General features: G+C 42.4%; 201 protein-coding genes, 4 tRNA genes, 1 other RNA gene and 3 pseudogenes. 112 read left to right on the top strand and 97 right to left on the bottom strand.

From position 1 onward, the window contains the following. Window positions 1-173: 173 nt before the first annotated feature. Entirely contained in the window at window positions 174-1,271 is a 1,098-nt protein-coding gene (locus EQO05_RS05505; RefSeq protein WP_128504513.1) for a NosD domain-containing protein, read from the bottom strand. A gap of 515 nt (window positions 1,272-1,786) precedes the next feature. On the opposite strand from EQO05_RS05505, the gene EQO05_RS05500 reads away from it, so the two are divergent. Both EQO05_RS05500 and EQO05_RS05495 read left to right on the top strand, forming a co-directional pair. Further along, entirely contained in the window at window positions 1,787-2,194 is a 408-nt protein-coding gene (locus EQO05_RS05500) for a DUF1699 family protein (RefSeq protein WP_128504511.1), read from the top strand. Window positions 2,195-2,628: 434 nt separating this feature from the next. Then, window positions 2,629-3,102, top strand: coding sequence for a hypothetical protein (locus tag EQO05_RS05495; protein ID WP_128504509.1), 474 nt, complete (start codon window positions 2,629-2,631; stop codon window positions 3,100-3,102). 306 nt (window positions 3,103-3,408) lie between these two features. Here the strand turns inward: EQO05_RS05495 and EQO05_RS05490 are convergent, their stop codons facing one another. Further along, window positions 3,409-4,587, bottom strand: coding sequence for an AAA family ATPase (locus tag EQO05_RS05490; RefSeq protein WP_128504507.1), 1,179 nt, complete (start codon window positions 4,585-4,587; stop codon window positions 3,409-3,411). A 676-nt stretch (window positions 4,588-5,263) separates the two neighbouring features. Between EQO05_RS05490 and EQO05_RS05485 the strand changes: the two genes are divergently transcribed. The 7 genes from EQO05_RS05485 (at window position 5,264) to EQO05_RS05460 (ending at window position 15,888) form a co-directional block, all read left to right on the top strand. Beyond that, on the top strand, window positions 5,264-6,487 hold the full coding sequence (locus EQO05_RS05485) for an agmatinase family protein (protein ID WP_128504505.1): 1,224 nt from the start codon (window positions 5,264-5,266) through the stop codon (window positions 6,485-6,487). A 130-nt stretch (window positions 6,488-6,617) separates the two neighbouring features. Then, a complete protein-coding gene (locus EQO05_RS05480) occupies window positions 6,618-7,718 on the top strand; it encodes a hypothetical protein (protein WP_128504503.1) in 1,101 nt (366 codons plus the stop codon). A gap of 19 nt (window positions 7,719-7,737) precedes the next feature. Next, window positions 7,738-7,902, top strand: a complete 165-nt coding sequence (locus EQO05_RS15450; RefSeq protein ID WP_164888471.1) for a hypothetical protein — start codon at window positions 7,738-7,740, stop codon at window positions 7,900-7,902. Between the two features lie 88 nt (window positions 7,903-7,990). Further along, window positions 7,991-9,532: an FAD-dependent oxidoreductase gene (locus EQO05_RS05475; RefSeq protein ID WP_128504501.1), complete on the top strand. Its 1,542-nt coding sequence runs from the start codon at window positions 7,991-7,993 to the stop codon at window positions 9,530-9,532. Window positions 9,533-9,660: 128 nt separating this feature from the next. After that, window positions 9,661-11,157, top strand: a complete 1,497-nt coding sequence (locus tag EQO05_RS05470; protein WP_128504598.1) for an FAD-dependent oxidoreductase — start codon at window positions 9,661-9,663, stop codon at window positions 11,155-11,157. Window positions 11,158-11,632: 475 nt separating this feature from the next. Next, window positions 11,633-13,726, top strand: a complete 2,094-nt coding sequence (locus tag EQO05_RS05465) for a CHASE4 domain-containing protein (protein WP_240664348.1) — start codon at window positions 11,633-11,635, stop codon at window positions 13,724-13,726. A gap of 152 nt (window positions 13,727-13,878) precedes the next feature. Further along, the gene (locus EQO05_RS05460) at window positions 13,879-15,888 is read left to right on the top strand and encodes an MASE3 domain-containing protein (RefSeq protein WP_128504497.1); all 2,010 of its coding nucleotides are present in this window, start codon (window positions 13,879-13,881) and stop codon (window positions 15,886-15,888) included. 210 nt (window positions 15,889-16,098) lie between these two features. Here EQO05_RS05460 and EQO05_RS05455 read toward each other — a convergent pair whose 3' ends face one another. The 3 genes from EQO05_RS05455 to EQO05_RS05445 are packed head-to-tail and all read right to left on the bottom strand — an operon-like array spanning window position 16,099 to window position 18,979. Next, on the bottom strand, window positions 16,099-16,779 hold the full coding sequence (locus EQO05_RS05455) for a dienelactone hydrolase family protein (protein WP_128504495.1): 681 nt from the start codon (window positions 16,777-16,779) through the stop codon (window positions 16,099-16,101). Between the two features lie 45 nt (window positions 16,780-16,824). Next, window positions 16,825-18,273, bottom strand: coding sequence for a bifunctional UDP-sugar hydrolase/5'-nucleotidase (locus EQO05_RS05450; protein ID WP_205793702.1), 1,449 nt, complete (start codon window positions 18,271-18,273; stop codon window positions 16,825-16,827). Between the two features lie 46 nt (window positions 18,274-18,319). Then, window positions 18,320-18,979, bottom strand: coding sequence for a phosphoribosyltransferase (locus tag EQO05_RS05445; RefSeq protein ID WP_128504493.1), 660 nt, complete (start codon window positions 18,977-18,979; stop codon window positions 18,320-18,322). A 656-nt stretch (window positions 18,980-19,635) separates the two neighbouring features. Between EQO05_RS05445 and EQO05_RS05440 the strand changes: the two genes are divergently transcribed. The 4 genes from EQO05_RS05440 (at window position 19,636) to EQO05_RS05425 (ending at window position 26,691) form a co-directional block, all read left to right on the top strand. Next, window positions 19,636-21,615 (top strand): MASE3 domain-containing protein, encoded by a 1,980-nt coding sequence (locus EQO05_RS05440; RefSeq protein ID WP_240664343.1) that lies wholly within the window; start codon window positions 19,636-19,638, stop codon window positions 21,613-21,615. Between the two features lie 161 nt (window positions 21,616-21,776). Continuing rightward, window positions 21,777-23,201 (top strand): sodium/glutamate symporter, encoded by a 1,425-nt coding sequence (locus EQO05_RS05435; RefSeq protein WP_128504489.1) that lies wholly within the window; start codon window positions 21,777-21,779, stop codon window positions 23,199-23,201. A 335-nt stretch (window positions 23,202-23,536) separates the two neighbouring features. Then, on the top strand, window positions 23,537-25,423 hold the full coding sequence (locus EQO05_RS05430; RefSeq protein ID WP_240664342.1) for a DUF4396 domain-containing protein: 1,887 nt from the start codon (window positions 23,537-23,539) through the stop codon (window positions 25,421-25,423). After that, entirely contained in the window at window positions 25,402-26,691 is a 1,290-nt protein-coding gene (locus tag EQO05_RS05425; RefSeq protein ID WP_205793700.1) for a cell wall-binding repeat 2 family protein, read from the top strand. The genes EQO05_RS05430 and EQO05_RS05425 overlap by 22 nt, the downstream gene beginning before the upstream one ends. Window positions 26,692-26,911: 220 nt before the next feature. On the opposite strand, the gene EQO05_RS05420 is transcribed toward EQO05_RS05425, so the two are convergent. Continuing rightward, window positions 26,912-27,706 carry a hypothetical protein gene (locus EQO05_RS05420; protein WP_128504487.1) on the bottom strand — a complete coding sequence of 265 codons (795 nt, stop codon included), beginning with the start codon at window positions 27,704-27,706 and terminating at the stop codon, window positions 26,912-26,914. A gap of 373 nt (window positions 27,707-28,079) precedes the next feature. Here EQO05_RS05420 and EQO05_RS05415 point away from each other — a divergent pair, with 373 nt between their 5' ends. Beyond that, on the top strand, window positions 28,080-28,682 hold the full coding sequence (locus EQO05_RS05415) for a hypothetical protein (protein ID WP_128504485.1): 603 nt from the start codon (window positions 28,080-28,082) through the stop codon (window positions 28,680-28,682). Window positions 28,683-28,748: 66 nt separating this feature from the next. On the opposite strand, the gene EQO05_RS05410 is transcribed toward EQO05_RS05415, so the two are convergent. Next, the gene (locus EQO05_RS05410; protein ID WP_128504483.1) at window positions 28,749-28,967 is read right to left on the bottom strand and encodes a transcriptional regulator; all 219 of its coding nucleotides are present in this window, start codon (window positions 28,965-28,967) and stop codon (window positions 28,749-28,751) included. A gap of 567 nt (window positions 28,968-29,534) precedes the next feature. Here EQO05_RS05410 and EQO05_RS05405 point away from each other — a divergent pair. From EQO05_RS05405 to EQO05_RS05395, 3 genes are all read left to right on the top strand, one after another. Next, window positions 29,535-30,353, top strand: coding sequence for a PRC-barrel domain-containing protein (locus tag EQO05_RS05405; protein ID WP_128504481.1), 819 nt, complete (start codon window positions 29,535-29,537; stop codon window positions 30,351-30,353). 108 nt (window positions 30,354-30,461) lie between these two features. Next, entirely contained in the window at window positions 30,462-31,289 is an 828-nt protein-coding gene (locus tag EQO05_RS05400) for a PRC-barrel domain-containing protein (protein ID WP_240664341.1), read from the top strand. Window positions 31,290-31,453: 164 nt separating this feature from the next. Beyond that, the gene (locus tag EQO05_RS05395; protein ID WP_128504479.1) at window positions 31,454-33,466 is read left to right on the top strand and encodes a PRC-barrel domain-containing protein; all 2,013 of its coding nucleotides are present in this window, start codon (window positions 31,454-31,456) and stop codon (window positions 33,464-33,466) included. Window positions 33,467-33,513: 47 nt separating this feature from the next. Here the strand turns inward: EQO05_RS05395 and EQO05_RS05390 are convergent, their stop codons facing one another. Together EQO05_RS05390 and EQO05_RS05385 are read right to left on the bottom strand one after the other, a co-directional pair. Further along, window positions 33,514-34,653: a DUF362 domain-containing protein gene (locus EQO05_RS05390; RefSeq protein WP_128504590.1), complete on the bottom strand. Its 1,140-nt coding sequence runs from the start codon at window positions 34,651-34,653 to the stop codon at window positions 33,514-33,516. Between the two features lie 101 nt (window positions 34,654-34,754). After that, window positions 34,755-35,162, bottom strand: a complete 408-nt coding sequence (locus EQO05_RS05385) for an ArsR family transcriptional regulator (RefSeq protein WP_128504477.1) — start codon at window positions 35,160-35,162, stop codon at window positions 34,755-34,757. 237 nt (window positions 35,163-35,399) lie between these two features. Between EQO05_RS05385 and groES the strand changes: the two genes are divergently transcribed. From groES to EQO05_RS05355, 6 genes are all read left to right on the top strand, one after another. Next, the gene (gene groES, locus EQO05_RS05380; RefSeq protein ID WP_128504475.1) at window positions 35,400-35,678 is read left to right on the top strand and encodes a co-chaperone GroES; all 279 of its coding nucleotides are present in this window, start codon (window positions 35,400-35,402) and stop codon (window positions 35,676-35,678) included. A 120-nt stretch (window positions 35,679-35,798) separates the two neighbouring features. Beyond that, on the top strand, window positions 35,799-37,409 hold the full coding sequence (gene groL, locus EQO05_RS05375) for a chaperonin GroEL (protein WP_128504473.1): 1,611 nt from the start codon (window positions 35,799-35,801) through the stop codon (window positions 37,407-37,409). A gap of 319 nt (window positions 37,410-37,728) precedes the next feature. Beyond that, window positions 37,729-38,556, top strand: a complete 828-nt coding sequence (locus tag EQO05_RS05370) for a hypothetical protein (protein ID WP_128504471.1) — start codon at window positions 37,729-37,731, stop codon at window positions 38,554-38,556. Between the two features lie 217 nt (window positions 38,557-38,773). Then, window positions 38,774-39,484 carry a queuosine precursor transporter gene (locus EQO05_RS05365; RefSeq protein WP_128504470.1) on the top strand — a complete coding sequence of 237 codons (711 nt, stop codon included), beginning with the start codon at window positions 38,774-38,776 and terminating at the stop codon, window positions 39,482-39,484. 192 nt (window positions 39,485-39,676) lie between these two features. Next, window positions 39,677-40,336, top strand: coding sequence for a hypothetical protein (locus EQO05_RS05360; RefSeq protein WP_128504468.1), 660 nt, complete (start codon window positions 39,677-39,679; stop codon window positions 40,334-40,336). 246 nt (window positions 40,337-40,582) lie between these two features. After that, window positions 40,583-41,767, top strand: a complete 1,185-nt coding sequence (locus EQO05_RS05355) for a pyridoxal phosphate-dependent aminotransferase (protein ID WP_128504466.1) — start codon at window positions 40,583-40,585, stop codon at window positions 41,765-41,767. Between the two features lie 130 nt (window positions 41,768-41,897). On the opposite strand, the gene EQO05_RS05350 is transcribed toward EQO05_RS05355, so the two are convergent. The 11 genes from EQO05_RS05350 to priS all read right to left on the bottom strand — a co-directional run bounded on the left by EQO05_RS05350 (window position 41,898) and on the right by priS (window position 49,565). Continuing rightward, window positions 41,898-42,662: a hypothetical protein gene (locus EQO05_RS05350; RefSeq protein WP_128504588.1), complete on the bottom strand. Its 765-nt coding sequence runs from the start codon at window positions 42,660-42,662 to the stop codon at window positions 41,898-41,900. A gap of 313 nt (window positions 42,663-42,975) precedes the next feature. Next, window positions 42,976-43,167 (bottom strand) — tRNA-Trp (locus EQO05_RS15445). Between the two features lie 84 nt (window positions 43,168-43,251). Beyond that, a tRNA-Ser gene (locus EQO05_RS05345) sits at window positions 43,252-43,335 on the bottom strand. Window positions 43,336-43,481: 146 nt separating this feature from the next. Beyond that, on the bottom strand, window positions 43,482-44,852 hold the full coding sequence (locus EQO05_RS05340; RefSeq protein WP_128504465.1) for a TIGR00375 family protein: 1,371 nt from the start codon (window positions 44,850-44,852) through the stop codon (window positions 43,482-43,484). Window positions 44,853-44,912: 60 nt separating this feature from the next. Next, window positions 44,913-45,683, bottom strand: coding sequence for a proteasome assembly chaperone family protein (locus EQO05_RS05335; RefSeq protein ID WP_128504463.1), 771 nt, complete (start codon window positions 45,681-45,683; stop codon window positions 44,913-44,915). A 9-nt stretch (window positions 45,684-45,692) separates the two neighbouring features. Continuing rightward, window positions 45,693-45,848, bottom strand: coding sequence for an RNA-protein complex protein Nop10 (locus tag EQO05_RS05330; protein WP_128504461.1), 156 nt, complete (start codon window positions 45,846-45,848; stop codon window positions 45,693-45,695). A 6-nt stretch (window positions 45,849-45,854) separates the two neighbouring features. Further along, window positions 45,855-46,661, bottom strand: coding sequence for a translation initiation factor IF-2 subunit alpha (locus tag EQO05_RS05325; protein WP_128504459.1), 807 nt, complete (start codon window positions 46,659-46,661; stop codon window positions 45,855-45,857). Window positions 46,662-46,733: 72 nt separating this feature from the next. Continuing rightward, entirely contained in the window at window positions 46,734-46,922 is a 189-nt protein-coding gene (locus tag EQO05_RS05320; RefSeq protein ID WP_011306561.1) for a 30S ribosomal protein S27e, read from the bottom strand. Window positions 46,923-46,928: 6 nt separating this feature from the next. After that, window positions 46,929-47,207: a 50S ribosomal protein L44e gene (locus tag EQO05_RS05315; protein ID WP_128504457.1), complete on the bottom strand. Its 279-nt coding sequence runs from the start codon at window positions 47,205-47,207 to the stop codon at window positions 46,929-46,931. 419 nt (window positions 47,208-47,626) lie between these two features. Next, window positions 47,627-48,355 (bottom strand): DNA replication complex GINS family protein, encoded by a 729-nt coding sequence (locus EQO05_RS05310; protein ID WP_128504456.1) that lies wholly within the window; start codon window positions 48,353-48,355, stop codon window positions 47,627-47,629. Beyond that, a complete protein-coding gene (priS, locus tag EQO05_RS05305) occupies window positions 48,321-49,565 on the bottom strand; it encodes a DNA primase catalytic subunit PriS (RefSeq protein ID WP_128504454.1) in 1,245 nt (414 codons plus the stop codon). The genes EQO05_RS05310 and priS overlap by 35 nt, the downstream gene beginning before the upstream one ends. A gap of 612 nt (window positions 49,566-50,177) precedes the next feature. Between priS and EQO05_RS05300 the strand changes: the two genes are divergently transcribed. The 4 genes from EQO05_RS05300 (at window position 50,178) to EQO05_RS05285 (ending at window position 57,244) form a co-directional block, all read left to right on the top strand. Beyond that, on the top strand, window positions 50,178-51,002 hold the full coding sequence (locus EQO05_RS05300; RefSeq protein ID WP_240664340.1) for a formylglycine-generating enzyme family protein: 825 nt from the start codon (window positions 50,178-50,180) through the stop codon (window positions 51,000-51,002). 543 nt (window positions 51,003-51,545) lie between these two features. Then, the gene (gene rqcH, locus EQO05_RS05295) at window positions 51,546-53,828 is read left to right on the top strand and encodes a ribosome rescue protein RqcH (protein WP_128504452.1); all 2,283 of its coding nucleotides are present in this window, start codon (window positions 51,546-51,548) and stop codon (window positions 53,826-53,828) included. Beyond that, window positions 53,825-54,877, top strand: a complete 1,053-nt coding sequence (locus EQO05_RS05290; RefSeq protein WP_128504450.1) for an mRNA surveillance protein pelota — start codon at window positions 53,825-53,827, stop codon at window positions 54,875-54,877. Before rqcH ends, EQO05_RS05290 begins: the two co-directional genes overlap by 4 nt. Window positions 54,878-55,168: 291 nt before the next feature. Further along, the gene (locus tag EQO05_RS05285) at window positions 55,169-57,244 is read left to right on the top strand and encodes an S-layer protein domain-containing protein (protein ID WP_128504448.1); all 2,076 of its coding nucleotides are present in this window, start codon (window positions 55,169-55,171) and stop codon (window positions 57,242-57,244) included. Between the two features lie 94 nt (window positions 57,245-57,338). Here EQO05_RS05285 and EQO05_RS05280 read toward each other — a convergent pair whose 3' ends face one another. Both EQO05_RS05280 and EQO05_RS05275 read right to left on the bottom strand, forming a co-directional pair. After that, entirely contained in the window at window positions 57,339-58,058 is a 720-nt protein-coding gene (locus EQO05_RS05280) for a DUF1614 domain-containing protein (protein ID WP_128504446.1), read from the bottom strand. Between the two features lie 190 nt (window positions 58,059-58,248). Continuing rightward, window positions 58,249-59,124, bottom strand: coding sequence for a diadenylate cyclase (locus EQO05_RS05275; RefSeq protein ID WP_128504444.1), 876 nt, complete (start codon window positions 59,122-59,124; stop codon window positions 58,249-58,251). 433 nt (window positions 59,125-59,557) lie between these two features. Between EQO05_RS05275 and thpR the strand changes: the two genes are divergently transcribed. After that, a complete protein-coding gene (gene thpR / locus EQO05_RS05270; RefSeq protein ID WP_128504442.1) occupies window positions 59,558-60,103 on the top strand; it encodes an RNA 2',3'-cyclic phosphodiesterase in 546 nt (181 codons plus the stop codon). A 142-nt stretch (window positions 60,104-60,245) separates the two neighbouring features. Here the strand turns inward: thpR and EQO05_RS05265 are convergent, their stop codons facing one another. After that, window positions 60,246-61,325: an epoxyqueuosine reductase gene (locus EQO05_RS05265; protein WP_128504440.1), complete on the bottom strand. Its 1,080-nt coding sequence runs from the start codon at window positions 61,323-61,325 to the stop codon at window positions 60,246-60,248. Window positions 61,326-61,757: 432 nt separating this feature from the next. On the opposite strand from EQO05_RS05265, the gene EQO05_RS05260 reads away from it, so the two are divergent. The 3 genes from EQO05_RS05260 to EQO05_RS05250 all read left to right on the top strand — a co-directional run bounded on the left by EQO05_RS05260 (window position 61,758) and on the right by EQO05_RS05250 (window position 64,058). After that, entirely contained in the window at window positions 61,758-62,762 is a 1,005-nt protein-coding gene (locus EQO05_RS05260) for a replication factor C small subunit (RefSeq protein WP_128504585.1), read from the top strand. 119 nt (window positions 62,763-62,881) lie between these two features. Further along, the gene (locus EQO05_RS05255) at window positions 62,882-63,394 is read left to right on the top strand and encodes a small multi-drug export protein (protein ID WP_128504438.1); all 513 of its coding nucleotides are present in this window, start codon (window positions 62,882-62,884) and stop codon (window positions 63,392-63,394) included. 400 nt (window positions 63,395-63,794) lie between these two features. Continuing rightward, entirely contained in the window at window positions 63,795-64,058 is a 264-nt protein-coding gene (locus EQO05_RS05250; protein ID WP_128504436.1) for a 4Fe-4S binding protein, read from the top strand. Window positions 64,059-64,170: 112 nt separating this feature from the next. On the opposite strand, the gene EQO05_RS05245 is transcribed toward EQO05_RS05250, so the two are convergent. Beyond that, window positions 64,171-64,392, bottom strand: a complete 222-nt coding sequence (locus tag EQO05_RS05245) for a histone family protein (protein ID WP_255420828.1) — start codon at window positions 64,390-64,392, stop codon at window positions 64,171-64,173. A 469-nt stretch (window positions 64,393-64,861) separates the two neighbouring features. On the opposite strand from EQO05_RS05245, the gene EQO05_RS05240 reads away from it, so the two are divergent. The 5 genes from EQO05_RS05240 to EQO05_RS05220 all read left to right on the top strand — a co-directional run bounded on the left by EQO05_RS05240 (window position 64,862) and on the right by EQO05_RS05220 (window position 71,399). Next, on the top strand, window positions 64,862-65,818 hold the full coding sequence (locus EQO05_RS05240; RefSeq protein WP_128504434.1) for a class I SAM-dependent methyltransferase: 957 nt from the start codon (window positions 64,862-64,864) through the stop codon (window positions 65,816-65,818). A gap of 660 nt (window positions 65,819-66,478) precedes the next feature. Beyond that, entirely contained in the window at window positions 66,479-68,203 is a 1,725-nt protein-coding gene (gene oadA / locus EQO05_RS05235) for a sodium-extruding oxaloacetate decarboxylase subunit alpha (protein ID WP_128504432.1), read from the top strand. Window positions 68,204-68,225: 22 nt separating this feature from the next. Then, window positions 68,226-69,707, top strand: a complete 1,482-nt coding sequence (locus tag EQO05_RS05230) for an acetyl-CoA carboxylase biotin carboxylase subunit (protein WP_128504430.1) — start codon at window positions 68,226-68,228, stop codon at window positions 69,705-69,707. Between the two features lie 110 nt (window positions 69,708-69,817). Next, entirely contained in the window at window positions 69,818-70,795 is a 978-nt protein-coding gene (locus EQO05_RS05225) for a biotin--[acetyl-CoA-carboxylase] ligase (protein WP_128504428.1), read from the top strand. Next, on the top strand, window positions 70,779-71,399 hold the full coding sequence (locus EQO05_RS05220; protein ID WP_128504426.1) for an S-layer protein domain-containing protein: 621 nt from the start codon (window positions 70,779-70,781) through the stop codon (window positions 71,397-71,399). The genes EQO05_RS05225 and EQO05_RS05220 overlap by 17 nt, the downstream gene beginning before the upstream one ends. A 149-nt stretch (window positions 71,400-71,548) precedes the next feature. Here the strand turns inward: EQO05_RS05220 and EQO05_RS05215 are convergent, their stop codons facing one another. The 6 genes from EQO05_RS05215 to EQO05_RS05190 form a co-directional block, all read right to left on the bottom strand. Further along, the gene (locus EQO05_RS05215) at window positions 71,549-72,508 is read right to left on the bottom strand and encodes a coiled-coil protein (protein ID WP_128504424.1); all 960 of its coding nucleotides are present in this window, start codon (window positions 72,506-72,508) and stop codon (window positions 71,549-71,551) included. A gap of 30 nt (window positions 72,509-72,538) precedes the next feature. Next, a complete protein-coding gene (locus EQO05_RS05210) occupies window positions 72,539-73,162 on the bottom strand; it encodes a hypothetical protein (protein ID WP_128504422.1) in 624 nt (207 codons plus the stop codon). Window positions 73,163-73,288: 126 nt separating this feature from the next. Continuing rightward, on the bottom strand, window positions 73,289-73,579 hold the full coding sequence (locus EQO05_RS05205) for a DUF424 domain-containing protein (protein WP_128504421.1): 291 nt from the start codon (window positions 73,577-73,579) through the stop codon (window positions 73,289-73,291). 138 nt (window positions 73,580-73,717) lie between these two features. After that, window positions 73,718-75,820: a minichromosome maintenance protein MCM gene (locus tag EQO05_RS05200; RefSeq protein ID WP_128504419.1), complete on the bottom strand. Its 2,103-nt coding sequence runs from the start codon at window positions 75,818-75,820 to the stop codon at window positions 73,718-73,720. A 125-nt stretch (window positions 75,821-75,945) separates the two neighbouring features. Next, on the bottom strand, window positions 75,946-76,704 hold the full coding sequence (locus tag EQO05_RS05195; protein WP_164888470.1) for an RNA methyltransferase: 759 nt from the start codon (window positions 76,702-76,704) through the stop codon (window positions 75,946-75,948). Between the two features lie 22 nt (window positions 76,705-76,726). Further along, window positions 76,727-76,924: an ATP-binding protein gene (locus EQO05_RS05190; protein ID WP_128504415.1), complete on the bottom strand. Its 198-nt coding sequence runs from the start codon at window positions 76,922-76,924 to the stop codon at window positions 76,727-76,729. A gap of 1,057 nt (window positions 76,925-77,981) precedes the next feature. Between EQO05_RS05190 and EQO05_RS05180 the strand changes: the two genes are divergently transcribed. The 7 genes from EQO05_RS05180 (at window position 77,982) to EQO05_RS05150 (ending at window position 85,172) form a co-directional block, all read left to right on the top strand. After that, window positions 77,982-78,659 carry an NAD(P)/FAD-dependent oxidoreductase gene (locus tag EQO05_RS05180; RefSeq protein WP_128504413.1) on the top strand — a complete coding sequence of 226 codons (678 nt, stop codon included), beginning with the start codon at window positions 77,982-77,984 and terminating at the stop codon, window positions 78,657-78,659. Between the two features lie 495 nt (window positions 78,660-79,154). Then, the gene (gene hdrE / locus EQO05_RS05175; RefSeq protein ID WP_128504411.1) at window positions 79,155-79,937 is read left to right on the top strand and encodes a dihydromethanophenazine:CoB--CoM heterodisulfide reductase subunit HdrE; all 783 of its coding nucleotides are present in this window, start codon (window positions 79,155-79,157) and stop codon (window positions 79,935-79,937) included. A 4-nt stretch (window positions 79,938-79,941) separates the two neighbouring features. Further along, window positions 79,942-81,171 (top strand): dihydromethanophenazine:CoB--CoM heterodisulfide reductase subunit HdrD, encoded by a 1,230-nt coding sequence (gene hdrD / locus EQO05_RS05170; protein ID WP_128504410.1) that lies wholly within the window; start codon window positions 79,942-79,944, stop codon window positions 81,169-81,171. A gap of 100 nt (window positions 81,172-81,271) precedes the next feature. Next, entirely contained in the window at window positions 81,272-81,907 is a 636-nt protein-coding gene (locus EQO05_RS05165; RefSeq protein ID WP_128504408.1) for a DUF116 domain-containing protein, read from the top strand. Next, entirely contained in the window at window positions 81,900-82,520 is a 621-nt protein-coding gene (locus EQO05_RS05160; protein ID WP_128504407.1) for a DUF116 domain-containing protein, read from the top strand. Before EQO05_RS05165 ends, EQO05_RS05160 begins: the two co-directional genes overlap by 8 nt. Window positions 82,521-82,722: 202 nt before the next feature. Then, window positions 82,723-83,847 carry a geranylgeranyl reductase family protein gene (locus EQO05_RS05155; RefSeq protein ID WP_128504406.1) on the top strand — a complete coding sequence of 375 codons (1,125 nt, stop codon included), beginning with the start codon at window positions 82,723-82,725 and terminating at the stop codon, window positions 83,845-83,847. Between the two features lie 134 nt (window positions 83,848-83,981). After that, window positions 83,982-85,172, top strand: coding sequence for a geranylgeranyl reductase family protein (locus EQO05_RS05150; RefSeq protein WP_128504405.1), 1,191 nt, complete (start codon window positions 83,982-83,984; stop codon window positions 85,170-85,172). Window positions 85,173-85,272: 100 nt separating this feature from the next. Here the strand turns inward: EQO05_RS05150 and rnpB are convergent. After that, window positions 85,273-85,632, bottom strand: an RNA gene (gene rnpB / locus EQO05_RS05145) — RNase P RNA component. A 372-nt stretch (window positions 85,633-86,004) separates the two neighbouring features. Here rnpB and EQO05_RS05140 point away from each other — a divergent pair. The 4 genes from EQO05_RS05140 (at window position 86,005) to EQO05_RS05125 (ending at window position 89,625) form a co-directional block, all read left to right on the top strand. Continuing rightward, window positions 86,005-87,144 carry a methanogenesis marker 9 domain-containing protein gene (locus tag EQO05_RS05140; protein WP_128504404.1) on the top strand — a complete coding sequence of 380 codons (1,140 nt, stop codon included), beginning with the start codon at window positions 86,005-86,007 and terminating at the stop codon, window positions 87,142-87,144. Beyond that, window positions 87,131-88,159, top strand: a complete 1,029-nt coding sequence (locus tag EQO05_RS05135) for a triphosphoribosyl-dephospho-CoA synthase (protein WP_128504403.1) — start codon at window positions 87,131-87,133, stop codon at window positions 88,157-88,159. The genes EQO05_RS05140 and EQO05_RS05135 overlap by 14 nt, the downstream gene beginning before the upstream one ends. Beyond that, entirely contained in the window at window positions 88,156-88,794 is a 639-nt protein-coding gene (locus tag EQO05_RS05130; protein WP_128504402.1) for a DUF447 domain-containing protein, read from the top strand. Before EQO05_RS05135 ends, EQO05_RS05130 begins: the two co-directional genes overlap by 4 nt. Window positions 88,795-88,905: 111 nt before the next feature. Further along, window positions 88,906-89,625 (top strand): dihydromethanopterin reductase (acceptor), encoded by a 720-nt coding sequence (locus EQO05_RS05125; RefSeq protein WP_128504401.1) that lies wholly within the window; start codon window positions 88,906-88,908, stop codon window positions 89,623-89,625. A 32-nt stretch (window positions 89,626-89,657) separates the two neighbouring features. On the opposite strand, the gene EQO05_RS15440 is transcribed toward EQO05_RS05125, so the two are convergent. Both EQO05_RS15440 and EQO05_RS05120 read right to left on the bottom strand, forming a co-directional pair. After that, on the bottom strand, window positions 89,658-89,819 hold the full coding sequence (locus EQO05_RS15440; RefSeq protein WP_164888469.1) for a hypothetical protein: 162 nt from the start codon (window positions 89,817-89,819) through the stop codon (window positions 89,658-89,660). A 63-nt stretch (window positions 89,820-89,882) separates the two neighbouring features. Then, window positions 89,883-90,893, bottom strand: a complete 1,011-nt coding sequence (locus tag EQO05_RS05120; protein ID WP_240664339.1) for a PHP domain-containing protein — start codon at window positions 90,891-90,893, stop codon at window positions 89,883-89,885. A gap of 262 nt (window positions 90,894-91,155) precedes the next feature. On the opposite strand from EQO05_RS05120, the gene EQO05_RS05115 reads away from it, so the two are divergent. The 3 genes from EQO05_RS05115 to EQO05_RS05105 all read left to right on the top strand — a co-directional run bounded on the left by EQO05_RS05115 (window position 91,156) and on the right by EQO05_RS05105 (window position 93,637). Next, window positions 91,156-91,653: a hypothetical protein gene (locus EQO05_RS05115; protein WP_128504400.1), complete on the top strand. Its 498-nt coding sequence runs from the start codon at window positions 91,156-91,158 to the stop codon at window positions 91,651-91,653. 173 nt (window positions 91,654-91,826) lie between these two features. After that, on the top strand, window positions 91,827-93,191 hold the full coding sequence (locus EQO05_RS05110) for an NAD-dependent succinate-semialdehyde dehydrogenase (protein ID WP_128504399.1): 1,365 nt from the start codon (window positions 91,827-91,829) through the stop codon (window positions 93,189-93,191). A gap of 68 nt (window positions 93,192-93,259) precedes the next feature. Beyond that, window positions 93,260-93,637, top strand: a complete 378-nt coding sequence (locus tag EQO05_RS05105; RefSeq protein WP_128504398.1) for a hypothetical protein — start codon at window positions 93,260-93,262, stop codon at window positions 93,635-93,637. 359 nt (window positions 93,638-93,996) lie between these two features. On the opposite strand, the gene EQO05_RS15935 is transcribed toward EQO05_RS05105, so the two are convergent. Next, entirely contained in the window at window positions 93,997-94,587 is a 591-nt protein-coding gene (locus tag EQO05_RS15935) for a restriction endonuclease (protein WP_240664338.1), read from the bottom strand. Window positions 94,588-95,233: 646 nt separating this feature from the next. On the opposite strand from EQO05_RS15935, the gene EQO05_RS05095 reads away from it, so the two are divergent. Then, a complete protein-coding gene (locus EQO05_RS05095) occupies window positions 95,234-95,695 on the top strand; it encodes a hypothetical protein (protein ID WP_128504397.1) in 462 nt (153 codons plus the stop codon). 312 nt (window positions 95,696-96,007) lie between these two features. On the opposite strand, the gene EQO05_RS05090 is transcribed toward EQO05_RS05095, so the two are convergent. Further along, window positions 96,008-96,712 carry a GH25 family lysozyme gene (locus EQO05_RS05090; RefSeq protein WP_128504396.1) on the bottom strand — a complete coding sequence of 235 codons (705 nt, stop codon included), beginning with the start codon at window positions 96,710-96,712 and terminating at the stop codon, window positions 96,008-96,010. Between the two features lie 727 nt (window positions 96,713-97,439). On the opposite strand from EQO05_RS05090, the gene EQO05_RS05085 reads away from it, so the two are divergent. Further along, the gene (locus EQO05_RS05085; RefSeq protein ID WP_128504394.1) at window positions 97,440-98,774 is read left to right on the top strand and encodes a DNA double-strand break repair nuclease NurA; all 1,335 of its coding nucleotides are present in this window, start codon (window positions 97,440-97,442) and stop codon (window positions 98,772-98,774) included. Further along, the gene (locus EQO05_RS05080; protein WP_128504392.1) at window positions 98,764-100,938 is read left to right on the top strand and encodes an ATP-binding protein; all 2,175 of its coding nucleotides are present in this window, start codon (window positions 98,764-98,766) and stop codon (window positions 100,936-100,938) included. The genes EQO05_RS05085 and EQO05_RS05080 overlap by 11 nt, the downstream gene beginning before the upstream one ends. Window positions 100,939-101,334: 396 nt before the next feature. On the opposite strand, the gene EQO05_RS05075 is transcribed toward EQO05_RS05080, so the two are convergent. From EQO05_RS05075 to EQO05_RS05060, 4 genes are all read right to left on the bottom strand, one after another. Beyond that, a tRNA-Pro gene (locus EQO05_RS05075) sits at window positions 101,335-101,409 on the bottom strand. Between the two features lie 151 nt (window positions 101,410-101,560). After that, window positions 101,561-102,112, bottom strand: coding sequence for a UbiX family flavin prenyltransferase (locus EQO05_RS05070; RefSeq protein WP_128504390.1), 552 nt, complete (start codon window positions 102,110-102,112; stop codon window positions 101,561-101,563). Between the two features lie 100 nt (window positions 102,113-102,212). Continuing rightward, complete coding sequence (locus EQO05_RS05065) at window positions 102,213-102,596, bottom strand: hypothetical protein (protein ID WP_128504388.1); 384 nt, start codon at window positions 102,594-102,596, stop codon at window positions 102,213-102,215. Between the two features lie 144 nt (window positions 102,597-102,740). Beyond that, on the bottom strand, window positions 102,741-103,937 hold the full coding sequence (locus EQO05_RS05060; RefSeq protein ID WP_128504579.1) for an HD domain-containing protein: 1,197 nt from the start codon (window positions 103,935-103,937) through the stop codon (window positions 102,741-102,743). Window positions 103,938-104,050: 113 nt separating this feature from the next. On the opposite strand from EQO05_RS05060, the gene cofD reads away from it, so the two are divergent. From cofD to pscS, 8 genes are all read left to right on the top strand, one after another. Further along, window positions 104,051-104,980 (top strand): 2-phospho-L-lactate transferase, encoded by a 930-nt coding sequence (cofD, locus tag EQO05_RS05055; RefSeq protein ID WP_128504386.1) that lies wholly within the window; start codon window positions 104,051-104,053, stop codon window positions 104,978-104,980. 503 nt (window positions 104,981-105,483) lie between these two features. Next, the gene (locus EQO05_RS05050) at window positions 105,484-106,650 is read left to right on the top strand and encodes an FmdE family protein (protein ID WP_128504385.1); all 1,167 of its coding nucleotides are present in this window, start codon (window positions 105,484-105,486) and stop codon (window positions 106,648-106,650) included. Between the two features lie 290 nt (window positions 106,651-106,940). Then, the gene (gene hpt / locus EQO05_RS05045; protein ID WP_128504383.1) at window positions 106,941-107,513 is read left to right on the top strand and encodes a hypoxanthine/guanine phosphoribosyltransferase; all 573 of its coding nucleotides are present in this window, start codon (window positions 106,941-106,943) and stop codon (window positions 107,511-107,513) included. Then, complete coding sequence (dph2, locus tag EQO05_RS05040) at window positions 107,494-108,501, top strand: diphthamide biosynthesis enzyme Dph2 (RefSeq protein ID WP_128504381.1); 1,008 nt, start codon at window positions 107,494-107,496, stop codon at window positions 108,499-108,501. The genes hpt and dph2 overlap by 20 nt, the downstream gene beginning before the upstream one ends. Before the next feature lie 94 nt (window positions 108,502-108,595). After that, complete coding sequence (locus tag EQO05_RS05035; RefSeq protein ID WP_128504379.1) at window positions 108,596-109,189, top strand: METTL5 family protein; 594 nt, start codon at window positions 108,596-108,598, stop codon at window positions 109,187-109,189. A gap of 307 nt (window positions 109,190-109,496) precedes the next feature. Continuing rightward, window positions 109,497-110,441, top strand: coding sequence for an exosome complex RNA-binding protein Csl4 (locus tag EQO05_RS05030; RefSeq protein WP_128504377.1), 945 nt, complete (start codon window positions 109,497-109,499; stop codon window positions 110,439-110,441). A gap of 71 nt (window positions 110,442-110,512) precedes the next feature. Continuing rightward, window positions 110,513-110,791 carry a DNA-directed RNA polymerase subunit L gene (locus EQO05_RS05025; RefSeq protein ID WP_128504375.1) on the top strand — a complete coding sequence of 93 codons (279 nt, stop codon included), beginning with the start codon at window positions 110,513-110,515 and terminating at the stop codon, window positions 110,789-110,791. Between the two features lie 330 nt (window positions 110,792-111,121). Beyond that, on the top strand, window positions 111,122-112,282 hold the full coding sequence (pscS, locus tag EQO05_RS05020; RefSeq protein ID WP_128504373.1) for an O-phospho-L-seryl-tRNA:Cys-tRNA synthase: 1,161 nt from the start codon (window positions 111,122-111,124) through the stop codon (window positions 112,280-112,282). A 21-nt stretch (window positions 112,283-112,303) separates the two neighbouring features. On the opposite strand, the gene EQO05_RS16085 is transcribed toward pscS, so the two are convergent. Continuing rightward, window positions 112,304-112,438 carry a hypothetical protein gene (locus tag EQO05_RS16085; protein ID WP_255420827.1) on the bottom strand — a complete coding sequence of 45 codons (135 nt, stop codon included), beginning with the start codon at window positions 112,436-112,438 and terminating at the stop codon, window positions 112,304-112,306. Between the two features lie 133 nt (window positions 112,439-112,571). Here EQO05_RS16085 and EQO05_RS05015 point away from each other — a divergent pair, with 133 nt between their 5' ends. Beyond that, entirely contained in the window at window positions 112,572-113,132 is a 561-nt protein-coding gene (locus EQO05_RS05015) for a ferredoxin domain-containing protein (protein ID WP_128504371.1), read from the top strand. Between the two features lie 162 nt (window positions 113,133-113,294). Here the strand turns inward: EQO05_RS05015 and lysA are convergent, their stop codons facing one another. The 7 genes from lysA to EQO05_RS04985 form a co-directional block, all read right to left on the bottom strand. After that, a complete protein-coding gene (gene lysA, locus EQO05_RS05010) occupies window positions 113,295-114,557 on the bottom strand; it encodes a diaminopimelate decarboxylase (protein ID WP_128504369.1) in 1,263 nt (420 codons plus the stop codon). A 379-nt stretch (window positions 114,558-114,936) separates the two neighbouring features. Beyond that, complete coding sequence (locus tag EQO05_RS05005; RefSeq protein WP_128504368.1) at window positions 114,937-115,530, bottom strand: Maf family nucleotide pyrophosphatase; 594 nt, start codon at window positions 115,528-115,530, stop codon at window positions 114,937-114,939. A 150-nt stretch (window positions 115,531-115,680) separates the two neighbouring features. Beyond that, window positions 115,681-117,702: a monovalent cation:proton antiporter family protein gene (locus tag EQO05_RS05000; protein ID WP_128504366.1), complete on the bottom strand. Its 2,022-nt coding sequence runs from the start codon at window positions 117,700-117,702 to the stop codon at window positions 115,681-115,683. Between the two features lie 347 nt (window positions 117,703-118,049). After that, window positions 118,050-118,340, bottom strand: a complete 291-nt coding sequence (locus EQO05_RS04995) for an isoprenylcysteine carboxylmethyltransferase family protein (protein ID WP_164888468.1) — start codon at window positions 118,338-118,340, stop codon at window positions 118,050-118,052. After that, entirely contained in the window at window positions 118,283-118,675 is a 393-nt protein-coding gene (locus tag EQO05_RS15435) for a hypothetical protein (protein ID WP_164888464.1), read from the bottom strand. Before EQO05_RS15435 ends, EQO05_RS04995 begins: the two co-directional genes overlap by 58 nt. Before the next feature lie 531 nt (window positions 118,676-119,206). Next, entirely contained in the window at window positions 119,207-119,596 is a 390-nt protein-coding gene (locus tag EQO05_RS04990; RefSeq protein WP_128504362.1) for a DUF2769 domain-containing protein, read from the bottom strand. A 255-nt stretch (window positions 119,597-119,851) separates the two neighbouring features. Continuing rightward, on the bottom strand, window positions 119,852-120,184 hold the full coding sequence (locus EQO05_RS04985; protein WP_128504360.1) for a DUF2769 domain-containing protein: 333 nt from the start codon (window positions 120,182-120,184) through the stop codon (window positions 119,852-119,854). A 512-nt stretch (window positions 120,185-120,696) separates the two neighbouring features. Between EQO05_RS04985 and EQO05_RS15930 the strand changes: the two genes are divergently transcribed. Then, window positions 120,697-121,242: a hypothetical protein gene (locus tag EQO05_RS15930; protein WP_240664337.1), complete on the top strand. Its 546-nt coding sequence runs from the start codon at window positions 120,697-120,699 to the stop codon at window positions 121,240-121,242. Between the two features lie 175 nt (window positions 121,243-121,417). Here the strand turns inward: EQO05_RS15930 and EQO05_RS04975 are convergent, their stop codons facing one another. From EQO05_RS04975 to EQO05_RS04965, 3 genes are all read right to left on the bottom strand, one after another. Further along, window positions 121,418-121,888: a rhodanese-like domain-containing protein gene (locus tag EQO05_RS04975; RefSeq protein ID WP_128504358.1), complete on the bottom strand. Its 471-nt coding sequence runs from the start codon at window positions 121,886-121,888 to the stop codon at window positions 121,418-121,420. A gap of 685 nt (window positions 121,889-122,573) precedes the next feature. Further along, a complete protein-coding gene (locus EQO05_RS04970) occupies window positions 122,574-122,918 on the bottom strand; it encodes a hypothetical protein (RefSeq protein ID WP_205793698.1) in 345 nt (114 codons plus the stop codon). A gap of 1,010 nt (window positions 122,919-123,928) precedes the next feature. Next, complete coding sequence (locus EQO05_RS04965; RefSeq protein WP_128504356.1) at window positions 123,929-124,240, bottom strand: hypothetical protein; 312 nt, start codon at window positions 124,238-124,240, stop codon at window positions 123,929-123,931. Between the two features lie 405 nt (window positions 124,241-124,645). Here EQO05_RS04965 and EQO05_RS04960 point away from each other — a divergent pair. The 4 genes and pseudogenes from EQO05_RS04960 to EQO05_RS04945 all read left to right on the top strand — a co-directional run bounded on the left by EQO05_RS04960 (window position 124,646) and on the right by EQO05_RS04945 (window position 128,452). Next, window positions 124,646-125,800 (top strand): annotated as a pseudogene (locus tag EQO05_RS04960) (IS630 family transposase). Between the two features lie 542 nt (window positions 125,801-126,342). Next, the gene (locus EQO05_RS04955) at window positions 126,343-126,639 is read left to right on the top strand and encodes a hypothetical protein (protein ID WP_128504354.1); all 297 of its coding nucleotides are present in this window, start codon (window positions 126,343-126,345) and stop codon (window positions 126,637-126,639) included. Between the two features lie 832 nt (window positions 126,640-127,471). Continuing rightward, window positions 127,472-128,116, top strand: coding sequence for a ferric reductase-like transmembrane domain-containing protein (locus EQO05_RS04950; protein ID WP_240664336.1), 645 nt, complete (start codon window positions 127,472-127,474; stop codon window positions 128,114-128,116). Window positions 128,117-128,251: 135 nt separating this feature from the next. Then, complete coding sequence (locus EQO05_RS04945; RefSeq protein ID WP_164888467.1) at window positions 128,252-128,452, top strand: hypothetical protein; 201 nt, start codon at window positions 128,252-128,254, stop codon at window positions 128,450-128,452. Between the two features lie 49 nt (window positions 128,453-128,501). On the opposite strand, the gene EQO05_RS04940 is transcribed toward EQO05_RS04945, so the two are convergent. The 5 genes and pseudogenes from EQO05_RS04940 to EQO05_RS04920 form a co-directional block, all read right to left on the bottom strand. Further along, window positions 128,502-129,266: a potassium channel family protein gene (locus EQO05_RS04940; RefSeq protein ID WP_128504352.1), complete on the bottom strand. Its 765-nt coding sequence runs from the start codon at window positions 129,264-129,266 to the stop codon at window positions 128,502-128,504. 264 nt (window positions 129,267-129,530) lie between these two features. Next, window positions 129,531-129,629 (bottom strand): annotated as a pseudogene (locus EQO05_RS15925) (plastocyanin/azurin family copper-binding protein); the annotation flags it as partial. Between the two features lie 168 nt (window positions 129,630-129,797). Further along, window positions 129,798-131,888 carry a hypothetical protein gene (locus EQO05_RS04930; protein WP_128504350.1) on the bottom strand — a complete coding sequence of 697 codons (2,091 nt, stop codon included), beginning with the start codon at window positions 131,886-131,888 and terminating at the stop codon, window positions 129,798-129,800. Window positions 131,889-132,450: 562 nt separating this feature from the next. After that, window positions 132,451-133,626 (bottom strand): hypothetical protein, encoded by a 1,176-nt coding sequence (locus EQO05_RS04925; RefSeq protein WP_128504348.1) that lies wholly within the window; start codon window positions 133,624-133,626, stop codon window positions 132,451-132,453. Between the two features lie 262 nt (window positions 133,627-133,888). Then, the gene (locus EQO05_RS04920; protein WP_128504346.1) at window positions 133,889-134,569 is read right to left on the bottom strand and encodes a dienelactone hydrolase family protein; all 681 of its coding nucleotides are present in this window, start codon (window positions 134,567-134,569) and stop codon (window positions 133,889-133,891) included. Window positions 134,570-134,830: 261 nt separating this feature from the next. Between EQO05_RS04920 and EQO05_RS04915 the strand changes: the two genes are divergently transcribed. Then, window positions 134,831-135,241 carry a PaaI family thioesterase gene (locus EQO05_RS04915; protein WP_128504344.1) on the top strand — a complete coding sequence of 137 codons (411 nt, stop codon included), beginning with the start codon at window positions 134,831-134,833 and terminating at the stop codon, window positions 135,239-135,241. A gap of 341 nt (window positions 135,242-135,582) precedes the next feature. Here the strand turns inward: EQO05_RS04915 and EQO05_RS04910 are convergent. After that, window positions 135,583-135,654: transfer RNA gene (locus tag EQO05_RS04910), tRNA-Gly, on the bottom strand. A 350-nt stretch (window positions 135,655-136,004) separates the two neighbouring features. Here EQO05_RS04910 and EQO05_RS04905 point away from each other — a divergent pair. The 11 genes and pseudogenes from EQO05_RS04905 to EQO05_RS04855 all read left to right on the top strand — a co-directional run. Continuing rightward, window positions 136,005-137,618 (top strand): annotated as a pseudogene (locus EQO05_RS04905) (ATP-dependent DNA ligase); the annotation flags it as partial. Window positions 137,619-137,692: 74 nt separating this feature from the next. After that, a complete protein-coding gene (polX, locus tag EQO05_RS04900) occupies window positions 137,693-139,447 on the top strand; it encodes a DNA polymerase/3'-5' exonuclease PolX (protein WP_128504342.1) in 1,755 nt (584 codons plus the stop codon). Window positions 139,448-139,732: 285 nt separating this feature from the next. Continuing rightward, window positions 139,733-141,154 (top strand): cysteine--tRNA ligase, encoded by a 1,422-nt coding sequence (cysS, locus tag EQO05_RS04895; RefSeq protein ID WP_128504340.1) that lies wholly within the window; start codon window positions 139,733-139,735, stop codon window positions 141,152-141,154. 128 nt (window positions 141,155-141,282) lie between these two features. Further along, window positions 141,283-141,702, top strand: a complete 420-nt coding sequence (locus EQO05_RS04890) for a CU044_2847 family protein (protein WP_128504338.1) — start codon at window positions 141,283-141,285, stop codon at window positions 141,700-141,702. A 203-nt stretch (window positions 141,703-141,905) separates the two neighbouring features. Further along, window positions 141,906-142,832: a S16 family serine protease gene (locus EQO05_RS04885; RefSeq protein WP_128504336.1), complete on the top strand. Its 927-nt coding sequence runs from the start codon at window positions 141,906-141,908 to the stop codon at window positions 142,830-142,832. A gap of 395 nt (window positions 142,833-143,227) precedes the next feature. Next, entirely contained in the window at window positions 143,228-144,094 is an 867-nt protein-coding gene (locus EQO05_RS04880) for a metallophosphoesterase (RefSeq protein WP_128504334.1), read from the top strand. Between the two features lie 759 nt (window positions 144,095-144,853). Beyond that, on the top strand, window positions 144,854-146,407 hold the full coding sequence (gene lysS, locus EQO05_RS04875; RefSeq protein WP_128504332.1) for a lysine--tRNA ligase: 1,554 nt from the start codon (window positions 144,854-144,856) through the stop codon (window positions 146,405-146,407). A 390-nt stretch (window positions 146,408-146,797) separates the two neighbouring features. After that, window positions 146,798-148,321, top strand: a complete 1,524-nt coding sequence (locus EQO05_RS04870) for a PAS domain-containing sensor histidine kinase (RefSeq protein ID WP_128504330.1) — start codon at window positions 146,798-146,800, stop codon at window positions 148,319-148,321. A gap of 673 nt (window positions 148,322-148,994) precedes the next feature. Next, window positions 148,995-151,862 carry a DEAD/DEAH box helicase gene (locus tag EQO05_RS04865; RefSeq protein ID WP_128504328.1) on the top strand — a complete coding sequence of 956 codons (2,868 nt, stop codon included), beginning with the start codon at window positions 148,995-148,997 and terminating at the stop codon, window positions 151,860-151,862. A 453-nt stretch (window positions 151,863-152,315) separates the two neighbouring features. Further along, window positions 152,316-153,575: a YncE family protein gene (locus tag EQO05_RS04860; protein ID WP_128504326.1), complete on the top strand. Its 1,260-nt coding sequence runs from the start codon at window positions 152,316-152,318 to the stop codon at window positions 153,573-153,575. Window positions 153,576-153,915: 340 nt separating this feature from the next. Next, window positions 153,916-154,428, top strand: a complete 513-nt coding sequence (locus EQO05_RS04855; protein ID WP_128504324.1) for a hypothetical protein — start codon at window positions 153,916-153,918, stop codon at window positions 154,426-154,428. Window positions 154,429-154,683: 255 nt separating this feature from the next. Here the strand turns inward: EQO05_RS04855 and EQO05_RS04850 are convergent, their stop codons facing one another. Further along, entirely contained in the window at window positions 154,684-155,076 is a 393-nt protein-coding gene (locus EQO05_RS04850; protein ID WP_128504322.1) for a YkvA family protein, read from the bottom strand. A 414-nt stretch (window positions 155,077-155,490) separates the two neighbouring features. On the opposite strand from EQO05_RS04850, the gene EQO05_RS04845 reads away from it, so the two are divergent. Then, on the top strand, window positions 155,491-155,967 hold the full coding sequence (locus tag EQO05_RS04845) for a GNAT family N-acetyltransferase (RefSeq protein ID WP_128504320.1): 477 nt from the start codon (window positions 155,491-155,493) through the stop codon (window positions 155,965-155,967). Between the two features lie 121 nt (window positions 155,968-156,088). Here the strand turns inward: EQO05_RS04845 and EQO05_RS04840 are convergent, their stop codons facing one another. From EQO05_RS04840 to EQO05_RS04830, 3 genes are all read right to left on the bottom strand, one after another. Beyond that, window positions 156,089-156,493 carry a hypothetical protein gene (locus tag EQO05_RS04840; protein ID WP_128504318.1) on the bottom strand — a complete coding sequence of 135 codons (405 nt, stop codon included), beginning with the start codon at window positions 156,491-156,493 and terminating at the stop codon, window positions 156,089-156,091. Window positions 156,494-156,700: 207 nt separating this feature from the next. Continuing rightward, the gene (locus EQO05_RS04835; RefSeq protein WP_240664361.1) at window positions 156,701-157,573 is read right to left on the bottom strand and encodes an NADP-dependent oxidoreductase; all 873 of its coding nucleotides are present in this window, start codon (window positions 157,571-157,573) and stop codon (window positions 156,701-156,703) included. Between the two features lie 504 nt (window positions 157,574-158,077). Further along, window positions 158,078-158,359, bottom strand: a complete 282-nt coding sequence (locus EQO05_RS04830) for a hypothetical protein (protein ID WP_128504314.1) — start codon at window positions 158,357-158,359, stop codon at window positions 158,078-158,080. Between the two features lie 543 nt (window positions 158,360-158,902). Here EQO05_RS04830 and EQO05_RS04825 point away from each other — a divergent pair. Next, window positions 158,903-161,521 (top strand): nitrous oxide reductase family maturation protein NosD, encoded by a 2,619-nt coding sequence (locus EQO05_RS04825; protein ID WP_128504312.1) that lies wholly within the window; start codon window positions 158,903-158,905, stop codon window positions 161,519-161,521. A 524-nt stretch (window positions 161,522-162,045) separates the two neighbouring features. On the opposite strand, the gene EQO05_RS04820 is transcribed toward EQO05_RS04825, so the two are convergent. Beyond that, window positions 162,046-162,594, bottom strand: a complete 549-nt coding sequence (locus tag EQO05_RS04820; RefSeq protein ID WP_128504310.1) for a GNAT family N-acetyltransferase — start codon at window positions 162,592-162,594, stop codon at window positions 162,046-162,048. A 343-nt stretch (window positions 162,595-162,937) separates the two neighbouring features. Here EQO05_RS04820 and EQO05_RS04815 point away from each other — a divergent pair, with 343 nt between their 5' ends. The 3 genes from EQO05_RS04815 (at window position 162,938) to mtaA (ending at window position 167,666) form a co-directional block, all read left to right on the top strand. Beyond that, complete coding sequence (locus EQO05_RS04815) at window positions 162,938-164,029, top strand: hypothetical protein (RefSeq protein WP_128504308.1); 1,092 nt, start codon at window positions 162,938-162,940, stop codon at window positions 164,027-164,029. Window positions 164,030-164,695: 666 nt separating this feature from the next. After that, window positions 164,696-166,390, top strand: a complete 1,695-nt coding sequence (locus EQO05_RS04810) for a histidine kinase N-terminal 7TM domain-containing protein (RefSeq protein WP_128504307.1) — start codon at window positions 164,696-164,698, stop codon at window positions 166,388-166,390. Window positions 166,391-166,640: 250 nt separating this feature from the next. After that, window positions 166,641-167,666 (top strand): methylcobamide:CoM methyltransferase MtaA, encoded by a 1,026-nt coding sequence (gene mtaA / locus EQO05_RS04805; protein WP_128504305.1) that lies wholly within the window; start codon window positions 166,641-166,643, stop codon window positions 167,664-167,666. 30 nt (window positions 167,667-167,696) lie between these two features. Here the strand turns inward: mtaA and EQO05_RS04800 are convergent, their stop codons facing one another. Beyond that, complete coding sequence (locus EQO05_RS04800; RefSeq protein WP_128504304.1) at window positions 167,697-168,608, bottom strand: DMT family transporter; 912 nt, start codon at window positions 168,606-168,608, stop codon at window positions 167,697-167,699. A 142-nt stretch (window positions 168,609-168,750) separates the two neighbouring features. Here EQO05_RS04800 and EQO05_RS04795 point away from each other — a divergent pair, with 142 nt between their 5' ends. Next, window positions 168,751-169,464 carry a cupin domain-containing protein gene (locus tag EQO05_RS04795; RefSeq protein WP_128504302.1) on the top strand — a complete coding sequence of 238 codons (714 nt, stop codon included), beginning with the start codon at window positions 168,751-168,753 and terminating at the stop codon, window positions 169,462-169,464. A gap of 136 nt (window positions 169,465-169,600) precedes the next feature. On the opposite strand, the gene EQO05_RS04790 is transcribed toward EQO05_RS04795, so the two are convergent. Next, on the bottom strand, window positions 169,601-170,668 hold the full coding sequence (locus tag EQO05_RS04790; protein WP_240664334.1) for a hypothetical protein: 1,068 nt from the start codon (window positions 170,666-170,668) through the stop codon (window positions 169,601-169,603). 299 nt (window positions 170,669-170,967) lie between these two features. Beyond that, the gene (locus EQO05_RS04785; RefSeq protein WP_255420834.1) at window positions 170,968-171,510 is read right to left on the bottom strand and encodes a YigZ family protein; all 543 of its coding nucleotides are present in this window, start codon (window positions 171,508-171,510) and stop codon (window positions 170,968-170,970) included. Between the two features lie 482 nt (window positions 171,511-171,992). On the opposite strand from EQO05_RS04785, the gene EQO05_RS15920 reads away from it, so the two are divergent. From EQO05_RS15920 to EQO05_RS04770, 3 genes are all read left to right on the top strand, one after another. Next, complete coding sequence (locus EQO05_RS15920; RefSeq protein WP_128504296.1) at window positions 171,993-172,451, top strand: hypothetical protein; 459 nt, start codon at window positions 171,993-171,995, stop codon at window positions 172,449-172,451. A 472-nt stretch (window positions 172,452-172,923) separates the two neighbouring features. Continuing rightward, window positions 172,924-173,817 (top strand): prenyltransferase, encoded by an 894-nt coding sequence (locus tag EQO05_RS04775; protein WP_128504294.1) that lies wholly within the window; start codon window positions 172,924-172,926, stop codon window positions 173,815-173,817. 238 nt (window positions 173,818-174,055) lie between these two features. Then, window positions 174,056-174,928 carry a UbiA family prenyltransferase gene (locus EQO05_RS04770; RefSeq protein ID WP_240664333.1) on the top strand — a complete coding sequence of 291 codons (873 nt, stop codon included), beginning with the start codon at window positions 174,056-174,058 and terminating at the stop codon, window positions 174,926-174,928. A gap of 83 nt (window positions 174,929-175,011) precedes the next feature. Here the strand turns inward: EQO05_RS04770 and EQO05_RS04765 are convergent, their stop codons facing one another. The 3 genes from EQO05_RS04765 to EQO05_RS04755 form a co-directional block, all read right to left on the bottom strand. Beyond that, window positions 175,012-175,983 carry a dimethylarginine dimethylaminohydrolase family protein gene (locus EQO05_RS04765; RefSeq protein ID WP_128504290.1) on the bottom strand — a complete coding sequence of 324 codons (972 nt, stop codon included), beginning with the start codon at window positions 175,981-175,983 and terminating at the stop codon, window positions 175,012-175,014. A 31-nt stretch (window positions 175,984-176,014) separates the two neighbouring features. After that, window positions 176,015-177,040: an L-histidine N(alpha)-methyltransferase gene (locus EQO05_RS04760; protein ID WP_128504289.1), complete on the bottom strand. Its 1,026-nt coding sequence runs from the start codon at window positions 177,038-177,040 to the stop codon at window positions 176,015-176,017. Between the two features lie 91 nt (window positions 177,041-177,131). Further along, complete coding sequence (locus tag EQO05_RS04755; protein WP_240664332.1) at window positions 177,132-178,274, bottom strand: radical SAM protein; 1,143 nt, start codon at window positions 178,272-178,274, stop codon at window positions 177,132-177,134. 247 nt (window positions 178,275-178,521) lie between these two features. On the opposite strand from EQO05_RS04755, the gene EQO05_RS04750 reads away from it, so the two are divergent. Next, the gene (locus EQO05_RS04750; RefSeq protein ID WP_128504287.1) at window positions 178,522-179,352 is read left to right on the top strand and encodes a hypothetical protein; all 831 of its coding nucleotides are present in this window, start codon (window positions 178,522-178,524) and stop codon (window positions 179,350-179,352) included. Between the two features lie 81 nt (window positions 179,353-179,433). Then, the gene (locus EQO05_RS04745; protein WP_240664331.1) at window positions 179,434-180,405 is read left to right on the top strand and encodes a radical SAM protein; all 972 of its coding nucleotides are present in this window, start codon (window positions 179,434-179,436) and stop codon (window positions 180,403-180,405) included. 191 nt (window positions 180,406-180,596) lie between these two features. Here EQO05_RS04745 and EQO05_RS04740 read toward each other — a convergent pair whose 3' ends face one another. From EQO05_RS04740 to EQO05_RS04725, 4 genes are all read right to left on the bottom strand, one after another. Continuing rightward, window positions 180,597-180,929 carry a carboxymuconolactone decarboxylase family protein gene (locus tag EQO05_RS04740; protein ID WP_128504283.1) on the bottom strand — a complete coding sequence of 111 codons (333 nt, stop codon included), beginning with the start codon at window positions 180,927-180,929 and terminating at the stop codon, window positions 180,597-180,599. A gap of 225 nt (window positions 180,930-181,154) precedes the next feature. Then, window positions 181,155-181,601: a GNAT family N-acetyltransferase gene (locus tag EQO05_RS04735; protein WP_240664330.1), complete on the bottom strand. Its 447-nt coding sequence runs from the start codon at window positions 181,599-181,601 to the stop codon at window positions 181,155-181,157. Between the two features lie 320 nt (window positions 181,602-181,921). Beyond that, complete coding sequence (locus EQO05_RS04730) at window positions 181,922-183,712, bottom strand: hypothetical protein (protein ID WP_240664329.1); 1,791 nt, start codon at window positions 183,710-183,712, stop codon at window positions 181,922-181,924. Between the two features lie 72 nt (window positions 183,713-183,784). Next, the gene (locus EQO05_RS04725) at window positions 183,785-184,489 is read right to left on the bottom strand and encodes a class I SAM-dependent methyltransferase (RefSeq protein ID WP_128504281.1); all 705 of its coding nucleotides are present in this window, start codon (window positions 184,487-184,489) and stop codon (window positions 183,785-183,787) included. A gap of 388 nt (window positions 184,490-184,877) precedes the next feature. On the opposite strand from EQO05_RS04725, the gene EQO05_RS04720 reads away from it, so the two are divergent. From EQO05_RS04720 to EQO05_RS04695, 6 genes are all read left to right on the top strand, one after another. Further along, window positions 184,878-185,189 carry a helix-turn-helix transcriptional regulator gene (locus tag EQO05_RS04720; RefSeq protein WP_128504279.1) on the top strand — a complete coding sequence of 104 codons (312 nt, stop codon included), beginning with the start codon at window positions 184,878-184,880 and terminating at the stop codon, window positions 185,187-185,189. A gap of 333 nt (window positions 185,190-185,522) precedes the next feature. Continuing rightward, on the top strand, window positions 185,523-186,494 hold the full coding sequence (locus EQO05_RS04715) for a permease (protein ID WP_128504277.1): 972 nt from the start codon (window positions 185,523-185,525) through the stop codon (window positions 186,492-186,494). Window positions 186,495-186,586: 92 nt separating this feature from the next. After that, entirely contained in the window at window positions 186,587-186,820 is a 234-nt protein-coding gene (locus EQO05_RS04710; RefSeq protein WP_128504276.1) for a thioredoxin family protein, read from the top strand. A 67-nt stretch (window positions 186,821-186,887) separates the two neighbouring features. Next, window positions 186,888-187,271 carry a putative zinc-binding protein gene (locus EQO05_RS04705; protein WP_128504274.1) on the top strand — a complete coding sequence of 128 codons (384 nt, stop codon included), beginning with the start codon at window positions 186,888-186,890 and terminating at the stop codon, window positions 187,269-187,271. A gap of 90 nt (window positions 187,272-187,361) precedes the next feature. After that, window positions 187,362-187,682 carry a DUF6951 family protein gene (locus tag EQO05_RS04700; RefSeq protein ID WP_128504568.1) on the top strand — a complete coding sequence of 107 codons (321 nt, stop codon included), beginning with the start codon at window positions 187,362-187,364 and terminating at the stop codon, window positions 187,680-187,682. 223 nt (window positions 187,683-187,905) lie between these two features. Then, the gene (locus EQO05_RS04695) at window positions 187,906-188,373 is read left to right on the top strand and encodes a universal stress protein (RefSeq protein ID WP_128504272.1); all 468 of its coding nucleotides are present in this window, start codon (window positions 187,906-187,908) and stop codon (window positions 188,371-188,373) included. A 91-nt stretch (window positions 188,374-188,464) separates the two neighbouring features. Here EQO05_RS04695 and EQO05_RS04690 read toward each other — a convergent pair whose 3' ends face one another. From EQO05_RS04690 to EQO05_RS04680, 3 genes are all read right to left on the bottom strand, one after another. After that, the gene (locus EQO05_RS04690) at window positions 188,465-189,013 is read right to left on the bottom strand and encodes a hypothetical protein (protein WP_128504270.1); all 549 of its coding nucleotides are present in this window, start codon (window positions 189,011-189,013) and stop codon (window positions 188,465-188,467) included. Window positions 189,014-189,359: 346 nt separating this feature from the next. Beyond that, complete coding sequence (locus EQO05_RS04685) at window positions 189,360-190,004, bottom strand: cytochrome c biogenesis CcdA family protein (RefSeq protein ID WP_128504268.1); 645 nt, start codon at window positions 190,002-190,004, stop codon at window positions 189,360-189,362. A 3-nt stretch (window positions 190,005-190,007) separates the two neighbouring features. Then, window positions 190,008-190,586: a co-chaperone YbbN gene (locus tag EQO05_RS04680; RefSeq protein WP_128504266.1), complete on the bottom strand. Its 579-nt coding sequence runs from the start codon at window positions 190,584-190,586 to the stop codon at window positions 190,008-190,010. Between the two features lie 333 nt (window positions 190,587-190,919). Between EQO05_RS04680 and EQO05_RS04675 the strand changes: the two genes are divergently transcribed. After that, on the top strand, window positions 190,920-191,294 hold the full coding sequence (locus EQO05_RS04675; protein WP_128504264.1) for a helix-turn-helix transcriptional regulator: 375 nt from the start codon (window positions 190,920-190,922) through the stop codon (window positions 191,292-191,294). Between the two features lie 36 nt (window positions 191,295-191,330). On the opposite strand, the gene EQO05_RS04670 is transcribed toward EQO05_RS04675, so the two are convergent. Together EQO05_RS04670 and EQO05_RS15430 are read right to left on the bottom strand one after the other, a co-directional pair. Then, window positions 191,331-191,672 (bottom strand): carboxymuconolactone decarboxylase family protein, encoded by a 342-nt coding sequence (locus EQO05_RS04670; protein WP_128504262.1) that lies wholly within the window; start codon window positions 191,670-191,672, stop codon window positions 191,331-191,333. A 171-nt stretch (window positions 191,673-191,843) separates the two neighbouring features. After that, window positions 191,844-191,993 (bottom strand): hypothetical protein, encoded by a 150-nt coding sequence (locus tag EQO05_RS15430; protein ID WP_164888466.1) that lies wholly within the window; start codon window positions 191,991-191,993, stop codon window positions 191,844-191,846. A 365-nt stretch (window positions 191,994-192,358) separates the two neighbouring features. Between EQO05_RS15430 and EQO05_RS04665 the strand changes: the two genes are divergently transcribed. The 6 genes from EQO05_RS04665 to EQO05_RS04640 all read left to right on the top strand — a co-directional run bounded on the left by EQO05_RS04665 (window position 192,359) and on the right by EQO05_RS04640 (window position 195,636). Then, on the top strand, window positions 192,359-193,156 hold the full coding sequence (locus tag EQO05_RS04665) for a (Fe-S)-binding protein (RefSeq protein ID WP_128504260.1): 798 nt from the start codon (window positions 192,359-192,361) through the stop codon (window positions 193,154-193,156). A gap of 99 nt (window positions 193,157-193,255) precedes the next feature. Further along, entirely contained in the window at window positions 193,256-194,041 is a 786-nt protein-coding gene (locus EQO05_RS04660) for a (Fe-S)-binding protein (protein WP_240664328.1), read from the top strand. Window positions 194,042-194,080: 39 nt separating this feature from the next. After that, window positions 194,081-194,461, top strand: coding sequence for a DsrE/DsrF/TusD sulfur relay family protein (locus EQO05_RS04655; RefSeq protein WP_205793694.1), 381 nt, complete (start codon window positions 194,081-194,083; stop codon window positions 194,459-194,461). A 40-nt stretch (window positions 194,462-194,501) separates the two neighbouring features. Continuing rightward, the gene (locus EQO05_RS04650) at window positions 194,502-194,846 is read left to right on the top strand and encodes a DsrE family protein (RefSeq protein WP_128504256.1); all 345 of its coding nucleotides are present in this window, start codon (window positions 194,502-194,504) and stop codon (window positions 194,844-194,846) included. A 71-nt stretch (window positions 194,847-194,917) separates the two neighbouring features. Next, entirely contained in the window at window positions 194,918-195,226 is a 309-nt protein-coding gene (gene tusB / locus EQO05_RS04645) for a sulfurtransferase complex subunit TusB (protein WP_128504254.1), read from the top strand. Between the two features lie 122 nt (window positions 195,227-195,348). Beyond that, the gene (locus tag EQO05_RS04640) at window positions 195,349-195,636 is read left to right on the top strand and encodes a hypothetical protein (protein ID WP_128504252.1); all 288 of its coding nucleotides are present in this window, start codon (window positions 195,349-195,351) and stop codon (window positions 195,634-195,636) included. Between the two features lie 188 nt (window positions 195,637-195,824). Here EQO05_RS04640 and EQO05_RS04635 read toward each other — a convergent pair whose 3' ends face one another. Together EQO05_RS04635 and EQO05_RS04630 are read right to left on the bottom strand one after the other, a co-directional pair. Continuing rightward, the gene (locus EQO05_RS04635; RefSeq protein ID WP_128504250.1) at window positions 195,825-196,955 is read right to left on the bottom strand and encodes a glycosyltransferase family 4 protein; all 1,131 of its coding nucleotides are present in this window, start codon (window positions 196,953-196,955) and stop codon (window positions 195,825-195,827) included. Further along, window positions 196,931-197,836: a flippase-like domain-containing protein gene (locus tag EQO05_RS04630; RefSeq protein WP_240664327.1), complete on the bottom strand. Its 906-nt coding sequence runs from the start codon at window positions 197,834-197,836 to the stop codon at window positions 196,931-196,933. Before EQO05_RS04630 ends, EQO05_RS04635 begins: the two co-directional genes overlap by 25 nt. Window positions 197,837-198,387: 551 nt before the next feature. Here EQO05_RS04630 and EQO05_RS04625 point away from each other — a divergent pair. Continuing rightward, a complete protein-coding gene (locus EQO05_RS04625; RefSeq protein WP_128504247.1) occupies window positions 198,388-199,515 on the top strand; it encodes an aldo/keto reductase in 1,128 nt (375 codons plus the stop codon). Between the two features lie 62 nt (window positions 199,516-199,577). Here EQO05_RS04625 and EQO05_RS04620 read toward each other — a convergent pair whose 3' ends face one another. Beyond that, on the bottom strand, window positions 199,578-200,378 hold the full coding sequence (locus EQO05_RS04620) for a class I SAM-dependent methyltransferase (RefSeq protein WP_128504245.1): 801 nt from the start codon (window positions 200,376-200,378) through the stop codon (window positions 199,578-199,580). Between the two features lie 527 nt (window positions 200,379-200,905). Here EQO05_RS04620 and EQO05_RS04615 point away from each other — a divergent pair. Beyond that, a complete protein-coding gene (locus EQO05_RS04615) occupies window positions 200,906-203,050 on the top strand; it encodes a catalase (RefSeq protein ID WP_240664326.1) in 2,145 nt (714 codons plus the stop codon). Window positions 203,051-203,162: 112 nt separating this feature from the next. On the opposite strand, the gene EQO05_RS04610 is transcribed toward EQO05_RS04615, so the two are convergent. The 6 genes from EQO05_RS04610 to EQO05_RS04585 form a co-directional block, all read right to left on the bottom strand. Continuing rightward, a complete protein-coding gene (locus EQO05_RS04610) occupies window positions 203,163-203,957 on the bottom strand; it encodes a DUF5602 domain-containing protein (RefSeq protein WP_128504243.1) in 795 nt (264 codons plus the stop codon). A 58-nt stretch (window positions 203,958-204,015) separates the two neighbouring features. Beyond that, entirely contained in the window at window positions 204,016-204,651 is a 636-nt protein-coding gene (locus tag EQO05_RS04605; RefSeq protein WP_128504241.1) for an iron-sulfur cluster assembly scaffold protein, read from the bottom strand. 77 nt (window positions 204,652-204,728) lie between these two features. After that, complete coding sequence (locus EQO05_RS04600) at window positions 204,729-205,883, bottom strand: cysteine desulfurase family protein (RefSeq protein WP_128504239.1); 1,155 nt, start codon at window positions 205,881-205,883, stop codon at window positions 204,729-204,731. A gap of 229 nt (window positions 205,884-206,112) precedes the next feature. Continuing rightward, on the bottom strand, window positions 206,113-206,532 hold the full coding sequence (locus EQO05_RS04595) for a DsrE/DsrF/DrsH-like family protein (protein WP_128504237.1): 420 nt from the start codon (window positions 206,530-206,532) through the stop codon (window positions 206,113-206,115). Window positions 206,533-206,550: 18 nt separating this feature from the next. Beyond that, complete coding sequence (locus EQO05_RS04590) at window positions 206,551-206,778, bottom strand: sulfurtransferase TusA family protein (protein ID WP_128504235.1); 228 nt, start codon at window positions 206,776-206,778, stop codon at window positions 206,551-206,553. A 154-nt stretch (window positions 206,779-206,932) separates the two neighbouring features. Further along, window positions 206,933-207,352 (bottom strand): HIT family protein, encoded by a 420-nt coding sequence (locus tag EQO05_RS04585; protein ID WP_128504562.1) that lies wholly within the window; start codon window positions 207,350-207,352, stop codon window positions 206,933-206,935. Window positions 207,353-207,580: 228 nt separating this feature from the next. On the opposite strand from EQO05_RS04585, the gene EQO05_RS04580 reads away from it, so the two are divergent. Continuing rightward, complete coding sequence (locus EQO05_RS04580) at window positions 207,581-207,946, top strand: DUF5518 domain-containing protein (RefSeq protein WP_240664325.1); 366 nt, start codon at window positions 207,581-207,583, stop codon at window positions 207,944-207,946. A gap of 351 nt (window positions 207,947-208,297) precedes the next feature. On the opposite strand, the gene EQO05_RS04575 is transcribed toward EQO05_RS04580, so the two are convergent. Next, the gene (locus EQO05_RS04575) at window positions 208,298-210,853 is read right to left on the bottom strand and encodes a CARDB domain-containing protein (protein WP_128504233.1); all 2,556 of its coding nucleotides are present in this window, start codon (window positions 210,851-210,853) and stop codon (window positions 208,298-208,300) included. Window positions 210,854-211,330: 477 nt separating this feature from the next. Between EQO05_RS04575 and EQO05_RS04570 the strand changes: the two genes are divergently transcribed. Further along, a complete protein-coding gene (locus EQO05_RS04570; protein ID WP_128504231.1) occupies window positions 211,331-211,681 on the top strand; it encodes a helix-turn-helix transcriptional regulator in 351 nt (116 codons plus the stop codon). Window positions 211,682-212,004: 323 nt separating this feature from the next. After that, window positions 212,005-212,925: an AEC family transporter gene (locus EQO05_RS04565; protein WP_128504229.1), complete on the top strand. Its 921-nt coding sequence runs from the start codon at window positions 212,005-212,007 to the stop codon at window positions 212,923-212,925. Between the two features lie 370 nt (window positions 212,926-213,295). On the opposite strand, the gene EQO05_RS04560 is transcribed toward EQO05_RS04565, so the two are convergent. The 6 genes from EQO05_RS04560 to mdh all read right to left on the bottom strand — a co-directional run bounded on the left by EQO05_RS04560 (window position 213,296) and on the right by mdh (window position 218,894). After that, on the bottom strand, window positions 213,296-213,853 hold the full coding sequence (locus tag EQO05_RS04560; protein ID WP_128504227.1) for a RimK/LysX family protein: 558 nt from the start codon (window positions 213,851-213,853) through the stop codon (window positions 213,296-213,298). 285 nt (window positions 213,854-214,138) lie between these two features. After that, a complete protein-coding gene (locus tag EQO05_RS04555; protein ID WP_128504225.1) occupies window positions 214,139-215,311 on the bottom strand; it encodes a chromosome segregation ATPase in 1,173 nt (390 codons plus the stop codon). Window positions 215,312-215,514: 203 nt separating this feature from the next. Further along, on the bottom strand, window positions 215,515-216,468 hold the full coding sequence (locus EQO05_RS04550) for a tyrosine--tRNA ligase (protein WP_128504223.1): 954 nt from the start codon (window positions 216,466-216,468) through the stop codon (window positions 215,515-215,517). Window positions 216,469-216,506: 38 nt separating this feature from the next. Then, on the bottom strand, window positions 216,507-217,238 hold the full coding sequence (locus tag EQO05_RS04545) for a tRNA(His) guanylyltransferase Thg1 family protein (RefSeq protein ID WP_128504221.1): 732 nt from the start codon (window positions 217,236-217,238) through the stop codon (window positions 216,507-216,509). An 18-nt stretch (window positions 217,239-217,256) separates the two neighbouring features. Further along, window positions 217,257-217,514 (bottom strand): PRC-barrel domain-containing protein, encoded by a 258-nt coding sequence (locus EQO05_RS04540; protein ID WP_128504220.1) that lies wholly within the window; start codon window positions 217,512-217,514, stop codon window positions 217,257-217,259. A 456-nt stretch (window positions 217,515-217,970) separates the two neighbouring features. Then, the gene (gene mdh, locus EQO05_RS04535) at window positions 217,971-218,894 is read right to left on the bottom strand and encodes a malate dehydrogenase (RefSeq protein WP_128504218.1); all 924 of its coding nucleotides are present in this window, start codon (window positions 218,892-218,894) and stop codon (window positions 217,971-217,973) included. A gap of 245 nt (window positions 218,895-219,139) precedes the next feature. Between mdh and EQO05_RS04530 the strand changes: the two genes are divergently transcribed. From EQO05_RS04530 to nrpRII, 3 genes are all read left to right on the top strand, one after another. Next, window positions 219,140-219,889 carry a ribonuclease H-like domain-containing protein gene (locus EQO05_RS04530; RefSeq protein ID WP_128504216.1) on the top strand — a complete coding sequence of 250 codons (750 nt, stop codon included), beginning with the start codon at window positions 219,140-219,142 and terminating at the stop codon, window positions 219,887-219,889. 192 nt (window positions 219,890-220,081) lie between these two features. Next, complete coding sequence (locus tag EQO05_RS04525) at window positions 220,082-220,822, top strand: glucose-6-phosphate isomerase family protein (RefSeq protein ID WP_128504214.1); 741 nt, start codon at window positions 220,082-220,084, stop codon at window positions 220,820-220,822. Between the two features lie 223 nt (window positions 220,823-221,045). After that, window positions 221,046-221,804 (top strand): global nitrogen regulator NrpRII, encoded by a 759-nt coding sequence (gene nrpRII / locus EQO05_RS04520; RefSeq protein WP_128504213.1) that lies wholly within the window; start codon window positions 221,046-221,048, stop codon window positions 221,802-221,804. 188 nt (window positions 221,805-221,992) lie between these two features. Here nrpRII and EQO05_RS04515 read toward each other — a convergent pair whose 3' ends face one another. The 5 genes from EQO05_RS04515 to EQO05_RS04495 form a co-directional block, all read right to left on the bottom strand. Further along, window positions 221,993-223,393: a DHH family phosphoesterase gene (locus tag EQO05_RS04515; RefSeq protein ID WP_128504211.1), complete on the bottom strand. Its 1,401-nt coding sequence runs from the start codon at window positions 223,391-223,393 to the stop codon at window positions 221,993-221,995. A 51-nt stretch (window positions 223,394-223,444) separates the two neighbouring features. Next, complete coding sequence (locus EQO05_RS04510; protein WP_128504209.1) at window positions 223,445-223,927, bottom strand: hypothetical protein; 483 nt, start codon at window positions 223,925-223,927, stop codon at window positions 223,445-223,447. A gap of 330 nt (window positions 223,928-224,257) precedes the next feature. After that, window positions 224,258-224,653, bottom strand: coding sequence for a DUF1699 family protein (locus tag EQO05_RS04505; protein WP_128504207.1), 396 nt, complete (start codon window positions 224,651-224,653; stop codon window positions 224,258-224,260). A gap of 1,003 nt (window positions 224,654-225,656) precedes the next feature. Beyond that, entirely contained in the window at window positions 225,657-227,300 is a 1,644-nt protein-coding gene (locus EQO05_RS04500; protein ID WP_128504205.1) for a tRNA uridine(34) 5-carboxymethylaminomethyl modification radical SAM/GNAT enzyme Elp3, read from the bottom strand. Between the two features lie 404 nt (window positions 227,301-227,704). Next, the gene (locus EQO05_RS04495) at window positions 227,705-228,280 is read right to left on the bottom strand and encodes a hypothetical protein (protein ID WP_128504203.1); all 576 of its coding nucleotides are present in this window, start codon (window positions 228,278-228,280) and stop codon (window positions 227,705-227,707) included. Window positions 228,281-229,145: 865 nt separating this feature from the next. Between EQO05_RS04495 and EQO05_RS04490 the strand changes: the two genes are divergently transcribed. Further along, window positions 229,146-230,686, top strand: a 1,541-nt coding sequence (locus tag EQO05_RS04490) for an S-layer protein domain-containing protein (protein ID WP_128504201.1), incomplete at its 3' end; no start/stop codon positions are given.

Below are 230,686 nucleotides of genomic sequence, written 5' to 3'. Positions count from 1 at the left end.
CAGGATTCAGTTCTAGAAGTTGTACCGATTTACATCTGAAAATATTATGCCAGTTTTTAAAACACGACCTTTTACCCTTAGACCGTGCTTTAAAACATGACCTTTTACATTTAGACCGTGCCTTTTTATTTTTTCGTTTAAGCCATTACTTAAAACATTACTTATTACATTACTTACTTTACACTGATATAATTTGAAATGGTTTCACTGTTACTGCCTTTTTTATTCCTTGCTGTTAAGCTAACAGTATATTTTCCGGCTTTACCATATTTATGTACAGGGTTTTTGGCGGTTGAATAGGTTCCATCTCCAAAACTCCACTTCCACAGAACAGGTGAATCTGTACTTCTGTCAGAAAACTGAACTTTCAGGGGGGCTTTTCCTGAGGTAGGAGACGCCGAAAAAGCTGCTGTCGGGGTTTTCAAAGGTATAAGAGGCAGATAGTCAACAGAATTAGGAGAATCTTCGAGCTTATATGGCTCATCTGCAAAACCGTCTTCATTGCTATCGTGATGAGTCTGTGAGAAACCCCTGCCTGAAGGGGTTGCCCAATAGTTCCCGCCCAGATAAGGCCCGCCTACTATGTTTTTTCCGACTGCTTTCGTTGTGTTGAAAGTACATCCGGCTCCATCAGGAGCATTTACGTTTACAGTGTTATTAAAATTGTTATTGGTAACTATGCACGAGGCATCAATGAGATATAGTCCGTTATCACAGTTCGTAATCCTGTTCCCACTAATTGTCAGAGTCTCAAACATAAGATCAAAGGCATATATTCCTGTCTGGCAGTTGGAGATATCGTTGTTAAGAATATCTTCACTTCCGCTGTACATATAAAATCCAACGTCTGCACCAATGCTAAAGTTGGATATTTTATTATTTTGAACCGTGCAGGAAAAAGCCCCATCTGTAGATTCGGTACGGGTAAACGAAAAACAAACTCCTGAGGATTTCCCCGGGCCTTTTATATCAAAGTTTTTTATCACAACATTACTTTCATAAATATTGAACGCATTCTCCTTAGCTTCAATTATTGCTTTATAAGGACTGCTTGATATTACAGTTAGATTTGGAGTTGAAATCTCTATATCTCCTTCGTAGATTCCCGGTTTTACAATTACCGTATCACCGGGAAGTGCATTATCTACTGCTGTTTGAATCGAATCTCCAGACTCTACATAAATAGTTGCAGCAGAAGCACTGCCAGCGATAGCCTGAAGCGCAACCAATACTCCGAATACCACCAGTATAACCTTTTTTGTTTTCGACAAGATAAAAACCCCGATAAATTTTCCTTAATAAAAATAATGTTCCTTAATGTCTACATGCAGTTACTAATAAAAGGCTCCCACTTTTGAATTTAAGGATTTAATAATAACGTCGCAATAATTTATTTAGAGAAGATGAGCGTTTGAATAATTCCAGCCCTGATAATAGCCTGTAATCTTATAATTTACCTATTCTATAATTTTACCCTTAATTATATATATTGACTAATGAGTTTTATTATAATCAAGGACTTTCAATTAAATAACAGCTATAAACAATAAATACCTGATCAGGCTACATTAATTGTTAAAGCTATTTTTATTTAGCGGGATTTTCCTTACTCCCAGTACTTTTTCCGGTCAACTCTCTTTTCTGGTTAGTTGGAAGACATTAACGGAAGCCATAAACCAGGAAGACTATATAAAAAATAACGGAACTATAAGATAAATATTTATAGTCAGTGTAAATAGCTTATATCAATGTAAAACGTAAAAAAACTTCACAGTGGGGGAAAAACATGAAAATTAGAGTTGTTAGCTCAAGAGAAGAAATCTTTACACTTAACCCTAATGAACGTATTGTTCATCTGGCTTTCAGACCTTCGAACAAGGATATATTTGCACTGGTTGAAACCTGCCCAAAAATCGATGTTATTCAGTTACCTAAATCTTACATGGGCACGGTTTCAAAATCCATAGAAATGTTCCTTGAAATGCAGAAAATCCAGCTTATCGAAGGCGATGTATGGGGTCACAGAAAGGACATTAACGAATACTACACCATTCCATCCTCAGTTATTGAGAAAATAAAGGAGATGAAAACCGAAGGTAAATCCAATGAGGATATTGAAGCAAAAGTTTCAAGGGAGAGCAGAATCAACCCTGAAATGGTTGCCTATATCATGAACAAGGAAGCTCCTGCCTGATCCGATCAGGATTGAATTGCCTTCAAACTCTTTACTGGAGTTCAGCTAGTATCCAGAAAACGCCAAAAAGGTCTCAGGCTTTTGAAAAGCCTGCATTTTCAGGTTTATTACCTGATCTCCAGCTTAGGTTTCCCGTTTACATAAGCTTCGAAAACTTCCCCGGCTGAAATTTAGCTTAGATTTCCCACCTCAGGGGTTTTCCAGGCACATTCTCCCTTTTTATTAATCAGGGCTTGACCTGTTTTTATTGGGATTTCAACTTGAACCTTAAATTTAAATTTTTTACCCGTCCAGTCTGTGCGGATACACTTAAGATCTGTTTTCCAAGATCTGTTTTCCAGCAAATAATTCCCAATTGATAAACCGTGTACCCGGGTACAACAGAAATTACATATTGCCTCTCAGCGTAACCGATGTATGGGGGAGTAGATATTATGCCTACTATTAGTGAAATGTATCCGATTCCTGCCGAGATAAAAAAACTCCATGTATTTCTTGGCGACTGGCTTGCTGAAGGAGTCATAAAAACCGGAGGAAGCGTTATGAAGCTGGAGGGAACATGGAATTTCAGCATGGCTGCGGGCGGATGGGGCTTGAAATCGGCAAACAGGTTCGAAGTGGAAGAATTGGGTACCTATGAGCTGGATAACCTTTTTGGCTTCGATAAAGAAACCGGAGAACTGCATATTTACAGTATCACCAACATGGCTGAAACACATGATCACACCGCTTCCTGGTCCGACGGGAATACTCTGAAAGGAGGATATGACGGACTCAAGGATGGCAAAAAATTCAGGGAGGATTTTATAATTAAGCTCGTAAGTCCTCAGGAATTTACAATAGATTATATAGAGAAAGTTGATGATCAGATAGATTCGACTATGAATCTCAGATTAAAAAATAAGTAGACTAAACTAATAAGGCTAAACTAATAAAGCTAAAAAAGAAGGAAAGCTAAAAAAGAAGGTTAAAAAAGAAGGCTAAACTAATAATCCTAGAAAAGAAGTTTAAAAAAGAAGCCTAAAAAAGAAGTCTAAAATAAGAAGGCTAAAAAGTAAGCTTTTAGATAGTTTGGTCTGGCTGGCTCTTGTAAAGAACTCTGGCTAAAACTTTAAAGATATTCTGGATTTATATTTTTGCAGATCTTTCAGATCAGCCGGGAGCAGGAGGCATCCCCTAAAAATGGAGCTTCCGGTTCGAGAACAGAGATCGGTTTATACCCCTTTCTTAATTTCCCGGCTATAAAACCCATCTCTGTCAAGAGTGACGACTCTAAGGAAATCATCTTTTCCGGGGCACAAATTGAATGTTCTGCCGTTTTTAATAGGAAGATTCTCCGGATTTCTATGCCCGTGAACCTGGTAAGTGTTCTCATTTGTGTTATTGTTAAAGCTCGTAGCAATAAGATATGCATCACCTGGATCGCCCACGCCGTTAATCATCTGATCGGCTCCGACAAAAATCAGATTTTCAGGAAGGCTGCTCAGGCCCCCATGAGTTACGAGTACGCACCTGTTCTGGAATTTATAGTAAGCACATAGCCTCAATTTTTTGCATAAATCCAGAATATCATCTTCTGTAATATCTGCCTGCTTCATCTCTGGAAGATTATACAGGGTATCCGGGAACCCGAATCTTCGGGGTTCTTCGCCTTCTGCCGGTCTGCAGGAACATGACTCGTGTTCCCCTTCGAGCAGGACCACATTGTCCCTGCACATTATGGAAGTTAAAAATTTGATAACCCCGGCATTTTCAGTTCCGCTGCCTGCGTAATCTCCCAGGAAAATATACAGGTCACTCTCGTTCAGCCCGCATGTGAGATATTCCATGAGAGCGCTGTAATTCCCATTTATATCTCCTATGTGATGGATTCTCCTGTAACGGGAAAAGTCAGTAGCCTTATATCGGAGCCTTTCATGAAATTCCTGTGGCTTTATTACCTTAACGAATGATGGCACGGTTTGCCTGCTTATTATAGAATACATCTCATCAATTACCTTTTCAGGCACAATTTCGTATTCAGGCCTTTTCCTGTTCCTCTGCTTCGCAATCTCAAGGGGAACATCCGTAAAATCGATACAGACAGCCTCATACCTGTAGAATCTGACAAGCTTCCTGTATTTGGCAATATCGGCATTTCCCGCATTTGTTGCGTCAAGGATTATGAAATCCCCGTCCTCCATATGGCTTTTAATTAGTGAATAAATGAGCCCCCAGACCCGATGATTGATTTTTTGAGAGGTCACAGGTTTTCCGGTGACAGATAGTACAGGCGGCTTAAGGATCAGCCTGATGCTATCTGAAGAAATGGTATAAGGCTCGAGGTTATTCTCCCTGATAAAGGTTGATTTGCCTGAGCCGGGTACTCCCCTCAAAAATACCAGATACCTCATACGTACCTCGATACTTCATATTATAGCTTAAAATACGTGTGCCAGTTAGAAGATCAGTGTATCTTGCCAGTTTCCCCAGAGCCCCTTTTCTGAAAGAACTCATGCGGGACCCGGGAGTTTCCGGATTTCCATTTCAATTCCTGACTTCCGGTTCCAATCTTCATTTTAATTATTCTGTCTCCACCAGTGATACCTGAGTTAATATTACTATTGATTTTTATAATATTTAATTAGATAATTTCGTAGTACCTATTTGAGTATAGATACAGAGGACGAAATGTGAATAAAGGGTTTGCAAAACCTGAGCAAATTCCTGAAATTTAGCTGTTTAATGGACCCGGCTGTGACAAAGATTCAGGTATTCAGGTCACTCCAATCTTACGTTTAATATAACTATTAGTCTGCAACATACACAAAAAATGATAGGCTTAATTCCGGGTTCAAATCGAGAATTTCTATAGAGCCCAATAATATATACTCTTAGTTACAAGTTAACCTTGGAGACGGGGGCACAAATAGGGGTCTAAGCACTGCGATTTACCAGAACGTTTTGCTGGGTTAAACTTGGAGCTGATTGATTTTTATCCTTTACGCTTCAGCGTCTCCAAAACAGTTAGAAATATATCAGTAAAAAAATTTTACTTATGCGGGGGCATGAGCAAAAGGAGCAGATCAAATGGCAAAAGAAAAAAAACTCTCTGAAAGAGAAGAGAAGCGCCGTGAGGAGCTTCAGGGTGAAATCGCCAAACGGTACGAAGATGAACTTACAGACAAGAGGCTGAAGAAGGAACTGCAAAGAGCACACATGTTCGGCCTGGACCCTGCGGAGTCGATTCAGGATAAAGAGCTGGCAAGCACCTTCGCCCGGGGTGAACTTCCACACTTTGCCGGAATTAACACTTTCCTCAAGTCGCCTTTCCTCGCTGACATCCGGGAGGTTGGCGAACACGAAGTGGCAATTGTTGGCTGCCCCCTGGATACGGGTACTACCTATCGTCCCGGACCCAGGTTCGGCCCTGAAGGCATGCGCCGGATCTCAGGCCTGTATACACCTTACTACTACGAGCTTGGGGTAGACCTGAGAGAGCAGCTCGATATAGTGGATGTTGGAGATCTATTCATCATTCCTGCAAATATAGAGAAATCCTTCGACCAGATAACCAAAGGGATCGAATATATCAGAGGCAAAGGGGTGTTTCCGGTAATCCTTGGCGGAGACCACTCTATAGGTTTTCCCACAGCCCGCGGGCTGATGAATGGTTTTGGAAAGGACATCGGCGTAATACATTTCGATAGGCATATCGATACCCAGAGGACTGATCTTGACGAGAAGATGCATACCACGCCGTTTTACTGGGCCGCTCATGAGATGCATTTTGACATGGGCAATCTGGTACAGATAGGCATAGGAGGCTGGCAGGTTCCAAGGCCCGGAGTCGAAGAAGGCCGAAAGGGAGGTTCCACGGTCATTACCATTGGAGATATCGAGGAACTGGGTATAGAGGAGGTGACCAAAATGGCACTTGAGGTTGCCTGGGATGGTGTTGAAGGAGTCCATCTTTCATTTGACATAGACTCGATAGATCCAGGATTCTGCCCAGCCACAGGCTGGCCTGAGCCAGGAGGGTTGTATCCGAGGGAAGCTCTCAAGCTGGTTCGAAACTTTGCCAGGGAGGGGTTAATCGGCATGGAGATAGTCGAAATCTCGCCGCCATACGATATCTCAGACGTAACTTCGCTCATGGGAGTACGCCTGATATGTGAAGCCCTGGCAGCCCAGGTCGAGGCAGGCAAGCTAGGCCGCACCCGCAAGGGTGAGCCTCAGACCGAGAAAGCAAGGGAGGTTGATGAGAAGGGTTCCGCAGCCGCTCCCGGCAGTGTGGTGACCAAGGAGCGGTGAGCTCCTTTGTCCGGACAGAGCACTGGGTTAGCTGCTGTGTACCAGCCCGAGAAAGGGCTCTCGATAAGACCCTGGAGTAGCATGAGTAGCATAATGGCCTGCGGCTAGGTGCAGGTCTGGAGGGACTGAAATGATCGAAGCCATTATAGCAGCGGTCGGCATGTGCGCCGACGGTGTCGCTGAGGGCATGTACGCGGTCAGGCACAGGTTCAGCGCCAGGGCTGCAGGCTTTGGCTACGCCATAGGCGCTCTTCTTACCTGGTTTTACGGAGCTGTAACGCCAATCACTTTCACAGTGGAGAGCATCACCGTTGCCACGCGCACTGCCCAGTCCAGGCCCCAGATAATGCACATAGTCATCCTTTCGGCAATTCCAAGCATTATCCTGGGTCTTCTCGGCCTTTATTCAAGTTTCATTGAGATACTGGACGAAGCGGTTATAGGTGGCATCATTGCTGGTGTCGGGATAATACTGACGGAGGTAGGAGCTGGCTACATCAAGGAGAAACCCCATACAGCGGGGTTCTCTACTGCCGGAGGAGTTGTGGCATATCTGCTTACCGGAAATCTGGTCTGGGTAATAGTGGCGAGCGTAGTCTTGGGAACCCTTGCCGAGAGACACGCGCCCGAGAGCTTCAGGAAAGAGAACGATGGCGGAGAGGACGGCGAGGAGAAAGAGGATGGCGACGATGGGGGTAACAGGTTTGGGCGGATAAAGCTTAACACGAAGGACTGGATCTCCCGCCCGGTACTCATCGGCGCTTTCTCTCTCTTTGCCCTGAGAACCGGGGCAGTAGTCTCGTACGACACGGTCAACTCTAATCTGGCAGGAGTTGAACCTCATCTCGATGGAGTGACCCTGATGGCAGGTTTGGGCAGCCTCGCCAGCGCCTTGATGGGTGGAGGACCGATTGAGACTACTCCGGCACCTATGGCTGCGACGCCGGATCCGGTTTTCTCAACTGCGCTTTTCATGGCGCTGATGGCGGGCATAACCCTCCTGGGTCTGGTTAAACGAGTAGGTGAATATGTCCCGCTTCAGGCGATAGCGGGTTTTCTTGTGGTTCTGGGCATCTTCGTGATCCTGCCCCAGCAACTGCCTCAGGTGGTAGAAAATCCGCTGCCAGGAGCTGCGGCTCTGGCGGTCACGGCTCTATCCAACCCGTTCTATGGCATACTTGCTGGGGAAGCAGTAGCCCTTGTAATGGGATTCGGCATCGCCAGCTTGTAAAATAAAAACCTGGGATACAATGGGGAAGCCGGTAGCAGGAAGCATCCATGCCCGGCTACTGGCATCCCCTCTTATCAATCTAGTAATAAAACACAGTCCGCATCCCGGAAAATATCCTGCTTTTCTTGCAGTAGAAATTGAAGTAGATGGATATTGCACTCTGGAGAACAGGATGTTAAAATAAGGAAAATAGACCTGTGGCTGTATAATCGAACATGGGGACGTGAGAGCAGGAACCGGTCTATTAAAGCAGAGTCGAAATGGTGAAAGATATGGCAGACGACAAAGAAACTGATTATATCCTGCCTGGAAAGGCAGAATCTTACTGGATGGCAACCACGCCTGAGTCCAGCTATTCTCGTCTTTCGGGAGATATGCACATGGATGTGGCAATCCTGGGGGGCGGGATAGTGGGTATTACAACAGCCTTCCTTTTAAAGGAAGCAGGCGTGCAATCCGTGGCAGTAATCGAAGCGGATAGGATTCTCACAGGGGTAACAGGTCACACGACTGCAAAAGTTACTTCCCAGCACAACCTGATCTATGATCGCCTGATTTCAAAATTCGGAAGAGAGCAGGCGCAGCAGTATGCAGAATCCAATCAGGTGGCCCTGGAGAGGATAGCTTCCATAGTGAGCTCAAAAGGCATAGCCTGTGATTTTGTCCGTAAGCCGGCTTACGTTTATGCCGGTTCTGAGGAGTCGGCTGGAGATATAAGAAATGAGGTAGACGCAGCTCAAAGCCTCGGGCTTCCTGCCTCGTTTGAATCTGATCTTTTACTGCCTTTTAAAACATACGGTGCGGTCCGTTTCGGCAATCAGGCGCAGTTCCATCCCAGAAAGTACCTCTGTGCTCTGGCAAGAGAGATTGAGGGAGATGGCTGCCATATCTTTGAAAAGACAAGAGCATTGAAGCTCGAAGGGGATGGCCCTGTAACCATAACAACGGATAAAGGGACTATTAAGGCAAACAGGGTTATACAGGCGACCCATTTCCCAATTCAAGACAAACCAGGGCTCTTTTTCCAGCGCCTGCATCAATCGCGCTCATACGTACTGGGGGTTCGTATTGAAGAGCCCTTCCCGCATGGAATGTTCATCAGTGCCGAGGTACCTGTCAGATCCCTGCGTTCCCAGCCTGCCGGGGAAAGCGAGCTCATACTTGTATCGGGAGAAGGGCACAGGACTGGAGAGGGGAATGAAATTGACCACTACCGGAAACTTGAGAAATGGATCAGGTCAGTTTACTCAGTCAATTCCATTGATTACCACTGGTCGACTCAGGATGTCATAACCGTTGACCATGTTCCCTATATTGGCCGGATGACCTCAGGTAACGAAAACCTGTATATCGCAACGGGTTTCCGGAAATGGGGCATGACCACAGGAACGGTTGCAGCGATGATTCTTACAGATATGATCCTGGGAAAGTCCAATCCCTGGGAGGAAGTATATAATCCTTCACGATTCAAACCCATCGAATCGGCTAAAACCTTCATTTCACAGGCTGCCGAAGCAACCAAAGGACTTGTGGGAGAACGAATAACCCCTGTTCATGAGAAAGCTTCGCAGATTTTACCTGGAGAAGGCGCAGTTGTCAAGCTCGAAGGCGAAAGGGTTGCAGCATATAGGGATGAGGCAGGGGTACTCCACGCGCTTGATCCTTCCTGCAAGCACATGGGATGTATTGTTTCCTGGAACAATGCAGAAAAAACCTGGGACTGCCCGTGTCACGGTTCCCGTTATAAGGCAACGGGAGAGGTAATTAAAAGTCCTGCGGTTTATAGCCTTTCGGAGAAGAAAGTCAGGGAGTGAGATCTCAGTATGTTTGCAGGACCGCATAACCGACCCGGACATAATTGATTTATAAGCATTCGTCCGTTGCCGGTGAGAGAAGTATTCTTATCTTCTGGATAAACGAGAACAAAGGTTCAGTGACAAATATGACAAATGGGAAAGATACCGGCTATACTCTGCCTGGCAGGGCAGAATCATACTGGCTGGCGACAACCCCTGAATCAAATTATCCTTTTCTTTCAGGGGATATTAGCGTAGATGTAGCGATAATAGGGGGAGGAATAGTCGGAATTACTTCGGCTTTTCTTTTGAAGCAAGCCGGAGTTTCTGTCGCAGTTATCGAGGCAGATAGGATAATAAAAGGGACTACAGGTTATACGACTGCAAAAATCACATCCCAGCACAACCTCATCTACGACAGATTGATCTCACAAGTAGGGAGAGGACCGGCGAAACAGTACGCCGAATCTAACCAGGAGGCAATTGACAGAATTGAATACATAGTCCGCTCATGGAACATATCCTGCGACTTTGAGCACAAACCTGCGTATGTATATGCAGGCTCTGAAGATTCCGCACAGAAGATCCTGGATGAGGTCAGGGCAGCCAGGAGCCTTGGGCTTCCGGCTACATTTGAAAGTAGTCTGCCTTTGCCTTTTGATACCTACGGTGCAGTCCGTTTCAACAGGCAGGCGCAGTTTCATCCTCGAAAATACCTGTGTGCACTTGCCAGGGAGCTTGAAGGAGATAGTTGCTATATTTTTGAGAAAACACGGGCACTCGGGATAGAGGGAGGAGAACCCGTGGTGATAAAAACTGATAGGGGAACAGTAAGAGCCGGGGATGCCATTCAAGCAACGAATTACCCGATCTTCGATAAGCCTGGGGAGTTATTCAAAAGACTAACCCAGTCAATGTCATATGTTCTTGGAGTACGTATTGAAGAGACGTTTCCGGATGGAATGTTTATCAATGCCGAGGAGCCGATCCGATCTCTGCGCTCCCAGCCTGCCGAGGGAGGTGAACTGGTGCTCGCGGTTGGCGAGGGTCATCCGACAGGGCATGGAAATCCAACACATGAGCATTACAGGCAGCTTGAGGATTGGGCAAAATCGATCTACAATGTAAGGTCTATTGATTACCGCTGGTTGACTGAAGATGTAATATCTGAGGACGGGGTACCGCTTATCGGCAGGCTTACCCCGGACAGCGGGCATTCCTATCTGGCTACCGGGTTCCGGAAGTGGGGCATGACAACAGGCACTGCTGCAGCAATTATCCTTACGGATACCATTCTTGGCAGGGATAACCCCTGGACTGAAGTATACGAGCCTTCAAGATCGAGGCAGGGTTCCGAATTTGTTGTCCGGGAAGATCTCCCCGAAGTCGAGCCTGATCAGGGCAGCTTAATTGAAAAAGGGGAGGACAAGGTGGCAGTATACAGGGACCCGCAGGGTGCACTTTATACCCTCAATCCTGCATGCAGGCACATGGGATGCCCTGTATCGTGGAATGATGCTGACAAAACCTGGGACTGCCACTGCCACGGTTCTCGTTACAATGCCAGAGGAGAAGTAATTCAAAGCCCAGCAGTTTATGGGCTTCTGGAAAAGAAGGTAAAGGAACAGGACCGGCAAAGATAACTATTTAATGGCTCATCTGTTTCTGAGTATAGCTTCATAAGGGCAATAGCTTTTATAGCTTTTTTAATTTACTGAGCTAAAATCTTAATTTTTTTCATTTATAGGATAGTCTTACCGTTTTCTGGACATTAATTAATGTATTTCAATGTCAAGCCTGCGAAATGAAACTGAGTTTTGGAAGAGAATGACTGAGTTTTGGAAGAGAATGACTGAGTTTTGGAAGAGAATGAAACTGACTTCCGAAGGAAAACGAAACTGGCTTTCGAAGGAAAACGAAACTGATTTTTGGAGGAGTATTTTTAATATTATTTTTACTTTGTTGCCATAAGCCCTGTAACCGGAAAATAACAATCTACCTTTTTTAATTATTTCAAATTTATCCTAAATTTTATATAGTGTTCTTACTTTATAGATTAATAATCCTTAGTTTTCCTCTTAAATAATCCTTAGTTTTCTTTTATCTACAGGCTGTGGGGTGTCCAGAATAGATATCAGTAAAAAGGTTTTTATAATCACTGCTCTAATTTTTGCAGTTCTTATTGCAGCATTTACGTTATCCCATAATATGCAGCTTTCAAACTTTTTGGAGCTGGAACAGGCTGACACACTGGATAATGTAGAAAGGGTAAGGAATGCCGTTTCAACTCAACAGAGGTATCTTGATTATAACGTACAGGATTGGGCCTGCTGGGATGATACTTATGAATTCATTGAGGATCGAAACCGGCAGTATATAAATGTAAACCTCCAGAATCAGACTCTTGCCGGAATTAACGTTAATGTTATGATTTTTGTAAATGAATCCGGATCCGTAGTCTATGCAAAATCAGTAAATCTGGATACTAAAGAAGAAGCACATATTCCTGAAGACCTGCTCAAACTAATTAAAGACGGAACTCTTCTCACAAAAACGGAAGATGACACCATAAGCGGTTTTATTTTGCTCCATGAGAACCCTATTTTTATTTCATGCCATCCGATTCTTACAACAACACACGGAGGGCCTGTGAAAGGCACTCTGATCTTTGGGAGATACTTTGACAATGCCCTTCTTGATGATTTCAAAGGAGTTACCCGTTCTTCCCTTTTGATGTATAGGACCGATGGGGACTTGCCTCCTGATTTCCGGAGCAAATTCAAAAGTATTTCAGAGAATCCTGACAAAACTATTGTAGAACCCCTTAGTGAAGAGAGAATAGCTGGCTATTTTGAGTTGCCGGATATTTCAGGCAAACCTGCCCTGATTATGAGAGCGGATTTTCCAAGAGAACTGTATTCGCACGGCGAAAGAACCCTCAATAATATGTATTTTTTCCTTTTGTTAACAGGGCTTATGACCGGGGCAGGAGTTAAATTTGCGCTTGACAGGCTATTTATCTCAAGATTAACAGGAATTGATAATTTCGTTACCCGGGTCAGGTCGGAAAAGGATCTTTCAAGAAGATTGTCGCTTAAAGATAATGACGAGCTCTACCGCCTCTCAAGAGAGATCAACGGGATGTTAAACGAGATTTATCTTGCGGAACAGGAATTAAAGGCGCAGGAGCGGGAAAAGAAGGTCCTGCTCGATTCTCTGAACGAACTGGTAATTTTCGTAAACCCTCAACGTAAGATTATCTGGGCAAACAAAGCTGCCCTCGAATGTATGAAAATGGATCTCCAAAAGGCATTGGGGATGTCCCTTGACGACGTTGCCGGTATAGGCAGGCTGTTATCCGATTACCTGCAGCTTGAGCAGATTTTCGTAACAGGTAATAAAAAATCAGGGGAATTTACTGCAAAGGACGGCAGGGTCTGGTCTATCCAGGCAATCCCTGTAACCGAAGAGGATGGAAAGATTATAGGTGTTCTTGAGATGTGCAGGGACATTACGGAAAAGAAAAAAGCTGAACAGCTGCGCAAGAAGGAGATCAACCATAGAATTAAAAATAACCTGCAGATAGTTTCTTCCCTGCTCGATCTTCAGGCCGAAAAGTTCAGCGACAGAAAAGTCATTGAAGCCTTTAAGGAAAGTGAAAGCCGAATTCTGTCGATGTCCCTTATCCACCAGGAACTGTATGAATCCGGAAAACTGGACTCCCTCGATTTTTCATCCTATCTACGTAAATTAATAGCTGATCTTCTCAAATCATACAATACCGAAACTGGTGAAATTCGCGTAAAGCTTGATATCACCAGCGTCTTCCTCGGCGTTGATACTGCAGTTTCCCTGGGTATTATAATAAATGAACTGTTTACAAATTCTTTCAAATATGCTTTTCCAGCAGGAGCAGGTGGGGAAATCTCGATTTCCCTTGCCAGAGAGAAATCGACCGAAGAAATAGCCGGAAACAGATCCCCTGATATAACCCTTCCCGGAAGCCCGGGAAGGCTTTCTGGAGCGAATGAAAGTTATAAGCTTACTTATGCAGATAATGGGAAAGGATTTCCTGAAGCGCTCGACTTCAGAAACTCGGAAACACTGGGCTTGCAGCTTGTGAACGCCCTTATAGATCAGATAGAGGGCAGTCTGGATCTGGAAAAAGAAAATGGAACAAAATTTATCATAAAATTTAAGAATGAGCTTTAGATACACAGCAAATAACAGGACTGAAGGCACGGGTGGAAGATAAGGCAGTAGAAATCGAAACCTTAAATATACTGTATTTATAAATTAGACAATATAATTGATATAAAACAGATATTTTCTTTGGATATAAAGTAAATTGCAGGAAAGGGGTTATGCATATCTCGAATATCTGGGGAAGAGTCATTAGCTTCGAGCACAGCGGTATAATATTCTGGGTAGTGATGATAGGCTTGCTTCACATACTTGGACTTAGTAACAGCCTTCTTTCTCATACCCTTATAGAACTCTTCAGCATAATAGTTGCATATGTTATTTTCCTTCTTGCCTGGGAGTCAAAGACTTTTCTGGAAAACAGGTATATTCTGTTTTTAGGAATCGCTTACTTTTTCGTCGGTACACTTGACCTTTTACATACTTTATCATATGAAAACATGGGAATGTTCCCGGGCTTTGATACAGATCTCCCTGCCCAGTTCTGGATAGTAGCAAGGTATATGGAAAGTGTCTCCTTTCTGATAGCTCCTTTGCTCTTAATAAACCATGGTACGGATAATGTAAGAGCATACCTGAAGCCTGTAGAAAAATCCATGTTTGCCTGGAGAGCATTTTCCGCATATGCAATAATTACTCTGATCTGCATACTCTCGATTTTTGTTTTCGGGAACTTTCCTGATAGTTATATCGAAGGTTCAGGACCAACCTCTTTTGATATCGTAAGCAAGTATATAATATCCTTAATCCTTTTTTGTTCTTTAGTTCTCTTATACTTAAAACGAGACTTTTTTGAAAACAGGATTTTCAAACTGCTCGCTGCCTCCATAGTATTAACAATATTCTCAGAAATGACCCTTACCACATACACCAGCGTTAATGATTTTTCCTTTGCCCTCGGGCACTATTTCAAATTCCTGTCTTTTTACCTGGTTTACAAAGCTATTGTAGAAATGGGGTTTGGTGAACCTTACAGTTTTTTGTTCAGGGAATTGAAGTATAGTGAGGAGGATTTCAGGCAGAAAGCAGCACTACTCTGGGAAGAATACAATCGTATGTGTGGAATGATCGGGATAAATAAATGTCTCACCGGGGGTCCGGAAAAACTGGAAAAAAATGAGGAGGACTACTATTCATTCATTCAAAATCTCCATGCAATCGGATTCCAGTTTGATGGGAATTTATCAGTGATATTCCTGCACGGTCCTGTTGAGGAAATGACAGGTTACACGAGACAGGACTTCCTATCCGGGAAAATCGACTGGGAAGAAATAATAATACCTGACGACCGTTCTATAATTTTTGAGAATATAAAAAAGTTGAGATCAAATCCGGCTTCAGTCATTGAGAGCGAGTACAGAATACGTACCCGGAATGGAGAACTAAAATGGGTCAGACAGTTCATCCGAAGAATTCCGGATGAATCCCGGACATCTGCGAAATTCCAGTGTTCAGTTCATGATATTACTCAATACAAAATCACAGAGGAAGCTTTGAAAAAAATAGAAATTACGCGCATAAAAGAAATTCATCACCGCATAAAAAATAATCTTCAGGTGATCTCATCCCTGCTGAGCCTGCAGGCAGAAAAGTTCGAAGACAGAGAGGTACTCGAAGCCTTCAGGGAAAGCCAGAACCGGGTAGCATCCATAGCAATAATTCATGAAGAGCTTCATGAGGGCAACAGCCTGGATATCCTCAATTTTTCAGACTACCTGAGAAAGCTAACCGCAGACCTTTTTAGCTCATATCAGGTTGGGGGTAATGGTATAAACCTTAAGCTTGAGCTTGAGCAGGTTAACCTGGGCATGGATACCGCAATCCCGCTTGGAATTATTGTAAACGAACTTGTCTCGAACGCTTTGAAGCATGCTTTTCCTGCCGGAAATAAAGGTGAGATCAATATTCGCCTGCAAGAAACAGAAAAATACATCTCGGAATTCGGAAGACCAGTGGAGGGCACAGGCTGTCAGTTTGAACAGAAGAGTGATTACGTCCTGGCGGTAGCTGATAACGGAAGAGGAATTCCCGAGGAAATCGACTTTAAAATTACTGATTCCCTGGGTCTCCAGCTCGTAAATATTCTAGTGGAGCAGATCGATGGCTGCATTGAACTGAAAAGGGCTGAGGGAACCGAGTTCATTATCTGGTTCAACAGCTCCGGGAAATGAAATCAAAGTAATCTAATATTAAATTATTTAATCAGTAGATACTAATTCTTCTATAATATTAATTAATTTATTAATTAATACTTTCTAATTTATTTAAGTAAAATCTTATTAAATTTTGAGTTTTTTAAACTTTAAATCTATTTCATTACTTTTTTAACCTGTCCGGCAATGTATATTTTTCTACCTGCTCTGCTGAATATTACTTGCCTGTTATTTCTTTTCCAGAAGATAGCTTTTAAACCATTCTCCAGCCAGATTTGCAACTTCTTCCAGCGTGCCCGGCTCTTCGAAAAGATGGGTTGCTCCGGGGACAATCTTAAGTTCTTTTTGCTCTACCTTCAACCGGTCCAATGCCCATTGATTCATCTCGATTACCTGAAAATCCTGCCCACCTACAATAAGCAGCGTCGGAGCCTTTACATCCGACAGGGCTTTTTCAGCCAGGTCGGGTCTCCCTCCTCTGGAGACGACTGCTTTTACAGCGTTTGCATGCTCTTTTGCAGCAATGAGCGCTGCTGCTGCTCCCGTACTGGCCCCAAAATAACCTATAATGAGTTCTCTGGTGTCAGGATTATTTAAAAGCCAGTTTGTAACTTCAACAAGCCGGTTTGCAAGCAGGTCAATATCAAACCTGATGTGAGCCGTTACCATGTCAACCCTCTCTTCCTCGGTTGTCAAGAGATCGAATAAAAGTGTTCCAAGACCTTCTTTCTGAAGCTCCTGCGCAACATACCTGTTCCGAGAGCTGAAACGACTGCTCCCGCTGCCGTGTGCAAAAACGACAAGTCCTTTTGCACCTTCAGGAATGTCCAGGTTTCCGTTAAGATAAATCGGCCCAATTGGAATACGGACTTCCATACTTTTCTGCTCTGTTTTCGATAGTTCTTTCATTACTTTCCCCCACATTAATTCCCATATTCTGTTAGAATAACATTATCAAATAGGGACTATTGTATTCATCAGTTCTATTGTAACAGGGCTATGTTTTGCCAGATACAACTTGAGTGCTTCAATAGCAGTAACTCCAATACTTTTACGCTTTTTCCCATAACGTTCCGGTATCCCCTGTGAAGTTACAAAGCAGGCGTTGTAAACCTTTTCGGGATAAACCTTTTCGTTGTCTATATAAAATTCCTGTATCCTTTTGCCTGCTGGATTCTCTATTTTAAAATAAAGATTTAAACCGAGACAGCGTTTGACATATCCGCCCATTTGTTGATAAGGGTCACATGAAAACACTTTTTCCAGATTGTCTTCCATCATTTCCCATAGTTCTGACCCTGTTATCTCGCATGTCGAAATGGGAGGATTGGTGGGAATAATATTCCAGAGGTCATTCATTGTTATTGTGCCAGGAGATATAGGAGCACCATACCGCCATCCATTGGAAAAAGCTAAATTTATTCCACTTGCGTAGGCCATGGACTGGAGAAGTAGGTTATCAATTGTCGTTTCTAAAACCCGATAGCGATTAAGTGCAGTTTTGGTAGATCCCACCACAGTAGTTAACATTTCTCTGTGAGGTCTCATCAAATCATCGATTATTAATTCAACCTCTTCATCTGCTTTAATTGTCTCGTCTATGTCTATCAGTTCATGTTTAAAATCTATAATTTTTCCATCTTCTACTTGCAAGTCTATTCTTCCGATAAATGAAGCGTGGCAACCAGACTGCATTATTATAGTTCCGTTACTCATTACCGCATGATACAGGCGGTTGTGAGTATGTCCACTCAACAATATGTCAATACCTTTTACTTCTTGAGCGAGCTTCAGATCGTGAGGATAACCCAGATGCGATAGTACAATAATCAAATCAACTTTTTCATGCTCACGTAGTTCATTTATATATCCGGGCAGTTCCTGGTTACCCAGAGAAAAGTAAATCCCTTTGCTGAAATGCTCAGGCATGGTTTTATCAATGATGTTAGATGCGATACCAACTATACCCAGGCGCAGCCCACTCCTTTCAATTACGCGATAAGGTGGGAAAACTAATTTGTTACTGGCTTTTTCGTAGCAGTTGATTGCAAGCATAGGATAGATAAGTTTACTGGAAAATTCTTTAAAGTGGTCTGGACCGTATGCAAACTCCCAGTGGGCAGTCATTGCATCGAAAGCCATTTTGTTTAAAATGGGTATAAGAGAATTTCCTTTGCTGTTTACTGCCGGAAAGGTCCCGTGTATAGTGTCTCCGTTGTCAAGTGCTACTACCCCGTCAGGATTTTCTTCACGAATTTGTTTGAATAAACCTGTAATACGTGCATACCCACCAGCGGTTTTGAAAAGCTCCTGATCACCTTGCCAGTAAAGTTCGGGATGGGGCTCTATATATCCATGGCTATCGTTCATTTGAAGAATAGTGAATCTCTTAACCTGTGACACCTGTTGCCTCCCTGGCATGTTTATTAATTCGGGGTTTTAGCTCTATTTATTGTTGCTCTGGCTGATAGCTCGCAGCTTTATCCAGAAGTTCAATGACCTCTTCGTCAGTTGTCTGTCTGAAATCAACGTACCAGGCTCCAACCCCATAGAAAGGTTCGGGGGTAGTCACGCATATCACTTCGTCTACTTCTTTTCCGAAAAACTCGCATGTATCAGGTGCAGCCGTGGGCACTGCAACCACAATTTTAGCCGGGTTTCTGGTTTTAAGGGCAGCTGCAGCTGCACGCATTGTTGCACCCGTAGCAAGCCCGTCATCTATCAAAATTACAGTCGAGCCGCTGATCTCGGGTTTGGGCCTGTCTGCGCGATAGAGGCGTTCCCTGCGTTCAAGTTCCCTTAGCTCATTCGCAGCTACGGTAGCAATTACTCTATCAGGTATCTGAAATGACCTGATAACATCCTCATTCAGCACCCGGATATCGTTAGAGGCAATAGCTCCCATTGCCAGTTCTTCATTTCCGGGCACCCCCAGTTTCCGTACAATAAACACATCCATTTTTACATTCAGTTCCTTTGCAACTTCAAATGCTACCGGAACGCCGCCACGCGGAAGCGCAAGTATCAATACATCCGAACGGTTTGCATATTCCGAAAGTTCTTTTGCCAGCCTTCTTCCGGCATCTACCCTGTCTTTAAAATATGACATTACTTCCCTCAACCCCCTGTCGAACTGGATTAATTGATAAGATAAACCATGCTAATTTATAGTATCTATGTTCAAACCCTTAAACGTATAGAGTATAAAAATTAAGCTTGAATCATTATATAAATACTCTCTTATTAAAAATAAAGGGCAGAAAAAAGAATAGGTGTTTGAGAAAACTTATTACATTTTCCAAGTAACTTCGGCCCGGTGTAGTCGAAATTTCTCTGAAGAGCTTAAAACATTTTACGCCTGATTATTTTTTGCCCGCAGGCAATTTTTTGAATAATTAATTTAAAATAATTTATGTCCATAATATATTCTGGAGTTGGGAAGTGAGCTGGGTACGAAATAAATTAAAGAACTGCCTGGAGGTTTATCCTGCTCAGAATCGATATATCTGGGGGAAAATATCGTTTGGGCGGCTGTATTGGGGGATACGGTAAACGGGATATAGAACTCCGGGCTTCTTCTTAATCTCTTTTCTGCGATCCGCTCTGCTCCTCCTTTTCCATTATCTGGTAAATAATTGCAGGTACAAAACCATTAACTTTTCAGCGATTTAAGTGCAACGGGGGTAGCTGAATATCTCAGTCGTCAGGGAAAGTGCGCTAAAAGTAGATCTCTATGAAATAGTGGTCTGGGTAATCATAATTATTTTGCTGTACTTAATTAGTCTCAACAATTACCTCCTGTTCTATACGGTAGTAGAATTATTCAGCGTCTACGTTGCATATGTAATATTCCTTATAGTCTGGAAATCGAGAAACCGCCTGGAAAACCGGTATCTTATTATTCTGGGAGTCGGCTACTTTTTTATCGGAAGTGTAGGCTTTTTGAGCACGCTTACATTCCACGGAATGGGGATATTTACCGGGTTTGCTACAAACCTTGCCGTTCAGCTGGGAATAATAGCAAGATTACTGGAAAGTGCTTCTTTTCTGGTTGCTCCGTTGTTTTTAATACGAACTGGAGAAAACCAGGAGGGAAATTCCAGAACATCTGAAAACGCAGTTTTTGCCTGGAAAGCTTTCCTTGCATACGCAGTGACCACCGCTATCTGCCTGGCTTCAATCTTCATCTTCCAGAATTTTCCGGATTCCTATATCCAGGGTGGATTCACTCCGTTCGGAGTAATAAGCGGATACATGATTTCCTTCATGCTTCTCTGCTCTTTATTTCTCCTGTATACAGCCAGGGACAGGTTTGAAGAAGATGTACTCAGGCTGCTTTCAATATCCATAGTCCTGACAATCTTTGCAGAACTGTCATTTATATTTTACAGCCAAATAGACGAGGCTTCAAACGTCGTAAGTCTCCTTTTTAAAATACTATCTTTTTACCTGATTTATAAAGCGATTGTGGATGTCGGTTTTGAAGAGCCCTGCAGTCTCCTCTTCAGGGAGCTTAAACACCGGGAAGAGGATTTCAGGCAGAAAGCCTTTTTCCTGGGGGATGAGTACAGTCATATATGCCGAATGATAGCCAGGCGGTACCTGACCGAACCTCGCAGTATGGAGGAAGAGGACGATCGCGGAGAAGATCCGGGCAGTTACCGTTCTTTCATGCAGAACCTCCAGGGGATCGGTTTCCAGTTCAGTAACGATTTTAAAATGGTCTTCATACACGGCCCTGCTGAAAAAATGACAGGTTATTCAAAGCAGAATTTTCTCTCGGGAAAGGTCGACTGGCAGGAAATAGTCCTGGCTGAAGACCGCCCTGTTATTTTAAGAAAAAGAAAAAAATTGAGGTTAAACCCGGATTTTATTGTTGAGAGCGAATATCGGATACGGAAAAAAGACGGGGAGATAAAATGGGTCAGGGAAATTATCCAGAAAATTCCAGAGAAACCTGAGAGCTCAGGAAAGTTCCAGGGTCTGGTTTATGATATCACTGAACGGAAAATGGCTGAAGAGGCCCTGGAAAAAATAGACCGGATCCGGATAAAAGAAGTTCATCACCGCATAAAAAATAATCTTCAGGTAATCTCATCCCTGCTCAGCCTTCAGGCAGAAAAGTTCGAAGACAGAGAGGTACTCGAAGCTTTCAGGGAAAGCCAGAACCGGGTTGCATCCATAGCAATGATCCATGAAGAACTTCATGAAAGTGAAAGCACGGATACCCTCGATTTTTCAGATTACCTGAAAAAACTAACCGCAGACCTTTTCAGTTCTTACAGGGTGGGAAATAGCAATATAAATCTCAAACTTAACCTTGAACAGGTACATCTGGGCATGGATACCGCGATTCCGCTGGGGATTATTGTAAATGAACTGGTCTCGAACGCTTTGAAGCACGCTTTTCCTGCGGAAAGGGGAGGAGAGATCGATATAAATTTTTGCAGAACCGAAACTCTTGCCGCAAAGTATGGGCTCTCAGGTACGGATAAAAACTGTCCGGACGGAGAAGAATCCACAGATGGAAAGAACTGTAGAGATTATGGTAGTTTCCGCTATATACTCACGGTAACTGATAACGGAAGAGGAATCCCCGAGGAAATCGACTTTCAAAATACCAACTCTCTGGGGCTCCAGCTCGTAAATATTCTAGTGGAACAGATCGACGGTTATATCGAGCTTAAAAGGAGCCCGGGAACAGCGTACATTATCTGTTTCAGCAATGAGAAAGGTGAAGCTTGAACTCCGGGCACAGGCTGAAAAGTAGCAGGTTCGTAGTTTTTCTCGTTTTCCAGGTATCCGGGTATGCCTATTATCGGATGAAGATCTATTATCTGGAAATAGCCCGGTATTTAATACATTGTGTGTGAATATTACAACAGGGAGTCTGAAGGTACATTGACATGTCACCCTCTATGATAGGAATGAGTTTTATTGTTCTGGGGATACTTTTACTGCTGGGAAAATGGGTAAGGGTTGTTACTCCTCATCTTCAGAAACTTTTTATTCCAAGTTCTTTGATCGGTGGATTTCTGGCTCTCATCCTCGGGCCGCAAATCCTGGGTAATCTTATTGAATGGTCAGAATATGAAAATACCCTGCTCGCCCTGCTAGCAGGCGGGATATTTCCTCAGGATATGCTGACTGTGTGGGCTGCTCTCCCCGGGCTTTTTATAAACATTATCTTCGCCACACTCTTTCTCGGGAAAAAACTTCCCGGAATCCGAGAGATCTGGAATATAGCCGGACCCCAGGTAGCATTTGGTCAGACCATAGCCTGGGGACAGTATGTTTTCGGGATAATGATAGCTATTTTTATACTGACTCCCTTCTTTGATATTGATCCTGTTGCAGGGGCACTCATTGAGATCGGATTCGAAGGAGGGCATGGGACTGCGGCAGGCATGGCTTCCACCTTTGAAGAGGTGGGGTTCCCTGAAGGGGCAGACCTTTCACTCGGCCTTGCTACGGTAGGCTTACTCTTCAGCGTAATTCTCGGAATTATACTTTTAAACTATGGCGTAAAAACCGGGAAATCAGTTATTTTGCAGGACCCCGGCGAGGTAATTCTTGAAAAAAGTGAGCAGGCAGGAATTGTTGGTTTCGATGCGAGGGAGTCCGCAGGCAAAATCACAACAAGACCTGAATCTATTGAACCTCTCTCCCTTCATTTCGCCTATGTCGGAGTTGCTATAGGAATAGGCTATATTATTCTTCAGGTTCTCCGCCTGATAGAGGAATTCACATGGGGCAGGGCGACAGGCATATACCTTCTTGAACATATCCCTCTTTTTCCGCTTGCAATGATTGGCGGGATTATTCTAGAGCTGTTTCTTGATAAATTTGATAAATATAAAACACTTGACAGAAACCTGATGATGAGGATACAGGGCCTCTCCCTGGATATTCTGATCGCCAGTGCTATTGCAACACTTTCCCTTGATGTAATAGGCGGCAATCTGATGCCTTTTATCATCCTGAGTGTTGCTGGCATTGTCTGGAACGTAGCAGCTTTTCTTTTGCTGGGACCCAGGATGATACCCACATACTGGTTTGAAAGAGGCATTGGCGATTTCGGACAGTCCATGGGCATGACTGCCAGCGGGCTTTTGCTGATGAAAATTGCAGATCCAGATAATAAGTCCCCCGCCCTTGAGAGTTTTGGGTACAAGCAGCTTATGTTTGAGCCAGTTGTAGGAGGGGGGCTGTTTACGGCTATGTCAGTCCCTTTAATCTTTAATTTCGGCCCGGTTCCGGTGCTTATCCTGACAACCATTATTATGCTCTTCTGGGCAGCGGCAGGACTTTTATATTTTGGCCGAAAATGATAGATTTATCCTGCCAGCCTTATTACTTTATCCGGCTTAGTTTTTATTGATCCGTTTTCACCGCTGTAGTAGCGCGTCTTATCTTTTCTTTTTAAAACGTCGGGATTTTATAATATCTAAATCTAATTATTAATAAATCGTTATTTTTAGACAGGTCTGGACTGAGAATCTCAGGCATAAGAAGCTAATATCCGGGGGGGGTTAGTATAGCTGAAGAAAGTAATGATAATGAGAAAGATAAATCAAAGCAGCTTGGAAAAAGCAGGATCTTTACTTCAAAATCTCTTTTTATCACTCTGATCGGAACGATTCTGGGAGGACTTATTTTCGGGCTTTTGGGCTACTTTGCAGAAAACGGCAGCCTTGCAATACCCAGGCTTGAACCTCTTTTTGCAGCGCCTTACGGCTCGGTTACTATCTTTTTTATTATATTTGGCGCAAGCCTTGGAGGAACAATTGCATCTCTGATTTCTGCAGGTCAGCTCCATCGGGTTGAGGAACCCAGAGAGTCTGCAACCGGATTAAACACGAACAAATGGTTTGTGTGGGGAATCGCGGTACTGACTGCTGCAATAATTCTCAGTGCTGCGGGGTATATCTGGATTCTTTCGGCTGCTTATGGAAACGGATCTGATCAGGAGTCCCGCATAGGATATACCATGAAAAACGTACAGAGAATTCCGGGAGATACGCCTGATAAGGTTGGAAATTCAATGGTTGAAATATATGCGACCGAACCTCTTGAAGTTCCTGCTGACCCTATCGCAGCCGCAGTAATGGCACCCGTGGCTGCAGCAAGAAACCAGACCCTTATTTATGGAGCTGGGGGGGATGACCAGAGAAACCTGGATGCCCTTGTCGAGGAATCGATAACTCTTCTCGGAGATAGTCCTGCCATCGTGGTAGTTTCGGCAGAAGAACCTGCTTATGCCCTGCCCGCAGCATATACTGCTGCATACTTCAGGGCGCCTGTAGTCCCTGTTGAGAACGGATCCATTCCTCAGAGTTTGCAGAATTTACTCGAAAACGGAGAGGAAAAGGTTATTTTCGTGGCTTCCCCGGAGAGGCTGCTTTCAGACGAGTTTCTTGAAGAACTGGAAACCTTTGGAGACGTAAACAGGGTGGCAGACGAGAACATTTACAGACACTCTCTGCTCTGGGCAAGAAGCCGATGGGGTAATTTCGGGTGGGGAATGGATGAAAACCTCCATTTCGATGCATACTATAATTTCATACTGGCAAATCCCGAGACCCCGGAGTTTGCTGCAGCCGCTCTGCCTATGGCTTACCAGGGCAACTACGGGCCATTGCTTTATACTGAAAAAGAAGATCTGAATGATTACGTTGACCAGTATCTCTGGAGACTTTCTCCTGATTATTTTTCCTTCCCTTCAGACGGTCCTTTCATGAATGCAAGGGTTGTGGGAAATCCTGATAGTGTAAGTTATAACGCCCAGGCAAGAGCTGACCTTGCACTTGAGGTCCGTGAATTCAAAAACCAGGTGGCCGGAGCAAGCGGACTTGCCCTCCTTGGCTGGTCCTGGTTTTTCATAGGGTTCTTCGGAGCTATCTGGGCTCTCTTTATTATGCCGAAGCGCCTGCCTTACAGTTCTTTTTATCCCAGGATTTACTGGCCAATGGCAATCCTGGTATTCGGGCCCCTGGGAATCCTGGCTTTTCTTATGACTTACCATGAAAGACCTGTGATGTCAATGGGCAAAATGGCAAAATTCATGCGCCCTCCCTGGGCAAAAGCCCTGTCGGCTACGATTATGAGTACAGGAATAGGGATGGGACTGATGATAGCTTTCATGTACCTTTTCCAGTTTTCCGGGCTGCCGCTTTTACGGACTTTTGAATTTACATCGGTATACTGGTTAGGCGCTCCGATGACGACTATTATGTGGCTGGTAATGGTCGTTCCTGCCATTATTGTGTCCTCCCTGTTTTATATGGGACCTATGATGGCTGACATGCGTGAAATGAAGTACTGGGAAGGCGTAAAAAAGGCTTTTCCCGTGGTCATCCTTTCCATGGTCAGTGCTTCTCTGGGGATGTTCATAACTGCATGGTATGTTATGAACTGGAGGGGATGGATGAGCGGAGAAGACCTCTGGCTCTGGATAACCCCACTCTGGATTTCCGCATCAGCGGGTCTTTTAGTTGCCCTTATTCCTAATTATTTTATGGTTAAAGCCGGATGGAAGGAGGGAGAGATGTGATCAAGCCTCTATATACTCTTTTCGCAGTTGCAGCCCTTGCTGTTATTTTTATCTCGGGATATGTATTGCTCTGGGAACCCCAGGGAGAACCTCTTGATATAAGTACGGCGCAAAACGAGAATTTGCTTGAGTTGACGGGCAGCACTGCTAGGCTTTCCGCCGAAGATCACATTCAAACAGCCACTGTTTATTCCCAGACAATCTATGCCGCTGCCCAGGATAAGGATAGACCCGGTGCAGTCGTCCTTGTAAGAGATGATGACCCGGCAACCGCAATCGCCACAACGCGCCTGCAGCACATGCCGGTTAATGCGCCTATGCTATTTGTTACCGGAAACGGCACCGTACTGCCGGAAGAGACCAGAAAAGAGCTTGAAAGGCTGGGACCTGAAGGGGTTATGATGGATAATAATGTTCAGGTGTACATCGTAGGGGATATTGATAGGAGTGTAGTAGATGAGGTTGAAAAACTTAAACTGAAAACCCGTACGATACGTGCGTCAAATCCTATAGAGTTTACAGAAGTCCTGGATGAATACATTGCAGTACTGGAATCTGATCACAGGCAGATTGTTTTTGTAGCTTCTATCGATGCTCTTGAGTATGCATATCCAGCCGCCTCCTGGAACGCGCATATGGGAGATGGGTTTGCCTATGTAACCCCGGATGGGGTGCCCGAAGAAACGAGGAGAATTCTTGAAAAACGGTGGCCATATTACCCTTACATATATGTATTTGCTCCCTCTTCCGTTGTCGATAACGAGACAATGGCAGAGCTTTCTCAGTACGGGCACGTCCAGCGTATTCCGGGAAGTACGCCCCAGGAGATGGCAGTAAGGTGGGCCGGATATAAGGACAGCGGGCATATGACCTCTTGGCTTGTCGGCTATAAATCCCGCAGTGTCGGATGGGGTTACGCCGAGCCAGGGCATAATCTTCTTCTGGCGAACCCTGAGGACTGGAGAACTGTAGTTCCAAGTGGAGTGCTGTCCCATATGGGAAAACATGGGTTCCTTATCTTAACGGAGCCAGGTGGTGAACTGCCGGATGCTGCACGTTCTTACCTGCAGGTTATTAAACCCGAACCCACATATCCCAGCCAGCAGGTATTTAATTTTGCCTGGGTTCTTGGCAGAGATATAAATAATGAGACGGTCAGGGAACTCGATGAATTACTACGTGTTTCTTCCCCGAGCACTCGGAATAACAACAGTTTGACTGGCATGGAAAACGAGACCGACAATTCTGCCGGTATGGTTGTGATCTGACAATATCTCAGATCAAAGAAAAAAGTTAGAAATCCGGTGACGTATCACCGGGAACCCTTTAATTTCTCCCTGAAAGTCTTTAGCTCAAAGATAAAATTAATAAGAAATCAGTACTCTCCGGGGGCTCAATAACCCCCAGAGGATTCGATTATCTTCAAAAATTCAGTATTCTCTCGTGCCTGCCCATCCCGGATCCTTCATTTTTGCAAAGTCGGTTATGTCAGTGTTTTTCAGTTTCTCTCTCGGCAGGTTTCTGGGCAAGCTCATCCCATTTCCCATCGATTATGGCAGACGTTACATTCCCGTCTGAGACTGTGACTTCTATCCTGTGAGGAGTAATAACTTGAGTCACCATCTTGCCTGTACGGTTCCCATAACCTCCGTGCCTGCTTGTAGAAGTATAGGTCAGAATATGCTGTTCTGGAATCGACTCCAGAATCTCGTGGTTTTCCAGCTTCAGGTCGAAGCCGTCGAAACCGTACGTAGGAGCGCTTTTTATCCAGTTTTCCGCTATTTCTTCGGCTTCCTCAGGCGAAGTGGATACAGCATAGGCTCGAAGCTCGATCAGTGCCGAATCGATCTCCTGAAGGCCTTCAGGCATATATTCCGAATAATAAGGATCTACAATTACTGTTTTTGCTTTATTTTCCCCTGATAAGCTTATTTCCACTGTCCCGACATCCGCAACTACAGGTTGTCCTTCCTGTGGGGTGTAGCGGTCCTGCATCTCAAAAAATCCGTTTCTCTCAAACAGGTCTACAAGTTCTTCAAAATCAGTCTCATTAAAAGGTCTTTCATATACTTGCTTGAATTCCCCTTCTATACCCGATGTCGTAAATACGACATGCGTACCGTTTACAGTCAAGATCTGTAGCTGCATTTCTGGAAGCGTAAAAGCCCCATAGGTCTTGTGGGTTATTGTTATATTCTCTGAGGTTCCAGATTGTCCCTCAATACACCCGGCTGAAAAAATTAACAGAATTATAAGCATTACGGATACCAATTTACTAATCAAGATCCTCTCCTTCTCTACCCCTTTCAGGCATGCTGTCTTCAAATCTATAACTTAAATTGAGCCTTTAGTGTAATTGTGTCTTTATTTAATTTATTTTTTTGTTTAGGCTGGTATATTATCCGACTTATTATCCTTTTAATTTGTTTGATAACTCTTCCTTATTTGCTTTGCAAGCTTCTCTGGGTATTTTTTAAACATTCTTTACTTATTCCGAGTCTTTTTACTCCTTCCAAAGATTTTCTTAATTTATTCTCAGAGGCATAATTATTTAATTTCATGCCGTCAGTTATGCATCTAGATCATTTTTCAATTTCCTTTTAATGCCTCGATTCTTAAAATCCCCGTTTTAATAAAGTCTGCTTGAGGTAACTCTATGAAACGCAATACAAAAGAATGGAAAGAAAAAAGAGCCGAGTTTGTCAAAGGCAAAACCTGCGCATGGTGCGGGTCTTCCGATTCCCTCTGTGTTCATATTCCCAGAGGTTTTTCTCCGGCTCAGGTCAGTTCTGAAATCTACGGAGCTGCGTATTCCAGATTCAGGGAAGTTTACAGGCAGAAGTACCAGAAGTTCGATAACATCCCGACCGGCAAACATCGACATAAAAGTCACCCGAACTGGCATAAAGCCTCGACTATACATAAAGCCGAGCCTGATCATACTGACCTTGAGGAACAGTTTACCGAGGTGCTTCTTGAGGACCTGGGAGATGGCAACTTTAAAAAGCTTTATCATGAATGGCTTGAAGAAACCGGGATTAAAGCGTTGATTGAGGAAGAAACTAAAAAAGCAGAGGGAGAATGCGAGTCTCTGACAAATGCAGTTGTGCTTTGCAAACGCTGCCATTTTGCAAGCCTCAGGGGCATGAATCTCTGCCCCGTATGCAGGAAAAAATACAAGGCCGTAAACTATGAGACCTGTTTTGACTGCCTGCCTGACGAAATAAAAGCCGAATTTAGGGAAAGGCAAAACCGATAGGCTTTCGGAGAATCCGGAGTTCCCCTGTAAATTGTTCTTTTGAATCCTGTTTCGGGAAAACCCTTTTCAGAGAAGGGCCCAACCGCTTCCTCCACATGCCCTGCAGATTCCAATTTCAATACTTCCGGACCCGTTACAGAGAGGACATATTATTGCAGGTTGAGCGACGAGTACATCACCCTGTCCCATGCAAGCTTCACAAATTCTGCCATTAGCATGCCCGGTTCCACCACAAAGAGAGCACTTTTCCGGAGCATATTCGGTGTCTATATAGGTATGGAGCATCTTATCACCTTCGAAGGTAAGATTAGAGAAATATTGCCTGAAAAATCTTTTTGTATATATTTCCGGCTTTCTGGGTTAAAAGAGCTTTCAAAAAGATAAAAAGGAAAAGATTATAACTTAATTGCTGGCTTTTCCTCTCTTTCAGAACTAGCAGACTTTCCGATTTACATCGATAATATATTTTAAATTACGTTTAGTACGTTGCAAAGAGCTGATTCTCAAATCTAACTAAAGATTTTTCTCCGTAAATCCGTACTTTTTATCCCTCAGTTTCAGCAATCTCTTTTGCTGTATGAGAACCTTTCCTCCGAATTTCAGGCGGTTTTTCAGCTTGATACCTTCAGTCACAAAAGAAAAATTCTTGAAAAAAAATTTTCTTTTCTATTTCCTCTTTATAATATTTATCAATAACTTCCTACTTAATAACATAAAATATTACTTTTAATGATTCCGGTAGTTTTAAGTAACATCAAAAAAATAATATTAATTAGAGGGGAGGTTTCGGAGCTGTGTCTGGGGGTGCAGTCTTTGAGACGAATGTCTCCTGAAATGTAGGGAGTTTGAACTATGGCAAATAGGGATAATCCGGATTTTTTGTCAGCTGGTACGATCAAAGGGGATAAGGTCATCAGCAGTACAGGAGAGGACCTTGGGAAAATTGAAGAATTAATGATTGACATTCATAATGGAAGAATAGCATATGCTGCCCTTTCTTTTGGGGGATTCCTGGGCCTGGGCGATAAGCTCTTTGCTATTCCCTGGCAGGCTCTCAAAGCGAGGGTTCACGAGCATGCCTTTTTACTTGACATTCCTAAAGAAACCCTGGAAAAAGCTGAAGGTTTTGACAAAGACAACTGGCCTTTAAGCACGCATAAGGAGCTTTCCAGAACCTACACCTACTACGGGTACAGGCCTTACTGGCAACCTTCGGTGGCGGAACAAACCGGAGTACCCGGAGAGGCCAGATCTGAAAGGATGGCGCAGGCCGAAACTGTGAAAGGCAGGAGTAACATTGATTTTTTGTCAGCAAGCACAATAAAAGGGGATAAGGTCGTCAATAATGAAGGAGAAGATCTTGGGAAGATTCAAGAGCTGATGATTGACCTTGAGGATGGAAGAATAGCATATGCCGTTCTTTCTTTTGGCGGATTCCTGGGCCTGGGCAATAAACTTTTTGCTATTCCCTGGCAAGCTCTTTCCCCAAGAGCAGATGAACATATTCTTGTTCTTGGTGTTCCTAAGGAAACTCTCGAGAAAGCTGAGGGCTTTGATAAGGACAACTGGCCTGTAACCAACCGTGAATGGCTGTCCAATGTATACAGTTACTATGGATACCAGCCTTACTGGCAGACACAGAGAATAGAAAATCGACCGGGCAATATCTGAGCCTAACCGAGCGGACAGATATGGACATAAATTACTGGCAAATAGGGAGGTTGAAATTAATTTTACCGGGAGAGAAATTTGAAGCTGTTCTGGAGTTCAGGCTTTAAAATGCGTACCTCCGAATTTGGGGAGCTGGAAACTATGGCGGATAGGAATGATCCGGATTTTTTGTCCGAAGGTACCCTGAAAGGGAATAAGGTAGTCAATAAAACTGGGGAGAATATTGGAAAGATCGAAAAATTAATGATTGATCTTGCAAACGGAAGAATAGCATATGCAGTGTTTTCTTTTGGTGGAATTCTGGACAGGGGAGATAAGCTCTTTGCTATTCCCTGGCAGCCTCTTACAAAAGAAGTACGTGAGCATTCTTTCGTTCTTGATATCTCCAGGGAGGTTCTGGAAAAAGCCAAAGGTTTCGATAAGGACAGCTGGCCTTTAACTCGTGAGGAGCTCTCCGGCATATACACTTATTATGGACACTGGCCTTACTGGCAAACTGTAGTGGCAGAACAAACCTGGTTGCGTGGAGAGGCAGAATCTGAAAGAATGGCCCGAATGGGAAGAACAACAGGTCGGAAATATCCCGATTTTTTGCCGGCAGACACTATAAAAGGGCAAAAGATTGTCAGTATTGCTGGAGAGGATATTGGGAAGATTGAAGAGTTAGTAATCGATCTCCAGGCTGGAAGAGTAGCATATGCCGTACTTTCTCTTGAAGGATTTCCGGATGTGAGCGGCAAATTTTTTGCTATTCCCTGGCAGGCGCTTCAAGTAAAATTTCACGAACATGCCTTCATACTTAATATTCCTGAATTTACTCTGGAAAAAGCAGAAGGCTTTGACAAAGACAACTGGCCTGTGACTACCTTTGATTGGCTTTCTAAAGTGTACAGTTACTACGAATATGAGCCTTACTGGCAGACACCGAGATTATAATGTCAGCCAGTCAATACCCGGGCTTTAATCGGGCGGAGCTGATCAGGTATCAATCGCTGGCAGATCAAGACGCTGATATAAACTTAATCGGGGAAAAAATTCGAATCTGTACTTAGAATGCAGGCATTTTAGTAAACATTTGTAAAGTATAGGGGGTTAAAATTATGGCAAATAGAAGTAATCCAGACTTTTTGTCAGCAAGCACGTTAAAGGGGGATAAGGTCGTTAACGCAGCCGGAGACGACCTTGGAAAGATTGAAGAATTAATGATTGACCTTCGTGATGGAAGGTTAGCTTTTGCAGTACTTTCTTTCGGCGGATTCCTGGGTATGGGCAATAAACTTTTTGCTATTCCCTGGCAGGCTTTTAGAATGAAACTTCACGACCATGCCCTTGTCCTTGATGTTCCTAAAGAAACTCTTGAGAAAGCTGAGGGCTTTGATAAGGACAACTGGCCTGTAACTTCCCGTGAGTGGCTGACCACTGTATACAGTTACTATGGATACCAGCCTTACTGGCAGGCAGGAGTGGCTGCAGGAATGACTGAAGAGACCGAGTCACAGAGGATGGCCCGGACCACAGGGGAAAGAACATCGGGAGACCGGGAAAATCCGGATTTTCTGTCAGCAGGTACGCTAAAAGGGGATAAGATTGTCAGTACGGCTGGAGACGATATCGGGAAGGTTGAGGAATTTATGATCGATCTCCAGAATGGAAAAGTAGGATATGCCGTAATCTCACACGGTGGGTTCCTGGGCATTGGCAGCAAATACTTTGCTATTCCCTGGGATGCTCTCACATTGAGAGTGCATGAGCACGCTTTCGCTCTCAATGTATCTAAAGAGATTCTCGACAAAGCCGAGGGTTTTGATAAGGACAACTGGCCCTTAACCCGTGAGGAACTTTCCAGAACCTACTCCTACTATGGATACGAGCCTTACTGGCAGAAAGAAATGACGGTACCGGCAGCAGGAGCTGCAGCAGCAGGGGTTTCAGCAGCGGGAGTTTCAGCAGCAATGCCAACTGAGACCGAATCCGAAAGGGCTGCACGGATTGAAAGAGAAAGATCAATGCCGGTAGGACCGGAAGAAGAGAAAATAACGCAGCAGGAAAGAGAAAGGCTTGAAGAGTTAAGGAGGACACAGGAAGAAAAAGTTTCGGAGCTGGAAAGGCAGCGGATGGAGGCTGAGAAGCAGGCAGAGACTGAAAGAGATAGGCTGAGACGGCTGGAAACAGAGAGAATTGAGGCAGAAAGACAGGCACAGACAGAGAGACAGAAACTGGAACAGCTGGAAAGAGAGTTACAGGAAGCAAGAAGACAGGAGGAAAGAGAAAAGGTATCCCGGCTCGAAGAGGAATTGAGGTCAGTACAGACACAGGAAGGAGCCCGTCGAGACAGACTTACTCAACTGGAGAGAGAGTGTGCAGAAGCCCAGAAACAGGCTGAGACCGAGAGACAGAGATTGGCAGAGCTGGAAAGAGAACGTACTGAAGTAGAGAGGCAGGCTGAAGCCGAAAGAGAAAGATTTGCACAGTTTGAAAGAGAAAGGGCGGAAGCCGAAACAATGGTCCGGGCGAGAGGCGAAGAAGGTAGGGAGATGCCGGACTTCTTGTCCGCAAGTACGATAAAAACGGATAGAGTCATCAACACGGCTGGGGAAGATCTTGGAAGAATTGAAGAATTAATGATTGATCTCGAAAGCGGTAGAGTGGCATATGCCGTCATGTCTTTTGGCGGGTTCCTGGGCATGGCCGATAAACTCTTTGCTATCCCCTGGCAGGCTCTCTCCCCAAGACCGCATGAGCACGCCTTTGTTCTCAATATTAGCAAGGATGTCCTGGAAAGGGCAGAGGGCTTTGATAAGGACAACTGGCCTTTAACCCGTGAGCAGCTTTCCAGATCCTATACCTACTACGGATACGAGCCTTACTGGCAGAGGGGGGAAACGGCAGGAGTATTCAGAGAAACCGAACCACAGAGGACTACTACCCGTACTGAAAGAACAGGTACCCGTACTGAAAGAACAGGTTCCCTGGAAACGGCAGAGGAAGCAATGGCGCGGCAGGAGAAAGAAAGGTTAGAAAGTCTGGAAAAAACCGAGAGTGATGAGGAGAGACTGCAGAGGCTGGAAAGAGAAAAAGAAATTGCAACAAGACGGGAACGCAAATATCACTGAAGTGATAAATAGCAGGGGGTATGTTAAATGCCCCTCTGGATTATTTTTTATGTTTTACGAATTAGATTATTTTTTTCTGTCATGAGCTTTGCAAGCAAGGATTTTTTGATTTCTACCGCGTTACTGGGGCACAGTTCGCGGCAGCAGTAACATAAAATGCATTTCTCCTGATTGATTCTGTAACTACCGTCTTCGAGTTTTTCTATGGCATGAGGAGAACAGTTTAAATAGCAAGCTCCGCAGTGAGTGCACTTTCTCCTGTTGATCCTTGGATATATTTTATAGTATTTGCCCAGGGTACGGGTAAGAAAGGAGGGAGCTGTACTGACTCCTCCGCTGGATGGTTTGAATTTCATTTTGACTTCTTTTAATGGGGCTCCGACCACAACAGGGCACTGGTTTCCAAAGCCTTTTTTCATGGCTCCTGCAGTCGTGGGAATCCTTAGAGGTTCAAAACCTATCATTTCCGCAGCCACAATGTCAAGGGAAACACAATCCTGACTTGCCAGAATTACCCCGGAGTTTACGGGTTTCCCATGAGAGGGCCCGTTCCCTTCCATACCGACAACTCCGTCCATAACTGCAAAAGCGGGCCTGACAACTGAGTATATGTCGGCGACAGCTTCGCCAAAAAGGTCCCTTTTTCCAAGAAGGTGTGCCTCTTTCCGGCACCTCAGAGGGAGAACTCCGAAAAAATTTTTTACTGCGCCTGTGTAGTGGGTAAGCTCATGGGTTTTTAATTTCGGAAGAGATATCACAACATCGGCTTCAAGGACAGGATTTGCGACATATAGTTTGCGGAACTGCAGGGAATCAGGGACATCTACCAGGGTAAAGCCTGAGGTTTCGAAATTCACTACCTTTGCTCCGGCTTTTCTGGCAGCTTCTTCTATACCGGAAGTTTTCAGGGCTTTTGAGGTGGCTCCCGGTCTTGAGATCCCGGCTCCGTCCCCTACTATGGGTTTCCCTCCTGCCTGAATTACAAATTCGCACATTGACGCTACAACCGATGGGTGGGTGGTCACTGCACTTTCCGGATAACTGGCTGCGAGGATATTCGGTTTCAGAAGTACGCGGTCGCCTGGCTGGATTATCTTCTCAAGGCCTCCGAGCAGTTCAAGAGCCTCTGCTACAGCTTTTTTTGTGTCGGAGTAATCAGGGCAGCGTACTATGGATACTCGATTCACGGCTGGAAAATAAACGGGTTTATTATTGAATTTCTTTCCGGTCCCAATTAATTGATTCTCTTCCCGGGCTCTCGCCCGACTTTCATCGGCTTTATTAATTTTCAACGGTTTTTGATACCTATCCTGGAATCTATTTCTTCAGCTATGCTTTCAAGCTCATCGAAGATCCTTTCTGAGTCCTTCCGCATCTCTTTTACTGCAGCTTTCAGGCTGCCTCCACGGAGGTATATCAGGCGTTTTTTTCTGTAAAGAAGACCCGAATCGTTAAGATTCCTGAGATGATGGTTTACCCTTGATATTTTTATTTCAAGGTCGTCAGCAAGGGCTTCTGAGGAAGTTATCTCAGCATTTGAGAGTTTGTCAAGCAGGCTAAAAATTATCCTTGTCGAGGTATTTTCCGTGTCCCTGCCCGAAGAAAAACCGAAGCTATTGCATAACCATAGAAGATCCTCTTCCAGACTTTTGATATGAGGTTTTTCAAGGTGTCTGAGGGTTATCTGTTGAACCATCAGTGTATATTTTACAATTCCTAATATATATAGTTTATTTACATTTTATCGTGATCATTTCAATTTTTTGAGGATCGTATTTATTTTTCCGGCAATTTTTAAATATGAGTTCTGCATTATATGCAGATAGTTGAGCGGACGAGCGCTCAATATCTTGACCAATCCCATACTGACTCATAGCTACCATTTAATGTTCAGCTAATATGGGGTCACTTACGTATAAGGAGGAAAAATAAAGTGATTATAAGACCTATTGGCGAACGAGTGCTGCTCAAGCACCAGAAGAAAGAAGAAGTTACAAAAGGCGGGATCTATATCCCGGAATCTGCACGGCAGGAGAAAAAGGAGGGAATTGTTATTGCAGTGGGAACGTTTGAAGATGGAAAGGAACTTCCCCTGAAGAAAGGTGACCGTGTGATCTATGGGGGATACCAGTCAGATGAAATTGAAATCGACGATGAAAAATACATTTTTGTCGACTTCAAGGATATTCTGGCGACAGTTATGGAAGAATAATGCTTGATGGGGCAGATTCTGAGAACGAAGTGCAAGAGTATATTCGAATCTGTGCAGGAAAGCTAAGGGTAAATTAAATTTGATTCAGGAAAAATTTGATTTTAATCCAGGTGAATACGGATGGCTTCAAAGCAGATAATGTTTGACGAAAGTGCAAGAAAGGCACTTTTAAACGGTGTGGACAAAGTTGCAAATACCGTCAAGATAACTCTCGGGCCTAAAGGGCGGTATGTTGTGCTGGATAAAAGTACAAAACCTGTAGTTACAAACGACGGGGTAACCATTGCAAAAGAGATTGAACTTCACGACAAGTTTGAAAATATGGGGGCTAAACTTGTTAAAGAAGTCGCTTCCAAAACCCAGGATAACACCGGAGATGGAACAACTACTGCCACTCTGCTTGCCCAGAGCATGATCCGGGAAGGACTGAAAAATATCAGTGCAGGAGCAAGCCCGATAGATGTAAAGAAAGGCATAGAAATCGCAACAGAAAAAGTCGTCGGCTATCTCAAGAGCAAAAGCGTTGAAGTGAAAGGCAAGGAGAAAGTCGTACAGGTAGCGACGATTTCTGCAAATAATGATGATGAGATAGGCAATTTAATTGCCGATGCAATGGAGAGAGTTGGCTATAACGGGGTAATCACGGTTGAGGATTCCAAAACAATGGAAACAAGTCTCGATGTTGTGGAAGGCATGCAGTTCGACCGGGGCTTTGTTTCGCCTTATATGGCAACAGATACCGAAAAAATGATCTGCGAGTTTGATGATCCTTATGTCCTGATCACGGACAAGAAAATCAACAGCATGAAGCAGATTGTTCCTGTTCTTGAAAAAGTAGCTTCCGAAGGACGTTCCCTCCTTATTATTGCTGATGATGTCGATGGGGATGCCCAGGCAGCCCTGATCCTGAATATAATTCGCGGAGCCCTCAGGGTCTGTGCTGTCAAAGCTCCAGGGTTCGGTAATGAGAGAAAGGAGATGCTTGAGGACATCGCTGTGCTGACCGGCGGGCAGGTAATCAGTGAAGATAAAGGCATGAAGCTTGAGGAATTCGACGATTATATGCTTGGAAGTGCCAGGAAAATCACAGTCGACAACCATAAAACTATTATTGTGGAAGGCAGGGGTGACAAGGCAAAGATTGATGAGAGGGTCAAACTCATCGAAACTCAAGTTAACATCGCAGATACGGATTACAGGAAGACTGAACTCAAAAAGCGCCAGGCAAAGTTAGGAGGAGGGGTCGCGGTAATCAAGGTGGGGGCTGCAACCGAAACCGAGCTGAAAGAGAAAAAGATGAGAATTGACGATGCCCTCAATGCAACAAAAGCTGCAGTTGAAGAAGGAGTGGTAACCGGAGGTGGGGTAAGCCTGTTCCGCGCAGCTTCTATTCTCGATTCCCTTAAGCTCGAAGGCGACAGGGAAGTGGGTGTAAAAATAGTCCAGAGAGCTATTGAGGAACCTGTACGCCAGATCGCTACAAATGCAGGCAGAGAAGGCGCTGAAGTTGTTGCAACTATCAAGGCTGAAGCCAGCGAGCTCTTCGGGTACAACGCAAAGAAAGATACCTTTGAAGACCTGTTCGAAGCAGGCGTCATCGATCCTACTAAAGTGGTCAGAAGCGGCCTCCAGAACGCTGCCTCAATTGCAGGAATGGTACTTACGACCGAAGCCCTTGTAACTGACTTTGATGAAGAAAAAGATGAAAGAGGAGCCACAATCATAATCTGATCTAATTATTTTTTCCCTTTCTTTTTTCTTTTCTTTTTTCTTCTCTTTTTTCTTCTCTTTTTTCTTCTCTTTTTTCTTCTCTTTTTTCTTCTCTTTTTTCTTTTTTCTTCTCTTTCCTTTTTCTCTGTTTTACCCTGACTTTTTCAGCTTATACTCCCCGGACTCCTTTTATTTCATTTATACGTAATATATTTCTAATATCATACTTTATCAATAGTGACTACAATTTGTGGCCCTATCGTATTACTTCTGTATGTTTGGCCTGTATATCTTAGCCCGGTTCGTAAGAAATTTTTCTACTGAAAAGGTGAAAATAAGCATGTTAGAAGTTTACTGTGACGCTTCCTTTAACGAAGGTGAGAACTCTTATATCGGCTGTACGGTACTCCGGGACGGTGAGCAGATTCACCAATCTACAACAAAGGTTCCCGATGTCCCAAAAAGTAATCTTGATTGTGAACTTTCAGCTCTTGATTTCGCTGTAACTCTGACCGGAATTTTTTCCAAAGGCGACCTGGATATTACCATTTACAATGATTCTACTGAAGCTGTGAAAATTTTCCAGAAGGAAAAGCAGGAAATCGAAAAGAAGCTTTCCGGGCTAAGCATTAACTTTGAGTATATACCACGCGAAAAAGTGAATCAGGCAATTGCGGACAGCCTGTCTAAAAAATTCCCGGTGTTTTTCCTTAATATTCCCACCTGCGAAGTGGAGTCTTTTTCTCGGAGAGAGGATATTCTATCCGATATTGCCCGAAAAGGGAACAATATTCTTTATCTGGGGAAAGTCGAAGAAAAATCCACGAATAAAAAAACCTGTTACAGGCTGATTATACGTACAATTGACAAAATCCTCTCGGATGACCGGCTTTATCTTATAAAAAAAGGAGGACCTGGCACCCAGGTAAAAGCCGCAGAGGAAATAAGAAAAGACCTCTCTGACCCGCTGGTACTCTCTTCGCTGGAGGCAAAAGGTGTCAGGCTTGAAGATTCTTACTTTCTGCTGACGGACGAGACCTGGGGGCTTCGGAGTACGGATAATCAGACCTGCTCCATTCTTCCGGGCTCATTCCGTCACAGGATTATCTGCGATGAAGTGGACCGTTCTCCTCAAAACCTCTTAAAAAGAGCTGAACGTTTCAGGTAATCTTTATCTTACGGGATCTTTTGCGCCATAAGTTACCTCAGAAAATTCTAAGCCACCACAGCGAGGTACGATTAAAAAATTTAACTGAACAGATTCAGTTAAAAACACCCGATTAAAAAGATTCAGTAAGATCACTGGTAAAGTTAATTAAATATTCTTAATCTTATTTAAAAACGGTGCATTCAACCCAATAACCCAAATTCAGGCTCTGAAACCCATGAAATCCACGAATTACAAGTTACAGATCTTGCTTACGATTTTCATCAGTTGCTTGCTGCTAGGGAATCTCCTGGGAAATAAGCTAATTGAGATCTTCGGCATCGTAACCTCAGTAGGATTTTTAGGGTATCCTCCGACTTTCCTGATTACGGACATAGTAGAAGAAGTTAAGGGAAAAGAGACTACAAGGATTTTTGTGCATGCCGGTTTTCTGTCGCTCTGTATTGCGTTTATCTTTGTATCTTTATGTACAGGTCTTACCCCTGCTTTAATATATCAGGATAATGAGGCTTATACCAGGATTTTTTCAAGTTCCCTGCGCATCATCGTAGCGAGTATGGCAGCTTTTCTTATAAGCCAGCACCATGATATCTGGGCTTTCAATTTCTGGAAGCGGAAAACGAACGGCAGGCACCTCTGGCTCAGAAATAACCTTTCAACAATCATTTCTCAATTGATTGATTCAACTGTGTTTATGTTTGTCGCTTTTTATCGGGTGACCCCGGAGCTTAATGCCGCTACCGTTATACAGATGATTTTACCTCTCTGGATCCTTAAAATCGGTTTCGCTCTCCTTGATACCCCCTTTGTATATCTTGGAGTCAGGTGGCTTGCCTCCAAAAACGAGAACAGCATTTCCGACTCCGAAAGAAGTCCAGGATCCAGCCCAGAATCCGTTGAGCTACAAGCCTTTTCAAAAAAGGCTTGACCGCAAGCCTTTTGAGAAAAGGCTTGAGCGAAAACCTTTTGAGAAAAGGCTTTATCGCAAACTTTTTCTAAAAAAGTTTGACAAAAACTAATGCTTTATCTAAACCGGTGTAACCGGAGCGTTATCGACCGGCGCAACGCAAGCCTTTTTTTTGAAAAAGTTTGTGGTAACTGATGCTTATGGGTATTATTTATGAGTATTCCGACCTATATACATAGGGGGTGCGAAATTACGGTAAAATATCCTGAGAATGAGATGCGGCAGGGTGCTGGAAAGGATTATGAAGGAGAGGCTGAAGCAAACGTCGGGGAATCAAGAAAATCCGATGAAGAAGAGGCTCATTCCGGGGCTTCATCCGATGATAGCTGTATGTCCTGTCTCGATATGCCTGAAGAGCAGCGCAAAACTTTTATTCTGGAAATCCAGCAGGCGGCAGAAAAAATACTTACAGCCCACGGAGTCCTGAATGAGGTTGCTGATCTTTTAAAGAGTGAGTGGTTTCTCAAACTTCAGAAATCCGGGTTTGAGAAGAAACTGGTTCTTGCAAAGTACGGGGAAGAAATTTTCATAGGGCTTTACACTTATTCGGACGAGGTACCTGTTCCTGACCCTAACCTGGTCTTGCTCTCGCAGAATGGGTTCTGGTACCCTCAGAGAATCGAGGAAAAATTTGAGGAAACGGTTTCATCTTTCTTTACGGGGGCATATGGAGACTATGATTTCCTTAATATCATTCCCGAAAATGTTGAAAAATTCCAGGCTTTTCAGCGGGATTTTGCAAAAACGCTTGAGAGTCAGGGCTGGGATAGCCAGGATGTAGAGATTTTAGAAAAAGTTATGCCGAGAAATTAAGCTGCCTATGGAACTTGTTTCATATCAAGAATTAATTTTCTCGTTGTGTTTTCGCAGGACTTATCTTTTTTCACTGCGCCATCTCAGAAATTAACTTTTTTCTTTTTGTTCTCTCAATTATGATTGGGATTTTTCCCACAGAATATTTAAATCTTGAAAGCATACGCAGTTTCAGGTATAGCTTCAGCGGCTTACTTGCTTTTACTTCAGCCCCTTTCACGATAATTGATTTTCAGAAGGTCTTTTATGTTTTCGATAAACTCCGAATGCATCTTATCACAAAAATCTGAAGATATTCCTCCTTTCTATGTGATGGAAGTGCTGGAAAGTGCCCAGGCTCTGGAAGCTGAGGGAAGACACATAATCCATCTCGAGGTTGGAGAACCTGATTTCCCTACGGCTCCTCATATCTGTGAAGCCGCTTGTGCTGCTATTTATCGCGGGTCTACAAAATACACTCACAGCCAGGGTCTCCTTTCGCTCAGGGAATCAATAGTTGAGTCTTACCACCAGAAGTTCGGAGTCGACCTGAATCCGGATCAGATTATTGTAACCTCGGGCACAAGCCCGGCTCTCCTAATGGTTTTTATGGCGCTGCTTGAGAAAATGGATGAAGTAATAATGTCAAATCCTCATTATGCCTGTTATCCTAATTTTGTTAAATACCTTGGCGGGACTCCTGTTTTTGTCTACACGAATGAAACAAACGGGTTCGCCCTCGAACCGGAAACCGTAAGGCAGTGCCTGAGCCCGAACACCAAAGCCATCCTGATCAACAGTCCTTCAAACCCTGGCGGACACGTTATGCCCCCGGAAAGTTTGCAGGGGCTTGCTGAGATCGCCGACGAAAAAGGAATTCCTATTGTTTCGGATGAGATCTACCAGGGTCTGATCTATGGCGGGGACGACCATACCATTCTAGAGTACACGAAAAACGCCTTTGTCCTGAACGGCTTTTCAAAACTCTATGCAATGACCGGCTGGAGGCTCGGTTATATTATCTGCCCTCCTGAGTGCGTCCGTGCAATCCAGAAAATCCACCAGAACTTTTTCATTTGTGCCAACTCTTTTGTCCAGGAGGCAGCAATTACAGCCCTTAAAGGCCCACAGGAACACGTTGCTAAGATGGTCCAGACCTACAATACGCGCCGCCAGTATATGTTGAAAAGGCTCATCGGAATGGGACTTGACGTCCGTAAAGAGCCTATGGGAGCTTTTTACGTCCTTGCCGACGCCCGCAAATATGGCAGCGACTCTCTGGAACTGAGCCGCCGTATCCTCAACGAGGCTGGCGTTGCAGTTACCCCGGGAATCGATTTCGGGAACGGGGCAGAGGGCTATCTGCGTTTCTCCTACGCCAACAACATTGAGAATATAAAAGAAGGTATGGACAGGCTGGAAGCCTTTTTAGAAAAAGAACTCGAAGGATGAAAATTTTTATAACCAGGTTCATAATCGCATTATGATACAGTTCCTTTTCTTCTTTTTCCAGTTTTCAGACTTTGTTTATAAAGCTTTCATACTTTGTTTAGATTCCTTTAAGCCGTCTTCCGATATGCTCTTAAAACCCTGAAAGGCTGCTCTGAATCTTGCCGTTTTTTTCCGGGCAGAAAAGCCCTGTTATCATCCAGGTTCCATACGTGAAATGCGTACCCATGATAAAGTAAAGTTCTTTTTCTTTTATGAGGTCGGAAAAATGCTCTTTTACCTTCTTTTCCACTGCTGCGGGTTTGTGCACGTCCCTTATAATGTTCCGGACGGTCTCATTGAATTCCCAATCGAACAGGATTACTTTATGTCCCCTGCAAGCCTTTTCCCCCTCGCACCTGAAATAAAATCTGATCTCAACTGGCATTCTGGCGGTTTTTTCCCCTTTTTCCAGAAAGTCTCCCATGAGGTTGAAATACTGCTGCCGGTCATAAGCCTCAGTACTGTTCACCCTTATCTCGATATTCTGGATTTCCGGCTTTATCACTCCAAGGCTTGCTCCCTCGATATTCAGCCTTTCTATAGATGTTACGAGCGGCAGGATAAGCTCTTTTATTTCCCTTTCCCTCAGGGATTTTCCCAGGTTTGTATGGCTGAGGACTTTCCTGCTTTCCCATCTGATGTCGTGCTCGGGTTTTGTAACCGTAACCTCAAGCATGTCATTCTTCCTGAAATCAACCAGCCCTTCCCCGTACCTGAATCCCAGAGGATAGAGCCTTAATAATTCTCTATGTTTATTGATACCGATTACTCCGACGGCATGTCCTTCCCAATCTTTTTTACTTTTCTCAGGGGTGGCTCTGACAAGGACAGCTATTTCTTCTTTTTCGCGTCTCAAAATAGAAACCTCGGTTATATTGAGCAGGCTTGAGCAGGTAGAAGAAGATTGGGTTTGAAGGTTATTAACCATTGGGGAAGTTGCCTGAAAGTATTACTTCTTAAAACTCTTCATGCTTGTAAGTATTAAAAAGTTCGACTTCGTAATCTACTTCAATAGATCTTAAAATATTAAAATATTAATAAAATATTAATAAAATATTAAAATATTAAAAGAGTATGCGCAGAGCAGGAACGTTAGAGAGAATATAGAATATATAGAGAAAAAGTATTAAAACGGTAAATACAGGAAAGTAAAATTAAATTAAAAAACGTGGGGCTGGTGAGATTCGAACTCACGATCGACGGGTATCTCCGAACAACTGCTTTTACAGTCTTCTGGTGAGCATCTATCAGTGCTCCAACGGTTCCTCATTATCCTGCCCCGTCGGGAAAGATTCGGTAGACCCGTTGTTCATCATTTATCCGCTGGAGCCCATCGCCATGCCGGGCTAGGCCACAGCCCCTTAACAAGGATACTCAAATGTGTTTTCTATTTTAAATAGTTAACGGCAGGAAAAAGGTTTCACATGCCGAAATATTAAGAGAAGCGCCCAGGGCAAGATTCGAACCTGCGCTCTCCCAAAGAAGAAACGGTTTTCGAGACCGTCGCCTTACCGCTAGACTACCTGGGCACTCCGGTTTAAAGTGAGAAGATTTTCGGGCACTGTCCACGCTTTTAGTTCACCGTATTTCAGATGCAGGGTTAGTGAATATACTTTCTTTCATATATATTTTGTCATCAGCGGGAACGATACCTTAAAAATCGGGAGGTGATACCTCAAAAATCGAAAAGTGAACTCTGGCCTGCATCTTCCGGTTCTTTATCATCAGGTTCTTTATTCTCCGACTCTTCTTTCCCGGCTTCGGCAGTTTCTTTCCGGGGCTTTTTATCGATTTTTTTGCCGGACTTGCTTCCTTTCCCGGGTTTCAGTTTCTCAAGGTCTGCAAGTGAAAGCTGTCCATTGCGGATTTCTACCTCTTTCAGGTTTTCAGGCAGCTCAACCCAGCCGTACTGGCCTCCGCCACCCGGGTGGATTATTACATTGCCTTTCCTGAAGGCGAGGATCGCGTTTACAATCCGGTCGTTGCCCACAATTTTCAGATCCTCCGGTTCGGAATAAATAAGCGCATTGATTTCGTTTCCGAAGCGTTCTATCAATTTATTCCAGGCGGTTTGCACACCTTTTGTCTGGACGCTTGCATGCCCGAGCGCCATCTGGATAATCTCGGCAAGAGGAATCAGGTGAAGGTAAGGGGGGCGGTGGTCAGGGTGCTTCGGCTCTTTAAAATCTGCAAGTTCATTGATGCGGTCGAAAACCCCTTTCTTTACAACGCCTCCGCAGATCGGGCAGCGCCATTTATTCTCAACGGCTTCGGGCAGCGCATACTGGGTAAAACACTTGATGCAGGCTGACCGGTTGTACTTGCCCTCTTCGGGAAAAAACCCTACATTCAGAGTAGCCCCGTACCCCTGCTCCCTGAGGATAGCTTTCTTCAAACCCTCAAAGGTAAGCTCAGGCACATCAAATTGCGTAAACTCCCTTGCCAGTTTATTGGTCGAAGGGGAGTGGGCGTCGGAATTCGAAAGAAAAGTCAGGCGGTGTAGTTCCTCTATCCTGTCGGCATAATCATTGTCCGCACTCAGGCCAAGCTCTAAAAAAGAGATATAATCCGTCATATCCCCGTAGCAGCTTTTCAGGCTGTCATGATACCCGTAAAGCGCTGTCCACGGAGTAAAGGCGTGGCAGGGGCCTATAAGTGCTCCAAGGTCTTTTGCGATTTCCGCAATTTCACTGCCGTCCAGCCTGATATTCGGGCGACCGTCAGCCTCAAGATTGCCAAAAGGAGCAATGCGTTCAGCCAGTTCCTCAGCTTTCGAAATCGAAGGTAAAATCAGAAGGTGATGTACGCGCTTATTGTCTTCGATTTCCGTAGTAGGGATAAAATAAATCTCATCTATGCGGATCTCTTCATCCGAAACAGCAACCTGTTTGATCTCTTCAAGCCACTTAGGATGAGTGCAATCTGCAGTACCGATCAATTCCATTCCTTTTTTTGAAGCCTCTCTGGCAATTGTCGGCAATTCCATTCTCCTGGAAGACGCCATAGAGTACTTTGAATGGAGATGGAGGTCTGTATTGACTTTCATTTCCTTCCCTTTACCGGGAGCTCTAATTCTTGCGCTCGTTTTTAATAATTCAGTGCGCTATTATCCTATATAGCGCAGGTCCTCTTCGGATGGTTTTACTTCCTGGATAGCTTGTTGCTCTTCTTTTTCCTTGAGTTTTTCCAGGATATTCTCCATTTCCTCGGCTTTCTTCTCAAGCGACTCGGTATTTACATCAATCCCGAACATTTTGCAGATTACCTTCAGAAGGGACTGGGCACTTTTAGGGTCCATAAGGTATCCCGGAGTCATGCCCATGAGACAGGCAGCATCAATACCCCTCATCTTGCTGAAAGCCACAAGCAGGCCCGACGCTCCAACAATTCCTCCGCTGGGTTCGGATTCCCTGAATTCTACTCCATATGTTTTGATTTCTTCAATCAATCTCGTGTCATTGGCGACCCCAAGGACGGTTTCCTCATAGGTAAGTTTGCCTGTCGGATATCCTCCTAGCGTGTAAATCCTCGGTACTCCAAATTCTTCTGCAATGTCAAGGTAGAGAGAACAGAGCTCGTAATGCCCCTGTGAGGTTGTGCTCTGATGGTCTCCTACAAGGAAGAGTACATCATTCTCTTTCGCTTTTCCGAGGAATATAGCATTACTTACCGGACGGACTGTACAGTCTTTGTTTACCAGAACCTGAGGTGGAAAATGCGGAGAATAAACCTCCATAATCTTTTCGGCCCCAAGTTCGTCTACCAGATGCTCTGCCACTAGCTTGCCTACGAGTCCTACTCCTGGAAGTCCGACTACAAGTGTGGGTTTTTTAAGCTCAAGATTTTCTTTCAGGCGGACAAGTGTACTCTGCTGCATAACAATTCCTTATCCTTTCTTTGCCATTCTGCGGTACCTGCCGTAAGGGTCCTGAGGAGAAAAGCGGGCAGGATGTAAGGGAAAAGCCTTTCCCCCGCAAACCTGACAAATTTCCCTTAAAGTGTACCTGCCGCAATTTTTGCATTTGCGGATCTTTTGTCCCAAAGGGTATCACGCCTTTGCTGATTCGATGTGCCGCTTGAAAGTCCCGTGCCCGCCAAGCTTGGCAATGGTATCGACTGCGGTCTGGGCGGATTTTTTAAGGACTGATTCGGCCTTCTTATAATCCGGGGCAATTACTTTAATCCGGTATCTCGGAGCCCCTGTGTAACTTACTTCGAGCCTGACATCTTTTCCATCAACATCACTGATAGAATTTGCAGCGCTGAGTGCCTGTTTTATGACCTCTATACCATTTGGGAGGTTACAGGTCAGATCTACATAGCCTGCAATGTCGACAAAAGGCAGTTTGATATTTTCCCCTGCTATTTTGACTATGCTCTTTAAGTATTTCTTATTGACTTTGATTCCTTTGAAAGCTTTCTCTCCTTCGATAGCAGCTTCTTCAAAGGCAGAATATGCACTTCCAAACTCTTCTACGAGTTTTTCATGCAAGGTTTTCAGGTTATCCTCGTCGGTTTTCGTCTCTTCAGCCACGAACTGGAGCCATTTGGCGGCTTTTTGCTCATTTTTCCATTCCTGGATTTTAGCGCGCCGCTGATGCTCGTTTACGTCCTTCAGTGAAAGGTCTATGTGGCCGCGGGAAGGGTCCACGTTAAGAACCTTGCAGACTATCTTCTGCCCTTCCCTTACGTAGTCCCTGACGTACTTGACCCAGCCTGCTTTAATTTCGGAGATATGGATAAAACCTTCCCTACCTCCGAACTCCTCAAGCTCGACATAGGCTCCGAAATCCGTCACATTCTTTACAGTACAGACAACGAACTCTCCGACTTCGGGCCAGTTATCGTTTCCCATTCGCACCACTTCTCAAATTTTGTTTATTTATTGCTTTTACTCTAATCCGGTAAAGTGCTTTAACCGATACGGTTATTCGAGCACTTCGAGGATGTGAGTGGTAATTGTTGATTTGCCACCGGTTGGTTCGGCAAGGGTCCTTCCACAGACAACGCAGGTAATTTTACGGCTGGCGCTTCCGAATATGATCTGTTCGTTTTCGCAGTCGTTGCACTTTACGCGCAGGAACCTGCTTTTTGGCCTCTGGATATAGTCTACCATTTTATCTTACTCCTTGAACTCGAACTTCTTTGCCCTGAAACAGGGTCTCTGGTGAGCTTTCTTGCATACTGTGCAGCGGTATCTGAGCCAGATGCGTTTTGTGGGCTTGTCGCCACCGGGCACCTTGGAGAACTTTCCGCTGTTTCCTATACCCTGCTGTCTCTTCTTCTGTCTTGCAATGTGAGTCATGGATGAAGCCTGACCCTTCTTGACCCTTTCAGCAACAACTTCTTGATGGGTTTTACAGTAAGGGCAGTAAGTCCTGAACCTCTTTGGAATCTTCATTCTTTACACCTTTTTAATGATTATTGGTACTGCAACTTGCCTTCTCCGGCTTTTGCGGAAAGGCAATATCTCGAATATAGAATATGCGTGGAATATTCGCATGAAATTATACGTATGGCGTTACGTATGGCGTTTTGATCCTGGGAAGATCTTATTTGGGAAGCCTTTTATTGGATGAACTTGAAATTTCTAAAATATTTTTTAAACTTTTATTTAGTTTAATTCATCCCGAAGGGGAAAATACACTACTGTTGTGCATGCCATAAGATTAAGCTACACAGATGCTACACAAATATAGCTACACATATAAATACTCATAGTATCATGGCAGGCTCTCCTGCCTCAACTTAAAGTCTTCAGCACTTAAAACTAGCTGCCTTCTTTTTTCCAGGCTAAAATACGCTGTGAAGCTTAGGCAATTAATTTTTTCCGGGGAATAAATTTTTTCCGGAATTTTCCTGTCCGGCAATCAGTTTTGCTGCGTTTCGCTTTACCAGCCCTGTAGCATTGAGCTGAGGCAAAACAACGACTTCTTCGGCACTGACTGTATAGTTCCTGCCGTCTGCACCTGTGAAGGTGGGAAGATCCTTCAATATTCGGACAACAACGTATTCATCGTTTATATTGTTTTTGTCCGGCTTTGATCCTGTCTCTCCTCTGGCTACAACAGAAGGAATCCCAATTCTAGCTTCCGTCTCCCCCCGCATGCCTTCAGGAATAGCCTGCTTTTCCACTCCGATTCCGGGCCAGACTGGAATATTCTCAGAATCCGGGTACAGAATAGGACCTAAGAGTTCGGTTTTTGCGGCTTCAATTCCCTTGAGTACAAGGTCGTAAAGTCTTTTTTCCGCAGGAAGCAGTTTCTCAATATCCTTTGAAATAGGTTTATCCGCATGAGACTGGATTGTTGCCCTGGTAATAACCTTTCCTATCCTTTTCATGAAGATGGTCTCAAGGTCCGAAAGCGCTCTTTCGTGCTCGTCATGAAGCATCTTGGACTCAGGAGAACGGGAATTGTTGACTTTCCCTATCTCTTTCTCAAGATCCCGGATATATTTCTCAGCCTCCAGGTAAAAATCAGCCGGGATTGTCTTTAATGTCTGGTTCTTTTCTTTATATAGAACCTGGCTGATTTCTTCTATGTCCATACTCCGCTACACCTCTGCAAATTAAATAAATTGCCGCATATTCAGGAACTTCCTGTTTACCTTCTTCTACCGTTAAATCCCTGCCCTTTAACTGCACCGAAAAAGGCTTTGAGACCGTTACCTTTACCGGTCTTTCACCAAAGATAACGGCATCGTTAAGCGGTTCAAACTTCTCTAACTCGGATAAAGCAAGTTTCTTAACCAGCATCCCTGACCCGCCATGCAGTGAGCCTGGCACCCGTATCAAGCGTTTAATGTCCGCAGTCACGGGCTCGTCAACACTGGCCCCGAATCTCTGAAGAAAATCCTCAACAGATTCCTTCATAAAATAGGCAGCAATATCCTTAAAGTTTCTGACATCAAAGTCAAGCCTTCCTTTCTTGAGAATATCACTTAAGCCATTTTCGCTATTTGTAAGATTTATCAACTTTTTTATGGTGGTGTCCCCGACCTTTTCGTACCTGCGAAGCTCGGGAAACATATCTTTCTTATACTTTTTTCTACACTCGGCTTTCATGTAGTCCGTCAGATAGAGGGCAATCCTCTTCCCCCAGCCTGAGTCATATCCTACAAGCGTGCATTTCACGGGCACGCTTTTCATACCCTTGAATGTCTTTGAGCCTGCCCCGAATTCCCCATCCATAGCAACTTCCCTGAAAAAGTATTTGAAATCGAGATCTTTACCACTGATATAATTTACAATTTCCCTTCTTTCAGCACTCCCAAGTGCCAGGACTTTCGGGCTCATGATGTGGAAATGGTATCCTCTCCCTCCGGAAAACACCAGCTCGATTTCCTGCTCCGAAAATCCGAAGTCATCTAAAAGAAAATCCATGAGCTTGAAAGTTTCCTTTTTTACAAGCTCAAGCATATCGGCATAGTTCCGCGGGGCATTCGGCAGGTGGTCGGCATCAAGGTCAAAAATCAATTCTGCCCCGAGCCAGTTTTTCTCATTCATCTTCCTGGCATCAGGATACTCGTAATACGCAGTAGAATTATAAACATGCGCAGGAGCCATGCCGTAAAGATAGTCAAAAGCCTCTCCTGGCGAGCCGAAGGCCTTGTGCCTGTGCATCATCTTATCAGGCATATCGTCATAGAAGATAAAAGCCCATTCTCTGTTAGGCAGATGGTCGGGAAGACCTATCTCGGCATTTTTATAATAATTCTGAAAGCGGGTTTTCAAAAAACGGGCGGTTCGACTGTCCATGGTTTTAGGGCTTCTGAGGTTTTGGATCTTGGTAGGGATCTGATCAAAGATCTATCAGGGCTCTGATCAGGGTTTGGTTTAGGGACCTGATAACGATTTAATTTGGGGGTTCTCATTAGTCCTGATCTAAGGGTTTTGATCAGGATTCAATTTATGGATTCTGACCAGGGTTTTATAGTGACTTTGACCAGGGGTTTTGATTAAGTTTTTGGTTTAGGATTTTGGTTGGGTTCTCCTAAGATAAACCAATCTCATATTTTACTTTTGGTTATGCGTGTTTTTTTAAAAAGGTTTAACAGTAATTTGGGGCGCAGACAACCCTTTTTATTACAATGGAATGCATAGCGATTTTTCGATTAAGCTATCTTATGGCAGTAAGGTTTAATTCTAACATTAACAACAATAAATGCAGCAGGATTAACAGAATCTGGCAATATAAGCCCGGACAAAACGGCTAAACAAAAGTTGAAAATGATAGCTGTCAAATGATAATTGACAAGCATAAACTGACCTTTTACAGATGTAACTGACGAATAAAAACCATATAACTGACGAATAAAAACCATATAACTGGCGAATAAAAACCGGTAAATTAACAGGAGATTTTACGGAGTGGGGATTGTGGGAAGCAAATCCAGCATTAAGAGTTACATTAATACAGTTCGATGCTACCTGAAGAAAGAGGAAACCCAGGAAACATCGGTTTTTGCACCGGCTGATAATCCAGGTAACACTGAAATCTTTACCAGCCCTTCTACAGGTATACAATTTGTATTGATCCCTGCAGGGGAGTTCGAGATGGGGGCACCTTCCGAGGAGAAAGACAGGTCCGATTCCGAGTCTCCGATCCATAAAGTAACAATTCAGAACTCTTTTTACCTGGGCAGGTCAGCTGTCACACAAAAGCAGTGGAAAAAGATAATGGAAAACAATCCTTCACACTTTAAGGGTGAAGACCGCCCGGTTGAGATGATTTCCTGGGGAGACACCCAGCAGTTTATCGCGAGGCTAAACGAATTGGAAGGAACCGATAAGTACCGCTTACCCTCGGAAGCCGAATGGGAGTACGCCTGCCGGGCAGGCACACAAACCAGGTGTTTCCTTGGTGAGGATGGGTCAAAACTCGATGAATATGCCTGGCATATTGAGAATTCAGGCGGTAAAACTCACGCAGCTGGTCTCAAGAAACCAAATCCCTGGGGGCTTTACGATATGCATGGGAATGTCTGGGAATGGGTACAGGATAAGTGGCATGAAAATTACACTGGGGCTCCTCCCGATGGTACTGCATGGGAAGAGGGAAATAGCTCCAATCGGGTCTCCCGTGGGTGTAGCTGGCTCTGCAATACCGGTTTCTGCCGTTCCGCTGGCCGCTTCAAGCGCGAACCTGAGAGTTGTTTCGCCAATCTCGGGTTTAGGCTTTTGAGGGAACTTTGATTCTTTTCCGTCTACCCCTGTACCGTGATTTTCTCTCTGGAAAGCTGCATAGAAGTTGCGGGATAAGACAGGTTAAAGACAATATTTCCGGCTACCTCGGTCCAATCAATTTTTCTTTTCCCGTATCCTTTCAAAATTTATCTAATACTGTCGCCATAAATTAGCTCTCCTGATCAGAACCGTTGTGCTGCGACCGTTGCGCCGGTCGATCACGCCGATAGCGACGTTTTCGATAAAGCATAAGTTTTCGCTCAAGCCTTTTTGTAAAAGGCTTGCGATCAAGGATTTTTGTAAAAGGCTTGCGTTTCGCCGGTTTATCACGCCCCGGCTAAGCCGGTTTAGAAAGCATGGGTTTTCGCTCAAGCCTTTTTGTAAAAGGCTTGCGATCAAGGATTTTTGTAGAAGGCTTGCGGTCAAGGATTTTTTGAAAAAGGCTTGTGAAAAGGGCAGCGTCCTCCCGAGATGGTATTCGGGCGGGACGGGATTCGGGCGAGATGCAACTCGGGAAATACTTATACGAAAAGCCTCTCTTATATCCACTTCATGAAACAGGATATGTCAAGTGCGGATGTCGCTGCAGTTGTTGCCGAACTGTCAGCGGGTCCAAAATCCATTATTGATGCGAAGATCGGGAAGATCTATCAGCCCACGCATGAGGAGATTCGCATCAATCTTTACGTTTTTCACCAGGGAAGGGACAACCTGATAATTGAGGCAGGGAAGCGCATTCATCTCAGTAAATACCTCAGGGCAAGCCCGACACTTCCCCAGTCTTTTCCGATGCTGCTTAGAAAATACCTGATAGGGGGAAGGATCGTATCTGTCGAGCAGCACGATTTCGACAGGATAGTAAAGATCGGGATCGAAAGAGGAGGAGTCAGGAGTACGCTTATTGTGGAGCTTTTCGCCCGGGGGAACGTGCTTATTGTTGATTCGGAAAACAGGATTATCCTGCCCATGAATCCTGTGACTCTTAAAGACAGGCGGCTTCGGAGCGGAGAAATTTACGAGCTGCCTGAGGCGCAGATGAGCCCGCTGGAAGCCAGGGTTTCGGATCTTATGGAGGCTTTTTCCAGGTCTACGGCGGATATTGTCCGTACGATTGCTACGAGGTTCAATCTGGGAGGAGTTCTGGCAGAAGAGGTTTGTTCCAGGGCAGGAGTTGACAAATCAAAGCCTTCAAAGGAAGCAACTGAAGATGACGCATCACGGCTCTGCAATGCAATGCATGAGCTCTTTTCCCCGCTTTTCAGGGCAGGAGCCGGAGATAAAGGTATAAGAGAAACCGAAAGCGGGGTTGAAGCCGAAGCTCCTGAGCTCAAACCTCAGCATATTAAAAAAGAGATTAACGGAAAACTGGAAACCTTTGATGTGCTTCCTTTTGACCTTACTCGCTATTCCGGGTTTGAAAAAGAATATTTTGATTCCTTTAACACGGCACTTGATGAATACTTTGGGAAAAAGGCGCTTGAGCAGGTCGAAGAGGTAAAAGAGGCTCAGAAAAAGGAAAAAAACCTTGGCGTTTATGAAAGGCGGCTTCTCCAGCAGGAAGAAAGCCTTAAAAAGTTCGAAAAAGAGATCGAGAAGAATAACGCCCTTGCCGAGACAGTCTACGCAAATTACCAGATTATAGAGGAGATTTTTTCCGTGCTTAACGGCGCAAGGACAAAGGGCTATTCCTGGGATGAAATCCGCTCCATCCTGAAACAGGCCAAAAAGACCGTGCCTGCTGCCCAAAAAATCACAAATATCGACCCCAGGACCGGAACCATAACAGTGGACCTTGACGGAAAGAGCGCCAACCTTGATATCAGGAAAACTGTACCGCAGAACGCTCAGGAATACTATGAAAAGGTTAAGAAATTTAGCAAGAAAAAAGAAGGAGCTCTCAAAGCTATCGAGGATACCAGGAAGGCTATGGAGAAAAAGGCTGTGGCAAAGGCTGCAAAGGCATGTCGTAAACTCCAGGCTTCCAGGAAAAAACACTGGTTTGACAGGTTCAGGTGGTTCTTATCCTCGGACGGCTTCCTTGTCGTAGGAGGCAGGGATGCCGACACCAATGAGGAAGTTTTCAAAAAATACCTGGAAAAGAGAGATCTTGTTTTTCATACCCAGGCGCCTGGAGCTCCTCTTACCGTTATCAAGACCGGTGGAAAAGAAATTCCCGAGCTTACCCTGCGGGAAGCAGCACAGTTTGCGGTTTCCTATTCTAGCCTCTGGAAAGCCGGACATTTCAGCGGGGACTGCTACTGGGTTAAAGCCGAGCAGGTTACAAAGACTCCGGAATCAGGAGAATATGTAAGGAAAGGGGCTTTCATTATCCGTGGAGAACGCAACTACTTTAAGGATATTCCTCTCGGTGTTGCAGTGGGGCTTGAACTCAAAGGAGGCGAGACCAGGGTGATAGGCGGACCTGCATCTGCCGTCCGGAAGCATGGGGATTATATCCTCGAAATAATTCCTGGGGCGTTTAACCAGAATGATATTTCAAAAAAGATCTACAGGATCTATGCGGATGAACTCAACGATCCCCGTTTCGTAAAGCAAATCGCTTCTCCTGACCAGGTAGCCATGATGATCCCTCCCGGAGAATCGGATTTAAAGAACCAGAAGCCGGAAAGGAAGGTAGGGAAGGTCGAGCACGAAGAAGAATATGGGACGCCGGAAATAGAGAATGAACCTGAGGGCAATGAGGAAGAAATTGAAGAGGAATTCGGAAAAGACCTCAGAGAGGAGATTGAAGGAGAATTCAGGGAAAAACTCACAGAAGAAGCCGGTAAAGGAACCAGAGAGGAGATTGAGATGCGTGGAGTGAAAAAAGTATGAGGATTACAAATCGCTCCCTCAAAGGAAGGGAGGGGGAGATTGCAGTAACAGCCGAAACCCTCGACGATCTCTGGCACCTGAAATATATAATCGAAAAAGGAGACCTGGTTTTTGCAGTTACCAAACGGAAAGCTGATACGGCAAGTGATAAGATCCGCCCTGAAAAGGTTGAGAAAGTAAAGGTAAGGCTCGGAATCCGGGTAGAGGAGATTGAGTTTCACAAGTTTGCAAACCGGCTGCGAGTTCATGGGGCGATAGAGCATGGGATGGATGCTGGCTCCTATCATACTCTCAATGTAGAGATAGGAACCAATCTTTCTATCGTCAAGGAGCACTGGAAGAATGACCAGCTCCAGCGTATCCAGGACGCTGAGGAGGCTTCGAAGCGCCCGAAAGTTGTTATGGTCGCAATAGAAGAGGGCGATGCCGATATCGGTTTTGTGCACCACTACGGAATAGAGATTTATTCCCATATCAGGCAGTCCTCAGGCAAGCGAGAAACCAGCTTGAGGAATGAATTTTTCCGGGAAGTTGTAGACCAGCTCAGGCATGCCGTCCCTGAGGAAGCGTCCATAGTCATTGCCGGTCCCGGATTTACCAAAGATGATTTCGTTAAATATTTTCAGGATATCGAGCCGGCTATGGCTTCAAAAGCCCTGATAGAAGATACCTCCATGATAGGAATGTCCGGCTTTCAGGAAGTTCTCCGTAGAGGTGCAGTGGACCGCATCATGCAGGAATCCCGTATAGCCCGCGAATCCGCCCTCATGGAAGACCTTATCCGTGAAATTTCAATGGATGGTAAAGCTGCATATGGTCTCGCCGATGTAAAGAATGCCCTTGATTACGGGGCTGTCGAAACTTTGCTTGTTGCTGACGAAACCCTTCGAGAAGGGCGGGAAAAAGGAGAAGATATCGACAAACTCCTTATGGCAGTCGAACAGGCTCAGGGGAAAGTCGTTGTTTTCAGCACAGCTTTTGAACCCGGAGAAAAGCTTCATAAACTGGGAGGGATCGCAGCCCTGCTCCGTTTCAAGGTGAGAGGCTGATCCTGCCTGGGCTTGAACTGGAAGATTAAGGCTCTCTTACCGATTTTATTTTTTTTGATCCCTGGCGTTTGCTGTCTCTGATTTCTTTAATAAACCGGAAATTTTTATTTATTTCTTTTTATTTTCTACTTAGTAGTATTTTTATTTTTTTCTGTTCAAATTAGTAAAATTTATTAACTAATTATCTTTATTTGTTGTTACTTTTAATCTGATTTATAATAATATTTGCTTATTTGATTCAGCTTCTTATGATTAATACTTAATAACGAATGGAAAAAGGTGATAATTCCTATGAAACTCTATGTTCAAAGGACCTTATTCTCATTGCTTGCTTTGTTTACAATTTGCTTGATACTTGTTCCTTTGGGTTTTGCAGCTCCGGCTCCAGCTGTTTCTGGATTCCCCTTTGATACGAGCGAAACCTCATCCGATGAGTTCTGCTGGAACGCTACCACATTTGGCGGTTTTAATTATCCCGTAAATAAACACAAAGACTTCGTAGCTTCCGAGAACTGGTGGGGAGAACGGTTGCAGTATGTCGAAAAAGACGGCCAGTACGAACTCGGAAAAAGTAATCCTGGAAACCACATTATAGGCGAAGAGGAACTTATCTATTCCACAAGGCAGTTTTCCAATAAATACGAGCTTGTTTCCGAACTGGAGTTAAACGCCAGTGCAACTCCTGAGGAGCTTGGCGGAATGTTTTATTATAAACTTCCATGGTTCGGAAAGCCGTATATTGCTGTTGGAAAAGATGCCAGGCAGCTTGCAAACATTATATTCGCCCAGAATGGCAATGAGAGGAAAGAATTGAAAACCGGTGAAACCTGGGATCTGGGGAAAAATTACTCTCTGGTGGTTAATCACGTTGACGCCGAAGGCGATAAAGTCTGGTTCTCCCTCTATAGAAACGGGCAGGAAATCGAGTCTGCAATAGTGGAAGCAGACGGGACGGTTGAAAGCCAGACTTTTGCCGCGAGTGCAGACTTTGGGGATGGAAACGACCAGCTCTACTTTATTACCTATGTAGATTCTGTGTTCAAGGGAACTGCTGATTCTTTTGCTGTTTTCAAATACACCTGGCTTATTGACAGGGATAATGTTTTGATCATCAATGAAGGAGACGAGTATCAGGGTTTTGAGGTAAAGGAAGCTTCAGAGGACAGGATAGTGCTCGCAAATTCAAAGTCAATCAACATTAATCTGGATAAAGACAAAAAGACCTATTTCACTGATTCCTGGTATTTCCAGACCTCGGATGAGGGGAAAGGCAGCTCTCCTGAGGGTTATATCCTCTATCCAGCAAAAGAGCTTAGCAGTCCTGGAAATTACACCTTGAGAGGTCTTCCCTTAGATACTGGCGAAACCTTCTCTGATGGTTTTGTCTGGACTGCAACTACCTTTGGGGGTTTTAACTATCCTGTAAACCAGCACAAGAATTTCATAGCTTCTAAGAACTGGTCTGGTGAACGCATTCAGTATGTAGAAAAAGACGGGGAGTATGAGCTTGGCAAAAGTAGTCCCGGAAACAATGTAATAGGCGAAGAAGAACTAATTTACTCTACCCGCCCGTTCTCTTCCAAATACGAACTCGTTTATGACCTTGAACTGAACCCCAGAACAACTCCTGAGAAACTTGGCGGAATGTTTTACTATAAGCTTGCCTGGTTCGGAAAGCCATATGTTACAGTTGGAAACGATTCCACCCGGCTTGCAAACCTTGTGGTCTCTCAGGTTTCCGGAGAAAAAGAGCAGTTAAAAACCGGAGAGTCCTGGGATCTGGGGAAAAATTATTCTCTGACTGTTAACCAGGTAGATGTAGAAGGTGAAAAGGTCTGGTTCTCCCTTTATAAAAACGGGGAAGAAATCGAGTCCGGAATTGTAAGTACAAACGGGTCAGTTGACGATAGAACTTTTGCTGCAACTTCAGACTTCGCAGACAAGAAAGACCAGCTCTACTTTACCACTTATGTTGACACTGTATTCACAAGTGCTACCGATTCCTTCGCTGTCTTCAAGTATACCTGGCTCATTGACAAAGATGGGGTTATTCTTATCAAAAAAGGAGATGACTATCAGGGTTTTGAGGTAAAGGAAGCTTTAAAAGACGGGATAGTGCTCGCAAACTCAAAGTCAATCAATATTAATCTGGATAAGGACAAAAAAACTTATTTCACTAACTCCTGGTATTTCCAGACCTCAGATGAGGGAAAAGGCAGCGTTTCTCCACAGGGCTACATTATCTACCCTGCAACGGATGTTACTATTGAGGACAAAGCTGTTGCCGAGTCTATCGGAGACATCAGTGATAAAAATAATAAGGATAATTCCTCTGGTTCGATAAAGGCTCTTCCCAAACAGAAATAAGCCTTTCAGGTAACTGATCCGGGAAAGAATTCTTCTTTTCTGGACCTTCTTCCTTTTTACAGTTCTTTTCCTTTTTTACAGTTCTTTTCCTTTTTTATATCAGGAGAAGAGCAATGAACCCACTTAAAAAGATTCCATCAAAGGTTCCTGCCCCTCCTATGCTTGCAACAGGAGCTCCAAGGCTCTTTATTTTCCCCAGGTTAAGTAGATCGGCACCTATAAGCGTTCCGAGTACTCCTCCTGCATAGGCAGTGACAACGCGGCATTGGTCAACCGGGCAATCAGGAATTTGAACTACAGAGGTCAGCAAAATCGCAGCAAGGGCAGCTGTAAGGGGCGGGACCAGCGCAGGTGTGGCGATACCTATCCCGCGAATCGGTCTTGCTACGGAATAAGTTATGATTGAAACTACTAAGACGCCTGCACCTGCAAGCAGGAGAGAAGACGGAAATTTCATAAGAAGGTATGCTGAAATCAGAACCGGAATAACCGCTCCTCCTACATTGACAGCAATTGTCGTTTCATTTCCTGTCACTCGCCGGACTGGAACTCTATAAACTACGCCAAAGACACGAATATAGCTGTCTTTAACTGCCGGAGTATCGGACCTGAGAGTTGCCACAGGGATATTGATGCCGCTTCCGAGGAGGGACAGGACCAGGATAAGAAGTGCATCCCCTATAGAGAAGCCGATTTTCGTAAAAGCTGAAACGACGACTCCAAAAAAGAGAAAACTAAATCCCAAAATTAGAAAAAGGACTAAAAGCAGGAGGAATGTAAGACTAAAAGGAATGTAAAAAAACTGTCTTCTCATGGAGTTACTCCACTCTTTTTATTTTCCCACATATTCAGGAATATATTTTCTTCACTTATGAGTGTATATGCTCCCTTATTCTTTATATGTCCCCCTGGAAAGCAACTGCCCTTAACGAGCTTGCAATTCTGCGGTGCTGGAACATATTAAAAACTACCAATCTGAGGAAAAAAGTTTCTAATTCTTAATGTTAAATGTACCTTACCGCAGATTTCAGGCATTCCATACAGATTATCTCTTTTGCGTCTTTATACACCCTTAGAACGCCGCCAGACTCGGATATCGTAACTGCTATCGCAACCGTATCCCTGCTGATTGCGGCTGCCGAAACATGCCTGCCTCCCAGGCCTTTGTCGATATCCACATTTTTGCCGTCTACGTCAAGGTAACGACCTGCGGCATGGATAATGCCGTTTTCATCCACTACAAAGACTCCGTCAAGTTGAGCAAATTCCTTTATGGATTCCCAGTTTCTTTTGTCAAGAACGCTCCGGTAAGCTTCCTCGTGCCCGGTATACGGATTCAGTATTATCTGGTGAGAGCGTTTCATAACCTCTTCGGAATCCCCTATAATAAAGGCAGCTCCCATTTTTTTGCCTTCCCTGCCTGTCAGGACGATATCAAAAGAGATTTTCATGATCGCACTCATTACTTCCGACTTTATCCTTTCCTGGCATTCCTTCATGGCTTTTATGAGGGGGTTTTCGTCGAGGCTATGTACAATAATTGAACTGGAGCCGCGGGTTTCGACTACGCCCACAATGATCCCGCTTTCCTGTTTTCCAAGCACGTACTCTATGGCTGCAGCCTGTTGAAGGTTCTCTGAGTTCCCTGAGGCTTCCCGGTTTATCTGGTCGCCGAGCTCCTTTAGAGGGTTTTTACTATCTTTTCCGGTGGAGACCAGATGGTCTATTATGCTTTTCGGGCGCATAGAGATATGATAGACCGGAATTCCCCCGGTTTCGATCCCTTCAAAACTCAGCTCCCCGGAAACCATAATTGCGGCAGCACCAAGTTCTCTGGAAATCCGGGCTGCCGTTTCTGCAATTATACGTGCTCTATCCATATGATCCATCGCTTTTTCTTTTTGCAGCAACCGATTTGCGGTTCTATTCTTTTATTTTAAAGTTAAATTAATTCTTCAAACTAATATTATTTTCTTAAATTTAGAATTTATATCTTTTAACTTACCGTTTTTTCCGGGTCCTGACTATATCCCTCAGGTTAACATTGAAGCCAACTTTATAAATACTTAAGCTTATTTACACATCCTACCTATCTCTTATATATTATAATTTTCCTGTAACCCCTTCGATTTTTTCTTTTTTACCGCTTTTTGCCTTCCCACTTTTTTGCATTCTTTTCTTTAACTCCTTTTTTCTAGAAGATTCCCTGGAGGGTTTACAATTCCTTCAAACGGATCTAAACTTGATTTTCCCGGAAGATAGTTAACAGGAAGTTTTTTCTGGTTCGCTTTTCAATTAAGATTGGTGAATGTTTTGATCAGGACATTTATAGCAGTAGAATTAGACCCCGGTTTTAAAGAGAAAATTCGGGAGCTTCAGGACAGATTCTCTGGTTTTGATCTGAAGTTAGTTGATCCTGAACTCGTTCACATAACTTTAAAGTTCCTGGGAAATGTAGACGAGTCAAAGGTTTTGCCGCTTTCCGCGGCTCTCGATTCTATCACATGTGAACCTTTCGAAGCAACCATCGGGGGGCTTGGAGTTTTTCCCAAACCTTCAAATCCCAGAGTGCTCTGGCTGGGTGCAACCGGAAATTTCAAGGAGTTACATGACAATGTGGAAAATTTACTGGAACCTTTCGAGTTCGAAAAAGATGACAGGGAATTTACCGCCCATGCTACTCTTGCCAGGATAAAATTCCTCAAGAAAGATAAGAAAAACGCATTTATAAATACAGTAAAGGAGTTAAAAGATATAGAAATTGGTACCATGTGGGTAAATAAAGTGGCTCTAAAGAAAAGCACACTTACCCCTAAAGGGCCGATTTATGAAACCCTGCATACCGTGTACATGGATTAAATTTTTAGTATTATATTTTCTTTCTCTTCAACACCTTTCTTCTCTTCCGACTCTGTTTTCTCTGTTAGATCTTCTTCCTATGCGGCACCAGAGCAAATTATGTTTGTGACTTTTTGAATTAGCTTCCTCTGCTCTGGATCAGTTACTCCTCTGGAACCGATTCGTAAAGCTTTCTTCTTTCTGAAGGCATGGCTTTGAGAAACTCCTTTGCCTCTTCCGGAGACACGGCCCTGCAGGTCCCATCGGGTTCCTGTATTATCACGCCGCTTTCTGAGAGCATCCTGTATCGTGCTTTCCGGACTTCTTTGTCAGGATGGCAGACAAAATGACAGTTTGAACAGGTATATTCCATTCTGTTTCCTGGAATCAGGCATATGAAAAATCCGCCTTTGATTTTCGGCCGTTTGAGGTACGCCTCTATTGTGCTGGGCAACGCAACGATGAAATCTTCGTCCTTTTTTGGAATCTCAAAACGAGCCGGAGACCAGGTAGACCATTTTCCCGAGGCATTCAGACCTGTGAGCCCTCCGCAGACAAGAAAACATCGGCTGTTGCTTCTTCTCTTCCCGTAGGTAAACTCCTTTCCTCCGAGGTTTACGGTGACCTTCTCAAGCGGGTCAACGTATCCAGAAGAGCAGACTGCAAGGCAGATCTTGCATTCATCACAATAGTTATCTTCTTCTGGCAGTGGCTCTGTCGGGATAAGCTCCGCGTCTGTAACTACAGATGCCAGGACAATTGCTGACCCGTATTCCTTTGTAATTATATTCCCTGAATACCCGAAATATCCTATCCCAGAGCGAACGGCGAGGTATCTGTGAGAAATAGGAGGGTGCATATCCAGCAGCCAGTTTTCCGAATCCTGACGGTATACGAAATTTGCAAGCTGGGGGGCAGCTTTGTACCCGTACTGCTGCAAGAATCCTGCCATCTCAAGGGCTATTCCGTTGGCAAGGGTGGTAGTTCGCACCTTATTAGTGTCGAGGGATTTATGATCCTCTTTTCTAAAGTAAGGCTCTATAAGGTTCTGGTCAAAAGCAAGGGCAAAAACGACTGCCGATCTTGCTCCTGGCAATACATATGTCAGGTCCACGGAAGGAGGACCGCCTGCAAGGGTTTCGGTTGTTGCGATGCCCACTTTAAAAGCTCCAAGGGTCAGAGCCATTTCTTTGAGTTCTTCGGTCAGTTCCTCTATTTTCGATTTTTCAGTTTGCTCTTCCATTTCCGACTCCTCCAAATTAAATACAAATATTTATTCTCAATGTAATTTATGCAGACAACCGCTATATCTTTAATCGGCATTCAAATATACTAATTCCCTATAAGTATAGTCCAATAACCTTTTTAAATACATTTTTGTACACATTTTTTAAATTTAGCCTAATATAATTATTAATGATAATAAAATTAGAAAAATAGATATGCATAACTGAAAGAGTAAAACAGATGAAAATCTTCTCGCTTCCTATTTTTCAACTTTAAAGTTACTATTTTTCTTCTCCTGTTACTCTTTTATTCCTTGTTTCTATACATTTATATATTAGTTATATCCTGGCTGTAACGCATCAAATGTCTTGGAACGCAGTTTAAACATAATAACTGAGGACGTTCAAAAGTTTAAATATTATCTTTTCTAAATATGGTGCAAGCATTAATGGAGGACTCTACGATTAAAGAAGAGATCTGGATCGAAAAATACAGGCCTATTCGGCTGGACCAGGTGGCGGGGCAGGAAGAAACAATTGAACGCCTGAAATCCTACGTTGCAACGAAAAACCTTCCTCATCTTCTGTTTTCCGGGCCGCCGGGAGTTGGAAAAACAGCTTCTGCCGTCTCGATTGCAAGGGAGATCTTCGGGGAAGAACTCTGGCGTGAAAATTTTACCGAACTCAATGCGTCGGATGAAAGAGGCATTGATGTTGTCCGGACAAAAATCAAAAACTTTGCAAAAACTGCTCCCATGGGAGGAGCCGGTTTCAAGATTATCTTCCTGGATGAGGCCGATGCACTGACCTCGGATGCACAATCCGCACTCCGGCGGACAATGGAACGCTTTAGCAATAACTGCCGGTTTATTCTGTCCTGCAACTATTCTTCCAGGATCATAGAGCCTATCCAATCCCGCTGTGCAGTTTTCAGGTTCAGACGCCTTTCCGAAGAGGCTATCAGGAAACGCCTTGAATACATAGCCAGAGATCAGAATTTATCCATAACTGAAGATGGATATGATGCGCTTGTTTACGTAGCTCAGGGAGATATGAGAAAAGCTGTGAATTCTCTCCAGGCTGCGGCTTTCATAGACCCGGAAAAACCTATATCCAGGGAAACCATTTACAGAACTACCGCAACCGCAAATCCTGAGGATATCAGAAGCCTGATCGAGACTGCTCTGCGTGGAAATTTCAGGGCTGCGCGAAAGGAACTGAACAGGTTGCTCTACGAAGAGGGACTTTCCGGGGAAGATATAATTGGACAGATTTACAGAGCAATCTCAGAAATGGATAACCGGATGATTCTGGATCTCGGGCTTTCCGAAAAACGTATTGTCGAACTCGTAGATATAATAGGCGAGATTGATTTCAGGCTTACTGAAGGGGCCACTGAAAAGATTCAGCTCGAAGCCTTACTCGCGCACTTTGCACTCTCCAGTGCAGATTAAGGTTCGATGAACCGGAAGCAGCTTCTCTATATTCCAGATCTCTTAAAAGAGGTTGGAAAGGCCTGAATCTGCCCTCTCATTAAAATATAACTATACGGTATTAATAAATCCTGATTACCATGTCTGTTGAAATAGCATTAGTACAGATGCTGGGGTCTGTTCCCCACTGGTTTGCAGTTTTGATTCTGGGGGCTGTACCCGTTTCTGAGCTGAGGGGGGCAATCCCTGTAGCAATGGGCATTTATGAAATGGGACCTGTAGATGCCTTTTTCTTTTCAGTGCTCGGGAACCTTCTCCCTGTAGTCCCGCTTCTGCTCTTCCTTGAGCCGGTCTCAAACTATCTCAGACGCTTCTCGATCTTTGATGCTTTTTTCATCTGGCTCTTCGCAAGAACCCGCAGGAACAATACCGAGAGTTTCGAAAAATATGGTCTTCTTGCACTGACCGCCTTCGTAGCCATACCTCTGCCGGCTACAGGAGCCTGGTCAGGCTGTGCAGCGGCATTTGTATTCGGGGTTAAGTTCAGGCAGGCATTACCGGCAATTGTCCTCGGGGTGATAATAGCCGGAGTCGTAGTAACAGCCCTTACTATGACAGGTATAGGTCTCGTTGATCTGGTGATGGGAGTATAATTCCCTGGAAATGTAATCCCATATCCGATTAAACCTGAAGCGCTGTAGCACGACTGTTGACCCGAAACCGTTGCGCCGGTTTATCACGCCGTTACGTGGGGATTTTCGCTCAAGCCTTTTCAAAAAAGGCTTGCGTTTCGCCGGTCGATCACGCTCCGGTTACACCGGTTTAGATAAAGCATGGGTTTTCGCTCAAGCCTTTTTGTAAAAGGCTTGCGATCAAGGATTTTTTGAAAAGGCTTGCTTCGAAATCTTCATATAATTTAAAAATATCTATATATTCTCGACAGAACAAATATAAATTTACAATTATTATTTTACAGCCAGCTCCTGCTTTTACAACTTCGTGTAGCTTATTCCCGTTGTCTGGCAGTTCTCTGGAGTTTTGAGGTGACTATTAATGGCAAAGGCAGATAAGAAAAACAAAAAAATAGTTCAGTCCAAAAAATGCGTTGGGTGCGGAATCTGTGCTTCCGTTTGCCCTGTAAATGTAAAACTGATGAAAAGCGAAGACTTTGATCCCGAAACCGCTGAACTGGGAATTCGGATCATGGACGGAGTGGCAGTTATCAATGATGAGGTTTGCGTCCGTTGTGGAGCCTGCTCAAAGATTTGCCCCGTGGAATCCCTGACTGTAATTGATCTGGAATCCGCGACCGCATAACTAAAATTTAAGTAAAAAATAGAAAATGCTGGTTCTCAGCATTTTATTTTTTATTTTATCCCTGAAGCCGATAAAACTGATAAATAGCTTTTAACAGGTATTCTGTCTGAACTTACAGCATTTCTTTTGCTAATTTTATATCTTCAGCTTTTACGGTTTTCCTTCCTGCATGTTCTGCAAGTTTTATTGCTTCTCTTGAAATCTCAAGTCCATATTCTTCCAGAATTTCCGTAAGGGCCATTCCCGCACTCTCACTTACTCTATGAGCACCTGCGGTTCTTATTAAACGCTCAATTGGTGCGAATGGTATCACTTTTGCCATATTATCCTCCAATCTACTTTTTTCGTTAATATAATATCCTTCTAATCCCTGATTTTGTAATTAGATTCTATAAATAACTTTGCTTATATTTGGGTTTTTGCTTCCTATTCAGCTTTTAATACCTTTTTTCGCCCGAATTGTTTCCCGAATTGCTTAAACCTTTCCAGAAGAGGCTTGGTTGAAAACGCAAATTTTTTTAAACCAGGTAAATCATTTCTAACTTATTTAATAATATGTTTATAATCTTTCATAAACTGCCAACAGCTGGAGAATGGAATAAAGGACTCAGGGCATTGTTTTATGCCGATTCCAATTTTCTTTGTGATTATACCTTTTAGATCGGTATTTTCTGTAGTGGTAATATCTTAATCAGGTTAGTTTTTTTCAGCAGGTTGGGATCTAACTTACTGACACTGGAGTGACTAAGGCGTAGGTTTTGTTTTCGAAATCTTGATATGAGATCATCCGAATCTAGTCAGATATGCTTTTACAGGAACTCCTTGGCATTGATGAAGAGGTCTACTTTGTAGAGGAAAGCTATATCGCCCAGAGGACTATTGAGCGCACGATTGACTATCTTAACGGAGTCCGGAGGTTTGCAGAGGAAGGGCTAGTGCGGCTTCTGAGGGTTCGGGAAGGGGAGCATACGCTTGGGCTGTTGCTTTTTAATCCGGCAAATGATGAAGTTCCTGTAGATTTCTGGTCGGTTTTTACGGGAGCCTTTGCCGGAACACGCTCAAAGAAGGCTTTTGAAGCTCTTGCAGATTCTATTCTTACTTCTAATCTGCCTGAAAAGGATATTGAGATTTCTTCGGAAAGCTGGCGAGATGCCGTTAATGAATATTACTCTCTTATGCTTGTAAACCGGAATCTCTGCGCAGCTTGCGCTGCCAGGCCCCAATCGTATGGAAGTGTTTTTTCCGAAAGCCGGATTCAGAGAGTGGCAGAAATCTTCGGCATTCTCCAAAAAAAGGGTCTTTCTCCTGAAGGCAGGCTTCTTGAGGTTTGCTGTGGAAACGGAATGTCCACGCTTGCCCTCTACAGACTCGGGCTTGACCCGCTGGCTATAGAAATCAATAAATGTGCAGTCTGCCAGGGGCTTGAACAGGGAGTTTTGAACCCCCAAAAAACGGTTATAATGGATGCAACTGCCCTTTCCAGATATTTCGAGCAAGGAAGCTTTGATGCAGTGATGGGATTTATGCTTGGGCTTGTCTATGAATTTAATAAAGAACTCTGGACAGGCATTATGAGAGAGGCGGTCTCGGTTGCAAATGAGGGCGCCCTAATGCTTTTCACAGTTAGCAGCAGGCCTGAGATTGAAATTCTTGCCGAAGCGCTGTTCAGGGCAGGAGTTAAAGGTGAGATTGTAGACAACACAGACTCTGACGGGACTTACGATCAGTGGTTCTTTGTAGGAAGAAAACAGAAAGCCTGATTTGAGGCTTGAATTAAGGTAAACTTATACTCTTCCCTTGAAACAATATATTTTTATCTCAACCTTTTAATCCTTTAATTCCCCTGTCTTTATTTCCCGGGAAAATCCTCCAGACTATCGGTTATCTTCCACTCTTATCTATTCTAATTCGCTGAGTATTTACTGCGTGTTTATTCACTCTTACGGCTCATCAATTAAATTTCAGGAATGGTTAATCCTCGATAAGTTTTCCTGTATTCCGGGAATCCGAGTACTTTTTTATATAAATTTAATTCATTTTATAAATCTGGATATTTTTCGGAAACCCACTTTTTTAATGTCAACAGCCGAAAAGTATATACTTGTTAACAATGGTATATTAAAGAATTCTTATCAACGCAGATCAATTGAGTACTGCGTTTAGGTCTGTAAAATTGATTCCCTCTGACTGCGATTCCGGAAAGCCGGTTAAATAGCACCGAAGAAGCTTTTTTTCCGGTAAAATCGCAGAAAATTGTATTAAAATTACAATCAGAGGATTAACACACTTTACTCAAACCGAATCAGATTATTAACCTGTATGTTTCCGGAGTATCAGACGAATCTCCCGTAAACTGTTCAAAGTGTACTATCAGTAATAGTAAACCAGGTTAGTTTGATTCGATTTTAAGAGGTTCATCCATGAGTGTAAAAATTACCGAAACCATCCTCCGGGATGCACATCAGTCTCTCCTGGCAACCAGAATGCGGACAAGAGATATGCTCGAAGTGGTTGAACAACTGGACCAGATCGGGTATTTCTCCCTCGAAATGTGGGGAGGCGCTACCTTTGACAGCTGTATCCGCTATCTTAATGAAGATCCCTGGCAGCGACTGAGAGATATCAAGAAAGGAATGAACAACACCGATGCACAGATGCTCCTCAGGGGCCAGAACCTCGTAGGGTACAGGCACTATTCGGATGACGTGGTCGAGAAATTCGTTACTAAGTCCTACCAGAATGGAATTGATATTTTCAGGATTTTTGATGCGGTCAACGATATCCGAAATATGGAGTTCTCCATCAAAGTGGCAAAAGGGCTTGGTGCTCACGTACAGGGTACGGTCTGTTACACCATAAGTCCGGTGCATACTGTTGAAAAATATGTTGAGCTTGCAAAACAACTTGAAGAACTTGAGTGCGATTCCATCTGTATCAAAGATATGGCAGGTCTTCTCTCCCCCAACGACGCTACCCGCATAATCAGTGCCATAAAAAAAGAAATATCTATTCCTATTTCCCTGCACTGTCACTGTACCTCCGGAATGGCGCCTATGAGCTATATGGCAGCCTGTGGGGCAGGAGTTGACGTTCTGGATACCGCACTTTCTCCTCTTGCCTGGGGGACTTCCCAGCCTCCAACTGAAACAGTCATAGCCGCCCTTAAAGGCACCCCATACGATACCGGTCTGGATCTGGAGGCTTTTGAGGAGGTAGTCGCATACTTCAAAGATTTGAAAGATAAATATCGCGGCATACTCGACCCTATTACCGAGCAGATCGATACCAATGTTCTTATTTACCAGATCCCGGGCGGCATGCTCTCAAACCTGGTTTCTCAACTAAAAGAACAAAATGCTCTTGATAAGTATGGAGCTGTTCTTGATGAAATGCCAAAGGTTAGAGAAGAACTAGGATATCCGCCTCTTGTCACTCCTACAAGCCAGATAGTAGGAACTCAGGCAGTGCTTAATGTGCTCATGGGCGAGCGTTACAAGGTTATTCCTAAAGAGGTAAAGGATTACGTGCGCGGCCTGTATGGGCGGTCTCCTGCTCCCATAAGCCCTGAGATAATAGGCAAGGTAATCGGAGATGAAGAACCTATTCACTGCCGTCCTGCGGATCTCCTTAAGCCTGAGTATGAGAAAAGGAAAAAGGAAGCCGAGGAGATGGGCATTGCAAAATCTGAGGAAGATATCCTTACCTATATCCTCTATCCGGCTATCGCCCCCAAATTCCTGAAAGGAGAAATGGAAGAAGAGGCTCTGGCAGTTCTTGTCCCTGCTGCCCCTGCAGCTCAGCAGGAGTATATAATTCCAAACCATTTCAAGGTCGAAGTGGATGACGAAATCTATGAGGTCAGGGTTGAACCTCTGGGCGGGGGAATTTCCATATCCGAAGCTTCTCCCAAAAAGCCCAGTGCTGAGTCCGTTAAGGGAGCTGTCAGTAGTTCGATGCAGGGCATGGTTCTGTCTCTTAAGGTCAAGGTCGAAGATACTGTTGCAGAAGGCGATACGGTTGCTGTCATCGAAGCTATGAAAATGGAAAACTCTGTCCACGCTGCCCATTCAGGCATTGTTAGAGAAATTTTCGTTTCCGAAGGGGACACTGTATCTCCCGGCGATATAATAATGTCAATCGAGTAAATGTAACGAGGTGGAAAGTGTTATGTTCAAAAAAGTACTCGTTGCAAATCGCGGTGAGATTGCAATCAGGGTTATGCGCGCCTGCCGGGAACTCGGGATCTCTACGGTCGCGGTATGTTCGGAGGCTGACAAAAACGCCCTTTTTGCCAAATATGCAGACGAGGCCTACCTTATAGGCCCGGCTCCTTCCAGCCAGAGTTATCTGAACATGGAAGCTATCCTTGCAGTTGCAAAAAATACAGGAGCCGAGGCAATTCATCCGGGCTATGGTTTCCTTTCCGAAAATCCTGTATTCGCAAAACGCTGTGAAGAAGAAGGAATTGTTTTTATAGGGCCTCCCAGTCATGTAATTGCCGAGATGGGAAGCAAAATCAGGGCAAGGAACCTTATGATGAAGGCTGGTGTACCTGTAGTGCCCGGAACTAAAGATGCGGTTGAGGATACGGGCGAAGCTCTAAAAATAGCGGAGGAAATCGGCTATCCTGTCCTGATCAAAGCCTCGGCCGGAGGCGGTGGAATCGGGATGAAAGTTGTTCATTCCAGAGATGAACTTGCCACTGCACTCAGTTCTACCAGGCAGATGGCTGGCTCGGCTTTTGGAGACTCCTCGGTCTTTATTGAGAAATATGTGGAGGAACCAAGGCACATAGAGATTCAAATTCTGGCAGATGGATATGGAAACACAATTTATCTTTCAGATAGGGAATGCTCCATCCAGAGAAGGCACCAGAAGCTTATCGAGGAAGCTCCATCCCCTATCATGACCCCTGAACTCAGGGCACAGATGGGAGAAGCTGCAGTCAGGGTAGCAAAGGCAATTGGTTACGTAAATGCCGGAACAGTGGAGTTTCTTTACTCAAAAGGCAGCTTTTATTTTCTTGAGGTCAATACCCGCCTGCAGGTCGAGCATGGGATAACGGAGATGGTAACCGGTGTTGACATTGTAAGGGAGCAACTCAGGATAGCCTGGGGAGAAAAGCTTGAATTCAACCAGGAAGACATCGTTATTGACGGGCATGCTATCGAGTGCAGGATCAATGCGGAAGATCCGTTAAACGATTTTGCGCCTTCTCCCGGAAAAATCCGGGGATATCGGTCTGCAGGCGGTCCTGGAGTCAGAGTGGATAGCGGAGTGCATACAGGTTACACCATCTCTCCTTACTATGACTCAATGATCTCAAAACTCTGCGTGTGGGGAAAGACAAGAGATGTAGCCATTGCCAGGATGGAGAGAGCGCTTTATGAGTATGTGGTTGTTGGAGTGAAAACCAATATACCCTTCCACAAAGCGGTTATGCGCAATCAGGCTTTCCGCAGGGGCGACCTTACGACGGCTTTTATCGAGGACCATAATATTGTAGAGTCCGTTGAAGAAGTTGTCAAAGCAGACGCTGAAAAAGGAGCTACTCTGGCCTCGGCGCTTGAAGCAAAAGACAAAAAAGTTGCGGCTATCACGGCTGCCGTGCACGCCTATGTGAGCATGGCGCAGAAAACGCAGCGTTGAGAGAAGACCTCCCGAGAAACAGGAACAGGACTCCGGTAAGTTTGATATGGAACACTTCGAACTAAAAAATTATATACGGTGGAACGTATACATTGATATGGGGTGCGCGGATGGGAGATAAAAGATCTCGAATTATCAAGGCACTAAAAGATGCACAGAAAAGCCCTGTTTCCGGAGAGGAATTGGGGCTCAAGTTAGGGATATCGAGGACAATGGTCTGGAAGTACATCAAATCCCTCCAGGCTGATGGTTACGAAATAGAATCATCTCCGAAAAGGGGATATGTCCTGAAATCCGTACCCCAACTCCTGTACCCGGAAGAGATCCAGATGGGGCTCAAAACAACCCTTCTGGGGAACAAAATCCATTATTTTGAAGAAGTAACTTCCACAAATAGCATTGCAAAAGAGATCGCAGCTTCGGAGGAAGAGGGTACGCTTGTAATCGCCGAAGTGCAGAAAGGAGGTAGGGGCCGGATGGGCAGGGAATGGGTTTCTCCTCACGGCGGGATCTGGATGTCAGTAATCCTGAAACCCGGAATTCCTCTCAGGCATGCCTCAAGGCTTACCCTTGTTACAGGGCTTGCTGTTGCAAACGTTATTCGCAACATGGGACTTGACGCCCGCATTAAATGGCCAAATGATGTTCGCATTAACGGAAAGAAGGTGTGCGGAATCCTTACCGAGGCGAAGGCTGAAGTGGATAGGGTGGACTATGTTGTACTGGGAATAGGGATTAATGTAAACATGGATTTAAAAGATATCCCGGAATCTTTCCGTGCAGGCTCCACAACGTTGAAAGTTGAGCTTGGAAGACATATAAAGAGGGTTTCGTTCCTTCAAGATTTTCTTTTCGAGCTTGAGCAGCAGTACATAAATTTCAAGACCCATCCGTTCTCACATATCCTGAACGACTGGCTTGCTCTTTCCGACACTATAGGAAAAGAGGTAAAAGTGACAACTCCTTCACGAATTATTGAGGGAAAAGCCGTAGGAGTAACCCCTGACGGAGCTCTAGTAATAAGAAAAGCTGACAATACCAGAGAAGAAATAATTGCAGGCAGATGCATTTATGCGCGTCCCAAATAAACACGGAAGGAAGGAAGATAAGAAGATAAATCCTGTCTCTGTATTTTCCTTTTTCCTCCTTGTCTCATTATGCTTTTCAATTGTCTTTCACTCTATGTCACCTGCTTTAGCGGCTGATACTAAAGAAAGACTTATCATCGTCCTTATCGATGGAGAAGAGATTTATATAAGGTCAGGCAGCTCCCATACTTTTTTGCAGGACTATCAGCTTTATGTAAAAGGTACGGATACCGAGGGTAAAAAAATCTGGATTGAACTCAGCAGAAAAGGAATCCCCCTCCAGGATGCTATTGTTACTGAAGGCTCACAATTCGTATATTCGCAGAATTCTACCGAAATCCTTAATCTTACCGTGAACACGATATACGAAGGAGCGGATGGAGTACTTGTAAGGTTCTCACCTGTATACCAGTACCTTGATACAAGACTTCCCATGCCTCAAACTCCAGTCGAATCGCATGCCAACACTTCGGACAATACCTCTTCCGTTCGCCCTGGACTGGAAACACAGGCTGAGGGTTTTGATATGCCCCTCTTTCTCTTTGGCCTGGGTGCCGTGCTTCTTGTAACAGGTTTCTTTGCAGGAAAAAGGAAGAGAAGATAAATTTTCAATGCTTCGCTGAAACGGGATGTCGATTCCAGGGGAATAGGAAGCGGAATCGGCTTAAAAGGAAAACTGATTTAAAAGGATTAGCCGGAGACAGTTTATCTGAAACTAATTTATCACCGGCTTCCTGTAAGTCTAGCAAGTTCTTATTCGTTGGAGAATTTAACGTCCCCTTTCTCGATAAGGAGTTTGAGATCTTCCAGGCTCATACGAGCGTTTTTCTGAAGCTTCTCGCGGGCATCGCTGTGTTTCTGGCTTACTTTGTGCTCGTCTTTGGTAAGCTGCAGGTCTTTTAACCTGTCAAGGTATAAAGAAAGATCCTTGCGGTTGTTAGCAATGCTGGTTTTAAGCGGGTCAATTCTCTCTTTAATTGAATTTATATTTGTGATTTTATCCGTAAGCTGGGCATGGTATGTATTTGCTTCTTTTCGGATCTCATCAGCGGATTTGAAATTTTCAAGCATTTCCAGGTGGCAGGCCTGAGATTCATCTGAGAGGGTCTGGATCTTTTCATGGAATTCATCCCCTCTTTTATGGATTCCTTTTGACTCTTTATAACTTTCCTGGATTTGCGCATGTAATTCATTTGCCTTCTGTGCAGCTTGCAGGCGTTTACTGAGGTCATTTAATTTCTGGAAAATTTTAATTTCCACTGCAAGAGGCAGCTCTTTATGAAGAAAAGTGTCAAGTTCGGCTTCATAAGCCTTTGTAAGAGATTCCACACTTCCGTGGGAAAGTTTGTTGCATTCGTCCCGCTGTTCCTTGAGTCCCGCAATTCCTGAAAACAATTCTTGCGTCTTTGAATTCACATTACTTCTTTTTCCCTTATACTCACTGATTGATCTGTTAATCTCGTCCCGTTTATCTCTCAATTCCTGTGCTTTTGCAACCCTTTCCTTAACCTGCTGGTTCAGAGAGTCTCTCTTTTCTTTCAGTTCGTCGATATCGGTCCTGTTAATTTTCAGTTCCTTAAAAATCGAAGCCAACTGCCTTTCGCTTTTCTCTATCCTGCTCCTGAGCTCGTTTACCTTGCCCTTCAGCTCCCGTTCGTTAAGGTTTGAAAGGTCGGCCGTTGCAATTTCAGTGGTTGAAACGTCGTTGGTCATGTATATCACCCGCGTGTTTTCGAAAAAGGGTTATACTTTCAATTTTTCCCAGTAATTCAGGGCTTCTTCATGGTTTTTTATTTTAGTACTCAGCCATTTATGCTGGGATTTGCTTTTCAAAATCTCTTCATTCTTGCTGCCATCATTCTCTACAAGCTGCTTTTCAGACTGTACTATCTCTCTCAGTTCCAGATTCGAATTCCTGGCTTCCTCCATTCTGACCTCGGTTTGAAGGAGAACATTCTCCCCTGAGCCCGCGGTCTGAATATTTTCGCGCAGATTTTCCATAAACGAATCTTTAAGTTTCTGTTCCTCTTCAGGTTCGATCTGCCCTTTGAGTTTTTTAAGCTCTTCCCTGAGTTTGCTGGCAGTAATCGGGTCCAGCTTCAGGAAGACCTCCTTTTCAAGGTATGCTTCGGCCTGATGGTAAAACTGCTGGCGTTTCTCCTGGAGAACTTCCTTTCTCTCTTCCATTCGGAGCCTGGAACTCTTCGCATTTTTTACTTCTTCTTCGATCTGGCTCAGTCTGCTGTCCAGTTCTCCGAATTCTTTTCTACTTTCTTCCAGAAACCGACTATGTTTTTCCACAACTGCGGAGATCAGTTCCCCTTCTGTCAGCACTCTGATTCCGGCTTCTTCAATGTTTTCAGTCACTGTATCACGGTCTGCATTTTTGTTTTATACATAGGTTGTTCTGTTTCCGGTATATAATCAGCCCTGAAAGCCAGACTATTGACTTTCACTGGCTCAGTGCCTCCAGGATAACCTGGCGATATTAAGTTAAACCCTGAAGATCTGAGCATGGGGCACATCATCGATTATTATCACGGAATCCGGATCAATTAATCCGCATTTTATGGCACATTTGATTGTTTTTTCCCCAAAGAGGTTTGCAGTTGTAGCTTCTTCAAGGGCTTTCTGGAGTTCTTCCTCGGAAACACATTCCCCTTCATAAAAAGCCCTGCTGATCTCCACTGTGGTATTACCGTGTTTAAGGGTCTTTCCGAGCACTTCCCTGTCACAGGCTGCAACAAGGACATGCCCTCCATTTTTATAGATTTTTAGAAACATATTCTCCCTTTTAAATAGTAATGCCCTTTTAGTATTTACAGCTTAACCGTCCTCACATAATTATTCTGTAACTGTTTTTCCATTTCACGGGTCCGGGAAGTATAATTATAGAATTTCAGCGCTTTGATCCGTTCCAGATTAAACAAGTCTAATATGGTTCTGATCCGGAGAAAGCAGATCTCCTCTCTGCTTCATCTTCTTGATATTCTCCTCGGCATGAGTTCGATCTATCCCGTGCTCGTTTTCAGCTACAGTATATACTTCCTCCAGAGGGGCTTTGGCTCCCGAATGCTTCTCACTTACCTTTTTAATTACGTCTCTAAGGATTTTTATCTTATTTCTCTGGCTCATGCTTGTACCAGATGCAAGTATATCCGCATCGAGGGCTCCGGTTTCAGGGTCTACACCGACGTTTTTCAGGCAATTCATAACGATTCTGATAGTTCTTTTTGCATCTTCAAGCGTGACTATATTGCTCAGGCGGACTCTTGCACTTGCTTCCGAAAGGCGGACAAGGGCTTCAAGCTGCCTGGCAGTTACCGGCACAGGTGTGTTTTTGCTCTCTCCCGTTTTTCGAAGATCAGTATAGAAGTTAATCAGATAAGCTCTGGCATCGCCCTCCATTACAGGAAATACGTTTTTCCGGGCGTATGCGACATATTTTCGCATAATCTCGGCCTGTATGACAGGCTCGATTACTTCCATCTCGGCTTCGACAAAATCTTCCGTAATATGGGATCCGGAAAGTTTTTCCCGCTGCTCGAAAAGTTCTCCTGCATAATGAGACTGCAGAATATGGTTTGCAATCCTGCTGTCCAGGTCATGATTAGGGGTATCAAGCAAAACAAAGATAAGGTCAAAACGGGAAAGCAGTGCAGGCGGCATACTTATCTGCTCTGCAAGGCCTTCGTATCGATCAAAACGTCCGTACTTCGGATTTGCAGCTCCAAGAAGGGCACAACGGGATTTTAAAGTTGCAATAATTCCTGCCTTGGCGATACTTATGGTTTGCTGCTCCATTGCCTCGTGCAGGGCACTCTTATCCTCGGTCTTCATTTTGTCCATTTCGTCAACCGCGGCAACTCCCATATCAGCCATGACAAGGGCACCGCCTTCGATTGTCCATCTCCCGTCATTCAGGTCATCTTTTACGGCGGCTGCAGTCAGGCCGCTTGCCGATGCACTCCGCCCTGAAGTAAATACGCCTCTTGGGGAGAGTTTGACAACATAGCGCAGGAGCTGGGATTTTGCAATTCCGGGATCTCCCACAAGCATAACGTGAATATCGCCCCTTATCCTGGAACCGTCAGGAAGATTCTTTACAACTCCCGAAAATAGCTGGAGGGCAAGGGCTTCCTTTATGTCTTCGTACCCGTAGATCGAAGGTGCAATCGAGCCGACTATCTTGTTATAAATTGCAGGGTCGCGAGAAAGCTCAAGGATCTTCTCCTCATCCTCAGCGGTTATTTCAAGTTCGTCATAATCTTTATCCAGGCGTTCGATGGAATTTGCTTCCAGCACAAGGTCGTAGAAAGTAGATTTTCCGTCTTTCAGAGTGCGTTGCCTGGATCTCAGGATTCCGTTAATTATTACCCTGTCCCCGGGGGTGACATTTCCTGTCAGGTCGTCTTCGGAATCAACCTCAAGGCTCTGGGGCTGTGAGCCTCCTTTTAGATTTTCGGGCGATTCCTGAATCTGAAGTTTCTGAGCATCGATAAAAATGGAATCCTCTATTATTACTTTAAAAGGCCCTTTCTTCCCACAGGTCTCGTTTTCACAGCCTGCAAAAGGCTCCTCAAATTTGAAGCTATTTTGCTCCACAACGGTCAGATGGCCGCACCTGAGGCACTGGAAAGCGGCTTTAGTGATTCTTGGCCTTACTTCAGTAGCTTTCCTTATCATACCCTCGATTGCAACAAATCGGGTGAGATTCTTGCTTCTGAGCTCCCTTATAGATACTCTGTTAGGGATTTTAACTATCCTTACATGGGCCTGCTCAAGGCTCTTTTCTACAGGAAGGTCAATTTTTTTCAGGGCAGCCTCAGCTGACGGTATGAGTTCTCCGGGATGATCAAGAAACTCTTTTGAAAGCTCCCTGTCAAATTTCTCTATATCCGTAAAATCCACAACAAGGCTTCTCTGGTCCGGATACTCGTTTGCAAGCTGGAGGATTTCATTCCAGTAGTAGTCTTTAAAAAACCTTTTTAGTTTTTCATCCCACTTGCTTTCTGTTTCAGTCATATCATTCTCTATCTGGCTTTAAGTAAAATTTTCACTCTTCGTTACAGAATTTTTCGTTTAAAAAATAATTTTAAAAAAAGTCAAAAATACGTATCATAAATTCTGATGTAAGAAGAGGCTTATTCTCATATGAACTTTTCCATGCTTTCCGAAGCTTCTATTTCCCGTGTCTCAGGTTCCTTTAATGCATACCCCATTTTTCTCTCGATTCTTCTTATTACGCCCCTTAAAGTCTGGACCTCCCTTGGAGTAAGTCCTGCTCTTCCGAATATTCTCCGCAGCATCAGGAAAGTTTTATCTTTCTTATGAGGACGATAGTCGATTTCCTCCAGCAACTCCTCCAGATGCCCATATAGAAGCTGGAGGTCAAACCCGTCGGCAAGCGGATTGTTCCCTCCTTCCAGTTCGGAAAGTTCGTAAAGCACCACTGCAACGGCATGTGAGAGATTCATAATCGGATATATCTCGGAAGTTGGAACCGTTATGAGCATATCGAAACTTTTGAGTTCGTCATTGGTAAAACCGCTATCTTCGCGCCCGAAAAGAATCGCAACTGTTCCGCTGCAAGCTTTAAGTTTTTCTTTTAGTTCCCTTGGGGTATACAGTGGAAGGCGGATGTGTTCTCCGGTTTTCAGGCTTCCCACGCCAGTTGTCCCTATCCTCAGGTCTGCGCCTTCTACAGCTTCTTCAAGCGTTGAGGTAATTCTTGCCCCTTCAAGCACGTCTCTTGCATGGGACGACATGGCTCTTGCCTCCCCTTCGAGCTTGCAGGGATTTACGAGCACGAGGTCAGCGTGTCCGAAGTTTTTCATTGCTCTTGCAACAGATCCGACATTCCCCTGATACATGGGCTCTACAAGTATTATGCGAATTTCAAGTGACAAATTTCTCAGTCCTTTTTTAAAATCAGTTTTCAAGTGTGATTGCATCTTCCATACAGACAGTCACACACATTCTGCAACCCAGGCAGTAAGACGGATCCTTTAATACGCAGACCTTTTTTCCGTGCTTTTCTTCGATTGAATAAACCCGCGGGCCTTTCGGGCAGGCAGCTTTGCACTTACCACAGCCTGTACATTTCTTCTCATCAATATATATTTTCATACAGATTATTTTCCGTGTGTTCCGGTCTCATTGTGAGGTATTCGAGTGTGTTATTACGACGTTTTCAAGCCTTATTTCGTGTAAGATGCCATTGTGATGCAAGAGTTTGTCGTGCCTCTTCTTTGCTGCTTCAGTCTCTTCCTTTTTCAGTTCCTTCCTGCTTCAGTCTCTTCCTTTTTCAGTTCCTTCCTGTTCCAGCTCTTGCCTTTCACGTTCCGGTTTTTCAGTAATTTCTTTACATTTGGCGAATTCAGCACTCTTATTTATCCTCCCAAATATATTAATCTTAAGTTTGCAGATGTTGCGGTTTATCTGCAGCAGATTGTAGTGGACGAAGCCTGGCATGCTACCAAAGTAGCTGAAAAACTAGGACCTGTTAAAGAAACGACCCTTGAAAACCTGGAAATGATGCTTGAAGGGGAAAACAAAGCTGAAGTCTAGAAAGCCGAAGCCGCAGAAATAGCCAGAAAGGAAGGCAAACAAAAGCTGCTCTTTTCTTTGAGAGGGCGTCTCTTGATGAGGCACCAGGCAGGACTTAACGGATTTCTGAAAAGGTTAAAAAACAGTAATAAAGGATGTGGGGCTTTTGATCCTATTTTTTCCAAATTTAAAGCTCTTTCTGGGGCTTTAATTATTCTATCAATTCTAGTGCTGTACTAAACTTTATAGTGCTGAACCGAATCCTGTAGTCTTACAGAAAGGGCCACATAAGGGATGCAATTTTATATTGTTTCGAGCAGATATACTCTCTGGATCTGAAATCCTTTTCCGGGTTTGAGATATATATTCAGTCCGGAAAAATACCGGAATATCGGATTCTTCACCTTCTCATGGGGGTTTAATTTCAGGGGGCTGAAGTAGAATTAGCTGTAGTCTGCTAATTAATTCAGGAATCGATCGGTTCTATGGACTCAGCCTTTGCTTCCGATTTTCCGCTGTCGGTTTTAGGTTAGACAATAATATCGAAAAGTGAGGCACAGCAATCAATTTGGAAAAAACATTAAATCGAATAATTTTGAAATAGCATATAATCAATTGAGTTAGAGGAGTGTATAGTATGGTAAGTCGTGAGTATGTGAAAGGTGATCTACCCGAGAAAGCAGCTATTCTGCAAAGAGATGGCGAAACGTATGCAATTGCTCCCCATATTCCAGGAGGAATCGTATACCCGGAGACCCTGAGGAAGATAGCGGATATTGCAGAGAAATACGGGGCTGCGGCTCTGAAACTCACCTCCGCCCAGAGAATAGCGATTGTAGGGCTGAAAGAAGAAGATCTGGATGCGGCATGGGGTGAACTGAATCTGAAACCCGGAGCTGCCATAGGGCTCTGTGTCCGCAGCGTCAAGATCTGTCCCGGGACTACCTTCTGCAAGAGGGGCAAGCAGGATGCAGTCGGGCTTGGATTGAAACTTGATGAGAAGTATCATGGGATGCAGCTTCCTTCCAAGCTCAAAATGGCGGTTTCCGGCTGCCAGAATTCGTGCTCCGAGCCTATGATAAAGGATATAGGGCTCATGGGTACGGCAAAAGGCTTTACCTTATCTGTAGGAGGCAGTGCAGGACCTCGCCCGCGGCTGGGAAATGTAGTAGCAAAAGACCTCACCGAAGAGCAGGCTATAGATTTTATTGACAAAATAATTAACTTTTACAAAGGGTATCCGAAGCAAAGAAGAATCGGAGAAGTTATTGACGAGATGGGGCTTGAGAAATTCAAAGCCGAGGTAGGGTTATAAAGAGGTTTTCTGGTTATCAGATTTTCTGGTTGTCAGATTTCCTGGCTGTCAGAGGCACTTTTAAGTTGCCCCACTATCTTCGTTTTACTTTTTGAAGGCAGACTTTTTCGTCTCCTGCACTTTTACTTTTTACTTTTTTGTCGATTTATTTCCCACTTTTCCGTCAGGAAGAATTCTATAAGCTCAATTTATAATTCCTATATTATAATTTAGATTTTATTTTTCATTTTTTACTTTTTTCTTCCTCCCTTTGAATACTTCTATTCCCCCATTTTTGCTACTCAGTGGGCTTTTCTATGTATTGTTTAATAAAGATAATGTTTAAATATAATAGATGCAAAGACTAACAGAATATTCAAACCTTATGCAAACAGTCGCTACGGTTATCATTCTGTCTTTACTATCATTGAGATTCTGTAACATGACAATTGTAAAAGCAATATTAGTTCCCAGTTTTTGATTCATACATAGGAGGAATATATTATCAGTAGTGAAATGGCATACTTCTCTGGGCTCACGGATGCATTAAGAATGACGTTTGTCCAGATAATGATACTCAGCGCAATAGCCGTTGTGATTTTTCTATATGGTATGATGATTACCTTCCAGAAATGGGGGGCAGGAGTCACAGGTTACGCCCTTGAGCCTCAGGAAGGAAAAAGAGGAAGTGCAATCACATTCTTAAAAACATGGTGGAATCAGGTAACGGAAGAATCTCATCACGGGCATGGAAAGCCTCTCCTGGAAGTTCTTATTCTTGATATTCTCTTCCAGAGAAGAATTCTCAAGAGAAGCCCTCTCCGCTGGTTCATGCACATCCTGATTTTCGGAGGATGGATGACCCTCTTTGCCCTGTCAGGACTCATGTTTGCAGTCGAAATGACCCATATGGTCGGAATTGAACTCCCGTTCACCCCCTACATGTTTAGAGAATGGCTCTCCCTTCCGAACTATATCTTCGGGTATATCCTGCTTATAGGGGTTCTTATAGCATTAGTAAGAAGACTGTTTGTCTCTGAAGTCAGGGAAGCTTCCATTATGTATGATTGGGTTTTGATCGGAGTAGTTTTCTTAGTTACTATTTCCGGTTTTCTTGCTGATGGAATCCGCACGGGAATCATCTGGGACTTCGGGCTTGACCCTTCAATAGCTCCACCGGCGGCACTTTTCCATTCCGTAATCTCCCTGATCTTCTGTATCGCATTTATTCCATTCAGTAAATATATTCACATAATCGCCATACCGCTTGCATTACTTGCAAATAAAGGAGGCGAATAATAAAATGGCAAAACGTGAACCTTCAATCAGTACAAAAAATCTTACCGCAGTCCAGCTTATGGAGCTCGACTCCTGCGTCCGCTGTGGTGAATGTGTAAAATGGTGTCCAACCTATGCTGCTTCCGGCGAGAAACCAGGATTGGCTCCCAGAGACAAGATCCTGCGCTGGAGACAGTACATGAACAAGTCCTACGGACTTAAGGCAAAACTCTTTGGCCCGCAGGAAATTCCAGATGAAGAGCTTCAGGAATTCAAAGACGATGTCCACGGCTGTACTACCTGTGGTATCTGTTCAACAGTTTGTGAAGCAGGCATTAACACTGTGGAACTCTGGGAATCCATGAGGGCAAACCTTGTAAAGAAAGGTATCGGTCCTTATGGGAAGCAGAATATGTTCCCGAAACTTATTGGGCAGTACCATAATCCTTACATGAAGGACCAGAAGGACAGGCTTGCCTGGGTTCCAGAAGATGTGAAAATAGAAAACAAAGCAGATATTGTCTATTTCACCGGTTGTACTGCAGGATACAATCAGCTCGCTTTAGCCTTTGCGACCTCACGTGTACTCAACAAGCTAGGCGTTAAGTTTGCCATGCTTGGCGAAGATGAATGGTGCTGTGGCTCAGCCCTTATCAGGACAGGTCAGGCACATATCAATAATGTGCCCTATGAACTTGCAAAACATAATGTTGAGGCAATCCAGAAGAGAGGTGCCAAAAAGGTCCTCTTTGCATGCGCAGGCTGTTTCCGTGCTGCAAAGGTCGACTGGCCAAGGCTTCTCGGCAAAGAACTGCCTTTTGAGGTTGTCCACGTTTCAGAGTTCCTTGCAGGAATGATAAAAGAAGACAAAATCAAATGGGTGAAGCCTGTTAACAAGACAGTTACTTACCATGACCCCTGCCACCTTGGTCGCCACGTGGGCGTCTTTGATGCACCCAGATATGTGCTGTCACATATTCCTGGTGTCAAGTTCGTAGAAATGGACAGGGTAAAAGAATTCCAGCGCTGCTGTGGAGCTGGCGGTGGTGTAAAGGCAGGTATTCCTGACCTCGCTCTGGGAGTTGCAGAATCCAGAGTTAAGGATGCCGTTGAAACCAATGCAGATATCCTTTCCAGCTGCTGCCCATTCTGTAAAAGAAACCTGATGGATGGGCGAGACGCACTCAACGTTGATATGGTTGTCGAGGACGTCATTGAGCTGGTTGCAGAGGCTCTGGGCCTTGAGACTAAATAATCGGGAAAAGTAAAAGCTGGCTTCTCCAGCTTTCTTTCTCTTTTTATTCTCCGCTATTTTATAGCAAAACTTAAATACCGATACTTCCTTCCCCTTAAATATGTATATGCCTTACGAATTTCTAGGAAAAATATTTATATTCCTGGTCTTTTTCGCGCTTGCAGGAACCGGGATCGCCCTGACTATTGGGGCATACTCTTTCAAAAACCGAAGAATTATTTTTCCGGGATTCGTACTGTTCACACTTTATCTTTTCTATTCCCCTGCAAAGTGGCTTTGTAAAGTTTTCAGGATAAGGGACACCCTCGTTGATGATATCCTTATTGATGTCCGAAATGCCGTTATGTATGACGATTTCCTGCACGTTAAGGGTAAGAAAATCCTGCTTCTCCCTCAGTGCCTGCGCCATCCGGACTGTAAAGCAAGGTGCCATCCGGTCCACGGATACGAATGCAAACGATGCGGGTTATGTGATATTTCAAAAATTTCGGAAGCTGCTGACAGGCTCAATTTCAAGGTTTTTGTAGTACCCGGAGGAAGTTTTGTCAAAAAAATCTTTAAGGAGCACAGACCCGCAGCCTGCCTGGGAGTTGCTTGCTATAATGAGCTTGCTGAAAACATGCAGGCGGTGTCGTTTGTTCCTGTGCAGGGGGTTCTTCTTCTTAAGGATGGATGCTTCAATACTGAAGCCAATGTTGAGGAAATAATTCAAAAAATGGAGATATGCAATGTATAATATCATTGGGAAGGCTCTTTTCTTTCTTATTGTAGCTTCCCTTCTTCTTTCTGGCATAGCCCTGCTTGCCAGCAGAAGGAGTCTCACTGGGAATGTTTATCTCGCAGGTTTTTTCGTAAGTATACTTGATTTCTTTTATTTGCCTCTAAGGCATATTTTTCTTAAATTCTCCGATACCCGTGTTCTCGATAAGTGGATGGCTTCTTTGAAAAACCGAGCCTATAAATCTGATTTTGCAAAAACAAAAAAAAGAATTATCCTGGCTCCGCATTGTATGAGGAGCCTCGACTGTCCGGCTTACACCACTCAGACAGGGATACAATGTAAATCCTGTGGGAAATGCGTTTTTACTCAGCTGAAAAAGGACGCTGAGAGATACGGATACAAAGTATTTATTTTAACAGGCTCTTCCTATGTAAAAAATATCCTTAAAATGGAAGCTGCCGATGGTGTTCTCCTGATCGCCTGTGATTACGAACTCAATAAGGTCATGCGCGCGCTTAAAGGAAAAAAAGTCATAACCTATGGCATTCCTATGGAAAGGGATGGCTGCTTCGGGACAGATGTGAATTACCAGAATGTCCTGAATATGTTTGAAATTTTTAAGAATTGAGGGGAATGAACAAAAAGTAAGAAATTTTTTCTATCTTTTTCTCTCCTGACAATCTATTTTTTCCTCCTCATAATTTCTTTTTTCCAGGCTGCTTTCCCTCAATCGATCGCAATTTTAAATTAATATTAATACTTTACATTAGTTTCCGATTATATGGACACAAATCAGAATGTCTCAGGATACTTTTGAAGGTGCTGCTTGTATGTATGATGTAATCATAATAGGTGGTGGTCCTTCCGGAGCCTCGGCCGGAAGAAGAGCAGGAAGACTTGGCATGAAGACACTGCTGCTCGAGAAAGAAAAATTTCCCAGATATAAACCCTGCGGGGGAGGTCTCTCGGAGCATGCGCTGTCTTATCTCGATTTCGAACTCCCTCAGGATCTTATCGAGTGGGAAGTTACAGGGGCAAATGTCATTTTTAAGGGGCAATCAGTCAAAACGTATAAAGATCACCGCCTTTCTGTACTCGTCTCCAGGGATAAATTTGACAATTTCCTTCTTGAAAAGGCAAAAGAAACAGGAATTGATGTCCACACCGGGGAGAAAGTTCTTTGCTGCAGGGAAATGCCTGACTGTGTTGAAGTGGATACAAGGGAAGGAACATACAGGGCAAGATTTGCAATAGTCGCAGAAGGCGTTCAGGGTCTTGTCAAAACCTGTGTGAGACCCACTGATAATAAAGAGGAATATGGAATCTGCGTTGTCACTGAAGTTCCTGCCGAAGAAAAAAAAATTGAGGAAAGATTGGGGAAAACCATTGAACTTCACTTCGGAGTTGCTGGGGGAGGATACGGCTGGATTTTTCCTCACAAAACCTATTATTCCGTCGGTATAGGTGGGGTTATTAAGGATTTTCCGCATCCTAAAGAGTCCATACTCGAGTTCCTGAGAGATAATGGCTTTTCCGGAGAGTACAAACTTCACGGGCATAAAATTCCCTGGGGAGGAATTAAGCGAAAAGTCGCGGGTTCAAGAGTACTTTTAAGCGGAGATGCTGCCGGATTTGTAGATTCTTTCTCAGGTGAAGGGCTTGCCTATGCAATAAGTTCAGGGCAGTTTGCAGCAGAGGTCATTGCAGGTATTTGCATGCAAGGTAAAAACCTTAAAGATCTGACCAGGTATGAGGCTCTCTGCCGGACTGAGTTCGGGACTCATCTCAAGTACTCACTTATGTTTTCCAGGATAATGCACCGTTTTCCTGACCGAACATTTAAAATCTTCACGTCAGATAATAAAATGGTTGATAAATATCTTGATGTTGTGGATTTTACAATTAATTATAAGGATTTCCTGCGCTGGGCTCTCCTGAATTTCAGACTCAGGTAATAAATTTATATCAATTTCTTCAGGCATTTCTTTTCTTTCCTCTATCTTTTTATCGCCCCAGTATTAATCTATTTTAGGGGTAGGTTATTCCTTTCTGTATATAACTGCCCTTATTCATATCCAGGTGTCTTACAATGTATGATCTGATTATAGTAGGGGGAGGACCCTCAGGAGCATCGGCAGGAAGAGCAGCCGGAAAAAGGGGGCTTTTAACCCTTTTAATCGAGAAAGAAAACTTCCCAAGGTACAAGCCCTGCGGAGGAGCTCTTTCTTCTTATGGTTTATCCTGCCTGGATTTCGAACTACCTGAATACATAATAGAGAGAAATATTTCTAAGATAAGGGTTCATTTCCGGGACCGTTTTGTAGAGGTAATGAGAGAGCCTGACATTGCCATACTGATTTCCAGAAAAGTTTTTGATAGCTTACTGCTTGAGAAAGCCAGAGAAACCGGAATTGAGGTACATACCGGAGAAAAAGTTCTGGACTGTATTGAAAAAGAAGATCATGTTGAGGTCAGAACGACGGATAATACCCACCTGGGAAGGTTTGTTCTTATTGCAGAAGGTTCGTGTGGGACCCTTAAATACCGGGTAAGACCGAGAGACAAAAAAACACAATACGTGCTGAGTCTAGTATCGGAAATCCCGGCTGAAGGTGAGGTAATAAGAAATCGGTCTCAGGAAGCTCTAAATATTCACTTCGGAGTTGCGCATGGCGGATATGGGTGGATCTTTCCCCATTCGGGATACTATTCTGCAGGGATTGTATGGACAGCTCAGTACCTTGAGCACCCGAAAAAAGTACTGCTGGATTTTCTGCAGGAAAATGGCTTATCAGGCAATTTCCCTGTCCATTCCCATATTATCCCTACAGGTGGGGTAAAAAGAAAAACCTTTAATTCCAGGTTGCTTCTGAGCGGGGATGCTGCCGGGTTTGTAGATGCTTATTCGGGAGAAGGTATTTCGTATGCCATCCGGTCGGGGCAGCTTGCTGCGGAGGCGGTTGCCGATCTTGTTATGTACAGCCTGAAGTTAAATAGCCTTAAAGCCTACGAATCCTCCTGCAGGCAAGAATTCGGGAATTACCTTGCCGGTTCTCTTAAAATGGAAAAAATAATGCATCGCTTTCCTGAGATTTCTTTCAAACTGGCTGTCAACAATAAGGAGATTCTGGAAAAATATCTGGATGAAGTAGTAACTAACAGGAATTATAAAGACTATATCCGCTGGTTGTTGTTGAATTTCTGCCTTGCTGAACCTGTCTCCAGAATAAAGTCTCTTACACTGGAAGGATCCTCTAAGAGTGATAAAAAGAGCAAATAAGCAGAAAGAGAGTTAAAAACGTAAATATAATACAGAAAGAAAATTAAATGTGTAAGTAGAACAACAGAGAGTAAAACAACAGAATAAAGTAAATTTATGCGAGTGAGGCACGTAAGCTCCCTTCTGTTCCTGCAAAAATTTCCTGTCACCCATCAGTGGAGGAAATGGTCCCTGAAGACTCTTGCAGTGACGGCATTCGGCTATGCGTTTCCAAAAACAACCGGGAGATTCCGGAATGCTCTTTATTCCCGATTTCCAACTTGCACCCACGAGGATTCGCCGTTTCATCCATTGTCCCTGAGACCTCAACTTTCGCATCATCGCATTTTCAGGGGATGGTTCTCGTTTCTGTGCCAGGGCCCGGGCTCTCGCCCGACATCCTTTACAGATGTTCGTGTATCCGGAGCGGTGGGGAGACTTTCCTCAGACCTGAAGGCCCGTCAGCCGTCCAGCCTCTCTCGCATGCTACCTGCTGATTGCCTCTATATATCTTTCTAATTATATATATTTTTTGGAAAGCCACACTATACAAAATAAAATTTTTTACAGATATGGCAGGATGCCTGGGTCTTATTTTATAACAGCTTAATCTTCTTTTCAGGTGCGGTTAAAGATAGACGTGGTTAGAGGTATTCTGTTTCCTTATAGTTTATATAAATTTTATGTGTTTGGGGTACGTCCAAATATTAATATATATGCATTATAATTCGTAAGTTATAGATGAATATCTTCCATTTCCAGAACTTGTCCGAAAAAAGATTATCGGTACTTTAATATCGGGCAGTAACTATAATTTATGTCAGTTTGCAGGCTTATTTTCAAGAGGTAAAACATGAGTGATTGTCTATTCGATTTGCATATTGGATATGTCCGTTTTAAAAACCCTATTGCACTGGCGCCTATGGCAGGAATTGCCGATAGTGCTTTTGCCAACCAGTATGCAGGCAATGCCGGGCTGGTAGTTCTTGGAGCCTTCAATCTGGATAAGGCTTCAATGGCTGTTGCTTCAGCTCTCGTAGCCCGGGGTAGAAAAGAGTTCATTTCCGATGAACCTATGGAGCTTATAAGAAAGGAAATCCGGGCAGTTACATCCGGAAGTGCCGTTGCGGTAAATGTCAGGAGTACTACGCTTGAACCCCTTATTGAAGCTGCAAAGATTGTCAAAGAAGAGGGCGCGGTCCTTGAGTTAAACGCTCACTGCAGGCAACCTGAAATGCTTGAAGCAGGAATCGGAGAAGCCCTTCTCCATGATTTACCACGGCTTTCGGCCTGGATAAAGGCTATAAAGGAAACCGGAGTCGTACTTTCCGTAAAAGTAAGGGCAAATGTTGTCGATGATATCGAACTTGCAAGGCTTATCGACAAGTCGGGTGCGGATATCATACACGTTGATGCAGTAATGGAAGGCTTCGGGACCGACCTTGATGCGATTCTTAATTACAGGGATGCTACAAGGCTGTTCCTTATAGGAAACAACTCGATAACGGACTTTGAGGCTGCGAAGGATATGTTTTCCCGAGGGGCAGATATGGTTTCGGTAGCAAGGGGAGTCCTTGACAATCCAGGGCTTATAGATGAACTGGTAGAAAACGTCACCTCTTACCAGAAGTCAATAGGCTGGTATAATGCTCCCAAGCACGTTTGTAGTGAAGGGGATTTCAGGGCGCTGGCTTTCTGCTGCCTGCCTGTAAAACCCTGTCCTGTGCATGAAAAATTCCGAAAGCTGGGATATACGGCAGAAGAGTTTGCCAGGACAAAGCTTGAGTTTGCGAAAGGCACAATGCTGGAATACGGAGGGGACACGTGCTTCGGAAGCCTCGTCTGGTGCTGTAAAATCACCAAGCCTTGCTGGATAAGGGACGGGGTGTTAAACACAATCGGCCTTTCTGGTACAGAGTACATGAAACTTAAAGAGCAACTGGCAAAACATGTACTGGATCATGCCAGAATTCCAGTAAATGAATCCGAATAATACTGGTTTTGCCTGTCCTGTCTCCGGATGGGCAGAAAACCCACAGATGTCAAGTCTTATTGCCCGCTGTGCCCAGCTTGCCATGCTGCTTGAGGTTTCGGCTTCTCCCAAGCCAGGAAATGTGGACAGAGAGCATGACTATCCTGATACCTGCTTTGAGCATTTCATAGCCTCTTCGGTAAGCGTCTACCCTGTCATCGAGCTGGCTGCAAAAAGCAGGAACGGCATAGGCGCGCTTATTCGAAGTGCGGTTTGTGAGAGCTCAGCCTGGCAAAGGGGAGGAAATACCCATTTCGGGGCTTTTCTATTACTGATCCCTCTTTCAATGGCAGCAGGAGAACTCTTCGGTTCTTGCGGAAAAATCCCCGGTAAGCTTTCACCGGATGAATTCGAGGCTCTTGCTGCGCATGCGCATGCTTTTGTCCGGGCAACAGACTGTGAAGATGCTATCGAGTTCTACCGGGCTTTCGAAGTAGCGGGTGTCAGGGTTAACAGCGTGGAGGAGTTCAGCCTTGGAGACCCCGAGTCAGCAGTCGAACTCAGGGCACAGGGAGTCACCCTTTACGAACTTATGGATATCGCCAGGGACTATGACCTGATTGCGAATGAATGGACCTCAGGTTTCGGACGCTGCCTTGAGGGGGCAAGAAGTATAACTGAGTTCATGCAGGCTCAGGATTCGGAAGCAGAAGCTTCGGTTCTCAATTGCTCGGGTACAGGTATAAACGAAGCTATAGTCTATACCTTCCTGAAATTGCTTTCCCGGCACAGAGATACTTTCATCCAGACGAAATTCGATGAAGCTACTGCGGACTATGTTTCATTCAGGGCAGGAGAGATTCTTTCAGCCTTGGAGAAATCCTCAGGGAATAACACCAGAGACTTTGCAGCTTTACTTCCTGCTATACAGGAGTTTGATTCCGAACTTCTCAGGAAGAAAATCAATCCGGGCTCAACAGCCGATATTATCATAGCCGGACTTTTCATTGCCCTTCTGGGGGGGTTGCGCTTTTGACCGAATTTCCCCCTGAGTGCGGAAAAAAAGGAAGTAAATCTTCCGCTGTAGAGCTTTCTTCCTTCGGGATCCGGGAAGGAATTTCCGAAACTATAGTCAGTACAGGAACTGAATCCCCTAATGCAGCCCCTGTCGGAATCATCGTAAAAGGCGGAAGAACGTTTGTCCGGCTTTTCAAAGGCACCCATACCTGGGAAAACGTTTTTAATGAAAAATATCTGGCTGCAAACATAGTTTACGACTCCCTGCTCTTTGTGCGTTCAACTTTTTTCGATCTTGAGCCCTCCGAATTTGACTATGTGCCTGTTCGCGGGCTAAATTTTCCGGTCTTAAAAAAAGCCGCAGCCTGGGTCGTTTTCGAATGTGCGAATATCAAGGATACGGATCAGGCGCTTATAGCCGATCTCATTCCTGTAGAAGCAGGTTTCAATGAAGCTAATCTGAAAAGCCTGCCTGTTCCCAACAGGGGATTTAACGCAGTGCTTGAAGCAGCTGTCCATGCAACCCGCTACCAGCTTACGGAAGATGAAAAGTATCTTGAGCTGATCCGCAGATATGAATCTCTGGCTTCCAGATGCGGGGGAGAAAACGAGAAGAAAGCTATGGAATTGATTTATGAAGTTCTGGGAATGTGATACTTTTCTGGCTTTGACAGTTTTTCAATCAAAATTTATAATCTTCCGCGTTCATTATCCTGAACCTTTTTTAGAAAATTATATTATCCCCCTGGGGCATGACTACTTTCCATGAGTTTTCAGAGAATCGCGTGGGGCATTACAGGTGCCGGGCATTTCCTGGACCGCAGTTACCAGGTTTTTAAAGAAATTAAGCTCAGAAACCCGGAAGTTTCCATAAACACATTTATTTCCAGAGCTGCCGAGGAGGTTTTACGCATGTACGGACTTGAGCAGAAGCTTGTTAAAATCTCTGGAGGGGACTACCTTGAAGAAATCTTCAGGGAAAGCGAGCAGGGTTCGAGTTCACCGAAGGTCGGACGCTTTTGTCTTGACCGATATGATGCCCTCTTTGTTACGCCTGCAACCTCAAACACGGTTTCGAAAATTGCTTACGGGATTGCGGATTCGCTTGTGACCAATGCTGTTGCCCAGGCTGTAAAAGGGAGAGTGCCTGTTTATATTGTGCCCGTAGATATTGAAGGTTCAATAGTTTCGGAAATGCCCTATAATATCGACCGGAAACAGTGCAGGCACTGCGAGGATTGTCCTCCGCGAGAGAACTGCCCTCACGGGGCAATAACTGAGAAAAACGGTTTAACAGATCAGATCGAACTTCTTAAGTGTAAGGGCTGCGGAATTTGTAAGGAACTCTGCCCTTATGGTGCAATCAAAGGCGGACCTGTAGAAGTTCTGGTCAGGGATGTTGATATGCGCAATGTTGAAATTGTAAAAGGCTTGCAGGGAATTACCGTACTTGAAAGCCCGGAAAAAATCCTGGATTTCTTTTAATTTTTCCTGGCTCTCAAAACAACTCTTGTTATTTAATTTTCTCTTTCTTCTCTCTTCTTTTTCCTTTTTCCTTTTCTCTTCTTTTTCCTTTTTCCCTTTTCTCTTTTTTCTTCTTTTTCCTTTTCCCTTTTTTCTTCTTTTTCCTTTTCCCTTTTCTCTTTTTTCTTCTTTTTCCTTTTCCCTTTTCTCTTCACATTTTTCCTGATTTGGTCTCAGTTTCTTCCTTTAAGCCCGTATTAAATTACTTTACATTCGTTTCATTTTTGCTTTTTAATTTCGATTTGCTTTTCAATTTCTTTTACGAAACTTTTTTCCGAATACAGGTAAAATGAGGCTGGAAGCCCTGTATTTGAAATCATATAGAGCAGGCTCATGGTTGTTCGGTTGAGCCCGGGAAAGCAATTCAATAGCGTACTTCTGGAAATCCTGACCATTGTATCCAGGGATTTTATCCCGGTCAGGTAGCCTTTTATATCACTGCTTTTCTGGCTCTTTTCAAAAATAAGGTCTATCCAGGTATTCATCTCATCAATCAGAAGCTCTCTGGTAAGATTCTCAGGGACAATGTAGCTTTTCCCTTTTTTTATATTCCCGAAAAACTCTTTGAAATCATCGCCCTTTGCCAGGGTACATACCTTCCCGATTCTTCCGGAATGCGTGTCGGTCGTCGCGACAATACCTTTGCCAAACTTCTCAGCCAGGGTAATAGTAAGTTCATTTTTCTGCTTAAGCTCATGCATATTGTATTCAAGTACAGGGAAAAGTCTTGCCAGTCTGGGTACTGCAGACGGATTCGGTTCATGGTGAAACTCAAACCAGAAAGGATGGTTATATATAAAAGGAAGTTTGTGCCGATTGAGATACTTGATAAAGCTTTTCAGGTCATGTTCGATTTCCGCAATTTCTCTTAGTTCTAAGAATTCCTCCCTGTCAAATTCAAAAACGTTGATGTGCAGGCTGTGTCCTGCAAACTCCGGGTCGTGTACACTCATTTCAACCCCAGGAACGAGCTTTTCCCGGTCCCATCCGAGAATTTCATATGCTTCTAAGGTGTCGTGATCCGTAAACGTAATATAATCCATTCCGAGCTTGAGGGCTTTCTCATAAAGACTTTCCGGATGCAGGTCTTTGACAGGAAGTACGTCAAAGGAACAGGTAGTGTGAACATGAAGGTCTGCCCGCTTCCAGCCCTCTTCTATAAGCTCAGCTGCTCGTTCCGGAGCAATCAGCTTCTCCTCGTAATTTTTCGGCCTTCTCCCCATAGGCATAAAATCCGGTAACTTTAATTTTATGTTGATTATTTTTATTAAGTATTAAATCTCTCCCCAATATAGTATATCCTTTTTTTAGATTAAGGTTTTCCGGACAAATTCAAGTCAGGACTCAGGTTTGCCCGATTTCCGAATAAAAACCTGTTAGAAATTTCTTCCTGTTCTGGCATACTCTATAGCTTTCTTCCGGCTCATACCATTAGATTTATAAATATACTGAAATATTCCGATATTTTCACAAAAATCTTAGTGGTTAACTATGGATTTATTAAGAAAGCTGAGAAAGGTTATCGAGGTAATTTTTGAAAACGAATCCGAACAAAAAGGTGACGATTTCGAAAAATATGTTGTGGATCTTTTCGATGAAAAATATTTCTCCATTGTGCAGTGGACTACCGATATGGCACGGAAGCACACCCGGTTTGTCGAGTCCGATTGCGGCCCGGATCTTGTTCTCCGCCACAGGCCCACAAATGAAATCTTCTGTGTTGAATGCAAATTCAGGTCAAATCTGTATAGAGATCAACTTCACTGGTCCGCACCCAGCCAGCTCGGACGCTACAAAATCTTTGCAAAGGACAACGAGATCCCTTTTTACGTTGTTATAGGACTCGGTGGTAAGGCGAGGAATCCGAAAAGAATGTTCTGTATCCCTCTTGAAAAAACAGGATCTTCTGCACTTCCTTCAGACCTGTTTGAGAAATTTGAACGCAACTCAAAAAAGAAATTCTTCTGGAAAAACGGTGTGTTGAAGTAACTCATAGCTGATTTGCGAAATCAGGGTAACATAAGCAAACATATTCGTCTTCTCGCGAAAAAGGCTATCCACATTTAAACTCAGAATCTTTTTTCCTTTTCAGATTTTATTTTTCCTTAATTTATAATACTGGGAATTTCAATACTAATAATGACTCTTTTTCGGGGGAGAGTATGAAAATTAAATCAATTAACCCTTATACTGAAGAGATAAACCGGGTATATGATTCATTTTCTTTCGGGGAATGCAGAGCCCGGATTGAAAATTCCAGGGCTGCTTTTTCAGTGTGGAGTTTGCTGCCTGCGGAGGAAAGGGCAAAGCATTTCATAGGGGTTGCCAGGATCCTTCGGCAAAATATCGAGGTTTATGCCGAAATTATTACTAAGGAAATGGGTAAACCTATCAGGCAGTCAAGGCATGAGATTGAAAAATGCGCCCGGCTCTGTGATTATTATGCGGAAAACTCGGCAGGGTTACTGATGGATGAAATTGTGGATACAGGCACTGAAAAAAGCTACGTAACCTTTGAGCCCCTTGGAGTGATTTTCGGGATCATGCCCTGGAACTTCCCTTTCTGGCAGGTCTTCAGGTTTGCAGTACCTGCAATATGTGCAGGAAATGTGTGCGTGATCAAGCACGCCTCAAATGTCCCTGGGTCAGCACTGGAGATTGAGAAAATTTTTATTGAAGCCGGATTTCCTGAAAGCGTTTTCACCACCCTGTTAATTGACTCTAAAACTGCTATGCAGGTTATTGAAGAAGAAATGGTGGATGGAATTTCACTTACCGGCAGCGTAGAGGCAGGTTTGGAAATCGGGAATCTTGCGGGGAGATTGATCAAGCCTGTAGTCCTGGAACTCGGAGGTTCGGACCCTTTCATAGTGCTTGAAGATGCTGACATCAAGAAAGCTGCACAGGCAGCCGCGAAGTCTCGATTTCTGAACGCCGGGCAGAGCTGTATCGCTGCCAAGCGCATCATTGTCATAGAAGATGTTGTTGTGGATTTTATCGAGGCATTTGAACTTCTAGTGCAGAAACTGAAAATCGGGGATCCCATGGATGAGGAAACCGATATCGGACCTCTTGCAAGGAAAGAGTTTGTCGATAATCTTGGAAAAGTTCTTAAAGATGCGGAGAAAAAAGGTGCAAAACTTCATGTACACGGAGAAGAGCGTAATAAGGGTTTCTTCTTCAATCCTGTCATTATCCCTGCAGCCAGTACCGATATGGAAGTATGCAGGCTTGAGGTTTTCGGACCTATTGCCCCTGTGATCACAGCAAAGGATGAAGACGAAGCTGTCGAAATTGCAAACTCCACAGAGTATGGGCTCGGAGCTAAAATCTGGTCTCGAAACCTGGGTAGAGCCGAAAGACTGGCAAAAAGAATAAAATCCGGATCCGTATCAATCAACGGAATGATCAGGTCCGGTCCGAGGTTGCCTTTCGGCGGGGTAAAGAAATCCGGAGTAGGTCGAGAACTTTCCCATTATGGGCTTAAAGAATTTGTGAATATAAAGACTGTTGTTGTTAATAGATGAGAGGAGCTTTAAAGTCTATAGGGTTAGTATTGTAATTCTGACATTCAATCTTTTATGGGGGTAATATATTGTCTGAATCAACCGGGCAGGATATAATGTCCAGGCTAACAAGGTTAGAACAGAAAATGAACGATCTTGACAGGAATGCAGATGCTCTGATCGATGAGTTAGAAAGTCTGGAAACGGTGGCAAGAGAACTAAATATGGCAGACTTCGTCGATAAATTCGACGAATACATCGAAGAGGTAGGACAGATTAAAGAAGAATTGACCTGCAAGTTATCGGATGAGATTGAAGATGAACAGATGAGAGAACTGGTAGAGTCAAGGATGAAAACCGTTCCGGAGGATGTTGAAACTCTGAGAAATGAATATAATTCTGCTCGCGGTAAACTGGCAGCGATAAGAGATGAAATAAGAAAAAATAGATCGAGTAAGCCGGATTAAGTGTTATGGGATTTGAATTGTTGAGGCATTTTTAGTCAAAAACAGATTTCCAAACAATGACTACCTGTATCATAGGGTTAAGGGAGAGAATAGACAACCCTGGATAAGATAAATCTGAGAGAGGAATATTTGAGAGAAGGATATCTGAGAAAATAATAGATCCAGGAAAATAATAGATTCAGGAAAATAATAGATTCAGGAAAATAATAGATCCAGGAAAATAATAGATCCAGGAAAATAATAGATCCAGGAAAATAATAGATCTGAGAATAACAAATAGACCTGATAAGTGCCAGCTAAGCCGGAAGAATGACCGGGTGAGCCAGCTAGCAAGTCACACAAAAACAGGCTGTTTATATTCAGAGCTTAACTAGAATATTATTGATCAGCTTTTCAAGTCCATTTCTATCAACCAGGTCAATAAAGTTCGCCTCAGCTAATTGTCTGGCGGAATTGGTAAAGTAACTATTTGTAACTACTATACCTTCGGTACATTTGTAGAAACCTTTTGCAGCTACGACTTCCTGTACCGCACTGTTTGAAACCTTCCCCGAGTATCGTTTGACCTGAACAGCGATTCTTGTTTTTTCTTTCGATGTTAGAATAAGATCTGCACCCTGATCACCTGATTTTGGGGTGTGATAAACTGAATATCCTAACTGCTCATAAACATGTTTCATAAACTCTTCAAATTTGTATCCATTCATTTCGTCGATCTCAGCTAATGCGGATAAGGCTGGATTTGATGGACTTTTCTTAAACAGTTGTTTTGTAAGCCTGTAAAGTAAACCCATTGAAAAACTAAATAGTAGCCAGATTGATTTCAGTGAATAGATTGAAAAAATAATGAGCAGCTTAACTGGTTTTACTAAAATATATGACATAATTTTAAATATTCCATTGCCAGAGCGGCGTTGTTTTCTTCTCTTCCCTCTTTTACTTGTTTTCATCAGCCTACTTCCTTCTGTTTTTAAAACCTATCGACAAGTCCGTAATGCAAAGTCCTTAATGCATGTTAAAAAATTACAATAATTCTATAATTTTAGAATATTATTTCCGGTTTATGCCCCTATAGAGGCAAGTGAATCAAATATGGCCGCAGCTTACCAATGAAAACAATGATTTAATATAAATATACTGTTGCTTTAAGTGCCTATTTTCTAAATTGAATTTAATTGTTTTGTATCAATTAATAATTGGACACATGAAAAAGGAAATCTCCCTGATGAGACGTAAACAGGCTGAAAGGCTACTGGATAAGCCATCTAAGCTAAATAGCACAAAAGCAAATCTTTCATATTCCTGGCTTAATTCTCCAATTAATTATAGAAGGTGCAATAACAATATCCTTTATCCGTAATGATACTGCCTCACTGGTGGTTGCGGCTGAAAAAGTTCCGATTCTACTAAAAAATGAATAATTTAATAACCTGGAAAATAATCTCATAATAACCTAAAAATAGTCTAATAATAACGTAAAAATAATCTTGTAATAACATGAATATCTTGTAATAACTTAAAAATAACTTAAATTTTCACACATTTCTTACTGAATGATATCTAGACCGGTCTACGAGATACATGGGACTGAAACTTATGACAACTCAGATCGAGATCAATGGAATCATTGTACAGGTATATGAGTCAGTATACGAGTATGCATCTCGAAACGCGAGCTTTTCTGACTATGAAAGTGAAGAAGTGGATGTGTCACATTTTTCAGGCGAAGACAGGGAGTCGAAGCTTCCGAAAGTCTTTGTTCGACCGATATTATTGTATAAGGACCTGAATTTTTCAGTCGGGAAACAAATATTCGATGGTATGGAATTTCCTGAGACAATCGAAATAGATGGTCTGGAATATGCACTGGTAAATTTCGGTGAGAATGAAATCAGCTACCTGAAAGAAGATGATATGGACAAACCTGTGTACACCCTTATATACAGAACTGCAAAGGTCACAGATGGAGTATGTCTATATTGTTTTCCCTCGGATACCGAGATATTCGAAACAGAGGAAGCAGCACAGGCAAAAGTCGAGGAACTGAACAATACCTGAGACAGTAATAAAAGATAAGTCATTCCTATCCTGTATCAGGTTAAAAATCAAAACATTAAAATTGTTATTTTTTATGTTAGAATTTAAACATCCAGTTGTCTAAAAATGAGCTTTTGAACAAGAGAAGAGGCAGTGTCTCGAATTCACCGTAAACATGGAATCAAACTTTTATGTACTGAGGGAAAATTAATGTCTCGACACGGAATTTTCCACCCAATAACTTTTAAGAGTTGAGTTTTTCAGAAAAATCGTCACACTGCCATATTACGTCCCATAATGTTTCAGTAGTATTATTTACTGTATATTACTGTTTTACTTTTTATATCCGTTAAAACCGCCTTTTACAATAATACTGGGGAAATCAACATAACAATAATCTTGATCGCAGCTCATACCTGCTACTTTTTTGGTTCCTCCCGAGAATTGGTGCATTGGATAATTAGTAGTTGTAATTCCCCAGCTTGCATACCAGCAAGTATATTTTTTCATTAATTGCGCACCATGCATTTCATTTTTATACCAGTCACCATTACAATAGAATCCTGCAAAGTAACCGGCTTTTTCCATTTCATCACACCATGCTGTAATAATTGCATCAACTTGTTCTTTACTTAAATTTTTTAATAGCTTATCTTCTACATCTATATAGATAGGATACTCAAATTGTCTACCTTTTAAACATTTACTAATAAATAATTGTGCTTCTTCTCTAGCTTGAGCTTCATTTACTGCTCTAGTGTACTGATAAGCACCTACCTTTAAACCGGCTGCCTTCGCATTTTTATAATGTGTGTTAAAATTTGTATCCTTTTCATTTCCATACATACCTCTAATAATCACAAATTTAACGCCCTCTTTTTTAGCTTTTGCTAAATCCATTCCTTTTTGCCATTTACTGATGTCAATTCCATATGTTTTAGTCTTGGTAGGGGCTGCACTTACTGCCGAAGCTGCTACTGACAATAAGAAACAAACTAATAGCAAAATAGCGATTGTCTTTTTGATTTGTGCTTTCATAGATCTTTTCACTTCTTATTTTTTATAATTTTTTTTTGTATGCCATTAACATTAAGAAAAAACTATCCTTACTTTTATTTTCCATTGAGCAGTTAATCGCAAAACTATTCTCTTTGAATAAAAAAGTATCCTAATAAAGGCATACAACGGTCCATTAATCTGTATAGAATATATATATTTCGAAAACAATCGATGAGAGAGAGTTATTTTTATATGGATTATTAGCTTACTTTGAACCAATTCCAGCGGCAAATTGCCGGAAATATTCAGTGGAATACAGAGGATTATCATAAAAAATATGCATTAGTAAACATGCATTCTATTTTTGCAGCAAAAAAAGGTACAGAGACAACCGGAATTCACATAACTCTGATACACAGATAAAATCATAATTTTGCACAGATAAATCATAATTTTGCACAGATAAATCATAATTTTGCACAGATAAATCATAATTTTGATACGAAATTACAAAGCTTTTAGAAACAATAATAATACTGCTAATCTCCGAAAAATATATCTTTCTGGGAAAACCGAATAATAAGATCACCCTATAATTGCAGTTAATCTGTGACTTCGGTTTTCCAGCACTTTCTCTATCATTTGAGAGAATTCCTAAAAACAGTTATATATTTTCTAATTCCCATCACCTTTTTTCCAGTAAAGCAGAAACTTTTCCTCCTTTCCACTCAACAAATATATAAACTCCTCAAAGTATCTCCTGTTTATGACCCTTGAGCCCGTGCATATGAATAAGATCTCGGAGCTTGCTAAAAAGATTGACTGCTCGTTTGAGTCTCAGGAGGCAAAAACGGCTGCGGATATCTATTCCCTGCTTGAGGAGTTGAAGCTCGATGGAAGGGTCATACTTAAGGCGATAGACAGGCTCTTTCGGGGGATTGTAAGGACTGAGCTCATGGCGCTGGGTGAAGACCCGTATCCGGTTACTTACGCCTGTGACAGCGGGAGCACCAATCCCAGGACGTATGACAGCGGGCTTTTTGTTGATTTCTGCCACTGCGGGCTGGCTGCAACGCCTACTAACCTTGATATTCAGAGATTCAGGACAATTGTATGCGCGGCTTATTCTTCTTCCCAGAGGATAGCCATGCAGGCTACATCGGGCTGGGAAAGCTTTGATGAGGAGTTCGGAAGGGCAAAACTGGTTACAATTGCCCCTGACGAGTTGAAACGAAAGGCTCCTGACATTGTGCACAGTTTTGCCATGTATCTCGCAGAATCCGAACATATCCTTCTCATGAAAGACAGCATGGGGCCTGAGAGCTTTTTCATAATGGATGGGCCAATTTATCCCAAACAGCTAATGTACTGGATGGTGCTGGACGATGAGGACGTAAGAATCCGGCAGAACAGCGATGCCCGAAGAATTCTCCAGAATTACATTGATATTATGGACCATTTCCTGGAAAAACGCATCCCTGTGGTAGGTTTCGTGAAAAATCCAACTGACGTGCAAATTATGGACAGCGTCCGGAAGAAAAGGGAAGCTTTCGACCTGCCCTGGATGCTTGACTCCCAGTTTTTCAAAAATCTCCTTTCCCCCGAAAAAGTTGACAGTGCATTAGGGCACAACGGGAGAAACTCGAAAAATAACGGGAAGAATGGCAGGCACACCGGTTCAAGAAATGCTTACATTACTTACACTAACTGGTTCTTGCAGCCCAATAGGTTTTATGAGAAGATGCTAAACGGGACTTCGCCCCTTGCAGCCGCAGACTCGCTCCAGCAGAAGCTCAGGCATAATTTTTCGTCTGAAGATTATGCCCTTTGTTTTTTCATGCTTTATGTGCCTTCCAAAGATATAGTCTTCAAGGTTGAAGCCCCTTACGGGCTTGTTAAGGACGATTTTCTCCGCATGCAAATTACCAGAAAAGTACTCTTCGACCTTTCTCTGCATGGTTTCCCACTAACCCTTACAAAGGCAGACCATATAGCAAAAATCCGGAAAGTGGAGAGGCAAGAGATTGATAAATTCTTTGAAAACATGAATCCCGATACCACTTATAATGATACTCGGTGGGGTAACGTGAATGAAATATGAAAACACCGACCTTATGGCTTTTGACTCTTGCAGACCGAAAAAGGGGCTAGCTCCTGTGGATTCAGGAATGGAAGATAAGAAAGGTTCAAAGGAAAATTCTGCAGGGATAAGCTTCAAGGGCAGCAATGCGGGCGAGCCTGTGAACTTCCCTGAACCTGAAGATATTTCCGATCGGGTTATCCCTGCGTTAACGCCTGAAATTGATGAAGAATTTCAGGCTCCCTTATCCGATACTCTCGGAGAAAATAATCCGGAAGATATCTCGGATCTTATCCCTGAAGCCGAATCCGATATTTTCTCAGGCTCTCCTGAAATTATCTTTAAATCCGCTTCTCTTTCTGAAGCTGCAACGCTTTCTGAACCCGTTTCCCTGCCTGCTCAGGATCTCTTTCTCGAATCCGAAATTCTCGGGAATCCCGTAGAGGAGGCTCTGCCCTTTGAGCCTTTTGCCGGGTACGGTGATATTGCTCTGAGAGCTTCTCCGGTCTCAGAAGCCTTCGGGATTGTCACTACAGGCATAGAGCCTCTAGAATTAACCCCTTCAGGGGCTGTAATCACAGGCTATATAACCTCAGCGCGGCGGGACGAGATAAGGCTTGGAACATATGTTGTTGTGCCTTACGAGAATGGAGAAAAACTCTTTGCCAGGGTAGGGAAACTCCAGTACAGACAGGAATTTGTGGTAGACGACGCAACTGAGATTCACTCGAGGCGCATGCTCAGTGCCCATGGAAACCTTGTAAAAGAGGAAGATTACAAATTCCTTGCCTGCCTTGATCCGCTCTGTATCCTTTACCTGAAACCCGGAAGCACACTCACCCGGCGCATGGCGGATAGGATTCCTCACCCCAATACTCCTATCCTGCCTGTTACTGACAGGCTTGAGGTCCAGATAGGGCTCAATATTCCTGAAGAAGGAATCTTTCTCGGTCACCTGAGCGTGGGAGGTGAGCTCTTAAAAACCCATTCCGAGCCCGAAACGGTTGCCTATTACCTCAGAAACGACTATTCTATGGGCGATCCTCTTATTTTCAGGCACATGCTTATCTGCGGGAGCACAGGAACAGGGAAAACTTTCCTTTCAAAAAATATCCTCCGCCAGTTCATGACCGACGATAATAGGTACAGGCTGCGGGGTTCTCCTGATAAGGCGCGGAAAAACCCCTGTCTGGTAATTATGGACCCTCAGGATGAATATTCCCAGCTTTTCGAGGATAATGAAACCCTGAGTGAGGATGATAAATTCCGGTTCGAATCCGAAAACGTGACTTATGGTCGGGTCGCCTCTACAAAGGCTTTCGTGGCGAAAGTTGACGGGCAAAAATATCCCGGGGACAAATCAAGAGCCGAGCAAATCGAATTTACAATTCCCTTCTCGCTTGTAGAACACAACACCTGGCTTATTGCAGCAGCTGGAATGTCCGAACTTCAGTACATAGGGCTTGAAGTGCTTCTTCTGGATTTCTTCAAGTCAAGCGTGCCCCATACTTACCTGAATTTCATCAACCATATTGATAATGAGGGTACCCGTTCCTACTATGTTGACAGCGGGAAGCTGCACGAGTCTTCTTATGACGGAATTGTAAGGAGAGTCAGGAATCCTTTCTTCTCGAAGGTTTTTGACCGGGAAGCCACCCCAATTACCGAGCTTCTGGATAAGATCTTCAAGCCAGGGCAGATTTCGGTTTTTCCGACCGAATACATAAGCGCTCCGAGAATCCGCGACCTCATAGTGCTAACAATTATGAGCCTGATCGTGGACAATAAGTTGAGTACCACAGGCAAAGACGCTATTAAGGAAACTCCGATTATCCTGGCTCTGGACGAGGCTCACCGTTATCTCTCAAAGGCGAGCGGGGAACACTCTCGCCTTATTATCTCCCGTTTTGCAGATGCAGCCCGCCAGGGTAGAAAAGAAGCACTTGGTCTCTTTTTAATCACCCAGGACCCTCAGGATATCGATGATACGGTTTTCAAGCAGGTAAATACGAAATTGATCCTTAACCTCAATAATGATGCAGCTATCACGTCTCTTAAAGTCCCGAAAGAATATGAGCGCAGGATTCCTTACCTTAAGAAAGGACAGATGATAATTCATTCCCCGGACAACAGTGATATCGTTGAAATAGTCGGGCTTTCGAATTGCGTAGTAAGGCACCGCTGAATTCTTTCAGGCATGCCTTATTTTCTATTTTTTATGCCTTATTTTCAGACCACACGTTTTACATATAGCTCTCTTCTTCCAGCTTAAGCTGCCCACCTGCTTTTAGAATGTAATATCTCTGGATCTACCTTTGATGTTACCTTCCTGTAGCGTTTATTCTCAGGGTAGTGGGAAGATGAGCATAGGATATGAGGGGATAGAAGGAAGTAGACCGAAAAAGTAAGGAAAATAGACCGAAAAAGTAAGAGAGTAGGCAAAGAAGTAAGGAAAATAGGCAAAGAAGTAAGGAAAATAGGCAAAGAAGTAAGGAAAATAGGCAAAGAAGTAAGAAAGTAAACAGAGAAAATAATATGACAAGATAAAATTTGTAGAAAACTTGGAAAAAAAATATGTAAATGGGATAGCGCGGATTTGAACCGCGGTCCAAGCGTCCCAAACGCTCGAGGATGGACCAAGCTACCCTACTATCCCAAGGGGTACCTCCTCTCAAAGGATATTATCCTTTATATAGCTTTCGTTAGAACATGGGCCAGTCACGCTTTCTTTAAAAAATTTTTTCCCGAAAATCGAAATTTTTTCTGCCTGAGTTGTCCGAATTCCCGGTTTTCTTGAGGTTATTCCTTTACTTCCAGCGGTGATAAATCTCATTCTCTATCCCGAGAAGGTCGAGAGCCCTTCCTACCATTGTATCTATGAGGTCTTCGAGAGTTCTGGGACGTGAATAAAAACCCGGGCAGGCTGGAAGGATACTTGCCCCTGCTTTTTTAGCCTTTAGCATATTTTCGATGTGTATAAGGTTAAGCGGGGTTTCCCGGGTCATCAGAATAAGTTTTCTTTCCTCTTTGAGGCAGACATCTGCAGCCCTCGTAAGAAGGGTATCGGATACCCCGTTTGCCACGGCTGCAAGAGTTTTCATGCTGCAGGGGACGATAACCATTCCCCCTGTCCTGTAAGAACCGCTGGCTATCGGTGCTAAAAAATCTTTCTGGGCATAGCTCCAGGTTGCAAGTTTCTTCACTGCCTCGGGGGTATAATCCGTTTCGATCCCTATTATCTGGCTTGCCGCATCCGTTAAAACCAGATGGGTTTTAATTCCTTTTTCCGCCAGTACTTCAAGAAGGCGAATTCCATACTGGACTCCTGAGGCTCCGCTGATCCCTACCGTTATCTCCATTTAATTCCTGCCTTTAATATTCGTGCCTTTAATATTCGTGCCTTTATTTTCCGTACTCGTATCTCTGCCGTATTTTCCATTTTCATTTCTGCCCGGTGCTTCAGTCTTTATCTCGCTCCGCCGGTTTGTCTCTTTTTTTATAAAAAGCAATGAAACTTTCTAGCATTTCATCTGCAGCTGAGACTATATCCCTTATTTCCTCGGGGCTAACGTTATCCTGGTGTATACCTGCAACAAATACCGAAGTCTTTTTTGTCGCCCTGCTCACCTGTCTTGCTCCCTGCAGGGCGAGATACTCTTCCCTGTGTCCGGGCATTGTTAAAACCGATGAACTTGCTCTCTGGCTTTTCTCATCATAAAGCCCTAAGGCAACAGCTCCCACATGTTCTTCCCCCCCTGTAAGGGTAAACAGGTAATCTTCTCCGATCTTTTTCGCGTCAAGCGCTATCTCGATTTTCCCCACTTTCCGTTTAATATGAAACAAATTCCTGCCCCGGTCCTTCAAACTTTTCAAACTCTGGCTTCAAGCCTTATTAAACGTGTAAATGGTATCAGACTTGTTAAGTTTACTTCTTAATCTCAAGGAAGCTCCTCTTTATCCTCTAAATCTACCTCTTCCTTTACCTATTTAGAGATCACTCAGTTTAAACTGTCTTAGGGATTTCTTTACCTCAAAATAGTCTCTCGCAGCTCTTCCCACAGCTTCGCAATGTTCTTTCGGGCTGTATACTCCCATTCTCCAGTTGTCCATATGCGCTTCCTGCAGGATGGATACGAAATGGGAAGCCTCATTAAGAGGTATCATTTTGTGGTCAGTTTTTATCATTGCCCGCATTTCCAGCATTTCAGGCGTTTTTGGAATATCCACAAGTACATACTCAGGGTCGACCCCTGCCAGTTCTGCAATTTCTTTTTCTGCCCTACGGATCCGATCGCGATGCCTCAGTACGGCTTTCCCGGTATCTGCCAGGCCTACGTATAATGCCCGCTTGTAGAGTTTACGGGCATCCAGCAGCCGTGAGAGTTCTCCTGCATACCCGGATGCGTTTCGCAGGGAGGCAACAAGGTCTATATCATCCATCTGTCTGAGCCTGAGCGGGTCAAGCTCGTTATTTTCAATCATGTACTCGACTGCTCTGGAACACATAGCTTCCGAGATCCTTGTTACGTGATGGTAGTAGACCGATGTATTCATCCAGAAACGTGAGACTAGAAGGGATTCGGCAGCTTTCAGCCCGCCATAGTCCACAACGAGCCTGTCTTCGTAGAAATTCATCTGGTTTATCAGGCGGTTATAATCCACGACCCCGAAAGCCACACCTGTGTAATGGGCGTCCCTAACAAGATAGTCCATCCGGTCCACATCGATCTCGCTGCTAAGGATCTGCCCCAGGGAGGTTTCTCCTTTAATGTGTTTTACGAGATTTCCGGGAGAAATTCCGTATTTGCCCAGGACTTCCCTTATTTCACTTTTCCCCAGGATTTCTTTTACATCATCATGCCTGCACCGTGTGTATTTGTCAATAACATTCTCGGTAACGTGAGAAAAAGGTCCGTGCCCTACGTCGTGCAGAAGAGTGGCAGCCTTTATTTCGGTTTTCCTGTCCTCCTCAATCGAGTCGAGACTTTTGGTTAGTGTGGAAGCGAGGTGCATTGCTCCAAGTGAGTGTTCGAAACGTGTATGATTCGCTCCCGGATAGACCAGATTGGAAAAACCAAGCTGTCTTACCCTCCTGAGGCGCTGCATCTGGGGCGTGGAAAGAAGATCCTGAGCCAGATCATCCAGCTCGATGTAACCGTGTACGGGATCGAGGACAACCTTCATCATTCTTTAGACAGATTTCATTATATATTGCTGTTACTATTACTCTGGTACTGTAGATTTGCAGAAATACTCGCTACCCGAAAGTTTAAAAGAAAGCCGGAATAGGTATTATCATGATTATATTTTCAGGCGGCACCGGAACTCCAAAGCTCCTTGACGGACTCAAGGAAATCCTCCCGGAAGAGGAACTGACCGTTGTTGTAAACACTGCCGAAGACCTCTGGGTTTCGGGAAATATGATTTGTCCTGACCTGGACACAGTGCTCTATCTTTTCTCAGACCAGATCGACCGTAAAAGATGGTGGGGCATAAAAGAGGACACCTTCCTGACTAATGAGCGCATGCAGGAACTTGGCGTCACCGAAAGTATGAAACTGGGAGACCGGGACAGGGCAACTCATATTATTCGCTCGAACTTTCTCAGACAGGGGATTTCCCTTACAGATGCGACGTTAGAGCTTGCGTCCATCTTCGGAATTAATGCAGAAATTTTGCCTATGTCTGACGACCCCATTTTTACCTATATAGAAACTCCAGAAGGCATTATGCATTTTCAAGATTTCTGGATCGGGAAGCATGGAGACCCCGAGGTGCTGGGGGTTGACATAAGAGGAGTCTCCGAAGCTTCAATTTCTCCAAAAGTACTCGAAGCCCTGGAGACTGATGATAAAGTCCTTATAGGACCAAGTAACCCGATTACGAGCATTGGTCCTATTATCTCTCTGCCAGGAATGAAGGATCTGCTGCAAAAGAAAATGGTTGTGGCGGTCAGCCCGATAATTGGCAATGCCCCTGTCAGCGGGCCTGCCGGAAAGCTGATGGAAGCATCCGGGCTTGAGGTCTCTTCAATGGGAGTTGCAGAATATTATCAGGATTTCCTGGATGTCTTCGTTTTCGATGAGCGGGATCAGGCAGACGAATTTGCTTTTGAAAGAGTCGGATGCCGTGCCACCCGCGCCGACACAATAATGACCTCAACCGAAAAGAGCAGGGAACTCGCAGAGATCATATTGGGGCTCTTTGATACACTTGTTTGTCCTTAATTTTTTTATTTTATATTTTATTTACTTTTTATCAACTTTCCAGTTTTATTCTTATTAATTCCATTAACTCTTAATTAACTTTTAATTAACTATTTATTAGTTCTTTATTAGTCCTTTATTAGTTCTTTATTAGTCCTTTATTAGTCCTTTATTAGTCCTTTATTAGTCCTTTATTAGTCCTTTATTAGTCCTTTATTAGTCCTTTATTAGTTCTTTATTAACCTGCTAATAATTCCTTCACTTCTTTTTTAGATTAATCCTCATCACGCTTCTCTGCCTGCTTGTCGCTGCATATTTTTCATTTCTCTTTATATTTTCCTCTCTCTATTCTCAATGTTAACAAAAACAGAAAGTTTTATGTATTATTTTTATCATTTTTTGTAACACTAAAAAACACTATATTTAGGTTTTATCTTAACTATTAAACTTTGTTCCCTGATATGTGTTATTTTTCAACTTTCAGACTGTAAAAATCGGATTTAATGAGTAGTAGAGGAAAAAGCATGATTGGAAAAGGCGTTATAGATCTCGAAAGAATTAACGTGAAATTTATCTGCCTTCTTCTCCTGACAGCGCTGAGTTTTTCCCTTGGCGCTATGCCGGGAATGGCAGCCGAAGGTAGTAACTTGAATTTGATGGCTGAGGTTTTTACTGCAGCCGAAGCAAATCCTGGAAGTATAGGGCCTGAAGAGACACTTATCATTACGGACATAGGCTCTCCTGCGGAATCTTATGCTTTCCTGGACGATTTCTACTCGGAATTTTATGACAGGGATCTCCTTTATACACAGAATCTGCTTGTAGTCCAGAATGCAAGGAACAGCCCTCTCTGGTTTGCATTCTTCGATAAAAGCAGCGGGAACTGTACTTATATCGAGGTCTCTTACGAAAACGAAAGTGAAATAAGCTACCAGGTGACGGAAAATATAGACTTTGATAAGCTTTCGAAAACACCGAAGTCGAGAGCTGCATGGAATGAAAAGGTGAACTCAACGGTCTTTAACGGGCGCGAGTTTGCCATCCTTACGATTTCCAATGGCTGGGCTACCGGAAAGCTCGATTATGAGCTTATGCAGTGTCTGGAGCTGCACAACCATTTCTGTCCAGGCGTTTCCAGCGGTTTTATACTTGCAAACTGGATGGAAGAAAACTATCCGCTTGAAGCAAATGTAAGTTATACGGTTTTTTCCTGCCCCAACTGGTGCAAAGAAGACGTTTTTGTGAAGCGTTGGGATGCAACTCCCGGGAAAGGAGGAGTCTGGATGTCCGCACTGACAGATGATGAAAAAGAAGCAATTGGCAACTCTCCTGCAGGCATTTTCGTGGTTGCGGATAAAAATGCCGGGACTAGAAAAGCTGTTGTTCTCGGATTTGACTTTAATATTGTCAATGCTGAATGCGGAGCAAAAGCCAATGATCCTGCCTGGATCTCCAAGTATTTAGCGGACCTCTGGCTTATGGACAGGGAAAACTGGGATACCGAAGGACTCGTTTCGGTAATTTCAGTAACCGATATTGATGAAGCTACCCTGAACGAAATGAAGCAGGCAGGAAATAATCCTTATGAGGTTCTCGGGCTGCTTGATTCGGAAGAGAATACCAACCTGTCGGGGAATGGGGCTCACGGAATAGGCAACGGTAATGGGCCTAAAGCCGGTCAAAAAGCCTGATATACTAAAGCTGGAGGCTTAAGGTAATCCTTCGATTCTCTTTCTCTTCCTTTTTTTTAGTCTCTTTCATTTTTACTTTCCAGTATTTTCTACGGCTGAATTATTCAAGTATCTCTGACCAGAAATTAAATGCATCTGGATTACAGGATACTGTCATAGAATTCTTTATTGGCTCAACAGGATTCCTTATCAATAGCACAGGATTTTTATTACCAGAACAAATTCTTTATTAATACGATATAATTCTTTAATTACAGGAATATCGCAACAGCCAAAAAAGAGTTAATACTATGCTTGAAAGACTGAAAAGCTCACTCATTAATTCTCCTGTAATCAAGAGAGGAGAATACAATTACTTTATCCATCCGATTTCCGATGGCGTACCTTCTATAGACCCCCATCTGGTTGAGGAAATCGCGGATTATATCCTTACGATTACCGATATGGAGAAAGTTGATACTATTGTCACTGTGGAGGCTATGGGTATTCCTGTGGCAAATGCCCTTTCCCTGAAAACCGGAGTTCCTCTTACCATTATCCGGAAGCGGCCCTATTACCTTGAAGGCGAGGTGGAACTCTCTCAGAGCACAGGATATTCAAAAGGGGTCCTGTACATAAACGGGCTCAAGAAAGGGGATAGAATAATTATCGTGGACGACGTGATAAGCACTGGCGGAACCCTGATAGCCCTTGTAAAAGCGCTGAAAAACATGGGTGTAGAGGTTCTGGATGTAATTTCCGTAATCGGGCGCGGAGCTGGCTATTTACAGATAAAGGAACTGGGAGTTGAGCCCAAAATCCTCGTTACAATCGACGTGGGTGAGAAAGGCGTGGAGATCAAAAATGTCTTCGGGAACGAGTGAAGCGTTTGACTTAAGGCCTGACTACATTATCAGTGTAATTAAAAAACTTGGAGCGAAGACCGTAGGTTTCCAGTTTCCCGAAGGGCTCAAGAGAAAAGGCCCTGAGCTCGCAAAAAAAGTGGAAGGCGCTACGGGAGCCGAAATAATTATTTCGGGAGACCCCTGCTTTGGGGCGTGTGACCTTGATAGGACTTTGCTCGGGCAGGTTGACCTCCTCTTCCATTTCGGGCATGCCGAGCTGGAGGATACGAAACTTTCCGAAAAGGTCTATTTCATAGAAACGCGCTCTGCAGTTGATATTAAGCCTGTTGTCGAGAAAACTGTTCCTGAACTTAAGGGGCAGGTTATAGGGCTGATTACTACTGTCCAGCATGTCCATAAGCTCCCAGAAGCCTGCTATGTCCTTAAGGCGAATGGGAAAACCTGCGTAATCGGGCGCGGGGATTCCAGGCTCGCATATCCGGGACAGGTACTCGGCTGTAATTTTTCGGCCGCAAGAGACGAAGTTTGTGATGAATATCTATATATAGGAAGTGGAGATTTCCATCCCCTGGGTGTGGCCCTTTCCACGAAAAAACGAGTTCTTGCAGCCGATCCTTTTTCCGGGGAAGTTCGTGAGGTGGATCCCTCAAGAATTCTTCGCCAGCGGAGTGCAGTAATTGCAAAATCCCTGGATGCGGAGGTTTTCGGGATAATCGTTTCAAGCAAAAACGGGCAGGAACGAATGGAACTGGCATCCTCTTTGAAAGCACTTGCAAAAAAGTATGGAAAAGAGGCACATCTTATCCTGATCGATCTTGTAACTCCGGATCAGCTTCTCCAGTTCAAAGTGGACGCTTTCGTGAACACTGCCTGCCCGAGACTCGCAATCGATGAGGTAGGGCGTTTTCCCTCTCCCATGCTAACACCTCAGGAATTTGAGATCGTACTTGGAGAACGGAAATGGGAAAACCTTGTGCTTGATGAGATTACCGAGGAACCTGTATAATTTCAATCTCGGCCCTGAGCCCTGTAAATTAAGTACTAATATATATAAATAAAGAACTAAAATATACAGTAAAGAGAAAATTAAAGTCGATGGAATGAAACAACGAAAACTTGAGATGCTGCTTGAAGAACTGGAAAACTTTTCCGACCCTGAACTTGAACTGGAGCAGTACCAGACTCCTCCCCTTCTGGCTGCGGAGATTCTACACTTTGCTTATATGCAGGGAGATCTGGACGATTCAGTGCAGGATCTGGGCTGCGGTACCGGAATGCTTGCAATCGGAGCAAAACTTCTTGGAGCCAGAAAGGTTATCGGGTACGATGCGGACCAAAAAGCCCTTGAGATCGCAAAAGGAAATGCCCAAAAACTCGGAGTTGAAGTAGAGTTTGTATTCTCAGATATTACCGGGATTAAGGAGCATGTAAAAACTACGGTTATGAACCCTCCTTTCGGGGCAAGAGTGAAAGGCAGAGACAGGCCTTTTCTTTCGTCAGCATTAAGAACAAGTGAAGTGATATATTCAATTCACAACCGCGGAAGCCTCGCTTTTATCCAAAAGTTCATTAAGCCTGCGGTCATTACACATTCCTACGTTGCGAAATTCCCTATAAAACGAACTTTCGATTTCCATAAAAAAGAAAGAGAGGTTATTGAGGTCGAGATCTACAGGATTACGGTCTCCAGATAATCCAGACGCAGTACCGCTTAAGGTATCGGATTTTACAGCGCCAGTGTCAGGGCTTTATCTCAAAAGGCGAACGTTAACACTGCTTATAATAAATCTGCCTGTGTATTATCGAACTATAAGGTGCGTCACCAAGGACAAAAAATGGCAGATATATGAGGTTGATAATCTGTTCCCTCTTCTGAGGTTGATTATCTATATATTGAATGGCTGCGGGTATTGATTGAACGGCTGCAGATATTCCATATCAGTGACAGTTACTGCGATTACGATTTATATTGACTATTAACGATAATTCAAATGAGGGATTATGATTAGAATCCGAAAAAGTAAAACTACGAGAAAGAAACTGACTGGCCCGAGCGAAGTAAAGCCAGCTGCCGAAAAAGCAGCTCAAATCGCTCCAGAAAGCAGGGACCAATTCAAAGGCCAGTCAAGAGATCAGTTTAAAAGTCAGCCCAGGGAACAACCCAGGGAGCAGGCTAAAGGCCAGTCCAAGGACCAGTTTAAAGGTCATCCCAGAGGCCAGTCCAGAGACCAGTTTAAAGGTCAGCCCAGGGAACAATCAAAAGACCAGTACAGGGGAGACCAGGGTAAAAAGAGAAGGTTCCCTTACCCGAAAAAGGCTCCAAGGGAAAGAATGGAAACACCTGAATCCAGAGCCCCAGAGCCTGCAACCCCGGAAGAAGAGCTTGAGAAAGGAGATTTTGTCCTTCCTGGAGAACTCGTCGGAACTATAGAAGAGTTCAAGCCCGGAGAAGGAACAGCCGTATCAGCAGGGGATATTTACTCTACAGCTACCGGAAACGTCGTTATTGACAGAAAAGCGAGAATAGTCTCGGTCAGACCAAATACGCTTACCCCGAATATCCTTAAAGTAGGGGACATCGTGTATGGAAAAATAATCGACGTGCGCGAGTCCGGGGCAATGGTAGAAGTTGCAGGAATTGAAGGTAAGGAAGACCGGGAAATCGTCAACGTGCGGACTGGAGATGTCCACGTGTCAAATGTACGTGACTCTTACGTTAAGAGACTTTCAGACGAGTTCAGACCCATGGATATAATCCGAGCAAGAGTTGTTGATGCTGAGAGAATGCGCCTGACAACGGCTGAAGATTCCCTCGGGGTTGTAAAAGCTTACTGCTCGAATTGCAGAGGGGAACTTGTGCTTGAAGGGAAAAAGCTTAAATGTCCGGCTTGCAATATGACTGAAACCCGCAAAATCTCAACCGAGTATGGGAAAGGGATCCAGTAATTTCTTTCTCCTTGCAGGTATGGGTTTCTGCACAATAAATCACACTACTCACCATTCACAGGTGATTACCAATGGAACTGAACATTCTTTCCAAAACAGACAACGAGCTTGAAGTCGAGCTCAGAGGCGAGACACATACCCTTCTCAATATGCTTAGGGACCTTCTGATAAGGGACGAAAGAGTTGAGGTTGCCTTCTACGATATGAAATACGTGAGCATAAGTGAGCCTATCCTTTACATCAAGACCAATGGTGCGAACCCTATTGAGGTCTTAAAGGATGCCGCTTCGGAGATAATTGCTCAATGCGATGAGTTTACCGATGTCTTTAGCAAGGCAGTAAATGCCTGAAACCTCTGAAAAAACGACTGCATAATGTCTTTCTAAAGACATTATGCTCTCTTTTTCCGGCCAATCCGGAACTTTCCGACAGGGGGCTTCCTGCAGTATCCGGTAAGCCTATGCTATCTTCAGGTTAAACGAGTTTCTGGAATACTTTTTTATGAATTCTGTGCGTATCCAGAGTAAATAGGATGTCAAATAAAAAATCTCGAATAAGAATCTATCGGAAGTATTATACTGGATAGAGTATACCGGTTCTTTTTAGTTTAAGGATCGCATCTTGCATCTGCAACTTAAGAATATAAACTAACCTGTAACAATATTGAGGTATGAAAGAAAATGAAGCTTGACGATTCATCCCTTCAGAAATTCGGTTTTATAAAAAGAGAAACCCTGGGCAGTATAAATATCGATCCCCTTCAGACAGGCGGGCTTTTGACCGGGGCTGCAAAGCAGGCTCTTGTAGAATGGGGAGACGGGTACTCAGTATGTGATTTCTGCGGAGGGGTTCTGGACCAGATAAAAAAACCTCCGATTCATGATTTCGTACATAAGGCGCTTCCAGAGTTCCTTGGCTGTGATGATGCAAGGGTTACAAACGGGGCACGGGAGTCAAAGTTTGCTGTCATGCATTCTGTCGGAAAACCAGGTGATTGGATCGTACTTGACGGGCTTGCCCATTACTCTTCATATGTTGCAGCCGAAAGAGCGGGGCTGAATATCAAAACCGTACCACACTCAGGCAGCCCTGAATATTACCTTGATCCCGAGGGATATGCCACGGCAATCGAAGAAGTTATAAAGGAAAATGGAAAACCGCCTGTTCTTGCACTTGTGACATATCCGGACGGAAGCTATGGAAATCTGCCCGATGCAGGAAAGGTAGCATCAGTCTGCCATGAGTACGATGTCCCTCTCCTTCTGAACGGTGCATATGCAGTCGGAAGGATGCCTGTATCGGCAAAAGAAATAGGTGCTGATTTTATTGTAGGCAGCGGGCACAAATCAATGGCTGCGTCAGGGCCTGTCGGAGTGCTGGGAGTAAGTGAGGAATATGCTCCTGTCGTGTTCAGGAAATCGAAACACAGCAAGGTAAAAGAGGTCGAGTTTCTGGGATGCACGGCAAGGGGAGCTACGGTTATGACCCTTATTGCTTCTTTCCCGGATGTGGTCAAGCGTGTCCGGAATTGGGACCAGGAGGTTGAAAATGCCCGCTGGTTCTCGGCAAGGCTTGAGGAGATGGATTTTATCCAGCGCGGACAAAAACCCCATTCTCACGACCTTATGTTTTTCGAAGCCCCGCGCTTCTATGAAATCTCGGAAAAAGTCAAAAACGGCAGGTATTTCCTTTACAGGGAACTTAAGGAACGCAATATTCACGGCATAAAATCAGGGCTCACCAAATACTTCAAACTCAGCACTTTCGGGCTCGGAAAAGAAAAACTGGAAGCTGTGGCGAACGCCTTTGAAGATATTCTGAAAAAATATGAGGATATTTAAAGTGAGGATATTAAGTCCGTTTTAGCCGGAAATATTTGAACTCTGGAGAATTCGACCTGGATTTACAATCCTGGTTCGAACTTCGACCTCTCTTTCTTCCTTTTTCATCTTTGCAACCCATTCTGCTTTCCTTTTTGCAGCTTCTCCGGGAGCCATATCTGATAATTAATATGTCAGCCTGAATATATAAATATGTTCGTGAAAAGCAAGAATTATAAGCAAAGGCTACATGCAAAAACTGTACCCCGGATCGTTCGGATATAAATAATATTATCTTCAACTTCCTGCCATGAAACAGAACCCCGAACTAGAATCTGTTGAAATGCTTGCAAAAATAATTCTTACTGCTGCCCGGACAGCTCCAAAAGGAAAGGGTATTGACGATATAGTAACCTGTCTCCTTTCTCAGGAAGAAAAAGACGGGCTTGCTGACCGAATGGAGGAATTAAGCGAAATCAAAGGTTTGAAATTCCTTCTCCGGGATGCCGGAAATGTCAGGGATGCTGATGCAATTACCCTTATAGGGCTGAAAGCCTCCGGAGTAAGCAGCCTGGACTGCGGAGCCTGCGGGTTTGCGACCTGCAAGGAAATGCTTGAGCACGGAAAGGTTCAGAAAGAGTTTCTTGGCCCCCAGTGCATGATCAAGTACCTTGACCTTGGAATTGCAGTGGGCTCGGCGGCAGCAAAAGCAAAGGATCTCTGTGTCGACAACCGCATCCTTTATTCCGCAGGCGCTGCGGCTTGTTACTTTAAAATTATAGATGCGGATGTGGCTATGGGGCTTCCGCTGAGCATTAAAGGAAAGAATGTATTTTTCGACCGGGAATCCACAAGAAAAGTTAAGGAATAAAAACCTGATTTTTCGTTTTTATACGAGAATCCTATGTAAAGAAAGGATTAGTTCAGGTGAAGCAGTTAGGGACAGTAATATGACCACTATACTGCTCACCCGGCTTTAGTTCCCTGGTAATTCTTCTCCTGGGAGATTTTTTCAATTTCAATGAAGATCTTCTTAACTGAACTCCTTCAATTGCTCAAAATCCAGGGTTGCAAAATAATCCTCAATAGTCTCGGCTCTCCTTATCTGCACAACGCTTCCATCCTCCCTGAGCAGGAGTTCGGCAGAACGGAGTTTTCCGTTATAGTTGAAGCCCATAGCGTGCCCGTGAGCTCCTGCATCGTGGATTGCGAGGATATCCCCTATCTCAATTTCGGGAAGTGGGCGGTCAATTGCGAACTTGTCATTGTTTTCGCAGAGAGAGCCGGTTACGTCATATTTGCGGGCAGGCGCCTCTTTTTCTTTTCCAAGCACGGTTATATGGTGGTAGGCTCCATAAATGCCCGGGCGCATCAGGTTAGCCATACAGGAATCCATACCGACATAGTCCTTGTAAGTATGCTTGAGATGCCTTACCTGGGAAATCAGGTATCCGTAGGGGCCTGTAATCACGCGGCCGCATTCCAGGAAGACTTTGAGCGGATAGAGCCCGCTAGCTGTGATTGTATCCTCGTAGGCTTCTTTTACACCTTTTGCCACAGCTTCGAATGAAACCGGCTCCTCTTCAGGCCTGTAAGGAATACCTATGCCTCCGCCGAGGTTTACAAACTCGAAACTTATGTTAAGTTCCTTTGAGATTTCAACTATGAGTTCAAAGAGAATTCTCGCAGTTTCCACAAAGTAATTCGGATTCAGTTCATTCGAAGCTACCATTGTGTGCATCCCGAAACGCTCTACGCCCCTGTTCCTGAGCATTCGGTAGCCCTCAAAAAGCTGGTCCCGCGTAAAGCCGTACTTCGCCTCTTCCGGCTTTCCTATAATGGCATTTCCTCCTTTAAGAGGGCCGGGATTGTACCTGAAGCAGACAATTTCCGGAAGTCCGGCTTGCTTTTCAAGGTAGTCAATATGGCTTATATCATCAAGGTTTATGTATGCTCCAAGTTCCTTTGCCTTTATGAACTCTTCAGAAGGAGTATCATTCGAGCTGAACATAATATCTTCCCCGGTCATTCCTGCCTTTTCCGCAAGAATTAGCTCGGGCAAAGAACTGCAGTCCGCGCCGAAGCCTTCTTCTTTGAGGATTTTAAGAATGAAGGGGTTTGGGAGGGCTTTTACAGCAAAAAACTCCTTGAAGCCGGGGACTTCCCTGAAGGCTGCTTTCATTTTCCGTGCATTTTCCAGAATGGCTTTTTCATCGTAAATATGAAAAGGGGTGGGATACTTTTTCATTATTTTCAGAATATCCTCTTTGGTGAAGGGAAGATCCTTTGAGACCATATTATTACCTTTACTTATTTCTATTACTGATTTCTTTTTAATGGGTTTGTATCAATTTGAACTTCTACTCCTTTATTAGTTTTTCTGCACCCCAGTTCCGTTTCGGGAGGATGGCACCTTTTCACAAGCCTTTTTTGAAAAGGCTTGATCGCAAACTTTTTCAAAAAAAGTTTGATCAAAAATCCATGCTTTATATAAACCGGTGTAACCGGAGCGTGATCGACCGGCGCAACGCAAGCCTTTTACGAAAAGGCTTGAGCGAAAACCTTTTGAGAAAATGTTTTATCGAAAACTCTGATTTATCGAAACCGGTGTAACCGGAGCGTGATAAACCGGCGCAACGGTTTCGGCACAACGGTCGCGGGTCAACGGTTTGAATTCAGGATAAGTCTTCCTCAAATATGGAAATTCCAGCTTTCTGCAGGATCTTCCCCAGCCTGAAGAGGGGGAGTCCTACGACATTAAAGAAGTCACCCTCGATTTTTTTGATGAAGATTGCCCCTTTTCCCTGAGCGGCAAAAGCCCCTGCTTTATCAATGGGTTCTCCGGTTCTGATATAGGCAGAGATCTGTTCTTTATTTAGTTCATCCATCCAGACAGTCGTGGATTCAAGTTCGCTGACTTCCTTCCCGTTGTCAAGGTCAAGCACTGTCAGCCCGGTTATAACCCTGAATTTCTGTCCGCTTAACATTTCCAGCATTTTTTCTGCTTTCCTGGGAGATTCGGCTTTTCCCAGAAGTTCTCCGTTAAAGAGCACCGAGGTGTCGGCGGAAATTACAAGCCCGGAATCGAAATGTTTAGCCACGTCCCTGGCTTTTTCGATGGAGTGTTTTAAGAGAAGTTCTTCAGGTTGCAGTTCAGGGCAAGAAAATTCCCCATAGGAGCTGGCACGAATCAGGAAGTTATCTCCTATTAACTGTTTGAGCAATTCTTTTCGCCTCGGAGATGCAGATGCGAGGATGATCTGGCGCATGGGAAAAAATCAGGATGCATGTGATATATTTGTATGTATATACAGGAGAAAAGGAAATTGACAGGGAATAATTACAGGAATCAACTAAAGGAGTAGATTAAGAAAACTAATTTGGGGAATTAATTAAGGAAATTAACAGGCAAAGTAACCTTATCCGTGAACATTTTCAAAGAATCTTCTGATACTGCAAAGATCCTCGGGTTTCCCCAGCAGGATACAGGCATCCGTTGCCTGAAGGAGGAAATTGCCTTCCGGAGTATATATAAGGTCCGAGCCCCTGCGAACCGAGAGTACGGTCACGCCGTGATTTTTCCTGAAATCCAGATCTGCCAGGGTTTTTCCAGCGAAGCTTGAGCCACTCCCGACTTCAAGAACCTGAATCTCAACTCCCGGAAGCCCGTTTTTTATATTGAATTCATTCTCCGTACCTGTATTGACGGACAACTTCCTCATCATCCTGTAGCCATTAGCCCTTACTTCATTTACCAGTCTTTCGATATCCTCCCTAGGAACCAGATACTTTTCCAGCAGGCGGACAAAAATTTCGACTGAGGTTTCATATTCCTCAGGGATGATCTCATCCGCACCCAGAGCATTGAGGCGTTTCATTTCCTGTAAATCCCGTACTTTTGCAATGATGCAGATGTTCGGATTCAATTGTTTTGAGATCTCCACTATTTTTGCTGTGGCGGTTGCATCCGATATTCCGGTAATAAGGACTCTTGCATTCTTGACGCCTGCATGTTCCAGTACAGCCTCAAGTGTTGCATCTCCATAGTAGATTTTTTCCCCTTTCTGTTTTTCCTGCTTAACAGTTTCAGGGTTTACCTCTATAATGATGTGAGGGATACCTGAAGCTTTTGCAGCCTTTGAGACTGTTTTTCCGGAGAAACCGAAACCTGCAATTATTAAATGATCTTTCATCTCAGGCTCAACATGTTCCTCTTCTTTAATAGGCTCCGAATATAATCCATGTACCAGCTTCATGCCATAAGCCATACCTGAAACCTTCTTAACGAAAAAATCTGCGGGTTTATAGGAAGCATTAATCAAAAAGGGCGTAACTCCCATAGTAATGATGGAGACTGCAAGAAATGCCTGATAAGTCTCCTCTGTCAGGAGAGAATACTCTCCTACTCCCAGCCTGGAAAGGACAAACGAGAATTCGCCTACCTGAGACAGTGCGAGTCCTGTCAATATACTTGTACGGAGCGGGTAGCCCAGGATGAAAGTTACAGCTATTCCTGCAACCGCTTTTACAAGAATTAAAGCAATCGATGCAAGAATCAGGAGAGGAAGATGATCAAACAGATATCCGATATCGAGGAGCATACCTATGGACACGAAAAAGAAGCTCATGAACATGTCTCTCAAAGGCACGATATTACCCATTGCCTGCTGGCTATACTGGGAGCCTGAGATTACTATCCCGGCTAAAAAGGCACCCAGGGCAAGAGACAATCCGATACTTGAGGTAAAAAGCGCAGTAGAAAGGCAGATAAAAACGACACTGACAAGGAATAACTCTTTATTGCCTGTCCTGCCCACATGGTAGAATATCCAGGGAACCAGAAATTTGGCGCTCAGGATAAACACCAGAATAATCAGTGAGCCTTTGAGGAAAATGTTTGAGAGGGAGCCTTCCAAATTCACGGAACTTCCTGCAAGCATGGGAGTTATAAGGATAAGAGGTACGATAGCAAGATCCTGAAATATCAGAACTGCAAGTGAAGTCTTCCCATGCGGAGTATAGACTTCGTTTTTCTCCTGAAGGACTTTAAGTACTATAGCAGTACTGCTAAGCGAAATCAGGAAGCCGAGAAAGGCAGATGTGGGGGAGCTGAAGCCCAGGGACCTGCACAGGATGATAACCAGAAAGGTAGTGACGAGAATCTGGAGAATTCCCCCTCCAATTACGGCCTTTTTCATCTTCCAGAGCTCTTTTAACGAAAGGTCAACTCCTATCGTAAAAAGCAGAAAGACTATACCGAGCTCGGCATTCAACTCAACGTTATGCCCTGAGCTAAGGATTTCGAGACCATACGGACCAATCAGGATTCCGGTTACAAGAAATCCCAGTACGGGTGGGATTTCAAATCTATAGAATATGGTAAGGATGAAAATAGCAAAGCCGAGAAGCACATCAACATTCGCCAGTAATGATAGAGCCATCTATTTTTGCTCCTCCAGAAGTAGAAATGAGCTTATTTGAGCTTCCTGAAATCCTGAAAGACTAAAATAAAACCTGCAACCGCATGTCGCCATTTATATTCACCAACCCCAAATATTTTGACTGTAGGATAACAATATTTATTAAGAGATATAGTATTTTCGGTAAGATATCACTTTTATTGATTTCAGATAATTCTCCCGCTTGCAAGGGATAATTAAAAGAACCAGATAAGAGATTGAATCGAAAAAGAATAAAATTTCGGTAAATAAATTTATTGTGTTGAAAGGATAGTTTTAAGCAAAAGTATCAACAAAATTCACATTATTTGTATTTACTGTACCTGCGCTCACCATACTTCAGGTATTAGCCTATCCGTTCTTTTTGCATAATCCTTATAGCCCCTGACCTCTCTGACCAGAACCTCTTCTTCGAATTTCAGCCTGTATAAGAACAGAAGAACCAGCACTGCCGATATGCCCAGGGTGAGGCAGGCATTTAAAATTAGTGGAATCCCGACAGCCTGTAATATGTTTCCTGCATAAGCCGGATGCCTCATGAATTTATAGGGACCGTCTTGAATTAGCTGATGGTTATCTTTAATTTCAATATATGCAGAGAAGTATTTGCCCAGTGCCACATACCCCCGGCTCTGAGCCCTGTACCGGTTAATGTAAGTGATGTTCCTGCGACTGTAATCGCGAAAACGTACTGCGGATAATAGCCGAATTCAAGATGCGAGTATAAGATATATTCAAGAACAGGAACAATCAGAAGAAGCCACCAGAAAAACAAAAGCAAACTTCGTGTCCATTTTTTTGATTGTGCTTCTTTAATAACTGAACCCCGGTATGCGGTTTTCTCTGCCAGCAGATAAAGAAACAGGGTTGCTGCATAAATGTAAACCGGCAGATGATTTAGGGAATCCCAGCTTTCAGCAAGAAGTTCTCCTGTTTCGACAGCAAGTAAAAGCATAAATATGCTTATAACCCGGTTTATTCATTCTTCCCTTTTTCCTGCTTCCTTCCGGTTCCCAGACTTTATCATTTCCTTTATTAATTGAATTAATATTTTTCTACTTTTCCGGGCTGTAAAATTAGACCTGCAGCAGGAAAGAATAACAAATTGACAAAGAGCAGTTTTTTGATCTGAGAAGTACTGTATCCGTAGTTGAGAATAATGTACCTTAAGTTGAGAATAATGTATCCTTAGTTGAAAATAATGTATCCTTAGTTGAAAATAATGTATCCTTAGTTGAAAATAATGTATCCTTAGTTGAAAATAATGTATCCGTACGTTGAGAATAATGTATCCTTAGTTGAAAATAATGTATCCGTAAGTTGAGAATAATGTATCCGTAAGTTGAGAATAATGTATCCGTAAGTTGAGAATAATGTATCCGTAAGTTAAAAGTGATAGTACTTGCATGAAAATATGGAGAGGATTTTAAAAAACTGTAGCAAAAAAAGGTATATGGATAAAAAAATAATGTCTCCAGATGAGAACTCAGGTTGCTCTGCCGTTATGACAGAAGTGATTGTTTGGATTTGCATCTTTGAGATCAAATTCCTTCCAGACCTCACATGAACCACAAATGCATTGTTTGTCAGGATCAAGGTCCTGACATCTGGCTTCGCCTATCGAGCAATATACCCCCGGAAAATCGTCAGGATTTGGAACCTGACCCTCAGACAGATTTTCCAACGCCTCTTTTGAACTTCTTATCTTATCCTGTGCGCACTGGCTGTCAGCCTGAACAGGACACTGCGGGCACTTACACCTGTTAATGTTTGCCCTTTCATAAGGGACCAGGAAATCCGTACCCCTCTCAAAAGTTACATTCCTGTCTCTGGGCGCTATAGGACTCCCCTCTTCAGTTGATGTATTTCTTCCCATACTCTGTTACCCCAAACCTATGATATATTGACTTTCCTATTTCAGGTTCGGCTTCAGGGCATAAAAGCGTTTTCAGTCACAGAAAGAATATACGCTAGTGAGAGAGCTAATATAAAATTACAACCTTAAGGCAGATCCACAGCTTAGATAAGTTATTCAACCGAAAGAAGTAAAAAACAAAGGAAAAGTTGAAAAATAAACATTTATATTTGTAGGAAAATTAAGTATTGGTTGTCATAGCCTTTAATAAGCAAATCAGGTTGCTCTGCCGTGAAGACAGAAGTGGTTATTTGGGTCTACTCCTTCAAGACCATACTCTTTCCAGACCTCACACGTACCGCAGATACATTCTCTGTCAAAATTAAGATCCTGGCAGGTTGCTTTGCCTGTGGAGCAGTATATTCCCGGGACTTCCTCCGGGTTTGGAACTTCTCCTGCAGGCAGACCTTCCATTAATTTTTTTGAACTCTGAAGCTTTTCCTTTGCACATTTACTGTCAGCCTGTACAGGGCACTGTGAACACATGCATCTCTCAATATTTGACCGTTTATAAGGAACCTTAGAATCTGTATCATTCTCGCTGGACATTATAGAATCCCCTCCCCTGGTTGATGTGTTTGATCTTTGTTCACACCATTCCCCAAAATTAATACTTGGCTTTAAGCTTTGCTTTTGGAGTTTAAAAGCCTTTTCAGTTATATAACGGATAAACTGTAAGATATTTAGAGCCTACTGCACTTGAAACCAGACAGACATTATTAGAAATCAAGCCAATATTATTAGAAGTCAAGCCAATATTATTTGAGTCAAGCCAATATTATTTGAGTCAAACTGATTTTAATTGAAGTCCAACTGCTTTAATTGAGATTAAACCAACTTAATTTCAGGTTAAACTAACTTTAATTGAGAATAAGCCGGAAAAGCAGAAGGGAAATGAGAAATAGAAGGCTTATATTTATAGAAATTAATATATAACTGTGAGAAGGAAAGATAAGATCCGAATAGTAATATACCTTTTATATCTCCTGCTAATAACTATTATAGGAGCAGTTTCTTTTTTCGTCAGTAATTTTCTGGACTTTACACTCTCCTTGCTGGCTATGCTTTTGATATTTTCTCCTGTGCTCATCCGGAAAGAGTTCAAAACTAATTTTCCAACGCTTATTGACACCCTTATACTGGTTTATCTTTACCTCGGAACCTATCTCGGAAGTTTTAAGTCGTTTTTTGAAACAATCTGGTGGTGGGATATTTTGATTCACCTGCTCATGGGTATTAATATAGCTTTAATAAGTTTTTCAATCATATTCCACCTGAAAGAAGTTAAAAACCATATCCAGCTAAGCCCTTTAATGATTGCTTTTTTCTCATTTGCCATTTCAATGGCTGCCGGTGGGATCTGGGAAATTATCGAATTCATGCTTGATTCGTTCTTCGGATTTGAATTACAGAAGGCGCACCCGGATACGATGATAGATCTGATCTTCGTATTTATTGGAGGGTTGATTATTTCCGCAGGAGGTTACCTTTACGCAAAACACCCGAGAGAAAATCTCATCGAGCTGCTGCTTTCAAGAGATAAGGTCGAAACACTGAAAGACACGCCTACAGAATCTAGAAATGAAAAAGGACGAATGGAACTCTGATATATAACTTCAGCCCCGTAGAATTGAAGAATAGGGACGTAATCAAAGATTTAAAAGGTATAGTGAAAAGAGATAATTTTTATCATGGAACGCCAGGATAAATTTAGGGCTGGTCTCTCCATTCAATAATGGCAGGATACAGCCCTCTCACGTATCTGCGACCTGCCGTGCTTTTTCAATTCTGAGAGCCGTCAGTTTCTTTATCTTCCGAGCTTACAACTGGATACCCCGCATCTATCCAGGCATTGATACCTCCTGCCATATTATATACTTCGGAATATCCTGCATTTACAAGCATTGTGCTTGCCGACACACTTCTGCGTCCTGATCTGCAGTAAACCAGTATTTTCTTCTTGGGGACTTCATCTATGCGAGCCTCGAGCAAACGGTTTGAGCTTAAATTCGATCCTGAGGCGTTGCTTACGGGAATAAGGGTTGCCCCTTTGATATGCGATGAGTTAAACTCGTCAGGTGTGCGCACATCAAGTACAAATACATCGCCTTTTTCAACCATCCCTTTTGCTTCCTGCACACTTATGTTCACAACCCCTGAAGGGCTCTCTTTCTTCTGTTCTGTAAAGATTAGAAATGCTACCATAAACAGGAAAATAAGAGTACCGGAATATATTAAACTCCGTTTGTTCAATTCGATTCCTCCACCATTATAAATTTAATATCAAAGAAGTGGATAGGCACATTTATCTTTTTGCCCGTATGCATAGATATTCTTTAGGAATTAATTTTATCTGTTAGAATCCCTTTATGATATAAGTATATTCCTTAAAAAGTATAAAACATTTCTAAAAATTAAATTTTTCCGGTCTGAGGATTATCTCAAATCCGCAATTTATCAGGCAGACCACTAAATAAAAATGGGCATCAAACCGGTTAAGAAAGTAGACTGGAACTCATGAGAGGAAAAACTACCTGGAAAATTAGCATACAACCTGAAAATTAGACAGGAAAACATGGAAAGCTAAGCGCCAGGTAAAAGTAGAAACAATTATCCGGATCTCGGATTTGCTTTGCAAATAAGACCGAAAGAAACAGAATTGAAAATCAAAGCCGTTACAATTCCCGGAATTTGCAGCAAATTATACCTGCAAAAATATCAAATAAGACTCGTTCGCCCACATGCTTTGAGGTTGCCGGTCAGTAACAGGAGGAAAGACCGCTGGTATACTTCTGGATTTGTCTGATGTATTTTATTCCATAAAGGGCAGGTCTTTCCCCTGCAATCTGACATGGCATATGCGAACGAGCTGTTACAAGTTTACACGTTTGTAGTCAGGCTAGTTTAATCTATACTTTATAGCCTGACCGGTTTGGTCTTAACACCACCCGCAACGGTCCTTTCCGAAGAAATCAAAACCAAAGAAATTACACTTGCCTCCAAAATCGAACTTGCACTTGTCGAATCTGTCGAACCTGTCATACCTGTCGAACCTGTCATACCTATCGAACTTATCGAACCTGTCATATTTCTTGTCGAATCTGTCGAACTTCTTGTCGAATCTGTCGAACTTTTTATCGAATCTGTCGAACTTCTTGTCGAACCTATCATATCCGCCATATCCATCCTTTGCTGCGCTAACTGATGTAACTGATATTGCGGCTACGAAAGAAACCAGCATAAGCATGCACAGTGTCTTCTTTATCAATCTGATTGTTCCCATTTATTACACTCCACAAATTTTGTAACATCGGCACAATCCGGGATTAATACTCAGTTTAGATTTCATCGGCCCCAAACTGAATTAATTTTTTTTAACTATTAGCCACCCGGCATCTGTTCACGACAGACAGCTACTGGTAAAAACTCCACCCCATATCCTCTTGGTATATATCGAGGAAGTATAAGCCGATGAAAAGTATCCCCAAATTGTATCAGTAGGTGATTATAATCCAGAGAATATAATATCTAAAGAAATAATAATCAGAAACCCTTATTAATTGAAAATCGACATTATTCAGTCTGGTTTCTGGAGAGGTCTCCTAAAAATTGTATTTATGATAGCATTGTTCTATTAAAGCTATTACCCGGCCCTTAATTTTAGTTAGAATAAGACTTTAAGATTAATACTTAGAACCTATTTTCAACTTTGCTCAACTAATTTTTAATTTACTTAAAAACCCCAATATGTATACCGTAGAAGTCACTACCGAAAAAACAACTCAGAAAAACCAATCTCTTTCGACGGATCTCAGGCAGGATTAACAGCTGGCTCTTTTTTTATAAGAGCAGGGATTCATTCAAGAACCTGATGGAAATGAAAAAAGGAGGCTAGCGATTTCTACATAAATTAAAGGCTGTCCGAAAGGTTGAAACCTGAAAAACACTGTAATACCTAAAATTAATTTGCCAGATATATAGCTATAAAAAAGATGTAATGAGACTCATTCGTAAGCCTGCATCGATGATTGCTGGTAAGCACCAGAAAGATTTACGCGGGGGTTAATCAAGAAGACCAGTCTCACGAAACTTCAAATCATCTAATATATAACATCTGTTGCAAGCGTATTAACACTTTTTTTACCCTTCAGGCGCGTAAATCCTGTTAACAAATCTCCCCATCAGTATTTTAGAGATTGAGAGGCTGAGGGCCTCGCTGTCCAACAATTTGATGGAGGGCTTTACGAATGGGTCGTAGTATGTTTTATATTTACATTAATGCCAGTTTAGCTGTTAGCACCAGCTGTCAAACCAGTTACAGCTGCTTCCAAAGAAGCTAAAGAAGCCAAAGAACCCAAAGAAGCCGCTGGACTTACCTTTCCAGTCACACTTGTCTTTCCAGTCACACTTGTCTTTCCAGTCACACTTGTCTTTCCAGTCGCACTTGTCTTTCCAGTCGCACCTGTCTTTCCAGTCACACTTGTCTTTCCAGTCGCACTTGTCCTTGCATTTCCAGTTCCCGCCTGCACTGGCTGACGCTGCTGTTAGTGATAGTACGAAAAGGACCATCACTAAAATACTCATTGTCTTTTTAAACATTCCCATTTGTGTACACTCCCTAAATTGATACGTTTCTAAAATGTCGGTTTTTAGCCCTTTTCCATCGGCAAGTACAGCTTGAATGTTATTTTACCAGTTAATCCCCCAAGTTATTTAGGAAGATATAATACTGGCAAATTTACCCCCTTTTACTGCTGAAAAACGATCTACCGGTGAAAATGACCTGAATTGCGCCAACGAATTGATGTACCAACAGGAGATTATGATTTGAAGAATATAATATATACAGAAATATACATAAGAAACCATCATTAATTAAAAAGATATATTTTATAACATATTCTTTACGAGCGCATATCTGACCATTTCGGACAATAGTGTTTATATTAGTACTTCGATTCTGATATAAACCCATAAAATAATTATATTAACTGTTAGATAAATAACCTTATGTCTCGTATAAGCCGTCGCCCAAAATTATCATTTACTCAAAAATATTTAGACTATCTTATCAAGCTCAGCCGATCTAGAAATTAAGCAGTAAGCATTGTTGAAAGACCTAAAATCATACTTTTAAGCTATCAGGGAATAAACGATACTGAGATATCCAAAGAGTTGAAAGTAGATTATAAAACTGTAAGAAAAGTGATAAAAAAAGTTTTAGATTTAGGGGTTAAAGGGGGTTTAGTAGACACATACAGACGCGGGAGACCTCAAGACATTAGTGCCGAATCACGGGCTTTTATAATTTCACTTGCATGTATGAAGCCAAAAAAAATCCTGGTTATCCTCATGAAATCTGGACTCAGAGACTTCTTGCGAAACATATCCGAGAGAACTGTATCAAAGAAGGACACCCTGATTTATCGAAGATAAATCAGGGAACAATTCAAAAATTCTTATTGCAAGCAATATAAAACCACATAAGATCAAATATTATGTTGCTAAAGTTGATCCAGAATTTGATCAAAAAGCAGCCAATGTCTTGGTGATATATAGAGAAGCTAATGAATTAAGTGAAAAATATAAAAAAAGAAGAGATTGAATCAGTAATTATTTCTTATGATAAAAAACCTGGTATTCAAGCAATTGGAAATGTTTACTCCGATCTAATGCCGGTAGAAGGGCATTATTCTACAATAGCAAGAGATTATGAATACAAAAGACATGGAACTCTTTCGCTGTTAGCTGGAATTGATTTGATCTCTGGAAGAATCAATTACAAAGTATTTGAACAACATAAAAGTTGGGAATTCATTCAATCTTAAAGGACTTGAATTAATTTATCCAAAAGAAAAGATCAAAATTCTGGTGGATAATAACAAAATACATACCTCAATGGAAACTTTAGAATACTTGGAAACTATTCCTGATAAATTTGAATTTGTATTCACGCCTAAAAATGGTTCGTGGATAAATATAGCTGAAAGTTTTTTTCAGTAAAATGGCAAGAAGAGTGTAAGGGGGCCAAGAATCGACTCAATAAATTAATTAAAAGAAAGAATTAGTCAATATATAAACCAAGTTAACGAAAAGCCAGTAATTTTTACCTGGAAATATAATATTGAAGAAAGGGACAAAATGCCTGGAGGAATTATAATCTAAAAGAAAAAGAAATTATTAGGAATCGAAGCACTAGAAATTAATACAAATAACAGATTACTCAGGGTTAGCATCATCAGGTAAAAATCTCCTGGTATTCCGGAAGAGAAAAACTGCTGTGAGCCGGATAGAAACAGTAACTGGAGGCTCTTGACTTCCCCCATAAATTAAAGTATACGCAGGAAAACTTAAAAATGTAGCAAAAATAAAGTTAACTTTCCAGATACATAATTATAAAAAATATATAATGGGACTCCTTCGTAAGCCTGCTTCGAGAATTGCTGGTAAGCACAGGAAAAAATTTACGCGGTTCAATTGAAAGACCAATTGCATGAAACTTTAAAATTTAATTCATAATCTGTCGCAAGCGTATTAACGCCTTTTTTACCCTCCAGGCACGTAAATCCTGTAAAGAGAGCGCCTCCATAGGTATTTTAGATATTGAGAGGCTGAAGGTCTTGCTGTCCCAGCAATTCAACGCAGAGCCATACGAACGGGTCTTAGTCTGTTTAGTCTGTTTTATACTCACATTCATGCCAGTTTAGTTGTTAACACCAGCAGCTAAACCAGTTACAGCCGCTCCCACAGAAGCTAAAGAAATTAAAGAACCCAAAACAATTGAAGTCAAAACAATTGAAGCCGCTGCCACACCTGTCTTTCCAGTCGCACTTGTCATTCCAGTCGTACCTGTCATTCAAGTCGTACCCGTCATTCAAGTCGTACCCATCTTTATCGTCACACTTGTCTTTATCGTCACACTTGTCTTTATCGTCACACTTGTCTTTATCGTCACACTTGTCTTTATCGTCACATTTGTCTTTATCGTCACATGCGCTAGCTGACGCAGCTATCAGTGACAGTACGAAGAGAACCATCACCAAGATACTCATTGTCTTTTTAAATATACCCATTTGTGTACACTCCCTAAATTGATACGTTTCTAAAGCTGTCGGCTTTTTAACACATTTCCATCGTCAGATAGGGCGCTTGAAGATAATTATACCAATTAATCATCCGCGTTATGTTGAGAAGACATAATACTAGCTAATTTACCTTCTTTTACTGCTGAAAACACTCTGTTGATGAAAAGGATTCAAATCGCGCCAACAATTGAGACGTACAACAAAAGATTATGATTTAGAGGATATAATATATATAGAAATATAAATAAGGAACCATAATCAATTAAGTAGATATATTTAATAATATATATTTCACAGGTGCGCTTCAGGTCGTCCCAGATAACGTCACTATATAAGTATAATTATTGAAGTTATTATTTTTTTAGAAAATTTTCACATGAGATCCCATTTCATGCTTGACTTTAGCAGCCTCAAGGGTGATTTCTGTATAAAATTCTATCACTAATTCAGGAAATTAATTTAAAAAGGTAAATTTAAGTCCTGGCATAACCTGCAACTATGCCGGCGTGACGCCGGAAAATGGCAGATGAATACAATTTAACAATAAGATTCAATTTTGTTAATAAGATACACTTTTAATGTGATTAAATTTAATCTAATAATAGTGATAAAGGTTAATTTTCGACAGGTAAAAATATAAAAAGGCTTTAATCGATTTTTTGAGAAAAACCGGTAGACTACTGTATTCCTAAAAGCACTGATGTCATTGGGAAAATAATAATGGAATTACCTTCGGGGGGGGGGAATTATTTTGGATAAGGCGGAAAAACATACAGGTTACAGCAAAGGTAAGGACAGCTCAGGCAAAGGAACCTCGAATAAATATTTTTACCCGATCTACGGCATACTTCTACTCATAATCGTGTTTATAACATATACTATCCTTCGGTACGCTGAAGAGCCTATTGAGGCGATACGCCGGTTTGCAGGAACTTTCGGTTACCTGACCGTGTTCCTCGCAATAGTCACATCAGAATATATGGCCAAAATGAAAAAAATATCAGGACTTCCTTTTATGAAAGCTCACCATAATCTGGCGAGAATTGGGTTACTGCTAATCCTTATTCATCCACTGACTTTTGTTTTACAGGGGAGAGGAATTGGAATTTTTTCGCCTATTTCTCCAACAAATGTTTTCATTGGGTTGGCAGGTCGTCCGGCTTTTTACCTCTTCTTTCTGGCTGCCGGAATTGCGTTATACAGGAAGAAGTACAGAGACTGGAGGAAAATCCATTACCTCAGTTACCTGGCCTTCTTACTCGTCACAGTACACGCCCTGATGTTAGGTGACGACTTCGAACTGGTTATAATGAGGGTACTTGCAATTGCAATGGCAATTACTGTGACCGTTATATTTATACACAAAAGATTTTCATCAGGACGAAAAAGGCGATAAGCAATTGAAACTCCTGACCAGAGCTGTATACTTAACTGAATAAAAACAGAAAATATATAAAAACTAAAGTTATATTGTCCGGGGATGATCTAACTTTCATTAATAGTGGGCTCGACAGGTGTACTTCTGCTGCTGATGGCATTTCTCCTCAACCTTTTCGAAATTCTGGCGTATGATACGAAAACCTATGCGACCCTTAATTTGGTGGGAGCCGGGCTTTCGTGTTATGCGTCAGTTCTTATTGACTATATGCCCTTTGTAATTTTAGAAGGGACATGGGTATTTGTAGCTTTTGCCGGTTTAATCCGTCTTCTTAAGAATTCAGGCAGGAATTAAGAATCGGATAACCAGCCGATTGCAAAGGCCGTTTAAAATTCCAGCAAACTTACCTTTCTTCCTTTTCCAAAAACCTGTCAATTTGGCTGGAAAGATTCTGTACTTCGCTTCGCAGTTCTGTAATTTCTTTTGAAGAAAGTTCCTCTTTATCTTTCCCGACAAGCATACTTGCCAGAGCTGCAGTTATGTACCCGAAGATTGAGAAAGCATAAACTGATAATGAAAAAGCCAGTACTCTTCCTTCTGGGGTAACTGGCCAGTAAGCGCTCCCTATTGTAGTCATAATCATGGCTGTCCACCATAGTGCATCCCAATAGGAAGTAAGTCCTGGGCGCTCAAAATTGTACATTCCTGCTGCACCAAGAAAAGTAATCAAAGCCGTAAGCAACACAACATACCTCAAACCCCTCTTCCTGATTACCTGCCGGACTGTTCTTATGCTTCGATTGAAAGAGGAAAGAAGTCGGGCCAGATTAAGAGACCGGACAGAATTTGCAAACCTGACCAGCTTCAATCCGCGAAATAGCTTTAAAATTCTTAATGCGGGCAAAAACAGGGAAAGAGCAACAAACCAGTTCTTTTTTAAATAATCCTTTTTTATAGGAGAAATATACAATTCAATAAAAAAATCGATGATAAATATTCCCCAGATAACCAGACTTAAGTTTTGCAGAGAAGCCGAGAGACCATATACGAATTCGACAATAATAAGAACCAGCCATAAGAGTGACAGCAAAGTTAAAGGAAAGTCAAAAATATCATTAATCTGGGAAAGCAATTCTGTTCTTTCATCGTTTAATTGCTTTTTATCCATGTCTTTATGTCTCACCGAAATTTATACAGGTTATCAGGTGAGTTCAATCCTGCTTTTAAAAGAAAGGTTAGATAAATAATATTAGATTTCTGAGCATTTATAGCTATCTCTGTTAAGTCCGGTTAGATAAAAAGGCATTATAGAGTGACCTGAAAAAGGAAGATGTTTTTAAAAAATTCTTGATATAAAATAAAGTTTTATAAAATAAAATGTTTTGAGCAGACCGGGTACTTCCCTGGCTCAGTCCGCTCTAAAATCAAACCTTTACTTCTCCTCAACTATTACAGTACCACGCATGGAAGGATGAAGCGAGCAATAATACTCATAAGTGCCTGCGTCGGTAAACAGGAACTCATATGATTCTCCTTCCTGGAGTGTGCCGGAATCGAAATTCGGACCCGTAACTGTATGAGTAGCTGAATCAAGGTTCGTTTACCTTACAATGTCACCTGCTGATACTGTAACCGACTCGGGGTTAAAGGCAAAATCATTGATTGACATATCGACAGTCTTGCCTTCCGCACCTTCCGTTCAATCCATTTCAGTCACGTTATCCATGCCTGTGAGATTCATGGTTTCGGGCATGTAACACTTCATGATCCCGGTAAAATAACAAACCTTCATTCCGGTAGTGTTATCCGTACCACTCATATTATCCATCTCAGTCATGTTGTCAGTGCCTGTCATGTTACCCATAGCTTCGGGCGTATAGCAGTCCATAGCTCCGAGAAGGTAACATCTCTGCACAGCCGTCCTGTCATCCATGCCTGTCCGGTTGTCCATTCCAGACCTGTTGTCCATTGCTGTCGTATTATTCATTGCCTCAGGCGTATAACAGTCCATGGCTCCGAGAAGATAACACTTTTCCATGCCAGTTGTGTTATTCGTTCCAGTCATATTATCCATGTCAGGCATATAACATTTCATGACCCCGGCTAAATAACAGGACTTTGTTTCAGTCATGTTGTTCATGCGAGTTGTATTGTTTGTGCCAGTCACGTTACCCACAGCTTCGGGAACATAACATTTCATCATTCCGGCTAAATAACAGGTTTTCGTCTCGGTCATGTTATCCATGCCTGTCCCGTTATCCATTCCAGTCATATTGTCCATTGCTGTCGTATTATTCAAAGCTTCAGGCGTATAACAACTCATGGCTCCGAGAAGATAACATCTCTCCATACCCGTCCTGTTATCCATGGCAGTCCTATTGTCCATGCCAGTCACGTTGTCCATACCAGTCCTATTGTCCATGCCAGTCACGTTGTCCATACCCGTCCTGTTATCCATGGCAGTCCTGTTATCCATGGCAGTCAGATTGCCCATCGTTTCAGGAATATAACATTTTATGGCTACGGCAAGATAACACGTCTTCATGTCAGTCCTGTTGTCCATACCGGTCACATTGCCCATACCAGTCCTGTTATCCATGCCAGTAACATTGTCCATGCCAGTCATGTTATCCATGCCAGTAACATTGTCCGTGGTTCCAGACACATTATTGGTCATATCTCCAGTCTGTGTTTCGGTTAAGTTAGCAGTCTGGGTCTGAGTAAGGTTTGCAGTCTGGATTTGGGTTAAGTTTGTGGTCTGGGTCTGGGTCAAATTTCCAGCCTGTTCCTGGGTCATATTACCGGTCATGTTATCCATGCCAGTCATGTTATCCATATCAGTCCTGTTGTCCACGGTTGTTGTCGCGTTGTCGAAATCGAGGATCTCAAGCCCTTCAAGCTGGGGATCGTCAAACGCTACATGGATAAAAGTCTGGTTTTCTCCGTCTGGCAGACTGTAGTTGGTAGGCACTGGCTGTTCCTGCATTGTTCCATTGTCAGCCATCACCTTCTCAGGCAGCACGAGATGAGCCTGTATGCCCCTGTGAGGCAGTTCGTTATCAAAGAGCAGCCTGTATCCCTGCTGATCAGGATTCCTGATACGTTCGGTTGCCATGGCATGTATTACCCTGTTATCGCTGACAAGAGTATCATTTATGTAAAGTTCTCCTACCCCCCATACAGCTCCGTAAGCATAAGAAGTTGGTTCCATACGAGTGTCTATTCCAGTCTTTCCATGTGCGATGCCATCGACAACCACACCGCCAAAGACCGGATGGAACTGCCCAACGCGAGTAATATTTGTCAGGACAACCCTGTACCTGATTTCTCCTGTCGGGTCCGTGAAATTGAACTCGGCTTCAGCCATATCTTCGGATTCATTTACATCCACAGGAGTGTTGTCTGTTAAATTCATGGTGAAGGAACCATTAATGCGCGAGAAATTATCAGAATAGGGCGTTGGCACCGACGTTGTGGTAAATTCATCCCCACTCACAGACCTGTTCTCTATTGGCACACCAATTTCCGGTTCAAATCCCAGTGGCATTTCAGGAGTTCCGAAAATCTGAGGATCGAGGCTTCTCGGACCCGGAAGAATCCATTTAACATCCTCACCGGTTTCCTGGCTAATATTAATAGTTTTATTTACATTTTCAAGTGTACACATTTCATCTGCTGCGGTTAAGTTTCTCTGTGAAGATGTGTTATTTTCTCCCTCTTGCGCCTGCGCTAATCCAAATGAAAAAGCAAGGCAGAGTATTAGCAGAGAAACTATTAACTTTATTTTCATTGATTACCCCCCATATACGAATTAGGCTAATTGAACTAATTAAATATATTTTATTATTAAATATATATAATAAAATAAAATTCAATTTAATATAAAACAAATAAATAATAATGGTCGGTTTATAAATACTTAATCTATATTAACTACAGTAACTAGTTTTATTTTCACAATTGGGAGGCTTCTTGAGAGTGTATACTTAACATAATTTTATTACGTTATTAAAAAATGGTTCTGATTTTGCCCTGTGATTTCTCAGAGCTTTATTATTTAAGAATTATTAGATTCGATTGGGAACTCGCTGGCCCAAATATTTAGTAAAAAGAGAATCAGAACACTTTACAGCTGATTTAGACATTTAAAGAACAGGTAGATAAAAATACAGTTGCCAGAAATAGTTAGAAAAAGTAGAGAACTGTAAACCATCTATAAGCTTGCAGCCTCCACTTTTAAACCGAACTGTGAAATCAAGACAGCCGATTACATATTTCTAAATCCATACTTTACTGCACTGACGTCTTTACCAATCAATGACTACGGAATTCTTTAAATCACGTTCCTGATCTCAGGTCATGCTTTCCACTTCAGTCGCAGTTTGATTTACATCACAGGTAACGTTTTTGGTCACGATTGAAATCGTGTCATCCATGCTCCTGATTACAGCCAGCTTTCCGGTTATGTTATACATGTCTTCATCTGTACCTTCGTCCATCTCGGAGATGTCAGTAATATCTCCGATCATAGTCTTATCTCCATCCATTGTGGTCAGGTCAGTCAGACCTTTTTCTATTTTATCTACAGTTCCGACCATGTAATCTACATTACTAATTATAACCATCTTTCCGGTAAGATTACACTCCGCGGGTTGGTCACCTGTATCCCCAACCATTCCGGTCATATTACCCATTATTTCGGACATCTCATTGATGCCACCAACGTTTTTAATCATAACTATCTGTCTGGTCATATCACCTGTAACACTTCCGGTCATATTTCCAGCCATGCGTACAGTCATGTTGTCCATGTTATCAGTCATGTTGCCCATGTCTTCGGTCGGGTTGAGCGTGATGGTTCCACTCATATCTCCTATCAGGACCACAGTCATCTTGTCCATACCTTCAGTCATGTCACCGGTCATGTTATCAGTCATGTTTCCAGTCATGTTTCCGGTCATATTTCCGGTCATGTTATCAGTCATGTTTTCCATGCCAGTTATGTTTTCTGTCCTTCCGAAGATGACCACACTTCCAGACATACCATCCATTCTTCCGACCATAACTGCTTTTTCAGTCATATTGGCCATATCCCTGATCAGGATCATCCGTCCAGTCACATCAAGTTCCATGCCTTCGGTCATGTTACCGGTCATATTATCCATACCTTCGGTCATATTACCGGTCATATTATCCATACCTTCGGTCATATTACCGGTCATATTATCCATACCTTCGGTCATGTTATCCATACCGTTGGACATGTTATCCGCATCTTCGGTCATGTTATCCATGCCATTGGTCATGTTACCGGTCATGTTGTCAGTCATATTACCGGTCATATTATTCGTTTCTTCGATCATAACCGCGTTTCCGGTTATATTGCATGTAATGGTTTCAGTAATATTTCCGGCCATGATTACATCTATTTCGTCCATATCTGCGATCGCATTACCCTGTGCCTGCACGGATGCCATAGACAGTGCCAGGCATAGCGCTAAAAGAGAGATTACCAGCTTCAATTTCATTCTTTACCCCCGTTACGAGTTCGACCGCTGGGTCGACTATATGCGTCTTCTCATAAACTTAAAAATAATTTAATATAATTATATTAATAATAAAGAATCCGCTTATAAATAATTAATCTCTATCAATTATAGAGGCTAGTCCGGTTTTGAGAATTAGGGGGCATTTTAAAAGTTAAGATCTGTCAAATATTTATTATACATGAGATAACACATACTAAATAACATCACTTTAAAAACTGTGGTGAAAAATTATATTTAATGCTTATTTTAAATTGTCCATAATCCAGTTTCTTACTTCTGCGTAAACCTCATCTGATACTTCTTTCAAGCCGTGACCCGCATTTTTGTAGATTTTGATCTTTTTAGGTTCATGTGCCAGATTATACGCATATACCGAACTGCTGGGAGGTAAGGTTTCGTCCGCTTCACCGTGAATTAAAAATACTGACGTGCTCGCAGGAAGGAGAGAGATCGGACTGATGCCATGGCTCTGGGTGGCGAGAGTAACTACGGTTTTTATACCCATGTCGTTAAATGCAGCCTGAACGACAACCGCACCCCCAAAAGAATGCCCTATAAGGCCAAAGACCCTGATATTCTCGGCTTTTAAAAACCCAAGGCCTACAAGCACATCTACTATAGCTTCGGTCAGATCCGTAGGATACCTGAAGCTTACCCTTAGTGAACTTATCCCGGCTTTTTTTAAATCGACACATAAACGAGGATACAGGTTCTCGGCAGGAGTATCAAAACCCCCTCCAATTCCCCCTACCATAATTACTCCTTTATCTGCCTGTTCTGCCCTGTAATAATGGCAATCTATTCTGCCACGACTGGTATCTATTCTAACCAGTTCAAACGAATCTCCAGGCTCTCTTTTTAGATCGAGAATAGCAACTTCCAGCGGTTCTTCCCCTGTTTCACTTTTCTTTGTGCCTTGCATAAATATAGTCTAAAACTCCTGCTTATTAGGCTCTTACGGGCACGCTAAATTATTTAGTAATATATGAAAAACCATAATGAAGCCTTAAACCTCCTATTGCGGTTTTAAGACCTTAACAGCAGAACTTACAGGGCAATAACAGCACCTCTTCTGGCGCTAAAAAAATTAAAGAATATATTTACAGATAAAAGAAAAACATAACTTTAATTAAAAATACGAAGAATAGAGCACGACTTTACTGACAATAATCGGAGTTATCACATGGAAAATATTAAAGAGTTTTTCAAGAACGACAAATTCGCTGCAATGACAGGAATAGAAATTCAGGAAGTCTCGCCCGGGTATGCAAAAGCTGTCATGAATATAGAAGAAAAACATTTCAATGCTCTGAAAACCGTTCAGGGAGGTGCATTATTTACGCTTGCGGATTTGACTTTTGCCGCAGCATCAAATGCATACGGCACTGTTGTTGTTGCCATCAATGCAAATATCTCTTTCGTAAAAGCCGCAACAGGGAAAACTCTTGTAGCCGAAGCAAAAGAAACATCGATTAACCCCAAAATCTCGACATATACTGTGAAAATAACCGATGATGAGGGAGACCTCGTTGCAATATTTCAGGGCATGGGCTACAGGAAAAAGATTTCACTTGACGAACTGGCTCACACATAAATTCAGTAGAATGAGTTATCAGCAAATCTGAAAATATAGATGCTGAGTGAGATGCGGAGTAGCAGCTATAAAATAAAAGATACAGTTGGATGTTTAGATAGAAAATCAACCGAAGAGTGAGTTTCCAGAAGACTTTCTCTCAAAACTTTTTAAAATTTTTGCATAGCCAGGCATGGGATATATAAAAGTATACTATTATAAAATAGAATTAAATCATAAAATAGAATTAAATCACAAAATAGAATTAAATCATAAAATAGAATTAAATCTAAAACAAAATCCAGTTTAAAATTGGCTTGAGGTTAAAAAAGAGTTAATTGAAAAGAGTAAGAGATTTTCAATGCGACTGCCGGGATTCGAACCCGGGTTCTAAGCTTGGGAAGCTCAGGTCATAGCCACTAAACCACAGTCGCATAAGGATGTAAAGAAGTGCTGTGTATTCTTCTCATGAATCTTTTAGATATTAAAGGTTTCGGTAATGAGGAAGAACGGCAGAGATGGCTGTTTTATTTCAAGAAGAGAAAAAAAACTCTATTTCTGAAATTTGAGGGTGCAAAGCGATAAAGACCTTAGAAGGGAATAATAGAATAGAGAAAAATTTCAAAGCGTTTTTTTCGGAGAGAGGGCAATGGCTCGGTTTATAGAGCTTGCAGAGCTTTTTGATGAACTTGAAAAGATAACATCTCATAAGGAAATTGTCAGGAAAATTGCCAACTTTTTCTAGGAACTTGAAGGAAAGGAAGTAAAGGACAGTGCATACCTTTTCCTCGGGAGCATAGGGCCTGCTTTTGAGAGTACGACACTGGGAGTAGGGGATAAGCTTGCTTTAAAAGCTATTGCAGGGGCATATGAGATTTCCGAAGAAGAAGTTAAAAAAAGATACTCAACGATAGGGGACCTTGGCGATGTAGCTTTCGAGTTAAACAGGGGAGAAGGAAAATTGCTGACAATTGATGAAGTATTCGAAAAGCTCAGAGAGATAAAAGCAGCTTCAGGAAAAGGAAGCATAGAAGAAAAAATCAGACTGCTTTCCGGTATTCTGCAGCGAGCCAGTCCTGAAGAAGGAAAATATATAGTCAGGATTGTGCTCGGGAAGCTCAGGCTGGGATTTGGGGACCAGTTTTTGCTTGAGGCATTTTCTATTGCTTTTACAGGGGATAAAAAGTACGCCGCAAAGATCAAGGAAAGTTATAGTCTCTGCACTGATATTGGAGAGCTTGCAGAATCCCTTGAAGAATACGGTCCTGGAGCTATTGGACGCTTTTCCATAAAGCCTGGGCGCCCTGTCAGGTCAATGCTTGCCCAGCGCGTGGGAACTTTCGAAGAGCTTGAGAAGAGAATTCCCGGAAGAAAAGCAGCCGAAGAAAAATATGATGGGGAAAGGGTACAGATTCATAAAGACGGAGACGAGATCAAAGCCTTCTCTCGAAGGCTTGAAGATATAACTGCCCAGTATCCTGATCTTGTGGAGGCGGTCAGGAAAGGCATCAGCGCGGAGAAAGCCGTACTTGACGGAGAAATCATTGCATACCTTGAAGGCAGGAAAGCCGATGATTCTACCGGAGAATTTTATTCGTTTCAGAGACTGATGCAGAGGCGCAGAAAATATGAGGTTCAAAAATACACTGAAATCTGCCCTGTTGCCGTGTTCTTTTTCGATATCCTGTATCTTGAAGGAAATTCCCTTCTGAAAGAACCGTATCCGAAAAGAAGGGCTTTTCTCGAAGACCATGTAAATGAATCAAAAGCTCTTCGCCTGGCTAGAAGAATTGTTACGGATAATCTTGAAGAGATCGAGGATTTTTTTAACGAGACTCTGGAAAAAAGGCTTGAAGGAGTTATAATCAAATCCATGAGCAGTAATTCGGTCTACGAAGCCGGAAAAAGGAGCTGGTTCTGGCTCAAATGGAAAGAAGAATATGCCGAGGGGATGCGGGAGACTTTTGACCTTGTAATTGTAGGAATGTATTACGGGAGAGGAAAAAGAAAAGGTTCATTTGGAGCCCTCCTCTGCGCAATTTTTAACGAAGAAGAACAGCGTTTTGAAACCTTTACGAAAGTAGGTACAGGATTTACAGAAGAGAATGCAAAGGAAATCAACAGCCTGCTCTCAGGACATATTCTCACTGAAATCCCGAAGAACGTGTTTGTAAAGAGTAGAATGCTCCCGGATATTTTCGTAGAGCCTGCTGTTGTTATTGAAGTCCTTGGTATGGAAATTACGGAAAGCCCTGGTCATACCGCCGGACAGGAGGAAGGAAATACAGGGCTTGCTCTGCGCTTTCCTCGCTTTTTGCGCATAAGATACGACAAAGGTCCCTTTGATGTCAATACAGTTAAAGAGATCAGGAACTTGAAGGAAGGCGAAGATGTATAAGGATTTACGCAGAAAGGGAAGGAAGGGATGCAGAAAATACAGGAAAGAGTAAATGTAAAGGGCGGGGGGAGTAATTGAAAAATCGCGAAGTTGCCGAGTTATTTTATGAGGCTGCCGATATTCTTGAATACCAGCAGGTTGAATGGAAACCCCGGGCTTATCGGAAAGCAGCCCAGATGATAGAAAATCTCGGAGAGGACATAGAAGCGATCTATGCCAGAAAAGGGAAAACCGGACTGACCGAAATTCCGGGTATTGGAGAGTCCATTGCCGATCATATTGCCGAGTATCTGGAAACAGGCAAAGTAGAGAAGTTTGAAAACCTTAAAGAAAAAGCCCCTTTGGGCGCTGCGGAACTGCTTGAGATCCGGGGGCTTGGGGCAAAGAAAATGAAAAAACTTACCGATGCCCTTGGAATAAAAACCCTCTCTGACCTTAAAGACGCAGTTACTGCCCACAGACTCAAAAGGCTTGAGGGCTTTGGAGAAAAAAGCGAAGAAAATCTGGCAAGAGCAATTGAGCAGTATGAGAAAAGTCACGCCCGGATAGCTCTGGGGAAGGCGCTTCCACTTGCAGAGGAGGTTATATCCGCTTTAAAAGCCTTATGTCAGGACACAAACCCTAAAATCGATCTCTCGAAGATAATCTACACAGGCTCACTTCGCAGGTTGAAAGAAACTATCGGGGACATCGACATCCTGGCAGAAGCCGAAAAAGAAGAGGCTCCAGAGGTAATGAATTGTTTTGTCTCTCTTCCGGACGTTGATCAGGTTATCTTAAAAGGCAGCACAAAAAGCAGCGTAATTCTGAGAGAAGGAACTGCTATTGACTTGAGAGTAGTCCCGCCTGAGAGCTACGGGGCAGCTCTTCAGTATTTCACGGGCTCAAAGGAACACAATATAGAGCTCAGGAATATTGCCATTAAAAACGGTTACAAACTCTCGGAATACGGGCTGTATTTAAAGGAATCAGGAGAACAGATAGCAGGCAATAGCGAAGAAGAGATTTATGATAGACTTGGGCTTATCTACATTCCTCCCGAACTTCGGGAAAGCAGGGGAGAAATTAAAGCCGCTGCAAGAAATACTCTGCCCAGGCTGATAGAGCCCGGGGATCTCAGGGGAGATCTCCATATGCACACAACCTACAGTGAGGGAAAAGACAGCCTTAAAACCATGATAGGAAGAGCAGAGGCTCTTGGTTATGAGTATATCGCAGTAACCGACCATTCGCGTTCCCAGAAGGTTGCCAATGGCCTGGAAATCGAAAAACTAAAAGCCCAATGGGAAGAAATTGACAAACTCTCGAAACGTTTCAGGATAAAAATTCTTAAAGGTTCCGAGGTTGATATCCTGAAAGACGGAAGCCTGGACTATCCTGACGAAATTCTCAGGGAACTCGATGTTGTCGTCGGGTCTATACATTCCGGTTTTGCATCCCCTGAAAGAAAAATGACCGAAAGGATTGTCACGGCTCTGGAACACAGGTATCTTGATATTCTTGGACATCCTTCGGGCAGGCTGCTCGGAAGAAGAGAACCCTATGCCGTTAATTTTGAGAAAGTTTTTGAAGCTGCGGCTGCAAACGGAAAAGTTATTGAGATTAACAGCCAGCCCTCAAGGCTTGACCTCAACGACGAGCTCATCCTGCGAGCAAAGACCTTTGACCTTAAATTCTGCATCTCCACCGACAGCCATTCCACCACCGGCCTTTCCTTCATGCGTTACGGGCTCGGGCAGGCGCGGCGCGGCTGGCTCGAAAAAGAAGACGTTGTGAACACCTATCCCTGCTCCAGGCTTAAAGAAATTTTCACAAAACCCAAAACATGATCGGATTGAACCGAAACAGTTGAACTGCGACCGTTGCGCCGGTCGATCACGCCGATAGCGACGTTTTCGATAAAGCATGCGTTTTTGATAAAACTTTTTTTGAAAAAGTTTTCGCTCAAGCCTTTTTGTAAAAGGCTTGCGGCAAAAGAAATAAAGCATCTGTGACCAATTAGATAAGAACAGATAGATTTGAATGACTCTTAAATTGAGTTCGAATAAATTAAATAAGCTTAGTCTTATTTTTAGTAATTATTTCAGGTACTTAAATCTCCAGAGGTGTTCCGGATGCTCCAGGTTTACAATACCCTTACGAGAAAGAAAGAGGTTTTCAAACCCTTAAAGGAAGGCGAAGTCTCAATTTACGCCTGCGGACCTACAGTTTACGGTATGCCGCATATAGGCAATTATCGCACTTTCCTGATGGCGGATAACATTGTGAGAACTCTTGAGTACCTTGGATATAGAGTAAAACTTGTAATGAACATTACCGACATAGATGACAAAACCATCAGAGATTCAAAAGCAGCCGGAATGTCACTTAAAGATTTTACGGATAAATACACGGCAGAATTCTTCAAGGGTCTTGATATGCTGAACATAAAAAGGGCTTCAGCGTATCCGAGAGCCACGGAAAATGTTGGCAGTATGATTGAGCTTGCAAAAAAATTGATAGACAAGGGACTGGCTTACGAAAAGGGCGGGTCGGTCTACTATCGAATCTCCGCATTCCCGGATTACGGCAAGCTTTCAAAGCTTAATTTCGACAAAATAATAGTTGGCGCGTCGGTAGACGTGGACGAGTATGATAAAGACAATCCCCGCGATTTCGCTCTCCTGAAAGCTTCAACCCCTGAAGAAATTGAAAGGGGAATTTATTATGAAAGCCCGTGGGGAAAAATCCGTCCTGGCTGGCATATCGAATGCTCAGTAATGGCTATGAACAGCTTCGGGCCCACGCTGGATATGCATCTGGGAGGAGTTGACCTCATCTTTCCCCATCACGAGAATGAAATCGCGCAGTCGGAAGGGGCAACCGGAAAGCCTTTTGCATGTGACTGGATTCACGGGGAACACCTGATAGTTGAAGGGGAAAAGATGAGCAAGTCCAAAGGAAACATCTTCACACTGCCCGAGATCGTAGAAAAGTACGGTGGGGAGGTCGTCCGTTTTATGTTTCTTTCAGTCCACTATCGTAAAAAACTGGACTATTCCGATGACTTCGCAGAAAATGCTAAAAATAATTATATGAAGCTCAAAGAAACACTCGAGAACCTTGAGTTTGCCCTGGAAAGTGCAGAAGATAGAGCTTTTCCCGAAGACGATAAGGTCCTTAGAGCCCTTCCTGAATTTGAGACCCAGTTCAGGGAAGCTCTTGAGGATGATTTCAATACCCCAAAAGCCATAACGGTTTTCAGGGAACTTTCACGTACAGCCAATAAATATCTTGACTCCGGGAAAAACCGACAGGTTCTTGAAGAATTTCATTCCCTATACAGGCAGTTTTCGGATGCTCTGGGACTTTTCGCCGAATCCGGAAAAAAGAAAATCCCCGAAGATGTCATGAAATTGGTTAAAGAACGTGAGGCCGCCAGGAAAAAGAGAGATTGGGCAGTTTCGGATACAATCCGGGAAAAAATAAAATCCCTGGGATATATCGTGCAGGATACGAAAGAAGGACCGAATTTAAAGGAAGCTGAAGAAAGTTGATACAGCCCTTGTATAAGCTTCTTTAACTGAGGTCCTTAAAACGTCAATAATTATTTATCCAAACATATACTACTTTATTCACGTTAATCTATTCTTACTCAGGGCCACGTTCCTTTTTTCTTTGATGCGTGCCCTTATCGCCTATAGGGGGGCAATTTCTGGACAAAGTTACTGTTGATGAAAAGATTATTGATAACTCCGGCAGGGATGCCTTAAAAGCTGGAGGTATTTTAGCCGAACTGGGGCATGCTCCAGGTACAGTAAAAGCATTGAAGCTCGTATCTCCGGGAGCTCTGGAAGAGAAATCTACAGAATCGATTGATAACGCGATGCTTATGATTAAAGAAATCTCTAAAAAAGTTGTGGACAATCTGGAAGAAACTCCTGCTGAGTTCAGGCCATCTCAGGTGGAGCTAACTTTTAACCTGCTTCTGACTATGAATGGGAGAGCAGTTATAACCAAATCGGAAAAGGAGAATAATCTGAAAGTAATGCTAAGATGGAAGGATAAAGGAGATAAGACCGAAAAGGAAATCCCTGAAGAATAAGGCTGAAGCCCTGTTCTAGAATTATACAACCTTTTTAATGTAAATACATGAGTTCGGATGGAGGACCTTCTGACAATATACTCACTTATTGGGTCTGCAGTTAAATCCTGCAGGTCTACCTTATAATGGCTCTTGTAGTTCTTTTTCATGGTTCCGGAAGGAAGAAATAATATGATCTAAAACAGTTAAAAGTGGTAGGTGGCATGAGTTCCAAACTTCTTGCTTTTTTATTGGTCGTTTCACTTTTTGCAAATGCTTACTTTGTCCTGTTTGAGGAGCAGCCCTCCCTTGGAGAGGAGCAGGTCAAGGAGATGCAGGCTCGCATAGATTCCCTTGAAACGGAAAACGAAAACCTCAAGGGACAGGTAGAACAGAATAATAAGTCGCTTCAATCTTACGCTTCTCAGTTAGAGTATTATCGTGAAAGAATTTTTGAGCTTGAGAGCAGTTCTCAAACGTGTCCTGCAGGAATTGAGGGCTTTGCTACCCTTCAGGGACCTGCAGTCTTCCAGAAAGTTGAACTGGAGAGGTCAGGCCCCTTCATCAGGGAAAACATCTCTGAGGAAGGAGCTTTGCTTGAGATCTCGGTTGAGATCAGACCTGGAAAAGGCCGTGTACTCGTTCAAACAGTCCCGTTAACGGGGGTGGGTTTCCAGGACGCGGCAAATACTGCGGTTTTCGTAGCCGAAAGTGAGACCGGAAATCCGCTGTCAAGCAGTGATGTTATTTTTAGTGTAACTGCTGAAGAAGACGTTCCAGGCGGGGTCGATGGTCCCAGTGCAGGCGCCCTCATGGCCCTTCTTACAATCTCCGCAGTCGATAATAGCACCAGATTGAATGATAGCATTACTCTTACAGGTACTATTGATAGTGAAGGTAGTATCGGAGAGATTGGTGGGGTTGTTGAAAAAGCCGAGGCTGCAAAAGCAGGGGGCAAAACCCTCTTCCTGGTTCCCAGAGAAAACAGTGAACTTGTTACGTATAAGCTGGTAGAAAGAAACTTCGGCGGGTTTATTATTACTGAGAGGGAACCGGAAATCGTAGATGCCGAGGAATACATAGAGGAAGAGGTGGGAATCGATATCGAATACGTGGATACGATTGATGATGTACTGAGATATCAGAGGTAAAATCGGGTCTTAATTTTTACTGTAACCTGATTGGTTTTCCGGGGATTATTTTTTCCTTCCCGGAACTAATTTCTGATTAAAAAATATTCTTTTTATTGCCTCACTTCATTTCTGATTAATAATATTTTTTGTTTTTACATGAATTGAAATCTTTTGTATTAAGTGAGTTGTTATGGCCTGGAGTTCCAGATATGAAAGAAACTGAATACTAATACCACCCTTATGCTTTAAGTCTATTCAACCAGACTCGACCTCTATTACTATTTCCATTTTTATATCCTCTATTTTATTTATATAGCGTAAACTCTATATCTATACGTGTTGAGATTGAGCCTGTCTCAGGCTGCTGTCTGATGTGCAATTTAAAGTTCTGAAAAACAATCTTTTTATCGATTATGCCACCCGAAATAACACCTATTATTGAAGAGCCTGCTCTCGTTGTGACCAATACCGAAACTTCACTGGTAGTTGCCGATATCCACCTCGGGATAGAGTGGGACCTGTACAGGAGCGGTATTAATTTGCCCAGTCAGATGGAAAGCCGGCTGGATAGGATTCTGGGCTATATCCAGGCAAACTCCCCTGACAGAGTAATACTTCTGGGGGACATAAAACACAACGTTCCTCAGGTCTCCTGGCAGGAGAAAGACGAAATTCCCCGCTTCCTTGAGACACTTGCAGGGCATACACATGTTGATCTCATTCCCGGAAACCATGACGGAGGAATTGAGTTCCTTTTTAACAGGCAAAAGAATATCATGGTACATTCCACACGCGGGGCTGTCCTCGATGGAGTAGGTTATTTTCATGGACATACCTGGCCTGCACCTGAACTGCTGGCTGCCTCACATATCATTGTGGCCCATAACCATCCTGCCGTCCGTTTTACGGATGCTCTCGGCTACTCAATAGTTGAGCCTGCCTGGATAAGGACAAGGTTCAATCCGGATATCCTGAAGGACCGTTTCGGAAATCTTGATTTCGAAGATCCCGCACAGTGGGGCGATCCTGAACTCTTCATAATGCCGGCTTTTAATGAATTATGTGGAGGTGTGCCTTTTAACGAATCTGCTCAGGGAGATCTCCTTGGCCCGGCTTTTTCCTCAGGTGGGATTGAGCTTGAGGCGTCCCAGGTATATTTGCTTGACGGGACAAGACTGGGGCTACTAAGGAATATCCGGAAACTGCAGCATACAGGAGTTCGAGCAGGAACTCGGGGCAGGAACTCTAAGAATTCTAAGAACTCTAAAAAACCTGTATGAGCTGACTGATAAATTCATCGAATGTCAGCGGAGAATTTCGATTTTTTGAGGTTTTTTACAGTAAAGTTTTTTCTACCATATCTGCATTTTTTATGAAATTGATGTTTCATACTTGATACAAGCCTTTAAGTAATTTCTAAATTATCTGCTGGGCAACAATATATAGGAACTTAGCCAGATTAATAAAGACCTTAGCCTTCTACTGGATCTTGAGGAAGTAATCAAAGTCATGTGGTTAATACACTGTGAATCCTGTAATGAGTTAATCCCAAGTTTATGAATTAGAAAAAGAATATTTTTACGATAACCTGTAAGACCATTTTCTTCCCGGCTGCAGGCTAATTTTATTAGATGCAACCCTTTTTCTCAATATTTATATAAGATGCGTGGGTCTATGGAAAAAAATAAATTCCAGGAACAGGGGTAATAAACAGTCATTACTCCTGATAAGTCAGCCTCTGGCTTTCAGCTGCCAGGGCAATACGTAACTTACAGCCTCCGGAAGATTACTTTCTTTTGTGGGTGCCCTGGCTGACTCATTGATTATTGATTCATTTATGCCAGTTTACTTACTCATTGATTTATCGCTGGCTGGTCACTAATTGATCGTTTACTGATGCCTGGTTGATTGTTTATTGATTATTTATCGGCACCAATGAAATTAACGATTTACTGATTGATCTCCTGATTGATCACTGATTTGCCGGTTGATCACAAATTTATCTATTCGCATTCACCTGAAAAGGATGTACTGATTCGATGAGCATAGAACTTAATAACACGGAACTGTCGGATAAAATTCCTCCATCCGACAGCAATGATACTCTGTCTGATGATAACTTATTAAAAAGCAGGGTTTTTGATGATTCAAAAATTGCAAAATTAAACGGTATCAAAAGCCAGGGACTTAACCCATACCCATATAGGTTCGAAAAGAATGGGGATATCTGTGAAATTCTGAAAAAGTTTGATGACTTTGAACAGAATGAGGGTTTAACTGTAAAAACCGCAGGAAGGCTTTATAATATTCGCAGGCTCGGAAAAATGATATTTGCCGATCTTGGGGACCAGGGAGGCCGAATTCAGGTTACTTTAAGGAAAGGAGATCTTCCTGATGACGCTTTCGAGACTTTTAAAAACCTGGTCGACTCGGGAGATATTATAGGCATTAAGGGTGAACTTTTCAGGACGAAAAGGGGTGAAAACTCTATCAGTGTGTCCGAATTCTCCCTGCTTTCAAAATCCCTCTGCGCCCTTCCGGAAAAGTTCCACGGCTTAAAAGACATTGAAACAAGGTACCGGAAAAGGTATCTTGACCTTATAGTCAACGCCGAGAAGCGAGAGATTTTTGTCATGAGGAGCAAGCTCATCTCCGAGATCAGGCGGTACCTTACGGAAAGGGAGTTTCTGGAATTCGAAACCCCGGTGCTCCAGACCGTATACGGAGGCGCAAACGCAAGGCCTTTTATGACTTTCCATAACTGCCTGGGGCAAAACCTCTTCCTCAGGATAGCCCCGGAACTCTACCTTAAGAGGCTTGTTGTCGGAGGGTATGAGAAAGTCTTTGAGATTTGCAAGAATTTCAGGAACGAAGACATTGACACAACCCATAATCCCGAGTTTACTATGATCGAGGTCTATGAAGCTTACAGGGATTACAATGATATGATGGACTTAACCGAATGCCTGATCTCGGAACTCGTGTTCAAGCTGACTGGCGGCTATGAGGTCAAAATGGGAGAAAATACTATCAATCTTCGTTCCCCCTGGAAGAGAATTTCCATGGAAGATGCCTTAAAAGAGTACGCCGGGCTCGACGTTTTTGCACACTCGCTTGAGGAATTGAGGCAAATCGCAATCGAAAACAGGATCGAAGATTATGAAAAGGCAAAGACTTACGGGGAATTCCTTGCCCTGCTCTTTGAAGGCCTGGTGGAGGACAAACTGATTAACCCGACTTTCATATACGATTTCCCTGTGGAAAATTCTCCGCTTGCTAAAAACCACAGGTCAAAAGAAGGTTTTGTCGAGAGATTCGAGCTCTTCCTGAACGGTTGGGAACTGGCAAATGGCTATTCCGAATTAAATGACCCGCTTGAGCAGGAAAAGAGGTTCGAGGAACAGGATAAGAAACGAAAGCTCGGAGACCTTGAAGCCCAGACCGTTGATTACGATTTCATAAACGCTCTCGGATACGGCTTGCCCCCAACAGGCGGCATGGGACTCGGAATTGACCGCCTCACCATGCTTCTTGCGGGTCTGGAATCCATAAAAGAAGTAATTCTCTTCCCGCAGATGAAAAGGGAAGACTGACTTATTTCAAACTTAATTTTATTTTGCAGGTCCGAATTTGCCCTGCTTAGCGGACGGGCCAACCGGGGGAAAACCCCCTTCTTTTTTATTCCGGAGAAGCCTGAAGCATCTCCCTCGGGCAGCATAGAACTTGATTCGGCCCTCCATCTTTTTATATCGTTATTTACCTTATTATCCTGCAAATTCTCTTTATTTCATTTTTTCACCAGGTCTTATCTTCAACAATAAATTTTTATAATAAAAAGTAATAATGAGTTATACAGTATAAAGTTTTATACAATGATGCTCATAATTAAACTCTTTCAATCCCGGAAAAGTGCCTCTATATGATGAACCTGAAATAAAAATGAGAAGATATCGTTTTTGAGTAAACTGGCCGAGGGCAATCTAATGGCTGAAGATGAAATATACAGGGCTCTATTTGAGCAGTCCAATGATGCGATTTTCATAATAAAGGAGGAGCGTATTCTGGAAGTTAACCCTAAAGGCTGTAAACTTCTCGGATATGATAAGGCTAATCTTGAAAACATCTCCCTTCTCTCTTTATTTACCGAAGAGTCTCTTCCCGGCTTCCAGAATGAATTGAACGTAACTCTGGAGAACAGATCGGCGTTTTTTGAGACGAAGATCAAAAGGTCAGACAATACTATCCTCGACGTAGAGGTTAATTCCTTAGCCATGGGTGACCGAGGAAAAACTATCCTGCTAATCGCCCGGGACATAACTTCACGTAAAGAATCAGAACGTCTGGTGCGAAAAGAAAGAGAGATATTGAGTGCTTTACTGAAAAAAAGCCTTTGCGGGGTATTGTTGCTTGAAGCCTCGAGCCACAAAATAATTGATGTAAATCCCGTTGCAATTAAAACGATCGGGAGATCAAAAGAAGAGATTGTCGGAAATATATGTCACCAGTTTATCTGTCCTGCACAGGTCGGAAAATGTCCTATCAGTGATCTTGGACTGAGTGTGGATAATTCAGAAAAAACAATAATCAATGCTCAAAAGGAAATCATCCCGATCCTTAAAAGTGTGGTTCCGGTAACAATAGATGATAAAGAATATTTTGTTGAATGTTTCATTGACCTGTCCGAGAGTAAAAGAACTGAAAAGAAACTGCTTCAGGCAAAGTTTGCTGCAGAGAGCGCCAGCCGGGCAAAAAGTGAATTCCTTGCCAATATGAGTCATGAGCTGAGGACGCCTCTTAACTCCATCATTGGTTTTTCGGATATCCTGCTTGAAAAAATTTTTGGGGACCTCAATGGAAAACAGCTGAGATATGTTAATAACATCTCTGTCAGCGGAAAGCATCTCCTTGAACTTATAAACGATATTCTTGACCTCTCAAAAGTAGAAGCCGGAAAGATGGAGCTTAACCTCAGTGAATTTTCTATTGGCCTGGTTTTCGATGAGGTGAAATCCACTATCTCGCCCCTTGCTCAGGCTAAAAACCTTGAAATGGAATTTAAGATCGATCCGGATCTTGGATACATTCAGGTAGATAGAAGCCGCCTTATCCAGATCCTCTATAACCTCGTAAGCAATGCTGTTAAGTTTACCCCGGAAAGAGGCAAAGTCTCTGTCTACTGTAAAAAGAGCGGAAACAGAGTTATATTTTCGGTCACAGATACGGGAATAGGTATATCTTCTGAAGACCAGAAATACCTCTTTGAGCCTTTCAAACAGATTGATTCGGGCATGAACCGGCAGTACGGAGGTACTGGCCTTGGGCTTGCTCTGGTAAAAAAGTTTGTTGATATGCATAAGGGCAGAGTATGGTTTACAAGTGTTCAGGGAAAAGGTTCATCTTTCATATTTGAGCTGCCCATAAACGGTCCGAATGAAATGGAAAAACCGGATAATGCATTTAAGGGCAGTGCTACCAAAATCGGGTTACCGGCTAACTTTTCAGGATGAATAATTCCGGATTTTAATGCGGCATAGTTACAGGAAGGCCTTTCCCAGCCCTGGCGGTAAATAGTGCACTGTTTATTGATTGGATAACAATCTCTATTTGGAATCTCTGTTTAGTGAAATAAGCGGAGGTTTCTATAACTATCCCTAAAGAAGATTATACGCTTTTTTAACAAATTTGGCATTTTTAAAACTTTAACCTGCCCTCATATGAAATACAATCTGTCTCTTATCAAATACAATCTGTCTTCTTATTAAACACAATCTGTCTTCTTATTAAACACAATCTGTCCTTTCATCAAATACAATCTGTCGTCTTATCAAATATAAAATGTATTTTTTGGGAACTCTAATAAATTATCTAAATGTATTTTGTATTCAAAATTTATATATACGACGTACTTTCAAGAGAAACGTTGTAACCTCTACCTTTGACTTCTTTCAAGTTTTAAATTTCCATATCTTTACTCTTTATTTTAATATGGATTAATTTATATATTTTAATACCCATACTAATTTTTACATTTTTCTTACACTCTTCTCCTTGTTTTTTCGATTTGTCTCATTCGCTTTATTCTCACGCTTGCATAGAAATATTTATACCGGTGCTACTAACACAACAATTGTACATCTTAAACAAAAAACGATTACTAACCAAAAACCGATTGCAAAAAATATGACATTTCACAACAGCTTCAATTCCTTCCATCCCAAGATTCAGGAAGCCCTTAAAACCCTTGGTTTTACGAAACCCACAGAACCCCAGGAAAGGGCTTTTCCCCATATAATGGACGGAAAGCACACCTTTTTAATTGCTCCTACAGGCTCAGGCAAGACGGAGTCAGCCGTGCTGCCTGTTTTTAACAGCATCCTGAAAAAGAAATCCGAAGCCAGAAGGGGAATCTCTGCCCTTTACATAACTCCCCTGAGGGCTCTTAACAGGGACATGCTTTCCCGAATTGAGATTCTCGGGAAATTGCTCGATATCAAAGTCCAGGTCCGGCACGGGGACACTCCGCAAAGTGAAAGGCAGCGCCAGTCGAGAAACCCTCCTGATGTGCTGATCACGACCCCTGAAACTCTACAGGCAATGTTTACCGGCTCCCGCCTGCGGCAAAACCTCGAAACCGTGACCCATGTTGTGGTAGATGAAATCCATGAGCTTGCAGGTTCGAAACGAGGAGCCCAGCTCGCTGTAGGGCTTGAAAGGCTTGTGGAAATTTCCGGGGAATTCCAGAGAATCGGGCTTTCTGCAACAGTCGGGAACCCCTGGGAAATTGCAAAATTCCTGGCAGGTAACGGGAGGGACTTCACTGTAATTGAAGTAGCCCTGCTTAAATTGCTTGAGTTTGACGTGGTCAATCCTCAGATTTCAGAAGGGGGAAAGCTGCGGGAAAAAGAGGTCCTGGAAATTGCGAATAAGGTGGGCTGTGAGCCCGAGTTTGCCTCTCACCTGCTCTGCATCAGGAAAATTGTCGAAGATAGCCAGTCCAGCCTGGTTTTTGTAAATACGCGGCAGAGTGCCGAGGCTCTCGCTGCCGGCTTCAGGAAGCTTGGAGCATCCATAGGGGTGCATCATGGTTCGCTCTCATTTGAAGCCCGTGTTGAAGCTGAGGAAGCTTTCAAGTCCGGAGCTCTGAGAGGGCTGATCTGCACCTCGTCAATGGAATTGGGTATAGATATAGGAAATGTTGACCGGGTGGTTCAGTACGGATCTCCGCGCCAGGTCTCAAGGCTGCTCCAGCGGGTAGGAAGAGCAGGGCATAAGTTGCATGCGATCTCACGGGGTACTATCATTTCAATGGAAACGGATGATACTGCAGAAAGTATGGCAATTACAAAAGCTGCACTGGAAGGCAGGGTTGAAGAGGTATCCCCGCACGTAAAATCCCTTGATGTCGTAGCAAACCAGCTTGCAGGCATGGTTATGGATTTCGGGGAGGTCGGAATCGATAAGATTCTCAAAATTCTCAGGCGAACCTATCCATTCCGGGATCTGCAAGTTGAAGAATTACAGAGGGTCGTGGACCAGATAGGGGATTATAGGCTGGTCTGGTATGAGAAGGGTTCAAGCGTACTCAAGAGGCGCAGGAAAAGCTGGGAATACTATTACGAGAACCTTTCCATGATCCCGGACGAGAAAAAATATGAAATCTACGACATTGTGAGCGGAAAATCGGTCGGTGTGCTGGACGAAGCTTTTGTCGTGAACTTTGCGGAACCTGGTGCCGTTTTCATAACGAAGGGTTACATGTGGCGGGTCGTTGAGATGCCTGACCGCGAGCAGGGGAGGGACAGGATAAAAGTCGAGCCTGTGGAAGGCATGGGCGAAGTACCGAGCTGGACCGGTGAAGAGATCCCTGTACCTTTTGAGGTAGCCCAGGACGTAGGAAAGCTCAGGGCGGAAATTGCAGCCTTTATCCGCACCGAACCTGGCGACGAAGCTATTGCCGAAAAGCTCCAGGCAAAATATCCCGTGGCAAAGAATGCCGTGTTTGAAGTGATCCGCCTGGTGCGCGATCATATCGAAGGAGGTTTCCCCCTGCCTGACGCAGACACAATCGTGATCGAAGACGAAGGCGATGCTGTAACCCTGAACGCCTGCTTCGGCCATAATACAAACGGCACCCTTGCGCGAGTCCTTACCTCACTCCTTTCAGCCCGTTTCGGCAGCAGTGTAGCCCAGGAAGTCGACCCCTACAGGATAAGGTTAACTCTTCCCCGGCGGGTAGGCCCTGTCCAGATCCGGGACATGCTGCTCTCCCTCCGCCCCGAACACGTCGAGCCGATCATAGAAATGACCCTGAAAAACACAACCCTCATGAAGTGGAAAATGGTCCATGTCGCCCGGAAATTCGGAGCCCTCTCACGGGACATCGACTACGACCGGATCAGCATGAAAAAACTCCTTGAGATCTACCAGGGCTCTTCTATGTATGATGAGGTAATCCGGGAAATCTTCCACGACCTCCTGGACGTCCCCAGGGCAAAAGAAGTCCTTACAAAACTTGCAGCCGGCGAAATCTCAGTCGAAGTCTCCCCTCCGACTCCGATCGGTTCAGCCGGCTTTGCCATGAAAAAAGACCTTGTCGCCCCGGAGAAAGCCGACCGCTCAATCGTCCTCGCCCTCAAGGAACGCATTATGAACGACCGGATCATTCTATTATGTACGAACTGCAAGAAATGGACTTCCCGCCGTCAGGTCAAAAGCGTCCCTGAAGAGATTGTCTGCCCGGTTTGCGAATCCCGGATGATTGCAGCCCTCAAACCCTGGGAAGAAGAGGAAATCAACCTCGTCAAAAAGCAGGCAAAAAACGTCAAAGTCACCCCCGAAGAAAAGAAGCGGATACAGCGCGTCTACAGAAACGCAAGCATAGTCCGCTCCCAGGGGAAGAAAGCGGTTATTGCACTTGCCAGCCGGGGAATAGGTCCTGAAACAGCATCAAGGGTGATTGAGAAGATGAGGGTGGACGAAGAGGCGTTTTACAGGGATATTCTGGTTGCGGAAAGGAATTATGTGAAGACGAAGAAGTTCTGGGAATGAGTTTACATTTTGGGCATTCTATTTGAAAAATCAATATTCTTGTAGAGTTTTCTTAAACTAAGAGTTTGCTTACTCTGGTCAGGATTGAAAGAGAATTGTCAAAAAATTATCTAAAAATCTTCGGAACAAATACTCTCAGATTCTGTAGAGGTTTTAATTACTGCTTTTAGAATATGAATGAGTTCAAAAGAAGATGTAATCAAATCTTGTACAATCAGAAGAGCTATTTCTTTCAGCTTTATATATCTATATGTATATATTCCACTGTTATAAACATGGTTATCTGGATTAGGCAATTGAACAGAAAAAAAATAAAATTTGACATTAGCTGTTCAAAATGTACTTAAATCCGGGTTTTATTGTACGATGTTGAACCTCAGACATATGAATCCTGCTAATAACTCCTGGAAAATCCAGTGAGCCGTGTTTTATAATTTAACGGGTTGAAGGTAAATGAAAAGGAGGGTAAAAGCATACTTACTTCTTTTAGCTTCTATAACCTTTCTCTCACTCTTACTTCTTTTTTCATATAATGAGTTAACATCTACTACACCTGTAGATTCCTATACTGAGTATGCATATATACCAAACGGAAGAAGTGACAACTTATCTATAATTAACACAACCACGAACAAAGTTGAATACAGCCTGGATATCGGGGACGATCCGGAGGGAGTTGCAATCTCACCTGATGGAACGAAGGTATATGTGACGAATAGTAACCTCGATACTGTCTCTGTAATTGACACAGCAACCAACAGGATCACAGGCAAAGTGCAGGTTGGCGATAACCCTATAGGGATTGCAGTCACCAAAGATGGAAAAACTGTATACGTGGCAAATTATCACAGCGACAGCATATCTATAATTGATACAGCCACAAACGAAGCCAAATACCATCTGGGTGTAGAAACCAACCCTATAGGAGTGGCTGTCAACAAAAACGGAACAAGAGTGTATGTTGCTAACCTGGGCAGCGGTACCGTGTCAGTAATTGATACTGCAACCCGCACTGTTTTAAAACCTGTGTCAGTAGGACCGAATCCTTATGGAGTTGCAATTGCACCGGATGGAAAAACAGTATACGTAACGCACATTAATAGCGGTAAAATCTCTATGATTGATACAGCTATGAATAATGTCACAGTAATCAATACAGGTACTGCCACGGAAAGCCTGGACTTATCTCCCTTCGGAGTTGCAGTTAGTCCTGATGGATCAAGAGTATATGTTGCGAATCATAAAAGAACTATCAAAGGGATTTCTGATACTCCCAGTGGCACGGTTTCTGTAATTGACACGGCAACAAACAGTATCATAGCCAATGTGACTGTAGATAAATGCCCTTGTGGGGTCTCAGTCAATAAAGATGGAACAAAGTTATATGTAGCAAACAGTAACAGTAGCACTGTCTCCATAATTGATACAAAAACAAACAGTATCATAGATACTGTGCCTGTAGGAGATATGCCTTCTGCCCTGGGGCAGTTTATAGGTTCTCCCCCACAGGTCCCAAAGTATAGCCCTATCCGTGAATATCTCGATAGTGTTATTGGATTAATCCATAGAACCTATATTAGCATTAATGAATTAATTAACGGTGTTCAGGGATTTGTTCTTGGAATAGTTAGCAGTGTTTTTTATGGGGTATTATCAGACCTCATATCGCCCGTTATAAGAGAGAAATTAGGGGAGAGATTTAAAAAGAAATAGTTCTCCTCTTTTCGCCCACTACAGACCTTTTTTGCGTCCGCAGTTTTAGTTTATATTAATAGTGAAGTTTAACATTTTATCCTTCAGTAATTCTAATAATTCTAACCTACAGCGCAATTGGAGAATTTTGATCGAATAATTTGAGTTATGCTTAGGTGGAATTATGAGTAAAAAGTGTTCAATACAAGCTTACCTCTGATCTAAAATTCTTAATTATACATACCTTTTCAAAACAATTTTTTCCATACTTTATATAAAAACATAGAACCTATCACAGAAATCTTATAATACATCTCCTCTAAATTTATATAGTCCGAAAAGAAAGTTTAGGGGCGTGTATATGAAAAAATACATCTACTTTACATTTTTTGTTTTACTATTTGCACTCGTTGTCGGAGCTTTTGCCGGATCACAAAGTGATGTAAATGCTTCTCAGGCTCAATCGAATTCCCCTCAAAACCCCCTCAAGTCAGCCTACCAGGATATTACATGGGGAGCTAACGTCCAGAAGCATTTGAAGATACTTAAAGCCGATCTGGACGGGGTGTCCGATGCTGCAAACAATTCTGATTACACCACGCTTGCGGTGTATGCACAGAATATAGTAAATGATACTCAGACTGCTATTCAGGAGAATAATCAATATACAGTATCTTCCAAACTCCAGGGTGCGCAGAAAGAATGGAGGGCGGCTCTTCAGGACTATAACTCTGCAGGTCAGTTTTTGCTGCAGGGAGCAAATGAAGCGAAAAATGGGACTGGGGGAGCTGAAAATTTCCAGAAAGCCAGAATATGCAGTGATTCCGGCACAGATCACCTTGAGAATGCTTCAGAGTTAGCAGGAATAACCTGAATATATTTCTTCCTCAAGCAGTGAAAATGCATACAAATTATACGCCTCTAGACATGATTTAATCATTAAATACACCTCCCTACTTATTCTGATTAATAAAAAACTCTTAACTGCTTATTCCTGAAGATAAATAACTTCAGTAAAGCGGTGCATTATGAGAATTTGAGCCAGACAAAAGAGAAGTTTAATAAAAAACTTTGTCTTTCCTTTTCCTACCTTTACAGTTTGTTTTTATCTTCAATTTCGATATTGTTATCAGTGATTCATTTTCCAGGCTTTATAATTTTCCAGGTCACCTCTAATGAGGCTGGCTGCAAAAGCAAGCACAGCGACATCATCCACTAATCCGACTACAGGAAGAATATCTGGAGCAATGTCAATCGGACTTATAAGATACAGAAAAGCAAGTGTCAGCACTATTGCTGTTCTCTTCGGAAACGGGTATCTCCCTTTAAAGGACTCTACCAGCATAGAAAACAGTAATTCCAGGTATTCCCAGATATTTCTGAAATCGGTTGAGCGGTAATTATAGTCTCTGACTTCTTCTGGAAAATCCACGCTGGTATCGGAAGCCTGGTCCGGACTGAGATTAAAATGCTCTAGATTCGATCCAATCCGTTTCGTTCTGACATTATCGGTTTTATCCATTATAACCCTCCGGTTTTATCGGATTATATTCCTGGGCTTTTAAGCTAACTCACAATTTACTAACTCACAACAATCTGGATGAGCTTTTTGCATTATTCAAGCCAATCAAGGTCTTTTCACGAAACTGAACCGAATTCTCGCTCTGGAGCTGTCCTGGTTTTTAGTCTAATAGTGAAATGTTTTAAGCAGTCCATCTTCCAGTCCGGAATTCGCAGCAATACTAAAAATAATTATATTTAAATAAAAATAGTATTAATAGGTATATTAAGTTTATTGAAACCGGTTTTATAAAAACTTCATGGGCTGATCATTATACGGTTTGAGTCGGCTATTGTTTTCTTTAACTCACAATTCTCAGTCCTGTATTCGGAATTATCATACATATTACATGGATGGTCCAGGGAGACTTCTTAAATGCGGAAAATAGTCAGACCCTATAAACCACAGGATTGTAAAGAAATAGTTAAGCTATTTTATGATACAGTCCATACAATTAATTTGAAGGATTATAATTCGGCACAACTTGACATCTGGGCACCGGAGGAAATTGATGTTGTTAGGTGGAATAAGTCACTTTCCAGTACCCATACGGTTGTAGTCGAAAGTAATGGTATTATTGTCGGTTTTGGAAATTTAGATGAGACAGGACATTTCGACCGGCTTTTTGTGCATAAGGATTTCCAGGGACAGGGAGTAGCAACTATAATTACAAATGAATTAGAAAAATATGCGCGGCGGCAAGGTATTAAGGTTATTACTACAGAAGCATCAATTACAGCAAGACCCTTTTTTGAAAAACGCGGTTTTCAGGTAGTTAAGCAACAAAGCATTGAGCGTAAAGGTCAAATTTTGATTAATTTTGTGATGGAAAAGCATCTCGTCAAATATTAGTCAAATATTAAATTCATCATATTTTCGATTGCCGGCACGCGATCTGATCGAAAATTAATAAATAAAAGACAGTCGTCAGTGGAAGATTCAAAAACACTGTCATTATTTAACCCGGAAAATTTTAATTATTACTATCTGGATTTGCATACTCTTCAATCTCCAGATAGACCGTTCCGGAGCTTAGCGGTTTGGCATGCACATGATAAGTTCCATTTTCCTTCACTATAAACTCAGGATTGTGAGGAGTATAACTTTTTCCGGATTCTGTCAATACAAATGTGTTTTCAAAGGCAGTATAGGAACCTCTGCTTATTGTCACATTTATTTTATCAGGGCCATTAGGACTATCTATCCAGAGTTTATAATTAACGCCTTCATTGAGATTGACCTCAAAATCCGATTCGTGAGAAATGGATTCCAGGAGGACATAATCTTCACCCACCTGAAATGCGACAATCATGTAAAACAGGACAATTAATATATAAAGTGGGAAAAGACTTCTGGACTTTTTTGGCTGTTCTGTCATTTTTTCCCCTCGCAGCAGTTTAAGCGTTTGGGCAATCCGTATCGATCACTTCTATCCACACTTGTTCCGTATGGCTTCTTTTTCTTACTCTGTCAGGAACTTAGCTTTACAGGCAGGTAGGTAGAGGTTGCAGGGCTGGATTTAGTCTCGATTTCAATGCCAGACTTTCCCCCGTACCCCCACAGTGCTTACAGGCAGGCTAAGGGCTTACCTGGGATCCTCTGCAACGCGCAGGACAATCTTCCCGCGGGCATGGCGGCTTTCACTCATTTCATGCGCTTTTCGGGCATCCGTCAGAGGAAGCACGGTCGTTACTATTGGCTTGATTTTTTGTTCGTCTATTATGGCTGCGATCTGAGCGAGTTCTCTTCCGTCAGCTTGCGTCATGAGGGTTTTTGCACGTACTCCGTATCTTTGCGGGGCACCCTCGGGAATGCTGGCTACAGTCGAAACCAGGAATCCGCCGGGTTTCAGTACTCCCCATGACCTTTCGAATGTATCTTCTCCTATTGTATCCAGCACTACGTCCAGGTTGTTCACAATCTCCTCAAACCGCTGGTTTCTGTAGTCGATCACCTCATCAGAGCCTATGCTCTTCAAAAACCCGGCATTTTTACTTGATGCGGTGCCGATAACATATGCCCCCTTCCATTTGGCGAACTGGACTGCAAAGGTTCCGACCCCGCCTGCAGCGCCGTGAATAAGTATGGTCTGTCCGCTCTCAAGACCTGCAATATCAAAAATTGACTGCCACGCAGCCAGGCCGGCAGTAGGAATGGCAGCACTTTCAATAAACCCGATACTTCCGGGTTTTCGCGCTACCTGGTTAGAACTGACAACCGTATATTCGGCATATCCTCCCTGCCCGATGGAAACTTTAGCGAAAACCTCATCTCCAGGCTTGAAGAAAGTTTCCCCATGCCCTGCAGCTTCCACAACGCCCGCAACATCCAGCCCCATAATTGTCGGCAAGGGCAACTCAAGTATATACCCGCCACGGATCTTCCAATCTATCGGGTTAACTCCGGCTGCAATAACTCGAATCCGGATTTCCCCGGGCCCTAGCTGCGGCTCCGGGATATTCTCATACTTCAGAACATCGGGTCCCCCAAACTCATGAATCCTTATCGCCTTCAGATTCTCACCTCAAAAACCTTCTTTAGCGAGTTATACTTGATAACTCCGTGCGGCAAATTCTTCTGGATATCCCCAGCTTTCCCCTCACCATAAAATATATGAATATCGTTTGAAAACCCCCGTAAAAATCAATTCAAAGATATTCTAGAATTATTATACCGACTATAATCTTATTTTTAATATAATGATAATTCTATAAATTGATTCTTATTGATTTTTCCCGAAAACTAATTCAATGTTAACCTAAGTAAAAAAGAGTTTATCAGGTCTTAATGGGTTAGAGGACTGTATAAACCTACCATTTATCATAAAATGATTCATTTGTAAAAAGCACAGAATGCAGATAAGAGAGCATAAATATTAGATTAAAAACCGCCTGTAGATAAAAAATGCAGGTTATGAGTATAATTTTCGGTTGGCTTTTCTATATTTGATCGACCACTAGCTTCAGCTTGAGTATGCTTCAATAATTCGGGGTGGTCTATAGTGGAAATGAAACCTGCTATGTTCGGTCGGAAATCCTGGATTTGTAAAATTATCAAAGTTATCAACAATTCCGTCCCTATAAACTTCCCTGCTATCGTTTTGTTTTATTTTTACCTCTTTTATGCTTTCTGACGGGTCTTTCGCTACAGAACTCTTGTTTTCTGTCCCGATGTAACATTGCATGTCCAGGGACTGGACTATAAGAACCAGGACGAACATAAAAAGAAGTAAAATTCTCCTCAAACTAATCCCCCACTACCTATTTATATTCTCATTATTCTATTTTAATTTTCCCCGTTTTATTATAAAAATAAAAATTTTACCCTTCAAAGTTTGTCACCTAAACACTCAGTTTTATCTTCTCAGTTAATCTTATATAACATTAAAATTTTTTTACTTATGTCTACATTTCCAAGATTTATGGGGTTCCTGACAAAAAACGCTGTCGTTGAATGCTTTAAGAGCGACTGCATTGCCGGGATAATAAACCGGATTGGGGCGAAAGTGAAAAAATTATTTTGAGTGTCTGGTTTGTTTTCATCTTATTTTTAAGGACTGACCTCAAAGCCTGGAGTTTACAGGTAACTGTAAGCAGTTCAGCACGATCCAATCTAATTGATCGGTCAAATGATATGACCTACCTGATCGATCCAATATCAAATCCTTCGGGTTCCGGGATATCCTGTAATACTTCACATAAATTCTCCATATCCGGTTATTAACTCAAGAATGGGTACAGAAATAAAACGTCGATACTTTATCTAAAATTTTAAGACGGGGTTTACCATGAAGCAAGTAAAAGAAATATCCAGAATTATTCTTATAGTAGCTCTTGCGCTTCACCTGATGTCTGCAGGAAGTGCAGCGGCTACTGTGATTTCTGTAGGTAACAGCAATGGTCAGATTGCAAATTTCACTTCTATCCAGGCTGCAGTAGATGCTGCAAATCCAGGTGATGAAATAGTTGTCAAACCCGGTGTTTATGAGGAGAATATCGCAATTACCAAAGGCGTATCTATTGTTTCCGAATCAGGGAATTCATCCGATACCATAGTTCGGGCAGCCGATAGCTCTCAGGATATTTTCAGTATATGGGCAAACGGTGTAAGCATTAAAGGTTTTAATATAGATGGATCCGATTCTGCCGGGATTCATTTTTTCGGGGTTATTGACTGCCGTATTGAAAACAATAAACTGTCCAATAATAGCTGCGGTATCGATCTATACATGATAAGTTCACGCAATGTGCTTGATAATAATGAAATTTCAGACTGCACTGACGGTATCAGCCTTGGTGGCAGCTGGTACAACAATTTGAGCAATAATTCAATCTCAAATTGCAGTAACGGAATTTCACTTTTTGATTCCCCCAATAATATCCTTGAGAATAATGTAATATCAGAAAATATAGGAGGTATTTCTCTCACAGGTGAATCAAACGGCAATATCCTGACGAATAATACTGTAATTCTCAATGAGGAACTGGGGATACATATCTACGAGACTTCAGACAATCTGATTTACAATAACTATTTCAATAATACAGTAAACGTAAAATCCGAAACGATTTCGGACACAAATATCTGGAACGCTACTAAAACCGAGGGTACTAACATAGCTGGCGGGCCTTACCTCGGGGGGAATGTCTGGGCAAGACCTGATGGTCCTTTATATCCTGTAGAAGTCCGGGACGCTGATCTTGACGGAATTCTTGATTCCCAGTATAGTATTGACGGTAACCAGTTTATAGATCATCTACCTCTCAAAGAGTTAAAACCGGTAACGTTTACCGTAAATAACAGTACAGGAGAGGCTGCGGATTTTACCTCGATCCAGGCTGCAATAGACAATGCGTCTAATGGGGACACAATCCTTATTTTCCCGGGGATCTATGAAGAGAACGTTGATGTATACGTAACAAACGTTACTCTTACCTCCGAATCTGCCAGCAGTGAGGATACGGTTGTCAGGGCAGCCAGCAGTCTTGATGATATCTTCTATATTATTGCGGATGGGGTTACAATCCGCGGGCTGAATATAGATGGACCTGTAGATTTCCCAAATGCAGGAATTCATCTTAATGGGGTTAACTACTGTAATATTGAAAATAACCGGATTTTTACCAGTTACACTGGCACTATCTTAAACGCTTCCAGCGAAAACTCAAGCATTTCCAGTGAAAACACTTCTTTCATTCTCAATAACTCAGGTTCGGGTGCAGGATTCGGCATGCGCCTTGACTCTTCCAGCAGCAATATACTGGGCAATAACACGGTATCCTGGAACGGAACTTCAATTCTCTTACATAACTCTGCGGAAAATGCACTTATCAACAATTCGGTGTCCGGAAGCAACTACGGTATCTGGATAGATTCGTCCAGTAATAACACGCTGGATGGAAATAACCTGTCGAACAATTTGATTGGTGCTTATTTAAAATCTTCTGGCGGGAACGTTCTCAGTAACAGTACGGTGTCAAACAATACTCTCTCCGGTATTAATCTATGGGACTCTGTCGGAAATACATTAAGTAATTCCACAGCATCGAGAAACAATGTTTCTATTGTTCTGCAGAATTCCAGCGCAAACCTGCTTGACAATAACACGGTGTCCAGTAGCAACTATGGTTTCTGGCTTTACTCCTCCAGCAACAATAATAAGCTGGAAGGCAACACAGCGTCGAATAACAGGATAGGTATCCATGTGAATGCATCGAGTGGAAATGCCCTTACAGACAATATTGCATTAAACAGCATAAGATCCGGAATCAGTGTATGGAATTCGGCTGAAAGCAAGTTAACTAACAATATAGCTTCGAACAGTGAGACCTCAATTTTCATGCAGAATTCCAGCAAAAATATAATTCTCAATAACACGGTATCTAACAGCAGTTACGGGATGTGGATTGCTTTTTCCAGTGGCAATAACCTGAGTGAAAACAGTGCATTGAATAATAAATTCGGTCTTTATCTGAAAAATTCTACTGCTAACAGGCTGTCAGATAATCGGGTAAACTCAAATTCCAGATACGGGATCTATCTTGGCTTTTCGCGCAGTAATATTTTGAATGGCAACAGGATTGGTTCTAACTCGGAATACGGGCTTTACATGCTGGAATCGAGAAATAACTCAATTTATAATAATTATTTCATTAACGCAAACAATACCTATCTTCAAGGCTCAAATGCAGGTACAAGCTTGAATACGACCTTAAAACAGGCAAAGAACATTGTCGCCGGGGATTACCTTGGCGGGAATTTCTGGGCTACTCCAGAGGGAAATGGTTTCAGCCAGACCCATGCGGATAAAAATGGCAATGGCATCTGTGATGTAGCGTACGCCGTGAATAATGAGTGTATTGATTACCTGCCTCTAGCAGGTTCCAGTAATACGAACCTGTCCTGAGTACTGTAAAAAGTACGTTTTCCTGACTGTTTGCGTGAAAGTCAGAGAAAATTTACTAAACAATTGGAAATCCAGGCTGTACAGCTTCTTGTAAGCTATCCGGGGAAGCTGTACGGTTTTTTTAGAGATTAACAGGAATATATGAGAATATATAACTTTTTGAAAGTGAGCACTCTTTAATATAAGAATTATTTGGAGGACTTTGCCAGGAAGGGTTAATATGCAATTTTAAATAAAAGGGATATGCAGGAATTGAAGTTTTCAGTGCAGCCTCAAAACGCTGAGAGAGAAATTAACTGATTACTGATAACAATAACTCACTAAAAATAATAAACCATTAAAAAACAATACTCACTAAAGGCAATGGCTCACAAAAGGCAATAGCTCACTAACAACGATAAATCCTGAAAACGATAAACCCGAAAACGATAAATCCTGAAAACGATAAACCGCTGGAAACCAATTAACCATAAAAACAATCCGTCGCCAGAAAGATTACCATTTACTAAAAGTGATCAATCACCTTAAGTTTTGTTTTGCGGGCTTTCTTCCAGGAATTTCTGAAACCACACAATATCAAAATACGTTCCGAATTTTTTTCCTGCAGCCTTAAATCTGCCGCATTCTACAAATCCGTGCTTAAGGTGAAAATTCAGGCTGGCCTGATTCTTCGAGGAGACGTTTGCAAGCAGGCTTTTCATATTCTTCTTTTCAGCATCCTGACACAGGACATTCAGCAGCCTTGCTCCCAGACCTTTTCCTGTATATTCCGGCAGTATAAAGTATGAGACTACACCCGTGTGCTGGAAATTCCGGAAGGGAAAATAAGGCCTCAGGGCTCCGATACCTATTACTCTATTGTTTTCTTCAATTACATAAAAGGGAGGATGCTGGCTTTTATCCGGCCCACCCTCATTATAGGAAGTCTGAAAAAATTCCGGTCCTACAGGAGTTTCGAGGTAGGTTGCAAAACTATTTTCGATATAGTAATTAAAAATTTCAAGCATTCCCTGAGTATCTTCCGATGTAGCCTCTCTAATCATAAGAGCTTTGAGCTTATCTCTTTCCTGCATAACTTATAATCGAAATGTAAATATTTAAACTCTTTTAGCCAGTTCTCACACGTGTCCTGTTTAATTCTCGATTTCTCGAATCTGGTATTTATCATGATTTATATTTATAATTTATTATCAGTAAGATTATATTTATATACTTATGTTATTGTATTCCTCTCTGTATTATTATTATTCCAATCCTATCCACGCTTCAGGCAGGACTTTGATATTTTTACAGGGGTCTAAAAGTCCGAAATCCAGAATGGTCATGAAATTACTCTGTTCCATTCAGGTAATTACATCCTGAAAATAAAATATGAGAAAATATTTCTCAATGTACTTCTACAGAAGTGAAAAATAGATGTTTCTTAAACAAAACAAAATTGTAGAAAAGATTCGCGAAATTCCGGTTACACTTGGAGATGTCTCCGAAAATATCTTTGGAGGCATAAAGACAAACAACAGTTTGCTTCACAGGCTTGTCCTTCCTGAGGAGGGCGGTTCCGACTCGTATTATCTTTGCGAGGGACTGTGCAAACCTGTATTTCTAGAACCTGAACTTGTCTATCCGTATGTATCAGGAACTCTCTCTGAAAAATTTGCATTCCGCCCTTCACCTTACCGTTTTATGCTGCCTTATGAATTATTTGATAGGGGAAAAAGGAATGAGTATAATGTCATCTCCCCCGAAGAGCTCAGGGTAAGGTTCCCTATGACTTACGGCAGAATTCTGGAATTCAAAAGAGAGTTCCGTCATGATAGCTCTCCTCTCAAATCTGCAGATTATAGTATAAAAGGTAGAAAGCTTCTGGAGTATCTTAACACTCCGAAAATTATCGCTACTGAAGGGTATCATCTGCAGGCTGCATATGACGCTACCGGAAAGTATGTATTTGAAAACGGGTGCGGCATTGTTCTTAAGGATCCGGATAAGTATGCTTATATTACTGCGGTTCTTAACAGTTCGATTGCCAGACTCTTTCCTTCAGTCTGTAAGTCTGAAATGATGTATTCAGGGTACGCTACTCCTTCAGTGATGAAACGTTTCCCAATTGTATTTCCTGACAGCAGGCTAACCGAAGATCTCATAAATACCATCTCCAGTTATCTTCTGTTCCTTAACAGGCAAAAGTACGCAAGGGATTATGGGATTCCGGATTGGCTTCGGGAACTTACGGGTTTTTACGAGCAGGTTTCAAACCTTCTGGTCCTGGATACTTACTTCATAAACGATCTTGATTCAGGATTTCTGAGTGCCCTTGAGGAGAATATTCATCCCTATGCCGGAGATCTGAATTCCGTGGATGAAGATCCTGAGGACAGCGAGAGTCTTCTGAGTGCGCTATACTATATAAAACAGCAGATACTGGAAGCTTCAAGTTCTGAAAAGTACAGATTTAACATGGGACTACCCGGAATTTTCAATTTTTCTCAGAGCGGTAAAGAATTCTGAGATCTACCTTTTAACTTTATCCCGGAGAATCCCGGGTTTATTTCATCTAAACCCCAGAAGTTTCCTTATTCTTCATTATTTTACATTTAGATTTTTATCAATAAGTTTATATATTTTGACCTCCCCCTATCCAGGGGGTAGAAAGTGCTCTCAGGGCAGAAAACCTAGTTTTCCAGTCGATGGTCAAGATTGTGAAAGACAACTTTGCTACTTAAGGATAAACTCCTGGCTTCATAACGCAAAGTTCTGGAAGCAAATCGAGCAAGTTATTCCCTCCTTAATATTAAAAACTTTAAAATAGCCGCCCTGAGAGAATTTTAACCTTTATTTAGCTGAAGCAAGGTGCTCTATAAAATCCTGTAGTTACATTCCCATTTTGCATGGCTTCCCGTTACTCCTCTGGGTCTTCTTTTTAATTCTTCTCCTTTAAATTCTTCTGATTATTTCTCTTTTACCTGGTACACCGGGTTTAACTTTTATCTCAAAAAGTTCTGTATACTTCCTAACTTAATGCATAAATTTATATACTTGGGCTTTCTGTAATTATTATCACATTTTATGTTTTTTTAACCCCGCCCGCCTGACTCTCCCTATTCCCCGAGCGTTAATTCATACAAGGAAGGTAGTCTTATCACCCTACAAATTCATACCGCTGCGTTTCCCTATATGGGAGCATTAATCTTTTCAGGGCTTATATCAACTCTGCTTGCAGTCAAGGCATACAAGTCTTTCAACTACCGCAGGATGTATTTCTCTAAATATTTCATACTTATTATGTTAAGTATGTCTATCTGGTCCCTGAATTATGCCTTTGAAGTCGGACTTATGGACATTGAACTCAAATATCTCTTCGCCCGTCTCGAATATATTGGGATTGCCTCTGCTCCAGTAGCATGGTTTCTTTTTGCAGCGGAGTATTCAGGGGCAGGTAAGGAGCTCGTGAGAAAATATGAGAATGTGCTTTTTTTGCTCCCTTTGCTTGCAATCTTCTCAATGATAACAAATAGCTTTCATAGAATGCATTTTAAAAGTTATTACCTGGATATGTCAGGGGGCTTCCCACTTCTTGTACTCGTACATGGGCCCTTTTTCTGGGTATTTTATATCTATTCTTTTATTTTAATTATACTTGGAGTCTTATTCTTCTTCAAGCAGTTTGTCCATCTAACTGCACCTTACAGGGCTCAGGCAGCAATTGCCCTAACAGCAGCCTGCATTCCAATTCTGGGTAATATTCTTCATATCGCAGATATAGGCCCCTTTTCATTCTTTGACCCTACGCCGTTTACATTTACAGTTACGGGTTTGATTCTTTTCTGGGGTATCATGCAGCATGAGTTCCTCAATATTATCCCGATTGCAAGAGAGAATGTAATAGAGTCTATGAGTGATGGATATATTGTGGTAGACCTTACAGATTCCATAATAGATATTAATGAGGCTGCTCTTGAACTGGCAGGGAAAACAAAAAAGGAAGTTATCGGAAGAAACCTGAAAGAGCTTTTTGGGGATCAGGTGGAAATTTCTCAAAGTGACACTCATGAGGGTAGTTTTAACAAAGAAATCTCCTTGAAAAGCGGGCTCGAAACAAGATTCTTCACTCTCAGTATTAGCCCTCTCATGACAAAAGACTACGCAGAGGGCAAACTGGTAATGATTCGCGATATTACTGAGAACTACCAGCATCAAGAGGCTCTAAGGCAGGCTAACAAAAAAATAAACCTCATGAGCAACATTACCAGGCACGATATTCTCAATCAGGTGAATGTGCTTTCAGGGTATACGGAATTAATCTCAGAAACACTTCCTGAAGATGTCAAGAACGATCCACGAATAGGGAAGTACCTGAGGAATCTCAACAAAGGTATAGAGACAATTCACAGCCAGATTATTTTCACCAAAGATTACCAGGAGCTTGGAATAGTTTCCCCTATCTGGCAATCGGTAAGTGATACCGCAAAAGAAGCGGCTTTTCCCTTCTCCGGGCAGAACATTACATTTTCCGTGGAGGAAAGCGGGCTGGAAGTCTATGCCGATCCTCTGCTTAAAAAAGCCTTTTATAATCTTTTTGATAACGCAAGGGCACATGGAGAACATGTGACTGAGATAAGTATTAGCTCCCGCAGGGTTAAGGATAGTCTTGTAATAGAGGTAAAAGATAATGGCATAGGAGTTTCTCCTGTAATGAAAGAATTGATTTTTGAAAAATCTGTTGGGAAAAACACAGGACTGGGACTTTTCCTTGTAAGAGGTATTCTCTCCATCACAGGCATGGGGATAAAAGAAACCGGAATCGAGGGAACAGGTGCGACTTTTGAGATTACTGTACCTCCGGGCAACTGGCGTGCAAATATTTCTTAATAAACTGACAATTTTAAATATTTAAAAGTCAGAAGCCGGATCTCCTCGGATCACCCTATTCTCTTCTTTTACGTTGATGCCGATCTTTTAACCCATACCATATTTTTATCTCCGGCGATTCTATTTTATTTAGCTTTTGTGAGTTTTTTAATTTGTATGTTTTTATATCTTCGCCTCAATATATCATCAAATCCGAAAAAATTCTCCAAATAGCATTTTTTCAGTCGATAACTATATTCTGGTGACAATAATGAGTGAATTTACCCTGAAAGAGAGATTTGAAAAGGCACTCAAAGGAGAGGCATTAGACTCGGTTCCTGTCTGTTCGGTAACCCAGACCGGCACTGTCGAGCTTATGGAAATGACCGGAGCATACTGGCCTCAGGCAAACTACAATGCTGAAAAGATGGCTGAGCTCGCACTGGCAGGGTATGAGCTTGCAGGATTCGAGAACGTACGCTGTCCTTTCGACACCACCGTGCTTGCCGAGACACTGGGTTGCTCAGTAGATGAAGGAAGTATAGATATACAGCCCTATGTAACGGATTTCCCCTGCAAGAAGAAGAAAGATACCAAGGATATAACGGTTCCGGACACGCTTCTTGAGAGCAGGCGGACCTCGGTAGTACTGGATGCCGTTGAAATTCTGAGCGAAAAGGTAGGGGAGACCGTACCTGTTGTTGCAGGGGTGGTTGGTCCGGCAGGACTTGCCTCAATGCTTGCCGGGATGAAAAATTACCTTATATGGTTTGTGACCAACCCTGAGGTTGTTGAGGAACTCATGAGAGTTCTCACTGATGCCTGTATAGAATATGCGAATGGTTTGCTCGAAAGAGGAGCACATGCCGTAACTCTCATCGATTCCGAAGCAGGACCTGATATTATTTCCCCTCAAATGTTCGAAACATCGGTCTTTCCTCTCTACAGAAAATATTGCAGGAATGTGAAAGGTCTGAAAGTCCTTCATATGTGTGGCGACGCCACCGCTGTCCTTGACCCGCTTGCAGATGCAGGGTTTGACGGAATAAGCATTGAAGAGAAAGTAGGTGTAAGTTTCGCAAAAGGGATTACAGGTGACAGGGTGCGCCTTATAGGAAATGTTTCCCCGTCTGATACCCTGCTGACAAAAGGACCTGAAGCAATCATGATTGAAGCTACTGCCTGCCTTGAGGATGGAATTGATATCCTTGCCCCGGGTTGCGGGCTTGCCCCTCATACTCCAATTGAGAATATAAAAGCTCTTGTCAGGGCAAGAGATAACTACTTCTCGCAGTAAGTTTTGCTGAGAGCCTCCTGAAAAATCTCTTTAAAAAGGGGCTTTCTTTCTATCTTTTTCTCTTATGTTTTCCGAACCTCTAAGGCTTATGAGTGTTGCAGAAGCCAGTATAAGTGTACAGCCTGCAAGCGTCTCGGAGGATAATCCGATTCCCAGCACAGCTATATCAAAAAATACTCCGCTGACAGGTTCTACCAGCGCCAGAAGGCTGCCGGTCTGGGCTTTGAGATTGGCAAGCCCGAGAATGGTAAATATTTCTCCAAAACCTATAGAGACTATCCCGAAGGTTACAAGCACTTTCAGGTTGCCATAAAAAGCATCAGGTGAAATCTCAAACGCAAAGGGGCTTAAAAGCAAAAGGGCGATTCCCATAGGCCAGAACATAATTGCAATTTCCGGGTATTCGGTTTTCAGGATTCTCACGTTCATGATAAGTGCCGCAAAGATCACTCCTGAGAGCAATCCGGCTGCAATGCCAAGCATATAGGTGCCTGTAAGTTCGATATCCGAAAAGCTTTCCGGCTTTACTATAAGAAATACTCCGGCAATTGCTACAAAAAGGGCGGTTATGCTTTCCTTCCCGATTTTCTCGTCCAGGATAAGGGGGGAGGCAAGCATTACGTAAAAGGGAGCCGTATACTGGAGCAGGATAGCAATAGAGACACAGGTAATTCTCAGGCAGGTAAAGTAAAGCAGCATGCACGCGACAACAAGCACTCCCTGAAGGAGAAGGCTTACTTTTCTTTTCTTCAATTTCAGGTCTGAGGTTTTCCCCCTGGCAGCTATATAGATAAAAAGAAACAGCAAACCAAAAAATAGCCTGTAGAATATTATGGGAGCAGTTGCCATATCATGAATACGATTTATGAAAAGCCCATTCATGCCGTAGAAAATGCAGCCTGCAATTACTGCCAGATGCGGCTTTTTCCCTTCCAGAAACATTTGGCAGGGAATATGCCTGTAGTATTTAAATACCTGCTGGAAATGTCATAGAATTAAATCTGGAACTCCAGAATTTTCAGTTCGGATGCCATCGCCTCTAGATCGACCTTAAACAAAAAAACACTGTAGCCCGGGCAAAACTATGTCAGGAAATACTTCAAAAGCAATTAGGGACTTTATACCCGAGATCCTCAAACTTTCAGGCAGGGAATTCATAATCAGAGAGCTTTCAGATTCGAGTTTTCTTCCTGAGCTTGAGAGTAAACTCGATGAGGAAGTCGGGGAATATCTCGCAAGCAAAGAGCTTGAGGAGCTTGCCGACCTGCTTGAGGTAATTTATAGAATCGCTGAACTCAGAGGTTCTTCAAAAGCTGAACTCGAGACAGTGAGGCAGCAGAAGAAACGCGACAGGGGAGGATTTGAGAAAAATCTTATCCTTTTTAATCCGCGAAAAGAAAACTTTTCTCAGGAGGTACGCCTTGCTGCCTCTACAGAACTTATACGGGTAGTTTTCAAGCCTGAGGATGCGGCAATAATTGAGAAACATGGGGTGAAGATGAGAATCTACACTACTAAAGCCGAATCCAGAAATGCTGCGGTATTGTATCAGGAAACACAGAAAGGGCATACCGAAGAATTCCTTCACGAAAAAAGCGATTTCATTTATTATATTCTGGAAGGCAGCGGAGTCTGGACCATTGATGACAGAGAATATGAAGCCAGAGCCGGAGATGTGGTTGTCGTACCCGCAGGAAAAAGGTTCTGGTTCCGTGGAAATCTTAAGCAGATTTGTATAACTGCTCCGGCATGGGAAGAAGATTATGAGCATCATATAAAGGATATCGAAATCACATAAGGGATCTGGGTTTTGAAGGTGTAAAGGGCGCTTGTAAAATTACTTTTTGTTTCCTCAGGTCTGAAGCTTGCACCACTTTACACTTTTTGAAGCCTTATCCCAGATTTTTCCGGTTAATAACCGGAAGCAGGATGGATCAATTTTTTCTTCTCCCGCTCTGAGTAGCGGTTGCGACAAGATATGCCGCTAAAACGGCAGATGCCGCAGGGTAAATACCAAGCTGGGATTTCTCTGCGGTTTCAGCTTTTCCTCCCACTACCTCAGTTCCCTTTTCGGGAGCGGCTTCTGTGAACATAAAAATATCCATAGTGCCTTTGCGTTTATCCTGCCAGGCTATCCTGCTGCCGCTGATTGAGGGATTACTCTCGTATTCCGAAGCAGTAGATACGGTCTTCTCCTCTCCTGCTGCTATGTCATAGATAAAGATCTTCGTACCTTTAATTCTTCCATCAGCCCAGACTATTCTTCCATCTGAAATAGCAGGGGTTTTCTGAGGGGATGGATCAGTAGTAACTGCCTTTTCCTGTCCGCTGGAGAGGTCATACAGATAAATATCAAGATTTCCTGCGCGCCTATCTTCCCATACTATATGGTTACCTTCAATAGCCGGGTTTGCCTGTTCTGCAGGGTCCGTAACTACTGCGGTCTCTTTGCCCGTATCGATATTATACATATAGATATCATCGTTATCATTGCGCGTATCTTTCCAGACTATGATATTTCCCGAGATCGCAGGCTGGGTCTGCTCAGCCTTATCTGAAGTTATCCGTTTTTCCGTCTTGGAAGTAAGATCATACATGTAGATATCCATGTTCTGGTTTCTGCGGTCTGTCCAGACTATTCTGTCTCCTGAGATTGCAGGCTCGGTCTGGGCAAATTTGTCTGAAGTGAGCTGGGTTTCCTTTCCGGAAACAAGATCATAAAGATAAATATCCGAGTTGCCTCTCCTGTCACTCGAGACAACTACGCAGCTACCTGAAATTGCAGGTTCAGTTTCATCTTTCAGGTCTGAAAAGATGGCAACCTCTGACCTTCCTGATGAAAGATCGTATGTATAGATATCCCAGTTTCCATGCCTCTGGTCCTGCCAGACAACGTATTCCCCTGAGATTACCGGGTTAACCTGGTTCCCGTAAGCTGCAGTGATCTCGTGTTCAGTCCCTGTTAGAGCTTCGCCAGCAGCCGAACATGAGAATGTAACCATTCCCGCAAATAAAATGAGTGAAACAAGCAGAATTGAAAAGTTATTATATCTCAATATTTACACTTCCAACATTACCTATAATTTCATTATGTAAACATGAGTATAAAAAATTTTCAATATCGGTCTTATTCTACTATAATAAAAATTAAAAGTCCGTTTATAGCTGAAGACTCTTTAAATCATTACCTTTTCCTATAATTCTTAACGGTTTCTTTAATGGTCCGGCGCGCTTTACTATTCCTCCCCTTAAACAGAAGCTTTAAGGGCATATAGCTGGGATGCAAACTTAACTGACTGAGTTAAAGCCTTTCAAGCCCGGCTTTATTTTTTGTCTCATCTTTAAGCTTTTTAACGAATTCATTTTCAAGTTCTTCTCTTACAAGGACAACGAATTCCACGGTGTCCGTATATGTTTCTTCCCGGATCACTCCATATTTCTCGATCAGATTTCTTATCTTCTGGCTTTCCGCATATCCCAGACGTATTCTGAATCTGACCTGTTCGAATACTTCGACAATTCCTGACTCTTCAATAGCGGCAAGTGCAGTATCCCGGTAAGCTCTCGAAAGCCCCCCGAAACCCAGTTTTATTCCCCCAAAATACCGGGTCACGACTACAACTGCATTAAGGATCTCTCTTAATTCCAGTATTTTAAAAACAGGTTTTCCTGAGCTGCCCGCAGGCTCTCCGTCATCATCGTATTTGAGGGCAAAAGAACTTTTTTCTTTCACAAAATAAGCCGAAACATTATGATTTGCATCCCGGTGTAATTCCTTTATCCTTTTTATGAAGGCTTTTGCCTCAGCTTCACCTTTTACAGGACGGGCGTAACCTATAAACAGGGAATTTTTGAATTCTTTTTGAGCCTTGCCACAGGAATTGAGAGTTTTGTAACTTTTCAGTGTTCTGCCTCAAATGGCTTTCACTTTCATATACTTTTCCAAACAGGGTGTTTATAGGTTTGCAGTTCTTGAACGAGGGAATATTATATCACCTTTAAATACTTTCCTATCGCCAAATAATTTTCCTTTTATAACCCTTTACCTGTTTATTCGCCTTCCAATGCTTATTTTAGCCTTCTAATACTTATTTTAGATATCTAAGGGAAAAATAAATTGGAAGGATTTTTATAATTCCTGTCTTATTATAAGTAGTCTGGGGGTATGCATTCTAGTCATATAAACTCTTTCGTTATATTATTTTTTTACCAAATCGAAAAGTTTTAATGTCATTGGCGGTTCATGCATAAATATCTCATATCAAAATCACATAATTTTGTATGAGCTGGGTGTAAAAAAGGAAGAGAACTTTAGAGGTATTATTAATGAAAAAAATGTTAAAGATTATGGCAATGCTCCTTGTTATTGCCACAGTTGTTTTTGCAGCTGGCTGTGCTGAACAGGCTGAGCCAGAAGCAGAAGAGGGAGCCGCAGAAGAAGTGACTGACGAAGCAGCAACTCCAGTAGCAGACGATGCAGCTGAAGAAGAAGTTGCAGTTGAAGAAGCTCCAGTAGAAGAAGCTGTCGAAGAAGAAGCTGCACCTGAAGAAGAAGTAGCTGCACCTGAAGAAGAAGTAGCTGCACCTGAAGAAGAAGTAGCTGCAGATGCAGAAGCACCTGAAGAAGCAATTGCAGACGCACCTGAAGAAACAGTTGCAGTAGCTGAAGAAGAGCCTGTAGCTGAAGAAGAAGCTCCAGCTGAAGAAGAAGCTCCAGCCGAAGAAGAAGCTCCAGCTGAAGAAGAAGCTCCAGCCGAAGAAGAAGCTGCAGAAGAAACTGCTTAATTTAGCGTAAAAAGGAATATCTAAGTAGCCTTTCAAAAAGGCTACCTTTTTCCTTTTTTCAAAAACAGTTTGATAAACCAATTCTGATTTTGCGTTTCCTGAAATTTAAAATTTTCAGGAAATATTTAAATACAGTGATTGTAGCTTTTTTTATTAATGTTGTCAGGGAAGATTTTAAAGAATATTTAATAACTTATTTATAAAAATCTGCATTCAGGTTCTGAAGTTGATCTGAGGACTCTTTTGCCTCCTGTCCTGCTCTGGAAAGTCCTGGGAGAACTTCACAGGCGAGGTTTAAATCAAGCACTGATAAATTTATCTTAAGCTTTGCATATAAAAGCGCGTTAGGCATGAATTTAATTTTTTTTATGTTTTCAAAAATAGTAATTTTTTAACATCAACTTTCGTCGATTTTCATAATTTTTATGTATTAGTTTACCTTAGTTACCGCTATTGTTATTGAGGCCAAAAAATGATAGAAACCCTGAAAGCCTACTTTGACCTTATACGTGCGCATTTTCTTCCGGCATGGCCCCTGATCTTCTGCTCGGGGCTGGTGCTTGCTTTTGCAAATTACGGCGGCTTTTCCTGGGCGCTGACGATTAAAGCTGCCCTGATAGGCCTCTTTGGCTTCGAAGCTGGCTTCGTGCTTAACGACTATGTCGACCGGAAAAGGGACAGGCTTGATGTCGAGAATACGCTTACGCGATACTGGAGACCTTTTAAAAGCCGCCCCATTCCTTCAGGAAAGCTCTCTTCAAAAAGTGCCTTCCTGCTATTTATCCTGCTTGCCGGGATTGCTTCTGTCCTCATCTTCACGCTCCCCTATCCTAATTCGCTCTACGTTTTCGCAATCATGCTGTACTCGTACGGCATCGAAGCTTTCTATCAGGTGAAAAAAAGAGACCAGAAATACCCGATCGCACAGCTTCTGGGCAGGACGGATTTTACCCTTTTTCCGGCAGCAGGCTATCTCTGCTATGGGCAGCCTGACATGACAGTACTTCTCTATATTGTCTTTTTCTATCCCTGGACAATGGCGCACCTTGGATTAAACGACTTTATAGACCTGAAAAATGACCGGGCAAGGGGTATGAAATCCATAACCGTACTCTATGGCGAAAAAGGGACGATGTACTGGATTACAGGCTTTACAGTCCTGCATTTCCTTGCAGGAGCTGTCTTTGTGAAGGAACTTGGAAATATTGCCCTTTATGGTTTTATAGCAGGGTTTATACTTCTTACAGGATCGAATCTCTATCTCTGGAAAGAAAAAAGTCCGGCAGCCGGCTTGAAGGTACTTCCCCTTTTCCACGGAACTCTTGTTATCTATGCAGTTTCGATAATTCTTGACTTTATATACTGAACCGGAAAAATAGCTGTATTTAATTGAGAGAATGTCTGATGTTTTCTTCTTTCTCTTTGCTTCTCTTTTTCAGCCTCCTTTCATTTCCCTCGATTCTTTTTCGGCTTTTCTCAGTCTTTTATTCTGCTTTACTTCTCTGAACCCGGTTTGTTGCTTTTATTCCTTTACAAAAAGTATAAGCATATAATAATCTTTTATATTAAGCGGGGGAGAGGGTACGAGAGAAACCATTAAAGCCTTGGTAGATCTGACAAGAGCTCACTTCTTCCTTGTCTGGATTTTGCTTTTCTCTTCAGGCCTTGCACTTGCTTTTAATAACTATGGAAGCTTTTCCCTGCCGGTAACCTTAAAAGCTATCCTGATCGGTTTCTTCGGATTTGAAGGTGGGCTTGTACTTAATGATTATGTCGACCGGAAAAAGGACAGGCTTGACGTTGAAAGCTCTCTCACAGCTTACTGGAGGCCCTTTAAAAGCCGACCGCTTCCGTCTGGAAGGATCTCCCCTAACTTTGCCCTGGCAGTTTTTTTACTGCTTTCCGGGCTCACGGGACTCGTAATGTCTACTTTGCCTTATCCGAACTCACTTTATGTGTTCGGGACAATGCTCTCGTCATGTATTCTTGAATACTTCTATCAGGTTAAAAGGAAGAACCAGAGTTTTCCTGTCGCCCAGCTTGCAGGCAGGATGGATTTCACACTTTTCCCGGTAGCAGGATACCTCTGTTACGGGCAGCCTGATATGACCGTACTTCTCTATATACTCTTTTTTTATCCCTGGACGCTCGCACACCTTGCAGTCAACGATTTCATTGATACTGAGAACGACAGGGCCAGAGGAATAAAGTCAATTCCGGTACTTTACGGCACTGAAGGAACTTTATTCTGGATCCTGGGTTTTACGCTTGTGCATTATTTCACAGCATTTCTTTTTTTAAAACAGCTTGGAGATATCGCATTCTACGGTTTCATTTCAGGGTTTCTGGTGCTCGGATATGCAAACTATAATCTCTTCAGGGTGAGAAATCAGCAGACTGGCTTGTTTGTACTTTTCCTTTATCATGTTTCACTCGTGACCTATTCTGCCTCGATCATTCTTGATTCCCTTTTCTAACCCTCTACCAACCTATCTTCCTTGCTCTATTCTGGCACTTTCTGCTTTTTATCTGGCTCTCTTACGGTTTCTTCCCCTAAAACTTAATTTTTCCTTCTGCAGAGCCTCAGGGTATGGCAGCGCAAACTCCCTCCTCCTGCAAGCAGGGCATCCGGGTGGAAAGGAATGATTTCAACACCTTCATTTCCAAGGGTTTTGTGAGTGTTCTGGTCAAGTGCGGTATCGTAATGAAAAATAGTCCCGCTTTCAAGAGGAACGAAAGAACAGGCGAGGCGACTTTGCTCGGAGTCCGACACAGGAATGATTTCCACCTCTTTCTCCCGCATGAAAGCTTTAAAATCGATTTTTTCTCCTGAATCTTTCGTAAACAGGCAGGTTTCCTCAAATGCAGGCAGGTAAGCAAGAGCAAGGTCTTCCCTTATTCGATTGAAAACAGTATCAGGATGCATATATCGTCTGGCTTTGGGAACCCGGACGTAAATAACCTCCTTAAACTCTTCTAGAATATTTGAAACAAATTCACGGATAAAAGGGTAAGTGTGTCTTTCCGTATCAGCTACAAATACCGTATCTTTTGAGAGCAGAAGGCAGCCCTCAAAAAAGCCCTGTTCTCCATTGAATTCGCTTAGAATGGGAATTCCCAGGTTATTCAGGGCTTCCTTTACGACAACCTCTTCTTTTTCCCGCGCAGGCGGGCGCATTCTCGAGAGAATAGCCCCTTTCCCTGAGATAACGGCAGTATCATGAAGAAAGGTCAGATTCGGCATTTTTCTTATCAGATTTATACCTTCGTTCACATAATCTTCAAGCTCATAAACCTTGACACCGTTTGATTCCAGTAACTCCTGATAACTTCTATGTTCTTTGATATATCCAGAAATATCAGGAACTTTATCATAAAGCCAGTATTTACAATTCGACTTGTTGACCAGGGACAGTTCTTCTCCAGGCGTATGAATAAGTACGCTTTTCAGCCTGGTAAGTTCATCGCATCCATAATCGATACCGGCCCCTGCCTTTTCAGCCCTGTCCAGATCCCCAATCTCACAACCCATACCTGAACCTCCATATTGATCAGTATCATTCTCACATGCGTTTTTTTGCGAGGATTATAGCATTTGTCCGGTCTTCACTCAGGAAAGCCTTGAGGATATCAAATCCGCAGATATCCAGAAAAGCTGTAATCTGATCATAGGTGTACTTATAAGTGAAACCCATGCGGATGACATCTCCTTTCCTGAAGCTTATGGTCTCTGCCCCGATTGCAAGCTCGGTATCTTTCAGGATATACAGGTTCTTCCTGGTCCTGTATACTCCCCCTATCCTTGATTTCACATTTGCAAGCGAAAGCTCAAAATCGAAATCTTCAGGAACCATGCCGTACTGAAGCAGGGGGTACATATTGAAGAGGGCGTTCTCTCTTGACGAGTATGCCCCTAGTATTGATTTTCTTGCAGCTCGTACCTCCTGATCTTCAGTCGGGAGCAGATTGGCATCGAAGAAAAATAGATCTTCCTGCTCAAGGTTTTCACGGACAAGCTGAAGAATGAATTCTGGCTCGTAGTTGCAAAAAGTATTTCCCAGAATGCAAAAGAGAACCGGGAGGCGCCAGTTCTTTTTTAGAGTTGCCATGTCCTCGATGAAACCAACTATTCCTTTCTTTCCTACAGGCAGGTTCTCAACCTTCTCAAGGGCAAGATCCACAAATTCGCCATTTATATCTATAGGGTAATAGCTTATCGATACTTTTCCTGAGGTCGGATTTTCAGCCAGATTCTTCCTTACAAGTGCCTCGAGAACAATTTTCTCCTTTTCCCCATCCCCTACTCCAACGCTCACGAAGCTCATACCTGTCGGAATGAATCTCATTATTGATTCAAGATTTCTCTCCAGAAGGGTTTTAAGCTGCCTGGCTACAGGAAATGTTTCAGCTCTGTCAAGCTCCATCCAGTTTTTTGTCCCTCTGGCGCCTGTATACAGAAGATAATCAGGCAGTTCATGATTCTTCAGGCATTGACGGAATTTCTCTTCAATATCCTTTTTGCTGGTAACTACAATAATTTCACTATTTTCCGAAACCTGCCTGGACTCCACTTTTCCCGTAATGTTCAATCCCTCACCTTCTCCCCGAACTATTCAACAGCTTATGCCTTAAATCATTTTTTCGACTTACTGCCTGGGTTCGGTTTTTCCCTCCTGCCGTTTATTTGAAACATTGCTGGCACTCCATCCTCAGGGCTTTGAGAGGATCAACACCATTGTTTACTCCCACGCTATAGGCGTATCCCCGGCAGCCTATGCACTCTTCAATATGTTCGCAATTTTTGCATCTTCCCTCAAGCACTTTATCGATGTTTCGGACATATGTGAAGAGATCGGATTTATAAATCTCCCGAAGGCTCATTTTATTTATGTTATAGGGATATTCCCCGCCAACTTTGAGCGCAGGATGTTCGTCCAGTTTCGTAGGCGCACAGGGCCGGACATTTCCCTCTATGTTGATATACAGGCTGTAAAGGTGCTGAAGGCAGCCACTGGCGGTAATCGGGGTGTAGGGCAGCCAGTTGTACCCGTAACATTTCCGGTCGATTTCCAGGAGTTTTAATTTGTATTCCTTTATCTCGTCAGCCGTCAGAAGCTTATCCCCAAGCTCATCGTTTGCCCTGCCGGTAGGCGTTAAAATTTCCATATTGGGAAAGATATTATTTTGCCTGCAGAAGTGCCAGATTTCCTCAATTTCTCCCAGGTTCATTTTGTTACTTACGAACGAAACTCCCAGGCGGAGTTCTCCAGGTCCTGCCGGTTTTGAGAAGCCTGCTTTAAGAAGGTTTTCAAGCCCTCTTCTGATCTCTTCGGAGGACCCTTCCCTTCCTGCCAGGTAATCCTGGACTTCAGGCTTAAGGGAATCCAGCTTTCCCATTACTGAGGCGTTGTGTTCGTACAGGAATCCTGCAAGCTCCTCTGTCATTAAAACCGTATTAGAAAACACTACAGGGATTATTCCCAGGGAATCGATATAAACTATTAAATCCCTGAACTTCGGGTACAGGGTCGGCTCTCCTCCCCCAATTACGACCACAGACCCGATTCCCAGTTCTCTTGCTTCCGAAACTATGCGTTTGAGAGAATTGATATCGGCTATTTTTGCCGAATCATCTCCGCTCTGTGCATAGCAGTATCGACAACGGAGATTGCATGATTTATTCGTTTCAAGGCGTATGGCTAAAAGCCTGTTTGAGTTCCGAGCTTTACGCGCTTCCTGCGCTCCATACATATAGCCTTTCAACATCGGAGGTGGCGAAAACAGATTTAATGTTCCCAGATTCTTCGGTTCTTCCTCCCACATATAAAAATGTATATTTGGTGCTCCTTATCAAGTTACAAGAAACTAAGTGTTTTTTGACTCTAATCTTCTACTGATAAAAGAGTAATGTATTGCCAGTAAAAAACGTATCCCGGTTACTTAGGTTTCTTTTTGCGGCACACTTAATGCTATCAACAAATTCGGAGTTATTCTTTCTGTTTAAATTAAGTAAAGCTTAATTATATTCCTCACATAGACGTTTTCAATCTTTTTGAAAGAGTGACTTGTAATGAACAGAAAGATAACCATTTTTGGAGGATTTGTATTATTTATTCTCTTTTTGCTTTTACTGGGTTCAATATATCTGGAAAATCGAAACGAGGAAATGTACAATGACAGTCTTATGAGCAATTATGAGTACGACATATCCATAGAGAGCAACAGCACCTTGCAAAATGTAACCTTGTATTTGCCGGCTTCGGTTTTTGAAAACGAATCCGAGGTCGGACTGGAAATGATAAACGGAGATTATTACAATAAACCTTCTAAATGGAATCTCAACCTTGAAGATACCGAGTACGGGTTAATGTTCAAAATAGAAACTGCCGAAATTCAACCGGTTTATCATTCTCTTCCTGTAGCTGTTCCCGAGCCTGAACCCGGATCCGAGAATATTGAAGATGAAGTTCCGGAAGAAGAGCGGTTAATTGAGTCCGGTGAATATTCGGAAGAGACCCCGGTTCTGACACCAATTGATTTCGGAATCTCTGTAAAGGCTGACCATCTGATTAATACCAGATTTCCTATTGGCAATGAGTCCGTGCTCCTGCCTAAACATAATCTTCGAGAATCCAAAGAATATCCGGTAATTTCTCTACCTGAGCATATCAATCCCGAATATTTTGATTACGAAAGCCTGGTATATGCACATTATGAAACATCTCCTGATGCCGAGGTTCAGATTTTTGTCCAGATGGACGGCCGAAATGAGTGGTGGATTTACGGCTGGCAATATAATGACTACAGTGATAGAATTTCTGTCCAGCTTTCAGGTCCGCAGGGAGGTTGGGTCCAGGCAGAAGGAAAACTTATCACAGGAGATGGAGTCTACAGAGAATAATTCGCTTCTTTTTCTTTTTCCAGGAAGCTAATTTCATTTTTCGTATCTCGGGTTCTGCTCTCTTAAGTTTTTATAGGTTTTATGCCTTCTTATTATGGGATGTTTGAGGAAATCAAGGTTAAAACGGCTCTGAACCGGATAAAAGAGTCTAGCAGGATCACGCTACCATTCCATTGGGATCTCAATATCTACAGGGGATGTGAACACGGTTGCAACTACTGTTACGCAATGTATTCTCACCGCTATCTGGAAAAAGTAGAAAAAGACTCTTTCCTGGCTACAGACCCTCCGGGAATAGAGAAATGTGCTTTCTTTCAGAAAATCTGCGTGAAAACGAATATCGCAGAAGCTCTTGAAAAGCAGCTTGGAGCCAAAAACTGGAAAAAAGAAGTAATCAATATAGGCGGGATATGTGATAGCTACCAGCCTGCAGAAGCAGAGTACGGATTGATGCGCCAGGTTTTGCCATTGATGATAAAATACCGAAATCCTGTTATCATCTCTACGAAATCCGATCTTATCCTCAGGGATCTCGATCTTCTTAAAGAGCTTGCTGAACTTACATATGTAAATGTCGCGGTTACGGTTACAACGATGGATAAGAAATTAAGCACTCTGCTTGAACCCCTTGCTTCTCCTCCCGAAAATAGGTTTTCGATCCTGAGAGCGTTTAAAGGCACCGCTACTGTTACCGGACTTCATATGATGCCGATTCTTCCTTTTCTTACCGATAGCCCTCAGAACCTGGAGCAAATTCTTTCTCTTGCAGCTAAATGTGAAGTGGACTATGCCCTATCTGGCGTTCTTTATCTCAGGGGCGATACCAGAAAACATTTTCTCGATTTTCTTGAACTTAACTTTCCCGAACGTGTAGACCCATACAGGAAACTGTATGCAAAAAGAGGAGCTGACAGAACCTATAAAGCTGAACTCTACGGAATACTGAACTCTCTTATGGAAAAATACCATCTGTCCGGAGACTGCATGAAACCCATGCAAGCAAAACTTTCCTATCCGAAGCAGCTTAAACTCACTGATTTTTCAAAAAAGTGATTTCTGGGGTTTGTCCAGAAAATGGGGTAAGAGGCGAGAAGAGGAAAAAACTAAAAATTGAGTTTTTCAAACTCCAGATTTTCGATTCCGAACAGGTTCAGAAAGGAAACAGAGCATAAATGCTCAAAACTCCGATTCCGGTTCATTGGTTTAATTTTAATTAGATTTGAGAATTTTTGATGGAAATGGGATTATTCCTCATCTCCTGCACAACTGCAGGAAATATTTCCTTTCAGGATTTCTTTCCAGTCCCCAATTACATCATGGGTCCAGCAATCATCGGCACCTGCAGCTTCTCGCATAACGAGGGCAAAAATATATGAAAGTTCCTTAACTGTAGCCCCGGCTTCGAGAGCACCTTTAAAATGCTTAAGTACGCAGGGTTTTGATCTGGCTTTGATGGAAAGAGCAAAACAAATGAACTGATAGGTCTTTTCGTCAATCATCCTTTTTTCGGCATAAAGTTGATCGATTTCGTCCAGCTTTTGGGTGAATTCCGGGAAAAATTCTTCCAGCATTCTCATCTCTGTGGCTCCTTTTGTCTATGTGCTTTCAGGCTCATGCTATTAAAGCAATCTATATACTATGATAATTTTATTATTTAAGTGTTAGTTCAAAATAATTTGAAATCACTCTGACTGCCTGGGTACAACTTTTAAGTGTTTTTTAATTTAAAAATTCCCTGATAGAAGCCCGGGAGATTCAAATAAAAGTCGACAAAAATAGATTATGCCTGAGCCAGAGAGCAGTTAAATCAAATTCAACTCCATCTCATAACATTTTTCATCTTCGCCACAAATATCTTTCTTTTCTCCGATTATCCGAAAATCCAGTTTTTCATATAATTTTATAGCAGAAATATTTTTTATATTTACATACAGCAGGACAGAAGTTATTTTATTTTGCCTCATTTCCTGAATACTCTCTTTTAATAAAATCTCACCAAAACCCCTTCCTCTGAAGTTTCTATCAATTGCAATTGAGCAAATTACTGATTTTTTCTTGAAACCCCTGAACGAAGGTGTCAGTAGTATATAGTATATAGAGTAACCTATAACCTGATTCTGATTCTTTATAACATAAAAAATTTTCCTGAGCCTTCTCGAATACTTTATAAGCTTGCCCTGGTTTCGGGTTTCAAAGCCTTCTTCCTGTATTCTAAGGACGTCAGGCAGCATAGCCACCTCTAAAGACATAACGTTTTTCTTTTCCGACTGTTTCCAGTTCTTTAAAAGAAGAGCCCCAATGCTATCGCGTATCAGTCTCTTAAAACTCGTTAGAAATACAATAGATTTTATGTAGATCTTTGAGTGGCTCATAACATCACTTTTAAGAAAGTAAAACTATCGGTGAAATCGTCAAAGATAGCGCTAATTGTTTCTGACTATTAAGAGGAATTCACCTTCTTTCTTTATTATACTCCTGTTACTAACGGGGTTTCATAGACAAGTAATATGAGCATTATAACCGGGCAAGCAAGTTTTAGATTAAAAAGCAATTTTCCACAAACGTTATCTTATTGTTCAATTTCATTCAGGTATATATTATAAGTATGTTTATTCTCAACCCAGAAAGTAATCGAATTGTCCTGTTCTATATTATAGCTAATATATTTTTTTAATTTATTGTCGTAAACCTTTGTATTTCTTCCAGCGGCTACATCTATATTTATAAGGGCAGCGGCTCCGTTTGTGTATGCATCAAAAGTGACAGAATGTTCAGTATATATAAGGTTCTCAAAATAGGCGTCATATGTGTTTCGACTTACCTGACCATACTCATAAAAAGACACTATGGATATGTTATTTGAATCGTAATTCTCTACCCAGTTTTGAAATTTTGAGCGGCTAATTGAATATTTTATAGCTGGGTCCTGGTCAAGTTCGTGGGTAAAGACAGGATGTATCATGCCTGCCCTGGATGCAGTTTCCCACCATTCCCAGGTAGCATCGTCCAGATTCCCGATATCTTTTTCCGCATGAATTCCCGAGTCTCCGTTTCTCCAGAACATTTCCAGGTTTTCATATGCGTAAATAGCGTGTGTAACAGTATCCTTATTTCTCATTGAGCACCAGCTTGTCGGTTTTCGACCGATTTTATTATAAACGTATAAATACCCTTCATCAATTACTTCATACGCCTGTTCGAGTGGAAGGCTATTCAATTCCTTTGAGTAATGTATTCCCACATCCCATGAATTATTGATGACCAGACTGCGCAGGTATTCGAGATCGGTTTCATTGCACTGCTCAAGGAGTTCTATGTCAAACCATATTGTTCCTCTATTGTTTTTACTGTTGAGGTAGCTTATGCCCTGCTCCGTTGTCTTTCTGATATGAGGACCATCAAGTCCGAAAGGCAGCATCCTGCTACACCCAATGGCGGTTATGAGCTTCCTGTCTGCTGTCTGATTTATACGGTATATCTCAACATCCAGATGCGTTCCTCTTCCCGTTATAAAAGAAGTGAGTTTAATATACCCGTTTGAAAAATCAATATATGGTAATCTCTGCCTGTCGGGATTATAAAACGGGGTCACTATAGAGTTACCGTCTTTTGTGTAAATAGTGTTCGTTTTATTGTGCCCGTCAAATTTAATTTTAAAATCGAATTTCTCTGCTGCGCTCCGGATGCATATGTTTTCAGATCTAATATCTTCAGAAGAAACTCTAAAATAGCTTTTTAATATAATATCATTACCTATTTTTTGAATAATTAATTTTGAACCCGGGCTGTTAAGCTCGACAAAGCTTTGAGGGTCGTCCATCTTTGTATCCATTGAAATTTGATAGGTGCATTTAACCATTGGTACAAGCCCGCAAATATAAAGTGAGCCGCTTTGTCTTGGCTGTGCTCTGTAATGAATCAGTGGTATGGAAGCGGCTTCACAGAAACTGTGAGTCTCTGAAGATCTCATTAAATCTACCGTGTATCCATTTACTCCGGATTCTAAAATAGTGTCTGCAATGGGAAATAAGCTGTAAGGAAATAGACGGGAATCTCTTGCGACTTTATACTTCAGGACTGTTGATGTATCGAAGGTAATTTCTGACTTCAAAGTCCCGTAAATTGCTGAATACAGTCTGTCATAAATCTTATTACCCTGAAGTTTTGCAATAAAAATATTATTCGGAACACCGTTAGCTCTGGAGTAACTTTGCGAAAAAAGGGGGAGGATACCCTGACCAGCACGTTCATGGGCATTTAAAGCATCTTTGTCCGGGAAAGCTTTGCTATCTCCGATACATAAACTACTTGACATAGATAGCATGGAAAGGAATGTTTTTGGGCGACGAAGACTATTCACTGGACCACCACACAAAATATCTTTATCCAGATCCGACTCGATTTACTCAATTCAACACAAATGAATGGCCTCTTAATCCCGGAAAATTATTACATGGTACTTGTACTCGTAGTACATCGAACGTATACAAATCATTCTAAAACCATGCTTAATCGCAATTTCTTTAATTCTATTGGGATTGTGGGCAAACCCGAGAATATCTTTTGGATGATTTTCCATACTTGCCAGCATAATGTTCCGAAATTCGAAACCAGCTTTGCGTAAAATTTTGAGCCCATTTGCATTTTCTGAGAATAGTCCTATTTTCCATAGCGGATACAGTCGGGAATCCAGTAAATCAAAAAATACTATTTTTCCCCCCTTATTCAGATACTTTGACGCATCAAAAATAAATTTATCAACCTCTTGATATGTCAGGTACTGAATTACTCCGGCTGCAGTTATCCTGTCAAAGGTGGTGCGCAGCTTATCCCAGAGGGTTTCATGATTGGCAAGGACCAGGTCGATATTATTGCGTTTTTTTTCCCTGATTCTTTTACTTGCTTCTTCAAGCATGGATGGGGAAAAGTCCGCTCCTACAAGCTGTTCATACTCAGCAGCATAATAAGTCAGAAGTTCAGCAGAGCCGCACCCGAAGTCGAGAAGTGTCCTGCCTCCGTCAAGGTGGAATAATTTTTCCCTGGCTTCCATGGCAAGAAACTCTTCCGATGAATATCTGTGCCCTCCATGCTTCTTATCCTTAAAAAAATCTTCCCAGACATTCTTTTGTTCAGACATGTTTTTCGGACTCCCAAGTTTTAAGTTTCTAATTGAGCTTGCTCATAACTACAAAAGTGATAAAAATTTCTGATTTCACACATATGCGCATAAATATTTATAAGTTTCTAACTCGAGTTATGCAATTAATAACACTACATATTATCTATGATAGCTGGGCATTATTTTTTCATAAATTCTAACAGACTCGATTCATTCTTAAATTGGTGACTTCTACTTTTATTTTAAATATATCTAAAATAAAACGTGTATATAATTAAGTAGTTAAGCACAGATTTACAAGAAAAGCTGACAGGTTCGGGAAAAGCAAAGGAAAATAACCTTCCTTATTTGCAGGCAATAAGCCTGATTTCCAATTTCGAAAAATATATATAGTTTTACAGGTTCAATGATTATTGATATGATTAATGAAGCAAATCTACAGCTTTTCAAAGCCCTGAGTGAAGACACCAGGTATAGAATTATTAAGGCTTTAATCGAATCTGAGAATAAGTGCAGAGAAAATAAATACGGTAGCAAAGGAGAGTTATGTGCCTGTGAAATCCCGGAAATAATTGGGAGGACGCAATCCAATACCTCGATGCACCTTGCAAAATTGCAGGACTGGGGGATAATTAAAGTAAAAAAAGAAGGAAAAATGAGGCTGTATTCTATACAAAATGAGAAAATCAGGAAGATTCTGGAAATCCTTGAAGAATAAAACCAATACCATTGCAGGTGAAATTCAAGAAATATATTACCTGATAAAAATAAATGTAATTTTTTTTCAGGAATGCCGTGCAGCGCCCTTACCTTTATTTGATTTAATAACTTTTCCTGCTCCTCCCTTTTTTCAGAGTTAACACGATTTTAATTTTCAGTTTGTCAGTTATTGTTTAAAGATGGAACTTCTACTGTCTTGTATTTAGATGAATAAATTATTTTATATTGAGGGGAATGTTTATATACCCGGGTGAATATCAATGTATATTGATATATTAGAAACTTGAACTGTTTCAATAGAAATCACAACTAGGTAAAAGAAGGATCCAAAATGGTTGATATTTTCTATCCCCTTCAATGGATTGCTGATAAACTGACATATGAGTTGCTCGGGATTGCACCTGATACACGCCTTGCAGCAAGTGTTAATTTTGTCATTTACGATGTAATGAAAATTTTCGTCCTTCTAGCTGTAATGATCTTTGTTGTTTCCTACCTGAGGACATATATCACTCCCGAGAGAACAAGACAGGTTCTCGGAAGCAAGAAAGGACTCAGATATTATTTTCTTGCATCTCTCATAGGAACGATAACTCCATTCTGTTCGTGTTCGTCTGTTCCGATCTTTATAGGGTTTGTTGAAGCCGGAGTGCCCCTGGGAGTCACTTTCGCCTTTCTGATCACTTCTCCTCTTGTAAACGAAGCCGCAGTTGCTGCTCTATGGGCAACTCTCGGACTCCAGGCAACAGTAATTTACGTAGTATCAGGAGTTTTACTGGGAGTCGTAGGGGGCTATATGATCGGCGTCCTGAAACTTGAAAAGTATGTAGAAGACTTTGTATATAAGATGAAAGTGGGAAAACAAAGCAGTGAAGACCAAAAGCTAACAATGAGGGAAAGAGCAGAATACGCTTTTGAAAGTGTAAAAGATATTGTGGGCAGGGTATGGCTCTATGTAATAATAGGAGTTGCTATAGGAGGCATTTTCCATGGATACGCTCCTGAAGGCATACTCGAAAAATACGCTGGTGAGGATAATCTGCTTGCAGTGCCAATTGCTGTCCTTATTGGAGTACCCCTTTACTCGAACGTTATGGCAATGATTCCTATTGTAGAAAGCCTGATTGGAAAAGGGCTTCCAGTAGGAACTGCCCTGGCTTTCCTCATGTCTGTCACAGCCGTATCTCTGCCTGAGATGATTATCCTTAGAAAGGTACTTAAAAAAGAATTAGTAGCAATTTTCGTCTCAATTATAACATTATCTATCATTTTTACAGGATATCTATTCAATATGTTGTTGTAAGTCTCCTACTGTATTTTAAAATTTAACAATATAAAGCTGTAAATAAAGGCAAAGTCGGAAAAGAATCAACTAATGAAAAAGAAGGAAAATATATGAAAATAGAAATTCTCGGAACAGGATGCTCCAAGTGTAAGAAAACAAAAGAAAAAATTGAAAAATTACTGAAGCAAACTGGCGTTGAAGCTGAAGTAATTAAAGTTGAGGATATTGAAAAAATTATGAGCTACAGCGTTATGGTTACCCCTGCAGTTGTTATTGATGGAGACATAAAACTTGCAGGCAAAGTTCCGGATGAAAAGGACGTTCGAAAGTGGATTGCCCAATGAAAGAAGACATGTGCCTATAGTAAAAAAGATTAAAAACCAGATGATAATTCAGAAGGGAGGATAAACAATGGCAGAAGAGACAAAATGTGCATGTGGTTCCGCAAATGTGGCAATTTTTCCATGTGCTGGGGCTTCAAATGTGGGTCAGATCTCAAATAAAATCGCAATTGAACTCGAAAAACGAAACGTTGGAAACTTGATGTGCACTGTAGGAATCGGAGCTAGAGCCCCCGGACTCATGAAATCTGCCGAGGCTTCAGACAGAATAATTGCGGTTGACGGTTGCCCTGTTAACTGTGCCAGCAAAACTCTCGAGCTTGCAGGTTTCAAAGTATATCGGCACATTATAATTTCTGAATTGGGTATCAAAAAGAATAAAGATAAAGATCTCAAGGACAATGAAATCTCAGAAGCTCTAGAAAAAACCCTTGAGACACTGCAGTCCGAGTGATCCCGGACTCGATTAACTTCTATATCGTCATTTACAGCTATTTTTCTAAAGAATCAAAAAACTTAAATGACCAAAATCAAAGGTGGCATATTGACCGAGGTTATCGTAAATTCCACTATCTGTGGGTTTGTTCATACAATCCATGGAAGCAAAAAGGGAAATAAAATTATTATTGACATCGAAACTCCGTGTGAAAAGATAAAGAAATTCTCTCATATGGAAGTTCCCATGATGGAAATTCTGGATATTAAAAATAACTACGTCATTGACAGGGCACAGGAAGCAAATTGCTCTTCAAATTGCCTTGTTCCCTGTGCAGTACTGAACCTCTGCAGAATGGAGAGCGGTTTCCTGGCAAAATCTCTAGTAAAAAAGGCAGGCAGCATCAGTATCGAATTCAGGGATGTTTGAAACTATCTTTACTGCTTTAGAGATATTTCGCAGGTAGCAGATTTGATCTACTGTGTTCTGTTATAATAGTGGATGCTTCTTAAATTCATAAAAAATTTCCAGTGCGAATAGTACACATAATCTTTATTTGCTTTTATCTTAAATAATTCTGTAATACTTTTTGTTTACATTTAACTTAGACATCAACACGATTCAATACTGCTATGTAACTGGGGGGAAGTAAATAACTCTTAAGAATGTTTTCCAAAAAATCCTGATTGCAACAGATGGATCTAAATATAGTCAAAATGCCGTACTGCATGGAATGGAACTTGCAAAACTTATGGGTGCAAAGGTCTATGCTCTTTACGTGTTTAATAAAGATGAATATGCACCGCCTGTGCTGGAAACTCCGGTTCCTCTGGGTTCTGACTGGAACATTACGGAGGCAACGCTGCGTCAGGAAGGAAATGATGCCATCCAGTACGCGAAAAAGGTTGCAGAGGATAAGCAGGTAGATTATGAAGGTGCAGTTGTAGAAGGTGATCCTGCTAATGAGATCCTGGAGTTTGCGGAGCAGAATAAAGTAGATATTATAGTAATGGGAACTCTCGGTAAAGGAGGATTGGAAAGATTTTTACTCGGAAGTGTGACAGATAAGGTAGTAAGGCACTCAAAGGTCTCTGTTCTTGTTGTTAAGCAGGAAAAGTAGAATTAAGTATATATGCAGCCCACTATTTATATAGATACACTGCATAGCATTTATATAGTTCTGGTAACTACCAAAGTTTTTCTCAAATTGTTTACTCATCTCCAAAGCGGTGGAGAATTGAATCAATAGGCTCTATTTCAAGCTTCTCCGCACCAACGAGACAGGATCCCTCAAAATCACATGTCCAGATAGGGTAAGCTGAATATTTATCCACTACCTCTCTAAAAAACTCTCTAACTGGAAGTGCACGAAGGTTAATATATTGGTCCAATTTTAGATCCAGAGTACCGCAAAGAACTTCAGTTAATTCGTTTATTAATTTTAGTAGCACCAGGGTTCGCTGGAACTCTGGATTCCACAAGCTAATTCTTTCTACAATCTCTTTAACCTTTATATATTGCTCATACTCCCACTTTTCAAGTATATCATTATTGAAATGTTCGGATACTATTTCATAGATTCCTGGAATCTTAACTATTGATTGAGGAATTTCCTCTTTAAGAAATGTATCATTATTGAAATGTTTGGATACTATTTCAGAGACGCCTGGAATTTTAACTATTGATTGAAGAGTTTCCTCTTTAAGACATATGTAAAGAATTCTGTCAAAATCGTCCTTTGTCATTTTACTATAGTTCATGTATATCACTATTGGCTTATCTGTTTAATGTAAGTTTAAATCATTCTTTTCATAATCTTACTCAAAAATTCATTTATATATTTAAATATTTATATATGTAAGCTCTCAAATATATATGAACACTGAACTCAAGAATGTGAGGTACAAAAATCAGTTGTTTAGAACGGTTTAGTGTTTTATATCGGAGGTTGAATGTGATTGTTTTCTCAGTTCACCTGCGGTAAATTCTATTTATTTAAGATTACCTTATGATTTCGCCTCTGGATTTAATTTCCTCAGGCATTGCCAGAGTTTTTTTTCAGATGCCTGACCAGTTTCCTAGGGGTTAACTAAATAGATTTTAATTTCAGAAACCGCTGAAATGGTTCTGATAAACCATGTAAAGGCCAATTCCTAGGATTACAAAGCCTGCAACTTTTTTTAACGGGAAACCATATTTTGAGACCTTCTGAAGCCTTATGGAAGAAAAGCTTGCAGAATAAGCAACAAGAAGCATTGGAACGGAAAATCCCAGAGAATAAATAAAAAGCATCAGTGCTCCATAAACAATCTCTCCTGAAACAGCAACCATTGTTAGGATGGAACCCAGCACCGGGCCGACACATGGAAGCCAGACAATCCCTAGAGAAAGCCCGAGTAAAAACCCTCCAAAAAGACCCTCCCGCCTGGAGTTTACAAGAGATGAAAAGTTTCCAAAGATGCTGAAAGTGTTTAAGTCAAAGAGTAACGAAATGCCCATCGCGATCAGGACAAATTCTGCAAAAATATTAAGATAACCGAGATAGGCTGTAAGTGTTGCTCCAAAAATTGAAGTAATGATTCCCATGCAGGTGAAGGAAAGTGACAAACCTGATACGATAGCAAGTGGTCTGAACTTCCCTCTTCCAGTAGAGTAGGCAAAAACTACAGGAATTACAGGCAGAATACATGGGGAGAGTACACTGACAACCCCTGCGAAAAAAGCTGCAACTGGAAGAAAATCAAAAAGCATTATTTAACCCTCAATTTTCCTGGATTCGATAGCTTTCTCAAGAGTCTCTGAAAGAGTTTCTTTGTCGGTAACACCCAGGAATCTTGCGGCTTCTCTTTCCTGGTTTTTGCTGCCATCCGGTCGCATATACATGTATTTTTCGTTTTCGATGTCTGTAATAATACAGGTATCCGGAATGACCCTTACTCCAAACTCTTCAGCGAACTCCGGGTACTGTTTGATATCAATAAGCATGAATGAAGCAGAATCCTGATAAAGTGGGAGTAGTTCTAAGAAGACTTCTTCCTGCTCTGCACAGGGAATACAGCCCTTTGAACCAAGTTTAAGTACAACAGGACCCTTTTTGAGAGATTCATTAATCTGGCTAAGGTTGGTAACTTCAACTAATTCCATTCCGCTGCCTGAATTATTAACGTTCTCAACTCCATCAAGGCCTGCTTCATTATCGGAGGTTTCCGCATCTGTGCAACCGGAGCTGAATATCAGGAAGCAAAAAATCGCTGAAATCGAGAGTAATTTTATCAAAGGAAATGGTGAAAAAGGAGTTCGTTCTTTATCTTGTATTCTATGCAATCGCTTCATTATAATCCTCCAAAAATCTTCTTTTCGTTTTCCAGCTAAGAAACAGGAAAAGATTGTAGGATATCAAGATATGTTGATATACTAAAGTATAACAAATCTTATAAGTTTTTTGCTTTAATTATCGGTGGTTCGCAAAAAATATAGGAAATTACTTGCAGTAATGAGCCCTATTGATGAGAGTAAATCTTCCTTTAATTGATCCGTCAACTGAGAATATATTGTAATTTAAGGTTTCAAAATCCAGAAAGTGATTGAGTATAAATAATTGCATGTTAAATATCAAACAAAATTGATATGAAAAATCTTAATTAGAAAGCTTGACTTATTTTATTCATGAGTTATTGCTGTCCTGCCGACCCTGAGAAGAAGAAGGAATGGGAAGAGAAAATGCTCCAGGAAATCGATTTTCTGGACAATGACATTAAAAAAGCCAGTGAGATATTTAGCGCACTCGGGCATCCTATAAGACTCAAAATTGCTTATTTTTTATCCCAGCGAGACCACTGCGTATGTGAACTAATATTTAAACTAAATGAGAAGCAGAACCTTGTTTCCCACCATTTGACAGTCTTGAAAAACTGCGGGATCGTTGAAGCTTACAGCAGTTCAAAATGGCATTTCTACAGGTTAAACCCCGAATTTGGAAATATCCTGAACACTATATCGCAGGTACAGAACAAAAAGTCCGAATATGCTGAATTAAGTTAAATAGAAAAATGTTTAAATCAAAGATAACCAGGATTTTTAATCCTTGCAGCAACAGCAGCAGTTATCTTCTTCCTTATCCTGTTCAAAGATTTTATCGTATATATTTTCCCCGTATATGTTCGTCCATCCAATCTGCGAACCAGCAGCAACAAACATTGCAACTGAAATTGCCTCTGCGATCTCCTCCTTTGTGGCTCCTGCAGTAATCGCTCTTTGCGAATGAGCGTCAACGCAGAACTGGCAGCGCATAAGGACCGAAGAAGCAACAGCTATAAGCTCTTTGGTTTTAAGATCCAGAAAACCATCTTTGAAAATAGAATTTCTCATCTGTCCGAAAGCTTCCGCGGTTTCAGGTAAGATTTCATTCAAAAATGACATTTAAACATCCTCCTCTTTAAAAAGTAAATATACAAAATAATATAATTTAAAATTTTAACTTATGGTAGAATCCTGATATATTACTTCGAATTTAAAGTTGCAGGCGGTCGAATTTACAGGCAATTTATCTTTAAAGTTAAACCATAGTTACTGATACTTCCCACATCGATCTCATTGACCAGGTTTTCTGCAAAAAGCAGAATTCCATTGCATACTGCTGCCCCGATTTTCCGGCTTATGGGTATACAGTAAATCTTCTTCATCATCTTCCTGATTCTTTGCATTCTTTTCCTCCGGTAATGCATCTTTTTCTTTTTCCATTTTCCAGCCTCCTTAATTCATTGGAATTTCAAAAATAGTGTAGTCAATATTGCAGACTCAAATTTTAAAAACCTGCTTGACGAGTATCAAGAATTATTGATATATGCCAGTTTTGCGTATCCGATATATCTGGTAATTTAATACATACTGATAAGGAATAACTGTAAATGACTACATCAGATTTCGAATCTCGTATCAATCTTTTTTGATATCCGGCTTTCAGGTTCTTATGAAGTGAATTCCATATTAATTTAGAATAATGGATTTAATTTCCAGGGAAAACGCTGCTTTATAGTGATAACTTCTCAGAAACGATGTCAGGTTACATTTAATGATTATGTTCAGATAATACAGTAGGTGGGAATATGCCCGGAAATCCGAATGAGATAAAGCTGGTAAACAACGCTATGTCCAATGCCACCCGACGGAAGATTATGAACTTCCTAACAGATGGCGATAGAAGTACTGAGGAAATTGGAGATTCTGTAGGGAAGTCCATGCTCGATTTCCATCTAAAGCTTCTGCAACAGGCAAGCCTGATCGAGCTAGGAGAAGGAACTGTCAGATTAAGTGAATACGGCAGAAATTTCCTGAAGGATAAGGAAGAGAAAGATTCAGGTAAAAGCGCAGATCTCTCTCAGGCAAAACCCGTGGATATTGTAGAAGTTCGACAGCTTTTGCCCTGTATAGCAGACTCCTCTAAGTTCAGGGTGATAGCAAATCTGGCTCCCCCGCTTGGCGGAACTCTCAAAGTTCTTGAGCCCCTTTTCCCCAGAGGCAGATATTCTGACAGGATAAACGCCCTGATAATGCAAAAAGGAGAAATTATTACAACGATCTACGGTACCGGAAAGGTTACCATGACGATGATTAAAAACGAGGGCGAAGCTAGAGAAGCGCTTGGTAATCTCAGAAGTACTATCAACGAGGCTATTGCAAAAGGCGTCGCTCCGGCTCCCAGGGAAAAGGTCAGAGTCGAACCCATGGAGCTTTATAAATACTTGCCCCAAACCAACTGCGGCAAATGCGGCGAGCAGAGCTGCTATACTTTTGCTATAAAGCTCATGAGTGGCGAAACTTCCCTTGATAAGTGCACGCCTCTTAATGAGCCAAAATATGCAACAAACCAGGAACATCTGCAGGTTCTGAGTGCATACATTTGAGCAGGTTACTCTAAAACATAACCTGCGCCTGTATATTTTTTAGAGACAGACAGAGTTTGACTTCAACAGCGCTGGAAGGTATAAAAGATGTCAGGAGGTATGAGTGAAACAAAGCTGGTAAATTTTGCTATGGCAAATAAGGCCAGAAGGAAAATAATTAACTGCCTTGCAGACAGTGATAGGGATATTGAGGAAATCGAAGGGATAGTCGGGGAAAAAACTGTTGATTTCCATCTAAAGATTTTGCACGAGGCAGGTCTGATTGAGCTAGAAGATAAGATTGTCAAAATAAGTGAACACGGAAAGAACTTCTTGAAAGGTGGAAAAGAAAAAGGAACTGAAGAAACTAAAGATCTTTCTCAGGCAAAGCCTGTAGAGATTGCCGAGGTTAGACAGCTTTTACCCTGTATAGCAGATTCCACGAAATTCAGAATCGTTGCAAACATTTCCCCTCCATTGGGCAGAGTCTTGAAAATCCTTAAGCCTATCTTTCCCCGGGGGAATTATTCGGATATAAAAAGTAGTCTGATAATTCAAAAAGGAGAGATAATTACAACGATTTATGGTAGTGGAAAAGTTGTCATGAGAATGGTTGGAAGTGAGGCAGAAGCTAAAAAAGAGCTTGAAATCCTGAAAGAAACTATTAATGAAGCTATTAGAAAAGGAGTGGTTCCAGCTCCCAGAGAAAAAATCAGGGTCGAATTCATGGATATATACAAACACCTGCCCCGAATCAACTGTCGTCAGTGCGGCGAGCAGGGATGCTACAGCTTTGCCATAAGGCTAATGGCAGGACAGGTCAGTCTCGATAGGTGTACACTGCTTAAAGAGCCGGAGTATGCAGCCAGTCAAGAGCGTTTGCAGTTTCTGAGTGAGCACATTTGAGCACCGTTATTGAATATTATCATTTTGTCGGAGGAGGCTTTGAAAACCTTAACAATACTACTTACGGATGGTCCTTATATTTCCGAGTATGCCGAAATTGCATGCCTGCTTGCCGGGGTTGCACTTAAACGATACCGGGTAAACATATTCCTGTACCTGGATGCGGTGCATATCCCCAAAAAAGGTCAGACCCCCTCCTTTTTCACCAATGTCGGTGCACTTTTTTCCGGGCTTGCGAAGAAAGGGGCTGTAATCAGGGCATGCGCACGATGCGCTGCTGCAAGAGGTTATATTGCAGAAGAGGAGATCTCGAACGGGACCAATTGCAGGGATTATTTTCCTGGAATAGAGATTTCCAGTCTCTATGAACTCTCAGAAATGATATGTAAGAGCGATAGGGTAATTTCACTCTCAAGATAAGGTCTAACATTATGCCCGATTTTTGCGAGGTCCAGATTCAATGAGATCTGTTTTTTATCTATTAGATACCGCCCCCTACGGCAGCGAAAAAGCCTTTGGAGCGTTGAATGCGGCTGCAGTAAGTTTTAACAGGATAAGTGCAGTGCTTGGCCTTTATGGAGATGGAGTTTATCTGGCTCTTGCCGGTCAGGACAGCAAAAGTTCCGGAATGCCAAACCTCGCCGATATTCTTTACGCATATGGAGAACTGAAAGTGCTTGTTCACGAACCTTCGCTGCTGGAAAGAGACCTTTTTGGGGAAACCCTGATAGAAACCCTGGAACTGGCGGATGAGGAGAACTTTCTTGAAGCTCTGGAAAGTTCAGAGTGTGTTATCCTGCTTTAAAGCGGCTTATTATTGAGTAAGTGATCTCAAGAATAACAATGAACAGATAATAATGTGGAACAGGTAATAGTGTGGATAATGTAAAAAAAGAGCAATACGATGTTTTCCTGCTTACAAAGCCTCCCCACAACGACAGGTCCGAATTGTGCTTAAAACTGGCTGCCCGTTCCGGGAACGCAAGGATTTATCTGGCAGGAGACGGAGTCTATCATCTGCTCACCGGAATCGAGGAATTGCCGGGATTCAAGATTTACGCCTGTCAGCAGGATCTTGAACTCAGAGCGATAAGAGTCGGGGAAAGAGTTATAGTTCCGGATGATTTTTACACCGCTTTTGTTGAGGATGCGATGGAACACTGCAGGCATGCATATACATTTTAAAATATCTGACCCTAAAGTTTAAGATATTACTTTTCTATTTGTAATTAGAAATGCCAGTTCTATTTTCATACTTTAACCGTATTTAATACCCTTAGAGAGAAGTGCTGAATCGGATAATCCCTATGGTTGAGACAAATATTCCGGAAGAGATTATAAAAGACCTGCAATCGGTCTGCCGGCTGCATGAGGAGGCAGTCTGTAATCACGATAAATGCAGGGAGTTTAGTGAGAGCCTGTCCACGCTTCTGGTCAGGCTTGAGGATATCAAACTTTACCGGATGGCTGACAGACTGATGAGTATCCTCCTGAACTGCAAGCCGAAGGAGGCTTCTCATTGTGAGAAGGCGAACCTCGTAGGGGAGATGATGAAAGAGATTACGAAAGAGGCAAAGAAAGCAGTAGAAAAATGAGAAGTCAAGCTTCTTTATTTGTGCAGGTGCCTGGACGTTGCCCGAAAGTTATTCCTAGAAAACGACAAAATCAGAATATCATGGAAGTTCTTGAAGAATAACCTCTACCTTTTGAAGGAATCAAAAAAACTTAGCAATCCTTGCATACTTATTGCAGTTGTAAGCCAGGTCGGCAGCCCGCTTCCGCATCAATTGTTATTGTTATATTTTTCATAAATAACACTTGAATATACCCTGCTTGTTTGCTCACATATTTTATTTAAGTCATAATTTGAAAGCCCACGGACTGCCTCCAGTGCAAATGAGGTTCGCAGATCCGGGTTCTCTATCAAATCCTGCAGGAGATAGGAAAATTCTGCAAGATTATTTGCAAGGTAGCCGTTTACGCCGCTCCTGATTATATCCGAAACCCCGCTATTATTCATTGCAACAACAGGAACCTCTTTTGAAATCGCTTCCAGGATCGAAATTCCGAAGGCTTCATTAATCGAAGGAAGAGCAAAGATATCAGCCTGTTCCAGATACCCCAGTACTTTTTCCCTGGGAACCTCTCCTGTAAAATAGAAGTTTCCGGATAAACCTGCTTCTTCTACCTTTCTTTCCAATCTTTTCCTGAGGGGTCCGTCTCCTATCATTACAAATAGTAAATTTTCATGTTTTTTCAGAATCGAAGGGGCAAGGCATATAATATTCTGAACTCCTTTCTTTTTAATCATGCGTGCAACCGTAATAATTACGGTTTTTCTTCGCTTATCTACAGGAAAGGGGATCTTGATAGTCTTACTCTCCGGATCAATACCGTTAGAAATACAGTAAATAGGTTTTTCTGTCATTGTCTTTGAGTCTTTTTCGACTGCTGAACTGACTGCAATCACTGCATCGGCGTTTCTGATAAGCAGTTTCCCTGCCAGATACAGAAAGGGGCTCAGTGGTGTGTCCCCTACAAGAGAGTGATTGGTAACTACGGACGGAAATCCAAGTTTTCTGGACGCGATAAGAGCAGCCATACTGAGCGGGGAGTCCAGTCCGTGAGAGTTGATAATATCATATTTTTCAGATTTCAATAAATTGTAGAGTTCTTTATAAGCGCCCGGCATCAGGAAACGCTGTTGTCCGGGAATGGGGCTGCCTTCTATCCTTATTATTCTTGCTTTGTCCCTTACGCTATATTGAGGAATATCAGGATAGCTTCTGGTAATAATATGAACCTCATGCCCCTTCTGAACTAACTTTTTTGCAAGAGAATGCATGGAATACTCGATCCCTCCGACCTTTGGAAAATACCAGTCACTGATCAACGCGATTTTGTGTTTTTCCATATCTCATATCCCCCATAATAAAACAGGTACACACCACCTATCAGACTGCTGAGTCCATAGGAGATTAACCTCTCAAGAAGCACAAAGCTACCTGCTGAGGCAAGTGACAACCCGAAATAGAGAAGCAAGGAAATCAAGCCTCCCTCTACTATACCGAGTCCCCCCGGAGTAATTGGAAGGCATCCCAGCACGAGGTACAGGACTGAAAGTGTTATAATTGAGTTCACAGATAAGGAGATTTCAAGGGCTGAAGCTACCAATTTGAGGCGCAGCACATCGAGAGCCCATATGCTGCAGGATAGCAGGAGAACAGGAATGAAGGATTTATTAATCTGCTTTTGATTTTGCTGCATATCCCTGAAAAGAATAATAAATTTCTCCCGGAAAAGCCATGTTGCCACCCCTGCTGTAAGGATAGCTACGAATATCAGATAGGTCGAGTTTAACGTTAAAGCACTCTTCTGAGGCAGGAATTCTATCTCTAATGAGGGGAATAAGTATAGAACGTAAATTGATAGCAGTGCAACAGGAATTGCCTCAACCAGTCTCTCGAAAACTATTGCTATGAGGGCATGGGTGTAACTGATTCCAAAGCTTTTGTTAGCCCAGATTATCCGGAGGGATTCTCCTCCTGTCCTGCTTGCCGGGGTAATGTTGTTTAAGAACGCTGCCCCGAAAAAAATAGGAAGAAGGCTTGTGGCTTTAAGCTCATACCCGATAGAGGAGAGCACCTGTTGCCAGCGGACTGCAAAAAAGTAAACACTCAGCAGGTAAGCCGAGGAAGCCAGAATAACATAACTGATCCGGGCTCCGCTGAGCATTCTCCAGCTTTCTTCCAGTACACGCACAATTTCTGTCCAGTAGATGCAAACTGAAATCACTCCTGCGGTGAGTAATAAAATAGCCAGAGTGATTCTCTTCAGTCTTCCGAGGTTCAGCTAAGCACCTCCACAACCAGCTCAGAACAGGTCATTTTAAGTATTTTCTCCATCAGCTGAAATCCGTTTCAGTCCGGTTTCTTCCACTAACTGAAGAGGCATTTTTTAATTCGGATCTTTATAATCTGGAACTTCTCATAAACCGGAAAAGGACAATTTTAAGTATTCCTTTACATACCCGGCTAATCACATCAAAAGTACCTCTTTGCCCCCACTTAATTCCTATTCTTAGTTTAAGCTCTTTTTATATATACATGTCATCATCGTTTTCTCCAGAAACTCTCTCCCCCTGAGAAGTAGCTGTCTCAGGTTAAGTTCGCTCTGAGTTCAGGTATTTTTTCCAGAAACAGGTCTTTTTCTCCCGGTTGAGCCTTTTTCTGCCTTCATTTGGACGGTTCGTAATCTCACAAAGTATTATCAAGTATCATGTCGAAAAGGTAATAAGAATTTCACCTGGGGTGGATTTTTTTCTTTTATATTGAGGGGTAAATATAATGTTATATCGAGAGCTTGGTCAAACGGGTAAAAGTGTCTCAATACTTGGATTCGGTACTATGCGGCTTCCTACTCTTGGGGGTGACGATTCAAAAGTTGATGAGGAAAAAGCTGCACAAATGATTCGTTACGCCATTGATCACGGCGTCAATTATATTGATACTGCATATCCCTATCATGGGGGTATGAGTGAATCTGTTATTGGGAAAGCCCTTCAGGATGGCTACAGGGAAAAAGTCTGTCTCGCAACGAAACTTCCAAGCTGGCTTGTTACGAGCAGGGAGGATATGGACCGTTATTTAAACGAGCAGCTTGAACGACTCAGGACTGACTATATAGATTTCTATCTTCTTCACGCGCTGAACGGGGATTTCTGGCCCCTTTTAAAAAAGCATGATGTTTTTGATTTCCTTAATTCCGCCCTTAAAGATGGACGAATAAAATATACAGGTTTCTCTTTCCATGACAATATGGACCTATTTAAAGAAATCGTTGATTCTTATCCATGGAACATGTGTCAAATCCAGTTTAATTTCATGGACGAAAGCTTCCAGGCAGGCAAAGAAGGTCTGATGTATGCAGCTTCAAAGGGTCTTGGGGTTGCTATTATGGAACCTCTGCGTGGAGGATACCTGGCTTCAAAAATTCCTCGGGAAGTCAAGGAGATCTGGGATAGTGCTGAAACCATACGAAGCCCTGTGGAATGGGGTCTTCGTTATCTCTGGGACTATCCTGAGATAGGTGTTGTCCTGAGTGGCATGACCGAACTGGCTCACGTAGAAGATAACGTAAAAATTGCAGCAAACGGTTTTCCTAATTCCCTGACAGAGGAAGAGAGAAGGTTGATTTCCAAAGTAAAGGAGATCTACAGGTCGAAAACCAGAGTTAACTGTACTGGTTGCCAGTACTGCATGCCCTGTCCTTCAGGAGTAAATATTCCTGAGAACTTTAAATACCTTAATAATGCTGAGATGTTTGATAAAATCGAAGAGGAAAAACTCTTATATAGCGGCCTTGAAGGCAAGGCTTCAAACTGTACGGAATGCGGGGAATGCGAGGAAAAATGTCCACAAAAGACCCCTATAAGAGAGATGTTAAAAGAGGTTTCAAGGTTGTTTGAGAAATAACCTGTTTTTTCCGTTTTCCCCCTGAACCCTGGGCTATTCCAATTACTTGAGTTCAGGATTTTTTACTTTCTCGCTCTTCCTTTAAAGAAGGTATAGCAAAACGTGCCTGTGGGTCTGGCAGTCTCATGGAGTTCTGTTATCCCTTTATTCCATGTTTCTTCTTCGATCATTTGCATTTCCAGAGACTGTCTTTTCACGCCTTCTACCATGGGAATAATGGTCTTCAGGATAAAACCGTCTACCAGCTCAGGCTTACTGGAATCCGCATATACCATCCTGGGCTCTACTTTCACCTCATTGAATCCTGATCCCTGCAGAAGAGGGTAAAGCTGGCGTCCGATAAGGGAATTTCCTTTCATATATGACTGTACCTTGATAAGGCAATTCCAGGCTGCAAGAGCTTCTTCTCCTTCCGGATAAAAGTAACATGAACCGTGGTCTCCTTCAATAACAGTTATAGTACCCCCAGGTTTCAGGACTTTTCTAAGTCTATCCAGAGCTTCGGACGGATTCTGAAGATGCTCAAGTACGAAACAAACGAAAATATGGTCAAAACTCTCATCTTCGAAAGGGGGAGAAAATATATCTGCCTGCAGGAATCTGACATTTCCAATACTTTTAGAATCCACATTTTCTCTGGCCTTTTCAAGTGAATCCAGAGAGACATCAATCGAAGTGATTTCTGCCCTGGGGTTGTTTTTTGCCAGAATAACGGTCTGGGCCCCTATTCCGCAGCCGGCTTCGAGTACCTTTGCCCCGGGTGGATATATTGTATCGTAATGAAGAAGTCCCTCAAGTGTATCTGCCTGCTCTTCCAGACGGAGCGCTTCTCTTTCGGAATAACCGTGAACATATCCAGCCATGTGCTCACTCTCTTTTTTCAAGTTCAATGTTCATTAAATGTTTTTGGCTAATATATTCTTATCTTTATGCAAAGAAACAAATGCTACTGCACCGGCTGAAAGTCAGCACTCAGGATAATTCCTTCCAGTTTTACACGTCTTGCCTGCAAGTCCCTGCGGTGTTCTATTAATTCATTCCAGAGTTCATCTTCTGTGTTAAGGATTTAATCTCTTTATAAAAACACTCATATAATAACAAACCAATTTACAAATGGGGAAGTTGGAATGGGGAAGTTGAGCATGCATATGCACTCAATTGTTAGTTGTAGATTGAGCTAAAGCTCTGACCCGTATGGAGCTAAAATTATTCTCTGGCTGCCAGAATCAGATGTATCACGGACTGGGTCTGAAATTTTGCGTTTCAGTCATGATAGTCACTTACATTGAGATATGCCACTACCCGCCTTTGCTTCCTTTAAGAACCCATGAAAATATAAATTCCAGTTATCTAAAATTTAGAACCAGATAAATAGGGAAGGTGCTGAACAGTGGAGAAGAAGAGGATAGTCGATGAAAAGAGCAAAGACGAGCAGTTAGAGATGGTCCGTGAAGATCCTGAGCGTGAATTCCTGACAACGAATCAGGGTGTTAGAGTTAGCAATACAGATATTTCACTCAAAGCAGGGGAAAGGGGACCAACCCTGCTTGAAGATTTCCATTTCAGGGAGAAATTAACTCATTTTGATCATGAGCGGATTCCGGAAAGGGTTGTACATGCCCGTGGATCCGGAGCGTACGGGTATTTCCAGGTCTATGAGCCTATGAAGGAATATACGAGTGCGAAATTCCTTCAGGATCCTAATAAGAAAACGCCTGTCTTTGTACGGTTTTCGACGGTTGTAGGTTTTAGAGGCTCGGCTGATACCGTCAGGGATGTCCGGGGTTTTGCGACAAAGTTCTACACTGAGGATGGGAACTATGACCTTGTCGGCAATAATATGCCTGTATTCTTTATTCAGGATGCTATTAAGTTCCCTGATCTTGTCCATGCGATTAAACCCGAACAGGACAACCAGATACCCCAGGCTTCGGCAGCCCACGATACATTCTGGGACTTTGTCTCCTGCCACCCGGAAAATGCACACATGATTATGTGGGTTCTTTCCGATCGTGCGCTTCCCAGGAGTTACCGCATGATGGAGGGCTTTGGGGTTAACACCTTCCGTTTCGTTAATTCGGAAGGCAAGGGGAGATTTATAAAGTTTCACTGGAAACCCCTGCTTGGCATTCACTCCCTTGTCTGGGATGAAACTCAGAAAATAGCAGGAAAAGATCCCGATTTTAACCGGCGTGACCTCTGGGAAGCAATTGAGATGGGAGACTATCCGGAGTATGAGTTCGGAGTGCAGATCCTGGAGGAAGAGGACGAGTTTAAATTCGACTTCGATATTCTAGATCCCACCAAGATCTGGCCGGAAGAGGATGTACCTATTAAATGGATAGGTAAGATGACCCTTAACCGCAATCCTGATAATTTCTTTGCTGAAACCGAACAGGTAGCATTCTGCCCGGCAAATGTGGTTCCAGGTATCGACTTTTCCAACGACCCGCTCCTTCAGGGGCGCCTTTTCTCATATCTCGATACGCAATTAATCCGCCTGGGTGGTCCGAATTTCCAGGAAATCCCGATTAACCGGCCGCTGGCACCGGTAGCCAATAATCAAAGAGAGGGCTATCACCGTACGACGATAAACAAAGGCAAAACAAGTTATTTCCCTAACACGGTAGGGGAAAACCTTCCTCGTCCGGCTTCTGGAGAAGAAGGCGGATACGTCCACTATATGGAAAAGGTAGAGGGTAAAAAGATCCGCTCCCGCAGTGAGAAGTTCAAAGACTTTTTCAGCCAGGCCAAATTATTCTGGAACAGTATGTCGGAGCCGGAAAAGAAACACATTATAGAAGCATTCCATTTTGAGATAGGAAAAGTTAATGATAAGAATATACGGAAAGCGGTTGTTGATATGTTCAACAATGTGGACGGAGATCTTGCAATTGAAATTGCAAAGGGGGTAGGTGTCCCTGCTCCTGAAAAGAAAGGAGGATCCCCTGTCACAAAAGAGTCTCCGAATGTCAGCCAGGAGCGCTCGGAGCGTAATGTGAAGAACACCATTAAAACCAGAAAGATTGCCATCATTGCTGCGGATGGGTATAATCATAACGATGTTAGCCAGGTAAAGCAGGCTTTAGAGGCTGGCGGAGCAAAAACCCATATTGTTTCTGAACACCAGGGGATGCTAAAGAGTTCAAGCGGGGAAGAAATAGAGGTTGATAAAAGCTACGTCACTACGGAATCAGTACTGTACGACGCCGTATATATCCCGGGAGGAAAAGAGAATGTAAAGACCCTGAAAATGCAGGGAGATGCAATCCATTTCGTCAATGAGGCATTCCGGCACTGCAAAGCACTGGGGGCAACCGGTGAAGGCGTAGAGTTATTCAAAGCTGCAAACCTGCCAGATATACAATTTGCAGGGAAGGAATCGGTTGACAAAGAGATTCCGTTAGTCTCCGATAAAGGTGTCGTAACTGCCGTCAAAGAAGGGGATAGGAGCGATTTTAACAAATCCTTCACCACTGCGATTGCAAAGCACCGGCACTGGGACAGGGAAAAGAAAGAACAGGTTCCAGCCTGAGCTTAATTAAGCTCTAACTTTTTAGTTCATCTGGGCTAAATTAACTTAAGCTGAGACTAATTGAGAGGAGAAATTACTCCTCTCTCTGTTTTTAAAAATTAAACTATGTATCTTATCTGAGGGTTAGATTCTCCAGGGCTACCGTATACGCTTTACTCGCTTCATTATAGCTTATGGAATAGTTAGTGGGGTAGTATGCACCTGCCGGATAGCATTTCGGAAGCTTGAGTTCTTTCGTTATTTCCGGTTTTGCCTCAAGGAAGGCTATTGTAACCATCGGTTCGACGAAAACCATTTTCCCGTTGTAAAACCCATAGATAAAGGTCTCATTAAAGGGCTGTCCTTTAAACTCAGGGGCTTCAGGATCTATCCAGTGTGCTCCCATTCTGGGTACTCCTCCGGGTGTGGAAACATATCCTTCGGGGATATAACCGGGAACCGGCTCTTTTGATAATTTCTCTGAGTCTTTATCAGAAGCTGTAATTTTATCCCTTTCTTCAGGGCTTATCATGTAAAAATGGAAATCAAAATGCGGCTTATCATAGATCCCATGCGGGTCATGTCCAGCCGGATTCCAATCAATTCCTACATGGTCATAGGCTGTAGAAGCAGCTTCTTCTGGCAGATCAAATGCATACTCTACAACCGCTTCTGGCAGTTCCTCCAGGGCTGATTCTGTGAAGTTTACTCCTATTGATGAAGGATTTCCTTCGGTGTCAAGCGTAACCCAGGAATAGACAGTTCCATTGCCCAGAGTTTTATTTTCCCCCTCAAACGTTTCCATTTGAGCTGGCTTCATAATGCAATTCCCTTTTTGCGGCTGGCACTCCCCTATTGCACAGCCGGAAAGGAGGATCGCAGTCGCTGTGAGTAGACATAAATAATATGTCATTTTTTCACCCTTCATATTACCCCCTACCATATAGCGTTCTTATTTCCCTTAAACCATGATACGATTCTATCACTCAGGCCGTAAACACCACATCAACCCTCTCGACATCCCATAAAGACCCCAATTTTTCCGCAATATCCTCTTTTATCGCCGGAGCAAACTGATGGTTTGCAGGCAAATCCACAACTACTCTCACCACTCCATCCTCAACACTGGTTTTAAGGATAAGGTTTGTACGGATGATATCAAGCCCTGTCAGGGGGTTCATAACGTGTTTAAGTCTCTTCTTGACAACTTCTTCGGTTGTGGGCTCCTTCTCGGTTATAAGCCCATGCTTTTCCTCATAGTCCTTGATTGCGGCTCGCAGGCCCTCAACTGCAAGCACTGAACAGTGGGCTTTTATCGGAGGCAATCCGCCAAGTTCTTCAGCAGCCTGCTTCCAGGTTATTTTCTTCGCTTCATCAAGAGTTTTTCCTAATGCTAGATCGGTTATTATTGAGGCTGTGGCAATATTTGATGCACAGCCGTAAGATTCGAATTTTACATCTTCAATAACCCTTGTATCGGGATTGACCTTTATATAAACTGCAACCATGTCTCCGCAAGCCGGACTTCCTTCAAGGCCCTTTCCGTCAGGGTTCTCGATCTTTCCTACATTATGCGGGTTCTTGAAATGTTCCAGCACTTTTTGACTGTAAGGAAATTTCATTTTCTCACCTTTCTCTAATTTTCCTTTCCCTGAGCTTCTATAATCTGCTTCTCTCGTACTATCCTTCAATCCTTTGTTCATTTTCTCGCAAGGGGACTTATTTCCCTGAGCCTTGCCACTATCTCACTCATTGCCTCAATTGCGGCATCAGCGTCTTCCATGCGGTTATAGCGCCCGAAGGTAAAGCGTACCGAACCGTGCGCTCTCTCATGGTCTCCTCCGATACCCCTGATTACATGGCTGGCTTCGAGAGACCGGCTAAAACAGGCAGAACCCGTGCTTACCGCAAAACCTCTCATATCCATATGCAGAGTTACGGATTCGCCTTCTACATAGTGGAAAGTCAGGTTTGCGTTCTGAGGGAGGCGCTTTTCCCTGCTCCCGTTGAGCGTAACATCAGGAATCCCGGAAAGTGCTTTGTCAATTACCCGATCTCTCATGGCTTTGAGCCTCCCGTTTTCCTCTTCGGTTACGAGCTCTACGGCTTTTGCAAAACCAACTGCTGATGGAATATCTTCCACTCCTGCCCTCAGGTTAAATTCCTGAAAACCGCCGTCCATAAACTTGGTTATCGGGGTATCTTTCCGGATGTAAAGAGCCCCCACTCCTCTTGGGCCGTGAATAGTGTGGGCGGACATGGTGATCAGGTCTACGGGCAGTTCCTTCATACTCAGGGGAAGCCTGGTAAAGCTATGAGTAGCATCTGTGTGCAGGAGCACATCTTTTTCTTCACAGATCTCTGAGATAGCTTTCAGATCCTGGACTGTTCCTATTTCCTGGTTCCCTTGCTGGATTGAGACAAGGACCGTTTCCTTTGTGATTGCATTTCTCAGCCCTTCGAGGTCTACAAACCCTTCAGCATCCACATCAAGGAAAGTTGCACTAAAACCCTCTCTCTCAAGAGCTTTTGCGGTATTCAGCACAGGAAAATCCTCGATTTTCGAGACAATGATATGCTTTCCTTTCTTCTCTTTAAAAGCCCAGGCAACTCCTTTAAGTGCGGTATTGCTTGATTCGGTGGATCCTGATGTGAAAATAACCTCTTCCGAGTTTGCATCAAGTTTTAGAGCAATGCTTTCTCGGGACCTTTCGAGTGCTTCCTTTGCGTCAATCCCCATAGAATAGCCGAATTCCGATGTTGCCACTGCATAAGTATCAAAAAAATAGGGCTTCATCGCTTCAAGTACCTGTTCATCCAATCTGGTGGATGCGGCATTGTCAAGATATATCACATTCTCAAATATTTTTCTCCCTCCCCATATACAATATAATTTTGAATTCTACAGCTAAACTCAAGTTTTTCAGTGAATTGTGCGGCTTCTAAGCCGAGAAACCTTGAGGCTTTAGATCCGAAAAACTCCCGGAATATTAATTTAACTGGATGAAGTAAGTCTGAATCAGGCCGACTCACAAGATAAGTTCTACTATAGTGTAATTTGAAATCTAGTAACTTTTTAAACTTCAGATAAAGAGCGTTACGCTGGCATCTCTTGCTTCCTGAATATAGGAACCAACAGCGCCCCATTCGTCTATCCATTCCGTTCGAAGTTCTTCCTTACTTAAACCCATGATTTCCATGGTCATCTCGCAGGCGATTATTTTTCCCCCAAGTTCCTTGAAATCGTTCATCAATCTTTCAAGTGAAACTACATTGGCTTTGTCCATTCTTTTCTTTATCATCTGCCTGCCAAGTCCCAGCATATTCATCTTGGAAAGCTGACCTTTATCAAGCTCTCCTTTCTTCAGGCGCATTAGCCCCCAGAAAGTAAAATATATCGAAGCCTCCATACCCATTGCCAGGGCTCCGTTAGCAATTATAAGTGCACTGTATACTTTATCCATATCGCCGCTGTGAAGAATAATTACCGTCTTTTCCCCCATTTCGACTCCTCTTCCGGTTCATCTCCGGATCTTTATCTCCCACTCTTTCCCTCCTTCTTTATCCTCAATATCCAGCACTTCAAGCCCCATTGCCTCGCAAGCCATAGGAATTTCCTTTCTCGACGCCGGATGTGTTCCTTTCACAATAACAAGATCCCCCGGAGAGGCTTTCTTCAAAGCCTTTCTGCACTCTACCAGCGGAACCGGACAGGTCTGCCCTCGAACATCGATTTCTACATCTGCCATTATTCTTACCCCCCAAAGTAAGAGAAAAGGAAGGATTCTTACAGCAGTTCTGCCTGCCGTCCTTTGCTAAAGTTCATTATATCCCAAAAAATATATTATCGTTTCGCATTAAAAGTTCTATCGGGAATTACCCCTGTTATTTCAATCTTTCTTTTCAGAGCGCTCTTCTGAGTTTTTCTGCAACCTCTTTCAGATTGGTAGTATCCGGCTCAGTCCATACTATTGATTTTATTCCTCTCCCGCCGTCTCCTTTCCTTCTTGGAATAACATGTACGTGTACATGGGGAATTTCCTGTCCAGCTACTTTCCCATTATTGATTCCTATATTTGATCCCTCAGCCGGAAATGCCTTCTCGACTGCCGCCGTAATCTTTCTTGCAGCCTCAAAAAGCATGGCAACACTTTCCGCATCCATATCCGTAAACTTGACGAAGTGCTTTTTAGGAGCCACAAGGGTATGCCCTTCACTAGCCGGAAAAACATCAAGAAATGCAAAAACAGTATCGTCTTCATATACCTTATCTGAAGGAATTTTCCCCGCTATTATCTTGCAAAAAAGGCAATCTTCCATTATATCCAATCCCCTTAAGTTTTAGGGGATACACTTATATCAGGGTTCTGTTCCTTTCGCACCTGTATTCAGAGCAATAAATTAAGATAAGCGGGTAGAAGGCAGGAAAAGCATGAGAGATTTTAGCTCCTTTTCGAAATGAGAATTACTAAACGTTTACTATATATTTAATAATAATTAAATCAAATTTATTCTAATATCCATAATTTGTATTTTACTTCATTATCGGGGGTGGAAATAATAGCTAGAGTTCTGGGTGGTGCACTGATAGGTATGGTCTGTACTTTTATTTTTTATTTTATTCCATTGGTAAACTCCATAGCCCCTTTACTGGGCGGTCTCTTAGGAGGCTATTACGCGGATGGAGGATCCGGAGGAGGGCTTAAGACAGGAGTTCTGATGACTGTCTTTATGATTATTCCAGGCTTTCTTCTGGGAGGAGTCCTGGGGTCGATACTTAGAGATGCTCCTGTTCTCGGGGGATTCGTAGCGGCTTCTGCGTTTATAATTACTCTGGTTATCGTAGCTCACACAGCTATAATAGGCATACTTGGGTCGGTAATTGGAGCTCTTCTGGCTGAGAGAAGTACAATCTGATAGCTATCTTCCTGCAAATGAATCGAAAACTCTGTAATCTCAAAAAGTGCCTGCATTAAGCCCTTTTTTGAGAACATTACCTGACTGTGGAGAATTAGATTCTCCATTTAGTCAGACAAGATACTCCAGTTAAGGCATATTGATTGTCCGGTTGCGGCAGATTATTTTTACCTTACATACCTTTCGGAATCTCCGGCTAGAGCATATCTGTTATCCTGAAAACTATTTCTGTTGGGGCAGCTGGCAAAAAAATAGAAAATTTATTAGCCAGGTGACAGGAGTGGACTATCCGGCTCAAAACCTGCTTTTCACAGTTTTATTTGAAAATAGAATTATGAAGAAAAAAGTTTTTCAGATTTTTTTCTTCAGGATAAAGTACTCTACAAAAATCATGAACAGAGGCAGAGATATTGCCATAAGTATCTTGGCCTTTCCCATAGGGTTTTTAATTAGACCGCTTTCTTCTACACTTCCGTTCAGGTTACCTGCTTTTCGGCCGTTCCAATTTTTTAAAGTCTCCTGTAACTTTCCCTCTCCTTCTGTTTCCTGGCTGCTTTTTTCATCTACTATATATTCCGTTATTGCAAAACAGGAGAAACCGGGAGTTTCCGCTTTAAAGTAAACGTAATTCCGATCTTCTCTTACTTTTTCGGTGTAAAGAGAACGCCAGCTTTTATCGTACCACTGGAGGGCTATAAGGGATTGATTCACGTTGTTCTCTTTAATCCATGCCTTTCCAACCCTAAACTCAATGACTCCATTTTTAAAAGAACCGGGAAGCCCGGCTCCTTCGTCTCCCACCCAGATATTCATATGTTTATATATCCTTCCCAAGGGAAGTTCCGGGACGAAAACGGATTTATTTTTTAGCACTTCTACAATTGTTGTTGTTCTCCTGAACGTCTTCTTTGGATCAAATTCAATATATGTGACGCATGTAACGTTTTCTATGAAATCGAATTTGACATGATAACTGTTTATAACATGCCTGGTGGAAAGCTCCTTCACATCAACATTGCTTGCCGGCTCTTTAGAAGCAGTGCCTCCTCCTCCACTGCTTCCGGATGACCTGGGTCTCCCGCCCCCTCCGCTACCGCCTGAAATAGTTTCTTTAGAGACTGTCAAAGTTTTTGTGAGTTCGTTATTAGACTCATTATTTTCGGACACCACGCCTCCGGCATCTATGGTCGCTTTTATTTCGATTTGCCCTTCATTTCCGGGTGCCCAGGAAAAAGTACCACTTGTCGTGTTGCCTGGAGAAAGTGCGGGTATCAGGATTCTCCCGCTATATGTTTCGTTTATTCCATTTATGTTGTATTCAAGTTCGTTGCTCGATGCATCCCCAGCCCCATCGTTTTTTACCGTTACCGTGAAAGTTATATTCTCTCCCGGTTTCGGGGTTTCCGGGTTCAAAAAAAGAGACTCAATTCTCAGGTCAGGCAGTAAACCCTTGACATCTATTACTTTTGTGAGCTGGTTGTTACTCTCATTACTCTCTGTTACAGAAGCTCCAGAATCAACAAGTACTTTCACTTCCGTTTTTCCTGCCTTTTCCGGAGTCAGTGGAAGTAATACTTCTGCATTTGCCCCTTCTGAAAGAGCTGGAACCTGAAGATTCTCGTTAACAGCCTCACCGTTAATATACCATTTTGCCGCAGCCTCCGCTGCAGGAGCTGCACCCTGGTTTTTTATTTTCACGGTAAGATTCGAAAGTTTTCCTGCCTGAGGGTCACCCTGCTCAGATAAAATGTCTTCAACCACAAGGTCAGGAAGAAGCTCCTCTGATACGGTTACGGTTACAGTATCAGCTTTCTGGTTATTGTTTTCATGGCTCTCATTTACCAGGTTCCCTCCATCGACCACGGCTTTTATCTCTACGGACCCTTCTGATGCCGGAATCCATTCCCCTGAGAACGGCTCACTACTTTCTCCTGCCGGAAGTGAGGGAATATCCCATTCGTTAACCTTTACTCCGCCGATATAGAGTTCCAGTTTCGTTGCTACTTCGGAGGCCGATGTTCCCTGGTTCTTCACACGTATTTCTATGTTCTCATGCTTTCCAGGTTCCGAATTCTCAGGATATTTGAAGGATTCTATCGTCAGATCCGGAAGTAATTCCTCTGACCCGGTTACGGTTACAGTGCCTGTTTTCTGGTTATTACTCTCATTACTCTCAGATACAGACATTTCAGAATCAACTACGGCTTTTATCTCTACAGGCCCGTCTGATGCCGGAGTCCATGGCTCTGAGATTAATTCACTGTTCTCTCCTGCGGCGAGTGAGGATACATCCCATTCGTTAACTTCAACTCCGTCGATCTGGAGTTTCAGCTTTGTTCCTTCCGATTCCGATGTTCCCTGGTTCTTAACAATTATTTCTATGTTCTTGAGTTCTCCAGTTTTCGCTTCCTTGGGATACCTGAAGGTATCTATTATCAGGTCCGGGAGTCCGGCGAAAGTTAAGGATTGAGCCCTCTCGTTATTGTCTTCATTAGTTTCAGGCACTAATTCTCTTTCGTCAATTTTCACAGTTACTTCCACTGTGCCTTCTTCGGACTCCGGTTCCCATGAAAATGATATCTGCTCACGTTGTCCAGCTTCAATTTCAGGAACTCTACTCTCTCCTGTGCGATAACCATTTATAAAATAAGCCAGATTTGTTGATTCCGAAGTTCCGTTTCCCTGGTTCTTCACCGATGTTATGATATCTACTTTCTTCTGCTCGGGACCAGGATTTTCAGGATCAAATGAGATACTTTCAATTACCAGGTCAACAGTCGAGTTTCCATTTTCCTCAGATCCCTTATCTATATCTTCCACAGCAAATGCGATGCCCGGGATCATTCCAGGAATTATTAACCCTATGAGTAGTATACAGATTAAAGCATTAAGAAAACCAGTTCTCATTTCTACAGGCCTCCGCACCCTCGATAAAGAAATGTCCGGTACGTCAGCAACTCATTAAAAGGGATAATTTGAGTCCTACAATAATGTTCATAATCTTTACTCATTAGTGAGTTTTTCCAGTGAATTCCTGACAGGACATTATTTATACATCGCTCCACACAAAATTCTTGCTCTATAAACTTTTAATGCTTTCTATTTTAACGTCAACCTTTTCATTTCTTCTATTTTTAATTATGTCACATATTTCTGAATCAGTTAAGATAAGAGGAATTTGATTTCTTATAATAATTTCAGAATTAACAAATAGAAGAGCATTTAATTGAAAATGAAGCGGTTTCCACTTAATTTGAAGAAATACCTTTTTGCTGGGGTATAACTCCAGTATTTGGCGAAACAGGAAAAAAAGAAAATTATTTGTAATACCTGACAAACATATATAAGAGAATGCTTATATATTTATAATTGAGAGGTTATTTTGTGAAAGGTCATATCAAAAACATGGCTGAAGTTCTCAAAGCCCTTGGCGATGAGAAAAGACTAAAAATAATAAAAATATTTGCTTCTAATAATAGTGAAACCTTTTGTGTTTCTGATGTAGCTAAACAACTTGACATTTCTCAACCTGCCACATCGCAGCATATAAAGATTTTAAAGAATATTGGAATACTTGAAGAGAATCGTAGAGGTTTTAGAGTTTTTTATAAAATTAATTCCGATGTGTTGTCTAAATATAGAATGGAAATAGATGAATTATTTAAAACAACCGTTGAGAGATGCCAATATAATTTTTCCTGTGACAAATGTCCTTATAATAATAAGGATCAGTAAGCAAGTATTATGTCTTGATTATAAGTATCCAGGTATCAGTAAATATATAATAATATATTCAAATGTCAGTAAAATACATAACGTCCTGATTATAAGTATTTGCTTATTCTCTTCTAGAAAATGGAAATATACTTACGTGAACTGACTCGCAATTGCTACTATTCATGAGATTATCAAGGGTATGTATCTGTAATGATACTGCTTTGTGACTATTTACAAAAACCAAAGACGGTGAGCATACTGTATGGTAAAATAACTCAGGCGTGCGGGTGGCTCAGTATTCCTATCACGCTTTCAAGATTAACAAAAAGGAGATTTACAAGATGTTGTTTTCAATCGTCGTTCATCAGATGATCCTTTTCTTCAGTATTCTTCTAGTCGGACATGTGGCGGCTAAGCAGGGTGTTATCCAGGAAAATTATCTACCGGATCTTGCTAAACTGGTTTCAAAGATCTTTCTGCCTGTGCTGATCTTTTATATGACCTATGCCGGAACGACAAGACAGATGATCTGGGAGAATGCCACAATGATCGGTCTTGCGGCTCTGTTTTATGTGATCATTTCATCCGTTACCTGGATTATATCAAAAGGGCTTCGCCCGACCGGCGACAAAGCAAAGGTTTTTCAGTTTGCGTTCATTTTCGGAAACACCGGATTTGTCGGTGTACCGCTGCTTATAGCTCTATTTCCGAAGGACGGCATTTTGTATCTAGCGTTGTTCAGTATTGTCGATCAACTCCTATTCTGGACTTATGGGGTGTATCTTGCAACTGCATCCGATAAAAAAGCGAAAATAACATTAAAGAGCTTTGTGAACCCCAACATCGTTGCGATTGCTTTGGCACTCATCTTCATTATGATCGGCGTCAAGCTGCCCACGGTCATTGATGATACACTTCAGACGATCAAAAACGCGGTCGGTGCTATGGCCATGATCTATCTGGGCGCCTTGATCTTCTACTCCGACTGGAAGACCGCATTCAAAACAAAAGATCTGTATTTCGGCATTGTTGTTAAAATGATTATTTTGCCGATCCTTTTGGGCAAACTCCTGTTGATGACAAGCCTGCCGAATAACATGATCTGGTCCATGATCATCCTGATGTCCCTGCCGACGATGACAGTCGTGCCGATGATTGCAAAGATGCACGGACACGAAGGTGCCTATGCCGCTGGGATAACGGCTGCAACGCTGGCTGTAAGTATAGTGACGATTCCCCTGGTGGTGTTTTTCACGACGTGACAAATAGAGAGTCTTATAGAAAACGCTTATTCAATCTATGTGTTTGAGCTCAGATTCATTACAAAAACTATGGAATATAAAAACTCAAACACATATGAAAATTAAGTATCATGAAGCTCATTCCATTTTTGATATAAATTTTTTCCTATAGATAACCCAAAAGCAATGCAAAAAAAGTATTAGAAATACATAGGAAAAATTAGCCCTATAGATATCATTAATTTGATGCAAAGGTAGATGGAAGATATTATTTGATAATTATTATAAAATCAATTTATGTAATATTTTATATGATATCCTATGTGATTCCTTATGTGATTTTTATGTAGTCATTTTTTGCGGAAGCTTTTATGTAGTAACTTTTTATTTTTTAATCAGCATCTCTCTGGCAATTTCCTAAAGGCTCACTGACGTACTCAAAGTTCCATATCGGAATTCCTTTTATTTCTCCCTTCTCAAGATGCTCAAGCTCATGAGCTGCGCTATATGCAGGTGTACCTTTCAGGCGTATCTGGCTTTTCTTCATCTCTTTTATCTTTATCGTCCTGAGTTTCGGGTTAACCTCTGCAAATATCACTTTTTTCGCCCTCAGGTTTATAACGTAGGGTCTCTCAACCAGTTCTCTTTCTTCCCTTGTTCCACACTTCTCGAGCCTGTAGATCACTCCCTCCTCCTCTACGATTTCAGGCTCGATAAACAGGTATATCTTCTCCACGGTATAACCTGCCTTGCTGTCGTCATCATAATAGGTAATAACATCCTTTACTGCAATACTTTTCATTTCCTCGGAGGCGTAGCTCCATGAACCTCCAGATTTTAGCGAAAGCAGATAAGGCAGAAATAATTCTTCCTGAATCTCGAAACTGGAGATTATATTTTTCTCCTGAGCTGAAAATTTGAATATCGTTCGAATTTCGTCAACATCCATATTCATCTCCCCTTTCAGGGATTTTGAATATCAAGTTTATTAATCCTTTCCTTTGCGAGTAATGGATCAATGTGCCGGAAACATATTCAGAGAGCGAGGGATCTTAAAACAAATTGAAAAGTTTGAAGAATCAAGCAAAGTAAAAAGTTACAAAATATAAGCCATAATCAAGATAAAATTAAGAAAAACTGTCATAATCAAAGTTTATAAAAAATAAGATAAAAGCAAAAAAATAAAGAAAAAATAAAATTAAAAAAGTGAACTAAACTAAAAAAAATATAAGGTTTAGACTATGAGGTACTTTCTATCTCTGATCTGAGTCCTGCTGTCAACGCCAAGTATTCCGGCAATCTCGATACCTTCACTTCCCACCTCGGCAAGCTGGGTGTAGATTTCGGCTTTCGCTATATATTTTTCAGTCCTTGTGCCGTCAGCTTCCTCTATTTTAATAGTTATTTCTTCTTTGTTATGCCCTTTTGCCAGGCACTCCTGAACGATTACCCCATACTGCTCGGCAATCACTTTCAGACAATCAAATATCTGGTTGGTGGAAACTGCATCTTCTTCGTCAAGGAGGACTTTTGAGAGGGTGTAGGTGCGTATATTTGTCCTGAGATAAATCTGGATTTTTTCAGGAATTCTCGCCAGGGCTTCAATATCAATAAAAGCCCCAAGTTCTTTGTCAGCGGTTATCTCCTTATTATCCTCATATACAAAGTACCTGTGATCCCCGCCTTCTATCCTGAATTTCCGGTTTGCTTTTCTGTTTTCAAAAGTTATACGTACATTTCTCTGGGTATCGTATTCCAGAAAGGTTATAAGGAATTCGGAAAGGTCCTGCATTTTTATTTTCTCTTCCTTTCGCAGGATTCCGGCCCGCGTCCACGCTGGCAGGCTCAGATTTCCAAGCAGTTTTTCTACGGTCAGGCTCTCTTCTGTAAAGCCGAGACTGTAATGGTATTGCAAGCCCGAGACCCAACTCTCCATTTCTCCTGAGACGCCACTTGCAGTGCTGGAAAGCTCAAATCTCTTTTCAGTTCCGTAAACCCCCGAGATTAAAAACCTGCTAAGAACCTCAAGTATTTTTGCTTCAATTTTTTTGTATTCATAAGGAGCTCCATTCTCAATTTTCGCGCATTCGGCTCCGAGAACCTCTTTTCTCTTCCTTAGATTTTCATTGCAGGTTTGCAGGACTGCATTAGCGCAGGGTATAACATCCTCGATATCAGCTTCATTTACTAATCTTTTAAGTAAAGTCTCGAGCCTTTCTTCAAAATTATTCATTCCTTCTATTCTACTTTTCAATTCATGGAGTGCTTCTTTACGCTTGCACTTTATCTCTATTATAGAGTTTTCCAGAGGGATTACCTGGGAAGTTACGCCTAAAAAAGTTTTCAGATCCTCAATGAAATCCCGCTGTACAGGCAGTTCCTTAGAGTCCTGGTAAATATATTTCATAAAAGCACCCTGGATAACTAAACAACACTTCAAATATTCTATGACCTATAGCTATATAACATTTTATCCAGGAGCTTTCTTTATTTATAGAATAAGTCTCTTACCTTAAATGAACAACCTTGTATGAATATATCTCCTGTACTGGATATATCTTATGTTTGCATTTCTCTGAAATGACCGGGAAGATCCGGCCATCTTCATATTCAGAGAAGAACTTTTCGGACGGGGTCCAATATCTCGTTTATATATTTTGCGGCTGAGTTCTTCAGGTCCATCGGATGGACACTTTCTGCTACGAAAGCCTTTTCCATTTCTTCGTAATCGGGATAATTTATATTCCCACCGAATTTTTCAGGTCTTTCTATAACAACGGTTTCGTATCTGGGAAATATATGGTAGCGGAAGAGGGCCAGAATCGGGTTTTCTTCGATATCTCCTATCTTGCAGTAAGCTTTCTTAAACTTTCTGTAGATTTCTTCTTCTGGATCGTCTACTGAAATAAAATTATCCTTTGAAGAAGCCATCTTGGTTCCGTCTAATCCGAGTAGAATTGGAGTGTGAATGCAGATCGGTGTTCCGAATCCCAGGCTCTTTAGATACTCACGGGCAAGCATATGGATTTTTCTCTGATCAATGCCTCCAACTGCAACATCAACTTCGAGCATGGCAATGTCAACAGCCTGCATCAGCGGGTATACCATCTGGGAAACCGTTGGGTCATCCATGGCTCGCCCGACTTCGTCCATGCTCCTGCGTGCCCTGTTCAAAGTTACTGCCCTTGAAAGCTTGAGAACATTTAGCATGTACTCTGCGCCAAGCTGATAGTCAGACCCATATACGAAATCGGTTTTTTCTTCATCAAGCCCGAGTGCGATAAAGCAGCGCCTGTTATAATCTGCGATCTTTCGGACCTCTTCAAGCGTGCCTTTTTTGTTAAGATAAGCATGTACATCCGCAAGCAGGACTGTAATTTCAAATCCGGCTTTTTGCAGATCAATGAGCTTATTTACTGTGAGAACGTGCCCCATATGGATTTTCCCGCTGGGTTCATATCCTACATAGGCACGAGGAGCTTCTTTTTTAGTAAGAAGTTCTTCAAGTTCTCCTTCAGTTACGATTTCCTGAACATTTCTTTTTATAAATTCGAGTCTGTCCATTGCCTCTACGTTCCTTTTGTTTTCTTATTCTCAAAAACTCAATTTCTATTAATAAGTTTCTGTAAAAATGCTACACCTTCTTCGGATTTGAAATTCGGAATTTCCCAGTCCTGAAAGACCCTCCTGCGCAGAGATTTTACCTCTTTGCCGAGTAAAGGATTAAAGCCAGAAATTTCGTATTCCTTCTTGGAAATAATGACTCCTCTCCTCTGCCATGCAGGAAGCGCCGCAAGATTGATTCCCCTTTCAAAAAGCATTTCGTGAATTTCCCATTCTTTTTTTCCTTTGAGATATTTTGAAGCCTCAGTCTTATTAATTCCTTCATTCCTCAGCGTATAATATCCCCAGCTTGCAACAAAATTGCGCCAGGCTTCAAGCTGCCTCCAGTGAAAATATGCAGGAATTTCCTCTTTTTGAAGAACTACTATTCTGGAATCAAAAGCCACAGGTTCCTCAAGCTGGAGTTTTATCGTAAGTGCGCTTCCCAGAAAGCTTGCCAGGACAGAGTCAATTTTTTCGACTCTTCCTTCAAACGGGAGTTCCATAAAGAGAAAACTGATTTCATCGGAAAAAGTATAGGCAAAGAGTGGGCTTAAACCACTTTTCTTAATAAAAAGCTCAACAGTATCCGCCATTGCCCTGGCGAAGGCTTGATCATAGGGTTTTCTAAAGCCCAGGCCCGAAAGCGTGTTTTTAAAATTCCTGCCGTCAGCGCGCACAACCACTGGAGGGATACAGCGCATTTCAGCATAGATTTCCCGGTTTTTCATATACTTTTCGAGATTTACTTACTCTTCTTTTCGCTTTTTGTATCTCTGGATGACGTCTCTCACTATAATGATATCCGCTGCCGTTATAACCCATCGATAAGGAATAATTACGCCTCTGCTAGTCAGGTCAAAAAGTTCCCTATTAATATCCGAAATAGCAAGCCCGGTAATCTTCTGATCTTCTATATCAATTACGAGGTCCTGCAACTTCCCTACATACACACCGGTGTTTGTGTATATGTTTAAACCAAAAAGTGATGTAAGTTCTGCGCGCATTATATCCCTGCTTTGTAAATTAATTTATATCTTTCTCTTAACCTTATATGAAAAACATACTTATATATCTTACAGTTTTACCGACTTTATATAATTACCAGTTTTATTCCGCACTCTATGTAAAAATGTAATCTCAGTCACTATTATAATAAATCTTCCTATTTAAATTAGTGGCAGGTAAACGTGATCTGGCTTTCTCAAATCCGTTACCCGACGTCGAATAACGAAGAGGGAGCTTTAATTGCTTTAAACTATTTTTCTTCTAATTTGCTCAAAGAGTACAGCTTATTTAACATTTTCCTGCGACTACCCAAAATATCTTTTTGAGAAATTGTTCTGACTTACAGATAATTCGGAAGTTTACCTGTAAGCAGAACTCTTTGGGGTTTGCATAACCTCTTTCTACAAAATCGGTTTATTTTTGAATTCTAAGTTTATTTTATCCAGTTTATTCTCTTATAATTCCAGTTGTGAAATCACATTTCGAATAGTTCCCGAGGATTTCCTGAGGACTTCGTACTGGCTTTCATCGAGTTTGAGTTCAAGGATTTCTTCGACTCCAGATGCCCCAAGCTTTACGGGTACACCGAAATAAATACCTTCTTGTCCGTACTGTCCTTCCAGATATGCCGAAGCAGGTAATATTCTCTTTGAGTCTTTAATTACAGCTTCCGCCATCGAGACGACAGCTGCCGAGGGAGCATAAAAGGCACTGCCCTGTTTAAGAAGTTCTACAATTTCGGCTCCCCCGTTTACTGTCCTTTCTACCAGCCTGGCAATTCTATCATCCGGAAGCAGATCCGTGAGTGGAATTCCTGATACTGTTGTATACTGTGGAAGAGGTACCATGAGATCGCCGTGCCCTCCTATAACCATTGCCTTTACATCCTTTTTCGAGCACTTCAGTTCTTCTGCAATAAAACTCGCAAAACGCCCCGAATCCAGAATTCCACTCATTCCGAAAACTTTCTTCGCCTCAAAACCCGTCGATTTCATAGCTACATAGGTTATAATGTCAAGCGGATTCGTTACACTAATTACTATGGATTCCGGAGCATATTTCGCAATATTTTTGGAGACGTCGGTTATTATTCTGGAGTTTGTCTTGATCAGATCTTCCCGGGTCATTCCGGGCTTTCTTGCAATACCTGCTGTAATGACTACAAGGTCAGAATCTGCTATATCTGCATAATCATTGGTCCCGACTATAGATGTGTCGTAACCCTTTATTGCACCTGCTTGCATTAGATCAAGGGCCTTGCCCTGAGGTAGCCCTTCTACAATATCTGTCATAACAATTTCGCCAAGCTCAAGTTCAGCCAGCCGCTGGACTGTAGTTGCTCCTACATTTCCTGCACCAATCACGGAAATTTTAGCCATTAACTGTACACCTGTGTTAAACAATTTATTTTAAGGTAAATTTTAAATTTCTAACTTTAAAAATTTATTCTATAATATAACTCTTTATTGCCGGTAAACTACTATTTTTTATATCTATCTGTGCTCACATCTCTATAATATTTCTTGTCATTTAATTCTTGAACTTACTGTTTTTTTCTTTAGTACACTTTCAGATTTCATGCAGTATTTTTATTAAATATTACCCCCAAATGTTCAGGGGAAACATGCTGAATAATACATACATTCATATTCCAGGTGTAGGGAAGACCCTTGAGCAAAAGATCTGGGCTCAGGGAATACACACATGGGAAGAATTCCTTGAAATGGAAGACAGGGTTCCCATACCTTCGTCGCGAAGAACCAGAATTTGTGAAGAGGTAAGGAAATCTTCCGAGCACCTGGCAGCAAAAGATCATTGTTTTTTTTCACAATGCCTTCCTTCTGCAGAACACTGGAGGGCGTACCCCTTATTTTCCGATTCTGTCGCATTCGTAGATATCGAAACAACGGGGCTTTCCAAGTCCCGGGATAAAATAACCATTGTGGGAATATATAACGGAAAAGAATCAAAGACCTATATAAAAGATATTAACCTTGAAGATCTCGTAGAAGAAATTTCAAAATACAGGCTGCTTGTATCCTTTAACGGCGCTCGTTTTGATCTACCTTTCATAAAGTCCGAATTTCCAGAGATCGAGCTCAAGCAACTCCATATAGACCTTATGTATCCTTTAAGAAGAATAGGATACAATGGAGGCCTGAAAAACATTGAAAAGTCACTTGGAATCTTCCGAGGTAATGATACCGAGGGCTTAACAGGATTCGATGCCGTAAGGCTCTGGAGACGATATGAGAGAGGAGATCGGGAAGCTCTGGACAAACTTGTTAAATATAACAGAGATGATATAGTTAATCTGAAAACCATTATAGAACTTACCTATCCTAGAATGGTTGAAAGTGCTTTGAAAAAATGAGATATAAATGTTTCAGGTTCGGGATTGACAAGAGGTAGACAAAAAGCAGCAATAGTATTTCGTCAATTAGTTTATATACTTATACTGCTGTTTCTGGTAGTCGATTTCGGTAACGTATTGGCAGTTTTAGTAACAGATTTTTATTTGCAAGCAGAATATTACTTATATGCTCTGGTAGGAAAGGGGAATTCAATGGCTGTAACACTGAAGTTCGGGGATAAAGTCACTGTGGCAGATGTGAGAAAACTCCATGATATGGAAGATGTAGTTTTTGATAGGGAGTGGTTTGAAGAAACAGAAGACAGAAATCAAGACGCGTATTACATGTTCCGGGACCTTGCGAAAAGCAACTCTGACCATGAAACAATTGAAGCTAATCACCTGAGATATGATATTACTGTAATTCCTCCCGAAATGCTCGGGTCGGAATACATTAAAACTGTAGGCCACTACCATCCGCGCGTTCCAGGAACAGATATTTCCTATCCTGAGATTTATCAGGTGTTGCAAGGTTCTGCTACCTACCTTCTTCAAAAAGTAAAAAATGGTGAGGAAGATCTTGTTCTGGACGTCGTTGTAATTAAAGCGAAAAAAGGAGACCTGGTGCTTGTTCCTCCTGGATACGGGCACGTGACTATAAATGCCTCCGGAGAAACTCTTGAAATGGCAAACTGGGTCTGTCGCGACTTCTCATCGGTTTACGAGCCTATAAAAAGACTTTCCGGAGCTTCTTATTTCCTTCTTAAGGATGGTTTTGTTAAAAACCCCCTTTACAAAAACACCCCGGCTATCCGTCACCTTAAACCCCTTGATCATGATGAACTCGGGCTGGGCTCCACAGAGAGTATGTATGAGCTAATAAATAAAATTGAAAAGCTCAGATTTTTGACAGCTCCGCAGGATTTTACAGCATTTTTAACAGGAGTACTCTGAGAAACAGGCTATTTCCAGCTTACATGGACTGTGCTTTTATTTATTCTTTCCATGCCGTTCTTTCCGAAGAACTTTTACTTTTTCTCTTTCCTGTCTTCCGGGTAGGGGTTCAATTCTGAAGTAGATGACTTGTAAAAATAAGCAGTAAGAACAGGGAATAATCTGTAACAAGAATACATAACTTATATTAGGTATAAATACCTTCAATTACTGGAGGTTTGAAATGCAAAAAAATGGATACCGTATTCAATTTACATCATCCAGAATAAAGGACCTCATGTACAGGACTACATTTGATCCTAAGAAAATGGATGGAGACATTATACTTAATCTCTCACTTATTGATAAGAAAGATCTTGATGACGTGCTTGGAATCTTTAAGATGGTGATTTCTAGCGGGCTTTCGGTGACTCCCTACGTTAAGATCATTTCCGAAGGAGAATCTCTAGGAGACCTCACTATTGAGAAGGGAAAGGTAGGTATCGGAACAGTATGCAGCATCACGATTGACGGTGTATTGCTCAAGGCAGGAATTCCTGTAAACCCCAAACTCGGAGGAGTTGTTCAGATCCGAAACGGGATTCCGGTGCGCTTTACCGACGTGCTGACCTATGTGAGTACGACTGTGGACCCGCTTGAAATTCTGATGTCACAGGGCATTACTTCTGTGTCAGAAATGCTCAGGACAGGCTCAGGCAAGGTTCTTGCAAACCTCAGGGAAGCCCCTATGATTGCAAGAGACGAGATTGAAAGTTGTCTTTCTGACCTTCTGGATGCAGGCTTTAGTGGAATCATGGAAGTCGGGGAACCGAATACACGAGTTCTGGATGTTCCCATCGAGAGAGACCATCTGGGGATAGTCGTCATCGGAGGAACAAATCCTATGGCTGTTGTGCAGGAATATGGGATTGACATAGATACCAGTGCAATGTCAAGGCTAATTTCATTTAAAGAGATGAGCAGGATTGAAGATCTGGTCTAAGGCTCAATAATAAATCTTACCCTGAAAGCTCTCTGTTCTTTAAATATTGTCTAAAAATCCCTTATTTTCATTGAGCCTTTATATTTTTATTGAGCCTTTATATTTTTATTGAGCCTTTATATTTTTATTGAGCCTTTATTTACTTTTCAATTCCGTTTTTCGGAGTATGCTTCTGAAGGCTGATCTCTTTACTTTGAATGTGCCTTTCTTCGCAGTTGTTCTCCTATAAACAGATCCAGCTTTCTCGCAAACTCATCCTTTTTACAGTCAGGAATAGTTGCTCCTGCTGCAATGTCATGCCCACCGCCTGCGCCTCCAAGTTCAGCCGAGACTATGGACATGGCTTCCGAAAGATTTACACCCCTGCGGATCAGATCTTGAGTTCCCCTTGCTGAAACCTTGGTGCCTCCTTCGGCTTTTGCAAAAGCAATAATGGGAAGATTCCTATTTTCAACTAATGTGGAACTCATGCCTGCAATAATTCCCACGATAGTTTCTTTTATTTCGGAGCCTGCATCGAAGTACTGGATATTTTCAAGCTGGACAACTCCTTTTTCTTTAACATACATTAGTCCGTTAACAAGATTCTGTCTATGTTCGGCAAGCAATTTGCGGGCATCTTCATAAGCTTCCTCTCTATTTCCCATGCAGACCGCCAGTCCTATTTCGGCATGGTCGTAGCGTGCAGTGGCGTTAAGAAGAGTAGAGAACTCCGAAGCGTCTCTCATTTCCGTGCCTTCTTTCTCTCCCAGAAGAACATAAACCTCACCTATCAAGCGCTCGATCTTGTACGAGGGCATACCTGATTTGAGGCAGTATCGGATGAGTCCGGAGACAATTTTTTGCTTTTCCGGGATTTCAAGGTCAATCCAGCGCCTCCAGTGTTCGTCCTGGCTTATGCTGATGTTGAGGGAATGAAGAAATTCAATACAGGCTTCTTCATTCCCTGTAAGCCCGGGCAGGTAAGGATCTGAAGAGTACTGCATTAATTTATAAATCGGGCGAGTTTGCTTTCCGAATAGGGTCAGGTCTTTTTTGAACTGGAGAATGCCTCCTTTGACTCCTTCTTCCAGAATCTCCCTATTTATCCCGACAAGCTGCCCCATCTTCAGGTGCTGCATATCCCCAACTGCCCCTACTATGGCAAGCGAGGAAAGATCCTGATTTCTTCCAAGGGCTGAAGCTAGCACGTAAGTATTTCCCGAGCCGCTTAACTCATAGGAACCGTTTGCTCCGAAAAGGTGAGGATTCAGGTGGAATTGATGGTTTCCCTGAGGCTGGTGATGGTCTGAGATTACTGCATTAATCCTGCGAGATTTTATTTGTTCGCACATTCCACTTCCCAGATCCGTAAAAATGACAATATCATGATTCTGGTCTGCGATATCATCAAGAGACTTTTCATCAAGCTGCTTGACAAAACGCGTTGTATATTCAAAATTGGCCCTCTCAAGGGCTGTACAGATAATTCCTGCCGAAGTCAGCCCGTCAGCATCAATATGGGATACGACATGGACTGATTTGTACTTTTTAATCTCTTCGGCACATCTCACCGCTTCTCTATGAAGTGCTTTCATTGTCTCAGACATTACTCTCTCCACGATTTTCTGCTTGCCTCAATTAACTGCATTTTTCCGATTTTATTTTCTTTCCCATTCCCTCGGATCAACCTTATAATCTTTTCCTTCTCTTTTTATTTCAGGACAATTTCGGATTTCCTGTAAAGTAAGTTTAAGATTCTGACTACGATATTTTTTTTCCAGCTCATCCCAGGGAACCATGTATGCTTCTCTGCCGTGCCCTGGTCCAAGGCGAAGTTCCACTGCAAGGAACCCATGTCTTCCTGATCTATCCAGGTATTCCGAAATCCTTTCGATCTGATGAATTCCTTTTTTATCCACAGTAAAATGTTGAGAGAAATAAAGTGCATTTGCTCCCTTATCCACTGAAATGCTTTTGCATTCAATTCCCAGGTATAAGTCCGGATTAAGAGAATCCACAAGCACGTCAAGGAACTGTGAAGTAAATCTATGCTGCTTAAGCCTGTAAGAAATGGCTCTTATTCCGTTTTCTTCAATGTATGCATTAAATGAGTTTACAAGCATGCGTTCAAACTCAGTCATGAAATCCTGTTAAATGTTTTCGCTATTTTACTTAAACTTTTTACTTAGAACACGTCTTTTCGTCCTGAACGGGCAGGAGCATTTATTTTAGCTTGAGCAGGTTTCGGTACAGGGAAATAAGATGTGTTATTTGAAATTACCAGTAATCGCCTGAAACTGATAAAATTCGTTATCTAAATCAAATTTCAGAAACTGGCATCAGTACACGAAAATGTATCTCAGAGTAATTCGTGTAGAAGTAAAAAAGAGCCTGAGTAATATAATCATTTTAAACAATGTAACTTCTAAGAAAATAAATGCCGATCAGGATCTGACCGGCCTGTATGATTTTTAATTCGATATTATAAAACTTACAAAATCCGGGCTGAGTCTTGTTTCTCTTACAAGCCTTTCGATAGTATCCTCGTCAGAAAGCCCTTCTTCCTTGAGTTCCTGTATGCGGTCAAAGACGTGCTGAGACACTTCAGAGTATTCGTTAATGTCTTTTCTGTGGCCCCATACATCGCCCTCAAGTAAAGCAATGTTCTGCATGGAAAGATACATCTGTGCAGAACTGGAAATCGTTTTCTTGTATGAGCTTGGGATGTGGATCGCTTTTACTTCTGGACACTTAAGGATGAGTTTAAAAATGTCCTTATTGGATGGCCTGAATGCAAGATGGACAATTTCCTCATCAAGCTTTAAAGTGTCTATCTCTTCTTTTGAACTTACAACTCTAATCTTCATTTTTATCACCGTTCGTTTCCAGGTATTTTTTAGGTGCTTTAGAGCGTTTTGGGTATTTTTAGGGTTTCTTAGGGTTTTATTTATGTTCTTCAGAGCCCCCTCCGAGTTTTCTGGAGTTATATGACTTCATCAGAGTCCCTTCAGGGTTTCCTCAAGTTCCAGAAATTTACGGAGTTCCTTCCGGATTTTAGGGTTTTCCGGAGCTCTCTGACGTTTTTACTGGTTTTGAAACTTATCTTAAGTTTTCTAATTCTATTTATCGGGTTTACTTAATTATTTATTTTTAAACCTTTTGGATTCATTGTCTCTAAAATTCGATTAGTTCGTTTTAGGACTTATCTGAATTCTAGAGTTTGCAGATCATTTTTCAAAACCTGACATTTATACTTGAGGTTTTTTGCTATGTTAGGGGCATATAGTATTTAATTTTTTATGAACGTTTTTAATCTCATTTTACACTTTTAACTTTTGTTTTTTAAGACGATATATGGGTGACAATGGCTAATATCCTTCTTTCTTTCCTTTTTAAGTAAAATCTGTTGAATTCCAGAAGGATTCTTTTCAAGCCTGTATCCATGTTGGAATTGTGAAAATCGGTTTGTTGAGATAGAACTGGTACTTTTTACCGAGAGTTTTTATTAATATTATGTTATTTTATATATTTGAGAAGAATTGGTATACGATATCGTACTATACTATTTAATATTTTTCTGTAAAATCCTTTTAAATATACCATTGTTTAACAAAAGAAATTTTTCAGTGGAGAACCTTATTATAAAATATATTCTCCAGGTCGGAGAATCTTATTATAAAATATATTCTTCAGGTTGGAGAGCCTGACTATTAAACACTGCAACTTTTTCTTATTCTCGGTGTTTTGAAAGCTCATCAAACCCATAAATTAACGATGCCTCCACATTTAAGTGACGTGAGGGGTGCTTCTACGGTACTGCTTTTAGAGGGTTCTAGTGAAATTAGTGACCTGACTGAAAATGACAAAGTCTTAATCTTTTAAAACTTTTGACATATATACGCTATCAAGAGTATAACCGAATTTCCGATAGTATTCTCTGGCTCCGATTCCGCTAATAATTGCAAGTTTCCTATAGCCGTTTTCATGCGTTATTCTCTCGGCATATTCCAGAAGTTCCTTTCCATATCCTCTATGCTGCCACTCCTTTTGCTTTGCTCCTTTTCCTACAGGCACCATGGAACCATAAACATGCAGCTCCCTTATAAGTGCGGCATCCTGCAGTTCGGGGCGGTAAGGGGCAGCAGGGAAACGCAGCCGAGTAAATCCGATCAGGACATCTGCAGTAAGGTCCTCAAACGCGATGAAATGCTCTGTGCCTCCGCAGGCTTCGTAAGTCTCCACAGTGAGCTCGACATCCTTTGCATTTATTTCCCTGCCCTTCAGGCCAGTGTGTCCAACCTCCCTGCAACGGATACAGCGGCATTTCCCTCCCTTTTCTCTCAGTTTTTCTTCTGCAAGCTGTCTTAGATTACTTTTTCGTACTCCTGCAAAGATCTGGTGAGCCGGGATATCACGCTGGATACGTTGGAGTCTTACCCATTTAGGCAGCATCCCCTTTATGTCCGCGATCAGTTCGGCAGCTTCTTCGTCAGAGATCGCCTCGTAATTTCCTGCCTCCCAGAGCCTGTATAGAGGAGTACCTTCGGTCACAAGGGTGGGATAAATCTTGAGATAGTCGGGCCTGAAGCGTGAGTCTTCAAACAGTTTTTTAAAACCTCTTATGTCAAGTTTTGAATCTGAACCAGGTAGGTGTGGCATCATATGAAACCCAACCTTGAATGCACTGTCTCTTAATACCTGGTTCGCCCTGACAATCTCTGCAACGCCATGCCCTCTCTGCATGCGGGTGAGCACAAAGTCGTAAACACTCTGGACTCCCAGTTCTACCTTAGTGCCTCCCAGCCTGAGAAACTCGTCCACATGTTCCTCGGCTGTCCAGTCCGGACGTGTTTCGAATGTTATCCCTACGTTACGGATCTCAGCTTTTTCATTGGCTTTCTGCACCTCCTCAAGAGGAATATATGGCAAAGATTTCCCTATTCTCCAGGCGGTTTCCCTCCATTCCTTACCTGTGAAATCATTCATTGCCTCAAGGCAGCGTTTGATAAACCATTCCTGGTAATCTAAACTGCGTGCAGAAAACGTGCCTCCCATAACTATCAGTTCTACCTTATCTATGTCGTGGCCGATCTCTTTGAGCTGGGAGAGCCTGGATCTAACCTGGGAATAAGGATCGAACTCATGCTGGATTGCCCTCATAGCTGCAGGTTCCCTTCCCATGTAACTCTGGGGCGACTTGAAAGTGGAGTTTGGGCCTCCCGGACAGGGCAGACACACTCCGTGCGGGCATGGAGCCGGGGAGGTCATTACAGCAATTACCGCAACCCCGGAAATCGTTCTCACTGGTTTCCTTCTAAGGAATTCTTTAATTATCGCCTGTTCTTCGGGCGATCCCTGCATTATTATATCTCCATTTCTGGGGAGGCTGGCCAGATGATAACATTTACTGACATCTTTTTTTACCTTATTTAACTGATTTTCGCTTTCTATTTCGCCTGCAAGCGCTTTTTCAAGGATCTTCCTGCAGGCCTTATTATAATTATCTTCTCTCATCTCAAGTTCCGTCTTTCCGGTTTCTGAATTCCGGCTTTTTCTTCTAATCAATTGTCTAAAAAGTTATTTCTCTAATAAGTTAAAAAAAGATTTTTGGCTTTTCTAAAGCCATCTAATTTAATCTTACTGGTAGTATATATTTGACGCAGGTGTAATGGTAACTTAATATGCGTTATACAGAACTGCTTCGTTATATTCATTAGCCTTTACGGGCCGGTTGCTTAACAGAGTTCCAACTATAACCGCTGTCCTGCGACCGTTGAGCCGCAAGCGTGGCGTCGCTTGAGCCCGCCCTGGCTACGCCGGTTTAGATTAAGCATGGGTTTTTGATCAAACCTTTTTGAAAAAAGTTTTGCCCGAGCCTTTTTTGAAAAGGCTTGTACTTTTTCCTACGGGTTAATTGTTTAGCAGGGATCGAATCCAATTATAAAAGTTCCGAGTCCTGTTGCCGGTTCGAGACCCATTACAGACCTGATGTACTCGTCCGATGGAGTGGAGGGAGATGCAAGTACAGCATTGGTGACACCTTCTACACACTCTACATCCTGGCATTTCTGAGGCGGAAGGACAACAGTTATAGGTTCTTTCTTTGAATCCTTTGGCTTGGGCACTGCGCTCTTGTAGATCACAAAGTTTCCCATCACGAGCATATCATTACATCTTTTGCATTCCTCAAGTTTCTCGGGGTCGTAAACATCTTCACCAACCTTTTCTCCATACTGCATAAGCACCACATTGGGCCCTTCAGGCCAGACATAGTTCATATTAGTTGTAAAGGCTATGATTGCCTGGCGTTTGAAGACCTCCTTTATCCCCTGGTTATCCCCTACGCCAAGACCCATAAGTACCGCCCCTTCGGCTTTTTTTTCAAGCTCAAGAATTTTCTCTTTGTCTTCTTCATTTAAAACATAAGTATCTTCAACGCCTTTGATGGCTTTTATCCTGCATATGACATCCTGAATAATATTTTTACATTCCAAAGCGAATTCCCCTTCTTATCTTTAGACATATGTTATTTTCTTACAAACATTACTTTTTACAAATATGAAATTATCCTGTCTCATGATTTTATTTAGTTTCTTTCCATATTCATAATGTGGTAGACTTTTTTGCCTTCCTTTAAAGTTACTGGTATCATATAATGCTTTTTTTATATTTCCATTTTTATATCGTCAATTTCTAATATGATCCCATTCTCTCCTGTATATAGTGCAAGATTTTGTGTATTATAATAAAAATAGAAAAAGTACTTGTTACTATACCTTCTAAAGATAAGGTTTTTGAGAAAACTTGCATCTTCCCTTTGGAGGAAATACCCATAGTGTGTCTTTCAGGGGTTTATGCAGGCTCATGAAAGCCGTAGGCGTGGAGCCTCGTCCATATACTGGAAGTTTACCCTGCTCAGAACTTTTTAAAATGCGATGATGGGTACTCTTACAATCTGGATTTTAAATTTAATGATCGGAAATTATTTAGCATAGAGCTCTATAATTATACTATCTTTTTTCCATAGTCTCTTATAAGTATTTCGAATTTATCTTTTAAGTTAACTCCTGACGAATATCCTGCCTGAGTTCTTTCGACATTTACCGTCATTTGTATCGTTGTTTTGCGCTTTTCCTGTTTAATTTCTCTGAAATAGACCACAAAAGATTTAATAAGGCAATTATTTTATAGAACACTTGTAATCCAATTTAGAGGGATAAGGAGGGAATGAAATCCTCTTCGGCAATAGACGATATCTAAACGTCTAATTTGGTGAAGAATGGTGAAACCCTTAAAGTGTTGATCCCGACACTTCTTCTTACATACGACATATCTTAACAAACATGGAGGAACAATAAAATGAAGAGATTTGCAGCAGTTACACTGGCTGCTCTCATGCTTCTTACTGTATTTGCATCCGCCGCAAGTGCACAAGAAGCAGTTGAGATCCGCGGTCCTGTGTTCAACGGCTCTAACATTCAGGATATCGTCGGCACCGACGGTATTACAATCGATGCTACACAGTTTGCAGCATTCTACTATGACATTAACGACAACGTCACAACTGAAACTCTTTCCATTAGAAATGTTGCAGGAAACAACGGCAACGTGATTGGAGAGGGCGGCCTCGTCTATGAGACCCAGATTCAGGAAGTTGACTATGAATTTAATGGCGCCGCAGGCTGGGACAACTACAGTGTGATGGGCTTCTTTGCTGAGAAGTACATTCCTCTGAAAACCAACAGCGCTGACAAACTTGCCAAGCTCGTCCTTGACAGCGATGACAGGTACACCATCAGAACCGGCGAAACCCTTGACCTCGGCGAAGGCTATGCTCTCGAAGCAAAGCAGGTCGATGTTGAAGGTGAGAAAGTCTGGCTCGAATTCACCAAGGACGGAGAATTCGTAGATGACGAAATCATCTCAGTAGTTAACGACAACACCTGGGAAGTCGAACTCGATGACATCCAGGACGAAGATGATGTTGTTGTCTTCAAAGTACACATCAACCAGGTCTTCCAGGGCGCAGTCGACAGCATTGCCCAGATCGAAGGTCTCTGGCTCATTGACTACGCAAACGCAATGACCATCGAGTCTGACGATGAATTCGGCGAACTCAACGATGTTTCTATTCAGGGAGACCGTCTCGTGATCAGCAACGAAGATACCTTCACTCTGACCAGAGACTCCACAAACGAAATCGCTGAAGGCATGTCTTTCAAGGTCGCTGACACACCAACCAATGTACTCAGGTTCTATGTCATGAAGGAACTCACAGACGCAGGAACCTATGAAGTCAGAGGACAGGTCGCTAACGGTGACTTCACCTGGGATGCAACCAACTTTGCAGGTTTCTTCTACGACCTCAATGATGATGTTACTACAGAGACTCTGGCTGTCACTGGACTTAACGGCGGGAATGTAATTCCTGACGGTGGTCTTGTCTACCAGACAACCGTTCAGAATGTCGACTTCGAATATGATGAGTGGGGCCAGTACCCAGTTATGGGCTTCTTTGCTGAGAAGTACATTCCTCTGAAAGCCAACAGCGCTGACAAGCTTGCCAAGCTCGCCCTTGACAGTGATGACAGGTACACCATCAGAACCGGCGAAACCCTTGACCTCGGCGAAGGCTATGCTCTCGAAGCAAAGCAGGTCGATGTTGAAGGTGAGAAAGTCTGGCTCGAATTCACCAAGGACGGAGAATTCGTAGATGACGAAATCATCTCAGTCGTTGGAAGTGGCGAAAACACCTGGGAAGTCGAACTTGATGACATCCAGGACGAAGATGATGTTGTTGTCTTCAGAGTCCATGTCAACCAGGTCTTCCAGGGCGCAGTCGACAGCATTGCCCAGATCGAAGGTCTCTGGCTCATTGACTACGCAAACGCAATGACCAT

It is taken from the genome of Methanosarcina sp. MSH10X1 (genome assembly GCF_004099695.1).
In the GTDB taxonomy this organism is placed as follows: domain Archaea; phylum Halobacteriota; class Methanosarcinia; order Methanosarcinales; family Methanosarcinaceae; genus Methanosarcina.
This window is presented reverse-complemented; position numbering and strand designations above follow the sequence as displayed.

Coding starts and splice junctions, on each gene's coding strand:
- EQO05_RS05500 (WP_128504511.1), top strand. CDS start 1,787: ATGAAAATTAGAGTTGTTAGCTCAAGAGAAGAAATCTTTACACTTAAC.
- EQO05_RS05495 (WP_128504509.1), top strand. CDS start 2,629: ATGCCTACTATTAGTGAAATGTATCCGATTCCTGCCGAGATAAAAAAA.
- EQO05_RS05490 (WP_128504507.1), bottom strand. CDS start 4,587: ATGAGGTATCTGGTATTTTTGAGGGGAGTACCCGGCTCAGGCAAATCA.
- EQO05_RS05485 (WP_128504505.1), top strand. CDS start 5,264: ATGGCAAAAGAAAAAAAACTCTCTGAAAGAGAAGAGAAGCGCCGTGAG.
- EQO05_RS05480 (WP_128504503.1), top strand. CDS start 6,618: ATGATCGAAGCCATTATAGCAGCGGTCGGCATGTGCGCCGACGGTGTC.
- EQO05_RS15450 (WP_164888471.1), top strand. CDS start 7,738: ATGGGGAAGCCGGTAGCAGGAAGCATCCATGCCCGGCTACTGGCATCC.
- EQO05_RS05475 (WP_128504501.1), top strand. CDS start 7,991: ATGGCAGACGACAAAGAAACTGATTATATCCTGCCTGGAAAGGCAGAA.
- EQO05_RS05470 (WP_128504598.1), top strand. CDS start 9,661: ATGACAAATGGGAAAGATACCGGCTATACTCTGCCTGGCAGGGCAGAA.
- EQO05_RS05460 (WP_128504497.1), top strand. CDS start 13,879: ATGCATATCTCGAATATCTGGGGAAGAGTCATTAGCTTCGAGCACAGC.
- EQO05_RS05455 (WP_128504495.1), bottom strand. CDS start 16,779: ATGAAAGAACTATCGAAAACAGAGCAGAAAAGTATGGAAGTCCGTATT.
- EQO05_RS05445 (WP_128504493.1), bottom strand. CDS start 18,979: ATGTCATATTTTAAAGACAGGGTAGATGCCGGAAGAAGGCTGGCAAAA.
- EQO05_RS05435 (WP_128504489.1), top strand. CDS start 21,777: ATGTCACCCTCTATGATAGGAATGAGTTTTATTGTTCTGGGGATACTT.
- EQO05_RS05425 (WP_205793700.1), top strand. CDS start 25,402: ATGGAAGGAGGGAGAGATGTGATCAAGCCTCTATATACTCTTTTCGCA.
- EQO05_RS05415 (WP_128504485.1), top strand. CDS start 28,080: ATGAAACGCAATACAAAAGAATGGAAAGAAAAAAGAGCCGAGTTTGTC.
- EQO05_RS05410 (WP_128504483.1), bottom strand. CDS start 28,967: ATGCTCCATACCTATATAGACACCGAATATGCTCCGGAAAAGTGCTCT.
- EQO05_RS05405 (WP_128504481.1), top strand. CDS start 29,535: ATGGCAAATAGGGATAATCCGGATTTTTTGTCAGCTGGTACGATCAAA.
- EQO05_RS05400 (WP_240664341.1), top strand. CDS start 30,462: ATGCGTACCTCCGAATTTGGGGAGCTGGAAACTATGGCGGATAGGAAT.
- EQO05_RS05395 (WP_128504479.1), top strand. CDS start 31,454: ATGGCAAATAGAAGTAATCCAGACTTTTTGTCAGCAAGCACGTTAAAG.
- EQO05_RS05385 (WP_128504477.1), bottom strand. CDS start 35,162: ATGGTTCAACAGATAACCCTCAGACACCTTGAAAAACCTCATATCAAA.
- groL (WP_128504473.1), top strand. CDS start 35,799: ATGGCTTCAAAGCAGATAATGTTTGACGAAAGTGCAAGAAAGGCACTT.
- EQO05_RS05370 (WP_128504471.1), top strand. CDS start 37,729: ATGTTAGAAGTTTACTGTGACGCTTCCTTTAACGAAGGTGAGAACTCT.
- EQO05_RS05365 (WP_128504470.1), top strand. CDS start 38,774: ATGAAATCCACGAATTACAAGTTACAGATCTTGCTTACGATTTTCATC.
- EQO05_RS05360 (WP_128504468.1), top strand. CDS start 39,677: ATGAGTATTCCGACCTATATACATAGGGGGTGCGAAATTACGGTAAAA.
- EQO05_RS05355 (WP_128504466.1), top strand. CDS start 40,583: ATGTTTTCGATAAACTCCGAATGCATCTTATCACAAAAATCTGAAGAT.
- EQO05_RS05340 (WP_128504465.1), bottom strand. CDS start 44,852: ATGAAAGTCAATACAGACCTCCATCTCCATTCAAAGTACTCTATGGCG.
- EQO05_RS05335 (WP_128504463.1), bottom strand. CDS start 45,683: ATGCAGCAGAGTACACTTGTCCGCCTGAAAGAAAATCTTGAGCTTAAA.
- EQO05_RS05325 (WP_128504459.1), bottom strand. CDS start 46,661: ATGGGAAACGATAACTGGCCCGAAGTCGGAGAGTTCGTTGTCTGTACT.
- EQO05_RS05320 (WP_011306561.1), bottom strand. CDS start 46,922: ATGGTAGACTATATCCAGAGGCCAAAAAGCAGGTTCCTGCGCGTAAAG.
- EQO05_RS05315 (WP_128504457.1), bottom strand. CDS start 47,207: ATGAAGATTCCAAAGAGGTTCAGGACTTACTGCCCTTACTGTAAAACC.
- EQO05_RS05310 (WP_128504456.1), bottom strand. CDS start 48,355: ATGGACATAGAAGAAATCAGCCAGGTTCTATATAAAGAAAAGAACCAG.
- priS (WP_128504454.1), bottom strand. CDS start 49,565: ATGGACAGTCGAACCGCCCGTTTTTTGAAAACCCGCTTTCAGAATTAT.
- rqcH (WP_128504452.1), top strand. CDS start 51,546: ATGAAACAGGATATGTCAAGTGCGGATGTCGCTGCAGTTGTTGCCGAA.
- EQO05_RS05290 (WP_128504450.1), top strand. CDS start 53,825: ATGAGGATTACAAATCGCTCCCTCAAAGGAAGGGAGGGGGAGATTGCA.
- EQO05_RS05285 (WP_128504448.1), top strand. CDS start 55,169: ATGAAACTCTATGTTCAAAGGACCTTATTCTCATTGCTTGCTTTGTTT.
- EQO05_RS05280 (WP_128504446.1), bottom strand. CDS start 58,058: ATGAGAAGACAGTTTTTTTACATTCCTTTTAGTCTTACATTCCTCCTG.
- EQO05_RS05275 (WP_128504444.1), bottom strand. CDS start 59,124: ATGGATAGAGCACGTATAATTGCAGAAACGGCAGCCCGGATTTCCAGA.
- EQO05_RS05265 (WP_128504440.1), bottom strand. CDS start 61,325: ATGGAAGAGCAAACTGAAAAATCGAAAATAGAGGAACTGACCGAAGAA.
- EQO05_RS05260 (WP_128504585.1), top strand. CDS start 61,758: ATGGAGGACTCTACGATTAAAGAAGAGATCTGGATCGAAAAATACAGG.
- EQO05_RS05255 (WP_128504438.1), top strand. CDS start 62,882: ATGTCTGTTGAAATAGCATTAGTACAGATGCTGGGGTCTGTTCCCCAC.
- EQO05_RS05250 (WP_128504436.1), top strand. CDS start 63,795: ATGGCAAAGGCAGATAAGAAAAACAAAAAAATAGTTCAGTCCAAAAAA.
- EQO05_RS05240 (WP_128504434.1), top strand. CDS start 64,862: ATGCTTTTACAGGAACTCCTTGGCATTGATGAAGAGGTCTACTTTGTA.
- oadA (WP_128504432.1), top strand. CDS start 66,479: ATGAGTGTAAAAATTACCGAAACCATCCTCCGGGATGCACATCAGTCT.
- EQO05_RS05230 (WP_128504430.1), top strand. CDS start 68,226: ATGTTCAAAAAAGTACTCGTTGCAAATCGCGGTGAGATTGCAATCAGG.
- EQO05_RS05225 (WP_128504428.1), top strand. CDS start 69,818: ATGGGAGATAAAAGATCTCGAATTATCAAGGCACTAAAAGATGCACAG.
- EQO05_RS05220 (WP_128504426.1), top strand. CDS start 70,779: ATGCGCGTCCCAAATAAACACGGAAGGAAGGAAGATAAGAAGATAAAT.
- EQO05_RS05215 (WP_128504424.1), bottom strand. CDS start 72,508: ATGACCAACGACGTTTCAACCACTGAAATTGCAACGGCCGACCTTTCA.
- EQO05_RS05205 (WP_128504421.1), bottom strand. CDS start 73,579: ATGTTTCTAAAAATCTATAAAAATGGAGGGCATGTCCTTGTTGCAGCC.
- EQO05_RS05200 (WP_128504419.1), bottom strand. CDS start 75,820: ATGACTGAAACAGAAAGCAAGTGGGATGAAAAACTAAAAAGGTTTTTT.
- EQO05_RS05190 (WP_128504415.1), bottom strand. CDS start 76,924: ATGAAAATATATATTGATGAGAAGAAATGTACAGGCTGTGGTAAGTGC.
- EQO05_RS05180 (WP_128504413.1), top strand. CDS start 77,982: ATGGTAAGTCGTGAGTATGTGAAAGGTGATCTACCCGAGAAAGCAGCT.
- hdrE (WP_128504411.1), top strand. CDS start 79,155: ATGGCATACTTCTCTGGGCTCACGGATGCATTAAGAATGACGTTTGTC.
- hdrD (WP_128504410.1), top strand. CDS start 79,942: ATGGCAAAACGTGAACCTTCAATCAGTACAAAAAATCTTACCGCAGTC.
- EQO05_RS05165 (WP_128504408.1), top strand. CDS start 81,272: ATGTATATGCCTTACGAATTTCTAGGAAAAATATTTATATTCCTGGTC.
- EQO05_RS05160 (WP_128504407.1), top strand. CDS start 81,900: ATGTATAATATCATTGGGAAGGCTCTTTTCTTTCTTATTGTAGCTTCC.
- EQO05_RS05155 (WP_128504406.1), top strand. CDS start 82,723: ATGTATGATGTAATCATAATAGGTGGTGGTCCTTCCGGAGCCTCGGCC.
- EQO05_RS05150 (WP_128504405.1), top strand. CDS start 83,982: ATGTATGATCTGATTATAGTAGGGGGAGGACCCTCAGGAGCATCGGCA.
- EQO05_RS05140 (WP_128504404.1), top strand. CDS start 86,005: ATGAGTGATTGTCTATTCGATTTGCATATTGGATATGTCCGTTTTAAA.
- EQO05_RS05135 (WP_128504403.1), top strand. CDS start 87,131: ATGAATCCGAATAATACTGGTTTTGCCTGTCCTGTCTCCGGATGGGCA.
- EQO05_RS05125 (WP_128504401.1), top strand. CDS start 88,906: ATGAGTTTTCAGAGAATCGCGTGGGGCATTACAGGTGCCGGGCATTTC.
- EQO05_RS05120 (WP_240664339.1), bottom strand. CDS start 90,893: ATGCCTATGGGGAGAAGGCCGAAAAATTACGAGGAGAAGCTGATTGCT.
- EQO05_RS05115 (WP_128504400.1), top strand. CDS start 91,156: ATGGATTTATTAAGAAAGCTGAGAAAGGTTATCGAGGTAATTTTTGAA.
- EQO05_RS05110 (WP_128504399.1), top strand. CDS start 91,827: ATGAAAATTAAATCAATTAACCCTTATACTGAAGAGATAAACCGGGTA.
- EQO05_RS15935 (WP_240664338.1), bottom strand. CDS start 94,587: ATGAAAACAAGTAAAAGAGGGAAGAGAAGAAAACAACGCCGCTCTGGC.
- EQO05_RS05095 (WP_128504397.1), top strand. CDS start 95,234: ATGACAACTCAGATCGAGATCAATGGAATCATTGTACAGGTATATGAG.
- EQO05_RS05090 (WP_128504396.1), bottom strand. CDS start 96,712: ATGAAAGCACAAATCAAAAAGACAATCGCTATTTTGCTATTAGTTTGT.
- EQO05_RS05085 (WP_128504394.1), top strand. CDS start 97,440: ATGACCCTTGAGCCCGTGCATATGAATAAGATCTCGGAGCTTGCTAAA.
- EQO05_RS05080 (WP_128504392.1), top strand. CDS start 98,764: ATGAAATATGAAAACACCGACCTTATGGCTTTTGACTCTTGCAGACCG.
- EQO05_RS05070 (WP_128504390.1), bottom strand. CDS start 102,112: ATGGAGATAACGGTAGGGATCAGCGGAGCCTCAGGAGTCCAGTATGGA.
- EQO05_RS05060 (WP_128504579.1), bottom strand. CDS start 103,937: ATGAAGGTTGTCCTCGATCCCGTACACGGTTACATCGAGCTGGATGAT.
- cofD (WP_128504386.1), top strand. CDS start 104,051: ATGATTATATTTTCAGGCGGCACCGGAACTCCAAAGCTCCTTGACGGA.
- EQO05_RS05050 (WP_128504385.1), top strand. CDS start 105,484: ATGATTGGAAAAGGCGTTATAGATCTCGAAAGAATTAACGTGAAATTT.
- hpt (WP_128504383.1), top strand. CDS start 106,941: ATGCTTGAAAGACTGAAAAGCTCACTCATTAATTCTCCTGTAATCAAG.
- dph2 (WP_128504381.1), top strand. CDS start 107,494: ATGTCTTCGGGAACGAGTGAAGCGTTTGACTTAAGGCCTGACTACATT.
- EQO05_RS05035 (WP_128504379.1), top strand. CDS start 108,596: ATGAAACAACGAAAACTTGAGATGCTGCTTGAAGAACTGGAAAACTTT.
- EQO05_RS05030 (WP_128504377.1), top strand. CDS start 109,497: ATGATTAGAATCCGAAAAAGTAAAACTACGAGAAAGAAACTGACTGGC.
- EQO05_RS05025 (WP_128504375.1), top strand. CDS start 110,513: ATGGAACTGAACATTCTTTCCAAAACAGACAACGAGCTTGAAGTCGAG.
- pscS (WP_128504373.1), top strand. CDS start 111,122: ATGAAGCTTGACGATTCATCCCTTCAGAAATTCGGTTTTATAAAAAGA.
- EQO05_RS16085 (WP_255420827.1), bottom strand. CDS start 112,438: ATGGCTCCCGGAGAAGCTGCAAAAAGGAAAGCAGAATGGGTTGCAAAG.
- EQO05_RS05015 (WP_128504371.1), top strand. CDS start 112,572: ATGAAACAGAACCCCGAACTAGAATCTGTTGAAATGCTTGCAAAAATA.
- lysA (WP_128504369.1), bottom strand. CDS start 114,557: ATGGTCTCAAAGGATCTTCCCTTCACCAAAGAGGATATTCTGAAAATA.
- EQO05_RS05005 (WP_128504368.1), bottom strand. CDS start 115,530: ATGCGCCAGATCATCCTCGCATCTGCATCTCCGAGGCGAAAAGAATTG.
- EQO05_RS05000 (WP_128504366.1), bottom strand. CDS start 117,702: ATGGCTCTATCATTACTGGCGAATGTTGATGTGCTTCTCGGCTTTGCT.
- EQO05_RS15435 (WP_164888464.1), bottom strand. CDS start 118,675: ATGCTTTTACTTGCTGTCGAAACAGGAGAACTTCTTGCTGAAAGCTGG.
- EQO05_RS04990 (WP_128504362.1), bottom strand. CDS start 119,596: ATGGGAAGAAATACATCAACTGAAGAGGGGAGTCCTATAGCGCCCAGA.
- EQO05_RS04985 (WP_128504360.1), bottom strand. CDS start 120,184: ATGTCCAGCGAGAATGATACAGATTCTAAGGTTCCTTATAAACGGTCA.
- EQO05_RS15930 (WP_240664337.1), top strand. CDS start 120,697: ATGCTTTTGATATTTTCTCCTGTGCTCATCCGGAAAGAGTTCAAAACT.
- EQO05_RS04970 (WP_205793698.1), bottom strand. CDS start 122,918: ATGGGAACAATCAGATTGATAAAGAAGACACTGTGCATGCTTATGCTG.
- EQO05_RS04965 (WP_128504356.1), bottom strand. CDS start 124,240: ATGGGAATGTTTAAAAAGACAATGAGTATTTTAGTGATGGTCCTTTTC.
- EQO05_RS04945 (WP_164888467.1), top strand. CDS start 128,252: ATGGCATTTCTCCTCAACCTTTTCGAAATTCTGGCGTATGATACGAAA.
- EQO05_RS04940 (WP_128504352.1), bottom strand. CDS start 129,266: ATGGATAAAAAGCAATTAAACGATGAAAGAACAGAATTGCTTTCCCAG.
- EQO05_RS04930 (WP_128504350.1), bottom strand. CDS start 131,888: ATGAAAATAAAGTTAATAGTTTCTCTGCTAATACTCTGCCTTGCTTTT.
- EQO05_RS04925 (WP_128504348.1), bottom strand. CDS start 133,626: ATGAAATTGAAGCTGGTAATCTCTCTTTTAGCGCTATGCCTGGCACTG.
- EQO05_RS04920 (WP_128504346.1), bottom strand. CDS start 134,569: ATGCAAGGCACAAAGAAAAGTGAAACAGGGGAAGAACCGCTGGAAGTT.
- EQO05_RS04915 (WP_128504344.1), top strand. CDS start 134,831: ATGGAAAATATTAAAGAGTTTTTCAAGAACGACAAATTCGCTGCAATG.
- cysS (WP_128504340.1), top strand. CDS start 139,733: ATGCTCCAGGTTTACAATACCCTTACGAGAAAGAAAGAGGTTTTCAAA.
- EQO05_RS04885 (WP_128504336.1), top strand. CDS start 141,906: ATGAGTTCCAAACTTCTTGCTTTTTTATTGGTCGTTTCACTTTTTGCA.
- EQO05_RS04880 (WP_128504334.1), top strand. CDS start 143,228: ATGCCACCCGAAATAACACCTATTATTGAAGAGCCTGCTCTCGTTGTG.
- lysS (WP_128504332.1), top strand. CDS start 144,854: ATGAGCATAGAACTTAATAACACGGAACTGTCGGATAAAATTCCTCCA.
- EQO05_RS04870 (WP_128504330.1), top strand. CDS start 146,798: ATGGCTGAAGATGAAATATACAGGGCTCTATTTGAGCAGTCCAATGAT.
- EQO05_RS04865 (WP_128504328.1), top strand. CDS start 148,995: ATGACATTTCACAACAGCTTCAATTCCTTCCATCCCAAGATTCAGGAA.
- EQO05_RS04860 (WP_128504326.1), top strand. CDS start 152,316: ATGAAAAGGAGGGTAAAAGCATACTTACTTCTTTTAGCTTCTATAACC.
- EQO05_RS04855 (WP_128504324.1), top strand. CDS start 153,916: ATGAAAAAATACATCTACTTTACATTTTTTGTTTTACTATTTGCACTC.
- EQO05_RS04850 (WP_128504322.1), bottom strand. CDS start 155,076: ATGGATAAAACCGATAATGTCAGAACGAAACGGATTGGATCGAATCTA.
- EQO05_RS04845 (WP_128504320.1), top strand. CDS start 155,491: ATGCGGAAAATAGTCAGACCCTATAAACCACAGGATTGTAAAGAAATA.
- EQO05_RS04840 (WP_128504318.1), bottom strand. CDS start 156,493: ATGACAGAACAGCCAAAAAAGTCCAGAAGTCTTTTCCCACTTTATATA.
- EQO05_RS04825 (WP_128504312.1), top strand. CDS start 158,903: ATGAAGCAAGTAAAAGAAATATCCAGAATTATTCTTATAGTAGCTCTT.
- EQO05_RS04820 (WP_128504310.1), bottom strand. CDS start 162,594: ATGCAGGAAAGAGATAAGCTCAAAGCTCTTATGATTAGAGAGGCTACA.
- EQO05_RS04815 (WP_128504308.1), top strand. CDS start 162,938: ATGTTTCTTAAACAAAACAAAATTGTAGAAAAGATTCGCGAAATTCCG.
- EQO05_RS04810 (WP_128504307.1), top strand. CDS start 164,696: ATGGGAGCATTAATCTTTTCAGGGCTTATATCAACTCTGCTTGCAGTC.
- mtaA (WP_128504305.1), top strand. CDS start 166,641: ATGAGTGAATTTACCCTGAAAGAGAGATTTGAAAAGGCACTCAAAGGA.
- EQO05_RS04800 (WP_128504304.1), bottom strand. CDS start 168,608: ATGTTTCTGGAAGGGAAAAAGCCGCATCTGGCAGTAATTGCAGGCTGC.
- EQO05_RS04795 (WP_128504302.1), top strand. CDS start 168,751: ATGTCAGGAAATACTTCAAAAGCAATTAGGGACTTTATACCCGAGATC.
- EQO05_RS04790 (WP_240664334.1), bottom strand. CDS start 170,668: ATGGTTACATTCTCATGTTCGGCTGCTGGCGAAGCTCTAACAGGGACT.
- EQO05_RS15920 (WP_128504296.1), top strand. CDS start 171,993: ATGAAAAAAATGTTAAAGATTATGGCAATGCTCCTTGTTATTGCCACA.
- EQO05_RS04775 (WP_128504294.1), top strand. CDS start 172,924: ATGATAGAAACCCTGAAAGCCTACTTTGACCTTATACGTGCGCATTTT.
- EQO05_RS04765 (WP_128504290.1), bottom strand. CDS start 175,983: ATGGGTTGTGAGATTGGGGATCTGGACAGGGCTGAAAAGGCAGGGGCC.
- EQO05_RS04755 (WP_240664332.1), bottom strand. CDS start 178,274: ATGTGGGAGGAAGAACCGAAGAATCTGGGAACATTAAATCTGTTTTCG.
- EQO05_RS04750 (WP_128504287.1), top strand. CDS start 178,522: ATGAACAGAAAGATAACCATTTTTGGAGGATTTGTATTATTTATTCTC.
- EQO05_RS04745 (WP_240664331.1), top strand. CDS start 179,434: ATGCCTTCTTATTATGGGATGTTTGAGGAAATCAAGGTTAAAACGGCT.
- EQO05_RS04740 (WP_128504283.1), bottom strand. CDS start 180,929: ATGAGAATGCTGGAAGAATTTTTCCCGGAATTCACCCAAAAGCTGGAC.
- EQO05_RS04735 (WP_240664330.1), bottom strand. CDS start 181,601: ATGTCTTTAGAGGTGGCTATGCTGCCTGACGTCCTTAGAATACAGGAA.
- EQO05_RS04725 (WP_128504281.1), bottom strand. CDS start 184,489: ATGTCTGAACAAAAGAATGTCTGGGAAGATTTTTTTAAGGATAAGAAG.
- EQO05_RS04720 (WP_128504279.1), top strand. CDS start 184,878: ATGATTATTGATATGATTAATGAAGCAAATCTACAGCTTTTCAAAGCC.
- EQO05_RS04715 (WP_128504277.1), top strand. CDS start 185,523: ATGGTTGATATTTTCTATCCCCTTCAATGGATTGCTGATAAACTGACA.
- EQO05_RS04710 (WP_128504276.1), top strand. CDS start 186,587: ATGAAAATAGAAATTCTCGGAACAGGATGCTCCAAGTGTAAGAAAACA.
- EQO05_RS04705 (WP_128504274.1), top strand. CDS start 186,888: ATGGCAGAAGAGACAAAATGTGCATGTGGTTCCGCAAATGTGGCAATT.
- EQO05_RS04690 (WP_128504270.1), bottom strand. CDS start 189,013: ATGAACTATAGTAAAATGACAAAGGACGATTTTGACAGAATTCTTTAC.
- EQO05_RS04685 (WP_128504268.1), bottom strand. CDS start 190,004: ATGCTTTTTGATTTTCTTCCAGTTGCAGCTTTTTTCGCAGGGGTTGTC.
- EQO05_RS04680 (WP_128504266.1), bottom strand. CDS start 190,586: ATGAAGCGATTGCATAGAATACAAGATAAAGAACGAACTCCTTTTTCA.
- EQO05_RS04675 (WP_128504264.1), top strand. CDS start 190,920: ATGAGTTATTGCTGTCCTGCCGACCCTGAGAAGAAGAAGGAATGGGAA.
- EQO05_RS04670 (WP_128504262.1), bottom strand. CDS start 191,672: ATGTCATTTTTGAATGAAATCTTACCTGAAACCGCGGAAGCTTTCGGA.
- EQO05_RS15430 (WP_164888466.1), bottom strand. CDS start 191,993: ATGGAAAAAGAAAAAGATGCATTACCGGAGGAAAAGAATGCAAAGAAT.
- EQO05_RS04665 (WP_128504260.1), top strand. CDS start 192,359: ATGCCCGGAAATCCGAATGAGATAAAGCTGGTAAACAACGCTATGTCC.
- EQO05_RS04660 (WP_240664328.1), top strand. CDS start 193,256: ATGAGTGAAACAAAGCTGGTAAATTTTGCTATGGCAAATAAGGCCAGA.
- EQO05_RS04650 (WP_128504256.1), top strand. CDS start 194,502: ATGAGATCTGTTTTTTATCTATTAGATACCGCCCCCTACGGCAGCGAA.
- EQO05_RS04640 (WP_128504252.1), top strand. CDS start 195,349: ATGGTTGAGACAAATATTCCGGAAGAGATTATAAAAGACCTGCAATCG.
- EQO05_RS04635 (WP_128504250.1), bottom strand. CDS start 196,955: ATGGAAAAACACAAAATCGCGTTGATCAGTGACTGGTATTTTCCAAAG.
- EQO05_RS04625 (WP_128504247.1), top strand. CDS start 198,388: ATGTTATATCGAGAGCTTGGTCAAACGGGTAAAAGTGTCTCAATACTT.
- EQO05_RS04620 (WP_128504245.1), bottom strand. CDS start 200,378: ATGGCTGGATATGTTCACGGTTATTCCGAAAGAGAAGCGCTCCGTCTG.
- EQO05_RS04610 (WP_128504243.1), bottom strand. CDS start 203,957: ATGAAGGGTGAAAAAATGACATATTATTTATGTCTACTCACAGCGACT.
- EQO05_RS04605 (WP_128504241.1), bottom strand. CDS start 204,651: ATGAAATTTCCTTACAGTCAAAAAGTGCTGGAACATTTCAAGAACCCG.
- EQO05_RS04595 (WP_128504237.1), bottom strand. CDS start 206,532: ATGGGGGAAAAGACGGTAATTATTCTTCACAGCGGCGATATGGATAAA.
- EQO05_RS04590 (WP_128504235.1), bottom strand. CDS start 206,778: ATGGCAGATGTAGAAATCGATGTTCGAGGGCAGACCTGTCCGGTTCCG.
- EQO05_RS04575 (WP_128504233.1), bottom strand. CDS start 210,853: ATGAGAACTGGTTTTCTTAATGCTTTAATCTGTATACTACTCATAGGG.
- EQO05_RS04565 (WP_128504229.1), top strand. CDS start 212,005: ATGTTGTTTTCAATCGTCGTTCATCAGATGATCCTTTTCTTCAGTATT.
- EQO05_RS04560 (WP_128504227.1), bottom strand. CDS start 213,853: ATGGATGTTGACGAAATTCGAACGATATTCAAATTTTCAGCTCAGGAG.
- EQO05_RS04555 (WP_128504225.1), bottom strand. CDS start 215,311: ATGAAATATATTTACCAGGACTCTAAGGAACTGCCTGTACAGCGGGAT.
- EQO05_RS04550 (WP_128504223.1), bottom strand. CDS start 216,468: ATGGACAGACTCGAATTTATAAAAAGAAATGTTCAGGAAATCGTAACT.
- EQO05_RS04545 (WP_128504221.1), bottom strand. CDS start 217,238: ATGAAAAACCGGGAAATCTATGCTGAAATGCGCTGTATCCCTCCAGTG.
- EQO05_RS04540 (WP_128504220.1), bottom strand. CDS start 217,514: ATGCGCGCAGAACTTACATCACTTTTTGGTTTAAACATATACACAAAC.
- mdh (WP_128504218.1), bottom strand. CDS start 218,894: ATGGCTAAAATTTCCGTGATTGGTGCAGGAAATGTAGGAGCAACTACA.
- EQO05_RS04530 (WP_128504216.1), top strand. CDS start 219,140: ATGCTGAATAATACATACATTCATATTCCAGGTGTAGGGAAGACCCTT.
- EQO05_RS04525 (WP_128504214.1), top strand. CDS start 220,082: ATGGCTGTAACACTGAAGTTCGGGGATAAAGTCACTGTGGCAGATGTG.
- nrpRII (WP_128504213.1), top strand. CDS start 221,046: ATGCAAAAAAATGGATACCGTATTCAATTTACATCATCCAGAATAAAG.
- EQO05_RS04515 (WP_128504211.1), bottom strand. CDS start 223,393: ATGTCTGAGACAATGAAAGCACTTCATAGAGAAGCGGTGAGATGTGCC.
- EQO05_RS04510 (WP_128504209.1), bottom strand. CDS start 223,927: ATGACTGAGTTTGAACGCATGCTTGTAAACTCATTTAATGCATACATT.
- EQO05_RS04505 (WP_128504207.1), bottom strand. CDS start 224,653: ATGAAGATTAGAGTTGTAAGTTCAAAAGAAGAGATAGACACTTTAAAG.
- EQO05_RS04500 (WP_128504205.1), bottom strand. CDS start 227,300: ATGAGAGAAGATAATTATAATAAGGCCTGCAGGAAGATCCTTGAAAAA.